Here is a 228171-nt window from a genome sequence, read left to right on the forward strand (position 1 = left end):
GCACATGCTGGAACTGGCTTGCAGCGTGCCGGGGGTTTTGGGCGCACATGACCTGCGCACACGGATTTCCGGCAACCAGTGGTTTGTGCAATTGCATCTGGAATTGCCGGGGGAGCTGACCCTGTCAGTCGCCCACGGCATCAGCGATCAAGCCGCCGATGCCATTCACAGCGCCTATCCGCGAGCCGAAGTGCTGGTGCACGCCGACCCGCAGGAAGTGGTGAAAGCCGCCAGGGCTCAGAAGCTGACCTGATAACCGCGACTGCTCAGGCAGTTGCCCTGGGCCTGGCGATAGTTCTGCACCACCGAAGGGTCCGGTTGATAGGTCGCGGTTCGCGGGTCGAAACCACTCTGCTGCACCGCGTATTGATAGCACTCGTAACCGTCCTGATTGACCTGTTCCTGAGACTGGCCGTTGGCCGGATACGCTTCTACGTCATAACCGCCGCTGGCGGATTGCGCCGGCTGTTGCGGTTGCAGGCTGCCCACCGGCGGCTCGACCACGACGTAATCCTGAGTGTTTTCCTGATAGGCGTAATACGAGCCCGCCGCCAGGAACAACACCGACCCGCCGATCAAGACTTGCTCGGCGTAATCCGGCAAGTAGCGAACCCGAATCCCGCGTGGTGGTTCGACCACCACATAACGTGGGCCCAGCGGGCGATACCAGTAACCGCCGGAATAGAAATAATCCATGCCTCGGTAAGGCACGCGGTACTCACGGCCCGGGAAGCGGTCGATCACATGCCCCGGCCGGTACTGCGGGCCAGGCCCCCAGCCATTGCCGTGGCCGCTCGGACGACCTTGCCACTGGTTGTTGCCATTGGACGACGGTGCGCCGATGTAGCCATTCCAGTGCTGATTGGGGTCATTGCGTCGCGGTTGGTCCTGATAGTAACCACGCCGCGGCTCCTGAGTTTGCTGCACAGCGTCCGGTCGAGGCTGAATCGGCAGGTCATTGGCCGGCAGCTGCGGTGGCGGAGGTGGTGAGCGCACCCGACTGTTGTAGTCTGGCGGTGGACGGTTCTGCGATTGGCCGTTGTTCTGGTTTTGGTTCTGGCCGTTGTGCTCGAACTGGCGGCTGTTGTCGCCACGAATGACGTCGTTGTTCTGCGGACGCGGCTGATTCTGTTGCTGGCCGTTCTGCGGGCGCGGCTGATTGTTACCGCCATGCCCCTGATTATTGTTGCCCTGATGACCACCGTCGCCGTGCGGCCCACCGTCGGGGCCACGGTTCTGCGGCTCGTCGGCCAGCGATTGCGCAGTGACACTGACACACAGCAAACCAACACCGGCCAAACGCCAGATGCGCGACTTCATGCTTTTCCTCACTGTGAGCTAGGACTGTTGGGGGCAAACTCTGTAGGAGCGAGCCTGCTCGCGATGGACTCAAGCTCAACGCATTTATCCAGAAAGCACGCGTCATCGTTAACGACCATCGCGAGCAGGCTCGCTCCTACATTTAAGCGAACTGCACATGTACGTAAGACTGGAAATGCACAGGCCGGTTCTGCCACAGGTTATCAGTCGCGAAACTTATTTATTGAGGGGCGGCAGTAAATTACAGGCAAGAAAAAGGGGAGACCCGTCGGCCTCCCCTTGAGAACTTCGTCCGTGCTCGATGCTTGTGGCATCGGCTCACCTCACGCCGTCTTCTGGACAGTGTGTAGCTCGGGGGCCTGCGCATCCCCGGTGGGGGGGCGGCCGCGACTGGCCTGATTGGGCGAGCCGCACTGGACTGTTTGTCCGAGCAGTGATTCTGGTGATAAGAATAGGCTCGACGTGCCGGCAGATGATTGCGAAGATTGCTGAAATAAACATCACTTGCGCAATTTTTAACCCTGGATAGATAATCTGCCGCAATAGATATGACAAGGGACCGTTTGATGAGCAAACTCGACCGATATGACCTGAGTATTTTGGCTGAATTGCAGCGCGATGCGCGCATCTCCAATCAGGAGCTGGCCGAACGCATCGGCCTGTCACCTTCGCCCTGCTCACGTCGGGTCAAGCAACTGGAGGACGACGGCTACATCTCCCGTCAGGTCGCCCTGCTCGACCGCAAGATGCTCGGCCTGAGCCTGACGGCTTACGTGCTGATCGGCATGGACCGGCATACGCCGGAGCGTTTCGAGAATTTCGAACAGGCCATCCGCACCTTGCCGCAAGTACTGGAATGCAGCCTGGTGACCGGGATGGATGCCGACTATCAGCTCAAGGTCGTGGTGCCGGACATGGACCATTACCAGAAACTGCTCCTGGGGCATTTGACCCGGATTGAAGGTGTGACCAGTGTGCGGTCGAGTTTTGTGCTGAACCAGGTGTTGAACAGCACTGAGTTGCCGTTGACTCATCTGCGCAGCTGAGGACGCCATCGCGAGCAAGCTTTGCTCCTACAGATCTGATGCGGATTCGTGACCAACGTAAACCTGTAGGAGCAAGGCTTGCCCGCGATGGGGCCGGCACAGGCGACGAATAGCTGCGACACACCGCCGCAGGTCAATACTGCACTCAGCCTGCCGGGCGTATACTTCCCGCGCCCTTTTAGCCTCGCCTGCGCTGGAGAAGTTCGATGGATCCTGCAGTATTCGAAGAGTGGATGATGACCGGACTGGTCAGCATCCTGATCATTTTCATGGGTTTCATCGTCTGGGATCTGGCGAAGAAGTCCAAGGCCGGGCGTTTTGGCTCGTTCATTCTGTTCTTCGTGCTAGGCCTTGGCGTGGCGGCGTTCGTGATTAAGAGCGTGGTGATCGGCCTGATTGAATCCGGCTCGTTATAAGCGCGCCGGCACTTCTTTCCACTGGCCCTGATCGAGCCCATCGATGGTCCAGTCACCGATCCTGACCCGCACCAGCCGCAACGTCGGCAAGCCGACCGCCGCGGTCATGCGCCGCACCTGACGGTTGCGTCCTTCGCGAATGATCAACTCCAGCCAACTGGTCGGCACGCTTTTACGAAAGCGGACTGGCGGGTTGCGTGGCCACAGTTCAGGCTCATCCAGTTGCCGCGCCTCGGCGGGCAGGGTCATGCCGTCGTTCAACTCCACGCCATCACGCAAACGCTGAAGCTGCTCGGCGCTCGGCTCGCCTTCCACCTGCACCCAATAAGTCTTGGCCAGTTTGTGCTTGGGGTCGGCGATGCGTGCCTGAAGCTGACCATCGTTGGTCAACAGCAGCAAACCTTCGCTGTCGCGATCCAGCCGTCCGGCCGGATAAATCCCCGGAATCTCGATGTAATCCTTGAGTGTCGCGCGCCCTTCGCCGTCGCTGAATTGCGTCAGCACATCGAACGGTTTGTTGAACAGGATCAGCTTCGGCTCCGCTGGCGGCGCCTTGGCGACACGACGCGTGGCTGAAGGAGAAGGGTTCGCGCCAGGACGGCGGGAAACGGGACGTTGAGGACGGGACATGGCGAAGAGAACATCTAGCGGTCAGGGCTGCTAATGCTAGTGCCCCAACCGCCAAATGACCATGACAACCGTTAGCGGAACGGCGGTTCGTCGAAGCTGCGCAGTTTGCGCGAGTGCAGCGAGTTGAGCTCGGTACGCAGCAGATCCACCGCTTCGATACCGATCTTCAAGTGCTGGCTGACCGCGCGCTCATAGAACGCGTTGGCCGAACCCGGCAACTTGATTTCGCTGTGCAGCGGCTTGTCCGAGACGCAGAGCAATGTGCCATACGGCACCCGCAAGCGATAACCCTGGGCGGCGATGGTGCCGCTTTCCATGTCCACCGCCACGGCGCGGGACAGGTTGATCAGCGGCCGTTCCTGGGCCCAGCGCAATTCCCAGTTACGGTCGTCGTAGGTCAGCACGGTGCCGGTACGCAGGCGTTTCTTCAGCTCGTCGCCCTTCTCGCCAGTGATGTTCGCCGCCGCTTGTTGCAAAGCCATCTGCACTTCGGCCAAGGCCGGGATCGGAATATTTGGCGGCACCACGCGGTCAAGAATCCCGTCGCGACGCATGTAAGCGTGGGCCAGCACGTAATCGCCAATTGTCTGCGACTGACGCAACCCGCCGCAGTGGCCGATCATCAGCCAGCAATGCGGACGCAGCACCGCCAGGTGATCGGTGATGTTCTTGGCATTGGACGGGCCAACGCCGATGTTCACCAGCGTCACGCCGTGGCCGTCGGTGGCGATCAGGTGATAGGCCGGCATCTGGTAACGGTGCCAGACCACACCAGCGGCGATGGCCGATGCCTCGCCGTGATCCATGCTCTTTTCGATGATCACGTTGCCCGGCAACACCATGCGCACGAAACGTGGATCGCTGCGCAACTGCTCCAGACCATGGACGATGAACTGGTCGACGTAGCGGTGATAGTTGGTCAGCAGGATCCACGGCTGCACATGACGCCAGTCGCTGCCGGTGTAATGCACCAATCGGCGCAGGGAGAAATCCACCCGCGCCGCGTCAAACAAGGCCAGCGGCAGCGGATCGGTGTTTTCCCAGTCGTACAAACCGTCGGCAATGCCGTCGGTCGCGGCCGACAGGTCGGTACTCGGGAATACCCGCGCCAGCACGGCAGCGGTAACGCCGGAGCCGGCCAGTTCATCGCCCTGCTCGACCACATACGGATAAGGAATGTTCTGCACGCTGACACCGACTTCGACGGTCACGGTGAAGTCGTGCATCAAAGGAACCAGCTGTTCCAGCAAGTATTTACGGAAAGCCGCTGGATGAGTGACGGTGACGCTGTAGGTGCCTGGCAACTGGACCTTGGCGTAGGCGCGGGTGGTCTGCGGGACTTCGCCCTGGCAATGATAGGTCAGGCGCAATTCGGGATAACGGAACAATGCCCGCTGCTCGGCATCCGGCTCGACGCGATCCTTGAGATAACGCTTGAGCGCCTGATTCAGCGCGGTGGTTGCACGATTGTGCAAGAGCGCAAGCCGATCCACGGCTTGCTCGGCGGTTTGAACGACAATAAAAGCTTCGGTCACGATCAGCATCCTGTGTTCTGACTTGCAGACCTTCATCTTGCCTGCATCGCTGCGTCACGGGAACAGTGGCATTTACTGTGTACTGAGAATAACTGTGGGAGCGAGCTTGCTCGCGATGACGATCTGACATTCAACATATGTGTTGACTGTCACGCCGCCATCGCGAGCAAGCTCGCTCCCACAGGGTTTTGTGGTGGTCAGTAGTTCTGTGGACTCGAACGGGCGACGATGGCTTCCACATCCAACCCACGCGGCAACGCACCGTAAACCCGGCCACCGCCATTCAGGCGACTGGCAATAAAGGCATCACTGACCAGCGAATTCCCCGCCTCCAGCAACAGCTTGGCCTGCAACCCAAGCGCAATGTCTTCAGTCAATTGCCGCGCGCGATACTGAATGTCGCTGGTGTCCTTGAACGCCGCCTGCAATTGATGGATATGCGCAGCCAGGCGCTTGTCACCATGGCCATCACCCAACTCGCTGAACAACGCATCCAGCACACCCGATTCTTTCGACAAGGCCCGCAGTACGTCGAGGCATTGCACGTTGCCGGAACCTTCCCACGTCGAATTGACCGGTGCCTCGCGATACAGACGCGGCAGGATGCTGTCTTCGACATACCCCGCCCCGCCCATGCACTCGGCAGCTTCGTTGATCATGGCCGGCGCGCGTTTGCAGATCCAGTATTTGCCCACCGCCGTCACCAGCCGGGCGAATTTCGCTTCCTGCGAATCGTCCAGATGATCCAGCGCCCGGCCCATGCGCAGGCTCAACGCCAGCGCGGCTTCGCTTTCCAGCGCCAGATCCGCCAGCACGTTCTGCATCAACGGCTGTTCACTGAGCAACTTGCCGCCGACCGAGCGGTGAGCGCAGTGATGGCTGGCCTGGGTCAGCGCCTGGCGCATCAGGGAACTGGAACCGACCATGCAATCGAAGCGAGTCATGGCGACCATTTCGATGATGGTCGGAACCCCACGCCCCTCTTCGCCGACCATCCACGCCAGCGCGCCCCGGAACTCCACTTCGCTGGACGCGTTGGAGCAGTTGCCGAGTTTGTTCTTCAAACGCTGGATGTAGAACTGATTGCGCGTGTCGTCCGGACGATGGCGCGGCAGCAGGAAACAGGTCAGGCCCTTGTCGGTCTGCGCCAGGGTCAGGAAGGCATCGCACATCGGCGCCGAACAGAACCACTTGTGGCCCACCAGTTCATACGCCTGGCCCGGACCGCTGGCGCCCACCGGATAAGCCTTGGTGGTGTTGGCCCGCACGTCGGTGCCGCCCTGTTTCTCGGTCATGGCCATGCCAATGGTGACCCCGGCCTTGTGGGCCATGCCGACATTGCGCGGGTCGTATTCGGTGGCGAGGATCTTCGGCAGCCATTTTTCCGCCAGATCCGGTTGCAAGCGCATCGCCGGGACGCTGGCGAAGGTCATGGTCAGCGGGCAGCCGCTGCCGGCTTCGGCCTGGCTGTGCAGGTAAGTCATGGAGGCGCGGGCGACGTGGGCGCCGTCCTGCGGATGAGCCCAGGGCAATGAAGTCAGGCCATGCTCGACCGCCGTACGCATCAGTTCGTGATAGGCCGGATGAAACTCCACCAGATCAATACGATGACCGTAGCGGTCATGGCTGCTGAACACCGGTTTATTCTGGTTGGCCAAAAAACCCGCTTCCATCAACGGCCCGCCGGCCAGTGCGCCGTAAGCGTCGATCCGCGATTCGGCCCAACCGGCCCCGAAGCGCCGCGACCACTCCTGCAATGGCAAGTCGATGCGATACAGGTTGGCGCCATCCAGTGACGGCGGCTGGTTGGTGACTTCGTGGGTTTCGGCGAACTGATGCAGGTTCATGACAGGGCTCCTTTGGTCAGCCAAGGGAGTTCAGTTAAGCACCGCCCCATGACCGATCAAAGTGTCATACACGCCTAAATGTCGGCGCTTTCGCCCTGCTTTGGACAGAGCACCCGGCGATAGAGTGCAGCCTGCAAGTCTTCGAATTTTACCGGTTTGCTCAGATGATCGATCAGCGCGCCGGTCGGGCAACGCTCCCGATCCACGCCCAGGGCGATCACGAATACCGGCAATTCGGCGCAGCCGGGCAAGGCGCGGATCTGGCAGCAAACCGACACGCCGTCCAGCGGCTGCAGATCGCAATCGAGCAATACCGCGTCAAAGCTTTCATGCTGCAGGAAATCCAGCGCAGCTCTGCCGGTATCAGCGGTACGCACCCGGAACCCGAGCTTGAGCAACATGCCGCGCATCACCAATTGATTGATGTTGTTGTCATCCACCAGCAGCACGGTGCAATCCTGCGGCAGTCGCAGGCGCGGAAAGTCCCGAGTCATGAAAGGCGCTGACGGAACCTCGACGGCCGGGACTTCGAACTCGACGTCGAGTTGGAAGCGACTGCCACGCCCGGGCTCGGAGCGGTGCGTCAGGCGGCCACCGAGCAATTCCACCAGTTGCCGGCAGATCGCCAGGCCGACACCCAGTCCGCCGTATTCGCGGGTCATCGAACTGTCGAGTTGGAAGAACCGCTGATACATCGTCGCCTCGCCCAGATCGGTAAAACCGATCCCGGTGTCGATCACCGCAAAGGACAACGCCAGGCGATCGGGATTGACCGTTTTGCCGGTCACCCGCAGCGCCAAGCCACCGACCCGGGTGAACTTGATGGCGTTATCCAACAGGCACTCCAGGCATTGCGCCAACTTGGCGCTGTCGCCGTGCAAGCGATCCGGCACGCCCGGTGCCACGTCGACCTTGAAGTCCAGCGACTTGCTCGACGCATTGCCGTCGAACTGCACGCGCAACGCCTCGACCACGCCGCGCAGACTGAAGGTCGACGGGGTGGCCTTGAGCTTGCCGGCCTGCAACTCGGTCAGCGTGAGGATGCCGTTGACCATGCGCATCATGTCCCGCGCCGAGCCGGCGGCCGTTTGCTGGTATTGCTCAAGCTCCGGGTCCATTTCAACGGTTTGCATCAGCTCCAGCGAACCGATCACACCGTTCATCGGCGTGCGCAATTCATGGGTCAGGGTCGCGAGGAATTCATCCTTGAGCTGGTTACTGCGCGCCAGTTGCTGGTTGAGGACTTCGAGTTTTTGCCCGGCGTCGAGCAGGGTTTGCGCCTGCTGCTCGCGCATGGCGTTGATGCGGTCGGCCAGCGCCAGGGACAGCAACGCCACTTCGATGGCCGAGCCGATCTGGCTGGAGTACATGGTCAGGAACACGTTCGGCAGATAACCCAGCACCATCAGGGTATTGACGATGCCGCCAAGCAGGAACGCCGACCAGGCAATGATGAAATAACGCGCAACCCGCAGCCCACGCAGCCAGGCGAATATCCCCGCGGCAAAAATCACCACGGTGAAGGTCAGCGCCAGGGCCGTTGCCAGACGCAAGGCCAAGGCATAACTGGTCATCAGCGACAGGCCGACCACCAACGCACTGAACGCCACCAACGCCAGCAACAATCGGTCAAGCCAGCGACTGTGGGTGGCCGTCTGCAAAAAGCTGCGAGCGAACTGGCTGCCGAACAGTCCGGCACAGCCGATGAAAAACGGCGTCGCCGCATTGGCCCACCAGGGATTGTTCGGCCAGAAGTACTGCACGGCCGCGCCGTTCACCGACAACTGATACAGACCGAACGAGGCGATGTAGAAGATGTAATAGAGGTAACTGGTGTCGCGCACGCTGAGGTAGATGAACAGGTTGTAGACCAGCATCCCCAGCAACACACCGTAGATCAGGCCCAGTACATACAGCCGAATGGGCTGTTCTTCGAGGTACGCGGTGCTCGACCATAACGTCACCGGCGCCTGGATCGAGCCTTGGCTTTGTAGGCGCAGGTACACGGTTTGCGCTTGGCCGGGGGTGAAATCGAGGCTGAACAGATAGTTGTTCTGGCGGATCTCGCGAGTGGCGAACGGCAAGGCATCGCCGGTCTGGCGAACCGATTGATAGTTGCCGGCCGAATCAGGCAAGTACAGGTCGAGGTGATCGAGGGGCGGATAGGCCAGTTCCAGCAGCCAGGTCCGTTGCGCCGCCGGGTTGGTCGGGCGGTATTGCAGGTCGATCTTCAGCCAGAACACTGAACGCGAGTATCCGGCATTGAGGGTGGCTTTATCGTGGGCTTTGAAGTTACCGGTTGCTGCTTGCGCACGCACATCCGCGATGGTCGCATGGCCACCGGCGTCTTCGAACACTTGCAGGGATCGGCCCAGGGGGAGGCTTTGAGTGAACTCATCGAATTCGACGGCGCTCGCCAACAAGGGCAAACACAATAGCAACATCAGCAAATAGCGCATTTATGCCCCAGCGTGGCCTGTCCGGTCCTGTCAGGAAGCCCCCCATTCCTTTTGAGTAGACGTAAAACCGGTGTTACCTGTTATTGGTTTGGATCCACTCTAGCATAGCCGTTGATGGCCATTGAGCACTATAGAAATTTTTCTTACAAAGGCTCTAGAACGGGCGTTCCAGCGAAGATATTTGAGATAGAGCTGTTGAGTCGGTCAGATCGCGAAAACACCGCGAAAACGCCGCTGTTTTCCTGTTCCGAGTTTATGGGTCGGCCCCCGAAAAAAGATGTTTGGTGGTAAGCTCGCGCACCATGAATATCTACAGCTCTCGCCCCGTTGTCCTCTGTCTCTCCGGCCACGACCCAAGTGGTGGCGCCGGCTTGCAGGCAGATATCGAAGCCCTGCTCGCTCAGGGTTGCCATGCGGCTCCGGCCGTCACCGCCCTGACCGTGCAAGACACCGTCAATGTCACTGACTTTCGCGTCCTCGACCGTGAGTGGGTGTTGGCCCAGGCCAATGCCGTGCTCAACGACTCCGAAGTCGCTGCCGTCAAACTGGGCATGCTCGGTTCCCTGGAAATGGTCGACACCGTAGTCGAACTGCTCTCGGCGCACCCGCACTTGCCAGTGGTCTGCGACCCGGTGCTGCGCGCCGGCGGTGGCGGACGATTGGGCAAGGACGAAGTCGGCTACGCCATGCGCGAACGCCTGCTGCCCCTGTCGATCATTGCGACCCCTAACCTTCCCGAAGCCCGGATCCTCGCCGAACTGCCTGAAGGCACGGCGGACGAGTGCGCTGAAAAACTCCTGCCGTTCGTCAAACACCTGCTGATCACCGGCGGGCATGGCGACGAAACCGAAATCCACAATCGCCTGTACAGCCGCGACGGCTTGCGCGAAACCTACACCTGCCAGCGTCTGCCGGGCAGCTATCACGGTTCCGGCTGCACCCTGGCCAGCGCGCTGGCCGGTCGTCTGGCCCAGGGCGAAAACCTCGCCAGCGCCGTACAGACTGCACTTAACTACACGTGGCGCACCCTGCGTGATGCCGAGCAGTTGGGCAAAGGTCAGTTCGTGCCGCGCCGCCTGCCACTGGACTTCTGTTCGTAACTTCAATGAGTGATGCGGTGAGGCTTGCCTGATGAAACTACGTGGCCTGTACGCCATTACCGACAGCCAGCTACTGGCCGGTAGATTTCTTTCGTACGTGGAGGCGGCGCTGGAAGGCGGCGTCACCCTGCTGCAATACCGCGACAAGAGCAGCGACGAGGCCCGTCGTCTGCGCGAGGCCGAAGCCCTGCGCGATTTGTGTGAACGCTACAAGACCCAGTTGATCATCAATGACGACGCCGAGCTGGCTGCTCGCCTGAACGTCGGCGTGCACCTGGGCCAGACCGACGGCCCACTGTCGCCGACTCGCGCCCTGCTCGGTTCCAAAGCGATCATCGGCTCGACCTGCCACGCGCAAATCGAACTGGCTGAGCAAGCCACAAAAGAAGGCGCCAGTTACGTCGCCTTCGGCCGCTTCTTCAATTCCAACACCAAGCCCGGCGCGCCGACCTGTAGTCTCGAACTGCTCGACCAGGCCCGCCAGCAATTGCATCTGCCGATCTGCGCGATTGGCGGCATCACCCTGGACAACGCCGCCCCGCTGGTGGCCCATGGGGTCGACCTGCTGGCCGTGGTGCACGGCCTGTTTGGCGCAGAGAACACGGCTGAAGTGACCCGTCGTGCCCGCGCCTTCAATGAATTATTCAAAGTCTGAGAACCCGATCATGTCTCGTTCCGAAACCCTGTTTGCCAATGCCCAGAAACACATCCCCGGTGGGGTGAACTCCCCAGTCCGCGCGTTCAAGAGCGTGGGCGGCACGCCGTTGTTCTTCAAACACGCCGAAGGCGCCTACGTCACTGACGAAGACGACAAACGTTATGTGGATTACGTCGGTTCCTGGGGCCCGATGATTCTCGGCCACAGCCATCCAGACGTTTTGAACGCAGTGCGCAAGCAACTGGAACACGGCCTGTCCTACGGCGCACCGACCGAGATGGAAACCCAGATGGCTGATCTGGTCTGCTCGCTCGTGCCGTCGATGGAGATGGTTCGCATGGTCAGCTCCGGCACCGAAGCGACCATGAGTGCGATCCGCCTGGCCCGTGGTTTCACCGGTCGCGACAGCATCATCAAGTTCGAAGGCTGCTACCACGGTCACTCCGACAGCCTGCTCGTCAAGGCCGGTTCCGGTGCCTTGACCCAAGGCGTGCCGAGCTCGGCCGGTGTGCCGGCGGCGTTTGCCAAACACACTTTGACCTTGCCGTTCAACGACATCGATGCCGTTGAAGCGATGCTCGCCGAAGTCGGCCGGGACGTGGCCTGCATTATCGTCGAGCCGGTCGCCGGCAACATGAACTGCGTACCGCCAGCCCCAGGCTTCCTCGAAGGCCTGCGTACCCTGTGCGACAAGCACGGCGTGGTGTTGATCTTCGACGAAGTGATGACCGGTTTCCGTGTCGCCCTCGGCGGCGCCCAAGCTCATTACGGCGTGACGCCGGACCTGACTACTTTCGGCAAGATCATCGGCGGCGGCATGCCGGTCGGCTGCTTCGGCGGCAAACGCGAAATCATGCAGCGCATCGCACCGCTGGGCCCGGTCTACCAGGCCGGTACGCTGTCGGGTAACCCGCTGGCGATGGCGGCTGGCCTGACCACCCTGCGCCTGATCAGCCGTCCGGGCTTCCACGCCGAGCTGACCGACTACACCACTCGCCTGCTCGATGGCGTGCAAGTGCGCGCCGATGCGGCGGGCATTCCGTTCGTGACGACTCAGGCTGGCGGTATGTTCGGCCTGTACTTCAGCGGTGCCGATGACATCGTGACGTTCGAAGACGTCATGGCCAGCGACGCCGCCCTGTTCGGCCGCTTCTTCCACCTGATGCTGGAAGGCGGTGTGTACCTGGCACCGAGCGCGTTCGAAGCCGGCTTCACCTCGATCGCCCATGGCGAAGCCGAGCTGAAACTGACCCTGGATGCAGCCGAGCGCGCATTCGCTGCATTGAAATAACGCTGTACCGCTGACGTTGGCCATTGCCAGCGTCAGCTTTTACCTACACTCCCGCGATTTTTCCGACTCATCTGCCAACAATTGCCCGCAAAGTGAGCGATATATTTCCCGCGCAGCAGAAAAACGAGTAAAGACTTTGTAAGGTTGGCCCTGCTTATTTCATAATGCGCGCTTATTGGATCCCCTCGATGGGTCCGCGCGCCCTTCAGAGGTAAGTCGATTCCCATGAACCGCACCGGCCGCGCCCTTTCACTGGGCTGCCTGTTGCTCCTTCAGCCCCTGCTCGCGCTCGCACAAGCAGGCGGTAACTCGTTGTTAATCCCAGCGATGGGTCGCTGCACCCTCAATACCCAGCCGCAAGACCTGGCACAGGCGCTCGCCGCCTGCCAGAAAGCGTCGGATGAAGGGGATGCCCAAGCGCAATACGAGTTGGGTGAGTTCTACTACGAAGGCAAAAATGCGCCGCGCGACCTCAATCAAGCCCTGAGCTACTTCGAAAAGGCCTCACTGCAAGGCCACGCCCAGGCGCAATTCAAACTCGGCACCATGTTCTTCCACGGCGAAGGCGTCCCGGCCAATAACGTTCAGGCTTACATTCTGCTGAAGATGGCTGCGGTCAATGGCGCTGAAGATGCACTGGACACCGCCGACGAAGTCACCGAGAAAATGCCTCGCCAGGAACTGGAAGTCGCCACTCAGGTGCTCGGGCAGATCTTTCGCAAGTATCTGATGGAATTGCAGAGCGCCGATGGGCGTACGCCTTTCTCACCGCTGCCTTAAATAGAACGGGGCCCCCTGTGGCGAGGGAGCTTGCTCCCGCTGGGGTGCGAAGCGGCCCTAAACCCTGCAATCACACTCTGCCTGACACACCGCCTGTTTCGGTATTGCGCCCGCTTCGCAGGCGAACGGAGCAAGCTCCCTCGCCACAACAAGCTTCTCTAGCCTAAGCTCATTACTTCTCAGGCATCGGCACCGGAAACGGCATCACATTGCCCACCGCACCGCGGGCTTCGCTGATTTTCGGCGTGCCCAGGCGCTCGACTTCATCGATGCGCACGATCGAATGCATCGGCACGAAACTGCGCACGACTCCTTCGAATTGCGCCTTGAGCTTCTCTTCGCTCGGGTCGACGACCACTTGCGTGCGCTCGCCAAAGACGAACTCTTCCACTTCCAGAAAGCCCCACAGATCACTTTGATAGATCTGCTTGGCGTACATTTCGAACACCTGGCCCTGGTTGAGGAAAATCACCTTGTAGATTGGAGCTTCACGTTTGGTCATGGTGGGCGAGCAACACATCGGGGGATAAAAATGAGGGCGCGAACTATAGCATAGCCATCGGACGCGCAGCGGTAGGAACCTGGGTACATGTTCCCTATAATGCGCGGTTCTTTGAATCACGTGATGACTCTATTCCATGGCCAAGAAGCTTTACATCGAAACCCACGGTTGCCAGATGAACGAGTACGACAGCTCGCGCATGGTCGATCTGCTGGGCGAACACCAGGCCCTGGAAGTCACCGCACGCGCTGAAGACGCGGACGTGATCCTGCTCAACACCTGCTCGATCCGCGAACGTGCCCAGGACCGTGTCTACTCGCAGCTCGGCCGTTGGCGCGAACTGAAACTGGCCAACCCGGACATGGTGATCGCCGTCGGCGGTTGCGTGGCCAGCCAGGAAGGCGCGGCCATCCGCGACCGCGCGCCGTACGTCGACGTGGTGTTCGGTCCGCAGACTTTGCACCGCCTCCCGGAAATGATCGACGCCGCACGCATCACCAAGTTGCCGCAAGTCGACGTCTCGTTCCCGGAAATCGAAAAATTCGATCACCTGCCCGAGCCACGCATCGACGGGCCGAGTGCCTATGTGTCGGTGATGGAAGGTTGCAGCAAGTACTGCACGTTCTGCGTGGTGCCCTACACCCGTGGCGAAGAAGTCAGTCGCCCGTTCGACGACGTGATCGCCGAAATCATTCACCTGGCCGAAAACGGCGTGCGCGAAGTGACGCTGCTGGGGCAGAACGTCAACGGTTATCGCGGCACGACCCATGATGGACGCCTGGCCGATCTGGCCGAGCTGATCCGCGTGGTCGCCGCGGTCGACGGCATCGACCGCATCCGCTACACCACTTCGCACCCGCTGGAATTCTCCGACAGCCTTATCCAGGCCCATGCCGACGTGCCGGAACTCGTGAAGCACTTGCACCTGCCGGTGCAATCGGGTTCGGACCGCATCCTCGCCGCGATGAAGCGCAACCACACGGCGCTGGAATACAAATCCAAACTGCGCAAGTTGCGGGCCGCCGTGCCGGGCATCTGCATCAGTTCGGATTTCATCGTCGGTTTCCCCGGCGAGACCGAGAAAGACTTCGAACAGACCATGAAGCTGATCGAGGATGTGGGCTTCGACTTCTCCTATTCGTTCGTCTACAGCCAGCGTCCGGGCACACCAGCCGCTGATCTGGCCGACGAAACGCCGGAAGGGCTGAAAAAAGAACGCCTGAATGCCCTGCAACATCGCCTGAACCAGCAAGGTTTCGAGATCAGCCGACAAATGGTCGGCTCGATCCAGCGGATTTTGGTAACTGATTATTCGAAAAAGGACCCCGGCGAGCTGCAAGGCCGGACCGAGAATAACCGTATCGTCAACTTCCGCTGCGACAATCCGACCTTGATCGGGCAGTTCGCCGACGTGCACATCGATGCGGCTCAACCGCACTCGCTGCGGGGCTCGCTGGTGTAGGAGCAAGGCTTGCCCGCGATGGCCGCGCCACGGTCCGCCTGTCGAACCGCGTTATCGTTCATCGCGAGCGAGCTTTGCTCCTACAGGCGCGGTGTTTGATGCTCGATTATTTAAGCTTTCGCACCCGCGCCACTGGCGCTATCCTTGATTCATCACTATTGCCCCAGGGCGGCTAAATACGACCTTGAACGCACCCATCGAACCACATCGTTTCATCCTCGAGCCTTTTGAGGCTCGCCGCTTCGCCAATCTGTGCGGGCAATTCGACGAGCATCTGCGCTTGATCGAACAGCGCCTGACCATCGAGATCCGCAACCGCGGAAACCAGTTCGAACTGATCGGCGAGCGCAAACACACCACCTCCGCGGAAAATCTCCTGCGCCGCCTGTACCGGGAAACCAAGGGTACCGAGCTGTCGCCGGACACGGTTCACCTGTTCCTGCAGGAATCCGCTGTCGAAGAGCTGGACAACCACTCGCCCGCCGAAGCCTCCGTCGCCCTGCGCACCAAGAAAGGCATGATTCGCCCTCGCGGCTTGAATCAGCTGCGCTATGTGAAGGAAATCCTCGGTAACGACATCAATTTCGGCATCGGCCCGGCCGGTACCGGCAAGACCTATCTGGCCGTCGCCTGCGCAGTAGACGCGCTGGAACGCGAGCAGATCCGCCGCATCCTGCTGGTGCGTCCGGCGGTCGAAGCGGGTGAAAAACTCGGTTTCCTGCCCGGCGACCTGTCGCAGAAAATCGACCCGTACCTGCGCCCGCTCTACGACGCCCTGTACGAGATGCTCGGTTTCGAATACGTCGCCAAGCTGATCGAACGCCAGGTCATTGAAGTTGCGCCACTGGCCTACATGCGCGGCCGTACGCTGAACAACAGCTTCATCATTCTCGACGAAAGCCAGAACACCACCGTCGAGCAAATGAAAATGTTCCTGACCCGGATCGGCTTCGGCTCCACAGCGGTCATCACCGGTGACATCACCCAGGTCGACCTGCCCAAAGGCACCAAGTCCGGGTTGCACCACGTGATCGAAGTACTGAAAGACGTGCCGGGCATCAGCTTTACCCATTTCGCGCCCAAAGACGTTGTGCGTCATCCGTTGGTGCAGCGCATTGTCGAGGCCTATGAGCGCTTCGAGAATCGTGTGGCTGATGAAGCACCAAAGGACACCCGCCGCGATGCTTGAGCTTGACCTGCAAATCGCGACCGAAGCGCCCGCCCCCAGCGAAGCCGAGTTCCGCCAATGGTGCGAACTGGCCCTGCGCCAGCGCACCGCCGACTCGGAAATGACCATTCGCCTGGTCGACGAAGCCGAAGGCCGCGAGCTCAATCACACCTGGCGGCAAAAGGATTACGCCACTAACGTCTTGTCGTTCCCCGCCGATGTGCCGGACGAATTTCTCGACATCCCGCTGCTGGGCGATCTGGTGATCTGCGTAGCCGTGGTCGAGCGCGAAGCCGCCGAGCAAGGCAAGGAACTCAAGGCCCATTGGGCGCATCTGGTGATTCACGGCTGCTTGCATCTGCTGGGTTACGACCATATAGATGACGACGAAGCCGAAGAGATGGAAGCGCTGGAACGAACGTTGCTTGCAGAACTGGGCTATCCCGATCCGTACGCGGACGACGAAACCGAAACATCCCCTACCGATACAACAAAGGATTCAGAGTAATCGCTATGAGCGAAGATCGATCGAGCAACGGGCAAAAGTCATGGCTGGGTAAGCTCACCCAGGCTTTTGCCCACGAGCCGAAAAACCGCCAGGAGCTGCTGGAGCTGCTGCGCGATGCACATCAGAACAAACTGCTGGACAGCGAAGCGCTGGCCATCGTCGAAGGCGCCATCCAGGTGGCTGACCTGCAAGTCCGGGACATCATGGTCCCGCGCTCGCAGATGATCAGCATCAAGGCGACCCAGACACCTCGCGAGTTCCTGCCCGCCGTGGTCGACTCGGCCCACTCCCGCTACCCGGTGATCGGCGAAAGCCACGATGACGTGATGGGCGTGTTGCTGGCCAAGGACTTGCTGCCGTTGATCCTCAAGGAGAACGGCGACAACTTCAACATCAAGGATCTGCTGCGTCCGGCCACCTTCGTGCCGGAATCCAAGCGCCTGAATGTGTTGCTGCGCGAGTTCCGCGCCAACCACAACCACATGGCCATCGTCATTGACGAGTACGGCGGCGTGGCGGGCCTGGTGACCATTGAAGACGTACTGGAACAGATCGTTGGCGACATCGAAGACGAACACGACGTCGAAGAAGACAGCTACATCAAGCCGTTGCCCAGCGGTGACTTCCTGATCAAGGCCCTGACGCCGATCGAGAACTTCAACGAGTTCTTCGACAGCGAATTCTCCGACGACGAGTTCGACACCGTCGGCGGTCTGGTGATGAGCGCGTTCGGGCACTTGCCAAAACGCAACGAAATCACTGAAATCGGCGCCTATCGCTTCCGCATCCTGAATGCCGACAGCCGTCGCATTCATTTGCTACGTTTGACGCCTATCGCCCGGTAAAAATTTAAGGATTGAAATGCGCTGGACAACCCGCCCCGGCTGGCCCGGTAACCTGCTGGCCGTGGCGGCCGGTGCAATCACCACACTGGCCCTGGCGCCGTTCGATATCTGGCCGCTGGCCTTGCTGGCGGTCGGGCTGTTCTATGCCGGGCTGCGTGAGCTGAATCCTCGCCAGGCGCTGGGTCGCGGCTGGTGCTTCGGTTTCGGCCTGTTTGGCGCCGGCACCAGCTGGATCTACTACAGCATTCACCACTTCGGTGGCGCATCGGTGCTGCTGGCCGGTTTCCTGATGCTGATCTTCACGGCGGCGATTGCCTGGTTCTTCGCCCTCCCTGCCTGGATCTGGGCGCGCTGGCTACGACGCAACGAAGCACCGCTGGCCGATGCCCTGGCATTCGCCGCGTTGTGGGTTGGCCAGGAAGCGTTCCGGGGCTGGTTTCTCACCGGTTTCCCGTGGCTTTATTCCGGTTACAGCCAACTCGACGGCCCCTTGACCGGGCTTGCCCCCGTCGGTGGCATGTGGCTGATTTCCTTCACCCTGGCCCTGACCGCAGCGCTTATCTACAACGGCATGCGCCTGGTTCGTACCGGCCGCAAAGGTTTCATCGCAGTCGGCGCCCTGCTGCTGGTCGGCCCGTGGGTGGCCGGCATGGCACTCAAGCATCACGCCTGGACCAGCCCGGCGGGTGCGCCACTGAGTGTCGCGGCGATTCAGGGCAATATCGAACAAAGCATGAAATGGGACCCGGCGCAGCTCAACGCGCAACTGGCGCTGTATCGCGACATGAGTCTCAGCTCCAAGCGCGTCGACCTGTTGATCTGGCCAGAAACTGCGGTCCCGGTGCTCAAGGAGTCCGCACAGGGCTACCTGGACATGATGGGCAAATTCGCTGCCGAACGCGGCTCGGCACTGATTACCGGCGTGCCGATTCGCGAAGTCGTCCGTCATGAGAAACGCTTCTTCAACGGCATTACCGTGGTGGGCGAAGGCGATGGCACCTACCTCAAGCAGAAATTGGTGCCGTTCGGCGAATACGTGCCGTTGCAGGATGTGCTGCGCGGGCTGATCGCGTTTTTCGACCTGCCAATGTCGGACTTCGCCCGCGGCCCGGCCGACCAGGCCATGTTGCAGGCCAAGGGTTACCAGATCGCACCGTTCATCTGCTACGAAGTGGTGTATCCGGAATTTGCCGCCGGCCTGGCCGCCCAAAGCGATCTGTTGCTGACCATCAGCAACGACACCTGGTTCGGTACTTCGATCGGTCCGCTGCAACATTTGCAGATGGCACAGATGCGCGCATTGGAAGCGGGTCGCTGGATGATCCGTGCCACCAACAATGGCGTGACCGGCCTGATCAACCCGTTCGGCCAGATCACCGAACAGATTCCGCAATTCGAGCGCGGCATCCTTTACGGCGAAGTCGTGCCGATGCACAACCTGACGCCGTATCTGCAATGGCGCTCGTGGCCGCTGATCTTTGTTTGTGTGTTGCTGTTTGGCTGGGCGCTGGTGGCGAGCCGGATGGCGAAAACCGTTTAAGTATCGCCGAATAAAAAGATCGCTGCCTGCGGCAGCTCCTACAGGATGTACGAAATCCCCTGTAGGAGTTGCCGCTGGCTGCGATCTTTTGACCTTCAACGGTAAAACAACGAATACCCGATCTGCCCCACCGCTTCATTCATCAATTGCCCGCTCTGCCAGATCGACTTGAACTCCGGCAACCAGCCTCCCAGTGGCCGGGCATTGTCTACACCAAGAAACCCCATCGGCGCCGGCACCACCTCAAACCCGACCTTCCGGAAACTCCAGACTGCTCGCGGCATGTGCCAGGCTTGCGTCACGAGCACCACGCGCTTGATTCCTTCGGGCAGTAGCACCTTGGCACTCAACTGTGCATTTTCCCAAGTGGTACGGCTTTCGCCTTCCTGCCAACGTACGGCCACGCCGAAATCATCGCGCAACGAGTCAGCCATCAGCTGTGCCTCGGTGGGCGGCGTGCCGTAATGCAGGCCGCCAGTCGTCAGAATCGGCAAACCCGAAGCCTTCGCCAGACGGGCCGCATAGCGCTGACGCTCCAGACCGACACCGGTCGGCTGATCGGCTCCCCACGCCGGATCGCCGCGCTCACGCCCAGAGCCCAGCAATACAATCGCATCCGCGTGTTGTGCCAACGTCGCCCACTCATCAGGCGCCAGCGGGGGTTCACGTTCCAGAAGTTCGGCGCTCCATTGCACGACAATTGGCAGGCTCATCAGCCAAAAGCCGCCAAAACCCAGCGCAAAGCACACGCCGGCAAGCCTCGGCCTTGAGCGGCGCAACCACCACGCAAGCAAAAGCAGCAGCAATAAAATGCCGGGCGGCAGTAGAAGTTGTTTCACGAAATAACGAAAAGGCATCGAGCATCTCCCTGAGATGCCCGAAGCCTAAGTGGATTGACGCAATGCGACAATAAATACGGAAGGACTATGCTTCAAAAAATCATGGAGCATGGCTCTGTGCCCTTACTTGAACTGCAAAGACCGGACCTTTACCGCGTCTCTGCCGGGGACCTTGTCCTTGAGCCAGATAATCTTGGCTGAACGTGGTGCGTCGAGTTGCTTCACTGCTTCGGACAAGCATCCGTGTGTCTCACGTTCACTGCGATCCAGATACGCCTTGACCAGGGCAAACTCAGCGGGGCTCAGGCCACGCAATTCCAGCTCCAGCGGACGTTCATCGCGCAGCCGGCCAGCGGTTTTTGCCGCTTCCAGGGCCATGCCCAGACGATCGATCAGTCTTTCGTACAGCTCCGGTTTTGTAGCTTTTTGCTGTGAATCAACCATCCCTCACCTCATTGGAAGATAAGACCTACTCCCCAGTTAGAGCTTAGCTTCCATGAACAAACCGGCTGGACGCCGCGACCAACGGCCCTCGCAGCGATTTTCGCGAGACGCGCGACAGCAATCAGGGTTTCCCTCGGTAGAGTGCGGTCATGTATGCTACGGCGCTTCCTGTAACTCCACTTCCAGCTCGACTGGACACCGAAACGCCGAATTGGCGCATTCATCGTCCAGCGTTGCATTGAAGAGGATTAGGCCACCCCTATTCAGTTCAAAAGTAGCCATGCACGAACAATATCAGCCCCGTGAAATCGAAGCCGCCGCCCAGTCGTTCTGGGACGAGCAAAAGTCCTTTGAAGTCAGTGAACAGCCAGGCAAGGAGACTTACTACTGCCTGTCGATGTTCCCTTACCCCAGCGGCAAGCTACACATGGGGCACGTGCGCAACTACACCATCGGCGACGTGATCTCCCGCTACCAGCGCATGCAAGGCAAGAACGTTCTGCAACCCATGGGTTGGGACGCCTTCGGCATGCCGGCGGAAAACGCTGCGATGAAGAACAACGTAGCGCCCGCCAAATGGACCTACGAAAACATCGCCTACATGAAAACCCAGCTGCGCAGCCTTGGCCTGGCGGTGGACTGGTCGCGCGAAGTGACCACCTGCAAGCCTGATTACTACCGCTGGGAACAATGGCTGTTCACTCGCCTGTTCGAAAAAGGCGTGATCTACAAGAAAAGCGGCACCGTGAACTGGGACCCGATCGACCAGACCGTTCTGGCCAACGAACAGGTGATCGACGGTCGCGGCTGGCGTTCCGGCGCGCTGATCGAAAAGCGCGAAATCCCGATGTACTACTTCAAGATCACCGCCTACGCGGATGAGCTGCTGGAGAGTCTCGACGAACTGCCGGGCTGGCCTGAACAGGTCAAGACCATGCAGCGCAACTGGATCGGCAAATCCCGCGGCATGGAAGTGCAGTTCCCGTACAACGTCGACTCCATCGGCGAAACCGGCACACTGAAAGTCTTCACCACCCGTCCGGACACCCTGATGGGCGCGACTTACGTCGCCGTAGCCGCCGAACACCACCTGGCTACCCTGGCCGCGCAGAACAATTCTGAGCTGCAAGCGTTCATCGCTGAATGCAAAGGTGGCAGCGTGGCTGAAGCCGACGTCGCCACTCAAGAGAAAAAAGGTGTGCCGACCGGCCTGTTCGTCGAGCACCCGCTGACGGGCGAAAAGCTGCCGGTCTGGGTCGCCAACTATGTGCTGATGCACTACGGCGATGGCGCGGTGATGGCGGTTCCGGCTCACGACGAGCGCGATTTCGAATTCGCCCACAAGTACAACCTGCCGATCAAATCCGTGGTGCGCACCAGCTCCGGTGACACTAACCCGTCGCCATGGCAAGACGCCTACGGCGAGCACGGCACGCTGATCAATTCCGGCGAGTTCGACGGTCTCGACTTTGCCGGCGCCTTCGACGCCATCGAAGTCGCACTGATCAAGAAAGAACTGGGCGCCTCGCGTACCCAGTTCCGTCTGCGTGACTGGGGCATCAGCCGCCAGCGTTACTGGGGCTGCCCGATCCCGATCATCCACTGCACCACCTGCGGTGACGTGCCGGTGCCGGAAGATCAACTGCCGGTCGTGCTGCCGGAAGACGTTGTGCCGGACGGCGCCGGTTCGCCACTGGCCCGCATGCCCGAGTTCTACGAGTGCAGCTGCCCGAAATGCGGCCAGCCTGCCAAGCGTGAAACCGACACCATGGACACCTTCGTCGAGTCCTCGTGGTACTACGCTCGCTACGCCTCGCCGCAGTATGAAGGCGGTCTGGTGGAAAAATCGGCGGCCGACCACTGGTTGCCGGTGGATCAGTACATCGGCGGTATCGAACACGCGATTCTTCACCTGCTCTACGCGCGCTTCTTCCACAAGCTGATGCGCGACGAAGGCCTGGTGAGCTCCAACGAGCCGTTCAAGAACCTGCTGACCCAGGGCATGGTGATCGCCGAGACTTACTATCGTCGCGAAGCCAATGGCGCCTACACCTGGTTCAACCCGGCGGACGTCGAACTTGAGCGTGACAGCAAAGCCAAGGTGATCAGCGCCAAGTTGAAGGCCGATGGCTTGCCGGTGGAAATCGGCGGCACCGAGAAGATGGCCAAGTCGAAGAACAACGGCGTCGACCCACAGTCGATGATCGATCAGTTCGGCGCAGACACCTGCCGCCTGTTCATGATGTTCGCTTCGCCACCTGACATGAGCGCGGAATGGTCCGACTCCGGCGTAGAAGGTTCGCACCGTTTCCTCAAGCGCGTCTGGCGTCTGGCTCAAGCCCACGTCACCCAGGGCCTGCCGGGCAAACTGGACGTCGCCAGCCTGAATGACGAGCAGAAAGCCGTTCGCCGTTCGATTCACCTGGCGATCAAGCAGGCCAGCCAGGACGTCGGCCAGAACCACAAATTCAACACCGCCATCGCCCAGGTGATGACGCTGATGAACGTGCTGGAAAAAGCCGCGCACGCCACCGAACAGGATCGCGCACTGATTCACGAAGGTCTGGAAACCGTGACCCTGCTGCTGGCTCCGATCACGCCGCACATCAGCCACGAACTGTGGAATCAACTGGGTCACGCTAACCCTGTGATCGACGCCGGTTGGCCGGTGCAGGACGACAGCGCACTGGTGCAGGACAGCCTGACGCTGGTCATCCAGGTCAATGGCAAATTGCGCGGCCAGATCGAAATGCCGGCCAGCGCGACACGCGAAGAAGTCGAAGCCGCCGCACGCGCCAACGAAAACGTGTTGCGCTTCGTCGATGGCCTGACTATTCGTAAAGTGATCGTAGTGCCCGGGAAACTGGTCAATATCGTCGCCAGCTAATTGGATCGGGCGTCAGGTTCGCCTGGCGCCAAGTAAAACCTTTCGGGCCGCATGATCGGCCCACATGGTTTCAAGGGGAGCAACACAATGATCAAACGCAATTTGCTGGTGATGGGCCTCGCGGTTCTGCTGAGCGCCTGCGGTTTCCAGCTGCGCGGCACCGGCACCACCGAACTGGCGATCAAGGAACTGGACCTCAGTGCCCGCAACGCCTATGGCGAAACCGTGACCCAACTGCGTCAGGTACTCGATAGCAGCGGCGTCAAGGTCTACACCGGCGCACCGTACAAACTGGTGCTGACCGACGAGCAGGAAACCCAGCGCATCCTCAGCTACGCCGGTGCCGGTCGTACGGGCGAGTATCAGTTGAACACCGTGCTCAGCTACAACATCCTCAGCCAGGGCAACCTCTCGCTGATCGACGATAAGCTCGAAGTACAGAAGGTCTTCATCCACGACGGCAACAACCTGGTGGGTTCCGATCAGGAAGCCGCCGATGCGCGCAAGGAAATGCGTCGCGAGCTGGTACAACGCATGATGCTGCGCCTGCAGCAGCTCACGCCGACCCAGTTGGCCCAATTGCAACAGACCGCCGAAGCCAGGGCCAAGGCCGAAGCTGCTGCTCTGGAAGCGGCGCAGAAAGCTGAAGCGGAAACCCCGCGTCAGTCGCCTATCGAACTGCCGCAGCAGTAAGACTTACGGGGCGCTCAGGCGCCCCGTTCGCCCTTTCTTATGAAGCTCGCTCCCGCCCAACTCGCCAAACACCTGCAAGGTGCCCTCGCGCCGGTCTATGTGATCAGCGGCGACGACCCGTTGCTGTGTCAGGAAGCCGCTGACGCAATCCGCACCGCCGCCCGCCAACAGGGTTTCGACGAACGCCAGGTCTTCGCCGCCGATGCCAGTTTCGACTGGGGTACGTTGCTTCAGGCCGGCGCCAGCATGTCGCTGTTTGCCGAAAAGCGTCTTCTGGAACTGCGCCTGCCTTCCGGCAAGCCGGGTGACAAAGGTGCTGCAGCCCTCATCGAGTACTGCTCGCGACCGGCCGAAGACACGCTGTTGCTGATCAGCCTGCCGAAGCTCGATGGCAGCGCGCAGAAAACCAAGTGGGGCAAGGCGCTGGTCGAAGGCCAACAGACTCAGTTCGTGCAGATCTGGCCGGTGGATGCCAACCAGCTGCCGAGCTGGATCCGCCAGCGTCTGTCCCAGGCCGGGCTTTCTGCCAGCCAGGACGCCGTCGAGCTGATCGCTGCGCGAGTCGAGGGCAACCTGCTGGCCGCCGCCCAGGAAATCGAAAAGCTCAAACTGATGGCCGAGGGCGGACAGATCACCGTCGAAACCGTGCAGGCTGCGGTGGCCGACAGTGCGCGTTTCGATGTCTTCGGGTTGACCGATGCGATTCTCAACGGCGAAGCCGCCCACGCGCTACGCATGCTCGAAGGGCTGCGCGGTGAAGGCGTCGAGCCACCGGTAATTCTCTGGGCGCTGGCCCGGGAGCTGCGACTGCTGGCCAATATTTCCCTGCAATACAGTCAGGGCACACCGCTGGACAAGGCCTTCAGCCAGGCCAAGCCACCGGTTTGGGACAAGCGCAAACCACTGATGAGCAAGGCCCTGCAACGCTACTCGGCGCAACGCTGGGCGCAGTTGCTGCTCGAAGCACAGCGCATCGACGCGCAGATCAAAGGCCAGGCTGCCGGTTCGCCGTGGATGAGCTTGAGTCGATTGACGTTGTTGATGGCTGGCCAGAGATTGTCGTTGCCTGCCGAATAAATCAAAGATCGCAGCCTGCGGCAGCTCCTACAAGAGATCGCTTTCTTATGTAGGAGCTGCCGCAGGCTGCGATCTTTTGATCTTCCTTCCTACAAAACCCGCATCCATCCGCCCTATAGACAGAACCCCGACTTCGGCAGATTATTGCCCCCGCAAAACCCACTCAATCGAGAGATATCACCATGAGCAAAAAGCCGTCCAAACACGGCCCCAACAAGGCCAAATCCATCATCGCCCAGCCACTGTTCCGCAGCCGTCAGGAACGAGCCGGCAAGGGCAAAGGCAGCTACCGCCGCGAAGCCTTCCAGTCTAATAGCTGGGAGGCTTCTTACTTTCTGGCGGCCTGAAAGGCAAGCATCCGCTCAACATGTTAAGGTCTGTACCTGATCCGTATTTCCTGGACCCGTGCATGCCCTTTTGTCTTTCCCGTCGTTGGCACCTACGCCAATTGATTGCTGCCTCCAGCCTCGTTTTGCTAGTCGCCTGCGCGGAAAAACCCACCGCCGCCGACGCCCAGCCGCTTCAATCCCTCCCCGTCGCCACCGCCCCAGCGGTCATTCCGCCTGTGGTTCCGAACGGTGAAAACCTCGACATCCAGCCAACCCAGACCTTCGCCGAATGGCAGGCGGGTTTCCGCAAGGATGCCCTGGCCGCGGGTATCCGCGCCGATCTGTTCGATCGCGCTTTCGCCAATGTCAGCTTCGACCCCAGTGTGATTCGTGCCGATCGCAGCCAGCCGGAATTCGCAAAACCGGTGTGGGAATACCTTGATGGCGCCCTGTCACCGCTGCGGGTTCGCAAAGGCCAGGCACTGGTCGAGCAATATGCCGGCGTCCTGCAAAGCATCGAACAGCGTTATGGCGTCGATCGTCAGGCGCTGGTGGCCGTGTGGGGCATGGAGAGTAACTTCGGCCAGTTCCAGGGCAGCAAGTCAGTGATCAATTCTCTGGCAACCCTGGCCTACGAAGGCCGGCGCCCTGGATTTGCCCACGCGCAATTGATCGCCGCACTGCAAATCCTGCAACAGGGTGATATCGAACCCGAGAAAATGCTCGGTTCCTGGGCCGGCGCCATGGGCCAGACCCAGTTCATCCCGACCACCTACAACACCCACGCCGTGGATTTCGATGGCGACGGCCGTCGCGATATCTGGGGCAGTTCGGCTGACGCACTGGCCTCGACCGCGCATTACCTGCAGAGCTCTGGCTGGCAGAGAGGCCAACCATGGGGCTTTGAAGTCCAGCTTCCGAGCGGCTTCAACTACGTGCTGGCCGATGGCACGATTCGCAAGAGTGTCGCCGAGTGGCGGCAACTGGGAGTTACGCTGCCAAACGGTGGCCAGGTCCCGGCAGGCTCAGAGCAATTGTCCGCGGCGCTGCTGTTGCCGGCAGGCTATCGAGGCCCGGCCTTCCTGGTCCTCGATAACTTCCGTGCGATCCTCAAGTACAACAACTCGTCGTCCTATGCCCTCGGGGTGAGCCTGTTGTCCGAGCGCTTCAATGGCGCGGGGCTGATCAGTGGCACGTGGCCCAAAGATGATCTGCCGCTGAGCCGTACCGAACGGATCGAGCTGCAAAACCTGCTGAGCGCCCAGAACTACGACGCGGGTACAGCGGACGGCATCATCGGCGCTAACACTCGTAAAGCGATCCGTAGCGCACAGCAGTCGTTTGGCTGGCCGGCGGATGGTTATCCGACGCACAAGTTGCTGGAAGGCCTTCGTAACCGATAATTTGCCGTATGGCTAACACCGCTTTCGCGAGCAAGCCCGCTCCCACATTTAACCGCGTTCTATCATAGGAATACGGTCGAATGTGGGAGCGGGCTTGCTCGCGAAGACAGACTACCAGGCGATGAGAACCTATCTCCTGACCACCACATCCTGCTCCAACACCAACTCCTTGTTCCCCGCATCCAGCCTGACCAACGCCCCCATCGGCAATGTCAGATTCGGATCACAATGCCCGCTGCGCCACCCGGACAACACCGGAATGCGCAAAGGCTCGAACGTCTGCTTGAGCAACCGCTCCAGCGCAAGCACCTCGACTCCCGCCACATCCCCCACCAGCACGCCGCGCAACTTGCCCAAAACGCCGGCCAGCCGCAGTTGCGTCAGCATACGGTCGATGCGGTATAGCGGCTCGTTGATATCTTCAATGAACAGAATGACGCCCTCGGCATCGATTTCATAAGGCGTACCCATGGTCGCAGCAATCATCGACAGATTGCCGCCCAGCAAACGACCATGGGCGATGCCCGGCTCGATCGTCGTCAACGGATAGGCCACGGGGTGCGCCATTACGCTGCCCGCCTTCACCTGCCCCCGCAGCATGTTGAAAAATGAAGGCTCGGTGGGCTTTTGCCTGTCGCCCAGCAGGTCGGCATTGAGCAATGGACCATGGAACGTCACGAAGCCGGCATAACGACTGATCGCCAGATGCAGCGCAGTAATGTCGCTGTAGCCGATGAACGGCTTGGCGTTGTTGCGCAGCAATTCGAAATCAATGCGATCAAGCAACCTCGGCGTGCCGTATCCCCCACGCAGGCAAATGATGGCGTCGACTTCGTCATCGGCGAACGCAGCGTGCAGGTCATTGAGCCGCACCTCATCGCTGCCGGCCAGGTAGCCGTCCTTCTCGTAGACGCCGGGGAAAATCTTTAGAGAATAGCCACGGGCGCGCATCCATTGCACGGCTTTATCGGTGTCCAGCGGTGCAGGCCCGGCAGGCGCAATGACAGCGATCAGCCCTTCCGACGGCAACGCTGGAACCGGAGCATGAGGACAGAGGGTGTGGGTCGGTCGAACGGTCACCTTGAATCTCCCACGATTGACCACGAGCCCTGTAGGAGCTGTCGAGTGCAACGAGGCTGCGATCTTTTGATGGTTTTAAAAACAAGATCAAAAAATCGCAGCCTGCGGCAGCTCCTACAGGGGAATGCGATCATTCGCTATCAGGACGACATCAGCTCGGCCTTGACCAACTTCGCCTGCTCGTCGGCGTGGTACGAGGAGCGAACCAGCGGACCGGAAGCGACGTTCTTGAAGCCCATCTTGTAACCTTCCTCGGCGAACCAGGCGAAGGTGTCCGGGTGCACGAAACGCTGTACCGGCAAGTGACTGCGCGAAGGCTGCAGGTACTGGCCCAGGGTCAGCATGTCGATGTCGTGTTCGCGCATGCGCTTCATGACTTCGATGACTTCTTCGTCGGTCTCGCCCAGACCCAGCATCAGGCCGGACTTGGTCGGAATGTGCGGCATCATCTGTTTGAAGCGTTGCAGCAGGGTCAGCGACCACTGGTAGTCCGAACCCGGACGTGCAGCCTTGTACAGGCGCGGCACGGTTTCCAGGTTGTGGTTGAACACATCCGGCGGCTCGGCGGCGGTGATTTGCAGCGCGATGTCCATGCGGCCACGGTAGTCCGGGACCAGGGTTTCGAGCTGCACGTTCGGCGACAGCTTGCGGATTTCGCGGATGCAGTCGGCAAAGTGCTGGGCACCGCCGTCACGCAGGTCGTCGCGGTCTACCGAGGTGATCACCACGTACTTGAGTTTCAAGTCGGCGATGGCGATGGCCAGGCTTTCCGGCTCGTTGACGTCCAGTGGCTTCGGACGACCGTGACCCACGTCGCAGAACGGGCAGCGACGGGTGCAGATGTCACCCATGATCATGAAGGTCGCGGTGCCACCAGAGAAGCACTCGCCCAGGTTCGGGCAGGAGGCTTCTTCGCACACGCTGTGCAGCTTGTGTTTGCGCAACAGGGCCTTGATGCGGTCGACTTCCGGAGACACCGGGATGCGTACGCGAATCCAGTCAGGCTTTTTCGGCAGCTCAGTGGTCGGAATGATCTTTACCGGGATGCGTGCAACCTTCTCGGCGCCGCGCAGCTTAACGCCGGCTTCAACCTTGGCACGCGGGGCCGGACGCTCGGTGACATCCAGCGTCGGGATCATGGTTTGCACTGCATCAGTAGTCATATCAGTCGATTCCGCCCGTTAGGGTCGTCTGCTCAGCATAGTCGAGGTGTTTGACGAGCTGCGCGCGCAGCCGGGCACTTACCTCGGCAAATTCAATCGATCCTGCATGGTCGCTCAGCTGGGTCATCGCCAGCCCGGCGTAGCCGCAGGGATTAATCCGTCGAAACGGTTCCAGGTTCATATCCACGTTCAGGGCCAGGCCATGAAAGGAACAACCGTGGCGGATCCGCAGACCCAGGGAAGCGATTTTCGCACCGTCGACATAAACACCCGGTGCATCCGGCTTGGCCGCAGCAGTCACGCCGTAACTGGCGAGCAGCTCGATCAGGCAAGACTCCATCCGGCTCACCAGGTCGCGTACGCCGAAACCCAGCTTGCGCACGTCCAGCAACAGATACGCCACCAGTTGCCCGGGGCCGTGATACGTCACCTGGCCACCGCGATCTACCTGCACCACCGGGATATCTCCCGGCAGCAACAAGTGCTCGGCCTTGCCGGCCTGCCCCTGAGTGAAGACCGGCGGGTGTTCGACCAGCCAGATCTCGTCGGGCGCATCGCTGCCGCGTTCGTTGGTGAAGCGTTGCATGGCATGCCAGACCGGCTCGTAAGCCATCTGGCCGAGCTCGCGAAAGCCCAGCGTGCCGGACATCAGAGCACCATGTGCACGAAACCGGTAGCCCGCAGTTCGCTGTTGATGTTGTACAGCTGATCCTGGTCGGTCGCGACGATGTGCAGTTGAATCGTGGTGTACTTGCCGTTGCTGCTTTGACGTTCGTCCACACGCTCATCGTTGATCGTGGCGTGCTTGCGGACGATGTCGATGATCTTGTCCTTGTTGCCCACACCCGTGTCGCTGATCACCTTAACCGGGTAATCGGTGGCAGGGAATTCGATCTTAGGCGCCTTTACTTCGGTATCGGTCATGGCGTAACGGCCTCGTAAGCGTAAGCCGTGGCGACGGCAAAGCCCCGCGCCGGATCAGCACGGGGCCTTGCAGGAGCACACTATCAGTTGAACAAGCCGTAGAAGAATAGACGGATGCTATCCCACATGCGACGGAAGATACCACCCTCTTCGACGCCGTCCAGAGCGATCAGGTCGGCGCTGTGCACCACCTTGTCGTCCAGTTTGACTTCGACCTTGCCGATCACGTCACCCTTGGCGATTGGCGCAACCAGTTGCGGGTTCATGGTCATGCTGGCGGCGAGCTTTTTCAGCTGGCCTTTTGGCAGGGTCATGGTCAGGTCTTCAGCCAGACCGGCCTTGACCTGATTGGTGGCGCCCTTCCAGACAGGAGCCTGAGCCAGCTCGGCGCCCTTCTGATAGAAGGTCTGGGTTTCAAAGAAGCGGAAACCGTAGGTCAGCAGCTTCTGGGTTTCAGCGGCGCGAGCCACTTCGCTGTTGGTACCGAATACCACGGCGATCAGGCGCATGCCATCACGTACGGCCGAGGACACCATGCAGTAACCCGCTTCGTCGGTGTGACCGGTTTTCAGACCGTCGACGGTCTTGTCGCGCCACAGCAGCAGGTTGCGGTTAGGTTGCTTGATGCCGTTCCAGAAGAACTCTTTCTGCGAATAGATCGCATAGTGAGCCGGGTCTTCGTGGATGATCGCGCGAGCCAGCACCGCCATGTCGTGGGCCGACGAATAGTGCTCTGGGTTCGGCAGACCGGTCGGGTTCATGAAGTGGCTGTTGGTCATGCCCAGGTCGCCGACGGTTTTGTTCATCATGTCGGCGAAGGCGTCTTCGCTGCCGGCGATGTGCTCGGAGAGCGCAACACTGGCGTCGTTGCCCGACTGGATGATGATGCCGTGCAGCAGGTCGCTGACAGTCACCTGCGAGCCGACCTTGATGAACATCCGCGAACCGCCGGTACGCCAGGCGTTTTCGCTGACGGTCACCGGATCGTTTTCGCCGATCTGGCCACGACGGATTTCCAGCGTCGCAATGTACGCGGTCATCAGCTTGGTCAGGCTGGCTGGCGGCAGACGCTGGTCACCATTGTTTTCGACCAGCACGTTGCCGCTGCTGGCGTCCATGAGCACGTAGGCCTTGGCGGCCAGTTGCGGTGGCGACGGCATCATCTCGACCGCGAACGCGGCAGGTGAGAGAAGCAGCGGGACTAGAAGGCACAGGCGTTTGGCAAAGGTGGTGATGTTCATCCGTCTCTCGAAATCGCTAATGGAAACTGCCCGAAGGCAAAACTAATCAAATAACCTTCTAACGGGTTATCGCGTGTTCAGTTGCTCACTCCAGCCACCCTTTGCCGGGCTTTTGTTCTTCGACGAGCCAACAACCTGGTTCACCCCCCAATACCGCAGATGAACCGTCAATCAAGTTCTACGTATTACTCAGTCACTACGCTTGGCGAACCGAGATTGGCCATGCGCACACTGTTCTGCACTTGCTGGATTTCACCCGGCGAACCGATCGGCCCCATGCGCACCCGGTGCAGGGTCTGCTGATTGCGCACGATCGAGCTGATGAACACCGGAGCGCTCACCATCCCGCTGAGCTTCGACCTCAGCAGTTCTGCAGCGTCCGGGTTGGCGAACGCGCCCACCTGCAGATACTGGCCAGAGGCTGGTGCAGAAGCGTTTTTTTTTGCGTCGGCAAGCTGAACAGGGACGACGGCGGCGGCGTGTTGCTGCGGCGGAGGTGTCCATTGCTCGACCGTGCCGGCCGACGCCGTTATGACCGGGGCGCTATTCTGCGCGACTTGCGGCTCGTTGAGCATTAAAGGCGCCGGACGGCCCTTCGCGGCCCACCATTGCTGTGGATCGATGCCTTCGACCTTGACCCGTGCGGTGCCGGTTTCGGCGTAGCCGAGCTTCTTGGCGGCGGCGTACGACAAGTCGATTATCCGGTCGGAGTAGAACGGTCCACGGTCGTTGACCCGCAAGATCACCGTCTTGTTGTTGTCCAGGTTGGTCACCCGAACGTAACTCGGCAGCGGCAAGGTCTTGTGAGCGGCACTCATGCCGTACAGGTCATAGACTTCGCCGTTGGCGGTGTTCTGACCATGGAACTTGGTGCCGTACCAGGACGCCGTACCCGACTGCACGTAGGTCTTGGACTCTTGCAGCGGAAAGTAGGTTTTGCCCAGTACCGAGTACGGGGCGGCCTTGTATGGGCCAGTGTGCAGGGTCGGTGTGGCGTCCGGGATGCGCGAAACATCGACGTCCCACCACGGCGCGCCATCCTTGTGAGCGCGGTTGATGTCCAGCCCCGGTGCGGAACGCACGGCGGTGGAGGACTTCTGCGCCGGAGAGCGGCTGGTCGAACAACTGGCGACCAGCACCGCCAGCGCGGCAAATGCCATCAGCTTCAGGGGTTTATTCATAGGCAATGCCCGCATTACTTGACGCCCCGTGCTTGGACCAGCTGTTCAGACAGTTGATGTACGGCCATGGCGTACATCACGCTGCGGTTATAACGCGTGATCGCGTAAAAATTCTTCAGGCCCATCCAGTATTCAGGGCCATTGTCGCCTTCCAGTCGGAATGCGGTAACCGGCATATCATCGCGCAGCGCATCATGACTTGACCAGCCCAGGGCCCGCAACTCTCCGACGGTTTTAGTCGGCTCGATGCCGGTGGTCAAACCTTCGTCGACCTGATCTCCCCGCACATCGGCGCGGCTGACCACCGGTTCGCCGGCGACCCAGCCATGATGCTTGAAGTAACTGGCAACGCTGCCGATGGCATCGTCCGGGTTGTTCCAGATATTGATGTGGCCATCCCCGTCGAAGTCCACCGCGTAGGCGCGAAAGCTGCTCGGCATGAACTGCGGCAGGCCCATGGCACCGGCGTAGGAACCTTTGAGGGTCAATGGATCGACCTGCTCTTCCCGCGCCAGCAACAGGAACTCACGCAATTCCTTGCGGAAAAATTCGGCACGGGGAGGATAGTCGAAACCCAGCGTCGACAAGGCATCAATTACCCGGAAATTACCGGTATTGCGACCGAAAAAGGTCTCAACGCCGATGATCGCGACGATAACCTGGGCTGGCACGCCGTATTCCTGCTCGGCACGGGCCAGCACGGCCTCATGCTGACGCCAGAAATCCACACCACGGGCGATTCGCGCATCGGTGATGAACATCGGGCGGTATTCGTTCCACTGCTTGACCCGCTCGGCGGGTTTCGAAATGGCGTCCAGAATCGACTGTTTGCGCTCGGCCTCACGGAACACGCCCATCAACTGCTCACCGGCGAAACCGTAGTCGCGGGTCATCTCACCGACGAATTCGGCCACCTGCGGTGAGCCTTCGTAATCGCCGGCCAACGCTTCCTGCGCGCTGCCAAGGATGCTTACCAGGCCGACCCACGGAGCGTATCGAGTCGCCCAGCCACGCATTACTTGCATTGAACTCTTCACCTTATTCAAACCTGTGCGATCCACTTGCGATGGGTATGGATCGACATCAAAACCCCAAACGCTGACAGCAGCGTCACCAGCGAAGTTCCTCCGTAGCTAATGAACGGCAACGGCACCCCCACCACCGGCAACAGGCCACTGACCATACCGATGTTGACGAAAACATATACAAAAAACGTCATGGTCAAGGCGCCCGCCAGCAACTTGCCGAACAGCGTCTGGGCCTGCGCGGTAATCACCAGGCCACGGCCAATCAACAGCAGGTAGATCAACAGCAGCGCGCAGATACCGACCAGACCGAACTCTTCGCCCATCACCGCAATAATGAAGTCGGTATGGCTTTCCGGGAGGAAGTCCAGGTGTGACTGGGTGCCCAGCAGCCAGCCCTTGCCGAACACGCCGCCGGAACCGATGGCGGCCTTCGATTGAATGATGTTCCAGCCGGTGCCCAGCGGATCGCTCTCCGGATCGAGGAACGTCAGGATCCGCTGCTTCTGGTAGTCGTGCATGATGAAGAACCACATGGCAATGGCCACGGGCACGGCAGCCGCGAGCACGCTGAGGATCCAGCGCCAGCGCAGGCCACCCATGAACAGCACGAACGCACCGCCGGCCAGGATCAGCAGCGAGGTGCCTAGGTCCGGTTGCCGCACAATCAGAATGAACGGCACGCCGATCAACATCAGGCTGATGCCGACGTGCTTGAGTTGCGGCGGCAAGGTGCGCTTGGACAAGTACCACGCAATGGTCGCCGGCATCAGGATCTTCATGAATTCCGATGGCTGGAAGCGGATCACGCCGGGAATGTTGATCCACCGCGTGGCACCCATGGCGTTGTGCCCCATGACATCCACCACCACCAGCAACAGCACACCGACCACATAGCCAACCGGCACCCAGCGCGCCATGAAGCGCGGCTCGAATTGGGCAATGACGATCATCGACACCAGGCCGATGCCGAACGAAGTGGCCTGTTTGGCCAGCAGGTCCCAGCTCTTGCCACTGGCTGAATACAAGACGAACAGGCTGCCGGCGGCGAGCGTCAGCAGCAGGATCAACAGCACGCCATCGATGTGCATGCGCTGCAACAGCGTGGCACGGCGGCGCATCACATCCTCACTGGAGAGCATGCGATCGAAATTATTCATCACGGGCGGTAGCCTCTGCGGTGTTAGGGCTGGCGTATTCCGCCTTGAGATGACCGCTCTCGTCGAGCAGCCAGGCGTCCATGACCTGACGCACCACAGGCGCTGCGACGCCGGAGCCGGACTCACCGTTCTCGACCATCACCGACACCACGATTTTCGGGTCATCGGCCGGCGCGAAGCCGACGAACAAGGCGTGGTCACGGTGGCGTTCCTGAACCTTGGAGCGGTCGTACTTCTCGCCCTGTTTGATCGCGACCACCTGGGCCGTACCCGACTTGCCGGCGATCCGGTACTGCGCGCCGATCGAGGCTTTGCGCGCGGTACCGCGGGCACCGTGCATAACCTGTTGCATCCCGTGGTTGACCTTGTTCCAGTCGGACGGGTCGCGCAGGATGATGTCCGGCATCGGATTCTCATCCACCGGCTTCTCGCCTTCGATGGTCTTGGCCAGGTGCGGCCGGTTCCAGATGCCTTTGTTGGCCACCAACGCGGTGGCCTGGGCCAGTTGCAACGGGGTCGATTGCATGTAGCCCTGACCGATCCCGAGAATCAGCGTTTCCCCCGGGAACCAGGCCTGACGGCGGGTCGCACGCTTCCATTCGCGGGTCGGCATCAACCCCGGGGACTCTTCGAACATGTCCAGGGAGACTTTCTGGCCGATGCCGAACTTGGTCATGTACGCCGACAACCGATCAATCCCCAGCTTGTGGGCCAGGTCATAAAAGTAGGTGTCGTTGGAGCGCATGATCGCCGTGTCGAGGTCGACGAAGCCGTCACCGGTGCGGTTCCAGTTGCGGTATTTGTGATCGTAGTTGGGCAGCATGTAGTAGCCGGGGTCGAACACCCGGGTCGAAGCCGTCACCACGCCCGCGTCCAGACCGGCAATCGCCACCGCCGGTTTGATCGTCGAGCCCGGCGGATACAGACCACGCAGCACGCGGTTGAACAACGGTCGGTCGATGGAATCGCGCAGCTCGGAATAAGCCTTGAAGCTGATGCCGGTGACGAACAGGTTCGGGTCGAAACTCGGCTGGCTGACCATCGCCAGGACTTCACCGGTTTTCGGGTCCAGCGCCACCACCGCACCGCGACGCCCGCCGAGCGCGGCTTCGGCGGCTTCCTGCAATTTGATGTCCAGGCTCAGGACGATGTCCTTGCCGGGAATCGGATCGGTACGCTTGAGCACGCGCAATACGCGACCCCGAGCGTTGGTTTCGACTTCTTCGTAGCCCACCTGACCGTGCAATTCCGGCTCGTAGAAACGCTCGATGCCGGTTTTGCCAATTTGATGGGTGCCGCTATAACTCACCGGATCCAGAGTCTTCAGTTCTTTCTCGTTGATCCGCCCCATGTAGCCCACCGAGTGCGCAAAATGCGCACCCTGCGGATAGTGACGAACCAATTGCGCGACCACTTCCACGCCTGGCAGGCGGAACTGGTTCACGGCGATTCGCGCGATCTGCTCTTCGGTCAACTCGAACAGGATCGGCACCGGCTCGAACGGCCGGCGCCCCTGGCGCATGCGCTTCTCGAAAATCACCCGATCTTCAGGCGTCAGCTCCAGCACCTGGACGATCACATCGAGCACTTGCTGCCAATCGCCAGAGCGCTCGCGGGTCATGCTCAGGCTGAAGCTGGGCCGGTTGTCGGCAATGACGACACCGTTGCGGTCGAAAATCAGCCCACGGGGCGGCGGAATCGGCTGCACATGGACACGGTTGTTTTCCGAGAGTGTCGAGTGGTACTCGTACTGGATCACCTGCAGGAAATACAAGCGCGCGATCAGTACGCCGATCAGCGCCACCACTGCAATTGCCCCGAACACGACGCGGCCACGCACCAGACGGGCGTCTTTTTCGTGGTCCTTGATGCGGATCGGCTGGGACATGAGGGCAGAACTACTTGTGGTAAGGGTGGCCGGACAGAACTGTCCAGGCACGATACAGCTGTTCGCCGATCAGAATCCGCACCAGCGGGTGCGGCAACGTCAACGGCGAGAGCGACCAGCGCTGATCGGCACGGGCACAGACTTCCGGCGCCAGCCCTTCCGGGCCGCCGACCATGAAGTTGACCGTGCGCGAGTCCAGCCGCCAGCGATCGAGTTCGACCGCCAGTTGCTCGGTACTCCAGGGCTTGCCGTGGACTTCGAGGGTGACAACGCGCTCGTTCGGCCCGACCTTGGCCAGCATGGCTTCGCCTTCCTGACGGATGAAGCGTGCCACGTCGGCGTTCTTGCCACGGGTATTGAGCGGTATTTCCACCAGTTCCAGCGCCAGCTCGGACGGAAGACGCTTGGCATATTCATGCCAGCCTTCTTCCACCCACTTGGGCATGCGAGAACCGACGGCGATCAGTCGCAGTCGCACAGCCGTTCCTTATTCCTGGTCTTTGTTGAGCTTGGTGAAATGCTCGTGACCAACTTCAGGGCTGTGGTGTTTGCCATCGGCGGCACGGCTCTGCTCGGCACCTTTCCACAGGCGCTCCAGGTCGTAGAACTGACGGGCGTTGGAAGTCATCATGTGGACGATCACGTCATCCATGTCCAGCAGGACCCAGTCGCTGTCGCCCTTGCCTTCTTCACCCAACGGCTTGATGCCCAGCGCTTTGACGGCTTCGCGAACCTTGTCCAGCATCGCGCCGATCTGGCGGTTGGAAGTACCGGTAGCGATGATCATGAAGTCGGTGATGCTCTGCTTGTCGCGAACGTCGATGACCAGAACGTCCTGGGCCTTGACGTCTTCCAGGGCGGCTACGGCGATCTTGACCAGCTCGTCGCCTTTAGGTGGCTCGGCAGCGAGGACTTTCTCAGGCAGCGGGGCACTCTTGAATGTGCCTTTGCGCTTAACTTTGTTTACGTCGTTGTTCGTCATATAAAACTCGTTTTGCTCGTATGTTCGGGCGCTTCAATACACGTTGTTGCTACGTGCCTTGAGGCACTCCTATTCAGTTCGACGCACGGTAGAGTCCGTGCGCATCGATGTAGGCCAGGACCGCGTCGGGCACCAGGAAACGTACCGACTTACCGCTGGCCAGCAGTTGACGGATCTGGGTGGCGGATACCGCGAGCGGCGTCTGCCAGACGAATGCAATCTGTCCGCTCGGCCCTTTGAGGGCCAGCGGGTCGCTCACCGAGCGCGCTGCCAGCAGGTTGCGCAAGGCATCCGGCGGTTCGCTGTCGGCATCCGGGCGTTGCAACACCAGGATATGGCAATGCTGGAGCAACTCTTCCCAGCGGTGCCAAGTGGGCAGGCCGCAAAATGCGTCCCAGCCCAAAAGCAGAAAAACCTGGGTCTCGGCGGCCATTTCGGCACGCATCAACTCCAGGGTATCGATGGTGTAGGACGGTTTGTCCCGCTGCAATTCGCGGGCATCCACCACCAACGGCGCCACACCGGCCACCGCGCACTCGACCATCGCCAGACGGTCTTGCGCCGACACCTGCGGCGTATTCCGATGGGGCGGCCTGGCACTGGGTGTCAGACGCAGCTCATCGAGCGCCAGGGTTTCGGCGACTTCCAGCGCACCGCGCAAATGGCCGATGTGCACCGGGTCGAACGTTCCGCCCAGTACGCCAATGCGCCGAGGTAGCGGCTCGCTGGCGGTCAACGGGACTGACGGGTCTAGGTCGCCCAAGTCAGACCGACTCCTGTCCGCGCAACTGGCCATCACCGACCACGATGTACTTCTCGCAGGTCAGGCCTTCGAGGCCGACCGGGCCGCGGGCGTGCAGCTTATCAGTAGAAATGCCGATCTCCGCACCCAATCCGTATTCGAAGCCATCGGCGAAGCAGGTCGGGGTGTTGATCATCACCGACGACGAATCGACTTCAGCCACGAAACGCCGGGTGTCGCCCTGGTGTTCGCTGACGATCGAATCGGTGTGGTGAGAGCCGTAATGGTTGATGTGCTCGATGGCCTGGTCCAGCCCGTCGACTACTCGGATCGACAGAATCGCGTCCAGGTACTCGGTGCTCCAGTCTTCTTCAGTGGCCGCCACCGCATCGATGATTGCCCGAGTGCGTTCGCAGCCGCGCAGCTCAACGCCTTTTTCGCGGAACTGGGCAGCCATCGCCGGCAGGAAATCTTTGGCAACGGTTTGATCGACCAGCAACGTTTCCATGGCGCCGCAGATGCCATAACGGTAAGTCTTGGCGTTGAACGCGATGCGCTGGGCTTTGGCCAGATCGGCATGTTCGCTGACATAAACGTGGCAGATACCGTCCAGATGCTTGATCACCGGAACGCGGGCGTCACGGCTGACACGCTCGATCAGGCCACGGCCGCCGCGCGGCACGATGACATCGACATACTCAGGCATGGTGATCAGCGCGCCGACGGCGGCACGGTCGGTGGTTTCGACCACTTGCACCACGGCAGCCGGCAGATCGGCCTCAGCCAGGCCGCGCTGGATGCAGGCGGCAATGGCACGGTTGGAATGAATGGCTTCGGAGCCGCCACGCAGGATGGTCGCGTTGCCGGACTTCAGGCACAGGCTGGCGGCATCGATGGTCACGTTCGGCCGGGATTCGTAGATGATCCCGATCACGCCCAACGGCACGCGCATCTTGCCGACCTGAATGCCCGACGGGCGGAAGCTCATGTCGCGGATCGCACCGACCGGGTCCGGCAGTGCAGCTACCTGGCGCAAACCGACGATCATGCCGTCGATGCGCGCCGGGGTCAGCGCCAGACGCTCAAGCAGGGCTGGTTCCAGACCATTGGCGCGACCGGCGGCCAAGTCCTGTTCATTGGCAGCCGTCAGCTCGGCGCGGGCAGCGTCCAGCGCATTGGCAGCAGCCTGCAAGGCGCGGTTCTTCTGCGCAGTGCTGGCACGGCCGATGACGCGGGAAGCCTCGCGGGCAGCGCGACCCAGGCGGGTCATGTAGTCAAGAACGGACTCAGTCATGGTCTGGCGTGGTCTTTGATTAGGGCTTGGTAAAGAGTAAAGCGGCAGATTATAGCTGTCGTGTCTCCTGACTAACAGCGGTGACGGGCGGATGGTCGAAATGGAGGGCAATTTGCTGACGTTCAGCCGGGATTAAGCTGCAAATTGTTATCATCACGACTCAATCAGCCCTGATAAACGCCGTTCATCATGTCCAACCTGACTGTTCGAGCGTCCGCCACGAGCCTGCCCACGGGCCTTGCAGACGCGTTTTTCGACCGCGATGCGCAAATTCTGGCCCGGGATCTACTGGGCAAAGTCATCCGCCATCGGGTCGGCGACCTGTGGCTCAGCGCCCGGATTATCGAGACCGAAGCCTATTACTGCGCCGAAAAAGGCAGCCACGCGTCCCTTGGCTACACAGAAAAGCGTAAGGCTTTGTTTCTGGATGGCGGCCACATCTATATGTATTACGCCCGGGGCGGTGATTCGCTGAACTTCAGCGCTCAGGGGCCGGGCAACGCGGTGCTGATCAAATCCGCCTACCCTTGGGTCGACGAACTCAGCGGGCCGGCGAGCCTGGCGCAGATGCTATTGAACAATCCCGACGCCCAAGGTCGCCCTCGCCCATCGCAAAAGCTCTGCGCCGGGCAGACGTTGCTGTGCAAGTCGCTGGGTTTGAAAGTGCCGGTGTGGGACGCCAAGCGTTTCGACCATGAGGTGCTGCTGGTGGAAGACGTCGGCCAGACGCCCGCCCACATCATCCAGACCACGCGCCTGGGCATCCCCCATGGGCGCGACGAACACCTGATGTACCGCTTTGTCGATGCTGCCTATGCGGCTTATTGCACACGGAACCCGCTACGACGGGGCCAGGTCGAAGGTCGCGATTATTTTTTGCTGACCTGACATCAACTCGGAACTTGAATATTCAATGGAGTGGTTTTTATGGGCCAATGGCTCGATAGCGTCACCGGTTGGTTGACGGTCAACCCGCAATGGCTGGCGGCGGCGGTATTCATCGTAGCGTTTGTGGAATGCCTGGCGATTGCCGGGTTGATCGTGCCCGGCACGGTGTTGCTGTTCGCCGTGGCGGTACTGGCCGGCAGCGGCGCGCTGTCGTTGAGTGAAACACTGCTGCTGGGCTTCGTCGCCGGAGTGTTGGGCGATGTGGTTTCGTATTTCCTCGGACGCCACTTCCATCAGAACATCCGGCGCCTGCCAGGCTTGCGCCATCACCCGGAATGGATCACCGGGGCGGAGTCGTACTTCCAGCGCTATGGCATCGCGAGCCTGTTGGTCGGGCGTTTCATCGGACCGCTGCGCCCCATGCTGCCGATGGTAGCCGGCATGTTCGACATGCCGTTTCCGCGCTTCTTCGCCGTCAGCCTGCTGGCCGGTGCAGGCTGGTCGGTGGCATATCTGTTACCGGGTTGGGCCACCGGCGCGGCGATTCGCTTGCCGTTGCCTGAGGGTTTCTGGCCTGAGGCCGGGATCGTCGCCGGCGCCATCGCCGTCATGGTCGGGTTGAGTGCGACCAGCAGCTTGCGTCGACACCGCAACGCCACGGTGTTCATCAGCGGGATGAGTCTGCTGATACTGGCCGGGCTGTTTATCGGCTATCCGCATCTGACCGCGCTGGATCAGGGCGTGATGACCCTGGTCCAGGAACATCGTAAGCCGGCGCTGGATGAAGTGGCCGTGGTCCTCACGCTGATCGGCGAATTCCGCAACATGCTGCTGTTCAGTGCCTTGCTGGTAGTGCTGTTGGTGATCACCCGGCAATGGCGCCAGATGATCTTCGCGTGCAGCACGTTGCTCTGCACGGCGCTGGCAAACACCGTCACCAAAAACTTCTTCGCCCGCGTGCGCCCGGAAGTGTTGAGCGACCCGCTGACCAGCTACAGCATGCCCAGCGGTCACGCCTCTGGTTCCTTTGCACTGTTCCTGACCCTGGCGGTGCTGGCTGGACGCGGACAACCACCGCGCATGCGCCTGACCTGGTTATTGGTGGGTTGCCTGCCGGCACTGGCGATTTCGCTGTCGCGGGTGTACCTCGGCGCGCACTGGCCGACGGATGTCCTGGCGGGGGCGATGCTGGCAGCGTGCGTGTGTGCCGCGAGCCTGTGGCTGAGTCAGCGCCGGACTTCGCTCAACGCGATGCCGCCCAAGGTCTGGTGGCTGGTGCTGCCGTCGCTGGTGGCGCTGTTCGGGTTCTTCGTGTTGCGGCATTTGCCGCACACGATGCTGCGGTATGCCTACTGACAAACCTCAGGCAAACAACTCGCCCTGCAACTCATCAAGCAACGCCTGGATCGCATCCAGTCGTTGCTGCGGGTCGTCGAGTTGCAGCAGGTCGATCTTGTCCAACTCGGCGAACGGCAACAGGTACGCCAACTGATTGGCCAGCGACTGTTGCCCGGTGGCCTCCGTGCCCATGTTCAGCGCTTCGACCATCGGGTGCTCGGCCAGAGCCTTGAGCAGGGCCACCAGATCGGCGTCTTCGTCCTGCAACGGCTGCTCCGGTTCGTCCTCTAGCCACTCAATATCAGCGACGGTCAATTGATCGCGCTGAACTTCAGTACGCAGTACGTTGAAACGTCGCCCACCCTGAACACGGATCCCCAACAGTCCGTTGTCTTGCTGTTTGAAATCGGTGATCAGCGCTTCACAGCCGACCAATGCGTAACCTTCTGGGGCGATACCGACTTCTTCGCCATCAAGAATGCACACCACGCCGAAGCCGCCACCCTGTTTCATGCAGCGGCCGATCATGTCCAGGTAGCGCGCCTCGAAAATCTGCAGGTCGAGGATGCAACCGGGAAACAGCACCGTGTTCAACGGGAAAAGCGGCAGGCTCATAGACATTTCCTTCACACCACCATCGACACCGCCAACGGCAGCAACACCGCCGTGGCCACGCCCATCAGACTCATCGCAAGCGCCGCGAAGGCGCCGCACTCTTCATTTTCCTGCATGGCCACCGCCGTGCCGACCGCGTGAGCCGTCATGCCCAGCGCCATGCCGCGCGCCTCGGGGCTGTGGACACCGAGGCGGGTCAACAGGCTCGGGCCGAAGATCGCGCCGATCACACCGGTGATCAACACAAACACCGCCGCCAGCGCCGCGACGCCGCCAATTTGCTCGGCCACCAACATGGCAATCGGCGAGGTCACCGACTTCGGCGCCATGGTCATCAGAATCATGTGTTCAGCCCCGAACCACCAGCCCAGCAACACGCCCATGCCCGTGGCAACCACCCCGCCTATCACCAGCGTAGTAAAAATCGGCCAGAACAACTGCCGAATCCGCCGCAGGTTGAGGTAAAGCGGCACAGCCAGGGCGACGGTGGCCGGGCCGAGCAGGATACTGAGGATCTCGGTGCTCTTGCGGTATTCGGCATAAGTCAGCCCGCAACCCACCAGCACACCGATCACCAGCAACATGGAGACCAGCACCGGTTGCAAAAAGATCCAGCGGGTTTTCTCGAACGCCGCCAGCACCAGTTGATAGGCGCCAAGGGTAATGCCGATGCCGAACAATGGATGATGAATTACCGACGTCCAGGCGCCGTGCCAATCGAGAATCATTGGTTGTCCTCAGGGTGTGTGTGGCGCTTGACCATGCGCTGCATCAGCACGCCGGCAAACGCCATCGACAGCAACAGCGACAGGACCAGCGCGCCGACAATGGCCCAGAAGTCCGCCGCGATATCGGCGGCGTACACCATCACGCCCACGGCTGGCGGCACCAGCAGCAATGGCAGGTAACGCAAAAGGCTGCTGGCCGCCAGGTTCAGCGGCTCACCGACCTGGCCACGGCTGATCAGAAACACCAGCAACAGCAGCAGGCCGACGATCGGCCCCGGCAGGACCGGTAAAAACAAATGATTGATCGCGGTGCCGAGCAATTGGAACAGCACCAGCCAGGTCAGGCCACGTAACAACATCAAAGATCTCCCGCAAAAATCCGTCACCCGCATTGGCCCGGGCATTATAAGCATGCCTGCGCTATGGATCGGCATTCGCCAAAAGCATGGTCAGTTGACCGGAGCAATTTGCCATGTTGATCTAAAGTGGTAATCCGGGAGGTCAAATCCCCCCCAACTCAAAACTATAAAACCGATGAACCCAAGGAGAGTCTCAATGCCCTATGTTCCAGTTGCAGAGCTCAATGATTATGTCGGCAAGGAACTTGGACGTTCCGAATGGCTCACCATCGATCAGGACCGAATCAACCTGTTCGCCGAAGCCACAGGGGACTATCAGTTCATCCATGTCGATCCGGTCAAGGCCGCGCAAACTCCCTTCGGCAGCACCATTGCCCACGGATTCCTGTCGCTGTCGCTGATCCCGAAACTGATGGAAGACATCCTCATCCTTCCCGAAGGCCTGAAGATGGTGGTCAATTATGGCCTGGACAGCGTGCGGTTCATTCAGCCGGTCAAGGTCAATTCGAAAGTGCGCCTGAAGGTCGACCTGACCGAAGTCACCGAGAAGAAACCCGGCCAATGGCTGCTCAAGGCCACCGCCACGCTGGAAATCGAAGGCTCGGACAAACCGGCGTATATCGCTGAACCGCTGTCGCTCTGCTTCGTGTAAACCTTTCCGGATGCGAAGCAGCTCACGCTGTTTCGCGCCCGCTGCATTTCTACCGGCTGTATATGGACACATAGCTGCGGCATACTCGGTCGCCTAATTGCCCGGAACCCGCTATGCGCTCACTTGCCCTCCTCGCCTTGACCCTGATGCTCACCGCTTGCGGCGACGGCGAATCCCCTTTGCCGCCAGACGCACGCCTGCCGGACGGCGGACGCTATCGCGGTGATCTGGTCGATGGCTTGCTGCAAGGCCAGGGCCGTATCGACTACCCGAACGGCAGCTGGTACGCCGGGGAGTTCGACAAGGGCCAATGGCATGGCCAGGGCGAATGGCACGGCAGCAATGGCGAGGTCTACCGCGGGCTGTTCAATCAAGGCCTGTTCGACGGCCAGGGCAGCCTGACCACCAGCGGCAGCAGCTACACCGGCGGCTTCAAGCTCGGTCGGCGCGACGGCGAAGGCACCCTCAAAGAAAACGGCATGACCTACCGCGGCGAGTTCAAGGCCGATCAGTATTCAGGGCTCGGCCATCTGGAACTTGAAGACGGCAGCGCCTATCAGGGCCAGTTTGCCCACGGCAAACCCAATGGCGAAGGCCAGCGCGGCGACGGCAACGGCAATCAGTTCACCGGGCGCTTCGTCGACGGTCAGCTGGAAGGCAACGGGACATTCAACAGTGCGGACGGCGACATCTACGTCGGCGGCTTCAAGAACAATCAACTGCACGGCAAGGGCCGCTACGAAAACGCTGACGGCGATGTCTGGCTGGGGCAATTCAAGGAAGGTTCGCTTAATGGCAAGGGCGAGCTGATCGGCGCCGACGGCAGCCATTACATCGGCCACTTCAACGACTGGCGCTTCAGTGGCCAGGGTCGCTTGAACCTTGCAGACGGCAGTTTCTACATTGGCCAGTTCGACAGCGACGCGTATTCGGGTCGCGGCACTCTGGTGCTGACCGACGGTTCCGTGCTCAGCGGCACCTGGATCAATGGCCAGCGTGTGCGTGACGCCGATGGCAAGTTGCTGCCCGACACCCTCGAACTCGGCCTGCTGGCCCAGGGCCGCCTGCTCGAAGAGGCACTGGGCAACGTGCCGGCCTCGACCCCGGCGGTTGAGCTGTACACCCTGACCCTCGGCGGCGACGGCAAGCAGAGCGTGTTCCTGCGCGAATCCGACTACGTCGCCAACATGCTCACCAGCCGCTTCGGCGCCTTCGGCCAGATCCGTCTGGTGAACCATCGCGATCACCTTGGCGACCGCCCAATGGCCACCCGGGAAAACCTGCGTCGCGCGGCCCTGACCCTGGCCGAACGCAGCGGCCCGGAAGATTTGATTTTCATCTACCTGACCAGCCACGGCACCGCCGAACACGAACTGGTACTCGACCAGCCACGCATGGAACTGGCCGACCTGCCAGCCGACGAACTCGCCGCCGTCCTCGCGCCACTGAAAAACCGCGACAAGATCATCGTGATTTCGTCTTGCTACTCCGGCGGTTTCATTCCTGCCCTCAAAGACGAACGCACGCTGATCATGACCGCTTCACGGGCCGACCGCGTGTCCTTCGGCTGTTCGGAAGAAGCCAACTTCACCTACTTCGGCGACGCCCTGTTTGCCCAGGCGCTGAACCAGACCGATGATCTTGAGCAAGCCTTCAAGCTGGCCAAGGCCACCGTCGCCGAGCGTGAACTGGCCGACAACTACGAAGCTTCCGAACCGCAGATCTGGGCACCGAAAACCGTGCTGTCGCACTGGCAGTTGCTACGCAAACAGCAAGCACGAAAAGCACTGCAAAGTGTCTCCATTGACAGCAAGGACGCAAAGAACAACTAAGCTGACAGTATCAAGGGAGAAACACTATGTACTTGACGCCTCAGCACGTATTGCTTGCCGGAGCCACCGGGTTGACCGGTGAACATTTGCTCGATCGCTTGCTCAATGAGCCAACGATTTCGCGGGTGCTGGCGCCTTCACGCCGACCTCTGGCCAAGCATCCCCACCTTGAAAACCCGGTCGGCGACCCGGCGGTGTTTCTGCCGCAGTTGAACGGCCGTGTCGACATCGCCTACTGCTGCCTGGGCACCACCATCAAGCAGGCCGGCTCGGAAGAGGCGTTCCGCGCGGTGGACCTGGACATGGTCGTGGCCTTTGCCAAACGCGCACGGGAAATGGGTGCACGACACCTGATCGTGATCAGTGCCTTGGGCGCCGATCGCAGATCCTCGATTTTCTACAACAAGGTAAAAGGCGAGATGGAGCACGCGTTGCGCGCACAGGACTGGCCGCAACTGACCATTTGCCGGCCATCGCTATTGTTGGGTGAACGCATCGAACCGCGCCTGGGCGAGAAAGTCGCCGGGCCGCTGTCCCGGCTGATCCCCGGCAAATACCACGGCATCGAAGCCTGCCAACTGGCCCGGGCGATGTGGCGCCTGGCGCTTGAGGAGCAGGATGGGGTGCGGATTGTCGAGTCGGATGAGCTGAGGAAGTTGGGCAAGTAATCCACGGGCCTGTGGCGAGGGAGCTTGCTCCCGTTGGACTGCGCAGCAGTCCCTGCTTTGGGGGCGCTTCGCGACCCAGCGGGAGCAAACTCCCTCGCCACAACAGCTCCAGCCCTACAATCCCCCGGTCGCCTGAAAACTCACGCCAATCACCGTCAACAACGACAGCGGCAACAGCAGCGTGTCGAGCAACGCACTGGCCGGCAGATCCACACCCGGATAGCTCGGTGCCTCCGCGCCGAAACGATCCTTCGCGCAGCAACCGCCATTCAACGCATACAAATCCAGCCGCGTCCCGGAGTACACCACCGGCGCGCCCGGTTTCGCGGCATCCAGCGTGCGCGCCGTGGCGCACCCGGCCAATTGCAGCGCCAGCACCATCACCAGCAGCTTATTCATCGCTGGTCAGATGGTGTTCACCCCAACGCGGCAACATGTCCTGGGGAATGTTCAGCAGGTTGAGAATCCGCGCCACGACGAAATCGATCAAGTCGTCGATGGTTTGCGGCTGGTGATAGAAGCCTGGCGAGGCTGGCAGGATCGTCACGCCCATGTTCGACAACTTGAGCATGTTCTCCAGATGAATGCTCGAATACGGCGCCTCACGCGGCACCACTATCAGTTGCCGACGCTCCTTCAGTGTCACATCCGCCGCGCGTTCGATCAGGTTGTTGCAGGCACCGGTGGCGATGGCCGACAACGTACCAGTCGAGCAAGGCACCACCACCATCGCCGCCGGTGAGCCGGAGCCCGAGGCCACCGGCGACATCCAGTCTTCCTTGCCGTACACGCGAATCTGCCCGGCGGCAGCGCCGGTGTATTCGGTGAGGAAGGCTTGCATCATTTGCGGCTTGGCCGGCAGCGTGACGTCGGTTTCGGTGGCCATCACCAATTGCGCGGCCTTGGAGATCAGGAAGTGCACTTCACGGTCTTCACGCACCAGGCAGTCGAGCAGGCGCAAGCCGTACTGGGCGCCGGAAGCGCCGGTCATCGCCAGCGTGATGCGGTCCGGGCCGTTGTTCATTTTAGCGCCTCGGCGAGTTTGCCGTGCAGGCCGCCGAAGCCGCCGTTGCTCATGATCACCACGTGCGTGCCCGGCTGAGCTTGGCTTTTCACGCGTTCGATTATGCCTTCGAGCGAATCGCTGACAATCGACGGCACCGTGCACAGCGACGCGGTGGCCGCCAGGTCCCAACCGAGATTGGCCGGTGCATACCAGATCACCTGGTCGGCATCGACCACGCTTTCCGGCAAGCCGTCGCGGTGCGCGCCAAGCTTCATCGAGTTGGAACGCGGCTCGATGATCGCGATCAACGGTGCATCGCCAATGCGTTTGCGCAGGCCGTCGAGCGTGGTGGCGATGGCGGTCGGATGGTGAGCGAAGTCGTCGTAGATGGTGATACCGCGCACTTCGCCGACTTTTTCCATGCGGCGCTTGACGCTTTTGAACGCACTTAGTGCAGCGATGCCCATGGACGGCACCACGCCAACGTGGCGCGCGGCTGCCAACGTGGCCAGTGCGTTGGCAACGTTGTGCTGGCCGGTCATGTCCCACTCGACCACGCCTTGGGACACACCTTCGAACATCACTTCGAAGGCCGAACCGTCCTCGCTGAGCAACTTGACCTGCCACTGACCACCGGCACCGGTGGTTTGCACCGGGGTCCAGCAGCCCATCTCGATGACGCGTTGCAACGCAGGCTCGGTCGTCGGGTGAATCACCAGGCCTTCGCTCGGGATGGTCCGCACCAAATGGTGGAACTGGCGCTCGATGGCCGGCAGATCGGGGAAGATATCGGCGTGGTCGAATTCCAGGTTGTTCAGGATCGCCGTGCGCGGACGGTAGTGAACGAACTTGGAGCGCTTGTCGAAAAAGGCGCTGTCGTATTCGTCGGCTTCGATCACGAAAAACGGTGTGCCGCCCAGACGCGCCGACACCGAGAAATTCTGTGGCACGCCGCCGATCAGGAAGCCCGGGCTCATGCCGGCATGCTCCAGCACCCAAGCGAGCATGCTGCTGGTGGTGGTCTTGCCATGAGTCCCGGCAACCGCCAGCACCCAGCGACCTTGCAACACATGGTCAGCCAGCCATTGCGGGCCGGAGACGTATGGCAGGCCTTTGTTCAACACGTATTCGACTGCCGGGTTGCCGCGGGACATGGCATTGCCGATCACCACCAGGTCAGGTGCCGGGTCGAGTTGCGCCGGGTCGTAGCCTTGGGTCAACTCGATGCCCTGTGCCTCAAGCTGAGTGCTCATCGGCGGGTAGACGTTGGCATCGGAGCCGGTTACGTGATGGCCCAGCTCTTTGGCCAGAACCGCCATCGAACCCATGAAAGTGCCGCAGATACCAAGAATATGAATGTGCATAGTCGACCTCGTAAAACATGGCCGCAGGTTAGCTTAGGGTGGGAAAATTCGCACTCTTTAGCTGAGATTCGTCATGGTCATTGTGGCGAGGGAGCTTGCTCCCGCTGGGCTGCGCAGCGGCCCCAAAAAACCGTATTCGCGTCAGCATTGATTCTTCGCGAGGCAGAATTGCGACGGCTTCGCCGCCGAGCGGGAGCAAGCTCCCTCGCCACAAAAGCGGTTATCGGGCGATACCGTGCTTACGCAGCTTTCGATAAAGCGTATTGCGGCTCACACCAAGCTGCTCGGCGGTATTGGTCATATGCCACCGCGTCTGCTCCAGAGCATTCAACAACGCCAACCGCTCGGCATCCTCCAGCGGATGCTCCGAGACTTCTGCGCTCGGCTGCGCAATAGGCCGCGCCTGACGAATCATCACCGGCAAGTCCTCCAGCCCGACTCGTCCTTCCTCGCACAATGCCGCCAACGTCCTCAGCACATTGCGCAACTGCCGCACGTTGCCCGGCCAGGCAAACCCCAACAATGCCTCGCGCGCCGGCGCGTCGATCAATACCGTTTCTCCGTTTGCTTCTTCGGCCAGCAAAAAGTCGAGCAACTGCGATTTGTCACTGCGATCGCGCAACGCCGGCAGCGCGACTTCCAGGCCATTGAGGCGGTAATACAAATCCTCGCGGAAGCTGCCGTCCTGCACCCGCTCCAGCAGATTTCGGTGCGTGGCGCTGATGATCCGCACATTGACTGATTCCGGCTCGCCACCAATCGGCACCACTTGCCGGTCTTCCAGCACCCGCAACAGCCGCGTCTGCAAGGCCAGCGGCATATCGCCAATTTCATCGAGGAACAACGTCCCGCCATCGGCCTGTTGTAACTTGCCGCGCATGCCTTCCTTGCGTGCCCCGGTGAAACTGCCGCCGCGATAGCCGAACAGCTCGCTCTCGATCAGGCTTTCGGGGATGGCTGCGCAGTTCAGCGCGACGAAGGCTTTCTCACCACGCTGACTGGCCTGGTGAACGGCTTTAGCGAAGGCCTCTTTGCCCGAGCCGGTTTCGCCGTTGATCAGCAGCGGCACATCCCGTTCGTACACACGCAAAGCCTTGCGGAAATCGGTCTGCAAACCGGCATCGCCCAGGCAGATGCCAGACAATGGCTCCCGGCTCTCAACGACAGGACTGGGCACCAACGGCACCGGCATGCGTCGCGGCTGGCCGCGCAACAAGGCGAACAGGCTGCGTCCGTCGCGGGTGCGCAGCGGCCAACTGGCGCTGGCATTGACGCTGGCTCGGCCGAGCAGCTCATCCAGCGAACAGTCGAAGAACGCCTCCACCGGCTTGCCGAGCAAGCCGCCGCGAACATGCCCCAGCAGGTTCAGTGCGCTCTGATTGACTGCGCAGATCCGCCCTTCTCCGTCGAACGCCAGCAGCCCTTCGCTGAACAAGCCGACAGACTCCGCTTGCAGGTGAAAACGCAGCAGCCATTGATTGTCGAAATAACGCAGGAAGTAGCAGCTCTCGATCATCTTCGCCGAAAGATTGACCAGGGCCATGGTGTGGAACTGACTCTGGCGCGAGACATCGTGCCGCGCCGAGGACACGTCGAGCACCGCCAGCAGTTCGCCATGAGGATCGAACACCGGGCTCGCCGAACACGTCAGGCCGGTGTGGCGGCCGCGAAAATGTTCGTCCTGGTGAATGGTCAGCGCCTGACGCTCCACCAGGCACGTGCCGATACCGTTGGTGCCTTCGCAGGCCTCGCTCCAGTCGGCACCGAGCCAAAGGCCGGCGCGCTCGAAAATCTTCCGTTCAGCGGGGGCGGTTACGCAGTTGAGGATTACCCCCCGCGCATCGGTCAGCAGCACGGCATGGCCGGCGCCGGAGAGTTGCTGATGCAGGCTGGTCATTTCATTGCCGGCGATGTGCAGCACTTGCTGCAAACGTTCGCGGCTTTCGAGGACGCGCCCATGTTCCAGCACCGTCGGCGCCATGGTCAGGGCCGGGTCGAGATGATAGTCCTCGAGGCAGCGCAGCCAGGAACGGGCGATGGACGGATCGCTGCCAGGGCCGTGCACATGGGCTTTGCCCTGGGTCACGGTCAGCACTTGCTGGGCATGGCGACTCAAATGGTTGTCGTGCATTTCTTGTTGTTCTCCCCGAAGGTCCTACGCAACTCTGTAGGAGCTGCCGAAGGCTGCGATCTTTTGACGTGCAGTGTTCAAGATCAAAAGATCGCAGCCTTCGGCAGCTCCTACAGGGTGTCTCAGCAGCGGTCGTCCGAGCATCCTCCAGCCTGGCCTGCATTGCAATGCTGGCAAGACCACCCCGTCACAGCCTGTGCCATAAGCGGTACAAAGTGTCACGACGGCTGTACCGATAGCGTCACAGCTGCCACCCGCCCGTCCGACAAAAATTGCGCAACGCCTTGATTTGCCTGACCTGCAGGGCGGTGGCCCGACCTTTGCTCTACGCTTAAAGCAAGCGCACATGCGCTCTTCCTTACAAATACAAAAAGCCAAGGAGAAAACATCATGCGTTACGCTCACCCCGGTACTGAAGGCGCTATCGTTTCGTTCAAGGCCAAATACGGTAACTACATCGGCGGCGAGTTCGTCGCGCCTGTCAAAGGTCAGTACTTCACCAATACCTCGCCAGTGAATGGCCAACCGATTGCCGAATTCCCTCGTTCCACGGCCGAAGACATCGACAAGGCCCTGGACGCTGCCCACGCGGCGGCCGATGCCTGGGGCGCCACGTCCGCCCAGGCGCGCTCGCTGGTGCTGCTGAAAATCGCCGACCGCATCGAACAGAATCTGGAACTGCTGGCGATCACTGAGTCTTGGGACAACGGTAAAGCCGTGCGTGAAACCCTCAACGCCGACATCCCGCTGGCCGCCGACCACTTCCGCTACTTCGCCGGTTGCATCCGCGCCCAGGAAGGCAGCGCTGCCGAAATCGACGGCAACACCGTGGCCTATCACATCCATGAACCCCTGGGCGTGGTCGGGCAGATCATCCCGTGGAACTTCCCGATCCTGATGGCTGCCTGGAAACTCGCCCCGGCACTGGCTGCCGGTAACTGCGTGGTGCTCAAGCCTGCCGAACAAACGCCGCTGGGCATCACCGTGCTGGTCGAGTTGATTGGCGACCTGCTGCCGCCCGGCGTGCTGAACATCGTGCAAGGCTTCGGTAAAGAAGCCGGTGAAGCGCTGGCCACCAGCAAGCGCATCGCCAAGATCGCGTTCACCGGCTCGACCCCGGTCGGCTCGCACATCATGAAATGCGCGGCCGAAAACATCATTCCGTCCACCGTGGAGCTGGGTGGCAAGTCGCCGAACATCTTCTTCGAAGACATCATGAAGGCTGAGCCTTCCTTCATTGAAAAAGCCGCTGAAGGGCTGGTGCTGGCGTTCTTCAACCAGGGCGAAGTCTGCACCTGCCCGTCCCGCGCGCTGGTGCAAGAGTCGATCTACGACGAGTTCATGAAAGAAGTGATGAAAAAAGTCCTGTCGATCAAACGTGGCGACCCGCTGGACACCGACACCATGGTCGGCGCGCAGGCGTCCGAACAGCAATTCGACAAGATCCTTTCGTACCTGGAAATCGCCAAGGGCGAAGGCGCCGAGCTGCTGACCGGTGGCAAGGTGGAAAAACTCGAGGGCAACCTGGCGAGCGGGTATTACATCCAGCCGACCCTGCTCAAGGGCACCAACAAAATGCGCGTATTCCAGGAAGAAATCTTTGGCCCGGTGGTGAGCATCACCACCTTCAAGGACGAAGCCGAAGCCCTGGCCATCGCCAACGACACCGAGTTCGGCCTGGGCGCCGGCCTCTGGACCCGCGACATCAACCGCGCCTACCGCATGGGCCGCGCCATCAAGGCCGGTCGTGTCTGGACCAACTGCTACCACCTGTACCCGGCGCACGCCGCGTTCGGCGGATACAAGAAGTCCGGCGTCGGCCGTGAAACCCACAAGATGATGCTCGATCATTATCAGCAGACCAAAAATCTGCTGGTGAGCTACGACATCAATCCGCTGGGCTTCTTCTAAAAAACCAGGGGCGACACCGATGTTTCGGTGTCGCCCTTTCTACCGTCTTCGCGAGCAAGCCCGCTCCCACAGGGGATTTGTATAAACCCGCATCAGATAACAGACACAAGTCCAATGTGGGAGCGGGCTTGCTCGCGAAGACGTCCTTAATGACACAATCCCCGAAGCCTGGCCGCTCTGGCACGGTCCTTGCATACCCATCATTCAGGATTTGCACTCCCCCGTCGTACCCGAAAGTCCAAAAGATCCAACAATAAAAAATAGAGAGGACTTATGACTACTTCTTCCACACAGCTCAAACCCACACTCGGCACCCTGCATTTATGGGGCATTGCCGTCGGCCTGGTGATTTCCGGCGAGTACTTTGGCTGGAGTTACGGCTGGGGCACCGCAGGGACATTGGGTTTTCTCGTCACCGCATTGATGGTGGCGACGATGTACACCTGCTTCATCTTCAGTTTCACCGAATTGACTACCGCCATTCCCCACGCCGGCGGGCCGTTTGCCTACAGTCGGCGGGCCTTTGGCGAGAAAGGCGGATTGATCGCCGGCATTGCCACGTTGATCGAGTTTGTCTTTGCGCCCCCGGCAATCGCCATGGCCATCGGCGCCTATCTCAACGTGCAGTATCCGGAACTCGACCCGAAACTCGCCGCCGTTGGCGCCTATTTCATATTCATGGGCCTGAACATCCTCGGCGTCAGCATCGCCGCCACCTTTGAACTGGTGGTTACCGTGCTGGCCGTCGCCGAACTGTTGGTGTTCATGGGCGTGGTCGCGCCGGGCTTCAGCTTCAGCAATTTCGTGCTCAATGGCTGGTCAGGCTCCAACGAATTCACGACGGCCTCGATTCCCGGCATTTTCGCCGCCATTCCCTTCGCGATCTGGTTTTTTCTCGCCATTGAAGGCGCAGCCATGGCAGCCGAAGAAGCCAAGGATCCGAAACGCACAATTCCCCGCGCCTACGTAAGCGGCATTCTGACCCTGGTATTCCTGGCCATCGGCGTGATGATCATGGCGGGTGGTGTCGGCGACTGGCGTCAACTGTCGAACATCAACGATCCGTTGCCTCAAGCGATGAAAGCGGTGGTCGGCAACAATTCGACCTGGATGCACATGTTGGTGTGGATCGGCCTGTTCGGCCTCGTAGCGAGTTTCCACGGTATCATCCTCGGTTATTCGCGGCAGTTCTTCGCCCTCGCCCGCGCCGGCTACCTGCCTCGCAGCCTGGCTAAACTTTCGCGCTTCCAGACGCCGCACCGGGCAATCCTGGCCGGCGGCGTGATCGGCATCGCGGCGATCTACAGCGATGGCCTGGTCAACCTGCAAGGCATGACCCTGACGGCGGCAATGATCACCATGTCGGTATTCGGTGCCATCGTGATGTACATCATCAGTATGCTGAGCCTGTTCAAGCTGCGTAAAACCGAGCCGAACCTGGAGCGCACCTTCCGCGCGCCGGGCTACCCGATCGTGCCGGGGATCGCGCTGTTCCTGGCGGTGGTGTGCCTGGTGGCGATGGCCTGGTTCAACACGCTGATCGGTCTGGTATTCCTCGGCTTCATGGTCGCCGGTTACCTGTATTTCCAGCTGACCGCCCGGCAACGTTCCGAAGCACCGGCGGACGCTATGCTCGAAGGTATATGAATTGCACCGACGCCTGAGTTATTGAAGTGCACTCCCTCTGTAGGAGCTGCAACGAGGCTGCGATCTTTTGATCTTGCCTTTAAAGATCGCAGCCTCGTTGCACTCGACAGCTCCTGCAGGGATTGGTGGTTAATTTGAGCTATTTATAATCAGGAGGACACCGCCCCATGGCCGTATATGCCCATTCCGTCGGCGCCCAGACCTATCGCTTCGACAGCCTCAAGGATGTGATGGCCAGGGCCAGCCCGGCGCGGTCCGGGGATTTTCTGGCCGGTGTCGCCGCGCTCAATGATGGCGAGCGCGTCGCGGCGCAGATGGCGTTGGCCGACATTCCGCTGAGCCACTTCCTGCAGGAAGTCCTGATTCCCTACGAAGACGATGAAGTCACCCGACTGATCATCGACACCCATGACAAACAAGCCTTCGCGGTCGTCAGCCACCTCACCGTGGGCGGTTTTCGCGACTGGCTGCTCAGCGATGCTGCTGACGAACAAGTGCTACGCGCCCTCGCCCCCGGCCTGACCCCGGAAATGGTGGCTGCCGTCTCCAAGATCATGCGCGTGCAGGATCTGGTGCTGGTCGCGCAAAAAATCCGTGTGGTCACGCAGTTTCGCGGCACCCTCGGCCTGCGCGGACGACTGTCCACTCGCCTGCAACCCAACCACCCCACCGACGAACCGGCCGGCATCGCCGCGAGCATCCTCGACGGTCTGTTGCATGGCAACGGTGATGCCATGATCGGCATCAACCCGGCCACCGACAGCATCGCCTCGATCTGCGCCATGCTGGAAATGCTCGACGCGATCATCCAGCGCTACGAAATTCCGACACAGGCCTGCGTGCTGACCCACGTCACCACATCGATCGAAGCGGTCAACCGCGGCGTGCCACTGGACCTTGTCTTTCAATCGATCGCCGGCACCGAGGCGGCCAATGCCAGTTTTGGCATCAACCTGAATGTGCTCAAGGAAGGTTACGACGCCGGGTTGAGCCTCAATCGCGGCACGCTCGGGAAAAACCTGATGTATTTCGAAACCGGCCAGGGCAGCGCCCTGTCAGCCAACGCCCACCATGGCGTCGACCAACAGACCTGCGAAACCCGAGCTTACGCAGTAGCGCGACATTTCAACCCGTTTCTGGTGAACACCGTCGTAGGCTTCATCGGCCCGGAATACCTCTACAACGGCAAGCAAATCATCCGCGCCGGCCTCGAAGACCACTTCTGCGGCAAGTTGCTCGGCGTGCCGATGGGCTGTGACATCTGCTACACCAACCACGCCGAGGCCGATCAGGATGACATGGACACCCTGCTGACCCTGCTGGGCGTGGCCGGGATCAACTTCATCATGGGCATCCCCGGCTCCGACGACATCATGCTCAATTACCAGACCACGTCGTTCCACGATGCGCTCTATGCCCGGCAGACGCTGGGACTCAAGCCTGCACCGGAGTTCGAACAATGGCTGGCGAAAATGGGCATTTTCACCCAGGCGGACGGCCGGGTTCTCTTCGGCAACAGCCTGCCGCCGGCCTTCCGCCAGGCCTTGGCGCAACTGGGATGAGTGCTGATATGGAAAAACCACCCTACGATCCGCACAACCCATGGCTGGAGCTGCGACGCCTGACACCGGCACGAATTGCCCTGGGTCGCACCGGCACCAGCATGCCAACACGCGCACAACTGGACTTCCAATACGCCCATGCGCAGGCGCGGGACGCGGTGCATCTGCCCTTCGACCATCCGGCCCTGCGCTCGCAACTGGCCGAACGCGGGCATGAAAGCGTTTTGCTGCATAGCGCGGCAATTGACCGATACAGCTATCTGCAACGCCCCGATCTGGGGCGTAAGTTGAGCGGCGATTCGGCTCAGGTGTTGCGCGATTACGCCTCGGCCAATCCTGGCGGGGTCGATTTGGTCATCGTGATCGCGGATGGCCTGTCAGCTTTGGCGGTTCATCGTCATACACTGCCATTTCTGGCGCGGCTGGAAGAGCAAGTGCGCGCTGAAAACTGGACCGTCGCCCCAGTGATTCTGGTGGAACAGGGCCGAGTCGCCGTCGCCGATGAAGTCGGCGAACTGCTGGGCGCAAAAATGACGGTGATCCTGATTGGCGAACGCCCCGGCCTCAGCTCGCCCGACAGCCTGGGGTTATATTTCACCTACAATCCCAAGGTCGGCCTGACGGACGCCTACCGCAACTGCATCTCCAATGTGCGTCTTGAAGGCTTGAGCTACGGCATGGCGGCACACCGTTTGCTGTATCTGATGCGCGAAGCCTGTCGGCGGCAGCTATCGGGGGTCAATTTAAAGGACGAAGCGCAAGTTCAGACGCTGGAGTCAGACGCCGGTGCGGACATGAAAGGTAATTTCCTACTGAGTCCGCCGGAAGCCTGAACCGCTTCCGCATTGCACATTCGTTCCAGTTTAAGGCAGGATCGACGCACGGCTGCCAGGGTTTCCCGTCGCCGTCCAAGCACGCAAGACAGCCACTTGAAGACGAGACCTACCATGCGGATTATTCAAGCGACCCTCGAACACCTGGATTTGCTGACCCCGTTGTTCGTCAAATATCGCGAGTTTTATGGTTCCCTGCCGTATCCGGACTCGTCCCGGGCGTTCCTCGAAAAACGCCTGCGCCGTAAGGAGTCGGTCATTTACCTGGCTTTGGCCGATGATGACGACAAACTGATGGGTTTCTGTCAGCTTTACCCGAGTTTTTCTTCGCTTTCACTCAAGCGTGTGTGGATTCTCAACGACATCTATGTCGCCGAGGACGCCCGTCGCCAGTTGGTGGCCGACCATCTGATCCGTACCGCGAAGAAAATGGCCAAGGAAACCAATGCCGTGCGCATGCGGGTTTCCACCAGCAGCAATAATGAAGTTGCGCAGAAAACCTACGAATCGATCGGGTTCAAGGAAGACACCGAGTTCAAGAACTACGTATTGCCGATCAGCGACGAGTTGTAAGCTATCCAAAGCGAGGCGGCTTCCGTGGCCAGGGAGCCTGTCCTCACTTGCGGCATAGTCAGCCTGCTCGCGACAGAGGGGTTATTAATTGTCACCAGACTTCCGGTCGCCTGCCGACATGCCCCGCTACAATCTCGACGCGCTTTTCACCCTCCAGCTCGTATAATGCCGACCTTTCCGGTTTGTAAGAAAAACTACACCCGTCTGTAGGCTTTCGCGAAGTCATCCGCACAGGCCCGCCGACCCGGTCCGTTATCACAGGTGCTTTCCATGGATTTCAACCCGCTCGATCTCGTCTTGCATCTCGATGTGTACCTCGACTTGCTGGTCACCAACTACGGGCCATGGATCTACGCGATTCTGTTTCTGGTGATCTTCTGTGAAACCGGCCTGGTGGTGATGCCCTTCCTGCCCGGCGATTCGCTGCTGTTCATCGCTGGCGCCGTGGCGGCCGGTGGCGGCATGGATCCGGTGTTGCTGGGCGGTTTGCTGATGCTCGCGGCGATTCTCGGTGACAGTACCAACTACGTCATCGGACGAACGGCCGGCGAACGCTTGTTCAGCAATCCGAATTCGAAGATCTTCCGTCGCGACTACCTGCAGCAAACCCACGATTTCTATGAAAAGCACGGCGGCAAAACCGTGACGCTGGCGCGTTTCCTGCCGATCATTCGCACCTTTGCCCCGTTCGTCGCCGGCGTAGCAAGAATGCCGTATCCGCGCTTCTTCGCCTTCAGCGTCCTCGGCACCATCCTGTGGGTCGGTGGCCTGGTCACTCTGGGCTACTTCTTCGGTAACGTACCGTTCATCAAGTCGAACCTGTCGCTGCTGGTGGTGGGCATCATCCTGCTGTCGCTGGTACCAATGATCATCGGCGTGGTCCGCAGCCGCTTCGGCGGCTCAAACTCCAAAACCGCACCGCACTGACACGATGTGGTCCCTTGGCGCATGGCGACGCCGGCGTACCTTGGCCAAGCACCCGATTGCCGACGAGATGTGGCAACGGGTGCGCCATCATCTGAGCTTTCTTGATGGCATCAGCACCGCCGAAGACCAATGGCTGCGCGAAGCCTGCGTGCTGTTCCTCGAAGACAAACACCTGACCGCCCTGCCCGGCGTCGAACTGCATCAGGAGCAACGCCTGCTGCTCGCTGCCCAGGCACAGTTGCCGTTGCTGCACCTGGGCGATCTGAACTGGTATCAGGGTTTTCACGAAATCATTCTCTATCCCGACGACTTCCTCAGCCCCCAGCGCCATCGCGACGCCAGTGGCGTCGAGCACGAGTGGGACGGCGAGCACAGCGGTGAAGCCTGGCAGCAAGGGCCGGTCATCCTCGCCTGGCCCGGCGTCATTGCCAGTGGCGGCTGGGAAGGCTACAACCTGGTGATCCACGAGCTCGCGCACAAACTCGACATGCTCAACGGCAACGCCAACGGCCTGCCGCCGCTGCACCCCGACATGCGGGTCAGCGACTGGGCCAAAGTCATGCAGGAAGCCTACGACGACCTCGATCGGCAGCTGGAGCGCAACCCCGACGCCGAAACCGCCATCGATCCCTATGCCGCGGAAAACCCGGCCGAGTTCTTCGCCGTCACCAGCGAATACTTCTTCAGCGCCCCGGATTTGCTGCATGAAGCTTATCCACAGGTATACGAGCAGTTGAAGCTGTTCTACCGCCAGGACCCGCTCGGAAGATTGAAGCAACTTCAGGCGCACGATCCGGTCTATCAGCCACACGACTAAGGTCTACACGACCTCTGGTCCATGGCGTCGGCGTAGGAATATGCCTATAATCGCCGTCACTTTTTGGTCAATCCGGCCAAGTGTTTTTGGTCAACTAACGGGGGCAACGCCCAATGAGCTACAGCAAGATTCCGGCTGGCAAAGACCTGCCGAACGACATCTACGTCGCGATCGAGATTCCGGCCAACCACGCGCCGATCAAATACGAAATCGACAAAGACAGCGATTGCCTGTTCGTTGACCGTTTCATGGCCACCCCAATGTTCTACCCGGCCAACTACGGTTACATCCCGAACACTCTGGCTGACGACGGTGATCCCCTCGACGTGCTGGTCGTGACCCCTTACCCGGTTGCTCCAGGTTCCGTGATCCGCGCTCGTCCGGTCGGCATCCTGAACATGACCGACGACGGCGGCGGCGATGCCAAAGTGATCGCAGTTCCACACGACAAGCTGTCCCAGCTGTACGTCGACGTGAAGGAATACACCGACCTGCCAGCGCTGCTGATCCAACAGATCGAGCACTTCTTCGCGAACTACAAAGATCTCGAAAAAGGCAAATGGGTGAAGATCGAAGGCTGGGCCGGCGCAGACGCCGCCCGCGAAGCGATCACCAAGTCGGTTGCCGCTTACAAAGGCTAAGCACTGCTGCGAGATTCAAGCTTCAATAAAAAACCCCGGTTGATCCGGGGTTTTTTGTGGGCGTTTGAAAAGCACCGCTTAAACACCTTGTTTAAAGCGTCTCTGATTTGGTTTTTTCTTGTTTAATTTTCGCCAGCGACGTCTTACATCAAGTCTTAAATTTCCCTCGAATTTGAACAGTTCGTTTATTCAAAGCCTTATTCCGCCTCCGTAGACTCGTGTTTATGAAAAAGAACACTAGCGGCCCACGCTTTCGAGCGCTCCTACGACTTGCCAGCATCACGACTTCCGGATTTGCCGAGTTTTTGAACACGGCACCGCAAAATGTCCATAACTGGTACACCCGCGGTGTACCCGCCCACTGCATGGAAGAAGTCGCCATGCGACTCTCCGTGAACAGTGAATGGCTGAAAACCGGTGAGGGTCAGAAAGATGCCAGACACCTGCGCCTGCTCGACGAAACTGGCAACACCTTCGACGCTCAGGCCATTCGCGGTGTCTACACGGTCATCGAGCCCACAGACGTCGAACTGCCCCTTTATAAAGAAACCGCCACGGCCCCAGGCTCCAAAAAAAACCACGTCGTCGAAGACCCCAGCCAGTCCATCCGCCTGCCCCGCGGCCACCTCGACTCACTGGAAATCAACCACGCCGACGCCATCTGCGCCCACATGATCGGGAACAGCATGGCCGAGAAAATTGAAGACGGCTCAACCCTGGCGATTGACCGAGGCTTGACCCAGATTGTCGATGGCGAAATCTACGCGATCGAACATGACGGCATGTTGCGTATCAAATACCTGCATCGTGTTCCGGGCAATGCCATACGCATGCGCAGCCACAACAGCGCGCAATACCCGGACGAAATCTTCAGGGCCGCACAAATCGAAGAACAAAATATTCGGGTATTGGGCTGGGTGTTCTGGTGGTCGACACTGAACAAGCGCAGGCCGGAGGTGCCGTTCCTGTAATACCCGGCTTTGTAGCAGCTGGCGAAGGCTGCGTCCGGCTGCGCAGCAGATGTAAAATCGGTTACTGCGGTGTTTCAAATAAACCGTAGGTGGCGGGTAGACGACTGCTACGCAGCCGGACGCAGCCTTCGGCAGCTGCTACACGTCAGTGCAATAGCTCTAAAACCGCACTCCACGCTGGGAATTTCCCAAAAAAATCAGTATGCTGCGCCCCACATTTGCGCATCAACCCGCCAAGCGGCTCTGATCGCACCGACAAGGCAGATGACTTTCTCGCCGAGTCCCACAGCCGGACGCAAGATCCGGGTGTACGTTTTGAAGGCTGGCGCGGTTTACCAAAAATGATCCAAGCCAGTCCCCGAGAAGCCGGCCACAAGCCGGCTTTTTAATGCCTGAAAGCCACGCAGGACATCCGTAGCGCTTCGCTCAGTCCGGAGTCTCGCGACGAATCTTGTCCTACTCTCGCAGCTCTTTTACCAGCTCTCGAAGCAGCGGTCTCATCCCGTCTGTCAAGGCATTGCGCGATGCAGCGACCTTACCCGCGGCGCTTCGCGGTCCGGTGCTTTGCTCCCAAGGTCGCCATTGCCGGATCCTCCACCTGCCTTGCCCGTCGCTCAGGTGTCCAGCCATTCGGCATATGAGAACTGAGACACAGCGGCTTACGCTTTCAAGGCACCAGCGCTAACACTCCAACGCATCCTCAGCGAGCGTTAATTTATACTCGCCCGCCGGTCAGCAGAAAAACACACCTATCAGCACAGGGATGCGCCCATGTCCGTTCCAACCTACGACCAGTTCATAGAACCGATCCTGCGGTTTCTCGCGACAAAACCCGAGGGTGCGATCGCTCGGGATGCCCACGAAGCGGCAGCCAAAATGTTGCAATTAACAGAAGCGCAGCGTGAGGAACTGATCGCGAGTGGTCAGGCGACCTATAAGAACCGTTCAGGTTGGGCACACGATCGCCTCAAACGCGCCGGCCTTTCGAGCAGTGCCAAGCGCGGCTATTGGAAGCTGACTGAGGCGGGTGCGCAGTATGCCAAAGAGCATGCATTTCCACTTTCAGCAAAAGACGTGGAGCGTTTAGCAATCGGATACATGAATGTGAAGCTGAAAGTAGCGCCTGACGCTGAACCGCTGGATGACCAGCCAAACGTTGAGCCAGATCTGGCTTCCGCCACCGAAAGCCCCGACGACCGACTGGAGCGAGCGCTAAAGGAATTGCGCGATGCCACGGCGGCTGACGTTTTGGACAACTTGTTGCAAGTCAGCCCCAGCCGCTTTGAAGTGATCGTGCTGGATGTGCTTCATCGTCTGGGTTACGGAGCCAGCCGCAATGACCTGCAACGTGTTGGCGGCTCTGGTGACGCGGGCATCGATGGCATTATTTCGCTCGACAAATTAGGCCTTGAAAAGGTTTACGTTCAGGCCAAACGCTGGCAGAACACCGTAGGTCGCCCTGAACTGCAGGCGTTCTATGGCGCGCTCGCCGGGCAAAAAGCCAAGCGCGGAGTGTTCATCACAACGTCTGGCTTTACGGCGCACGCTGTTGACTTCGCCAAATCGGTGGACGGTATTGTTTTGGTAGACGGTACGCGGCTGGTACATCTGATGATGGATCATGAGGTGGGCGTGACATCTCGACTGTTACGGTTGCCGGCGCTGGATCGCGATTATTTTGATGAGGAATGAATTCAGCGGCGTTCGAGTTGGCCTTGTTCGCCGATATCCATATTGCACTTGTGGTTAAAAGTGATAGCACAATAGAATCGCTACGACTGTTCTACCTACCCCCACGGATCGAGGGTTACATCAGCGCGGGGCAAGGCCGGACTGAATCCAGCTTAGATTGATGTACAGGTCAAGGAGACCGCAATGTCGGAAGCTAACATCAGGGATCAATTCTTCGTATACCACCTCACCGCTGTCGAGAATCTGGATGGTATTTTCAAAGACGGCTTAAAGCCCCGCGCTAACCTTGAAAATTTTACCGATGTAGCAGACAGCGAAATTCTCAAAAAGCGTAAAGCTCATAACCTTGATCGCTTTGTACCTTTCCATTGGTTCGCTGCGAACCCATTTGATGGACGGGTACAGCTCAGTCGACCGCAAGAGAAATTTGTCCTGATTTCGGTGTTTCGGAAATTCGCCAAACAGAACGACTGGAAAATTGTTCCACGGCATCCTCTCGCTGATGATGACATTCAGTTGCTCGACTACAACTCAGGCTTTGAAGCCATCGATTGGGCGCTGATGAATACTCGGGCTTATCAGAATTCCGAATGCAAGAGCGTCTGCATGGCGGAATGCCTTTCTCCTGATGTGGTAAACCCCAAAACCTTTTCGAGGATTTATGTTCCCAACGAGGAGGTCAAGTTGCTTTGTGAGGCTAAAATGCGCGAGCCCAGACTTACGACCCCCATCAGTGTGAATCCCGGAATGTTCTTATAAATGAACTACACCAGCCTGAATCCAGAGAAAGCTCTGATTTGGCGTATCGTCCATCGCGATAACCTGCCCTGGATTCTGGACAACGGTCTGCATTGCGCAAACTCGACGACGCAGGCATCGCAGTACGTGAACATTGGTAACGTCGACTTGATCGATAAACGCCGAACTCGTCGGGTGCCTATTGCACCAGAAGGTGTGCTGGCCGACTACGTGCCCTTCTATTTCACGCCCTTCTCGGTGATGATGCAGAATATTCACTCTGGCTGGAGTGTTCAGCAACGCACTAACGACGAGATCGTGATTCTGGTCTCCAGTCTCCACCGTGTTGAAAAGCTTGGCCTACCGTTTGTCTTCACAAACGCACATGCCTACCCGGATTGGACAGACTATTACAGCGATCTGGCGAATCTCGACCAGATCGATTGGTCTATCCTTCAACGGCGCGACTTCAAGCGCGATCCTGATGATCCTCGCAAAATGGAGCGCTATCAGGCTGAAGCGCTGATCCACCATCACTTACCGATTACGGGACTGCTGGGCATCATGTGCCACACAGATGCAATGAAAGTACGCATAGAAAAAGACGTCGCCGCTAGAGGCCTGACGCTACCTGTCCATGCGCGGCCCAAATGGTATTTCCAATGATCAGATTCACCCAAGGCAACCTGTTGGAAGCCCGAACCGAAGCCCTCGTCAACACCGTGAACACTGTGGGTGTGATGGGTAAGGGCATCGCATTGATGTTCAAAGAACGCTTTGCGCAGAATTACCGCTTGTACGCAACGGCGTGCAAAGCCGGTGAAGTGGAAACCGGCAAAATGCACGTGACGGCCAGCAACGAACTCGATGGCCCTCGCTGGATTGTGAATTTCCCTACCAAACGCCACTGGCGCTCTCCGTCGCAGATGCCGTGGATTACCGAAGGCTTACATGATCTGCGACGGTTTTTGCTTGAAAACGATGTGAAATCCGTCGCGATCCCTCCGTTAGGTGCTGGCAATGGCGGCTTGAAATGGCCTGAAGTCCGTGAACAGATTGTCGAAGTCTTGGGGGATCTGGATGCTGATGTCTTGGTGTTCGAGCCTTCCAACCAATATTTGAATGTCGCCAAACGTACGGGCGTAGAAAAACTCACGCCAGCCCGCGCTCTTATCGCCGAATTGGTTCGGCGCTACTGGGTTTTAGGCATGGAGTGCAGTCTGCTGGAGATCCAGAAGCTGGCCTGGTTTCTCGAGCGCGCTATTGAGAAGTTGCCGGATACCGAGAACCCTCTGAATTTGAAGTTTGTCGCACATAAGTATGGCCCGTACGCCAACCGGCTGGAACATCTACTCGATAACCTTGATGGCAGCTATCTGCACTGTGACAAGCGCATCAGTGACGCTGGCATTAGCGATGTGATCTGGTTTGATCAAGAGCGCAAAGCCTTTTTGCAGACATATCTCAAGACTGAGGCCAAGGAGTATTCTCAGGCGCTGGAGCGCACAGCTCAACTGATCGACGGTTTTGAATCCCCGTTCGGCATGGAGTTGTTGGCGACGGTTGATTGGCTGTTGAGCCAGGAAGGGGTATCTGCGACCGTTCCTGCGGTGCGCGAAGCATTGAAGCATTGGGACGGTGGCGCTGGTGCTGCTGCTCGCAAGAGCAAACTGTTCGATGATCAGGCACTTGATATTGCGCTCAAGCGCCTGATCTCCAGCAGTTTCCGGCCTGAATTAGCGGCCTGAGTGATGACAAGAAAATTGGGCAGCAAGCTGCTGCCCAATTTTCCTCACGGATAACTAAACCCCTTAACCAACGTCAACTCCCCCACCGCCCGCATCGGCACCAGAAAAGTCTCCATCTTCTCGCTCGGCGTCCCCTCTTCCGTGATCACCGTCACCTGCGCTGTGGTCAGCGGTTGTACGGCATCCTCCTGCCCTTCTTCATCGCTGCGATAGCCGCCGCCGAAGTAGTTCACATACACCAGGTACTGCCCTTTGATCGGCGCGGGCATGGCGAAGATTTCCGGGCCGTAGCCGGTGGTGACGTCGACATCGAGTGCCGCGCCGTTAGGCGCGATGCGGTCGCCGTACCAGATGTGGGCGCCGTCGGGGGTGATGAGGTGCAAGTCGAGGTCGGTGCCGTCGCTGTCCCAGGCCAGTAAAACGCGGAGTTTGGCCGGGGTGGCGCCGCCGCTGGTATTGAGGAACTGCGTGCGGTGGCGCTGTTGTCCGTCAGGGCTGCGCACTTCGACGCTGTTGCTGCCCTTGGGAAATGAGAACGGGCGGTCGAAACGGCCGGCGGGGTCGATCTTCAGCGGCATGCTGACGCCGTTGACGATCAGCCGACCGGGCTCGGCGGATTTCGGTGTGGCGTGAATCTGGCCGCTGATTCGCGCTGTGTTGGCTTGCCCGGCCGGGGTGTTTACCGACGAGGCGGGATAGTTGACGGTCTGACGAAAACTTTCGCCCTCGCCCTCCGGTGCGCCGGTTCGCCAGCCTCCAGAAGGCGTGTCGAGTTTGACGCCTTGCGCCATCGCCAGCGGCAACGCCGACAACGAACAGAGCAACAGCAAGACCTGCGGATAACGGAGTGTCATGTCTAATCCAGCAAAAGGTGGCGGGCGAGCCCTTCGATGTAGGTTTCATCCTGGCCGTTGGGGTGTGCTTCGAAGGCCAGGTGCAGGTATTCGTGGGTCAGGTCGAAGCGGTCTTGCAGCGAGAGCACGCCGCGCACGTAGATGCGCTGACGTTCGCGGTCGACATACGGGCGGCCAAAGCTCAGTCGGCAGACGGCAAAGGAGCTGACTTCGTTGTAGCCCACTTCGCTTTCCAGGCGAGGACGCCAGCCGCGCCGTTGTTTTTGCAGCCAGTCTTGCGCGGCGGGCAGTGCTTCGCAGGAAGCTACCGGGTTGTCCCAACGGCTGAGGCTGGCGCGTGGGTAGGCGTGTAGCAGGATGGCGTCGTAACGCTGGCCGGAGCGGGCCTGTTCGACTGCGTGTTGCCAAGACAGTTTGTCCGGCCCACGTTGATCAGAATGGTAAGTAACGGTGCTGCCGGCCAGCACCAGGTCACTGGTCCATGCCGCAATGTTGCGCGCTTCGGCGGCGGCCGGACGTGGCGCGACCCGTTGACGCTGGCTGCTGTCGTCGATGCTCAGGCATTCCCCGTTGCGCGTGGCGTTTTGCAGCAGGTAAGTACGGATCGCGACGGCCAGTGCTTTGGCGGCTTCGACCGGTTCGGGAGTGGCTTCGCGCTGAAGCACGCGGGCGACGTACTCTTCACGATCCAGTCGGGCGACGAGCTTATCCTTGAGCAAAAACAGTTCACCGTCGCTATGAACATCGAGTTGATTGCCATTGACGAACTCGACGCGGTAATCGCCCCGCAACGGTCCGGAAGTCGCCACTCGATCACCCGACAACACGCGCCGAAGCGGATAGCGGGAGAACAACCCAACCTCCACACACTTCCCCGCCTCCGCAGGCCAGGACGCAGGCACCACCGTAGAAATCGCCCCGGCATAATCGCGCAGAACCCGCTGACTGGTCCCGCGCCCACCTGCCCAGATCGGTGTGCCGTCTGCCGTCCAACCGGCGAATCCGCCCTGCCGCGTCGCAGCATCCTGATCCCCCAGCCAGCTCCAGGTTTTCACCCGTAACCGACTGCCGAGTTCACCGACGACATTGCCGTCCGCCGCGCTCAGCACCACATCGAGCAGCACGCGCCGGGCCTGATCCTGCGCCGGCATCACGGCCAACACGCGGAGCAACTCTGCCACCGAAACCCGGGTGGCTGGCTGCAATGACGGCAAATCCAGCAACCATTGCGGCGCCTGCCGGGCCTGCCAATACGCGCGCCATTGAGCAGCGTCGATGCCCAAGCGCGCAGGCTCAAAGTACAAACCACAGGATTTCACCAACGCCTGATCGCGCTCGATCTTGCCGCCTGCGGTGCAGCAATAGACTTCCTCTTTCGACTGCCCACGACATTCATACGCCGGCTCATGGCCGCCGGTGTCCACCAGCCAGCCATAGACAAACAGCTTCCACACGCTGCCCAACGGAGTCTGCAAAGTGTCCGGCAATGGCTCGCGCGACAGCAGTTGCGTCCGGCTCAAAGTCAGCAATTCATCCTTGAAGGCCACGCGCAAGGGTTCGTCCTGTGCCAAGGCCAGCGCAGGCATCAAACACAGCAGCCAACAGAGCAGAGACCGGAACATGTCAGTGAACCGTAACCTGACCGAGCGCCGGTTTCTGTTCCTGAGCCTGATGCTGTGGCGCGTAGACTTGCGTGAAGCGAACCGGTGGCAGGTTGAACTGGCCTTTCTGCGAGAAGCGCACCAAATGCCGCAAACGCAATTCGCCGCTCAGCGCATCCACCGGCACCGCATAGGCCAGTTGTCCCGGCTCGAATCGAGCCTTCTCCAGCGCCGTCGGTTCAGTCCCCGCCTTGCCCTGCAACTTGATGCCCCACGTGGTGCGCTCGACATCGGCGCCCGGTGGCAGCGGCACTTCGAGCAGGCCATAGCGCAGCGGTTTTGCAGCCTTGCTGGTGAGGATCACTTCGTCCAGATACAGGCTGTCGCTGGATAACGGTGAATTGCCGACCGCTTCCAGTTTGAAGGTGAATGCTTCGTCGCCCGGCACCAGTCGAGACAGGCGACGGGTGATGGTCACAGCCATCGGGTAGACTGCCGGTTGCCGGGTCTGGAAGCTCAATGCCGCACGCAGCGGACGCTCCTGAACACCTGACAACGACAGCACGTTCGGCACCGGCGCAGTGCCCTGCCACGTCCAATACATTTCCCCTGTTGCACCGTATTTTTTCTTCCAGCCTTCGCCGGGATTCAGAGCGATGGTGGGCGAAGCTTGCTCGATGCTGCGTTGCAGCCAGGTCAGCGCCAGCGCTCGTTCGAGGGTCGATTGCTGCGGCAACAAACGTTGCAGCAATGCCTGCGCGCGGGCCTGATCGAACGGTTGCAGCGACAGGTTCAACGCCTCGGCAAATGGCTGGGAGCTAACAGCCAGGCGCTGCTGTGCATCGGCCAATTGCCGGTTGAATGCTTCCGGCAAAGCGACCTTCGATTGCCTGGCCAGCGATGCGGTCAGTACGCGAGCCGCCGCCAGCCCCAGCGCCGAATCCGGATCACTCATGACGATGCTGTCTTCGCCATCGTCCATCAGGTTGGCGGCATTGCCCTCACCGGCTTGCGCCAGATCTTCCATCAAGCCGCTGAGCAACGTGTTGACCGGCAATTGCATCTGTTTGGCGAACGACAGGACCAGCGCCCGCTGCAACAACGGCGTGTTTTTCGCCTGCTTGGCGTAGACCTCCAGCACCCGCTGCCAATGCTCCGGCGGCAGGCTCAGCTCCAGCACTTGGCTGGCGTGCCAGTCGGCGTAATAGGCGTAGGCCGTGAGAAACGCATCCGGCTCACCGTCCATGCCCCACCAGGTGAAACTCGCCGACGGGCCGGCCATTTGCACCAGACGCAAGCGACTGTTCTGCATGATCAGGCGCAAGCGATCACGGACTTGCGGATTCGACGACAGCGTCGGATAGGCGATGCTCAGCGGCAGCAATCGACTGGCCGTTTGCTCGACGCCGCCGTACGGATAGCTCAACAGATCATCGAGCGCCGAGCGGAACAGCGCTTGCGGGCTGTCATCGAGACGCAGGCGAATGTCCGTGGCGTCCGCCGGCAAGGTCAGCGGCGTATCACCACTGGCGACGTCCAGGCTTTGGCTTTGCGTGACCTGCCAGCCTTCGCCGGTCGCCATCAGGCGTACGGCCAGGGCATCAGCGGTTTTGCCGTCCTGCACCAGTTCGGCGGTCCACTCGCCATTAGCCAAGGAGAACGCCGGCAACGGGATGTAGTTGATGCCGCTGTTAAGCGTGATCGGAATGCGCTGCTCGCTGCCCGCGTAGTGAGTCACCAGCTCAGCCTTGACCGGGTTTTCTGCCTGACTGAACGCGAACACCCCGAGATCCGGTTTATCGCCGGTGCGGAATTTGCTCGGCCCGCTCCACTTCAGGTACAGCGGTTTTTCCGAGCGCACGAACTGCTTCTTCTGGCCGACCTGACCGTCATCGGCGATCGCCCGCGCGGTGATGCGCCAGCGTGTCAGCGAGTCGGGCATCTTGAAGGTGAAACGGATTTTGCCAGCGGCATCAGTCACCAGCTCCGGTTGCCACGCGGCAGTATCGACATCCTCACGCCGCGGCCGCTCCAGCACTTTCACCCCGCGTTCGCTGCGGTTGGCTTTGCCCGGCGCACCGGGGCTGCCCGGCAGCGCGACGTCGTAGCTGATGAACGACAGGCTGGCACTGGTGCGCACGTTGTTGCGTCGTGGGTGATAGAAGAATTGGTCGATGGTCGGCGCCACTTCCGGTTGCAACGCGTAGACCATTTCGTCCACCACACTGACCGTCAAGTGCGCAGGGATTGGCTTGCCGGCGAACTGCGTGGTCAGGTTCACGGACACGGTGTCGCCCGGTTGATACGTCTCTTTGTCCGTGGCGATGACCACGTCAATCTGCGGCGTAATCACCTTGATACCGGCGTTCTGGAAACTGTACTGACCACCCTTGGTGTACAGCACCGAGAAGGTCAGGTTCGGGGCGAAACCGTCCTTCACCGGAATGCGCGCGCGGTATTGGGTGTCGCTGAGTTTTTCCATCTTCAGCCAGTCGCCGCCCTTGGACAACAGCGCCGTGGCCTCGACCTTGTCGCGCTCCAGTGACAGCAGCGCATCGTTGATCGGCTCGGGGAACGTGATCAGCGCCAGCGCTTCATCACCGGCCTTGTACTCCGGTTTATCGAGGACGATTTCGACGGTGCCCGGTACGGCTTTGACGCCTTCGCCGGTAACCGAATGCCCGGTTGCGCCGAGGGTTCGGCCATGGTCATCCCTGAGTGTCAGGTTGTAGGTGCCCGGACGGTCGAAGGCCAGGGTGAAGCCTTTGTCGGCGCCCGTGAGTTTGCCCTCGCCCGTGCTTTGATCTTCCAGGCGCACCCAACCGTAGCTGCTTGGCGTGACAGCTGCACTCTGCTCGCTTTCGTTGACGTAGCTGAACGCAACCTTGTCGCCCACCGCGCTGAAGCGCTGCGGTGCGCTCAAGCGGAAATTCGCCGCACCTCGGTCGATGAGGATTTCCTTGGTGGTCTTGACCCGATACGCCGCGCCATCGCTGGCAAATACGGTGAGCATGTAACGGCTCGGCTTCTCGGCAGCGGGCAGATCCAGGGTCGCGTTGCCCTTGGCGTCGGTGGTCAGTTCGGTGCTGGTCAACTCCACCGGGAATTGCCCGAGGTATTGCAGCTCGTTGTCGACCATCGACAGTTGCTGGGCACGCAGACTCAAGCTCAATTTGGCGTTGGCGACCGGTTTGCCATCCGGATACAGCAGCACCAGATTGCCCTTGACCGGTTCGCCGGTGCGGTAATCCTGCTTGGCCAGGTTCAGGGAAATTTCGAAGTGCGGCTTGATGTATTCGGCGACGCGGAAGGCGCTGCTGTAGGCCTGATCCTTGTAGCTGAAACGCAACTCGTAACCACCGGCCACGGCGTTGTCCGGTAACTGGAAACGGCCTTGGGTACCAGCCTTGGAATCAAGTTTCAAGTCCAGGCTTTGCAGCGCCGTGCCGGTTGCGTCCAGCACTGTCACGTTGACGTCGGCAGCGGTTGGCTGCACGGAGTCCCGGGCATTCTTGAATTCGCGGCCGACGATTTTCAGCGACACCCAATCCCCCGGCCGATACAGCGGCCGATCGGTGAACGCATAGAGTTTGGTGTCGTAGATTTCGCTGTCGTAGTAGAAGTTTTCCGAGACGAAAACCCCGCCCTCTTCATCCTCGCCAATCACGAACGAACGCTCGGGGCTGACGTGTTTCAGACGCAGCAAACCATCGGCATCGGTGGCGCCACTGCTCATCACGCCGAGGCCGTCAGTCCACAGCACATTGACCTTCGGTACCGAACTGCCTTCGTGTTTGCGCGCTGCCCAGACCAACAGTTCATCACCGGCAATCTTGCTCACTGCCACGGTGTTGGAGACGAACACCATAGTGGTCGCGCGATACTTGCCTATCAGCGCTTCCACCAGGTACAGACCCGGTTTCAGGTTGCCCAACGGGATATAGACATTGCCCGGCGCGACGCTGACGAACTCGCTGGAAGAGCCGGCGAGGTTCACGCCTTCGGGCGGCTGAATCGGCTTGGCCTGCCACAGCGGATAACGGAACTGGCTGACCACCGGCAGGCCCGGAATCAGCGCGAATTGCGGTTGCGCGTCGTACGGCGTTGGCGCGGCCATGGCGGCGCCCATCTTCAGTTCCGGCACTTCTTCGGTGACTTGTTTGCGCGACTCATAGGAGAACGCCCGCTGCATCACCCGACGGGATTTGCGGTACCAGTTGTCCCACAGATACGCGAGGGTATTGGACAACCCTTCGCCCTTGAACTGGCCGTCGCTGACCACGCGATGCAGGTTCTTCTGACGCTTGAGGAAATCCAGCGGCTTGTCGATGCGATAGACCCGAATGTCAGCGCCACCGTAAGGCTCCATGCGGAAGCGACGGTAGTCGCGGCCCGGCGCTTCGAGACGCACCATCGCCTGTTCATCGCTGGCAAAACTGCTGTCGGCCAACAGGAAAAAACTTTCACCGGGCACCGGCGTATAGCCGCTCGGTTCGACGGTGTCTTCGGCATTGACCGTCGGCAAAGGCAGCAGCAATACCAACAGCAGAGACAGAAAACGCAGCATGCGCGCACCGATCATTGGGAGAGAAAATTCAGTCGATAAACGCCGATGAAGTTGGGGTTGGCTGCATCGGGTATCCATCGGGTGTCCTTCCATGTCATGAGTTGCTGCAGGCTTGCCGAACGCATGCCGTTGTCGGTGGGTGTAGTGGTGCCGGTGTGATAGGCAATGTTGCGGCCCATCCAGATCATCAGGTGCTGGTCGTCGCCCTGATCGAAAAACATCAGGTCGCCGGGCCGCGCTTGCACGACATCGCGGCCGACCAGATGACTGTTGAACTGAATCAACTTGATCGCGTTGACGTACGGCCCGACCTTGCCGCCGCCCTGCTGCCATTGCTGGGCAAGACCGCGCTGGGCGTCACTCAGTTGCAGCTCCGGCGGCAAGTAACGGTTGGACAGGCCATTGCTGCGCAGCCATTTGTCGTCGTGGACTTTGAGCGCTTCGTTGGCGGCAAAACGCACCAGCCCGGCGCAATCCTGCTGATACCAACGCGGGCTCGGGCCTTGGCTCAGTTGCTCTTGGGCGATGCGCACGAACCAGGCGCGGAACACCTGGGATTGCTGCACATCCAGCGCCGGTGTTTCGATGGCTCGGGCACCTGCGCTCAACAGCAAAGCGAACAAGCCGAGGCTGCGGATCAGTGCGTTCACAGGGCTTTCCATTCCAGCGGTAGCCATTGCCAGTGACCGTCCGGCTCGCTGCCTTCCGGCAGGGTCAGGGCGTATTTGCCGTAGCCGCCGAGCTTGCGAAGTTTCGGAATCAGGTAGGTTTGCGCGGCGTTGTAGAACACCGGTTCCATGTCTTGCGGCAGGCTGTCGAGGGTTTCCTGCTGCATCAGTTGCGCCATGGAGTCCGGGCCGAAATAGACCGGCATCAGCAGGTCTTTGGGCACTACGTCAGCCATCGGCGGGAAGCGTTTGTCGAGGGTGCCGAGGGCCTTGTCCACCAGTTTGTCGTCGAGGGAAAACAGCAACGTCGAACCGTGCCGCGCCAGGCTCACGCGCATGAACGCCTTGCCGCTGATCGCGTCCGGATTTTCGGCATCCTTGGCGGCGTAGGGACCGAAGTTGGAGCTGACCTGGCGCTGCCACTGATGGCTCTGGCCTTCCTGTTTCTCGACCACCGGGAACGCGTGTTCATCGACCTTGCTTTCATAAGCGCCAACCATCGAGCCGAATAGCTTGCCCAGATCGCCATCGAGTTTGGCGCTGTCTTCGTCCTTGAGGCTCGCCACCAGCAGCGGCGTGTAGAGGCGCGAATCTGCGTACCAGCACAGCCCTGCCGTGCCGGCCATGTGTTCGGTCAATGCCTGGGCGACGCTGTCTTCGGCACCGAGCTTTACCAGCAATGGCTTCTGCTGTTCGGCGGCCAACGGCAGGGCCACGCAAGCGCTCGCGCCCATGGGCATGGCTTGCCAGACCGGTTTGAAGTCGAAGTCTGGCTGATTTTCCAGCTCATCCATGGCGAGGAAGCTGTGCCAGCCCTTGTCGTCCATGTCGAAACGCAGGCCGGCGAAGTTCGGGATGAAACGCTGGTAACCCATGGCCAGCACACTGGAATTGACCGACAGGCGCTGCTTCACCTCGGGCGCACGGGGTGGCAGGCCGAAGGCTTCGGGGAACAGTTTGTCGCCGTTGAGCAGTGCGGCGATGGCTTGGGTCGAAACGCTACCCGACTCTTGCGTCGCCCCGCTTTGCGGATCGTAAAGTTTGGTCGGATTGGACAGCACCACCAGTTTGTCGCCATGGGAGGCGAACACCAGCGCCTTGCTGGCATTGTAGGTGAGCTGATAAAGCGCAACGTCATCGGCGCCGACTTTCACGTCAGCGATTTTGCTCAGCTGCGAATCATCCAGCGCGACCTTCGCCAACGGCTCCAGCACCTTGGCCAACCCGCCACGATCCATCACCAGCAGGAAATCCTTGAGCCGGCCATCCGCGCCGCGCCATAACGCCACGTCCGCCGGTTGATCGAACAACTGCTCAATCAGCGTGTCCTGCAACTTCAGGTCATGTTCGTAGATGATCCGCCGCAGGCTGCCGATCAGGCCGAGGCGATCGGAGTGGGTTTCGTAATAGAAGACGAAATCTTCGGTCAGGGTTTCCTTGAGGAACGGCACCGCCAGCAAGTCCTTGGGCAATTGGCTCAAGGAATGGGTTTCGAGCAAACCATCGGGGCGGCTCATGCCGAGCTTTTCCGCCGCCAGTTGCGGTGCCGGGGCCGGGCTTTTTTTCATCAGCCAGCCCATGCCGGCGGCCACGCCCACGACCAGACACAGCCCAACCACAATGGCCGGCCAACGGCGGGACGGTTTCGGTGTTTCCCCGCCTGGGGCCGTCGGCGGTAAAGCAGTGTTATTGCTCATTTCACAAAACCCAATTCATCCGTGGTGCGGGATGCTCAATAGTTGAAAGTCTTGACCAGCAGCAGGTCGCCGATCGCGCGCAGGGGCACGATGAAGGTCTCGCGTTTTTCGTCGACGGTGTTTTCGTTGAGCACCAGGTTGATCTGCGAGGTGATCACCTCGTTCTGGTTGCCGGCCTCATCGAAGTTATAGCCGCCGCTGCCGAAGTTGCCCCAATAGTTCACGTAAACCAGATAGGTGCCATGCAGCGGCGCGGTCATGGTGAACATTTCCGGGCCGGGGCCGTCGACGCCATCCGGGTCGAGGCCGCCGCCGTTGGTCAATGCCGAGTGAGCCCAGAAGGCATGTTGGCCGTCAGGCGTGATGATGTGCAGATCGAGTTCAGCCTTTGGATCATCCCAGCCCAACACCACGCGAATCCGCGCGGGCGTGCGCAGGTTGTTGGCTTCATAGAATTGAACACGCTTGAGCGACTGCCCTTCGGCCCTGCGCACTTCAACGCTATTGGAACCGGCGCCGAACGCGTACGGCCGGGCGAAACGACCCTGATCGTCGGTGTAGAGATTCAAGGGATTGCCATTGACCGCCAGCGTGTGAGGACCGCGCTGCGTGCCGATGGCCTTGAGCTGGCCTTCGATCATCGTCCGATTGCGTTGCACGCCGCGGTCGATGGGTGGCGTGGGATAAGCGATCTGCGGGTTTTCCGTGCGGTCCAGCAAACCGTTAAAGCGCCAGCCACCCACCGGTTCCGACAACTCGGCACTCGGCGCGGCCAGAGCGGGTGCACAGACCAGCCCAATCAGCAGCAAAAGAAATGAACGCATGTGACGCCTCCTGCCATGCATGACGAAACCTTGCGCCTGATCCTCGGCGCATTACAGATGTGCAGCCTGCGTTTCGTCTGAAAGACCCGTGACGGTTGGGTCGTCGATGGCGCGAAGGGTAGCCATTGGGGCGTTTTTTAACAATCGGATGCGTTCTGATTTGCGGTGGGAGTCACGATGGCGGCTGGACGATGAGCCGAATAGCCGTCATATTCGGCTCATTAAGTGAGCCGAATAAATCGCCTAATCGGCTCACTCACCCTGGAGCAGCGAATTCATGGCACCTCACTGGATCTGGCAACAGCCAGATTGGCCCAACTTCCACTGGCAGGCAGAGCGCCTGACGCCGCTTCTGCGCGAGTGCGTTCAGGCGCAAGGTCGATTGATGGGAATGGCCAGCTCTGTAGGCAGTTCACTCAGTGCCCAGAGCGAGCTGGATGCATTGCTGCAAAACATCGTCACCTCGTCCGCGATAGAAGGCGAACAGCTGAATGTCGGTTCGGTTCGCTCTTCCTTGGCGCGACGATTGGGGTTGGAGCTCAATGAAGGTGACAAGGTCAGCAAACGCAGTGAGGGGCGGGCGCAACTCATGCTCGACGCCACTCAGCGTTTCGCCGAACCTCTGACCCTTGATCGATTGCTGGACTGGCATGAATGGCTATTCCCTGAGCAGGATTCCGATCTCGCTGCCCGCAGTATCCGTGTCAGCGCATTGCGCGGGGAAGAGTCGATGCAAGTGGTCTCGGGCCGTCTCGACAGACCGACCGTGCACTTCGAAGCGCCAACTCGTCAGGGCCTTGAGCGACAACTCGATACCTTTCTCACATGGTTCGAGAGCAGCCGGAATCAGGCAGGACTTGATCCCCTGCTACGCGCGGGTGTCGCGCATTTCTGGTTCGTTACGCTGCACCCCTTCGATGATGGCAACGGACGCCTGACGCGCACCATCACCGATCTTGCATTTGCTCAGGGCGAGGCTCAGGCGATTCGCTTTTACGCCATGTCCGCGAGCATCCTCGACGATCGGTCGGGCTATTACCGCGTGCTCGAAAGCAGCCAGAAAGCCACTCTGGACATCACGCAATGGCTGGATTGGTTTCTGCAAACCTTGCTGCGCAGCCTGCAGCAGGCGATGGCACGGATCGAATTCGTACTGGCTAAAGCAAGACTCTGGCAAGCGCACCGGGAAACCGGACTATCGACAGAGCAGACCAAGGTACTGAATCGTTTGCTGGATGGCGGGGAGCGTGGATTTGAGCTCGGTATCAGCGCGGCGCAGTATCAGGCTGTGGCGAAGGTGTCCAAAGCCACAGCGACTCGTCATCTCGCTGAACTGCTGGAAAAAGGCTGCGTGAAACGACTGCCAGGTGGTGGGCGCAGTACCCGGTATCAGATTAATTATCCCGATAACTCGCCACTGTAGGCGCTGCCGAAGGCTGCGATCCTTTGATCTGCTTCCTTGAAACAAAGATCAAAAGATCGCAGCCTTCGGCAGCTCCTACAGGAGTGTGCGTCGCCGGTGAGTTTGCCCATAAACCCCCTATCTGCTAGTGTCGCGCCGGTTTAACGTCAACCGGAAATCGCCGCCATGGCCCGCAAAAAAGCTGCACTGGATTTCGAACAGTCCCTCGCCGACCTGCAAACACTGGTCGAGCGTCTGGAGAACGGTGAATTGTCGCTGGAAGACTCGCTGACCGCTTTCGAGCAGGGCATCGGCCTGACCCGCGATTGCCAGGCGGCGCTGGCCCAGGCCGAGCAAAAGGTTCAGGTGCTGCTCGAGCGTGATGGCGAGTTGGCCGAGGAACCCTTCGACGCGGACCAGCCAGAATGATTGCAGCGTATTCGGCGACCAGCCAGGCCCGGGTCAACGCGGCCCTGGACACCTTGTTCACCGCACCGAGCCCCGAGCTGGCGCGCCTGTACGAAGCCATGCGCTACAGCGTGATGAACGGCGGCAAGCGCGTGCGTCCATTGCTGGCCTACGCCGCGTGCGAAGCGCTGGGTGGCAAGGCCGAACAAGCCAACGGCGCGGCCTGTGCGGTGGAGTTGATCCACGCTTACTCGCTGGTGCACGACGATTTGCCGGCCATGGACGATGACGACCTGCGTCGCGGCCAGCCGACCACCCACAAGAAATTCGATGAAGCCTGCGCGATCCTCGCCGGCGACGGTTTGCAGAGCCTGGCGTTCAGCGCCCTGCTCGACCCGCGCCTGAGCAATGCAGACGCGGAGATTCGCCTGCAAATGGTCAGCGCATTGGCGCAGGCCGCAGGCCCGGCGGGCATGGTCGGCGGTCAAGCCATCGACCTCGGCTCGGTCGGTCTGAAACTCGATCAGAAAGCCCTCGAATACATGCACCGGCACAAGACCGGTGCGTTGATCGAAGTCAGCGTCAAGCTCGGCGCCCTGGGCAGCGGCCGTGCCGAAAAAGATGAACTGAAATCCCTGCAGACTTATGCACAGGCCATCGGGCTGGCGTTTCAGGTCCAGGACGACATTCTCGACGTTGAAAGCGATACCGAAACCCTTGGCAAACGCCAGGGCGCCGACATTGCCCGCGACAAGCCAACCTACCCGGCGCTGCTCGGCCTCGACGCGGCCAAGGCCTATGCGCTGGAGCTGCGCGATCTGGCCCTGCACGCGCTGCGACCGTTTGACGCGGCCGCCGAGCCTTTGCGCGATCTGGCCCGGTATATCGTCGAGCGCCGCAGCTGAAGGCGTATCCGCCAAAAAAGACCAACGCGTGGGCACGGGCCGATGCATCAGGTAAACTGCCGCATCTTTTATACCTATAACGATTCGCCTGATGCCCACGACGTTTCATGAGATTCCCCGCAAGCGCCCAACCACGCCCCTGCTCGACCGCGCGAATACGCCGGACGGCCTGCGCCGGTTAGGCGAAGCCGAGCTGGAAACCCTGGCCGATGAGTTGCGCCTGGAATTGCTCTACACGGTCGGCCAGACCGGTGGGCATTTCGGTGCCGGCCTGGGCGTGATCGAGCTGACCATCGCGTTGCATTACGTTTTCGACACCCCGGACGACCGGCTGGTGTGGGACGTGGGTCATCAGGCTTATCCGCACAAGATCCTCACCGGTCGACGCGAGCGCATGGGCACCCTGCGCCAGAAGGACGGCATTGCCGCTTTCCCGCGTCGCTCCGAGAGCGAGTACGACACCTTTGGCGTCGGCCACTCCAGCACCTCGATCAGTGCAGCGCTGGGCATGGCGATTGCCGCCCGCCTGCAAAACAGTGATCGCAAGGCCATCGCCGTGATCGGCGACGGTGCCCTGACGGCGGGCATGGCGTTCGAAGCGTTGAACCACGCGCCGGAAGTGGACGCCAACATGCTGGTGATCCTCAACGACAACGACATGTCGATCTCGCGTAACGTCGGCGGATTGTCGAACTATCTGGCGAAGATTCTTTCCAGCCGCACCTACGCCAGCATGCGCGAAGGCAGCAAGAAAGTGCTGTCGCGCCTGCCCGGTGCCTGGGAAATCGCTCGTCGAACCGAAGAATACGCAAAAGGCATGCTAGTCCCCGGCACGCTGTTCGAAGAGCTGGGCTGGAACTACATCGGCCCGATCGATGGCCACGACCTGCCAACCCTGATCGCCACCCTGCGCAACATGCGCGATCTGAAAGGCCCGCAGTTCCTGCACATCGTCACCAAAAAAGGCAAAGGCTTCGCCCCGGCGGAGGTCGACCCGATCGGTTACCACGCCATCACCAAACTGGAACCACTGGACGCCCCGGCCGCTGCACCGAAAAAGGCCAGCGGGCCGAAGTATTCCGGTGTGTTCGGCGAATGGCTGTGCGACATGGCGGCTGCCGACCCGCGCTTGGTGGGGATTACCCCGGCGATGAAAGAAGGCTCGGACCTGGTGGCTTTCAGCGAGCGTTTCCCGCTGCGCTACTTCGACGTGGCGATTGCGGAGCAGCACGCAGTGACCCTCGCGGCCGGCATGGCTTGCGAAGGCGCCAAACCGGTGGTGGCGATCTATTCGACGTTCCTGCAACGCGGCTACGACCAGTTGGTGCATGACGTCGCGGTGCAGAACCTCGACGTGCTGTTTGCCATCGACCGCGCCGGTCTTGTTGGCGAAGATGGTCCGACCCACGCGGGCAGCTTTGATCTGTCGTTCCTGCGGTGCATCCCCGGCATGCTGGTGATGACCCCGAGCGACGAAAACGAGCTGCGCAAAATGCTCACCACCGGGCACCTGTACGAAGGCCCGGCGGCAGTGCGTTACCCACGCGGCAATGGCCCGAACGCGACCATCGAGAAAGACCTCGAACCGATCGAAATCGGTAAAGGCGTGGTCCGCCGTCAGGGCAGCAAAGTCGCCCTGCTGGTGTTCGGCGTGCAACTGGCCGAGGCGCTGAAAGTCGCCGAGAAGCTGGATGCGACCGTGGTCGACATGCGCTTCGTCAAACCACTGGATGAAGAACTCGTCCGCCAGATCGCCGCCAGCCATGAGCTGTTGGTGACGGTCGAAGAGAACGCGATCATGGGCGGTGCTGGTGGCGCAGTCAGCGAATTCCTCGCTCGCGAGAACATCCTCAAGTCGGTGCTGCACCTTGGCTTGCCGGACATCTACGTCGAACACGCCAAGCCTGCGCAGATGCTGGCTGAGTGCGGGCTGGATGAGGCCGGCATCGAGTCCTCGATCCGCGAACGTTTGCAACTGCTCACCCGCTAAACGCAATTCCCTGTGGGAGCGGGCTTGCTCGCGAATGCGGTGTATCAGTCAAAATTTTTATCGACTAATACACCGCATTCGCGAGCAAGCCCGCTCCCACATTTGATTGTGTGTACACCAAAAGCACCAACGGACTGCCGATGAAACTCTCCCCCTTCGCCCTGACGCTGACCCTGCTGCCAGCCGGGCAACTGCTGGCCGACACCTTCGAACGCGATCAAGCCCTGAAACTGCCCGACGTGCTGATCAGCGCCAACCGCCAGGTCGAAGCGCGCAACGACAGCAGCGCCGCCAATACCGTGTTCACCCGCGAAGACATCGACCGTCTGCAACCGAACAGCGTCACTGATTTGCTGCGTCGCGTACCGGGTGTGCAAGTGGCGCAAACCGGCGGGCGTGGCAGTCTGCCGGGGGTTTACATTCGCGGCACACAATCGGCGCAAAGCCTGGTGCTGGTGGACGGCCAGCGCATCGGCAACGCGACCTCCGGCGACAGCAACCTGCAACACATCAACATCGAACAGGTCGAGCGCGTGGAAGTGCTGCGTGGCTCCCGCTCGGTGATTTATGGCAGCGACGCGATTGGCGGGGTGATCCAGATTTTCACCCGACGCGGCAGCGAGCCGGGGTTGCGCCCGCAAATGCATGTCGGATTTGGCAGTAACCAGACCTGGGAACGCAGCCTCGGCTTGTCCGGTGGCGATGAGCAAACCCGCTTCAACCTCGGCGCCAGTCTCGATGAAACCGCCGGGATCAATCGTACCCACGAGTCGTATCCCAGCGACGGCGATCACGACGCGTACCGCAATAAATCGTTCAGCCTGAGCCTCAGCCATGCCCTGAGCGATGACATCGAAATCGGCGCCAACGTGCTGGATAACCGCGGCAAAAGTGAATACGACAACCCCTTCGGCCGCTTCGATCTGACTACCTTCGAGTCAGTCCAGGAGCAGCCCTACAACGAATTCGATGTAAGCAGCGTCAGCAGCTACGTCGACGCGCGGGTCAACGATCTGTGGAAAACCCGCATCGAGTTCGGCCACAGCGAAAACCGCGAGAAGACCTTCGACAAGCTCAGCGATGAGCGCAGCGTGTTCAACACCTATCGCGACTCGGTGAACTGGCAGAACGACCTGACACTCAACGAGCGCAACAGCCTGATCCTCGGCGGCGACTGGTATGAAGACCGGGTCAACAGCAGCACCGCGTTCGACGAAGACAGTCGCTGGAACCGTGCGGCGTTCATCCAGCATCGTTATCAGGCGGACAGCTTCTCCACAGAGCTGGGCTTGCGCCACGACGACAACCAGCAGTTCGGCAGTCAAAACACTTGGAGCGGCACCTTCACCCTGCCGTTGAATCCAGACAACGACGTGCTGCTGACCTACAGCGAAGGCTTTCGCGCACCGACGTTCAACGACCTGTACTACCCGGACTTCAGCAACCCTGACCTGAAGCCGGAAACCTCGAAAAGCTACGAGCTGCAATGGCGCAGCCAGTTGACCGAAAGCAGTCGACTCGAAGCCTCGCTGTACCGCACGGACCTGGAAGACGCGATCATCTTCGGCAGCAACTCACGCCCGGAGAACGTGGCCTCGGCTCGGATCAATGGCTTTGAAGCGGCGTTGAAACAGGAACTGTTCGGCTGGCAGAGCAACCTCGGCGTGGCGATCATCGACCCGCGGGATCGCGAGACCGGCCATACGCTGGCCCGTCGCGCACGCCGCACCTTGAGCCTGGACCTCGACCGCCAGTTCGACCGCCTGGGCCTCGGCGCCAGTTGGCAAGCGGTCAGCAGCAGCTATGACGACCTGAACAATCAACAGCCGTTGGGTGGTTATGCGCTGCTGGGATTGCGCAGCAGTTGGGCGCTCAATCGCGAGATCAGGCTGGAGCTGAAGGTGGATAACCTGCTGGACAAGGGTTATAGCCGGGCGCTGTACAGCCATGAAGGCAGTCAGTATGGGTATCGCGAGGAAGGTCGGGCGTGGATGTTTGGGGTGACGTGGACGCCAGAGATCTGATTTGATTTTTTCGGCGCTTGTAATGGCCTCATCGCGAGCAAGCTTTGCTCCTACAGATTTGCGTGAACAGAACTTCGAGCACGACACAAAACCTGTAGGAGCAAGGCTTGCCCGCGATGAAAGCACCTCGGTCTCAGCGATCGGGCGCAATCAATCGGCACAATTTAGCGGTCGCTTCGACCATCTGCCCACTAGGCCGCTCCAGGCCTTTATCCGTCACCAAAAGCAATCGCCCCTGCCTCACCGCAGCAACCTGCGGCCAGGCTTTCCACGCATCGAGCTGTGCCTGATCGCTGGCCAGAATCACCTCGGGATTACGCTGCAACACCGCTTCCACGCTCACTTGCGGAGCCGGCAGCGTCAGGTCGGCAAATACGTTGCGGGTACCGCAGACTTCCAGCGCATCACTGATGATCTGCCCTCCGCCAACGGTGTACAACGGACGATCCCAGACTTGGTAGAACACTCGCAACGGCTCGTCCCGTCGATAGCGCTGACTCAGTTCGGCCAGCCGTCGGCGCAACTCAGTGGCCAATGAAACTCCGCGTTCAGGCCGCCCAAGCTGCACGGCAATCCCCTCGATCTGTGCGGTGAGCTGTTCGAAATTGTGCGGTTCGGCGACGTAGGTCGGGATGTTCAAGCGTTTGAGTTGCTCTCGCTGGGCCGGGCCGACACTGCCGGGCCAGAGCAGTAGAAAATCGGGCTTGAGGCTGAGCAGGCGCTCCATGTCCAACTGACCGTAGCGGCCAACGGAAGGCAAGTTGTTGAGTTCGGCAGGACGCTCACCGGCATCCAGCACGCCCACCAAAAGATCGGCTGAATCCAGCTCAACGACGATTTCAGACAAAGATGGTGCGAGGCTGATCACTCGTGGGGCGGCCAACAACGGGCCACCGATGACCAGCAGCAGAACCGCCAGCCAGAGTTGGCGCATCAACCGAGTTGACGCGGAATACGGTAGAGGTAGAACAGCACCGTGGTCGACAGCGCCAACAGCATCAGTGGCACCGCTTCGAGGCCGACAAACACGGCCAGCGCACCGATCCACGCCGGCAGGCCGGCAGCTAGAAACGCCTTGCGGCGCTTGGCTGCCAGGCTGATCCAGGCGGCGGGTTCTTCAGGGGTATCGAGGGCTTTCTGGGTGGCGATCAACGCGTGTTTGTAGCTGCCAAAGAATTTCAGGCTGACAAACATCGAGGCCACGCCGGCGATGAACAACGGCATCGCCAGCACCGGCAGGACTGCGTCGCTCTCGCCGAACACGCCGTTGATCACGAACAACGGCAGCAGGGCCAGTGCAAAGTACTGCCACCAGTTGACGGACAGTCGCCGCCGCACCTGACCGCGGGTCACGCCCGGCCTACCTCGCCCTGATGTTCGTTGCCCATCATGTGGTCGAGTTTGCTGGCCTTGGTCGCCAGGTAGAGTTTGTTGTGCGGGTTGTGGCCAGTGTGCAACGGCACGCGCTCAGCGACCACGATGCCCATGTCGGTCAAGGCTTTGACCTTGCGTGGGTTATTGGTCATCAGGCGCAGGGATTTCACGCCCAGGTGCTCCAGCATCGGCAGGCACATGGCGTAGTCACGCTGGTCGGCGGCAAAGCCCAGACGCTCGTTGGCTTCAACGGTGTCGGCACCGCCATCCTGCAGTTCATAGGCGCGGATCTTGTTCAGCAAGCCAATGCCACGGCCTTCCTGACGCAAGTACAGCAACACGCCACGGCCTTCACGGGCGATGGCCTGCAACGCAGCCTCCAGTTGCGAGCCGCAGTCGCAACGCTGGCTGAACAAGGCATCGCCCGTCAGACATTCGGAGTGCAACCGGCCGAGTACCGGGGCACCGCCGGCGATCTCACCCAGGCTCAGCACAACGTGCTCGCGGCCGGTGGCTTCGTCGAGAAAGCCGTGCATGGTGAATTGCGCAAAAGGCGTTGGCAGCTTGGAAGCGGCGACAAAAACGACAGGCACCGGTGTGCTCCTGATCTAAAAGTCTGAAGATTCGCAGAGCCGGCATTGTAACAGCAGGTTCCAGACGACGCTTAGGCTGAATTATCGGCGATAACTATCAAAAAGTTTGATATCGCCCCCCACAATACCCTCCTTGTGGGACTCAGCCATGGGTATTGTGGTCAGTTCTCTTCAAACGGATACGGCTGTTTCCAGCGTTCGAAGATCGGCTTCAATTCGCCGCTTTTCACCAGCACCTCCATGCGCTGATCGAACAACGCCATCAGCGTGCGGGCCGAGTCGGTCTTGGCGAAACACAGATACAGCGGCAATTCGGCGATATGGGTACGGCGGAACTGCGACGGATCCTTCGCCCGGTTGAGGACGTAATCGACTTCAGTCAGTGCGTCGATGTAAAAATCGGCACGATTTTGAGTCAGCATCGAGACAATGCCCGTACGCCGCAACACTTCGTTATAGCGGCGTACGTTGGGCAAGTAATCCTGGTAGTCGTAGCCACGCACCCATGCCAGTCGGTAGTTACCCAGGGTTTCCAGGGTCGGCACCGGACTGCTGGCCAGCCCCAGGGCATAGATGTGATCGGTGTCGAAGTTCCAGCGTGGGTACAGCAGCGATTGCGATTCATCACGATAGGAGCCGACACAAGCGTCGACTTCACCGCGCTCGGCCAGGCCCATCGAGCGCACGTAAGGTTCGGTGCGAATATCGAGCTTGACGCCTGCGGGCTCAAAGACCTTGCGCAGCACGTCCCAGCCGAGCCCGTGTCCGTCGGCGGCGGTGTAGTCTTCCCAATCTTCGCTGGCCAAATGAATCACCGATGGCGCCGTCCCGACCTCACCCGCCTGGACGAATGAGCAAAACAAGGCGAACACCATCACCATCAACCCGCGTAGAGCCATCCCTAGTTCTCCCACTTAACCCCTCAGGCGAAAATCCACACCAGTCCCTGCATCGCCAGCCACGCAAACACCCCGGCCAAAACGTCATCGAGCATGATCCCGACGCCGCCGTGTACATGCCGATCAATCCAGCGAATCGGCCATGGCTTGAGAATATCGAAGAACCGGAACATCAAGAACCCCGCCAGCAACCACTGCCAACCTTCCGGCACCAGCCACAGGGTAATCCACATCCCGACCATTTCGTCCCAGACGATGCCTTCGTGGTCGTGCACGCGTAAATCATCGGCCACCTTGCCGCACAGCCAGAAGCCGAACAGCATGGTGATGCCCAGCATCAGCCAGTAGCCCCAATCGGGCAACATTTGCCACAACGGAATAAAGGGTAGCGCAACTAACGACCCCCAGGTGCCCGGTGCCTTTGGCAAGGTGCCCGAGCCGAAGCCGAACGCCAGGAAATGCCATGGATTGCGCCAGACCGATGGCGGTACGAATTCCGCCGGGACCTGTTTGGGATGATCTGTCACGGTGTCTCCCGAAAATGTTGATAACCCCGGGTTTGCGGGGTGATGTCTTGCCCATCGGCGTCGATCAGCGTCACGCCCTGCCCGTTCACGACACGGCCGATCACATGGATCGGCCAGCCCTCGGCCAGCAACAGCGGCAACTCGACGGACGGTAGAGTGAAGGCCAGCACGTAATCGTCGCCGCCGCTCAGGGCCGCCACTTGTGCGTCCGGTTGACCGACAAAAGCGATCAATGCCGGCGACAGCGGCAAGCGATCCCGCTCGATGTGAATACCGACCTTCGAAGCCAGCGCGATATGCCCGCAATCAGCGAGCAGCCCGTCAGAGATATCCATCGCCGACGTAGCCTTGCCACGCAACGCTTGACCCAAACCGAGCTGCGGTTGCGGCGACCAGTAATGCGCCAGCAACGGATCGGCGATCACAGCTTCAGCGGTGCGCTGGCCGAGTACCAGCGGCAATGCGCCAGCGGCATTGCCCAACTCGCCGCCGACACACAACAGATCGCCCGGTTTTGCACCGCTGCGGGTCAACGCCAAACCGCCCGGCACGCGACCGAACACGGTCATGGTCAGGCTCAACGGCCCACGGGTGGTGTCGCCGCCCACCAATGCGACGCCGCAGCTTTGCGCCATGAGGTTCAAACCACGGGCATAGGCTTGCAGCCAATCGGCGGTCACCGTCGGCAAAGTCAGGGCAAGGGTAAACGCAACCGGTGTGGCGCCCATGGCGGCCAGATCGCTGACGGCCACGGCCAGCGAACGCTGACCGAGCAGAAACGGATCGCAGGGGTCGGCGAAATGCACGCCGGCCACCAACGTATCGGTAGAAATCGCCAACTGTTCCCCCGGGGGAACAGCCAGCAAGGCGCAGTCATCGCCAATCCCGAGGGCAACGCCTTCGCCGCCCTGCGCACAAGGCGCGGCGGCGAAGAAATTGCGGATCAGCTCAAACTCGCCCATTGCTGATTCAAACGCCAATCAGCGTTTGAACGCCTTCACTTCAGCTTCACGCAGACGTGGCGCCAGTTTGTCGAGCACACCGTTGACGAACTTGTGGCCGTCGGTGGAACCGAAGACCTTGGCCAGTTCGATACCTTCGTTGATCACAACGCGGTACGGCACGTCGACGCGCTTGAGCAGTTCCCAGGTCGACAGGCGCAGAACCGCCAATTCAACCGGGTCCAGCTCTTCGATGGTCAGATCGAGGCAAGGCGTGAGTGCGGTGTCGATTTCGGTCTTGAACTGCGGAACCCCGTGCAGGATCTCGCGGAAGTAGGCGCCATCGACATCGGTGAAATCGTTATCGACCCGGAACTGCGCTTCGATCTCGTTCAGCGACTGCTTGGCCATGTGCCATTGGTACAGCGCCTGGGTCGCGAGCTGACGAGCCTCCCGACGCTTGACGCTTTTCGATGGCTTGCCGGCATCCGCAGGCTTTGGATCGCGCGGGTTGAAACGATCGCTTTCGTCGCTAATCACTTGGCCTCCAACTGCGCCAGCAGGCTGACCATTTCCAGAGCGGACAGGGCAGCTTCAGCACCTTTGTTACCGGCCTTGGTGCCGGAACGTTCGATGGCTTGCTCGATGGAATCAACGGTCAGGACGCCGAAAGCGACCGGTACGCCGAATTCCATGGACACCTGGGCCAAGCCCTTGGTGCACTCGCCAGCCACGTATTCGAAGTGCGGAGTGCCGCCACGAATGACCGCGCCCAGGGCGATGATTGCTGCGAACTCGCCTTTCTGAGCGACTTTCTGCGCAACCAGCGGAATTTCGAAGGCGCCAGGCGCACGGATGATGGTGATGTCGCTTTCGCTCACGCCATGGCGAACCAGGGCATCAACTGCACCGCTGACCAGGCTTTCAACGACGAAGCTGTTGAAACGGCCCACTACCAGAGCGTAGCGGCCTTTAGGGGCGATGAAGGTACCTTCGATGGTCTTCAGGGTCATTCGTTAGATCTCTTAAAGAGCCGGGACGTGTTTTCTACGCGTCCCTCAGTGATTTGTTAACCGCGAATACAGCGCCGGAACCCGCATCGGTGTTCACTTGCAACTCGTTGTGGCGAGGGAGCTTGCTCCCGCTGGGCTGCGTAGCGGCCCCTCTCGTGGGCGCTGCGCACCCAAGCGGGAGCAAGCTCCCTCGCCACAGTAAATCAAACAAGCCTTAAGTGAACTACGATGCCAAAACCCGGTGTCTTATTCGGAGGGCACGTATTCTACAACTTCCAGATCGAAACCGGATATCGCATTAAATTTCATCGGCGCCGACATCAGGCGCATTTTGCGCACGCCGAGGTCACGCAGGATCTGCGAACCGGCACCGACAATGCTGTAGGTGGTCGGTTTTTTCACGGCCGCGTGGTCGGCGGTTTCGCGAATATGCGCCAGCAACACGTCGCCATCCAGCGGATGACCCAGCAGCAACACCACGCCACTGCCAGCCTCGGCAACCGCAGCCATGGCGGCGCGCAGGCTCCAGCGACCCGGTTGCTTGACCATCAGCAGGTCGCGCAGCGGGTCCATGTTGTGCACGCGAACCAGGGTCGGTTCTTCGGCGCAGACATTGCCCAGGGTCAGTGCCATGTGCACGTCGCCTTCCACCGAATCACGATAGGTCACCAGGTTGAATTGGCCCAGTTCGCTGTCCAGTGGCTGCTCGGCAATCCGCTGAACGGTACGTTCGTGGATCATGCGGTAGTGAATCAGGTCGGCGATGGTGCCGATCTTGATGTCGTGTTCGGCAGCGAAAGCTTCCAGCTCGGCGCGACGGGACATGGTGCCGTCGTCGTTCATCACTTCGCAGATCACGCCGCTCGGTTCGAAACCGGCCATGCGCGCCAGGTCGCAGGCGGCTTCGGTGTGGCCGGCGCGAGCCAGGGTGCCGCCGGCCTGGGCCATCAGCGGGAAGATGTGGCCGGGGCTGACGATGTCTTCGGCCTTGGCATCACGGGCGGCGGCCGCTTGCACGGTGCGCGCTCGGTCGGCGGCGGAAATGCCGGTGGTTACACCAGTGGCCGCTTCGATCGATACGGTGAACTTGGTGCCGAAACCGGAACCGTTGCGCGGCGCCATCAATGGCAGCTTAAGCAGTTCGCAGCGCTCGCGGCTCATCGGCATGCAGATCAGGCCACGGGCGTGCTTGGCCATGAAGTTGATGTGCTCGGGTTTGCAGCATTCGGCGGCCATGATCAGGTCGCCTTCGTTCTCGCGGTCTTCGTCATCCATGAGGATGACCATCTTGCCTTGGCGGATGTCTTCAACCAGTTCTTCGATGCTATTGAGCGCCACAAGGCACCCCCTTGAGTCAGGATTTGAGATAGCCGTTGGCGGCCAGAAAGCTTTCAGTAATTGTGCCGCCCGATGCGGGCTCTGCGGCCTTGTCGCCCAACAGCAGGCGTTCCAGATAACGGGCCAGCAAGTCGACTTCCAGGTTCACCCGGCGACCCGGCTGATACGACGCCATGATGGTTTCGCTCAGGGTGTGCGGAATGATGGTCAGCAGGAACTCGGCGCCATCGACCGCGTTCACGGTCAGGCTCGTTCCGTCGACGGTGATCGAGCCTTTATGGGCGATGTACTTGGCCAGCTCTTTCGGCGCGCGGATACGGAACTCCACGGCACGTGCATTCTCGGTACGGGCAACCACTTCGCCCACGCCGTCGACGTGACCGCTGACCAGGTGCCCGCCCAGGCGAGTGGTCGGGGTCAGGGCTTTTTCCAGATTGACCGGGCTGCCGCTTTTCAGGTCGTTCATGGCGGTGCAGTCGAGGGTTTCACGGCTGACGTCCGCCGCAAAACCGTTGCCCGGCAATTCAACGGCAGTCAGGCACACGCCGTTGACCGCGATGCTGTCGCCCAGTTTGACGTCGCTCAGGTCGAGCTTGCCGGTTTCGACGTGAACCCGCACATCACCGCCCTTTGGGGTCAGTGCACGGATACTGCCGATGGATTCGATGATGCCGGTGAACATGGGGTTCTCCTTGAGAACAAAGCCAACGCTATAGCGATGGCCGGAAATTATACGCTCGCCGCTGGCGAAGGAATGGCGATGACTCGCCAGTCATCGCCAACCGCGCGAATTTCGGTGATTTTGAGCTCCGGCGCATCCTTCATTTGCGCGAGCGGCCAGTCAAGCAGCGGCCGCGCCGAGGAGCCCAAAAACTTGCCGGCGATGAAAATCTGGAATTCGTCGACCAAGCCGAGCTGGGCAAAAGCACCCGCCAGCCGTGGACCTGCCTCGACCAGCACCTCGTTGACGCCACGGTTGGCGAGCTCGACCAGCAACTGGCGCAAATCGACCTGACCCTCGTAGCCGGGCACGATCAGGCATTCCGGGCCGGTGGCGTACTGCTCTTCTACGGCCACGCACGTGGCGACCAGCGCCGGGCCAGCCTTGAAGAACGGCGCATCCAGCGGCACCCGCAGGCGGCCGTCGACCAACACACGCAGCGGCGGACGGCTCATGGCCAGTGCCGTTTGCTCGGCATCCAGACCCAATTCGTCGGCGCGCACAGTCAACCGGGCGTTGTCCGCCAGCACCGTATCGGCACCGGTCAGCACCACACTGGCTTGAGCGCGCAAACGCTGAACCGCCGAACGTGCTGCCGGGCCGGTGATCCACTGGCTTTCGCCACTTTCCATCGCCGTGCGGCCGTCCAGGCTCATGGCCAACTTGACTCGCACGAACGGCAAGCCGTGTTCCATGCGTTTGAGGAAGCCTTGATTGAGCTTGCGCGCCTCGCCTTCCAGCACGCCGCTTTCGGTGACGATGCCCGCCTGTTCCAGGCGTTGCAGTCCGCGACCGGCGACTTCCGGATTCGGGTCCTGCATCGCCGCTACCACCCGCGCCACACCGGCATTGACCAACGCATCGGCGCAGGGTGGCGTGCGGCCATGGTGGCTGCAAGGTTCAAGGGTCACATAGGCGGTAGCGCCACGCGCCTGCTCACCGGCCGCGCGCAAGGCGTGAACTTCGGCATGCGGTTCACCGGCGCGCTCATGCCAGCCTTCGCCGACAATCTGCCCATCCCGCACGATCACACAGCCGACCCGCGGGTTGGGGTGCGTCGTGTAGTGGCCTTTGCGCGCCAGTTCCAGCGCGCGGGCCATGTAATGAGCGTCGAAGATGGCTTGTTCGGCAGGCGTGGTCATTCTTTCACCGGTTCACGGGCCAGGCGGTCGATCTCTTCGCGGAACTCGTTGAGGTCCTGGAAGCGGCGATACACCGAAGCGAAACGGATATAGGCGACTTCGTCGAGCTTTTGCAACTCGGCCATCACCAGCTCACCGACCACTAGGGATTTGACCTCGCGTTCGCCGGTGGCGCGCAGTTTGTGTTTGATGTGCACCAGCGACGATTCGAGGCGCTCGACGCTCACCGGACGCTTTTCCAGCGCACGCTGCATGCCGGCGCGGAGTTTTTCTTCGTCGAACGGCTGGCGACTGCCGTCGGTTTTGATCAGGCGCGGCAACACCAGTTCAGCGGTCTCGAACGTCGTGAAACGCTCGCCGCAGGCCAGGCATTCACGCCGGCGGCGCACCTGTTCGCCCTCGGCGACCAGACGCGAGTCGATGACCTTGGTGTCGTTGGCACCGCAGAAGGGACAGTGCATGGTGGCAGGCAACAAAAAAAGGGAGGGCCATGGTAGCGCATCCCGGTGGCAAGACAAGACATAGGGTTTGCGGTATACAGACGAGCATGATCTGTCGATCCATGGATTTCACGTTTACGGAGCTGCCAATGTCGTTACGACCGCTCGTTTTGCTCAGTGTGTTCAGCCTGCTGGTGGCCTGCAGCAGCGATGCACCCCAGCCCCAGCCGCCAACACCCGGCCCCGCGCCAGAGCAGGCGCAGAAAAAAGCCAGGGAATCGACCAACCTCGGCCCGCTGCCGGCGTATCAACGCGAACTGAGTGGCACCCTGCAAGGTGTGCCGGCCGGCGCCGAAGTCGAACTGGCCTTGCTGGTGATCGATGAAAAGGACCGCCCGCAACAACTGCTCGCAAGTTCGAGCCTGATCGGCACCAATCAGGTGTTGCCGTTTCACCTGCGCTTCAACCCGGAGTCTTTCCCGGCCGGCGCCCGCGTTGAACTGCGTGGCCGCGCCAGCCAGTCCGGCCAGTTGATCCTGCATCTGCCGTCGCAACTGATTACCCAGCCAACGACCCAGACGCTGGGGCAACTGCAATTCGTCAAAGCCCCATGAGTGCACCGCTCGACCTGCAACAGGCCTTGGGTGAACTGCTCGGCGATGCGCAGCTGGTGGCTTGCCCATTGCCGGAGACCGACCTGAAGTTGTGGCTGATCGACGGCGACAACATGGACCGCGCCTTCAGCCCGGAAGAAACCCGGCGCATCCTGAATGAGCCGCCTTATTGGAGTTTCTGCTGGGCCAGCGGGTTGGCCGTGGCCCGTTATCTCGCCGAAAACCGGCATTGGGTCGAAGGCAAACGAGTGCTGGATTTCGGCGCCGGTTCCGGCGTGGCGGGAATTGCCGCCGTGAAGGCCGGCGCGCTGGAGGTTGTGGCTTGCGACCTCGACCCGCTAGCGATTGCCGCCTGTCGGGCGAATGCCGAACTCAATGACGTGCAGCTCAATTATTCGACGGACTTTTTCGCCGAGGCTGATCGCTTCGATCTGATCCTGGTGGCCGATGTGCTGTACGACCGTGCGAACCTGCCGCTGCTCGACCAGTTCCTCAGCCGCGGTCGGGAAGCGCTGGTGGCGGATTCACGGGTGCGTGATTTCCGTCATCCGCTGTACCGGCGCATCGAAATGCTCGAAGCCATGACCCTGCCGGATCTGGCCGAGCCCGAAGAGTTTCGGCATGTGAGCCTCTACCACGCTGCCCGCGCCTGACCGTATAGTTGCCCCATTCACGCTTTTACGAGATCCATCATGAGTCAAGAAACGCCGTACATCTTCGACGCCACGACTGCCGATTTCGAGCAGTCGGTGATCGAGAACTCTTTCCACAAACCGGTGCTGGTGGATTTCTGGGCCGAATGGTGCGCGCCGTGCAAAGTGCTGATGCCGATGCTGCAGACCATCGCCGAGAGCTATCAGGGCGAGTTGCTGCTGGCCAAGGTCAACTGCGACATCGAGCAAGACATCGTCGCCCGCTTCGGCATTCGCAGCCTGCCGACGGTGGTGCTGTTCAAGGATGGCCAGCCGGTCGATGGCTTTGCCGGGGCACAACCGGAATCCGCCGTGCGTGCCTTGCTTGAGCCGCATGTGCAAATGCCGCCACCGGCAGCGGCCGACCCGTTCGAGCAGGCTCAAGCGCTGTTCGACGACAGCCGTTTCGCCGATGCTGAAGCCATCCTCAAAGTGCTGCTGGGCGAAGACAACACCAACGCCAAGGCTCTGATCCTCTACGCACGTTGCCTCACCGAGCGCGGTGAACTGGGCGACGCACAAGCCGTACTCGATTCGGTCAAGACGGATGAGCACAAGGCCGCCCTGGCCGGCGCAAAAGCGCAGATCAAGTTTCTCGGTCAGGCCAAGGACCTGCCGGACGCCGCCGACCTGAAAGCACGACTGGCGAAAAACCCGCAGGATGACGAAGCGGTCTATCAACTGGCGGTTCAGCAACTGGCGCGCCAGCAATACGACGCGGCGCTGGATGGCTTGCTCAAGCTGTTCATCCGCAACCGCAGCTACAACGAAGGCCTGCCGCACAAGACCTTGCTGCAGGTGTTCGAACTGCTGGGTAATGACCACCCGTTGGTGAGCACTTATCGCCGCAAGTTGTTTGCTGCGCTGTATTAAAGCCTTTGTAGGAGCACGGCTTGCCGGCGATGGCGTACTTGAGATCGCCATCGCCGGCAAGCCGTGCTCCTACAGATCCTGCTAGATCCAGCGATAGATCGGCGTATCAGCGCCGCTTTCCACCTTCACGTCCGGGCTGTGGCGCAGACGCACCAACAGGCGCTTGCCCGCCGCCGCGCTGCCGGTCAGTCCTTCCAGTTGATCGAGCAGATCCGGTCCGCTGAGCTGCCCGGCCTGGCGCAGCAAATCCCTGGCGACCTGCCACTGTGAATCGTCCTGGCTCAGTGGTTTTGCCACCGGTGTGCTAACCGCAGTTTTTTCCACCTGCAACTGCGCACCCAGCCGCGCCCAGTCGGCGTCATCCATCTCCAGCGTCAAATCCACCGGCCAATCGCCGATGCTTCCGCGAATTCGCAACATAAGTTCGCTCCTGCACTTTTCTGACTTGCATGCTCCCATGGGACTTGTGCAACGCCAAGCAGACAGTCAAACTCTCCGCACTTACGTTATAAGATTACATAACAAATTTTTCATCTTACTTTCGGAGACTCGCCATGCGTCGTCTGCTGCTCGCTTTGCCGTTTGGCTTGTTGCCGCTGGCTGTCGCCCATGCGGCCGACGAACATGACCACGCCCATGAGCACGGCAGCCTCGGCGCCCATGAACACGGCGTCGGTCGCTTGAACGCAGCGCTGGACGGCCAGACCCTGGAGCTGGAGCTGGAAAGCCCGGCGATGAATCTGGTGGGCTTCGAACACGCCGCCACCAGCGATGCCGATAAAGCCAAAGTCGCCGCCGCCCGCGTTCAGTTGGAGAAACCGCTGGCCCTGTTCAACCTGCCAAAAGCCGCCGGTTGCGTGGTCGCGAGTCAGGAACTGGAAAGCCCGTTGTTCGGCGATAAACCAGAAGCCGACGATGATCACGATGAAGACGCCAAGGACGAGCATCACCACGACCACAGCGAAATCCACGCCCATTACCAATTCACCTGCGCCACGCCGGGCGCGCTGAAGACCCTGGATCTGGCGAACATTTTCAACACCTTCCCGGCCACCCAGAAAATTCAGGTACAACTGATCGGCCCGAGCGGGCAGCAAGGGGTTGAAGTCACGGCCAAGGCTGCGGCCCTGAAATTCTGAATCCACCCAGATCCCTTGTAGGAGCTGTCGAGTGAAACGAGGCTGCGATCTTTTGACTTTCAAGATCAAAAAGATCGCAGCCTGCGGCAGCTCCTACAGGTCATCAATATTCTTGAAATCGGCGCCATGACCCAAGCACTCATCGAACTGTCCGACCTGGGCTTCAGCTGGCCCGGTCACCCGCCGCTGCTGGACATCCCGGCGTTTCGCCTGGAACCGGGCGAAACCCTGTTCCTCAAAGGCCCCAGCGGCAGCGGCAAGACCACCCTGCTCGGCCTGCTCGGCGGCGTGCAGAAGCCTGATCGCGGCAGCATTCGCCTGCTCGGCCAGGAGCTGACCGAACTGTCGGCCGGCGCCCGCGATCATTTCCGCGTCGATCACACCGGCTACATCTTCCAGCAATTCAACCTGCTGCCGTTTCTGTCGGTGCGCGAGAACGTCGAACTGCCCTGCCACTTCTCGAAACTGCGCGCCGAGCGCGCCAAACAGCGCCACGGCAGCGTCGATAAAGCGGCTGCCACCCTGCTTGCCCATTTGGGTTTAAAGGATGAAAACATCCTCAGTCGCCGTGCCGATTCCCTGTCCATCGGCCAGCAACAACGGGTAGCCGCCGCACGCGCGCTGATTGGTCAACCCGAGCTGGTGATCGCCGACGAGCCAACATCGGCCCTCGATTACGACGCCCGGGAAAACTTCATCCGACTGCTGTTCGCCGAATGCCGCGAAGCCGGGTCGAGCCTGTTGTTCGTCAGCCATGACCAGAGCCTGGCGCCGCTGTTCGATCGCAACCTGTCGCTGGCCGAACTCAATCGCGCCGCCACCCCGTCCGAGGTCTGAGATGTATTTGTTTCGTCTAGCCATGGCCAGCCTGGCTAACCGCCGCTTCACCGCGATCCTCACCGCGTTCGCCATCGCCCTGTCGGTGTGCCTGTTGCTGGCTGTAGAGCGGGTGCGCACAGAGGCCAAAGCCAGTTTCGCCAGCACCATCAGCGGCACCGACCTGATTGTCGGCGCGCGCTCCGGCTCGGTGAACCTGTTGCTGTACTCAGTATTCCGCATCGGCAACGCCACCAACAACATTCGCTGGGACAGCTTCGAACACTTCGCCAGCAACCCGAAAGTGAAATGGGCGATCCCGATGTCCCTCGGCGACTCCCATCGCGGCTATCGGGTGATGGGCACCACCGAGGCCTACTTCGAGCATTACCAGTACGGTCGCCAGCAACACCTGGAACTGGCCGATGGCCGCGCCTTCGCCACCGACCCGTTCGAAGTGGTGCTCGGCGCCGAAGTCGCGGATGCGTTGAAGTACAAACTCGGCGACAAACTGGTACTCGCCCACGGCGTGGCGGCGATCAGCCTGGTCAAGCACGACGACAAACCGTTCACCGTGGTCGGCATTTTCAAGCGCACCGGTACACCGGTGGACCGCACGCTGCACATCAGCCTCGGCGGGATGGAAGCGATTCACATCGATTGGCACAACGGTGTGCCGGCTCTTGGCAACGGGCGGATCAGCGCCGATCAGGCGCGCAACATGGACCTGACGCCACAAGCGATCACCGCGTTCATGCTCGGTCTCAATAGCAAGATTTCAACCTTTGCCCTGCAACGCGAGATCAACGAGTTCCGTGGCGAACCGATGCTGGCGATCCTGCCAGGCGTAGCGCTGCAAGAGTTGTGGAGTTTGATGAGCACCGCAGAAAAAGCCTTGTTCGTGGTCTCGTTGTTCGTGGTGCTGACCGGTTTGATCGGCATGCTCACGGCGATTCTCACCAGCCTCAACGAACGTCGCCGCGAGATGGCAATTTTGCGGTCAGTGGGCGCGCGTCCGTGGCATGTCGCGACGTTGCTGGTGCTGGAGGCGTTTGCCCTGGCACTGGCCGGCGTGGTCGCCGGCGTAGCGCTGCTTTACGTGGGCATCGCCGTGGCCCAGGGTTACGTGCAAGCCAATTACGGCCTGTTTCTGCCGCTGGCCTGGCCCAGCGAATATGAATGGACGCTGCTCGGTGGCATTCTGATCGCCGCGCTGCTGATGGGCAGCGTGCCGGCCTGGCGCGCTTATCGCCAATCCTTGGCCGATGGCCTGTCGATCCGTTTATGAGGACCTTGAAAATGCCCCGCGCTGTTTTTGCGCTGTTGATGCTGGTCGCCCTCCCGCTGTGGGCAGCCGAGCCGAAAGAGCTGACCTGGTCGGAAATGATTCCACCGGACGCCGCACCCGAAGTGCCGAACATGACGCCGCTGCACGACATGTCGAAGATGAGCGATGCTCTGTCCGCCGAGTCGGCGCCGGCAGCCAAGCAGGACATGCCAAATGCCCCCGTGGTCAAAGCGCTCGATGGGCAAAACATTCGCCTGCCGGGCTACATCGTGCCGCTGGAAGTGAGTGAAGACGGTCGTACCACGGACTTCCTGCTGGTGCCGTATTTCGGCGCATGCATCCATGTGCCGCCACCGCCGTCGAACCAGATAGTGCACGTCAAAAGCGAAGTGGGCGTGAAGCTTGACGAGTTGTATCAGCCGTACTGGATCGAAGGTGCGATGCAAGTCAAAGCGTCGACTAGCGAGTTGGCGGATGCCGGGTATCAGATGGAGGCGGAGAAGATTTATCTGTATGAATTGCCCGAGTGAATCTGGCAGTCATGTGTTGTTTGATCGATAGTCATCGCTAGCAGGCTAGCTCCCACAATGGATCTGCATACACCGGACCAATGTGGGAGCTAGCCTGCTAGCGATGAGGCATTCAGAAACACCACAAAAACCACCCCATCCCACTTTCATTGAGCTGCGTCAAAAGACCAAATAGTTAGCCGGCTTACCATTGGACATCGAAAATTTTTAACGTCCTTTGGAGCCCCCATGAACAAGTCCCTGCTCGGTGCCTCGCTGGTAGCACTAGCGCTCGCAGCCCCGCTCGCCCACGCCCACGAGGCCGGTGACATCATCCTTCGTGCCGGCGCGATCACCGTCAACCCGAAAGCCAATAGCTCCACCGTCAAGGTCGATCAAGGCCCGCTGAGCGGCGCCGATCTGGGTGGCAAGGCGACCATGAGCAGCGACACGCAGCTGGGCCTCAACTTCGCCTACATGCTCACCAACAATTGGGGTATCGAACTGCTCGCGGCCACGCCGTTCGAGCATGACGTGAAACTCAAGGGCACGGCGCTGCCTGCGGCCAACGGCAAACTCGGTTCGCTGAAACACCTGCCGCCGACCCTGAGCGTGGTCTATTACCCGCTGGACGCGAAGTCTGCCTTCCAGCCGTACGTGGGCGCTGGTATCAACTACACCTGGATCTACGACGAACACGTCGGCAGCGAAGCCAGCGCCAACGGTTTCAGCAACTTCAAGGCGAAGAATTCCTGGGGCATGGCCTGGCAGGTCGGCGCCGACTACATGCTGACCGACCGCGTGATGATCAACGCCCAAGTGCGTTATATCGACATCGATACCCGTGCCACTGTTGAAAACGACGCCGTGGCACCAGGCACTCGGGCACGGGTGAACGTGGACGTCGATCCGTTCATCTACATGGTCGGTCTGGGTTACAAGTTCTAAGGATTCACGTGGTGGTGAATGGATCGCTCCCAAGCTCTGCAAGGGAACGATCAGCAACAAAAAAAGGCGCCTCAACAGGCGCCTTTTTCTATCGTCCCAGCAACCGCGCCAGGCCAACGCTCATCGGCGTCTGCGCAGGCGCTTTGAAGCGCTCCAGCAATCGCCGGTTGTTGGCCCGGGAATGACGAATGTCACCGGAACGCGCCGGGCCGTAACTCACTGGCGGCAACTCACCGACCACCACTTCAAGCGCAGCCAGCAATTGCTTGAGACTGGTCGCCTGGTTCCATCCGACGTTGACCGCGCCGACATCAACCTGCGGTTTGTCGAACGCTTGCACCAGCAACGCGACCAGATCCTCGACGTAGAGAAAATCCCGCGTCTGCTCACCGTCGCCAAACACGGTGATCGGCAGGCCCTTCTGCGCACGCTCGCTGAAAATGCTGATCACCCCGGAATACGGCGAGGATGGATCCTGGCGCGGGCCGAAGATGTTGAAGAAGCGGAAAATCACCGGTTCCAACGCATGCTCGCGCCGGTAAAAATCGAAGTAATGCTCGCTCGCCAACTTGTCAGACGCGTAAGGCGTCAACGGTGCCTTGGTCGTGTCTTCATCTATCGACTCGCCTTCGCCGTTGTTGCCATACACCGCCGCGCTGGAAGCAAACAGCACTCGCTTCACACCGGATTGACGCATGGCTTCGCAGACATTCAGCGTGCCGATGAAATTGCTCTGATGCGTCTTCACCGGATCGTCCACCGAAGCCTGCACCGAGGCGACAGCCGCCAGGTGCGCCACGGCGCTGCAACCGGCCATCGCCCGTGCCACCAGCGCGGCATCGGCGACGTCGCCAACGATCAGCTCGACCTTGGGATTGTCCAGCGGCAGGTTGCTGCGTTTTCCGGTGGACAGGTCATCGAGAATCCGCACCGAATGGCCCTTGGCGAGCAAGGCGTCGGTCAAGTGCGAGCCGATGAAACCGGCGCCGCCGGTGATGAGAACGGGGCCGTCAGCCATGGCGATAGAACCTGTCCAGTAAGCCCGGAAGCGCCGCACGCCAGGCGCGTGGCTTGATCCCGAAGGTGTGAAGGATTTTTTTGCAGGCCAGCACCGCGTGTTGCGGTTCTTCGGCGGCGTCCGGTCGCGCGGCGTGAGCCTGGGCGGTCGGCGCTTCAATGGCCAGCGGATGCAGGGCCCGCGCTTCGGTGAGAATCGCCTGCCCCAGCGCCAGCGGCGTGGTCGCCTCGTGCCCGGCGTAGTGGTAGGTGCCCCACAGCGGCGCTGCGCAATCGAGTTGCTTGAGCACCGAAATGATCACCCGGGCAGCGTCGTCCACCGGCGTCGGATTACCCCGGCGGTCGTCGGCCATCAGCAGCTCTTCAGGTTGTTCGGCCCGACCGAGGAAACGCCCGAGGGTGCCGTCGGGGCTGTCGTCGAGCAGCCAGCCGAAACGCAGCAGCACGTGCTGCGGGCAAGTGGCGCGCACGCTCTGCTCGATCCGCCACAGCGCCTGACCGCGCTGGCCCAGAGGCACCGGCTCGTCTTTTTCGCTGTAGGCGGTGGCGCGGGAGCCGTCGAACACGCGGTAACTCGAAGGCTGCACCAGCACGATATTGTGGTGCTGGCACAGTTCGGCCAGGCGCTCGACCGCGCGTTCCTGCCCGGCCAGACGCTGTTCGCTGACCGCTTCGGCCTGGAACCAGTCGAAGTAGTAGGCGAGGTTGATCAACGCGTCCGGACGGGTGTCGTCGAGCAGTTGCGTCAGGCTCGCGGCATCCCAGCCGTCTTGCGGCGGGCGGGGGGCGAGGAAACCGATGTCTTCCTCCGCACCGAGGCGAATCAGCGCCTGCCCAAGGGCATTTCCGCCGCCCAGTAACATAAGGCGCATTCGCATAGAGTCAGCAGGCCCAGTCTGATTGGAACGATGGCTTTATCGGCATCACCCGCAGGCGATACCGTTGATAGTTGCCGGAATCGTTGCATTTTGCGGGTTTAGTGCGCAACCGTCATCCGTAAAGTGTAGATGTCCGGGATTTCAGCGCGCCCCTGTGGCGAGGGAGCTTGCTCCCGCTGGGCTGCGAAGCGGCCCCAAATTGCTGGCGACTGCTTCGCAGTCGAACGGGAGCAAGCTCCCTCGCCACAGGGGGGATTAATAAACCGAGCGGTACTTGCATCTTCCCGTCCTCACCCGCATAAATCACTCCATGAACCTGCCCATCCCCGCAGACAGTGCCCTGAACGGCTTCCACCCCGCCGTCAGCGCCTGGTTCAGCCACACCTTCCCCGCGGTCACCGCCGCCCAGGCCCGGGCGTGGCCGTTGATCCGCCAGCGGCGGTCGACGCTGATCGCCGCGCCCACTGGCTCGGGCAAGACCCTCACCGCGTTCCTCGCCGTTATCGATGATCTGGTGCATCGTGGCCTGGAGAACCCTGAGGGTCTGCCAGACCAAACCCTCGTCGTATACGTCTCGCCGCTCAAGGCGCTGTCCAACGACATTCGCATCAACCTGCAAAACCCGCTCGCCGGCATTACCGAACAGTTGCGCGTGATGGGCCTGCCCGAATTGCAGATCACCACAGCCGTACGCACTGGCGATACGCCACAAAAAGAGCGCTCGGCGATGCGCAAGATTGCGCCGCACATTCTGGTCACGACTCCTGAATCGCTGTACGTGCTGCTCGGTTCCGACTCCGGTCGGCAAATGCTCGGCACCACGCGCACGGTGATCGTCGACGAAATCCACGCCATCGCCGCCAGCAAGCGCGGCAGTCACCTGGCCCTGAGCCTCGAACGCTTGCAGGCGCTGTGCGCCGAGCCGCTAGTGCGCATCGGCCTGTCCGCTACGCAGAAACCCATCGAAGCGGTCTCGCGCTTTCTCGTGGGTCGCGACCGTTCCTGCGAAATCGTCGATATCGGCCATGCGCGCCCCCGCGACCTGGACATCGAAGTGCCGCCCGTGCCGTTATCGGCGGTGATGGCCAATGATATCTGGGAGCTGGTCTACGACCGCCTCGCCGCCCTCGCCCGCGAACACCGCACCACACTGATTTTCGTCAACACCCGACGCTTGGCCGAACGCTTGAGCCGGCACTTGAGCGAACGCCTCGGCAAAGACGCAGTAGCCGCCCACCATGGCAGCCTGGCCAAGGAGTTTCGCCTCGACGCCGAGCAGCGGCTCAAGCGCGGCGAGCTGCAAGTGCTGATCGCCACCGCATCGCTGGAACTGGGCATCGATATTGGCGATGTCGACCTCGTGTGCCAGATCGCCTCGCCACGTTCGATTTCAGGATTCCTGCAACGGGTCGGCCGCTCCGGGCACCAGGTCGGCGGCACGCCCAAGGGTCGCTTGTTCGCCACCACCCGCGACGACCTGATCGAATGCGCCGCGCTGCTCGACTGTGTACGTCGGGGCGAACTCGATACGCTGCTGATCCCCGTGGCACCGCTGGACGTTCTGGCGCAGCAGATCATCGCCGAAGTCAGCTGCCAGGAATGGCAAGAGCAAGCCTTGCTGGACATGCTGCGCCGTGCCTCGCCCTACGCCGAAATCGACGAAAAACACTATCAGGCGCTGCTGCAAATGCTCGCCGAGGGCTACAACGGCCGTCAGGGCATCCGCAGCGCCTACCTGCACCGCGACGCCGTGACCCGCAGCCTGCGCGGGCGCCGTGGCGCGAAACTGACGGCGGTGACCAGCGGCGGGACCATTCCGGACAACGCCGACTACAGCGTTTTGCTGGAGCCTCAGGCGCTGAACATCGGCAGCGTCAACGAAGACTTTGCGGTAGAAAGCATCGCCGGGGATGTCTTTCAATTGGGCAACACGTCCTATCGAATCCTGCGGGTGGAAACCGGCAAGGTGCGGGTCGAAGATGCCCAGGGCCAACCGCCGACGATTCCCTTCTGGCTCGGCGAAGCGCCGGGGCGCAGTGCCGAATTGTCCTTGGCCGTGGCCCGTCTGCAAGCGCACCTCGATGAGTTGTTGGGCGCTACGCCGGGCAACTTGCAACCGAGCCTCGACTGGCTGACCGAAACCCTCGGCCTGAACCTCGCCAGCGCCGAGCAACTGGTGGAATACCTGGCTCCCGCGCGCCAGACCCTCGGCGCCTTGCCGTCGCAAGATACGCTGCTGATGGAGCGGTTTTTCGACGAGTCCGGCGGCACGCAACTGATCATCCACAGCCCGTTCGGCAGCCGCATCAACCGCGCCTGGGGCCTGGCCCTGCGCAAGCGTTTCTGCCGCACCTTCAACTTCGAATTGCAGGCCGCCGCCAGCGAAGACGCCATCGTGCTTTCGCTGTCCACCAGCCACAGCTTTGAACTCGATGACGTCTGGCGTTACCTGCATAGCAACAGCGCCGAGCACACGCTGATCCAGGCTGTGCTCGACGCGCCGCTGTTCGGCGTGCGCTGGCGCTGGAATGCCGGGGTTGCACTGGCGCTGCCGCGCTACAGCGGCGGGCGCAAAGTGCCGCCGCAGATCCAGCGGATGAAAAGCGAAGACCTGATCGCCAGCGTGTTTCCCGACCAGATCGCCTGCGTGGAAAATCTCGCCGGCGAACGGGAAATTCCTGACCACCCACTGGTGGAACAAACCCTCGACGATTGCCTGCACGAAGCCATGGACACCGAAGGCTGGCTGGCGCTGTTGCGGCGCATGGAACGCGGAGAAATCCGCCTGATCAGCCGCGACTTGCCGGCGCCTTCGCCGTTGGCCGCCGAAATTCTCAGCGCCCGCCCCTACACCTTTCTCGACGATGCGCCGCTGGAGGAACGCCGCACGCAAGCGGTGCTCAATCGACGCTGGAGCGATCCGCAATCCACCGACGACCTCGGCGCGCTGGACGCCGAAGCCATTGCCGCCGTTCGCGAAGAAGCCTGGCCCACACCCGGTAATGCCGATGAAATGCACGAGGCGCTGATGAGCCTGGCGTGCATCACCGATACCGAAGCTCGAAGCAATCCGGACTGGCACGATTGGTTGAATACCCTGGCAGACAGCGGTCGCGCCTGCGTGATCAATCATTCCCTGTGGCTGGCACGGGAACGGCTGACCTGCCTGTTGGCGATTTTTCCACAGGCCGCTTTGTGGCCGGAACTGGAAGCACTGCCGGGCTTTGATGAGCCTTGGGCGGCAGACGAAGCCGTGCTGGAAGTGATTCGTGCGCGGCTCAGCGCTTTTGGTCCATTGCCGCTGAAGGCGATTGCCGAACCGCTCGGATTACCGCCGACTCAAGTCACCCAAGCCTTGGCGCAATTGGAGCGTGAAGGTTACGTGCTGCGCGGCCGGTTCACCCCAGGCTGCGCGGAAGAAGAGTGGTGCGAGCGGCATCTGCTGGCGCGAATTCACCGCTACACGGTCAAGCGATTGCGGCGGGAAATCGAGCCGGTGGCGTTGCAGGATTTCATGCGGTTTTTGTTCGACTGGCAGCATTTGTCCAGCGCCACCCAAGGTCAGGGCAACGCAGTGTTGCCGGCAATCATCGCTCAATTCGAAGGCTACCCTGCCGCCGCATCAGCGTGGGACAGCGACATCCTCCCGGCGCGCATCAAGGATTATTCGGCAACCTGGCTCGATGAGTTGTGCCGCAGCGGCAAACTGGTCTGGACCCGGCTCACCGCGCACAAAAGCGCCAGCACGGCCCTGCGCAGCACGCCGATCGTGTTGTTGCCGCGCAATCGGGTCGCCCTCTGGAGCGAATTGACCGAGCAGACGCCGGTCAGCGAACTGTCGCCGAAAACGCAGAAGGTCCACGCCGCCCTGAGCCAGCACGGCGCGTTGTTTTTTGATGAGCTGATTCATGAAGCCCATCTGCTGCGCTCGGAACTGGAAATCGCCTTGCAGGAACTGGTGGGCGCCGGGCTGGTGAACGCTGACAGCTTCGCCGGTCTGCGGGCGTTGATTACCCCGGCCAGCAAGCGCCAGAACCGCAGCAGTCGTCGCGGGCGCGGGGCGTTTGTCGGCGGCATGGACGATGCCGGGCGTTGGGCGCTACTCAGGCGTGGTCCCGTCGCGCAGGTTGTGGATAACTCGCGTCCGGCACCGACACCCGCCGACACCCTGGAACACATCGCCATGACCTTGTTGCGCCGCTACGGCGTCGTGTTCTGGCGAATGCTGGAGCGTGAGGCGGACTGGCTGCCGAGTTGGCGGGAATTGCTGCGCACTTTCCATCGACTGGAAGCGCGGGGTGAGATTCGTGGCGGGCGGTTTGTCAGTGGGTTGGCGGGTGAGCAATTTGCGTTGCCTGAGGCGATTCCACTGCTGCGGGAAGTTCGGCGTCGGCCACATGACGGCAGTTTGATCGCGGTGTGCGGGGTTGATCCGTTGAACCTGGCTGGCACCCTTTTGCCCGGCGCGAAAGTGCCGGCGCTGGCGAGTAATCGGCTGGTGTATCGGGATGGGTTACCGGTGGCTGCCGAGATTGCGGGCAAGCAGGTTTTTTGGTTGGAGCTGGATCAACAGGCTGGTGTTGAGGTGCGCAATAAATTGATCCGGCATTGATGTTGACTGGGGCGGCCTCTTCGCGGGCAAGCCCGCTCCCACAGGAATTTCCTTGTGAATGCAAATTTCCAAAACAACAAAGATCACTGTGGGAGCGGGCTTGCCCGCGATGAGGCCAGCACTGCCACTAGAGCTATTGAGGCCTCGGCCGCTCCGGCATCAACACCGACGAATGTTCCGGCTCCACAACGCCATCCTGCGGCGGCTCAGGATGCCGCGGCATCAAAACCTGCTGTGGATAAGTCTGCGCGAAATGCACCCACGGGCTGTTATCCACAAGCTTTTTCAAACGCTGGTTGAACGCCCGGCTCACCGTATACTGCCCACCCGACACGGTCCGAAACTGCGCCGTCAGCACCACACCGTTGAGGTCCATCTTGTCGACGCCGAACACATCCAGCGGCCCTTGCAGGTTGTACCGCAGGAACGGGTCATCGCTGATGGAATGCCCGGCCTCGCGGATCAGTTCGATGGCCTTGTCGACATCGGTGTCGTAAGTGAACTGCACCGAAAAGAACGCATAGGCAAATTGCCGCGATTGGTTGGTTACCGCCTTGATCTGGCCGAACGGCACCGAGTGCACAAAGCCCTTGCCGTCACGCAGGCGCAAAGTGCGAATGGTCAGGCCCTCGACGGTGCCGGCGTGCCCGGAATCGAGCACCACCCAGTCGCCGATGGACAGTGTGTCTTCGATGATGATGAACAACCCGGTAATCACGTCCTGCACCAGTTGCTGGGAACCGAAACCAATGGCCAGACCGATAACGCCGGCACCGGCCAGGAACGGTGCAACGTTGATCCCAAGATTGGCCATGGTGGTAATCGCGCAGATCACCACCAGGATGATTTTGATCGCGTTGCGCAACAGCGGCAGGATGGTTTTCACCCGCGTGCTCGGCTGACGCGCCGAGCGTTTGTTGGCCGGTGGTTTCAGGGCTTCCTGAATCGCCGTGTCGAGCACGACCCAGACCATCCAGGTGATCAGGAAGATCAAACCGATATGACTCAGCGAATCACTGATCGCCCGACCAACCGCATTGCTCACCGCGAAATCGAACAGCGATACCCCCCAGATGCGCCCCAGGATGTCGATGAACACAATGGCCATGGCAATGCGCAGCAAAGCGTGGGACAGGTTCAGAAACCGCTCTTTGTAGGCGCTGCTGCGGCGCACGTCCGCTTCACTGCGCGACTTGAACAAGTGATGCAGCGTGGTGCTCAGGAACACCGTGGCAATCAGCAAGACCGTGGTGAACAGCGCACTGCGCAGCACTTGCTGATTGTCATCGCTGACGCTGATCAGATTGATGATCGACACCAGCACCATCAACAGAATCGGCCAATACCAGAGCCCGGAAAAAATCCGCAGGGTTTCTCGCAGCGCCGGCTGTTTGCGACGCTGGGCGAGCGGCAGGATCCGGATCAGCTGAGCCACCGGACGGCGCAGGCGAATCACCAGCAACCCAAAGGAAATCGAGGCCGCCAGACCGGTAAAGACCGCGATGCTGCTGGTGAGGTTGTTGCCCAGCTGATGAGCGATCTGCGGACTGGTCAGGGCATCGCTGAGGGCGACGAGGAAGCCGATCGCGAACAGCGGTCGCGGACTTTCCTGACGGATGATTTGCACTGCCCGACGTTTGTGGCCGGAATTGAACAGCACCACCAACGACATCACCAACGACGCCGCGAACACTCCACTGCTGGTGGCGTAGGCAAAACACAGCGCCAGCGCCCGACCGGCCGATACTGGTAAAAACTGGCTGGCATAGATTGTCAGCGGCAGGCTGACCACGGCCGGAATGCTGTAGGGCAACACGTAACCGAGCAAGGCCTGGCCACGCTCGCGGCTGAGCAGCAAACGATGTTCACACAGGCGCTGCGCCGACCATTTCCCGAGCAACCAGAGCGAGGCGAAAACCGCTGCCCAGACCAAGGTCAGTAACAGGAAATCCCCTGTCACGCTCCAGCTCGAACGGGCGGAGGGCTGATTGACCAGTTGATCCACTTCATCCGCCGCCCGATCGGCGCGCAGACGCCAGGCGTCAACGAGGTTTTCGTTGAGATCGAGTTTGTTCTGCACCTCGTCAATGCTTGAACTGATGGCACCTAGCAAGCCGCCCTGCACCAACGGTTCCGGGTGTGCCGGAGGTGTTGCGGCCGTAGCACTTGCAGGCAGGCCCGGGATGGCGGCCGCTTCCAGTTCCTCGCTGCCCAGAAACAGCAACGCGCCGAGTAACACCGCGGTCTTGAGCTTGATCAACGCCTCCGCTCCTTTGGATAAGACTGTAAGGAACTGATCGACAAATACCGGACTAGTTCGCAGGTGACCCGCATCCGCCCGGCAATCTTTGCGTTCAAGACAAATATCAAATGCTCATCCCTGTATTTTTCCGCACAACTCAAACCCCGACACTGCGCTCCATCAAATCAATCCACCGGAGTTGCAGCCATGCCCATTGCCTTGCTCGCGCTGACCCTCAGCGCCTTTGCCATCGGGACGACCGAGTTCGTCATCGTTGGCCTGCTACCGACCATCGGCGCCGACCTCGGCGTCAGCCTGCCGTCCGCCGGCCTGCTGGTCAGCCTCTATGCATTGGGAGTCGCCGTCGGCGCCCCGGTGCTGACCGCCCTGACCGGCAAAGTGCCGCGCAAATTGTTGCTGTTGTCGTTGATGGTGCTGTTCACCCTCGGCAATCTGCTGGCGTGGAAAGCACCGAGCTACGAGTCGCTGATCCTGGCGCGGATCGTCACCGGCCTGGCCCACGGGGTGTTTTTCTCGATCGGTTCGACCATCGCCACCAGTCTAGTGCCCAAGGAAAAAGCCGCCAGCGCGATCGCCATCATGTTCACTGGCCTGACCGTGGCCTTGGTTACCGGCGTGCCGTTGGGTACCTTCATCGGTCAGCATTTCGGCTGGCGTGAAACCTTCCTCGCGGTGTCGGCATTGGGCGTAATCGCCTTTATCGGCAGCCTGCTCTATGTGCCGAAAAACATCGCCCACAGCAAACCTGCGTCGCTGCTACAGCAATTGCAGGTACTCAAACAGCCTCGGTTGCTGCTGGTGTACGCCATGACCGCTGTGGGTTACGGCGGATCGTTCATCGCGTTCACCTTTCTGGCGCCGATTCTTCAGGACATCTCGGGTTTCAGCGCCAGCACCGTTAGCCTGGTGTTGCTGGTCTACGGCATCTCGGTGGCCGTCGGCAACATCTGGGGCGGCAAACTGGCGGACAAACGCGGCCCGATCAGCGCCCTGAAAATCATCTTCGCCCTGCTCGCCGCCGTGCTGTTCGTGCTGACCTTCACCGCCGGCAATCCATGGCTGGCGCTGGCTACCGTGCTGGTGTGGGGGGCCGTGGCGTTCGGCAACGTGCCGGGGTTGCAGGTTTATGTGGTGCGTCAGGCCGAACATCACACGCCGCACGCGGTGGATGTAGCGTCCGGCCTGAACATTGCGGCATTCAACCTCGGTATCGCCGGTGGCGCGTGGGGCGGTGGCTTGATCGTTGCCCACATGGGCTTGATCCATACCGCGTGGATTGGCGGGCTGGTGGTGCTGGTGGCACTGGCACTGACGGCGTGGAGCGGTCGACTGGATTGCCTCGGTCCGGTGTATGCCGAGAGCTCGACCCGCGTCGTCGCCGGTCACTGATAAACCCTTGTGGGAGCTAGCCTGCTAGCGATGGCGGTAGATCAGCCAACATTGATGTGTCTGACAGACCGCTATCGCTAGCAGGCTAGCTCCCACATTTGAATTCGTGGTGCCTACCGTCCGTAGCCCCACCGAAACTTTCGTCACCGCCCCGCAGTCAGCAAAGGAATGGGGCATTCGGACGGGAGGCGACATGGCGGCGATTCACATCGGAATTTCAGGTTGGCGCTACACGCCCTGGCGGGGGGATTTCTACCCAAAGGGCTTACCGCAGAGACGCGAGTTGCAATTCGCGTCGCGGGCGGTCAACAGCATCGAAATCAATGGATCGTTTTACGCCTTGCAACGGCCGGAACGCTATGCCCAGTGGTACGCCGAAACCCCACCGAACTTCGTGTTCAGCGTCAAGGCTCCGCGTTTCATCACCCACATAAAACGTCTGCGGGACATCCATAAACCCTTGGCGAATTTCTTTGCTTCCGGGGTTCTGGAGCTCAAGGAAAAGCTTGGGCCGATCCTCTGGCAGTTTCCACCCAACTTCAAATTCGATGCCGAGCTGTTCGAAAACTTCCTCGAACAATTACCCCACGACACCGAACAGGCGGCCGCCCTCGCCCGCCAGCACGACTCGCATCTGCATGGTCACGCCAGCCTCAAGGCGTACAAGAAAAAACCTGTGCGCCACGCCGTGGAGATCCGCAACGACAGCTTCGTCGACGCGGCCTTCGTCCGCCTGCTCAAGCGCTACAACACGGCTCTGGTGATCGCCGACACCGCCGGTAAATGGCCGTATCGCGAAGACATCACCAGCGATTTCGTTTACCTGCGTCTGCACGGTGCCGAAGAACTCTACGCCAGCGGTTACACATCGCAGGCACTGAAACGCTGGGGCGACCGGATCGAGGCCTGGCATCACGGCAAGCAACCACACGACCCGCAGTTGATCGCGCCCAGACTGAAGGCCAGAGCCCGCAAGTCCCGCGAGGTGTTCTGCTATTTCGATAACGACATCAAGGTCCGCGCGCCTTTCGATGCCAGGCGGCTGCTGGAGCGTTTCGATCTCGCCAAAGACTTGCTCACTGCCCCCGGCGAACCCGTTACCGAAGGAGCGCTGCCATGAGCATTTCCGAGCCGGTCGGCGTCACGGACGAGCAGGCGACCGTCGTGACCACGGTGCATCGCTTCACGGTGCTGACGGTCAACACTCACAAGGGTTTCACTGCGCTGAACCGGCGTTTCATCCTGCCGGAGTTGCGCGAAGCGGTGCGCAGTGTTTCCGCCGATGTAGTGTTTTTGCAGGAAGTGCACGGCACCCACGAACAGCATCCCAAGCACTACACCAATTGGCCGGCGATGCCGCAATACGAATTCCTCGCCGACACCCTGTGGCCGCAGTTCGCCTATGGACGCAACGCGGTATATCCGGCGGGCGATCACGGCAATGCGTTGCTGTCGAAATTCCAGATCGTGCGCCACGACAACCTCGATGTGTCGATCAGCGGCCATGAGAATCGCGGCATCCTGCATTGCGTCTTGCGCCTGCCCGGCGAAGGCCCGGAGGTGCATGCGATTTGCGTCCATCTCGGCCTGCGCGAAACCCACCGCAATGCACAACTCAAGCTGCTCGCCCGTCGCCTGGAAGAGTTGCCGGGCGATGCACCGGTGATCGTCGCCGGGGACTTCAATGACTGGCGCCAGCGCGCCGATGCCCTGCTCAAACCCTGCGGTTTGCGTGAGGTATTCGCCGAGCATCACGGCAAACCGGCGCGCAGTTTCCCCGCCCGCTTGCCGGCTCTGCGCCTGGACCGCATCTACGTGCGCAACCTCAAGGCCAGCCAGCCGCAAGTGCTGACGACCCGGCCCTGGTCACACCTTTCCGACCACGCACCGCTGTCGGTGGAGATCGAGCTATGAGCACTTCACCGATGGAAAAAACCACTGCGCAGCCGATTGCCGCGCCGCCAATGAGCGAGCCCGCAGCGGTCGACGTCGAGTACCGCTGGCAAGGCAACAACCGCGTCGAGTTGCTGGAAAACGGCGAAGCCTATTTCCCAAGGGTGTTCGAGGCCATGCGCCAGGCCAAGACCGAGATCCTCCTGGAAACCTTCATCGTGTTCGAAGACAAAGTCGGCGAGGAGCTGAAGACTGTGCTCATCGACGCCGCTCAACGGGGCGTGCGCGTCACCGCCAGCCTCGACGGATTTGGCTGCGGCGAACTGAGCACCGGGTATCTCACCGCCCTCAGCAGCGCTGGCGTGCACCTGCAAATGTTCGACCCGGCACCCAAGCGGTTGGGCATCCGCACCAACTGGTTCCGACGCCTGCACCGCAAGATTGTGGTGGTGGACGGGACTGTCGCCTTCATCGGCGGGATCAATTTTTCCGCCGACCATCTCGCCGACTTCGGCCCCGAGGCCAAGCAGGATTATTCGGTGGAGGTGCAAGGCCCGACGGTGGCGGACATTCATCATTTTGCCTTGCTGCAATGCGGTCGCCCGGTGCGCGCCAAGTACTGGTGGCAACAGCGCCGGCAGCGTCGCTCGGAACTGGCGGTCAGCGATCACGATGGTCAGGTGCGTCTGGTACACCGCGACAACGGTGATCACCAGACCGACATCGAACAGGTTTACCGGCAAGTACTGCGCACGGCAAAGCAGCGCGTGGTGATCGCCAACGCCTACTTTTTCCCCGGCTACCGATTGCTGCGCGAGATCCGCAACGCGGCGCGCCGTGGCGTCGACGTGCGGCTGATTCTGCAAGGTCAGCCGGACGTGCTGGTGGCCAAGCTCGCCGCGCGCATGACCTACGACTACCTGCTCAAGTCCGGGGTGAAAATTTACGAATATTGCGACCGTCCGCTGCACGGCAAAGTGGCGTTGGTGGACGACGACTGGAGCACCGTGGGCTCGAGCAATCTCGACCCGTTGAGCCTGTCGATGAACCTGGAAGCCAACGTGTTGATCCGCGACCGCGAGTTCAACCGCATGCTGTTCGAACGTCTCGAAGACCTCAGCGACAACCATTGCAAAGTCATGTCCGTGGACAAGGCGCCGCGCGGGCGCATCTGGCACATGACCGTGGGGTTTCTGGTGTTCCACTTCCTGCGGCACTTCCCGGCCTGGGCCGGTTGGCTACCGGCGCATAAACCGCGCTTGAAAGCGTTCACCTCACCGACCGGGAGCGACGAGCATGAGCCGCACTGAAGCACACGCGGCGCCCCACGAGCACCCGGCCAAGTCACGTTGGAGCCGCTGGAAACGACCGCTGACGATGCTGTTTTTCCTGGCGCTGATCGTGCTGTTGACGATGTTCGCCCAACGCATCGAATGGGCCGAAGTGCTGGAAACCCTGGCCGATTTCAAGGTTCGGACGCTGATCATTGCGTCCTCCCTGACCCTGCTGAGTTTTCTGGTGTACGCCTGTTTTGACCTGATCGGCCGCACCTACATCCGCCAGGACCTGACGTGGAAACAGATCCTGCCGGTGGGCATCATCAGCTACGCCTTCAACCTCAACCTGAGCGCCTGGGTCGGCGGCATCGCCATGCGTTATCGGTTGTATTCGCGGCTCGGGGTGAGCAAAGGCAACATCGCAAAAATCCTCGGCCTGAGCCTGGCCACCAACTGGTTCGGCTACATGTTGATAGCCGGCGTGGTGTTCAGTAGCGGCCTGGTCCGGATGCCGCCAGGCTGGAAGTTGAGCAGCGGCGCGTTGCAAGCGGTGGGTGTGTTATTGCTGTTGATCAGTGCGGGCTATCTGGCGGCGTGCCAGTTTTCCAAACGCCGTGAGTGGGCGATTCGCGGGGTGGAAATCAATCTACCGTCGCTGCGCATGGCGATCCTGCAACTGTTGCTCGGCGCGCTGAACTGGTCGCTGATGGCGGCCGTGATCTTCACTTTGCTGCCGAGCAAACTCGATTATCCGCTGGTGCTCGGTGTGCTGCTGATCAGCGCCATCGCCGGGGTCATCACCCACATTCCGGCCGGGCTCGGTGTGTTGGAGGCGGTGTTCGTCGCGCTGCTGCAACACGAGGCGTCGCGGGGCAGTCTGGTGGCGGGTTTGCTAGCGTATCGGGCGATCTATTTTCTGTTGCCGTTGTTGATCACTCTGGTGATGTATCTGGTGGTGGAGGCCAAGGCGAAGTCGCTGCGGATTTCGAAGAAGCCCAAGTGAATGTGTGGTGTTTGATATGACGCCATCGCGGGCAAGCCTTGCTCCTACAGGGATTGGAGCGTTCACTCATTTTGTGAACGACTCAAAAGCTGTAGGAGCAAGGCTTGCCCGCGATGGCGTCCGCAAGAACACCACAAAATCACTTGGACTGAATAATGCTCAACCGCTCACCCACCACCATTTCCGTGATCCAGTCCACGAGGATCGAGGTGTAGGCCTGTTGTGAAACCGGGTCACTCAACGCATGGTCGGCACCGTCGATAATCCGGTGCGTCAACGAATGAGTCTGCTGGCACGCCGCGCGGTAACTCATGATGGTCGCGTGGGGCACATAGGCATCGGTTTCCGATTCCACCAACAGCACATCCCCGGTAAAGGCCGAACAGGCGTGCAACGCACGGTTGCTGTCGGCGCGCACCAGCGTGCTGCGGTAATCGCGCAGGTCGAGCTTGTCCAGATCACGCTTGGGCGTGTGCCACTGATCGTCGCGATACAGCGCCGGCACCCGCAGCGCCAGCCAGCGTACGGGCCGCAAAGACGTCAGGATCGCGGCCAGGTAGCCGCCATAGCTGGTGCCGACCACTGCAATCGCCGAGGTGTCGAGCGCCGGGTGCGCGAGCAAGCGGTCGTAGGCCGCCAGCAGGTCACGCAGGTTGTCTTCGCGGGTTACCCGAGTCAGCGGAATACCGGTGCCACCGGTGTGCCCGCGCAGGTCGAAGGTCAGGCACACACAACCCAGACCGGCGATGCCTTTGGCCCGCTCCAGGTCCCGTTCCTGACTGCCGCCCCAACCGTGCACGAACAGCACGCCGGGGACTTTCGATTTGGGACTGAGGAACGTCCCGCTCATCTGTTCATCATCGATGTCGATTTGAATGCTTTCGCTTCTAGCCGTCATAGGAATTGACCGTTACGTACTTGAGAAGAAAGTCACTGTTTTCCGCTGGTCCACGGTACACCTCTATGGCGTCCGCAGGCAGCGGCTGGTCGATGTAGGTTTCCACCGAGGACACCCGGATCGCGCGCATGTGCGGATCATTGACGAAGCTCTGCAATGCCGCCACTTCGGCGCTGCTGGCGCCGCCCATGCGCCAGGATTGTTCGAGCACACCGCTGCGTTGTTTGCCGTCGTAATCGAGGCCCTGGGCGATGTCGTAGTTACGCCGCGAGGCATAGAAACCGGGATAGGCTTCATCCGCGGCACTGTCGAACACCTGCGCCTGCCTGATCGCCAACTGCACGTCATCCGCCAGGTCCAGCTTCAATAAATCATCGTAGCCGCCCTGCACCACCAACAGGTTCGAGCCGCCGTACACGTCTTCGCCCTCGGCGTCCTGGGTCAAGTATTGATCACCGCAGTAACTCAGCACTTTGTCGCCGATGACACTCTGGCCGACGCTGTGGGTGATGACCTTGTCCAGGTCCTGTTCCAGCACCACGCCTTCGCTGAACAGGGTTTTCGCCTCGGGCCGGGCGAGGATCTCGTCGAACTGGTCGAGGCTTTTGATCACTTCCTGACCGCGTCCGGCGCAGGCATGAATCGGCTTGAGGCGGATCGGGCCGGCGTAGAGCAAATGTTCGGCCGCCGGCCGTGCATCCTCGAACGCGAACACGCTGAGGCCATCGAGCACGACACTGCGCACCCGTTCGGAAAACAGCGGCGCCCAGCCTCTCGGCGCATGGGCATTGTGGTTGAGCAAACCGTGGCTGATGGCTTTGGTGCAAATGAAGTCATGCTCGACATAACCGCCCCACAAGTCCTCCGGCCCCTTGACCCCCAGTTGTCGCGCGGCGTCGGCGCCGACCAGTGTCTGGGTCGGCAACAAATAAAGCTCTCGACCACGATGCTGCTGCGGGTCGTAGCTGCCGCCAAATTTCAATCCGAGGATTTGCGCCAGCCAACGGGCCAGCGCGCGATTGGTTTCGACTTCATGCAACGGCGCATCGGGGTGCACCGAATGGGCGACCACCAGTTTCTTGCGGTTTGTTGGGGTCATGCGTCCCCCTTCAATCAGCGCTAGATGAATGTAGCTGGAGGGGTGCAGAGATCAGGCCAACCGGGGCTGCTCGAAAACGCTTTGCCAATCAGGCGGTTGCAGAATCGGTGATGGCAGGACGCCTGCTTTATTCTGCACGACCGTTAATGCCTTTCCTGCAAATTGCACGATTTCAAACCTTTTGGAGATCCATTGTGGGAGCGGGCTTGCTCGCGAATACGGACTAACAGTAGATGTCTGTGGCGACTGACATATCGCATTCGCGAGCAAGCCCGCTCCCACATTTTGAACCTCAGTGTTTTCGCTACCGCGAAACAGTTACCACCGGCGTCACCCCAAACCGCGTCCGGTAATCACTCGGCGCCAGCCCGGTGATTTTCTTGAACGTCGAGCGAAACGCACCCGGGTCTTGATAGCCTACGGTCCAGGCGATGTGATCGATGGTGCCGTTGGTGAACTCAAGCATTTCCCGCGCCTTGCCAACCCGCAGATGCTGGCAGTATTCCGTGGGCTTGAGCCCGGTAGCCGTGCGAAAACGGCGCAGGAACGTGCGCTCTTCCAGCCCTGCCCGCTCGGCCATTGTCGTCAGCGATACATCGGTAGCGCCGGTGCTTTGCAGCCAGTGCTGCACCTTGAGAATCGACGCATCGCCGTGGCTGAGGATCGGCGCGAAATTGCTGCCGCACTCGCTGGCACTGTCGCTGTGTTCCACCACCAGAAAACGCGCGGTGCCGGTGGCAATGCTCGGCCCCATCAGGCGATCAACCAAGCGCAATCCCAACTCGGACCAGGCCATCAACCCGGCGGTGGTGATCAGGTCACCGTCGTCGACGATGGGCGTATCGGCCTTGAGCTTGATTGCCGGGTAATGCTCGGCAAAGGTCTTCGCCGAGGTCCAGTGGGTGGTAGCGCTACGGCCGTCGAGCAGTCCGCTTTCGGCCAGCAGGATCGAGCCCACGCAGACACCGCCCAGCGTCGCGCCACTGGCATGTTGCTCGCGAAGCCAGCGAATCAGTGCTTGCGGCGCCTGGCCTTCGGTAAACCCGCCGATCGATGGCGGAATCAATACCGCCACCAATGCGCCGTCCGCACCGGGATGGCTGTCGTAGACCCGAGCGGGAGGCTGATCGCCCTCGACCTGCCAATGGCTCACGCGCAATAACGGCAAGTGCGCGGCCTGATGTTCGGCGGCGATCCGGTTGGCTACCCCGAACAGGTCCGTCAACCCATGCACCGCCGCCATCTGCGCGCCGGGATAGATCAACACGCCCAGTTCGGCGATTGCCTTTTGTGCGTCCATTGTCAGTTTTCCCCCTTCTATTGTCGGTGCGGCCAATCCTCGAACGGACTCGCGGGGCCGATACTTCATTCCACACCCAACCCGCACTTCGAGGAAACAGTCATGGCCAAGCAAGCACTCATCGTAGTCGATATCCAAAACGACTACTTCCCTCAAGGCAAGTGGCCGCTGGTCGGTGCCGATGCCGCCGCAGACAACGCCGTCCGCTTGCTCAAGGCCTTCCGCGAGGCCGGTGATTCGGTGGTGCACATCCGCCACGAGTTCACCTCACCGGACGCACCGTTTTTCACCCCGAACTCCGAAGGCGCCAAGCTGCACCCCAAAGTCCTCAACCAGGGCAACGAGCCGGTGGTACTCAAGCACTTCGTCAACTCGTTCCGCGAAACCGAACTGCAATCAATCCTCGATGAGCAAGGCGTCAAGGAACTGGTGGTCGTCGGCAGCATGAGCCACATGTGCGTCGACGGTATCACCCGCGCCGCCAATGATCTGGGCTACAGCGTGATTGTGATCCACGATGCCTGTGCCTCCCGTGACCTGGAGTTCAACGGCACGACCGTTCCGGCCGCCCATGTACATGCCGCGTTCATGTCGGCTCTGGGTTTCGCCTACGCCAATGTGATTTCCACCGACGAATACCTGAACGCCAGCCGCTGATCAATCCGTCGAAAGACCCAAGGCCCGCCTCGTCGCGGGCCTTTTTGTGGGCGGTCATAAAATCTCACGCGTGAGCCATTGATGGCACTCTGATTCCGCTGTAGGGTTGCTCACGCGTGAGATGTTCACAACGGAGTCACTGCCATGAAAAGCCGCTCCCCGTCAGGCCCGCCTGTCGAGCCTGCCGTATCAAAGAGCCCAAAGGGAGAGCGCGCAAAACCGTCCGCGAAAAAACCGTCGAGCTTCTACATGAAGCAGATGCGCGCGGGTCTGGCAGCCGCCGGTTATGTGAAACACGAAACTTGGGTGCTTCCCGAAAACCGAAGCTTGCTCAAGCAGATGGAGCAACAGCTACGCCAACCGATTCTGGCTGGCTCATTCATGTCGGAGAATTACATGAGCGCAGGCAACAACTGGAACATCGACAGCCTCTTCAACGCCCTCAAGGCCCTGGACGAGGTGGCTTCGCAAGAAATCACGCTGTCCCTGATCCAGAGCTCCGAGCCCAGCATCAAACTGGAAATGAACGAGTTTGGCGGTCTGCCGATTCACATCGCCGTAGCCGGTGATCAGATCATCGTCGATACCGTTCTGGTCGATGTCGAATCCATCAATGACGTGCCGAAATTCAATGATGCCGTGCTGCGCAGCCGGGAAATGTTCCCGCTGTCGTCGATCGGTATCGAGTCCATGCCGAACGGGCAGATCGTCTACAACATGTTCGGCGCGTTGAGTTCCGATTCCAGCCTGACCAACGTGGTGACCGAGGTGAAAACCCTGGTCGACAACGTCCAGCGTGCCAGCGAAGCCTTCGAACGCTTCTTCAAGTAATCATCAGGAAAGGAATGCCCACATGACACAGTCCATCTGGAGCAAGTTGTTCACCGCATTGCGCGGCGGCGCCACCGAAGTCGGCGAAGCCATCGTCGATCAACAGGCCCTGCGCATTCTCGACCAGGAAATCCGCGAAGCCGATAGCGCCCTGGCCAACGCTCGCCGCGAGCTGGTCACCATCATGGCCAAGCACAAACTGTCGGCTGATCGCGTCAGCGAGTACAACGCCAAGATCAAGGACCTGGAGTCCAAGGCCATGGCCGCGATCCAGGCCAACCGCGAAGACCTGGCGATGGAAGTGGCCGAAGCCATTTCGACCCTGACCAATGAGCTGGATGTCGAGCAGAAACAAGCCACCGAGTTCGGCACCTACGCGGAAAACATGCGCAAGGACATCAACAAAGCCGAAGCACGAATCAAAAGCCTGCGCCAGCAAGTGGACATGGCCAAGGCGCGCGAAAGCGTTCAAAAAGCCCAGGTCAGCGCTTCGATCGCCAGTGGCGGCGCCAACGGCAAGCTGGAAACCGCGGTTGGCACCCTCAACCGCCTTCAGGCCAAGCAACAGCAACGCGCCGCCGAACTGAACGCTCAGGATGAACTGGCAGAAGCTTCGACCGGTAACGATCTGGAGCGCAAACTTCGCGAGGCCGGCATTACGCCAAACGAAGGCAGCGCCAATGCGATCCTGGAACGCCTGAAGAAACAATCGGCCGAGTAATCGAAGCCGCACCTGTAGGAGCGAGCATGCTCGCGAAAAACCTGAGAACGCCACGGGGTATCAGGCTTTGCGCGTCATCGTTAACGACCATCGCGAGCTTGCTCGCTCCTACGTCAAGTCGAGGTCAAGGATGGATGCCCTGAAGGGTTTCAAGACAGTCGCCGCTCTGGCGATCTTCATGGTTGTGCTGCAATTGCTCAATGCAGCGACCGGCTACAGTCTTGTTGCCTTCGGCCTGGTGCCGAGAACGATGCACGGACTGATCGGCATCCTCACCTCGCCTTTCCTGCACGGCTCCTTCGCTCACTTGAGCGCCAACCTGATCGCCTTTCTGATACTGGGCACTCTGGTCATGGTCGAAGGCCGCAACCGCTTCTTCACCGTCAGCGCCATCATCATTTTGCTGGGCGGCTCGCTGGTCTGGCTGTTCGGTTTTTCCGGCTATCACATCGGTGCCAGCGGCTGGGTGTTCGGGTTGTGGGCGTACCTGCTGGCGCGCGCATGGTTCCAGAGGAGTTGGGGCAATCTGCTGACGGCCAGTGTTGTGACGTTGCTGTATGGCGGCCTGATCTTTGGCTTCCTGCCCCGCCAGGGCGTTTCTTTCGAAGGGCATATCTTTGGTGCGTTCGCCGGTTTTATTGCGGCCAAGGTACTTTCCCCCGCGTCGCGCACTCGGTTAAATGCCGCCCCATAAACGCATTTGAATGTGTCTGCATCGCCTCTTCTCCCCTCAAGGAAGTCTTCAATGGGATGGTTTAAACAGATGATGGGGCTCGAGGCTCCAAACTCGAACTCGAAGTGGATCGCCAATGACAACGCGCCACTCAATGAGTCGCCCGTCGGCCCGCTGGGCCTGGCATCAGGCAAAAGCGTGATGTTCGACTCGACCCTGACCTTGCTGCTCGACGGCAAAACCTCCGTGGCCGTGCCCGCCGCCCAGCAGATCTGGAGCGCCGGCACCATCGAGCTCGGGCAATCGGCCTGGCTGTCACGCTACTACATGAACAACGAAGATCACTGGCTGCAAGTGCACACCACCGGCGATATCGCCGGGCAGGTCGAGTCGGTGATCCTGTTCAACTACCTCGACTACGTGACCATCAGCAGTGAAGCGGAGCTGCGCCGACTGGCCGGCCCCGACAGCCTGATCGGCTTGCCGACCTACAGCCATAACGGTGTCGAATACACCCGTGAATGGGGAACCGAGTCTGGCCAGACCGAACTCGTGGCGCTGAGCGAGCAGTTGAGCAACCCGGATCAGACCTACCGCATCGAGCACCACTCGATGCTGTACGCCCGCGACACCGGCCTGACCAACCGCCGGGAATTCCTGCTGTTCTCCGTCGAAGAAGACGCCGAAGGCAGCATCAGCTTGAGCACTTCGCTAGGCATCTCGCTGTACACCACCGACCTGACCATTTACTAAACAGGAACAATCATGCTCGAAGCACTCTCCATTTCCCTGAACCAAACCGCGGTCCTCGGGTTTGTTTCGTACATTGTCGGTGCGGCCGTGTTGTTCGCCCTGTTCCAGTTCATCTACACCCGAATCACGCCGCACAAGGAATTTGAACTGATCCGTTCGGGGAACGTTGCCGCCGCGATCGCCCTGGGCGGTGCCATCGTCGGTTTCGCCATTCCGGCGAGCAATGTCATTGCCTACTCGATCAGCATCCTCGACTTCGTCGTCTGGGCAGTGATTGCTGCGTTCGTCCAGTTGCTGGCATTCCTGATGACCAGCCTGGTGCTCAAAGGCGCGTCCGAACGCATCCAGAAAGGTGAAATCGCTGCAGGCATCTACGTCGCGGCAGTGGCCATCAGCGTCGGCATGTTGAACGCCGCGTGCATGACCCCTTCCCAGAACTGATCGCGCGGAGACCCGGATGAAACGAAGCAAATACGTTCAGCTCTCGCTGGCCGCGTCGGTCGCCATGGCGATATCAGGCTGCGGGCCAACGGAAAAAACCTATTCGGTACAGAAGAAATACAACTTCCAGTCCGTTCAGCAATGCGCCGACGAAAAACTGCCGGTAGACGTCTGCTCCGACGCCTACATGACCGCCCTCGCCGAGCATCGTCGCCTTGCGCCGGTGTACGACAACCAGGCCGATTGCGACGCCGACTTCGTCGCCGACTGGTGCCAACAGGACTCCGCCGGCAAGTTCATCCCAAGGCTGGGCGGTTTCGAACTGACGGCCGATGGCCAGGTGACGCAATCCCAGGTGGACGCTGCCAAAGCGCAATTGCCTGCCGAACAAGCGAACAGTGGCGGCTCAGGCTTCTCCACCGGCAGCCTGCTGACCGGCCTGTTGATCGGCAACATGTTGAGCAACAACCGCAACAGCTACTACTCCGAACCGGTGTACCGCTATCGCGATGATCGCGGCAACTATGCCTCTTCGACGCTCGGCCAGCGGATTTCCAAGGGCACGACGTTTACCCGGTCCGACCAGGCGAAGTACGGACGCGGCTACAGCACCGCAAGCACCCGCTCGGCCAGCAAGCCGATCTCAGTGGCCTCCTCCACCTCCCGCGGCGGTTTCGGCAGCAAGGCCAGTGCGCGCAGTGGCTGGGGCGGCGGATCGAGCAGTTAAGGAGCCGGGCCATGAAGAAGATCCACTGCGCAGAACGGCATGACTGGAAACAGACTGCCGAAAGCCTCGGCTTTCTGTTTCACACCATTGACGATGAACCCTATTGGGACGAGAGCGCGTATTACCAGTTCACGCTCAAGCAGATCGAAAACGATCTGGAAGACCCGACCACCGAGATCCATGAGATGTGCATGGACCTGGTGGCCCGCGTGGTTCAGAGCGAAGAATTGCTGGAACGCCTGAGCATTCCTGCGCCGTTCTACGACCTGATTCGTACGTCTTGGCTCGAAGGCCACCCACATCTGTACGGGCGCTTGGATTTTTCCTACAACGGTAACGGACCCGCCAAGTTGCTGGAGCTGAACTACGACACGCCCACCAGCCTGTACGAGGCGGCGGCGTTTCAGTGGGGCTGGCTGGAGCAATGCATCGAGCGCGGTTTGCTGCCCAAGCATGCCGATCAGTTCAACAGCATCGACACCAAACTGCATCAGGCTTTCGCCCAACTGCAGCTCAAACAGCCCTTTTACTTCGCCTCGATGAAAGACTCGATGGAGGACAAAGGCACCACCGATTACCTGCGCCTGGTCGCAGAAAAAGTCGGTATCGAATCACGGCATATCGACATCGAAGACATCGGACTCACCAGCGACGGACGCTTCGTCGACCTCGAAGATCGATGGATTCCTCACCTGTTCAAGCTGCATGCCTGGGAGTTCATCTTTCATGAACCCTTTGGCGCGGCGATCGCCCAGAGTGACACGCAGTTTTTCGAGCCGGCATGGAAATCGATCATCTCCAACAAAGGCATCCTGCCGTTGCTGTGGGAGTTCAACAAAGGCCATCCGAACCTGCTCGCCGCCCATCTCGATACCGACCCGGGCAAAGCGGTGCCCAAGGGTTGGGTGCGCAAGCCGTTCTTCTCGCGGGAAGGCGCCAACATCGAACTGCAAACCGCTGACGGCCTGATCGTCAAACAGGATGGGCCCTACACGGATGCACCCTTCATCCTGCAGGAGTTCGCCCCGCTTCCGAAGTTCGGCGACAGCTATACACTGATCGGCTCCTGGGTGATCGCCGATCAGGCGGCGGGTATTGGTGTGCGGGAAGACAACAGCCTGATCACCAAGGATTCGAGCCGGTTCTTGCCGCACCTGATTCTCGACTGAATCCATCGCCATGAAAAAGCCCAGCGCCTCTAAAGCCCTGGGCTTTTTTTGTTCCCACGTTTGGACGATCTGCACCGAACGCAATACCGCCAGAACCCAAATGAATCAGGCCAGCGCCAACAATAGCGTCACTCCCAAGATGAACCGCGGGGGCTTAACTCTTTAGCCAAACTCACTGGAAGCCTGAACAATGAACACTTCGAATATCAGCACTGTCAGCGCGTCGAACACCTCATCGCTCGGCGTTAAAACCACAGCGATTGGGACCTACGGCATCTATTTCGCCCTCGCCGTCATCTACTTCTGGTTCGGTGGAATGAAATTCACCCACTACGAAGCAGAAGGTCTGGTTCCACTGGTGAGCAACAGCCCATTGCTGGGTTGGGTGTATCAGATCTTCAGCGTCGATCTGTTCTCCAGCCTGCTGGGGGTGCTTGAGGCCTCGATTGGCGTGTTGATCGCCGGCCGCCTGCTGTCGCCGAAACTTTCACTGATTGGGGGCGCTTTGTCCGCCGGGCTGTTCGTCACGACATTGAGCTTCATGTTCTCGACGCCTGGCGTGATCGAACCCGGCCTCGGCTTCCCGGCCATCTCGGTTGCACCGGGCCAGTTCCTCCTCAAGGACCTTGGATTGCTTGCCGCCTCCCTCTTCGTGGCGGGTCATTCCCTGACCAAGCTGGAAACGCCTTGAGCTGAAAACGTCACAATGAAAAAGGCCTGAAACAGTTCGATGTTTCAGGCCTTTTTTCATTTCTGCCTACAACGATTGACCGCGCTCCGCGCCCTCACCGCTCAGGGATTTCATCCAGTCCCGAGGGCTACAACCGGTCTTGCGCCGGAACGCCCGGGCAAGCGCCGAAGGACTTTCATAACCGACCTCATCGGCGATCAGCGTAATCGGGCGCCCTTCACGCAAGCGCTTCTGCGCCAGGCTGATCCGCCAACTCAGCAGGTAGTCAGCAGGCGTCTGCCCTAGCACCGAGCGAAAATGCACCGCATACGCGGCGCGGGACATGTTCGACTCATTCGCCAACTCCGCAACCGACCACGCCCGTTGTGGCGCCTCGTGCATCTGAATCAACGAACGGGACAGCCGCAAATCCGCCAACCCGGCCATCATTCCAGTGCTCAACTGATGGTGATCAAGCAGGTGCCGGAACAGCAGGATGATCAACAGCTCGAACAAACGATCAAGCACCGCCTCCCTGCCGCAATGCACGTCTGCCGCTTCCTTGAACAACCATCTCAGCGTATCCGCCAGCAGCGGCAACTCATCCAGGGACAACACCAGAAGATCAGGCAATGAAGCAGAAATGGGGTTGCTGGCGCCGCCGTCGAACGCCAGCGACGCACACAACAGCTGGGCGCCCTCGGGTTCACCGCCGATCAATTGATGTCGACTGGGACGCGGCAGGAAAATCAGGCTGGGGCGGTCAATCAGCGTGTCGCTGCCGCCAGGCACTTTCAGCGTAACGGTGCCCGCCTGCAACAGATGGATATGACCGCGCAGGTCAGCGCCATCATAAGCCGCCATTCCGCAGAGCTTGCCACTGTAGAACAGGCTCGCGCGAACGCCGAACTGGGACAGCAACGTAGACAGGCGATCCATGGCGCAACCCGGTGTCAGTTTTAGACGAATTGCATCATATCACTGAGAATTCCGGCCCTTATTGCATTGGCCTTGAGAACACGCAGGCAACAAAAAACCCGGCATCCTCTAGGGAGTGCCGGGCTTTGCTTGGCTCGAAGCTAATTCCTAAAAGGGAATATCGTCATCAAAGCTGTCGAAGTCCGGAGCCGGCTGTGGTGCGGCCTGCTGTGGAGCCGGGGCCGAACGCTGTTGCGGTGCCGACTGCTGAGGACGAGGAGCCTGTTGGCGCGGAGCGGATTGCTGGTAGTTGTTACCACCACCGCCCTGGCCTTGCTGGTCGCCCTGTGGACGGCCGCCCAGCAATTGCATGGTGCCTTGCATGTCGACCACGATTTCGGTGGTGTAACGCTTGATGCCGTCTTTTTCCCACTCGCGGGTCTGCAGTTTGCCTTCGATGTAGACCTGCGAACCTTTACGCAGGTACTCGCCAGCGATTTCTGCAACTTTGCCGAACATCGACACACGGTGCCATTCGGTCTTTTCGACTTTCTGACCGGTTTGCTTGTCGGTCCACTGCTCGCTGGTCGCCAGACTCAGGTTGGTCACGGCGTTGCCGTTCGGCAGGTAGCGAACTTCAGGATCCTGGCCGCAAGTGCCGACCAATATGACTTTGTTAACCCCACGGGCCATTACGTTCTCCTAGGCTACGCACGCTGCCCCGGCCGGGTTGTTCACCAGGCTTTCAAGGGTGGTGCGATCCAATAGTTCGGTGTCCAATTTGATGTAAATGGCCGCCTCATCAGCGACTATCACTGCATCTGTTACCCCTACGACGGCCTTCAGGCGCTCGACCAGACCCGCTTCGCGGATCGCCTCGGGCGACAACGGCAAGCGCAGACTTGTCACGTAGGGAGGTTCACGCATGGTAACAGCAAAGACCAGCCAAAGTGCAGCCAGCCCGGCGCAACCGAGGAACACAACCGACAAACCGCCATGCTGGAACAACCAGCCGCCGAGGATACCGCCCAGTGCAGATCCGAGGAACTGACTGGTGGAATAAACCCCCATTGCCGTGCCTTTGCCGCCCGCCGGTGAAACCTTGCTGATCAGCGACGGCAGCGAAGCTTCCAGCAGATTGAACGCAGTAAAAAACACCACGGTACCGATCACCAGAGCCCGCAAGCTATCGCCGAACTGCCAGAAGAATAGCTCAGTGAGCATCAGCGTCACGACGGCGCCGAGCAAAACTCGTTTCATTTTGCGTCGCTTCTCGCCATAGATAATGAACGGGATCATGGCGAAGAAAGAAATCAGCAGCGCGGTCAGGTAGACCCACCAGTGCTGCTCCTTGGGCAGCCCGGCTTTCTCGACCAGGGCCAGCGGCAAGGCAACGAAGCTCGACATCAGCATCGCGTGCAAGACAAAAATGCCCAGGTCCAGGCGCAGCAGGTCCGGATGCTTGAGCGTCGGGATCAACGCCTGGCGCGCGACGCCGGACTCGCGGTGCTGCAACGGACCGGTGGAGCGCGGCACCATGAACATCACGATCAAGATGCCGAACAGCGCCATGCCGCCAGTGGCGAGGAACAATCCGGACAGGCCGAAAGCGCGGGTCAGCAACGGCCCGACAACCATCGCGACGGCGAACGACAGCCCGATGGTCATGCCGATCATGGCCATGGCTTTGGTTCGATGCTGCTCGCGGGTCAGGTCTGACAGCAACGCCATGACCGCTGCGGAAATCGCCCCGGCGCCCTGCAGGATGCGACCGGCGATCACGCCCCAGATCGAATCGGCGTTGGCCGCCAGTACGCTGCCGAGGGCGAAGACGATCAGCCCAAGATAAATCACCGGGCGGCGGCCGATGCGGTCGGAAATGAAACCGAAAGGAATCTGGAAAATCGCCTGGGTCAGGCCGTAAGCGCCAATGGCCAGCCCGATCAGGGCCGGGGTCGCTCCTGCCAGGTCCATGCCGTAGGTCGCCAGTACCGGCAACACCATGAACATGCCAAGCATACGGAAGGCGAACACCAGGGCCAGACCGCTCGCCGCGCGGGTCTCGCTGCCACTCATGCGTTCGCTGTGGGGATCGTGCATGGAAAAACCTCATGTGAACCGGCGGCGATTCTACCAGTCCCATCGATTGGCGGGGTATATCGCGACGCTTTGCCGCGTGTAGATGACAGACCTTTCATGTAAGGCTGCAAAGACATCATTCGATAGTGTGCATCCATCCAGTATTTGGCCGTATACTCCTACGTTTTCGACGCCCGCCAAGCGAGGCCACTTTGGACAAGATCCTGATTCGTGGGGCTCGAACCCACAACCTGAAGAACATCGACCTGACCCTGCCACGGGACAAGCTGATCGTCATCACCGGCCTGTCCGGCTCCGGCAAGTCGTCCCTGGCCTTTGACACGCTATACGCCGAAGGCCAGCGCCGCTACGTCGAATCGCTGTCGGCCTACGCCCGGCAGTTCCTGTCGATGATGGAAAAGCCTGACGTCGACACCATCGAAGGCTTGTCGCCGGCGATCTCGATCGAACAGAAGTCGACCTCGCACAACCCGCGCTCGACCGTCGGTACCATTACCGAAATCTACGACTACCTGCGCTTGCTGTATGCACGCGTGGGTATTCCGCGCTGCCCGGATCACGATATTCCGCTGGAAGCGCAGACCGTCAGCCAGATGGTCGACCTGGTCCTCGCCCAACCGGAGGGCAGCAAACTGATGTTGCTGGCCCCGGTGATCCGCGAGCGCAAAGGCGAACACCTGTCGGTCTTCGAAGAGCTGCGCGCCCAAGGCTTTGTGCGTGCCCGCATCAACGGCAAGCTCTATGAACTGGACGAAGCACCCAAGCTCGACAAGCAGAAAAAACATACCATTGATGTGGTGGTCGACCGTTTCAAGGTCCGTGCGGACCTGCAACAGCGTCTGGCCGAGTCCTTCGAGACCGCGCTGAAGCTGGCGGACGGCATCGCCCTGGTCGCACCGATGGACGACGAGCCGGGCGAAGAAATGATCTTCTCCGCGCGTTTCGCCTGCCCGATTTGCGGCCACGCCATCAGCGAACTCGAACCAAAGCTGTTTTCCTTCAACAACCCGGCCGGCGCCTGCCCGACCTGCGATGGCCTGGGTGTTAAGCAATTCTTCGACATCAAGCGTCTGGTCAATGGCGAGCTGACGCTTGCCGAAGGCGCGATCCGTGGCTGGGACCGGCGCAACGTCTATTACTTCCAGATGCTCGGTTCGCTGGCGTCCCACTTCAAATTCAGCCTGGAAGTGCCGTTCAACGAGCTGCCGGCCGATCAGCAGAAGCAGATCCTGCACGGCAGCGGCTCGCAGAACGTCGACTTCAAATACCTGAACGACCGTGGCGATATAGTCAAACGCTCGCACCCGTTCGAAGGCATCGTGCCGAACCTGGAACGCCGTTATCGCGAAACCGAGTCGGCCTCGGTACGCGAAGAGCTGGCCAAGTTCCTCAGCACCCAGGCCTGCCCGGACTGCCGCGGCACCCGCCTGCGCCGTGAAGCGCGGCACGTGTGGGTTGGCGAGAAAACCTTGCCGGCGGTGACCAATCTGCCCATCGGCGATGCGTGCGACTACTTCGGCGGGCTGAAACTCACCGGCCGTCGTGGTGAGATTGCCGACAAAATCCTCAAGGAAATCCGCGAACGCCTGCAGTTCCTGGTCAACGTCGGCCTCGACTATCTGTCGCTGGATCGCAGTGCAGACACCCTGTCCGGTGGCGAAGCTCAGCGTATTCGCCTGGCGAGCCAGATCGGCGCCGGGCTGGTCGGCGTTCTCTACATTCTCGATGAACCGTCGATCGGCCTGCACCAGCGCGATAACGACCGGTTGCTCGGCACCCTGAAACACCTGCGCGACATCGGCAACACCGTGATCGTGGTCGAGCACGACGAAGACGCAATCCGTTTGGCCGACTACGTGGTTGATATCGGCCCGGGCGCGGGGGTTCATGGCGGGCACATCGTTGCAGAAGGCACGCCGGCCGAGGTCATGGCTCATCCGGACTCGTTGACCGGCAAGTATCTGTCGGGCCGGGTCAAAATCGAAGTGCCGGCCAAGCGCACACCGCGCAACAAGAAGCTGTCGCTGTCGCTCAAGGGCGCTCGCGGCAACAACTTGCGCAACGTCGATCTGGACATTCCAATCGGCCTGCTGACCTGCGTGACCGGCGTCTCCGGTTCGGGCAAGTCGACGCTGATCAACAACACGCTCTTCCCGCTGAGCGCCACGGCGTTGAACGGCGCAACAACACTTGAGGCTGCCGCTCATGACAGCATCAAGGGTCTGGAGCATCTGGATAAGGTCGTCGATATCGATCAAAGCCCGATCGGCCGTACACCTCGCTCCAACCCGGCGACCTACACCGGTTTGTTCACACCGATTCGCGAGCTGTTCGCTGGCGTACCCGAATCCCGCTCCCGGGGTTACGGGCCTGGGCGCTTCTCCTTCAACGTGAAGGGCGGACGCTGCGAAGCTTGCCAGGGTGATGGCCTGATCAAGGTGGAAATGCACTTCCTGCCGGACATCTACGTGCCCTGCGACGTGTGCAAGAGCAAGCGCTACAACCGCGAAACGCTGGAGATCAAGTACAAGGGCAAGAACATCCACGAAACGCTCGAGATGACTATCGAGGAGGCCCGTGAGTTCTTCGACGCGGTACCGGCCCTGGCGCGCAAGCTGCAGACACTGATGGACGTCGGCCTGTCCTACATCAAGCTCGGGCAATCGGCGACCACCCTGTCCGGTGGTGAGGCGCAGCGGGTCAAACTGTCCCGCGAGCTGTCCAAGCGTGACACCGGCAAGACCCTGTACATCCTCGACGAGCCGACTACCGGCCTGCACTTCGCGGATATTCAGCAGTTGCTCGACGTGCTGCATCGACTGCGCGACCACGGCAACACGGTGGTGGTAATCGAGCACAACCTGGACGTGATCAAGACCGCTGACTGGCTGGTGGATCTGGGGCCTGAGGGAGGCTCCAAGGGTGGGCAGATCATTGCCGTCGGTACACCGGAAGAAGTGGCCGAAATGAAGCAGTCGCACACTGGCTACTACCTGAAACCGCTGCTGGAGCGTGATCGGGCTTAACAAGGCTCCATGAAAAAGCCCCTGTCACTTCATCAGTGACAGGGGCTTTTTTGTATCAGTTGCAATCAGGCGTGGGATTGCAGGTAGTTCTCGAGACCGATCAGCTTGATCAGACCCAACTGCTTCTCGAGCCAGTAGGTGTGATCTTCTTCAGTGTCATGCAATTGAACCCGCAGCATTTCACGGCTGACATAGTCCTTGTGCTGCTCGCAGAGCTTGATGCCCTTGCACAGCGCAGCCCGCACCTTGTACTCCAGCCGCAAATCCGCTTCGAGCATCTCGGTGACCGTGGTGCCAACATCGAGATCGTCCGGACGCATGCGCGGCGTGCCTTCGAGCATCAGAATCCGGCGCATCAGGGCATCAGCGTGCCCTGCTTCTTCTTCCATCTCGTGGTTGATTCGTTCGTAGAGCTTGGTGAAACCCCAGTCCTCATACATCCGCGAATGGACGAAATATTGATCACGCGCGGCCAGTTCGCCGGTCAGCAACGTGTTGAGGTAATCGATAACGTCTGGGTGGCCTTGCATCGCCCTACATCTCCCTGCCTGAAAGTCTGTAGTTTGAACCAACACGGCCATAACGTCACTCGCCAGACGCAATAAAAGCGAAGATATTCTGAGAAAAGCAGCCGAAATAACGCAAAAACCGCCCAAATAAGGGCGGTTCTGCTTCTCATTTAGACTTCGTTAAGCTGTACGTTGAGCAGCTTTGCGATTGCTTCTCCATACGCCTGATCGGCCTTGAAAAAATGCTGCAACTGACGATCAACCACATCACTCGATACACCCGCCATTGCACCCGCGATGTTGCTGACCAGCAATGCTTTCTGCTCGTCGCTCATCAAACGGAACAACGCACCCGCGTGGCTGTAGTAGTCAGTATCCTCACGGTGATCGTAGCGATCAGCCGCACCACTTAAGGCGAGCGCTGGCTCGGCGAAGCGAGGTGCCTGCTTCGGCGAATCGACATAACTGTTCGGCTCGTAATTCGGCGCTGCGCCGCCATTGCTGCCAAACGCCATCGAACCATCACGCTGGTAGCTGTTGACCGGGCTACGCGGAGCGTTCACTGGCAGTTGCTGGTGATTGGTGCCTACACGGTAGCGATGGGCATCAGCATAGGCAAACACACGCCCCTGCAGCATGCGATCCGGCGACAGACCAACACCCGGCACCATATTGCTTGGGCCGAACGCCGCTTGCTCGACTTCAGCAAAGTAGTTGAGCGGGTTGCGATTCAACTCCAGCTCGCCAACTTTGATCAACGGAAACTCTTTCTGCGTCCAGGTTTTGGTGACGTCGAACGGGTTTTCATAATGCGTGGCGGCCTGAGCCTCGGTCATGATCTGGATGCATACGCTCCATTTCGGGAAATCACCGCGTTCAATGGCTTCGAACAGGTCGCGCTGAGCGTAATCCGGATCAGTCCCGGCCAGACGCGCTGCCTCTGCCGGCGCCAGGTTCTTGATCCCCTGCTTGGTCTTGTAGTGCCACTTCACCCAATGACGCTCGCCATTGGCGCTGATCAGGCTATAGGTGTGGCTACCGAAGCCGTGCATGTGGCGGTAACCATCGGGGATGCCTCGATCCGAAAACAGGATCGTGACCTGGTGCAGCGCCTCCGGAGAGTGCGACCAGAAGTCCCACATCGCCTGCGCACTTTTAAGGTTGCTTTGCGGCAGACGCTTTTGGGTGTGGATAAAGTCCGGGAATTTGAGCGGATCACGGATGAAGAACACCGGCGTGTTGTTGCCGACGATGTCCCAGTTGCCTTCTTCGGTGTAGAACTTCAACGCAAAACCACGTGGATCACGCTCGGTATCAGCCGAACCGCGCTCGCCACCGACCGTGGAGAACCGGAGAAAGGTTGGTGTTTGCTTGCCGACGGCGTCGAACAGCTTCGCGCTAGTGTATTGAGTGATATCACGAGTTACGGTGAACGTGCCGTAAGCACCTGAACCCTTGGCGTGCACACGACGCTCAGGGATGTTTTCACGGTTGAAGTGAGCAAGCTTCTCGATCAGGTGAAAGTCGTCGAGCAGCAGCGGGCCTCTCGGGCCTGCGGAACGGGAATTCTGGTTATCGGCGACAGGAGCGCCACTGGCGGTGGTAAGCGTTTTATTCTGGCTCATGCGATCTCTTCCTTTGTCAGTCTCAAACTGCCGGCTAATCGGCTGAAAGGAAGTATTGATGATCCAGATGACACCTTCTAATTCATTGACTGATGCCAATCGATAGAAAATATCTAATCGAATAGGAAGGCAATCAATCGCCGTCGCACTTTTCGAGCGCGCACAAAAAACCGGGCACTAGGCCCGGTTTTTTGTATTTGACGTCTTACTCGGCAGAAACAGCTTCGCCAGCAGTAGCACGATCAACCAACTCGACGTACGCCATTGGCGCGTTGTCGCCAGCGCGGAAACCGCACTTGAGGATGCGCAGGTAGCCACCCTCACGGGTAGCGTAGCGCTTGCCCAGGTCGTTGAAGAGCTTACCAACGATAGCTTTCGAACGAGTACGGTCGAAAGCCAGACGACGGTTAGCAACGCTATCTGTCTTGGCCAAAGTGATCAGCGGCTCAGCAACGCGGCGCAGTTCTTTAGCTTTTGGCAGAGTAGTTTTGATCAGCTCGTGCTCGAACAGCGACACCGCCATGTTTTGGAACATGGCCTTGCGGTGCGAGCTGGTGCGGCTGAGGTGACGACCACTTTTACGATGACGCATGGTTCATTCCTTACCAAACACTACGTTCGGTGATTACGACGATCAGGCAGTCGCCTTGTCGTCCTTCTTAAGACTTGCAGGCGGCCAGTTGTCGAGGCGCATGCCGAGGGACAGACCGCGGGAGGCCAGAACGTCCTTGATTTCGGTCAAGGATTTCTTGCCCAGGTTCGGAGTCTTCAACAGCTCTACTTCGGTACGCTGAATCAGGTCGCCGATGTAGTAGATGTTTTCCGCCTTAAGGCAGTTAGCCGAACGTACAGTCAGTTCCAGATCGTCAACCGGGCGAAGCAGGATCGGATCGATCTCGTCTTCCTGCTCGATTACCACAGGTTCGCTGTCACCTTTGAGGTCGACGAACGCAGCCAACTGCTGTTGCAGAATGGTTGCAGCGCGGCGGATAGCCTCTTCAGGATCCAGAGTACCGTTGGTTTCCAGATCAATAACCAGCTTGTCCAGGTTAGTACGCTGCTCAACACGGGCGTTTTCCACCACGTATGCGATACGGCGAACCGGGCTGAACGAAGAGTCAAGCTGCAAGCGACCGATGCTGCGGCTTTCGTCTTCATCGCTCTGACGCGAGTCGGCTGGTTCATAACCACGACCACGAGCTACTACGAGCTTCATGTTCAGGGCGCCGTTAGACGCCAGGTTAGCGATTACGTGATCGGGATTAACGATCTCGACATCATGATCCAGCTGAATATCGGCAGCGGTAACCACCCCCGAACCCTTCTTCGACAAGGTCAGCGTAACTTCGTCACGGCCGTGCAGCTTGATAGCCAGACCTTTAAGGTTCAACAGGATTTCAATTACGTCTTCCTGTACACCTTCGATGGCGCTGTACTCGTGGAGCACACCGTCAATCTCGGCCTCGACTACTGCACAGCCAGGCATTGAGGACAACAGGATGCGGCGCAGCGCGTTGCCCAGGGTGTGGCCAAAGCCACGCTCGAGAGGCTCGAGAGTGATCTTGGCGCGGGTTGGACTGACAACCTGCACATCAATGTGGCGGGGTGTCAGGAACTCATTTACCGAAATCTGCATGGATGCACCTATTTTCTAGCCCTTACTTGGAGTAGAGCTCGACAATCAGGCTTTCGTTGATGTCGGCGGACAGATCACTGCGAGCTGGAACGTTCTTGAAAACGCCCGACTTCTTCTCAGTGTCTACTTCTACCCATTCTACGCGGCCACGTTGGGCACACAGATCGAGAGCTTGGACAATGCGAAGTTGGTTTTTTGCTTTCTCGCGAACAGCAACCACGTCACCAGCACGAACCTGGTAGGACGGAACGTTAACGGTCTGACCGTTTACGCTGATCGACTTGTGCGATACCAGCTGACGGGATTCGGCACGAGTCGAACCAAAGCCCATACGGTATACAACGTTGTCCAGACGGCATTCGAGCAGTTGCAGCAGGTTTTCACCGGTTGCACCTTTCTTGCCAGCTGCTTCTTTGTAGTAGCCGCTGAATTGACGCTCGAGAACGCCGTAGATACGACGGACCTTCTGCTTTTCACGCAGTTGGGTGCCGTAGTCGGACTGGCGACCGCGGCGTTGGCCGTGGATACCAGGTGCTGCTTCAATGTTGCACTTCGATTCGATCGCGCGCACGCCGCTCTTCAGGAAGAGATCGGTGCCTTCACGACGAGCGAGTTTGCATTTTGGACCAATGTAACGAGCCATTCTTTACAATCTCCTGGATTACACGCGGCGCTTCTTCGGCGGACGGCACCCGTTGTGCGGGATTGGCGTCACGTCGGTGATGCTGGCGATCTTGTAGCCACAGCCGTTCAAAGCGCGGACTGCGGATTCACGACCTGGACCTGGACCTTTGACGTTTACGTCGAGGTTTTTCAGGCCGTATTCCAGCGCAGCTTGACCAGCACGTTCAGCAGCTACTTGAGCAGCAAACGGGGTGGACTTGCGGGAACCGCGGAAACCCGAACCACCGGAGGTAGCCCAGGAAAGAGCGTTACCTTGACGGTCGGTGATGGTCACGATGGTGTTGTTAAAAGATGCATGGATGTGGGCGATGCCATCAACCACTGTCTTTTTAACTTTTTTACGAGGACGAGCAGCAGGTTTTGCCATGATTAAATTCCTGTCGATTCGCTGGGGCGATTACTTGCGGATCGGCTTACGCGGACCTTTACGGGTACGCGCGTTGGTCTTGGTACGCTGACCGCGCACTGGAAGACCGCGACGATGACGCAGACCGCGATAGCAACCGAGGTCCATCAAGCGCTTGATTTTCATGTTGATTTCGCGACGCAGGTCACCTTCAGTGGTGAACTTCGCCACTTCGCCACGCAGCTGTTCAATTTGCTCGTCGCTCAGATCTTTGATCTTTGCTGCTGGGTTTACCCCAGTCTCTGCACAAATTTTCTGTGCAGTAGTGCGACCAACACCATAGATGTAGGTCAGCGAGATAACAGTATGCTTGTTATCTGGAATGTTAACGCCTGCAATACGGGCCATTCAGTGGGACTCCAATTGACAGCTACCTACGCCCCGGAAGCCAAGAAATAGGGCGCGAGATAATATCGCTGTAATAACAAATAATCAACCCGGTAGCGCACTAGCTACCGGGCTTGAAGCACAATCACACTCAGCCTTGGCGCTGTTTGTGACGCGGTTCCGCGCTGCAAATTACTCGAACAACACCTTCGCGGCGAATAATCTTGCAGTTACGGCACAGCTTTTTCACCGATGCACGAACTTTCATCACCAACTCCTCGAACCTTATGGGTCAGCGCAGCATGCCGCTGCCGTAACCCTTCAGGTTGGCTTTCTTCATCAGGGATTCGTACTGGTGCGAAACGAGGTGCGATTGTACTTGGGACATGAAGTCCATCACAACCACGACGACGATCAGCAACGAGGTCCCGCCAAGGTAGAACGGAACGTTGGCTGCAACCACCAGGAACTGGGGCAACAGGCACACGGCCGTCATGTAAAGAGCACCGAACATGGTCAAGCGAGTCAGAACGCCATCAATGTAGCGCGCAGACTGCTCACCTGGACGGATGCCCGGAATAAAGGCACCGGACTTCTTCAGGTTTTCCGCTACGTCTTTCGGATTGAACATCAACGCCGTATAGAAGAAGCAGAAGAAAATAATCCCTGCACTAAACAGCAGAATATTCAACGGCTGACCAGGAGCGATCGACTGCGAGATGTCCTGCAACCAGCCCATACCTTCAGACTGACCGAACCAGGCACCCAACGAAGCCGGGAACAGCAAAATGCTGCTCGCGAAAATGGCCGGAATAACACCGGCCATGTTCACCTTCAGCGGCAAGTGGCTGGTCTGCGCAGCAAAAACCTTGCGGCCTTGCTGACGCTTGGCGTAGTGAACAGCAATACGACGCTGACCACGCTCAATGAACACCACGAAACCGATAATCGCTACTGCCAGCAAACCGATGGCAACCAGGGCGAAGATGTTGATATCACCCTGACGTGCAGACTCGAAAGACTGCCCGATCGCTCTCGGAAGACCGGCGACGATACCCGAAAAAATCAACATCGAGATACCGTTGCCAACACCACGCTCAGTAATCTGCTCACCCAGCCACATCATGAACATCGCACCAGCCACAAAAGTGGATACCGCGACGAAATGGAAGCCAAAGTCACCAGTGAACGCAACGCCCTGCCCTGCCAGACCAATGGACATGCCAATGGCTTGAACGAGAGCGAGGACGACAGTGCCGTAGCGGGTGTACTGGCTGATCTTGCGACGGCCAGCTTCACCTTCCTTCTTCAACTGCTCCAGCTGCGGGCTGACGGCTGTCATCAGTTGCATGATGATCGATGCCGAAATGTACGGCATGATCCCCAGTGCAAAGATGCTCATCCGCTCCAGCGCGCCGCCGGAAAACATGTTGAACAAGCTAAGAATGGTCCCCTCATTCTGTCGAAACAGGTCCGCGAGTCGGTCCGGGTTGATACCTGGAACCGGGATGTGTGCGCCTATTCGGTAGACGATAATCGCCAGGAACAGAAAACGCAGACGAGCCCAAAGTTCAGACATACCGCCTTTGCCGAGCGCAGAGAGAGCACCTTGCTTAGCCATTTATTCCTCGAACTTGCCGCCAGCTGCTTCGATAGCCGCACGCGCACCTTTGGTGGCGCCGATTCCCTTGCCGATAGTGACAGCGCGAGTCACTTCACCGGACAGCATGATTTTCACACGCTGTACGTTGACGTTGATCACGTTGGCATCTTTCAGGGACTGCACGGTGACGATGTCGCCTTCCACTTTAGCCAGCTCGGACAGACGCACTTCTGCGCGATCCATGGCCTTCAGGGAAACGAAACCGAACTTCGGCAGGCGACGATGCAGCGGCTGTTGACCGCCTTCAAAGCCTGGAGCAATGGTGCCACCGGAGCGGGAGGTTTGACCTTTGTGACCACGGCCACCAGTCTTACCCAAACCACTACCGATACCACGGCCCGGACGATGCTTTTCGCGACGGGAACCCGGCGCTGGACTCAGATCATTGAGTTTCATCGATTAACCCTCGACACGCAGCATGTAGTAAGCCTTGTTGATCATCCCGCGATTCTCGGGAGTATCCAGGACTTCTACAGTGTGACCGATGCGACGCAGACCCAGACCCTTAACGCACAGTTTGTGGTTAGGGATACGGCCGGTCATGCTTTTGATCAGCGTTACTTTAACGGTAGCCATGATCAGAAGATCTCCTTGACGCTTTTGCCACGCTTGGCGGCAATGGATTCAGGAGACTGCATTGCTTTCAAACCCTTGAAAGTGGCGTGAACCACGTTTACCGGGTTAGTCGAGCCGTAGCACTTGGCCAGAACGTTCTGAACGCCAGCAACTTCGAGAACGGCACGCATAGCGCCGCCAGCGATGATACCGGTACCTTCAGAAGCAGGCTGCATGTACACCTTCGAAGCGCCGTGAGCGGACTTCATTGCGTACTGCAGAGTGGTGCCGTTCAGATCAACCTGGATCATGTTGCGGCGAGCAGCTTCCATTGCCTTCTGGATCGCAGCAGGCACTTCACGCGACTTGCCACGGCCGAAGCCAACACGGCCTTTACCATCACCAACCACGGTCAACGCGGTGAAGGTGAAGATACGGCCGCCTTTAACGGTTTTGGCTACGCGGTTAACTTGAACCAGCTTCTCGATGTAGCCTTCGTCGCGCTTTTGGTCGTTATTTGACATAACTTAGAACTCCAGCCCAGCTTCACGAGCAGCATCAGCCAGCGCTTTAACGCGGCCGTGGTACTTGAAGCCAGAGCGGTCGAAAGCCACCTGCGAGACGCCAGCGGCCTTAGCACGCGTAGCGACCAGCTGGCCAACCTTAGTGGCCGCGTCGATGTTGCCAGTGGCGCCATCACGCAGTTCTTTATCCAAAGTCGAGGCAGATGCCAGGACTTTGTTGCCGTCGGCCGAAATGACCTGGGCGTAGATGTGCTGCGAAGAGCGGAACACGCAGAGACGCACGACTTCGAGTTCGTGCATTTTCAGGCGTGCTTTGCGAGCGCGACGCAGTCGAGTAACTTTTTTGTCGGTCATTTGCTATGCCCTACTTCTTCTTGGCTTCTTTACGACGGACGACTTCGTCCGCGTAGCGCACACCTTTGCCTTTGTACGGCTCTGGTGGACGGAAGTCGCGGATCTCGGCGGCCACTTGACCTACCAGCTGCTTGTCGATGCCCTTGATCAGGATATCGGTCTGGCTAGGAGTCTCAGCGGTGATGCCTTCCGGCAGTTCGTAATCCACTGGGTGCGAGAAGCCAAGAGCCAGGTTCAGCACTGTGCCTTTTGCTTGCGCTTTGTAACCAACACCGACCAGCTGGAGCTTGCGCTCGAAGCCTTGGCTTACGCCTTGGACCATGTTGTTTACCAACGCACGAGTGGTACCAGCCATTGCGCGAGTCTGTTGATCGCCATTGCGAGCAGCGAAACGCAGCTCACCAGCTTCTTCAACGATCTCAACGGACGAATGGATGTTCAGTTCGAGAGTGCCCTTGGCACCCTTCACCGAAAGCTGTTGGCCTGCGAATTTTACTTCGACACCGGCTGGCAGCTTAACGGGGTTCTTAGCGACGCGAGACATGCTTATCCCCCCTTAGAACACAGTGCAAAGAACTTCGCCGCCGACACCGGCAGCGCGCGCAGCACGATCCGTCATCACACCCTTGTTGGTGGAGACGATAGACACACCGAGACCGCCACGAACTTTCGGCAGATCTTCGACGGACTTGTACTGACGCAGGCCTGGACGGCTAACGCGCTTCACTTCTTCGATAACCGGACGGCCTTCGAAATATTTCAGCTCGATAGACAGCAGTGGTTTGATTTCGCTGCTGATCTGATAACCCGCAATGTAACCTTCGTCCTTCAGGACTTTGGCAACAGCTACCTTCAAAGTAGAAGATGGCATGCTTACGACGGACTTTTCAGCCATCTGGGCATTACGGATTCGAGTTAGCATGTCCGCTAACGGGTCCTGCATACTCATGGGCTAGACGCTCCTAATACAGAAAAATTAGCCTTGCGGCTACTACGTGTCGCCGAGAATCTCCGAGCATAGAAAACACGGGCTCAGGCGAGCCGGGTATTCTAGACACACCCCGGAAATGAATCAAGCCCCAAAAGGGGCTTGATTCAGATTCAAGGCCACCGGTGGTCAGGATCTTGCGAACCTTCCCACCGAGACTTTGACAGTACTTACCAGCTGGCTTTAACCAGACCCGGTACGTCACCACGCATTGCCGCTTCACGCAGTTTGTTACGGCCGAGGCCGAACTTGCGGTAAACGCCGTGTGGACGACCGGTCAGGCGGCAGCGGTTACGCATGCGCGAAGCGCTTGCGTCACGTGGCTGCTTCTGCAGGGCTACTGTAGCTTCCCAACGCGCTTCTGGACTTGCGTTCAGATCGACGATGATTGCTTTCAGTGCTGCACGCTTCTTGGCGTACTTGGCAACCGTGAGCTGACGCTTCAGCTCGCGGTTTTTCATGCTCATCTTGGCCATGGTCCTACTCCAATCAGTTGCGGAACGGGAATTTGAACGCACGCAGCAGAGCGCGGCCTTCATCATCGTTCTTGGCAGTGGTGGTCAGGGTAATGTCCAGACCGCGGAGAGCATCGATCTTGTCGTAGTCGATTTCCGGGAAGATGATCTGCTCTTTTACGCCCATGCTGTAGTTACCACGACCATCGAAGGACTTGGCATTCAGGCCGCGGAAGTCGCGAACCCGAGGCAGGGAGATCGACAGCAGACGATCCAGGAACTCGTACATACGCTCACGGCGCAGGGTCACTTTGACGCCGATCGGCCAACCTTCACGGACTTTAAAGCCAGCGATGGATTTGCGAGCGTAGGTCACAACGACTTTCTGGCCGGTGATCTTTTCCAGGTCAGCAACAGCGTGCTCGATGACTTTTTTGTCGCCGATCGCTTCGCCCAGACCCATGTTCAGGGTGATTTTGGTAACGCGCGGAACTTCCATCACGTTCGAAAGCTTAAGTTCTTCCTTAAGTTTCGGAGCAATTTCCTTCCGGTAAATCTCTTTTAGTCGTGCCATGGTCTCATCTACCTAGCAGTGTTCAAGCATCAACCGCTTTTTGGGTCGACTTGAAGACACGAATTTTCTTGCCGTCTTCTACTTTGAAACCAACGCGGTCAGCCTTGTTGGTTTCGCCGTTGAAAATGGCGACGTTAGAAGCATCCAGTGGAGCTTCTTTTTCGACGATACCGCCCTGCACGCCCGACATCGGGTTAGGCTTGGTATGACGCTTGACCAGGTTCAGACCACCAATAACCAGACGGTTGTTAGCGAGAACCTTAAGCACCTTACCGCGCTTACCTTTGTCTTTGCCGGCGATCACGATGATCTCGTCGTCACGACGAATCTTTTGCATGTCGGATCTCCTTACAGCACTTCTGGGGCGAGCGAGACGATCTTCATGAACTTCTCAGTACGAAGTTCACGGGTCACTGGCCCAAAGATACGGGTGCCGATCGGCTCTTGCTTGTTGTTCAGAAGAACAGCAGCGTTGCCATCAAAGCGGATAATGGAGCCATCAGCACGGCGTACGCCGTGACGAGTGCGGACTACAACAGCAGTCATCACTTGGCCTTTTTTCACTTTACCGCGAGGAATTGCTTCCTTGACGGTAACTTTGATGATGTCACCGATACCAGCGTAACGACGATGGGAGCCACCCAGCACCTTGATGCACATAACACGGCGAGCGCCGCTGTTATCGGCCACATCGAGCATGGATTGAGTCTGAATCATATAATTTCTCCGACCCCTAGTCCTTAGACTTCCACAGCGCGTTCGAGAACATCAACCAGCGCCCAAGACTTGGTCTTGGCCAAAGGACGAGTTTCACGAATAGTGACTTTGTCGCCGATGTGGCACTGATTGGTTTCGTCGTGCGCGTGCAGCTTAGTCGAACGCTTAACGTATTTACCGTAGATCGGGTGCTTAACGCGACGCTCGATCAGAACGGTGATGGTTTTGTCCATCTTGTCGCTGACAACACGGCCAGTCAGCGTACGGACAGTTTTTTCGGCTTCAGCCATGATTACTTACCTGCCTGCTGGTTGAGCACAGTCTTCACGCGAGCGATGTCACGCTTAACTTGCGAGAGCAGATGAGACTGCCCCAACTGGCCAGTTGCTTTCTGCATACGCAGATTGAACTGGTCGCGCAGCAGGCCGAGCAGTTGCTCGTTCAGCTGCTGTGCGGATTTTTCACGAAGTTCATTCGCTTTCATCACATCACCGTCCGTTTAACAAAGGAGGTGGCGAGCGGCAGCTTTGCAGCAGCCAGGGCGAAAGCCTCACGCGCCAGCTCTTCAGAAACACCCTCGATTTCATACAGGACTTTGCCTGGCTGAATCTGGGCAACCCAGTATTCCACGTTACCCTTACCTTTACCCATCCGCACTTCGAGAGGCTTCTTGGAGATCGGCTTGTCCGGGAATACACGGATCCAGATCTTGCCGCCACGTTTTACGTGACGGGTCAGAGCACGACGCGCTGACTCGATCTGACGAGCGGTGAGACGACCACGAGCAACAGACTTCAGCGCGAACTCGCCGAAGCTGACTTTGCTACCGCGCAATGCCAGGCCACGGTTGTGACCAGTCATTTGCTTGCGGAACTTCGTACGCTTTGGTTGCAACATTTGGCGTACCCCTTACTTAGCAGCTTTTTTACGAGGCGCTGGTGCTTGTGGTTTCAGTTCTTCTTGGCGACCACCAATTACTTCGCCTTTGAAGATCCAAACCTTTACACCGATCACACCGTAGGTGGTGTGAGCTTCGTAGTTGGCATAGTCGATGTCGGCACGCAGGGTGTGCAGTGGCACACGACCTTCGCGATACCATTCAGTACGTGCGATTTCAGCACCGCCGAGACGACCGCTCACTTGGATTTTGATGCCTTTGGCACCAATGCGCATTGCGTTCTGTACAGCGCGCTTCATAGCGCGACGGAACATAACGCGACGCTCCAGCTGCTGAGCTACGCTCTGCGCAACCAGCATACCGTCGAGTTCCGGCTTGCGGATCTCTTCGATATTGATGTGCACAGGCACACCCATTTGCTTGGTCAGGTCCTGACGCAGTTTCTCAACATCTTCACCTTTCTTCCCGATAACGATACCTGGACGAGCGGTGTGGATGGTGATACGTGCAGTTTGGGCCGGACGATGGATATCGATACGGCTTACGGACGCGCTTTTTAGTTTGTCTTGGAGATACTCACGCACCTTCAGATCAGCGAACAAGTAGTCCGCATAAGTCCGACCGTCTGCGTACCAGACGGAGGTGTGCTCCTTGACGATTCCCAGGCGAATGCCAATGGGATGTACTTTCTGACCCATCTCTTCGACTCCGTTACTTGTCAGCAACCTTGACAGTGATATGGCAAGACCGCTTGACGATGCGATCAGCACGGCCTTTGGCACGTGGCATGATGCGCTTCAGCGAACGCCCTTCGTTGACGAAAACGGTGCTGACCTTCAGGTCATCAACGTCTGCGCCTTCGTTATGCTCGGCGTTGGCTACGGCCGACTCCAGCACTTTCTTCATGATCTCGGCGGCTTTCTTACTGCTGAAAGCCAACAGGTTGAGCGCTTCGCCCACCTTCTTCCCGCGGATCTGGTCGGCGACCAAGCGGGCTTTCTGGGCGGAGATTCGAGCGCCCGACAACTTAGCGGCTACTTCCATTTCCTAACCCCTTAACGCTTGGCTTTCTTGTCTGCCACGTGCCCACGATAAGTGCGGGTACCGGCGAACTCGCCCAGTTTGTGGCCGACCATGTCTTCGTTAACGAGAACTGGGACGTGTTGACGACCGTTGTGTACTGCGATGGTCAGACCGACCATTTGTGGCAGGATCATCGAACGACGCGACCAGGTTTTAACTGGTTTGCGATCGTTCTTTTCCGCCGCCACTTCGATCTTCTTCAGTAGGTGAAGATCGATAAAAGGACCTTTTTTCAGAGAACGTGGCACTGTCGTATCCCTCTATTTACTTGCGACGACGGACGATCATTTTGTCGGTACGCTTATTACCACGAGTCTTCGCGCCCTTAGTCGGGAAGCCCCATGGCGATACCGGATGACGACCACCAGAGGTACGACCTTCACCACCACCATGTGGGTGGTCAACCGGGTTCATGGCAACACCACGAACGGTTGGGCGAACGCCACGCCAGCGTTTGGCACCAGCTTTACCCAGCGAACGCAGGCTGTGCTCGGAGTTCGAGACTTCGCCCAGGGTCGCACGGCATTCAGCCAGGACTTTACGCATTTCACCGGAACGCAGACGCAGGGTAACGTACACGCCTTCACGAGCGATCAGCTGAGCCGAAGCACCAGCGGAACGAGCGATCTGTGCGCCTTTACCTGGCTTCAGTTCGATGCCGTGTACGGTAGAACCGACTGGAATGTTGCGCAGTTGCAGAGCGTTGCCTGGCTTGATTGGAGCCAGGGCACCTGCGATCAGCGTGTCGCCAGCACTCACGCCTTTAGGGGCGATGATGTAGCGGCGCTCGCCGTCTGCGTAGCAGAGCAGTGCGATGTGAGCAGTACGGTTTGGATCGTATTCGATACGCTCGACAGTGGCGACGATGCCATCTTTGTCGTTGCGACGGAAATCGACCATACGGTAATGCTGCTTATGACCACCACCGATGTGACGAGTGGTAATACGGCCATTGTTGTTACGACCACCAGTCTTCGACTTCTTCTCGAGCAGCGGTGCGTGAGGAGCGCCTTTATGCAGCTCCTGGTTGACCACCTTGACCACAAAACGGCGGCCAGGGGAAGTCGGTTTGCATTTAACGATTGCCATGATGCACCCCTTCCTTACTCAGCACTGCTGCTGAAATCGAGATCTTGGCCTGGCTGAAGGGAGATAACTGCCTTCTTCCAGTCATTACGCTTGCCCAGACCGCGAGCAGTGCGCTTGCTCTTACCCAGAACATTCAGGGTAGTAACACGCTCTACTTTCACGCTGAACAGGCTTTCGACGGCCTTCTTGATTTCCAGCTTGGTTGCGTCAGTAGCAACCTTGAAAACGAACTGGCCTTTCTTGTCTGCCAGAACCGTAGCCTTCTCGGAAACGTGCGGGCCAAGCAGAACTTTAAATACGCGTTCCTGGTTCATCCCAGCAGCTCCTCGAATTTCTTCACGGCCGACACGGTGATCAACACCTTGTCGTATGCGATCAGACTAACTGGATCGGAACCTTGCACGTCACGTACATCTACGTGTGGCAGGTTACGAGCAGCCAGGTACAGGTTCTGATCAACAGCGTCCGACACGATCAGAACGTCGGTCAGGCTCATGTTGTTCAGTTTGCCCAGCAGGTCTTTGGTTTTCGGCGTCTCAACCGCGAAATCCTGAACCACGACCAGACGATCAGTACGCACCAGCTCAGCAAGGATGGAACGCATTGCTGCGCGGTACATCTTCTTGTTCAGCTTCTGGGAGTGATCCTGAGGACGAGCTGCGAAAGTGGTACCGCCGCCACGCCAGATTGGGCTACGGATAGTACCGGCACGAGCACGGCCAGTACCTTTCTGACGCCATGGGCGCTTACCGCCACCACGAACGTCGGAACGGGTCTTTTGCTGCTTGGAACCCTGACGACCGCCAGCCATGTAGGCTACGACTGCTTGGTGAACCAGCGTCTCGTTGAATTCGCCGCCAAATGTCAGTTCGGAAACTTCGATCGCTTGAGCGTCATTTACATTTAATTGCATGTCAGCTTCCCCTTAACCGCGAGCCTTGGCTGCTGGACGTACAACCAAGTTGCCGCCAGTAGCGCCAGGAACAGCGCCCTTGACCAACAACAGATTGCGTTCAGCGTCCACGCGCACTACTTCGAGGGACTGCACGGTCACGCGCTCAGCGCCCATATGACCGGACATTTTTTTGCCCTTGAATACACGACCAGGAGTCTGGCACTGGCCGATAGAGCCTGGAACGCGGTGGGATACGGAGTTACCGTGGGTGTTATCTTGCCCGCGGAAATTCCAACGCTTGATCGTACCCTGGAAGCCTTTACCTTTGGACTGACCAGTTACATCAACCAGTTGACCAGCGGCGAAGATTTCAGCGTTGATCAGATCGCCGGCCTGGTACTCGCCTTCTTCAAGGCGGAATTCCATTACGGTACGACCAGCGGCAACGTTCGCTTTAGCGAAGTGGCCAGCCTGAGCTGCTGTTACACGCGAAGCACGACGCTCGCCGACAGTGACTTGCACTGCACGATAGCCATCGGTCTCTTCAGTTTTGAACTGGGTGACGCGATTCGGCTCGATCTCAATGACCGTGACCGGAATGGAGACACCTTCTTCGGTGAAAATACGGGTCATACCGCATTTACGACCGACTACACCAATAGTCATGTTGTAAACCTCATGAGTGTACGGGGCTTTCACCCGCTATGGCCGCCCATTTCAGAGCGTTACACGACTAAGACCGAGTCTTAGCCGAGGCTGATCTGCACTTCCACACCGGCCGCAAGATCAAGCTTCATAAGAGCATCAACGGTTTTATCCGTTGGCTGGACGATGTCCAGAACGCGCTTATGAGTACGGATCTCGTACTGGTCGCGCGCGTCTTTGTTGACGTGCGGGGAGACCAGAACGGTGAACCGCTCTTTACGGGTAGGCAGTGGAATTGGACCACGCACTTGAGCACCAGTACGTTTCGCGGTTTCCACGATTTCCTGGGTTGATTGGTCGATCAGGCGATGGTCGAAAGCCTTCAACCTGATACGGATTTGCTGATTTTGCATTGGATTTCAGACTCCGGCTGCTATTCCCACCGGGCGCAATACGCCCGTTAAAAGGAGGCGCAATTCTATAGACGCCCCAGATAGGTGTCAACCCAATAAAAAAGCCCCCGCTGAGCGGGGGCTTTTTCAAAGCATCAAAGCCATCTCAAAAAAGAGATTACTCGATGATTTTGGCTACGACGCCAGCGCCGACGGTACGACCGCCTTCACGGATAGCGAAACGCAGACCGTCTTCCATTGCGATGGTTTTGATCAGGGTAACAGTCATCTGAATGTTGTCACCTGGCATTACCATTTCAACGCCTTCTGGCAGCTCGCAGTTACCAGTCACGTCAGTAGTACGGAAGTAGAACTGTGGACGGTAGCCTTTGAAGAACGGAGTGTGACGGCCGCCTTCTTCCTTGCTCAGAACGTAAACTTCTGCGGTGAACTTGGTGTGCGGCTTAACCGAACCCGGCTTAACCAGAACCTGACCACGCTCAACGTCGTCACGCTTGGTGCCACGCAGCAGAACGCCGCAGTTCTCGCCAGCACGACCTTCGTCGAGCAGCTTGCGGAACATTTCAACACCGGTGCAGGTGGTGACGGTAGTGTCACGCAGACCAACGATTTCCAGCGGATCTTGAACGCGAACGATACCGCGCTCGATACGACCGGTCACAACAGTACCACGACCCGAAATCGAGAATACGTCTTCGATTGGCATCAGGAATGGCTTGTCGATAGCGCGCTCTGGTTCTGGGATGTAGCTGTCCAGAGTTTCAACCAGCTTACGAACGGCAGTGGTGCCCATTTCGTTGTCGTCTTTGCCTTCCAGCGCCATACGAGCCGAACCGATGATGATTGGAGTGTCATCGCCCGGGAAGTCGTAGGTGGACAGCAGGTCGCGAACTTCCATCTCAACCAGTTCCAGCAGCTCAGCGTCGTCTACCAGGTCAGCCTTGTTCAGGAAAACCACGATGTACGGAACGCCTACCTGACGGGACAGCAGGATGTGCTCACGGGTTTGCGGCATCGGACCATCAGCGGCCGAGCAAACCAGGATCGCGCCGTCCATCTGGGCAGCACCAGTGATCATGTTCTTCACATAGTCAGCGTGACCTGGGCAGTCAACGTGAGCGTAGTGACGAATCTTCGAGTTGTACTCGACGTGCGCGGTGTTGATGGTGATACCACGAGCTTTTTCTTCTGGAGCGCTGTCGATTTTATCGAAATCAACGATTGCCGAACCGAAAACTTCGGAGCAAACGCGAGTCAGAGCTGCGGTCAGAGTGGTTTTACCGTGGTCAACGTGACCGATGGTGCCAACGTTGACGTGCGGTAGGGAACGATCAAATTTTTCTTTAGCCACGACAATTAACTCCTTGCCTAAAGGACTGAATCAGCCTTGTTTTTTGGTAACGGTTTCGACGATGTGCGACGGAGCCGTATTGTATTTTTTGAATTCCATAGAGTAGCTTGCGCGACCCTGGGACATCGAACGAACATCGGTCGCATAACCGAACATCTCGCCCAACGGAACTTCAGCACGGATAACCTTACCGGAAACCGTGTCTTCCATACCCAGAATCATGCCGCGACGACGGTTCAGGTCGCCCATCACGTCACCCATATAGTCTTCAGGCGTAACAACCTCTACCGCCATGATCGGCTCGAGCAACTCACCACCGCCCTTCTGGGCCAGTTGCTTGGTCGCCATGGAAGCAGCCACCTTAAACGCCATCTCGTTCGAGTCGACGTCGTGGTAAGAACCATCAAACACGGTAGCCTTCAGGCCGATCAGCGGATAGCCGGCAACAACACCGTTCTTCATCTGCTCTTCGATACCCTTCTGGATAGCCGGGATGTATTCCTTAGGAACCACACCACCCACTACTTCGTTCAGGAATTGCAGACCTTCCTGACCTTCGTCAGCAGGTGCAAAGCGAATCCAGCAGTGACCGAACTGGCCACGACCGCCGGACTGGCGAACGAACTTGCCTTCGATTTCGCAGCTCTTCGTGATGCGCTCACGATAGGAAACCTGAGGCTTACCGATGTTGGCTTCGACGTTGAACTCACGGCGCATCCGGTCAACCAGGATGTCCAAGTGCAGCTCGCCCATGCCAGAGATGATCGTTTGACCAGTCTCTTCATCAGTTTTGACGCGGAAAGACGGGTCTTCCTGAGCAAGTTTGCCCAGAGCGATACCCATTTTTTCCTGGTCATCCTTGGTCTTAGGCTCAACGGCAACCGAAATAACCGGCTCCGGGAAGTCCATGCGAACCAGGATGATTGGCTTGTCAGCGTTGCACAAAGTTTCACCAGTGGTGACGTCCTTCATGCCGATCAAGGCCGCGATGTCACCAGCGCGCACTTCCTTGATTTCTTCACGGGCGTTTGCGTGCATTTGCACCATACGACCCACGCGCTCTTTCTTGCCTTTAACCGAGTTGATCACGCCGTCGCCGGATGCCAACACGCCCGAGTAAACGCGGACAAAGGTCAAAGTACCCACGAATGGGTCGGTAGCGATCTTGAACGCCAGAGCCGAGAACGGCTCGTTGTCGTCTGCATGACGCTCCATTTCTTCTTCCTCGTTATCAGGGTTGGAACCCTTGATAGCAGGAATGTCGACAGGAGCAGGCAGGTAGTCGATAACGGCGTCGAGAACCAGGGGAACACCCTTGTTCTTGAAGGAAGAACCGCAAACAGCCAGAACGATCTCACCAGCGATAGTACGCTGACGCAGAGCGCCCTTGATTTCCTCGATGGTGAGCTCTTCGCCCTCGAGGTACTTGTTCATCAGCTCTTCACTGGCTTCAGCCGCAGCTTCAACCATGTTGCTGCGCCACTCTTCAGCCAGCTCCTGCAATTCAGCAGGGATAGCTTCGCGACGTGGAGTCATGCCTTTGTCAGCATCGTTCCAGTAAACCGCTTCCATGGACATCAGATCGATCTGACCCTGGAAGTTGTCTTCGGAACCGATAGCCAACTGGATAGGCACCGGGGTGTGACCCAGACGCTGCTTGATCTGAGCGATCACGCGCAGGAAGTTCGCGCCAGCACGGTCCATTTTGTTCACGTAAACGATACGTGGAACACCGTACTTGTTGGCTTGACGCCATACGGTTTCGGACTGAGGCTCAACGCCGGAAGTGCCGCAGAACACAACGACCGCGCCGTCGAGTACACGCAGGGAACGTTCAACTTCAATGGTGAAGTCTACGTGACCCGGAGTGTCAATGACGTTGAAGCGGTATTGGTCTTTGTGCTGCTTCGCAGAACCCTGCCAGAAGGCGGTAATAGCAGCAGAAGTAATGGTGATACCACGCTCCTGCTCCTGAACCATCCAGTCTGTGGTCGCGGCGCCGTCATGCACCTCGCCCATCTTGTGACTTTTGCCAGTGTAAAAAAGGACGCGCTCGGTGGTGGTGGTTTTACCAGCATCCACGTGAGCAACGATACCAATGTTACGGTAGCGATTAATCGGTGTAGTACGAGCCATAAAGCCCTCGCAAAATTAGTGACGCTAAAATTAGAAGCGGTAGTGCGAGAAAGCCTTGTTGGCTTCAGCCATACGGTGCACGTCTTCACGCTTCTTAACTGCAGCACCTTTACCTTCGGCGGCGTCCAACAGTTCGCCAGCCAAACGCAGAGCCATAGACTTCTCGCCGCGCTTGCGGGCGAAGTCTACCAACCAGCGCATTGCCAGAGCGTTACGACGGGACGGACGAACTTCAACCGGAACCTGGTAAGTAGCACCGCCTACACGGCGCGACTTTACTTCGACCAGCGGAGCGATGGCGTCGAGAGCTTTCTCGAAGATTTCCAGGGGGTCGCTGTTCTTGCGTTCTTTAACCTTTTCCAGCGCGCCATAAACGATACGCTCGGCAACGGCTTTCTTGCCGCTTTCCATCACGTGGTTCATGAACTTGGCCAGGATTTGGCTTCCGTATTTTGGATCGTCAAGCACTTCGCGCTTGGCTGCTACGCGTCTTCTTGGCATGGATAAGCCCTCAAACGGTCTTCAGGTTCGCTCGGAATCGGTGCCCTGTACGGGACGCCTCCGACCTTACTCTTATCGACTCAGAAAAATAGATAATTCAGTTTTTACAAAAAGCCGCTACTACTTAGGCTTCTTGGTACCGTACTTCGAACGACCCTGGTTACGACCTTTAACGCCGGAAGTATCCAAAGAACCGCGAACGGTGTGGTAACGAACACCTGGCAAGTCTTTTACACGACCGCCGCGGATCAGTACCACGCTGTGCTCTTGCAGGTTGTGGCCTTCACCACCGATGTACGAGGAAACCTCGAAACCGTTGGTCAGACGCACACGGCATACTTTACGCAGTGCCGAGTTAGGTTTTTTCGGCGTAGTGGTATACACACGGGTGCACACGCCACGACGTTGCGGGCAGTTCTGCAGCGCAGGTACGTCGGATTTCTCGACGATACGCTTACGCGGCTGACGTACCAGCTGGTTGATAGTTGCCATCTACTAGCTCCACTGTTGTCTTGCGACGCTATTGTCTTGCAAGAAAAGCAAAATGGCAGGAACGAATCCCCGCCAAATTTAGGGGTACAAGAGTCTAAAGAGGATCTTGTCCCCAGTCAAGGCAAGGCCCCGACCTCTCCACTCATCGAACCTCGACAAATTGTCTCGATTCGATGAACGGAGCTGCCAGGGCCTTACGCTCATTTATCGCAGAACTCAGTTACCGCTAGAGTTCAGCGCTTCGGTCAGTGCAGCTTCCACTTCACTGGCGCTTACACGCAACGGCTTGTCGGCATCACGGCGACGCTTACGCTCGCTGTGGTACGCCAGGCCGGTACCAGCCGGGATCAGACGACCCACGACCACGTTTTCTTTCAGGCCGCGCAGGTAATCGCGCTTGCCGGTTACCGCCGCTTCGGTCAGTACGCGAGTGGTTTCCTGGAAGGAAGCCGCCGAGATGAACGATTCGGTGGACAACGACGCCTTGGTGATACCCAGCAGAACGCGAGTGAACTTGGAGACAAATTTGTCTTCGCCGCTCAAACGCTCGTTCTCTACCAGAACGTGAGTCAATTCCATCTGGTCGCCCTTGATGAAACTGGAATCGCCGGATTCAGCGATTTCAACTTTACGCAGCATCTGACGCAGGATGGTCTCGATGTGCTTATCGTTGATCTTCACGCCTTGCAGACGGTAAACGTCCTGGATCTCGTTGACGATGTACTTGGCCAGCGCACTCACACCCAGCAGACGCAGGATGTCGTGTGGATCGCTTGGACCGTCGGAGATAACTTCGCCGCGGTTCACTTGTTCGCCTTCGAAGACGTTCAGGTGACGCCACTTCGGAATCAGCTCTTCATACGGATCGCTACCGTCGTTCGGAGTGATAACCAGACGGCGCTTGCCTTTGGTCTCTTTACCGAACGCGATGGTGCCGCTGACTTCAGCCAGAATCGACGCTTCTTTCGGACGACGAGCTTCGAACAAGTCGGCAACACGCGGCAGACCACCGGTGATGTCACGGGTCTTCGAAGTTTCTTGCGGGATACGAGCGATAACATCACCGATCGCAATCTTCGCACCGTCCGCTACACCGACGAGGGCGTTGGCTGGCAGGAAGTACTGAGCGATAACGTCAGTGCCTGGCAGCAACAGATCCTTGCCGTTGTCGTCGACCATCTTCACGGCAGGACGGATGTCTTTACCGGCAGCTGGACGATCTTTGGCGTCGAGTACTTCAATGTTGGTCATACCGGTCAATTCGTCAGTCTGACGCTTGATCGTGATGCCTTCTTCCATGCCCACGTAGGTCACGGTACCTTTCATTTCGGTAACGATCGGGTGAGTGTGCGGATCCCACTTGGCCACGATTGCGCCAGCGTCGACCTTGTCACCTTCTTTAACCGAAATCACGGCACCGTACGGCAGCTTGTAACGCTCACGCTCACGACCGAAGTCATCAGCGATGGCCAGCTCACCGGAACGGGACACAGCAACCAGGTGACCATCCACGCGCTCTACGTGCTTCAGGTTATGCAGACGGACGGTACCGCCATTCTTCACCTGAACGCTGTCGGCTGCGGAGGTCCGGCTTGCCGCACCACCGATGTGGAACGTACGCATCGTCAGCTGGGTACCCGGCTCACCGATGGACTGGGCAGCGATAACGCCGACCGCTTCACCGATGTTCACCTGGTGACCACGAGCCAGATCGCGGCCGTAGCACTTGGCGCAAATACCGAAGCGGGTTTCGCAGCTGATCGGCGAACGCACGATCACTTCGTCGATGCTGTTGAGCTCGATGAACTCGACCCACTTTTCGTCTACCAGGGTGCCGGCAGGAACGATAACGTCCTCGGTACCTGGCTTGAATACGTCACGGGCGATAACTCGACCCAATACGCGCTCACCCAGCGGCTCTACAACGTCACCGCCTTCAATGTGCGGAGTCATCAGCAGACCGTGTTCGGTGCCGCAATCGATCTCGGTTACAACCAGATCTTGTGCAACGTCTACCAGACGACGAGTCAGGTAACCGGAGTTAGCCGTTTTCAACGCGGTATCCGCAAGACCCTTACGAGCACCGTGAGTGGAGATGAAGTACTGGAGTACGCTCAAACCTTCACGGAAGTTCGCAGTAATCGGCGTTTCAATGATGGAACCGTCCGGCTTGGCCATCAGGCCACGCATACCGGCCAGCTGACGGATCTGCGCAGCAGAACCCCGTGCGCCCGAGTCGGCCATCATGTACATCGAGTTGAAGGATTCCTGGTCGACTTCGACACCATGACGGTCGATGACTTTCTCTTTCGAGAGGTTGGCCATCATCGCCTTGGAAACTTCGTCGTTCGCCTTGGACCAAAGGTCGATCACTTTGTTGTACTTCTCGCCCTGGGTTACCAGGCCGGAGGCGTACTGGCTTTCGATCTCTTTCACTTCATCAGTAGCAGCATTGATGATGCGGGCTTTTTCATCCGGGATAACGAAGTCGTTAACACCGATGGAAACGCCGGAAATGGTCGAATAAGCAAAACCGGTGTACATCAACTGGTCAGCGAAGATCACGGTCTCTTTCAAACCAACCACGCGGTAGCACTGGTTGATCAGCTTGGAGATCGCCTTTTTCTTCATCGGCAGGTTGACGACGTCGTACGACAGACCTTTTGGCACAACCTGGAACAACAGGGCACGGCCGACAGTAGTGTCGACGATACGGGTGTTGCTCACGCTGCCGCCATCACGGTCGTTGACGGTTTCGTTGATCCGCACCTTGACCTTGGCGTGCAGTGCGGCTTCGCCGGCACGGAACACACGGTCAACTTCCTGCAGATCCGCGAACACACGACCTTCGCCTTTGGCGTTGATCGCTTCACGAGTCATGTAGTACAGACCCAATACAACGTCCTGCGACGGAACGATGATTGGCTCACCGTTGGCTGGCGACAGAATGTTGTTGGTCGACATCATCAACGCACGCGCTTCGAGCTGGGCTTCCAGCGTCAGCGGTACGTGCACGGCCATTTGGTCGCCGTCGAAGTCGGCGTTGTACGCGGCGCACACCAGAGGGTGCAGCTGGATAGCCTTACCTTCGATCAGTACCGGTTCAAACGCCTGGATACCCAGACGGTGAAGGGTCGGTGCACGGTTGAGAAGAACCGGGTGTTCGCGAATCACTTCAGCGAGAACGTCCCAAACTTCCGGCAGCTCGCGCTCGACCATCTTCTTGGCAGCTTTGATGGTGGTAGCGAGACCACGCATTTCCAGCTTGCCGAAGATGAACGGCTTGAACAGCTCGAGAGCCATTTTCTTCGGCAGACCGCACTGGTGCAGACGCAGGGTCGGACCTACGGTAATTACCGAACGACCCGAGTAGTCAACACGCTTACCGAGCAAGTTCTGACGGAAACGACCCTGCTTACCCTTGATCATGTCAGCCAGGGATTTCAGTGGGCGCTTGTTCGAACCGGTGATCGCACGGCCGCGACGGCCGTTGTCGAGCAGTGCGTCGACAGCTTCCTGCAACATACGCTTTTCATTGCGCACGATGATGTCCGGAGCGGACAGATCCAGCAGGCGCTTCAAACGGTTGTTACGGTTGATCACTCGACGATACAGATCGTTGAGGTCGGAAGTCGCGAAGCGACCGCCATCCAGCGGGACCAGTGGACGCAGATCTGGCGGCAGAACCGGCAGAACGGTCAGCACCATCCACTCTGGCAGGTTGCCGGAACCCTGGAAGGCTTCCATCAACTTCAGACGTTTGGACAGCTTCTTGATCTTGGTTTCGGAGTTGGTTTGCGGAATTTCTTCACGCAGACGGCCAATCTCGTGTTCCAGGTCGATAGCGTGCAGCAGTTCGCGGACAGCTTCGGCACCCATGCGGGCATCGAAATCGTCGCCGAATTCTTCCAGCGCTTCGAAGTACTGCTCGTCGTTCAGCAGCTGACCCTTTTCAAGGGTGGTCATGCCTGGATCGATAACGACATAGCTCTCGAAGTAGAGAACGCGTTCGATATCACGCAGGGTCATGTCCATCAGCAAGCCGATACGGGACGGCAGCGATTTCAGGAACCAGATGTGGGCAACTGGCGAGGCCAGTTCGATGTGCGCCATGCGCTCACGACGAACTTTTGCCAGCGCGACTTCAACGCCGCACTTCTCGCAGATCACACCACGGTGCTTCAAGCGCTTGTACTTACCGCACAGGCACTCGTAATCCTTAACCGGGCCAAAGATCTTGGCGCAGAACAGGCCGTCACGCTCAGGTTTGAACGTACGGTAGTTGATGGTTTCCGGTTTTTTAACTTCACCGAACGACCACGAACGGATCATCTCAGGCGATGCCAATCCGATACGGATGGCGTCGAACTCTTCGACTTGACCCTGGTTTTTCAGCAAATTCAGTAGGTCTTTCAAGGCCTTTCCTCCTGGCGGAGCAGAGAGCGGGCAATCCTGCCCCGCTCTCGATTCGCGTCACGTGTTATTCGGTTTCCAGATCGATATCGATGCCGAGGGAACGAATTTCCTTGATCAACACGTTGAAGGACTCGGGCATGCCCGGCTCCATACGGTGATCGCCATCCACGATGTTTTTGTACATCTTGGTACGGCCGTTCACATCGTCCGACTTCACTGTGAGCATTTCTTGCAGAGTGTAAGCGGCACCGTATGCTTCCAGTGCCCAGACCTCCATCTCCCCGAAACGCTGACCACCGAACTGCGCCTTACCACCCAGCGGCTGCTGGGTAACCAGGCTGTACGAACCGGTAGAACGAGCGTGCATCTTGTCGTCTACCAAGTGGTTCAGCTTCAGCATGTACATGTAGCCAACGGTAACCGGGCGCTCGAACTTGTTGCCGGTACGGCCATCGGTCAGCTGCATCTGGCCGCTTTCTGGCAGGTCTGCCAGTTTCAGCATGGCCTTGATTTCGCTTTCCTTGGCGCCATCGAACACTGGAGTGGCCATTGGAACGCCGCCACGCAGGTTTTGAGCCAGGTCCAGGATTTCCTGGTCCGAGAAGTCATCGAGGCTTTCCTGACGACCGCCGATCTCGTTGTAGATCTCGTGCAGGAATTTACGCAGCTCGGCAACTTTACGCTGCTCTTCAATCATGCGGTTGATCTTCTCGCCCAGGCCCTTGGCCGCGAGGCCCAGGTGGGTTTCGAGGATCTGCCCAACGTTCATACGCGAAGGTACGCCCAACGGGTTGAGGACGACGTCGACCGGGGTGCCATTGGCATCGTGCGGCATGTCTTCAACCGGCATGATCACGGAGACCACACCCTTGTTACCGTGACGACCGGCCATCTTGTCGCCCGGCTGGATGCGACGACGGATTGCCAGGTAAACCTTGACGATTTTCAGCACGCCTGGAGCCAGGTCATCGCCTTGCTGCAGTTTGCGCTTCTTGTCTTCGAACTTGTCGTCCAGCAGACGGCGACGATCAACGATGTAGGCCTGAGCCTTCTCGAGCTGCTCGTTCAGAGCATCTTCAGCCATGCGCAGTTTGAACCACTGGCCGTGCTCAAGACCGTCGAGAACTTCGTCGGTGATGTCCTGGCCTTTCTTCAGACCGGCGCCGCCTTCGGCTTTGTGGCCGACCAGAGCGGAACGCAGACGTTCGAAAGTAGCGCCTTCAACGATGCGGAACTCTTCGTTCAGATCCTTGCGGATCTCGTCCAGCTGGGACTTCTCGATCGACAGTGCACGAGCATCACGCTCAACGCCGTCGCGGGTGAAGACCTGTACGTCGATGACAGTACCTTTGGTACCGGTAGGTACGCGCAGGGAGGTGTCTTTAACGTCGCTGGCTTTTTCACCGAAGATCGCACGCAGCAGTTTTTCTTCCGGGGTCAGCTGGGTCTCGCCTTTCGGAGTGACCTTACCGACCAGGATGTCGCCTGCGCCAACTTCAGCACCAACATAAACGATACCGGCTTCGTCCAGCTTGTTCAGTGCAGCCTCACCCACGTTCGGGATGTCCGCAGTGATTTCCTCTGGGCCAAGCTTGGTGTCACGGGCCACACAGGTCAGTTCCTGAATGTGGATCGTGGTGAAGCGATCTTCTTGAACAACTCGTTCCGACAGGCAGATGGAGTCTTCGAAGTTGTAACCGTTCCAGGCCATGAACGCGATGCGCATGTTCTGGCCCAGCGCCAGTTCACCCATGTCGGTGGACGGACCGTCAGCCATGATGTCGCTGCGCTGAACCCGATCACCCTTACGCACCAGCGGACGCTGGTTGATGCAGGTGTTCTGGTTGGAGCGGGTGTACTTGGTCAGGTTGTAGATGTCGACACCAGCTTCACCGGTTTCAACTTCATCATCGGCAACACGAACCACGATACGGCTGGCATCAACGGAGTCGATCACGCCGCCACGACGAGCCACGACGCAAACGCCGGAGTCACGGGCTACGTTACGCTCCATGCCGGTACCTACCAGCGGCTTGTCAGCACGCAGGGTTGGTACAGCTTGACGCTGCATGTTCGAACCCATCAACGCACGGTTGGCGTCATCGTGCTCGAGGAACGGGATCAGCGACGCTGCAACCGAAACTACCTGCTTCGGCGATACGTCCATCAAGGTGACGTCTTCCGGCGCCTTGACGGTGAACTCGTTCAAGTGACGAACAGCTACCAGTTCGTCGATCAGCATCTTCTTGTCGTTCATCGTGGCCGAAGCCTGAGCGATCACGTGATCAGCTTCTTCGATGGCGGACAGGAACACGATCTCGTCGGTGACCAGAGCGTCTTTCACCACACGGTATGGGCTCTCGAGGAAGCCGTACTGGTTGGTGCGCGCATAGGCAGCCAGGGAGTTGATCAGACCGATGTTCGGACCTTCCGGCGTTTCGATCGGGCAAACACGACCGTAGTGCGTCGGGTGTACGTCACGAACTTCAAAGCCGGCACGCTCACGAGTCAAACCGCCAGGGCCGAGTGCAGAGACACGACGCTTGTGGGTGATCTCGGACAGCGGGTTGTTCTGGTCCATGAACTGGGACAGCTGGCTGGAACCGAAGAACTCTTTCACCGCCGCAGCCACTGGCTTGGCGTTGATCAGGTCTTGCGGCATCAGGCCTTCGCTTTCAGCCATCGACAGACGCTCTTTGACCGCACGCTCAACACGCACCAGGCCAACGCGGAACTGGTTCTCGGCCATTTCGCCTACGCAGCGAACACGACGGTTACCCAGGTGGTCGATGTCATCGACGATGCCTTTACCGTTACGGATGTCGACCAGAGTCTTCAGTACCGCGACGATGTCTTCCTTGCACAGCACGCCCGAACCTTCGATCTCGGTACGACCGATACGACGGTTGAACTTCATCCGGCCGACCGCAGAAAGGTCATAGCGCTCAGGGCTGAAGAACAGGTTATTGAACAGGGTTTCGGCAGCGTCTTTGGTTGGCGGCTCGCCAGGACGCATCATGCGATAGATCTCGACCAGCGCTTCCAGTTGGTTGCTGGTGGAGTCGATCTTCAGCGTGTCGGAGACAAACGGGCCGCAGTCGATATCGTTGGTGTACAGAGTTTCGATGCGAACAACGCCGGCCTTGGCGATTTTCGCCAGGATCTCGGTGCTCAGCTCGGTGTTGCACTCTGCCAGGATTTCGCCGGTTGCCGGATGCACGATGACCTTGGCGGTAGTGCGACCCAGGACGTAGTCCAGAGGCACTTCCAGCTCTTTGATCCCGGCTTTTTCCAGCTGATTGATGTGACGAGCAGTGATACGACGACCTTGCTCGACAATAACCTTGCCTTTGTCGTCCAGGATATCCAGGACTGCAATTTCACCGCGCAGGCGCTGAGGCACCAGTTCCAGGCTCAGGTTTTCGCCTTTCACGTGGAATACGTTGGTGGTGTAGAACGCGTCCAGCACTTCTTCAGTGGTATAGCCCAGCGCGCGCAGCAATACCGATGCAGGCAGCTTGCGACGACGGTCGATACGCACGAATACGCAGTCTTTCGGGTCGAACTCGAAGTCCAGCCACGAACCGCGGTAAGGAATGATGCGCGCGGAGTACAGCAGTTTACCGGAGCTGTGCGTCTTGCCACGGTCGTGGTCGAAGAACACGCCCGGGGAACGGTGCAGCTGGGAAACGATTACACGCTCGGTACCGTTGATTACGAAGGTACCGTTCTCAGTCATCAGGGGGATTTCACCCATGTAGACTTCTTGCTCTTTGATGTCCTTGATCGCTTTGTTCGACGACTCTTTGTCGAAAATGATCAGGCGCACTTTTACCCGCAAAGGTACGGCGTAAGTTACACCGCGCAATACGCATTCTTTGACATCAAATGCCGGTTCGCCCAGACGATATCCGACGTACTCCAGCGCAGCATTGCCGGAGTAGCTGATGATCGGGAAAACGGATTTGAAGGCCGCATGCAGGCCCACGTCGCGGAACTGATCTTTAGTCGCTCCCGCTTGCAAGAATTCACGATACGAATCCAGCTGGATGGCCAGGAGGTACGGCACATCCATGACGTCCGGCAACTTGCTAAAGTCCTTGCGGATACGTTTTTTCTCAGTATATGAGTAAGCCATCAGCGTTCCCCAGCTTGGTCACCTGCTTGTTTGGCCCCTCCCGACGGGAGCAGCCAGAAAATCGTGCAAACCCCATGGTTTGCGCCACCGCATCGGGTGGTTACAGCACGTTATCAGCACCGACCCAGTCGGTTGCCAATAACGGAAAAAGGCCGGTGGCAAGAGCCACCAGCCATCAGCCTGTCGCTTAACGCTCGGGCTGGAGGAGCAAAGTCGATGCTTACTTCAGCTCGACTTTAGCGCCTGCTTCTTCCAGAGTTGCTTTGGCTTTGTCAGCTGCGTCTTTGGCAACAGCTTCCAGAACCATGGCAGGAGCGCCGTCAACTACAGCCTTGGCTTCTTTCAGGCCCAGACCGGTCAGTTCACGTACTGCCTTGATCACGTTAACTTTCTTCTCGCCAGCTTCCAGCAGCATGACGTTGAATTCAGTTTGCTCTTCAACAACGGCGGCAGCAGCAGCTGGACCAGCCGATGCAGCAGCAGCGGTAACGCCGAATTTTTCTTCGAAAGCTTTGATCAGCTCAACAACTTCCATTACGGACATGTTGCCAACTGCTTCAAGGATATCGTTCTGAGAGATAGACATGAATCTAATTCCTGATATTGGGGACGGCCTACGCGACCATCGAAAAAAACAAAAAACGCGAGAAGTTGACGAGCCTTAGGCTGCAGCAGCTTCTTTCTGGTCGCGAATTGCCGCCAGAGTACGAGCCAATTTGCTGGTTGCGCCTTGAATCACGCTCATCAGCTGAGAAATTGCTTCGTCACGGGTCGGCAGAGTTGCCAGTACGTCGATTTGGTTAGCTGCGAGGAACTTGCCCTCGAACGCAGCTGCCTTGATCTCGAACTTGTCCTGACCCTTTGCGAACTCTTTGAAGATCCGGGCAGCAGCGCCTGGATGTTCTTTGGAGAATGCAATCAGGGTAGGGCCAGTGAACACGTCGTTGAGGACACTGAATTCAGTGTCAGCAACAGCGCGCTTGAGCAGGGTGTTACGTACAACACGTACGTAAACGCCAGCTTCACGAGCCTCTTTACGGAGTCCGGTCATCGCGCCTACTGTTACGCCACGGGCATCAGCCACGACAGCGGACAGAGCGACTTTGGCAGCCTCGTTGACTTCAGCGACGATGGCCTTCTTGTCTTCGAGTTTAATTGCCACGGGTTTAACTCCTGCTTGTTACCGTTTCATCTGGTCGAAACCGGATGTCGTTTTGGTGTCTGATTCGGTAAGGAACCGGGAGCACCATCTGCGTAGGCTTGAGGTTTAAGACTTGCGTCGCCTACGGTCTTGGATAGCCCCCGCCAGGCAGGGACCCCAATTTTTCAATTGGCGCAATCGCTTGCGCCAATCTGTGTCTTACGCGTCGAGCGAGCTTTGGTCGATGACCAGACCTGGGCCCATAGTGGTGCTCAGGGTAACGCGCTTAACGTAGATACCTTTCGAGGAAGCTGGCTTGATACGCTTCAGATCAGCGATCAGGGCTTCAACGTTTTCCTTCAGCTTGACGGCATCGAAGCCGATCTTGCCAACGGAAGTGTGGATGATGCCGTTTTTGTCGGTGCGATAACGAACCTGACCAGCCTTGGCGTTTTTAACCGCAGTAGCTACGTCTGGAGTTACGGTGCCGACTTTAGGGTTAGGCATCAGACCACGTGGACCGAGGATCTGACCCAACTGACCCACAACGCGCATTGCATCCGGGGATGCGATCACTACGTCATAGTTCAGGTCGCCGCCTTTCATTTCGGCAGCCAGGTCGTCCATACCTACACGGTCAGCGCCGGCAGCCAGAGCGGCCTCAGCAGCTGGACCCTGGGTGAACACAGCAACGCGAACGGTCTTGCCAGTGCCGTGTGGCAGCACAGTAGCGCTACGTACGACCTGGTCGGATTTACGCGGGTCAACACCCAGGTTCACAGCAACGTCGAACGACTCGCTGAACTTGACAGTCGACAGCTCCGCCAGCAGGGCAGCAGCGTCTACAAAGTTGTAGGCCTTGCCTGCTTCGATTTTGCCGGCGATAGCCTTTTGACGCTTGGTCAGCTTAGCCATTACACACCCTCCACGTTAAGGCCCATGCTACGAGCAGAACCGGCGATAGTACGCACGGCTGCGTCCATATCAGCTGCAGTCAGATCCGCGTTTTTGGTTTTCGCGATTTCTTCCAGCTGAGCACGGGTTACGGTGCCAACCTTAACGGTATTCGGACGAGCGGAACCGCTGGTCAGACCGGCCGCCTTCTTCAGCAGAACCGAAGCAGGGGTGGATTTGGTTTCGAAAGTGAAGCTACGGTCGCTGTAGACAGTGATGATCACTGGAGTCGGCAGACCTGGCTCAAGACCCTGAGTACGGGCGTTGAAAGCCTTGCAGAATTCCATGATGTTCACGCCGTGCTGACCCAGAGCAGGACCAACAGGTGGGCTTGGGTTAGCCTGAGCGGCCTTCACTTGCAGCTTGATGTAAGCGGTAATCTTCTTGGCCATGAGGCACTCCAATTACGGGTTCAAACGCCTCGAAAGGCTCCCCGGTTACTTGCGCGTTTATCCCAGTGACGACAAAACCCCACAGCCTAAGGCTGCGGGGTTGGGATGCTTGCTCAACTAGACCTTTTCGACCTGGCTGAACTCCAGCTCTACCGGAGTAGAGCGTCCGAAAATGAGCACCGCGACCTGAATCCGGCTCTTTTCGTAGTTAACTTCTTCGACCGTGCCAGTGAAATCGGCAAACGGACCATCGTTGACACGTACCGACTCGCCCGGCTCGAACAACGTCTTCGGCTTAGGCTTGTCACTACCATCAGCGACGCGACGCAGAATCGCTTCTGCTTCTTTGTCAGTAATTGGCGCTGGCTTATCAGCAGTACCGCCGATAAAACCCATCACCCGAGGAGTATCCTTGACCAAGTGCCAAGTACCCTCGTTCATATCCATCTGGACCAGCACGTAGCCAGGGAAGAACTTGCGTTCGCTTTTGCGCTTCTGGCCGTTCCGCATCTCAACCACTTCTTCAGTGGGAACCAGAATCTCGCCGAAGCCATCTTCCATGCCAGCCAGCTTTACGCGCTCGATCAACGAACGCATGACATGCTTCTCGTAACCCGAGTAAGCATGCACAACATACCAACGCTTAGCCACGGGACACCCTTAGCCGACAATCAAGGAGACAAGCCAGCCGAGCAGGGAATCAAGACCCCACAACAGCAACGCCATAACCAGGACAACAGCCACAACGATCAACGTGGTCTGCGTGGTTTCTTGGCGAGTTGGCCATACGACTTTACGAATCTCGGTGCGCGCTTCCTTAGCCAGTACAAAGAAAGACTTGCCCTTAACTGTCTGCAGGCCTACAAAGGCAGCTACAGCAGCAATGACAAGCAATGCCAGTACACGGTACAGGATCGGCGAAGCAGAATAGTACTGATTGCCAACAACGCCAACAACCACCAAAGCGACTACTACTAGCCACTTGAGCAGATCGAAGCGAGAGCCTTGAGCTTCAGCTTTAGGAGTCATCTATGAAGATCCTGTGAAAAGAAAGCCAGACACACCGAGTGAATCTGGCAGGTCAGGAGGGAATCGAACCCCCAACCTACGGTTTTGGAGACCGTCGCTCTGCCAATTGAGCTACTGACCTAAAACAAAATCAGGCCGACCATTATGCCGGCCCGAAGAAGACTTTACAACATTTTACTCTGCGAGCCTGACCACACCTTCGGCATCGACGACCTGATCGCCCTCACCGAACACGAAATGCAATCCAGCCCCTTAAAACAAAGGCAGATATTTTCATATCTGCCTTGTTATATGGAGCTCTTGAGCGGATTTGAACCGCTGACCTCACCCTTACCAAGGGTGTGCTCTACCAACTGAGCTACAAGAGCGTAACACTGTGCAAAACCTGTAAACTTGGAGCGGGTAGCGGGAATCGAACCCGCATCATCAGCTTGGAAGGCTGAGGTTCTACCACTAAACTATACCCGCGAGCGCTTACAGCTCTCGCTAAAATGGTGGAGGGGGAAGGATTCGAACCTTCGAAGTCGTAGACGTCAGATTTACAGTCTGATCCCTTTGGCCGCTCGGGAACCCCTCCTAAGCGAGCCGGCATTCTACATCATGCCAGCCTTCTGTCAAGCATTTTTCTCATTAAAAACCTGAGCTTAGCTGCGTTGACCTCGCCTCACACCGTTAACCGTTTCCGGCGTTCGCTGTGGAGCGGGCGCCATTCTATGCAAACTATTCGATGGGTGCAACCCCTTCGCAAGGCATTATTTTATGTTTTAACTCATTGAATTCTTTAGAAAGGTTTATCAGCTGAAGATCGTCCAGCCAACGCCGGCTTTCCGGGGCTACACGCAGCCAATAACCGGCGGATTCAGCACTCCCCTTGGGCAACGCCTGAAACTTGACATCCATGCCAGTCAATCTGCGCTCAAGCCCCTGAGCGACGTCTTGACGGGCAAAACCGCCTACAAAAAGACATCCAGACTCCGCCGGCGCTGCCTTGCCCTTATCCTTCGCCACGTCCGGAGCCTCGCTCAACAGACGAATATCCTGCTGAGACCCCCGATACAAACTCAAGGGTGTTACGTCCTTCGCGCGCAGAGGAGCCTCTTGTTGATGCCAGATGTAATAAAACACATTGAGAACAAGCAGCAGCAAAAACAACCAACGCATAAATACCTCAGGACAAAGGGCAAGCCATCGCCAAGCCTACAAATACGAGGTCCGGCACCACCCTGGCCTCAGGCACTACCCCGGAGACCAGCTCCGCATCCCCACCCGTAAGGAATACCGCGAAACCCTCACCCCAGTAGCTACGCGCTAACTCCAACTGAGTCAGCACAAATCCCCGAAGCATCAACAAGCAACCGCGCTCGACAGCCTCAACTGTAGCGCGACCAGGAACGAGATCCTCCAAAGCGCGCTCTGCGGCAAGATCACCGTAACGAATTTTGCGGGTATGAGTACGAAGCTGATTACGCATCAACGGCATCCCCGGGCAAATAAACCCACCGAGATGCTCGCCATCCGCGGCGACGAAGTCAGCGGTAACAGCCGTACCGAAATCAAGCACAAGGCACGCGCCACCCGCCAAATGGAACCCGCCGAGCAGCGCGAGCCAGCGATCAAGGCCCAGCTTCTCGAACTCCTCATAGCCGTTACGCACACCGGACATTTCACGTGCCGGAGCCGCACATACCACCGACACATCGAAGGACGCCCTCAACAGGGAGATCAACGCATCGGTTTCTTCAGCAGTCCTTACACTGACCAGTCGACAAAACCTGAGAGCGAGCCCATTGAGCGCGCTCAAGCTTTCCAGCAATGCGCGATCCGAATCGACAACCCCCTCGCCCACAACCAGTTGGGCGCCAGTCTCGATCACGCGCCACTTGATAAAGCTGTTTCCACAGTCGAGCTCAAGAATCATTGCGCAACCTCAGACTCAGCTCTCCGCCGCTGAAAACTTTTTCCACACCACCCACCTTCAAGCGCAAGGCGCCCTGACTATCAATACCCAGCACTTCACCATCTATCTGGTTAACACCGGCGATTAACGACACCGCCTGCCCCTGCCACAGGTGATTTTGCTCCCACTCCGCTTGAACCGCTGAGAACCCGCCGGACTGATGAAGCGCAAGGTACTTCTGCAACATCAAACCAAGGGCAGCCACCAGGTGATTGCGATCAAACATTCTTCCCGATTCGAGCCGCATGGAAGTCCACTGCTGATCAACCTCGTCGGTCATCTGCATGTTTACATTAATACCTACACCCAACACCACGTGACATACGTCGGCAGGATCACCCACCAACTCCAGCAAGATTCCGGCAATTTTCTTCTGACCGACCAGAACGTCATTGGGCCATTTCAAACCCACACCCGGAACACCGAGCTCACGCAAGGCCTGCATTACGGCGAGCCCGACAACAAGGCTCAAGCCTTCCAGCTGGCGCATTCCGCCTTCAATACGCAGCACCAGGCTGTAATAGATGTTTTCTGCGAATGGACTCACCCACTTTCGCCCGCGCCGCCCGCGACCAGCAGTTTGCCGTTCAGAAAGCACCAGAAAAGGCGTCGCCTGGTGCCGCTCAATGGCACGGAGCGCTTCAGCATTCGTGGAATCGATTGAATCGAATACCAGGACAGGCCAGTCACAGACAGGCGCCAAGCGCCTGATCTCCAGAGGATCGAGCAGCGTCAGCGGCGCAGCCAATTGATAACCGCGCCCCCTGACTTTATGAATGGACAATCCCAGCTCAGCCTCCAGATGCTGAAGCTGCTTCCAGACTGCACTGCGACTAATGCCCAAGGCAGCGCCCAAGGCTTCACCCGAATGGAATCGGCCATCTTTAAGAAGCTTTAACAACGTCAGCATGCAAGTCTCGCCTCACAATGAGGCCCGCATGATAGCCACGCTCCGGGCAGTTGCATAGAAAGCCGGTGTGACAGATTTTCCTGCGGACAAAACAAAACCCCAACTGCTTTCGCAATTGGGGTTTCGGAATTTAATCTTGACGATGACCTACTCTCACATGGGGAAACCCCACACTACCATCGGCGATGCATCGTTTCACTGCTGAGTTCGGGATGGGATCAGGTGGTTCCAACGCTCTATGGTCGTCAAGAAATTCGGGTACCGAATCGTGGCCAGTCGGCCGCGCTTCAGCAAATTGGGTATGCGATAGTTTTCGGTGTTTTGTAAGCGTCGAACTTTCGGTTCTTTCGTCTTCACACACCGCAATCTGGCTTTTACGCGCAAATTGCTTGGGTGTTATATGGTCAAGCCTCACGGGCAATTAGTATTGGTTAGCTCAACGCCTCACAGCGCTTACACACCCAACCTATCAACGTCGTAGTCTTCGACGGCCCTTCAGGGGACTCAAGGTCCCAGTGAGATCTCATCTTGAGGCTAGTTTCCCGCTTAGATGCTTTCAGCGGTTATCTATTCCGAACATAGCTACCCGGCAATGCCACTGGCGTGACAACCGGAACACCAGAGGTTCGTCCACTCCGGTCCTCTCGTACTAGGAGCAGCCCCTCTCAAATCTCAAACGTCCACGGCAGATAGGGACCGAACTGTCTCACGACGTTCTAAACCCAGCTCGCGTACCACTTTAAATGGCGAACAGCCATACCCTTGGGACCGGCTTCAGCCCCAGGATGTGATGAGCCGACATCGAGGTGCCAAACACCGCCGTCGATATGAACTCTTGGGCGGTATCAGCCTGTTATCCCCGGAGTACCTTTTATCCGTTGAGCGATGGCCCTTCCATACAGAACCACCGGATCACTAAGACCTACTTTCGTACCTGCTCGACGTGTCTGTCTCGCAGTCAAGCGCGCTTTTGCCTTTATACTCTACGACCGATTTCCGACCGGTCTGAGCGCACCTTCGTACTCCTCCGTTACTCTTTAGGAGGAGACCGCCCCAGTCAAACTACCCACCATACACTGTCCTCGATCCGGATAACGGACCTGAGTTAGAACCTCAAAGTTGCCAGGGTGGTATTTCAAGGTTGGCTCCACGCGAACTGGCGTCCACGCTTCAAAGCCTCCCACCTATCCTACACAAGCAAATTCAAAGTCCAGTGCAAAGCTATAGTAAAGGTTCACGGGGTCTTTCCGTCTAGCCGCGGATACACTGCATCTTCACAGCGATTTCAATTTCACTGAGTCTCGGGTGGAGACAGCGCCGCCATCGTTACGCCATTCGTGCAGGTCGGAACTTACCCGACAAGGAATTTCGCTACCTTAGGACCGTTATAGTTACGGCCGCCGTTTACCGGGGCTTCGATCAAGAGCTTCGCGTTAGCTAACCCCATCAATTAACCTTCCGGCACCGGGCAGGCGTCACACCCTATACGTCCACTTTCGTGTTTGCAGAGTGCTGTGTTTTTAATAAACAGTCGCAGCGGCCTGGTATCTTCGACCGGCGTGGGCTTACGGAGCAAGTCCTTCACCCTCACCGGCGCACCTTCTCCCGAAGTTACGGTGCCATTTTGCCTAGTTCCTTCACCCGAGTTCTCTCAAGCGCCTTGGTATTCTCTACCCAACCACCTGTGTCGGTTTGGGGTACGGTTCCTGGTTACCTGAAGCTTAGAAGCTTTTCTTGGAAGCATGGCATCAACCACTTCGTCACCCAAAGGGTAACTCGTCATCAGCTCTCGGCCTTAGAATCCCGGATTTACCTAAGATTCCAGCCTACCACCTTAAACTTGGACAACCAACGCCAAGCTGGCCTAGCCTTCTCCGTCCCTCCATCGCAATAACCAGAAGTACAGGAATATTAACCTGTTTTCCATCGACTACGCTTTTCAGCCTCGCCTTAGGGACCGACTAACCCTGCGTCGATTAACGTTGCGCAGGAAACCTTGGTCTTTCGGCGTGGGTGTTTTTCACACCCATTGTCGTTACTCATGTCAGCATTCGCACTTCTGATACCTCCAGCAAGCTTCTCAACTCACCTTCACAGGCTTACAGAACGCTCCTCTACCGCATCACCTAAGTGATACCCGTAGCTTCGGTGTATGGTTTGAGCCCCGTTACATCTTCCGCGCAGGCCGACTCGACTAGTGAGCTATTACGCTTTCTTTAAAGGGTGGCTGCTTCTAAGCCAACCTCCTAGCTGTCTAAGCCTTCCCACATCGTTTCCCACTTAACCATAACTTTGGGACCTTAGCTGACGGTCTGGGTTGTTTCCCTTTTCACGACGGACGTTAGCACCCGCCGTGTGTCTCCCATGCTCGGCACTTGTAGGTATTCGGAGTTTGCATCGGTTTGGTAAGTCGGGATGACCCCCTAGCCGAAACAGTGCTCTACCCCCTACAGTGATACATGAGGCGCTACCTAAATAGCTTTCGAGGAGAACCAGCTATCTCCGAGCTTGATTAGCCTTTCACTCCGATCCACAGGTCATCCGCTAACTTTTCAACGGTAGTCGGTTCGGTCCTCCAGTTAGTGTTACCCAACCTTCAACCTGCCCATGGATAGATCGCCCGGTTTCGGGTCTATTCCCAGCGACTAGACGCCCTATTAAGACTCGCTTTCGCTACGCCTCCCCTATTCGGTTAAGCTCGCCACTGAAAATAAGTCGCTGACCCATTATACAAAAGGTACGCAGTCACCTAACAAAGTAGGCTCCCACTGCTTGTACGCATACGGTTTCAGGATCTATTTCACTCCCCTCTCCGGGGTTCTTTTCGCCTTTCCCTCACGGTACTAGTTCACTATCGGTCAGTCAGTAGTATTTAGCCTTGGAGGATGGTCCCCCCATATTCAGACAAAGTTTCTCGTGCTCCGTCCTACTCGATTTCATGACCAAGAGATTTTCGCGTACAGGGCTATCACCCACTATGGCCGCACTTTCCAGAGCGTTCCGCTAATCTCAAAGCCACTTAAGGGCTAGTCCCCGTTCGCTCGCCACTACTAAGGGAATCTCGGTTGATTTCTTTTCCTCAGGGTACTTAGATGTTTCAGTTCCCCTGGTTCGCCTCTTGCACCTATGTATTCAGTACAAGATAACCATCTTATGATGGCTGGGTTCCCCCATTCAGACATCTCCGGATCAAAGTCTGTTTGCCGACTCCCCGAAGCTTTTCGCAGGCTACCACGTCTTTCATCGCCTCTGACTGCCAAGGCATCCACCGTATGCGCTTCTTCACTTGACCATATAACCCCAAGCAATCTGGTTATACTGTGAAGACGACATTCGCCGAAAATTCGAATTTCTCAACTAAGAGAACTCACAAATTTTACCTTAGCCTGATCCGTTACCGGTGAAAGTAACGTCCAGTCTATCTTTCTATCACATACCCAAATTTTTAAAGAACGAACTAGTCAAAGACTAGAAATCAACATTCATCATCGACACCGATGGAATGCTCATTTCTAAGCTTTACTTCAGAAGCAGTAGTGGTGGAGCCAAACGGGATCGAACCGTTGACCTCCTGCGTGCAAGGCAGGCGCTCTCCCAGCTGAGCTATGGCCCCGTATTTCTACAGGCGTTTCCCACACAAAATTGGTGGGTCTGGGCAGATTCGAACTGCCGACCTCACCCTTATCAGGGGTGCGCTCTAACCAACTGAGCTACAGACCCAATTTCGAGCTGCTAAGGCCGACCTCACCCTGCTCTTAACCACAGAGCATGGGGTGCGCTCTAACCAACCAAGCTACAACCCTAATGGCTGCTTCTTTCGTCTTCTTCAATGAATCAAGCAATTCGTGTGGGAGCTCATGAAGCAGCTGAGTCGTCGATTAAGGAGGTGATCCAGCCGCAGGTTCCCCTACGGCTACCTTGTTACGACTTCACCCCAGTCATGAATCACACCGTGGTAACCGTCCTCCCGAAGGTTAGACTAGCTACTTCTGGTGCAACCCACTCCCATGGTGTGACGGGCGGTGTGTACAAGGCCCGGGAACGTATTCACCGCGACATTCTGATTCGCGATTACTAGCGATTCCGACTTCACGCAGTCGAGTTGCAGACTGCGATCCGGACTACGATCGGTTTTGTGGGATTAGCTCCACCTCGCGGCTTGGCAACCCTCTGTACCGACCATTGTAGCACGTGTGTAGCCCAGGCCGTAAGGGCCATGATGACTTGACGTCATCCCCACCTTCCTCCGGTTTGTCACCGGCAGTCTCCTTAGAGTGCCCACCATAACGTGCTGGTAACTAAGGACAAGGGTTGCGCTCGTTACGGGACTTAACCCAACATCTCACGACACGAGCTGACGACAGCCATGCAGCACCTGTCTCAATGTTCCCGAAGGCACCAATCCATCTCTGGAAAGTTCATTGGATGTCAAGGCCTGGTAAGGTTCTTCGCGTTGCTTCGAATTAAACCACATGCTCCACCGCTTGTGCGGGCCCCCGTCAATTCATTTGAGTTTTAACCTTGCGGCCGTACTCCCCAGGCGGTCAACTTAATGCGTTAGCTGCGCCACTAAGAGCTCAAGGCTCCCAACGGCTAGTTGACATCGTTTACGGCGTGGACTACCAGGGTATCTAATCCTGTTTGCTCCCCACGCTTTCGCACCTCAGTGTCAGTATCAGTCCAGGTGGTCGCCTTCGCCACTGGTGTTCCTTCCTATATCTACGCATTTCACCGCTACACAGGAAATTCCACCACCCTCTACCATACTCTAGCTCGTCAGTTTTGAATGCAGTTCCCAGGTTGAGCCCGGGGCTTTCACATCCAACTTAACGAACCACCTACGCGCGCTTTACGCCCAGTAATTCCGATTAACGCTTGCACCCTCTGTATTACCGCGGCTGCTGGCACAGAGTTAGCCGGTGCTTATTCTGTCGGTAACGTCAAAACACTAACGTATTAGGTTAATGCCCTTCCTCCCAACTTAAAGTGCTTTACAATCCGAAGACCTTCTTCACACACGCGGCATGGCTGGATCAGGCTTTCGCCCATTGTCCAATATTCCCCACTGCTGCCTCCCGTAGGAGTCTGGACCGTGTCTCAGTTCCAGTGTGACTGATCATCCTCTCAGACCAGTTACGGATCGTCGCCTTGGTGAGCCATTACCTCACCAACTAGCTAATCCGACCTAGGCTCATCTGATAGCGCAAGGCCCGAAGGTCCCCTGCTTTCTCCCGTAGGACGTATGCGGTATTAGCGTCCCTTTCGAGACGTTGTCCCCCACTACCAGGCAGATTCCTAGGCATTACTCACCCGTCCGCCGCTGAATCAGAGAGCAAGCTCTCTTCATCCGCTCGACTTGCATGTGTTAGGCCTGCCGCCAGCGTTCAATCTGAGCCATGATCAAACTCTTCAGTTCAAACATCTTTGGGTTTTGAGAAAACCCTAAACTTGGCTCAGCAATCGTTGGTTACATCTTTGATTTCTCGCGGAGTAACTTGTGATGCTGATAATCTTTTGACTAGCAGTCTGACTCCACAAGCACCCACACGAATTGCTTGATTCAGTTGTTAAAGAGCGGTTGGCTAAGATCTTTCGTCTCAACCGAGGCGCGCATTCTACAGCAGCCTCATTTGCTGTCAAGTGATTATTTTCAGAAGCTTTCGAGGAATTCCTCAACAACTTCAACCACTTGCGCTTCAGATCTCTCATCAGCGGGAGGCGAATTCTACAGCGTTACACGCTGCTGTCAACACCTCTTTTTCAACTTCCTTTTGGCTTCGATGACCTGAAGCAACCCGCTGCCGAAACCTGCGTAACTCATTGTTTACCAAGGAGTTTTCCGTTACGACTGCGCCGGAAGTGGGGCGAATTATAGGCTTCTAAAATTCGCCGTCAACCCTTAATTTCAGGTTTATTCGGATTTGAGCGTAATACGCGCAAATGCCTTCTTGCCGGCCTGGCAAACATGGGTCGCGCCCAGTGCATATATAAAGGTGCGATCGACAACCTCACCATCTATACGTACACCTCCGGAACCGAGGAGATCCCGCGCCACAGCAGAGTTCTTCACCAAGCCCGCCTTATTAAGGACAGCAGCAATCGGCATGTCCTCGGCAGCAGTCAACTCGATCTCCGGTAGGTCATCCGGCAGCTCGCCATCCTTCATACGGTTACCCGCCGCACGATGAGCATTGGCCGCAGCCTCCTCACCATGAAAACGCGCAACAATCTCTTCGGCCAGCTTGATCTTGATGTCACGCGGATTAGCGCCCGCCTCTACATCAGCACGGAAAGCATTGATCTCATCCATGGAACGGAAGCTGAGCAACTCGAAATAACGCCACATCAGCGCATCAGGAATGGAGACCAGCTTGCCGTACATCACGCCCGGCGCTTCCTGGATACCCACGTAGTTGCCCAAGGACTTGGACATCTTCTTCACGCCATCCAGACCTTCGAGCAATGGCATGGTCAGAATGCACTGAGCTTCCTGGCCGTAACCACGCTGCAGCTCACGCCCCATCAGCAAGTTGAACTTCTGATCGGTGCCACCCAGCTCGACATCAGCGCGCAAGGCAACAGAGTCGTAACCCTGGACCAGCGGATAAAGGAACTCGTGAATGGCGATCGGCTGATTGGTGGTGTAACGCTTGTCGAAGTCATCACGCTCGAGCATGCGCGCCACGGTGTACTGCGAAGTCAGGCGAATGAAGTCGGCCGGCCCCATCTGGTCCATCCAGGTGGAGTTGAAGGCCACTTCGGTTTTCGCCGGATCAAGAATCTTGAAGACCTGAGTCTTGTAGGTCTCGGCGTTCTCAAGAACCTGCTCACGGGTCAGCGGAGGGCGAGTTGCGCTCTTGCCGCTCGGATCGCCAATCATCCCGGTGAAGTCGCCAATCAGGAAGATCACCTGATGGCCCAACTCCTGGAACTGGCGCAGCTTATTAATAAGCACGGTATGGCCCAGGTGCAAATCCGGCGCGGTCGGATCGAAGCCTGCCTTAATACGCAGCGGCTGGCCGCGCTTGAGCTTTTCAACCAGCTCGGACTCGACCAACAGTTCTTCTGCACCACGTTTGATCAGCGCTAGCTGCTCTTCAACCGACTTCATAACAGACCCGCAAGGCTCAGATTCAAAGGGGACCAACCATACAAGATCGCACGTCAAATACAAGGTTTGCCCGGCGCACGGACGCCAAACCACGGACATAACATCCGTAGACTTGCTTCAGAGATGATTTGGTTATATTTTATACAGTTATTTCATCTTCATCATGTCATTCATCTTTTCCAATTCATCTTTTTCAAAGTCAAAAAACTACTTATGACCAAAGAATCGTCTAAAGCGCCACCGCTTTACCCGAAGACCCACCTGCTCGCAGCAAGCGGTATCGCCGCCCTTCTGAGCCTGGCGCTTCTGGTATTCCCTTCCAGTGATGTTGAAGCCAAAAAGACAACCCTGAGTCTTGAACTGGAAAGCCCTGCTGAACAACTGACACAAGAACAAGACGCTGCTGAAGCCGTCCAAGCCACAAATGAGCCAGCAGCTTCTCCTTTCGCGCAGATCGATAACAGCGCTGAAGACACCCAGGAAACCGCTCAAACCGAACCAGCACCTGTCGCCGAAGAAAAGCAGGCGCCAAACCACAGGGAAGTGACAGTCGCCAAGGGTGATACTCTCTCCACACTGTTCGAGAAGGTGGGTCTACCGGCAACGGCAGTGCATGAAGTGCTGGCCAGCGATAAGCAAGCCAAGCAGTTCAGCCAGCTCAAGCACGGGCAGAAACTTGAATTCGAATTGAACCGCGAAGGCCAGTTGACCAGCCTGCACAGCAAGGTCAGCGACCTCGAAACCATCACCCTGAGCAAGAACGACAAGGGTTATACGTTCAATCGCATTACCGCCAAGCCAACCGTGCGCTCCGCCTATGTCCACGGCGTGATCAACAGTTCGCTGTCGCAGTCCGCCGCACGTGCGGGCCTGTCCCACAGCCTGACCATGGACATGGCCAGTGTGTTTGGTTATGACGTCGATTTCGCCCAGGACATTCGCCAGGGTGACGAATTCGACGTGATCTACGAGCAGAAAGTGGTCAACGGCAAACCTGTCGGCAATGGCCCGATCCTGTCTGCGCGCTTCACCAACCGCGGCAAGACTTACACCGCCGTGCGTTACACCAACAAACAAGGCAACAGCAGCTATTACACCGCTGACGGCAACAGCATGCGCAAGGCGTTCATCCGCACCCCGGTAGACTTCGCCCGCATCAGCTCGAAATTCTCCATGGGTCGCAAGCACCCGATCCTGAACAAGATCCGCGCCCACAAAGGCGTCGACTACGCAGCCCCACGCGGTACGCCGATCAAGGCAGCTGGCGATGGCAAAGTATTGCTGGCCGGGCGTCGTGGTGGTTACGGCAACACCGTGATCATCCAGCACGGCAACACTTACCGCACGCTATACGGCCACATGCAGGGCTTTGCCAAGGGCGTTCAGACCGGCAGCAACGTCAAGCAGGGTCAGGTGATCGGCTACATCGGCACCACTGGCCTGTCGACCGGCCCGCACTTGCACTATGAGTTCCAGGTCAACGGCGTGCACGTTGATCCGTTGGGGCAGAAAGTGGCAATGGCCGATCCGATCTCCAAAGCCGAACGTGCGCGCTTCCTCGCGCAGAGCCAGCCGCTGATGGCGCGCATGGATCAAGAGAAATCCACGCAACTGGCTTCGAGTAAACGTTAAGCCATGGCGCTCTATATAGGTGTGATGTCCGGGACCAGCCTTGATGGCCTGGACATTGCGCTGATCGAGCAGTCACCGGCGATCGGGCTGATCGCCACGCATTACATCCCTATGCCTGAATCCCTGCGCGCCGAGCTGCTTGGCTTGTGCGCCAGCGGTCCGGACGAGATTGCCCGCTCCGCCATCGCCCAGCAGAACTGGGTAAAGCTCGCCGCACAAGGCGTTAACGCCCTCCTTGCCCAACAGCAGCTCAAACCTGAAGACATTCGCGCGATTGGCAGTCACGGGCAGACCATCCGCCATGAGCCCGCGCGCGGATTCACGGTGCAGATCGGCAACCCGGCCTTGCTGACCGAGCTCACTGGCATCACCGTGGTCAGCGACTTCCGCAGCCGCGACGTCGCTGCCGGTGGCCAAGGCGCGCCGCTGGTTCCAGCCTTCCATGAAGCCCTGTTTGAAGAACGCGCCGGCAACCGCGCCGTACTGAACATCGGCGGCTTCAGCAATCTCAGCTTGATCGAACCTGGCAAGCCAGTTGCCGGTTTCGATTGCGGCCCGGGCAATGTGTTGCTGGATGCCTGGATTCACCAGCAACGCGGCGACAACTACGACCGTGACGGCCAATGGGCCGCCAGTGGCAAGATCGAGCCGATTCTATTGAAGGCGCTGCTCAGCGATCCATTCTTCGTGACCCAAGGTCCGAAGAGCACCGGCCGGGAAGTGTTCAACTTGCCATGGTTGATGCAGCACCTCGCGCAATTGCCTGCCTTCCCCGCCGAGAATATACAGGCAACGCTGCTTGAGCTGACTACACTGACCATCACCGAATCGCTGCAAAGTGCCCAGACAGACACTCAAGAAGTGCTGGTCTGCGGCGGTGGCGCGCACAACTCGACACTGATGAATCGACTGGCCAGCCTGTTACCGAAGGCGAAAGTCAGCAGTACTTCCGCATATGGAGTAGACCCGGATTGGGTCGAAGCCATGGCGTTTGCGTGGCTGGCCCACTGCTGCCTCGAAGGCATCGCCGCCAATCGCCCAAGTGTCACCGGCGCTCGCGGCTTGCGCGTATTGGGCGCCATCTACCCCGCATAAAACCCCGGACAGCAAAACGCCGCAGTGCCGTGAGGCCATGCGGCGTTTTGATGAAACTGGCGCGCTGATCAGATCGAGAACGAAGAGCCACAGCCACACGTGGTGGTCGCGTTCGGGTTCTTGATGACGAAACGCGAACCTTCAAGACCTTCCTGGTAATCCACCTCGGCACCTGCCAGGTATTGGAAGCTCATCGGATCGACCACCAGACTGACACCTTCGCGCTCGACGATGGTGTCGTCATCGGCCACTTCCTCATCGAAAGTGAAGCCGTACTGAAAACCTGAACAACCGCCGCCCGTAACGAATACGCGCAGCTTCAAGCGATCATTCCCCTCTTCATCGACCAGGCTCTTCACCTTGTGCGCGGCACCGTGGGTGAATTGCAAAGCCGTGGGGGTGAAGGATTCGACGCTCATGCTGACTATCTCCCGGCGTTACGCCGTCATATTGCGTGATGACGCGCATTATCCGCTTCTCCTAGAAAAGCGGTCAACTATTGTTATGGTATATCAACCAATCCATTCGCCAGCCCAAAATGCAAAAAGGCCCGTTCAACGGGCCTTTTTACTGTGCGCAATAAACCTTACGGCAGCATGCCCGCGTGGGACAGACCCAGACGTTCATCCAGACCGAACAGGATGTTCATGTTCTGTACCGCCTGCCCCGACGCGCCTTTGACCAGGTTGTCGATTACCGACAACACGACCACCAGATCACCATCCTGCGGACGATGCACCGCGATACGGCAAACGTTGGCACCGCGCACGCTGCGGGTTTCCGGGTGGCTTCCGGCGGGCATGACGTCGACGAACGGTTCGTTGGCATAACGCTTTTCGAACAGCGCCTGCAAATCCACCGAGCGATCCACGACAGTTGCGTAGAGCGTCGAGTGAATCCCGCGGATCATCGGCGTCAGGTGCGGAACGAAGGTCAGACCAACGTCCTTGCCTGCTGCACGACGCAGACCCTGGCGAATTTCCGGCAAATGACGGTGACCTTTGACGGCATAGGCCTTCATGCTTTCCGAGGTTTCGGAGTACAGCGAGCCTACGGAAGCGCCACGGCCAGCACCGCTGACGCCGGATTTGCAGTCGGCGATCAGGTGCGCAACATCGGCCAGACCCGCTTCGAGCAATGGCAGGAAACCCAATTGCGTAGCAGTCGGATAGCAACCCGGCACAGCAATCAGGCGCGCTTTCTTGATTTGTTCACGATTGACTTCCGGCAGGCCGTAGACCGCTTCGTCCAGCAACTCCGGCGCACCGTGCGGCTGGCCGTACCACTTGGCCCACTCATGAGCATCCTGCAGACGGAAGTCGGCTGACAGGTCGATGACCTTGGTCCCGGCCGCCAGCAACTCACCCGCCAAGGCATGCGCAACACCGTGTGGCGTAGCGAAGAACACCACGTCGCAAGCGCCCAGGGTCTTGATGTCCGGAACGCTGAACGCCAGGCCGTCGTAGTGGCCTCGCAGGTTCGGGTACATGTCGGCGACGGCCAGGCCGGCCTCGGATCGGGAAGTGATGACAACCACTTCAGCTTGCGGATGTTGCGCCAACAGACGCAGCAGTTCGACACCGGTGTAACCCGTGCCGCCGACGATACCGACCTTGACCATAAACCTGCCCTCAACGAACCCACTGGAAAGCCGTCGATAATAGGGCCCGTATCGTCCTGCGACAACCGGCAAGGTGACGTGCGGACGCTCAAGCCTCTACTATCCCGGCTACCGTGAACCTGGGAATAACTAAAAATGCTTTATCTATGGCTCAAAGCTTTTCACATCATCAGCGTTGTGTGCTGGTTTGCCGGCCTGTTCTACCTGCCGCGCCTGTTCGTTTACCACGCACAAAGTGAAGACACGATCAGTAAGGAACGCTTCAGCGTCATGGAGCGCAAGCTGTACCGGGGCATCATGGGCCCGGCGATGATTGCCACGCTGATCTTCGGCGGTTGGCTCATCTACCTCAATCCCGGCATCTTCAGCCAGGGTGGCTGGATACACGCCAAACTGACCCTGGTCGTGTTGCTGATCGGCTACCACCACATGTGCGGCGCACAGGTGAAACGTTTTGCCCGTGGCGAGAACACCCGCAGCCATGTCTTTTTTCGCTGGTTCAATGAAGTGCCGGTTCTGATATTGCTGGCAATCGTAATTCTGGTCGTCGTTCGACCGTTCTAACTCCAACAGACACAACTCATCGGGGTACTTCCAATGTCGCTGCCCGCTCTGCTCGAACAACGTTTGCGTCTGCCCGTGGTGGCGGCGCCGATGTTCCTGATTTCCAATCCGCAACTGGTGCTCGCCTGCTGCCGCAATGGCGTGGTGGGCAGTTTTCCGGCCCTGAACCAACGCGAGAGCAGCGGGTTCAAGGCCTGGCTGGAAGAGATCGAGGCCGGGTTGGCGACGCTGGAAAACCCCGCGCCGTACGCGGTAAACCTGATCGTCCACAACAGCAATCCACGGCTGCAAGCTGACCTGGAGATTTGCATCGAGCACAAAGTGCCGATCGTGATCACCAGCCTCGGCGCAGTGAAGGAACTGGTCGACGCAGTGCACAGCTACGGAGGCTTGGTGTTCCATGACGTGACGACTCGCCGCCATGCCGAGAAGGCCGCCGAAGCTGGCGTGGATGGTTTGATCGCCGTCGCCGCGGGAGCTGGTGGGCATGCCGGGACCTGGAGCCCATTCTCGCTGATTGCCGAAATCCGCCAGTTCTTCGACAAGACCCTGCTGCTGGCCGGGTGTCTGAACCACGGCCATGAAATTCTCGCCGCGCAATTGCTCGGTGCAGATTTGGCCTACTTCGGTACGCGATTTATCGGCACCACCGAAAGTCATGCGCCTGACGCCTACAAAGAGATGCTGCTGACTGCCAGAGCCGCAGACATCGTCCATACTCCAGCGGTATCGGGTGTGCCGGCGAGCTTCATGCGCCAGAGCCTGGAGGCCGCCGGTTTCGACATGGCCGCGCTGCAAAACAAGGGCGAGGTCAATTTCGGCTCCAAGCTCAAGCCGATCAGCGATGAAGCCAAGGCCTGGAAAACCGTGTGGTCTGCGGGTCAGGGTGTTGGCGAAATCGATGATTTGCCGAGTGTCGATCAACTGGTGGCGCGCCTCGACGCTGAATACCGCAAGGCACTCGAGCAGGCCGAACAACTGCATAAGCGCTGGCCACGCTGAAAATCCGGGCCAGCCACGCCAGGCTGGCCTTACACTCCGAATTCATACACTCGCGACAAGGATGCCTCGGCAATGAGCGAAAACCGTTTCAAGATCGTATTCGACGGCACGCTACTGCCGGGGGTTGAGCTCTCCACCGCCAAGCTCAATCTCGCCGCGCTGTACAAGAGCGAAGTCGCCGCCGTCGAACGACTGTTCAGCGGTCAACCGGTCACACTCAAACGCGAACTGTCACAAACCGATGCACAAACGTATCTGCAAGCCCTGAAGAACACTGGCATCGACGCCCGAATCGAATCCGAACCCTCGGTTGAACTGAATCTGGCCGACATTCAGCATCACGTCCCTGCGGCCACCTCGTCAGAACCCGAATCCCCTTACGCGCCGCCGCAAGCCCGTGTCGGTGAAAGCTTGCCCGAGTTCGCCACGCTCAAGCCCTTCGGTGTCGAAGGACGTATCGGACGCCTGCGTTTTCTCGCGTGGTCGATGGTGTTGAGCCTGATTACGATTGCAGTCGTCGCCGTATTTGCCCTCGTCGGCTTGGCCCTGGTCAGCAGCGATTCGACTGCGGGCCTTATCGTCGGTGGCATCCTCGCCTTCTTCCTGTGCCTCGGGTTTCTGATCGTCAGCATCATGATCAGCGTTCAGCGCTTGCATGACATTGGCTGGTCAGGCTGGCTGTGGCTGCTGAACCTGGTGCCGTTCGTAGGCAGCTTCTTTCCGCTGGTGATGCTGGCGATGCCGGGCACCAACGTCGCCAACCGCTACGGCGCGCCACCGCCGCCCAATAGCACGGCGGTCAAGGTGTTGTCGTCGTTGTGGGTGGTGTTGATCGCGCTGATGATCGTCGGCGCACTGGCGGGCGGGATCTCGGCCATTCAGGACGAATACGAAAACACTCTCGAAAGCAGCTACCGGAGCGGTTCGGTGACCACCGAAGAAATCGACGTCGAGACCGAATCACCGGCAAATTCCGCCGACGATGCAGCCGAAGAAGCCCAGCCCCCTGTAGACTCTGCGCAAGAATGAACAGCGCTCCCCGCCCGCGACACCTGCGTCGCGGTGTGGAGCTGTTGCGATGGAGAACTGCATGACCCGTTACGCTCTGATCACCGGCGCTTCCAGCGGCATTGGCCTGGCCATGGCCGAAGCGCTGGCCCGCCGTGGCCGCAGCCTGATACTGGTGGCCCGACAGCGTGATCAGCTGGAAAGTATTGCGATTGAACTGACTCAACGATTTGGCGTGGACGTGTTATTTCGCGCCTGCGACCTCGGCGAACCGCTGCGGCTGTCCGGATTCCTGCTGGAACTGGAAGAAGGTGACCGGCAGATCGATCTGCTGGTGAACTGCGCCGGCATTGGCACCTGTGGCCCGTTCCTGGCTCAGGACTGGATGACCGAACAAGACCTGATCGAAGTGAACATTCTGGCCCTTACACGCCTGTGCCATGCAATCGGTAACAGCATGGCGCTGCAAGGTGGCGGGCAGATTCTCAACGTTGCCTCGGTCGCGGCTTTCCACCCTGGCCCATGGATGAGCACGTATTACGCGAGCAAGGCGTATGTGCTGCACTTTTCCGAAGGCCTGCGAGTCGAGCTGAAAAAGTGCGCGGTCAAGGTTTCAGTGCTCTGTCCTGGCCCGACCCGCACTGCGTTTTTCCGCACCGCGCAGTTGAACAACGACAAACTGGCAAACAGCAATTTGCTGATGAGCCCGGAAGAAGTTGCGCTCTACACCGTGCGCGCGCTGGAGAAAAATCGCGCGATCATTATTCCGGGACGGCGCAACCGCTGGTTCGCCGCCCTGCCCCGGTTCGGCTCACGCTGGCTGATCCGGACGATCACTGGCATGGTCATCAAGGCTCACTGCCCGCGCTGACTGTTTACAGGTAAAAGGCTGGGCTCGGGAATAACCCATGAGTACACTCAGGCCAGCCCAAACAACGGAGAAAACAGCTGTGGATACTCTGTTCACCAAGATCATCAACCGGGAAATCCCGGCCAAGATCATCTACGAGGACGACCAGGTACTGGCCTTCCACGACATCGCCCCACAGGCACCGGTGCATTTCCTGGTGATTCCAAAGAAACCGGTGCGCACCCTCAACGACCTCACTGAGGACGACAAGGCATTGGCCGGGCACATTCTGTTCACTGCCCAGCGCCTGGCCCTGGAGCTGGGTTGCGAAAAAGGCTTCCGCGTTGTCATGAACTGCAATGAAGAAGGTGGGCAGACGGTCTATCACATTCATATGCACGTGCTGGGTCAGCGTCAGATGCACTGGCCACCGGGCTGATTGCAGCAAGCCCGATGGGAACGGCGCAGCGTCGCTCCCATTGGGGTATCACAGCATTGTCATGACAATTGCAACACAATGACCCAGCGCAAACCTTCCCCGGCCGATTGGGTTAAACTGGCCGCCGAGATTCCTCCGGAGGTCAGCATGACTACCCAACGTCACTACTCGCCGATTGACCGCCTTCTGCTGCAAGCCGATGCCGCGATGCGTACCTTGCTGCCTTTCAGTGGCCAACCGTACCGTCCGTCGCCCGCCATCGTGCAGCCGGATGTGAAAATGAGCGACGAAGACACCCGTCACGTTGCCGGCCTGATGCGCATCAACCATACCGGTGAAGTCTGCGCCCAGGCGCTATATCAGGGTCAAGCCCTGACCGCCAAGCTGCCGCAAGTGCGCGCCGCCATGGAACATGCCGCCGAAGAAGAAATCGACCATCTGGTCTGGTGCGAGCAGCGCATCCATCAGTTGGGCAGCCACACCAGCATTCTCAACCCGCTGTTCTACGGCATGTCGTTCGGGATTGGCGCGGTTGCGGGGCTGATCAGCGACAAAGTGAGCCTGGGGTTTGTCGCGGCGACGGAAGATCAGGTCTGCAAGCACCTGAACGAACACCTGGAACAACTGCCGGCCGAGGATGAAAAGTCCCGGGCGATTCTTGAGCAGATGCGCATCGATGAAGAACAGCATGCCGAAAGCGCACTGGATGCCGGTGGTTTCCGTTTTCCGGCGCCGGTGAAGTTCGGGATGAGCTTGATGGCCAAGGTGATGACCAAGAGTACTTATCGGATCTGATCCCTGCGGGCTTTTTGTAGGAGCATGGCTTGCCCGCGATGGCGGTCTCAAGGACGCTATCGCGGGCAAGCCATGCTCCTACAAAGATTTGCGGCGGACATGGAAAAGGCGACCGAGGTCGCCTTTTTTTGTGCTCGAGATTCTTAGTTCGGCATGTTGCGTGCGTAGAAGATTTCGAGCATTTCGTGTTTCACACGATCGGTCACCTGGGCACGTTGCTCAGACGACAGGGTGCTGGTGGCGTCACCGAACAGGTAGTTATCCAGTTCGAAGTTCTTCAGCAGCATTTTGGTGTGGAACAGGTTTTCCTGGTACACGTTCACGTCGGTCATCTGGTACGCGTCGCGGGTGTCTTCGGAGAGATAGTTCTGGATCGAATTGATCTCGTGGTCGATGAAGTGCTTCTTGCCTTCAACGTCACGGGTGAAGCCGCGCACACGGTAATCCACGGTCACGATGTCCGAATCGAACTGGTGAATCAGGAAGTTGAGCGCTTTAAGCGGTGAAATGACCCCGCACGTCGACACATCGATATCCACACGGAAGGTCGCAATACCGTCGTCCGGATGGATTTCCGGGTAGGTGTGCACCGTGATGTGGCTCTTGTCGAGGTGGGCCAGGATGATTTCGGGCAATGGGCCCGGGGATTCTTCGATCTGGCTTTCAGTCGGGGTCACCGGCTCTTCCGAGATCAGAATCGTGACGCTGGCGCCCTGTGGCTCATAGTCCTGACTGGCAATGTTCAGGATGTTGGCACCAATGATATCGACAACTTCTGTGAGGATCTGCGTCAGGCGCTTGGCGTTGTACTCTTTATTGATGTACTCGACGTAAGCCTGTTGGTCTTGCGGGGTTTCCGCGTAGCAGATGTCATAGATGTTGAAGCTCAAGGTCTTTGTCAGGTTATTGAACCCGTGGAGCTTGAGTTTGCTTTTCACCGTTAAAAACTCTCTATGTATTGCGGCCCGGCCGCGTGATCAAGCATGCCCGTCAGATGCGAACGACGCACCTGCGTAGGACGGTTAACACCTCTTCGCGATGGCGATTTTGGTTGTCTGTTCGGGTTTGCGGCCTGTCGGCTGACGGGCCACGACCCTGAAAAAAGTGGCGCATTATGCAGACGTCAGCTGGGGATCGCCAGAGTCTGCACTGCTTTTATGATAGTTGAATGTCGATTCAACCGAGTTCGATGATTTCGTAGTCGTGGGTAATCTCGACACCGGCCGCGCCCAGCATGATCGAGGCCGAGCAATACTTCTCGGCGGACAGCTCGATAGCGCGCTTGACCTGGGCTTCTTTCAAGCCACGGCCCTTGACCACGAAGTGCATGTGGATCTTGGTGAACACCTTTGGATCTTCGGTCGCGCGCTCGGCTTCGAGGAAGGCTTCGCAGCTCTCGACCGCCTGACGGGACTTCTTGAGGATGCTGACCACGTCGAAGTTGCTGCAACCGCCAACACCCAGCAGGAGCATTTCCATCGGACGGACACCCAGGTTACGACCGCCGGCATCGGGCGGACCGTCCATGACCACGACATGACCGCTGCCGGATTCGCCGAGGAACATGGCTTCGCCAGCCCATTGGATGCGTGCCTTCATCGCCAAGACTCCACTGTATAAAAAAGGGTCGCCAGCTTAGCACAGGCCCCTTGATTGACAGTGTTTGCCTTCCTAGGACATAACCATCCGCCTTGTAGGTAATTTCTCGAATATTGCAGGAAGTGTCTGGTAAGCTGACGCCAATTCGCTGGCGCATAGCCAGCGTTGCCGCATTTTCCGAAACTCATAAAAAAATCCAAACACACCGTGCAGTCTTTTCGGGATACAACCATGGTTGCTATTACCCCCACACCCAAGATCAAGAACCTCGACAAGTTGCTGATGCATTGCCAGCGCCGTCGCTATCAGGCCAAGAGCAATATCATTTGTGCCGGCGATCGCTCGGAAACGTTGTTCTTCATCATCAAAGGCTCGGTTACGATCCTGATCGAGGATGACGACGGTCGGGAAATGATCATCGCCTACCTGAATGCCGGGGACTTCTTTGGCGAGTTGGGGCTTTTCGAGCAGGCAGGCCAGGAACAGGAACGCAGCGCCTGGGTGCGGGCCAAGATCGAATGCGAAGTCGCTGAGATCAGCTACGCGAAATTCCGTGAATTGTCGCAGCAAGATCCAGACATTCTTTACGTGCTGAGCGGACAAATCGCACAACGCTTGCGCAACACCACCCGCAAGGTCGGTGACCTGGCGTTCTTTGACGTGACCGGTCGCGTCGCGCGCTGCCTGCTGGAACTGTGCAAGCAACCCGACGCAATGACCCACCCCGATGGCATGCAGATCAAGGTGACCCGCCAGGAAATCGGGCGGATTGTCGGGTGTTCGCGGGAGATGGTCGGTCGCGTGCTCAAGGATCTGGAAGAACGCAACCTGGTGAACGTCAAAGGCAAGACCATGGTGGTTTTCGGTACGCGATAAGCTCGAAAACCTAGCCGCTGAACATTTGCGCCAACATCAAACGGTAGAGTTCATCCAGACGCGCCAACGCATGTGGCGCCGAGAACTTCTCATGCAGGGCGATGTGGCTTTCAGCACGCACTCGCTGCTCCAGCCCGCAAGCCTCGTTGAAGCGATTGACCGCCGCGACCATCGACTCACGTTCGTCCTCAATCAACATTGCACCGTGCACCAGCCCAACCGGGCGCGAGCCGCCCTGGCTCTGGCGCCAGCGCTGGGCAGTGCCGACCATCTTGCGCCCATCGAGATTGACGTTGAAGCGACCGTCACAGAACGCTCCGTCGACTTCGCCCAATGACGAAGTACCACCCAGCTCATCCAGCAACTGGCAGATCGGATCGCACAGACGCCGATAACCGGATTCGATGCGATTCAGGTCGCCTTCGCTGCGCGGCGGCGCGTAAACCAGTGCGATGTTGATGGTTGTGGCTGATTGGGGCACCGGTTCGCCGCCGGTATCGCGTAACAACACCGGCCAACCCGCCGCAGCCGAGACTTCACAGGCGGACTCAAAGCCCGGCAGGCGATTCAAGCGACGCGGCATCACTAATGCCTGGTCATTCGGCTGCCAGAACAACAGGCCGAACTCGGCGTCGCCGGCACAGACCGATGCCAGCAGATCCTGTTCGGCTTGCAGGCCGGCTTCGATGGTCAGGGAGGTTGGCAGCGACATGGAAGGCTCCGACAGACTTGAAGTCTTTAGGGAATTTACCGGCCTCTTCGCGGGCAAGCCCGCTCCCACAGTGAAAGCGGACTGCCTGTGAAGCTTTATTCAGTCGAGTGTAGAACCACTGACCGGAACGCCGCGCTCAGGGAAGAACAGACGCTGCAACTCGGTGCCCGGGCTTTCGGCGCGCATGAACGCCTCGCCGACCAGGAACGCGTAGACGTCGCTGATTTCCATCAGTTCGACATCGGCGCGATTGAGGATGCCGCTCTCGGTGATTACCAGTCGATCGCGCGGGATACGCGGCAACAAGTCGAGGGTGGTTTCCAGGCTGACATCGAAGGTGTGCAGATTGCGGTTGTTCACGCCAACCAGCGGAGTGTCGAGGGTTTTCAAGGCCCGCTCCAACTCGTCGCCATCGTGGACTTCCACCAGCACATCGAGGTTGACGCTTTTGGCCACTGCCGCCAACTCGGCCATCTTCACATCATCCAGTGCGGAGACGATCAACAGCACGCAGTCAGCACCGAGGGCCCGGGCTTCGACGATCTGATACGGATCGATCATGAAGTCCTTGCGGATCACCGGCAGCTGGCACGCCGAGCGGGCCTGTTGCAGGTACGCATCGGCGCCCTGGAAGTAGTCGATGTCGGTGAGTACCGACAGGCAAGTCGCGCCGCCCTTCTCGTAGCTCTTGGCGATGTCGGCGGGAACGAAGTTCTCGCGGATCACGCCTTTGCTCGGCGAGGCTTTCTTGATTTCAGCGATGACTGCCGGCTGTTTCAGCTTGGCCTGGGCCAGCAACGCCTTGGCGAAACCACGGGGTGCATCGGCCGCCTTGGCCAGGTTTTCCAGCTCGGCGAGGCTGACGCGAGCGCTACGCTCAGCGACTTCTTCAACCTTGCGCGCCAGAATCTTTTCCAGAACCGTCGGTACACTCATCCCTCATTCTCCACTTTGAATACCGCGGTAAACGCACCCAGTTCCTCGAGCTTCTCCCGAGCGAGACCGGTGTGCAGCGCATCGTGCGCCAGGGCCACGCCCTCTTTCAAACTGCTGGCATGGTCAGCGGCGTACAGCGCCGCGCCGGCATTGAGCATGATCATCTCGGCCGCTTTCTGACCGTTCTCGGTCTTGCGCTTGCCCAAGGCATCGCGAATCAATTCCAGAGAGGCTGCCGGGCTTTCCACCGCCAGGCCGTGCAGGCTCTGGCTCTTCATCCCCAGGTCTTCCGGCTCGACCCAATATTCGGTGATCTGATCGTTTTTCAGTTCAGCGACAAAAGTCGGCGCAGCCAGGCTGAACTCGTCCAGGCCATCTTTCGAATGCACCACCAGCACATGCTTGCTGCCAAGACGCTGCAACACTTCCGCCAGTGGACGGCATAGGGCCTGAGTGAATACGCCCACCACCTGATGTTTCACACCGGCCGGATTCGTAAGCGGGCCGAGCATATTGAACAGTGTGCGCAAGCCCAGATCCTTGCGCGGGCCTGCGGCGTATTTCATCGCAGAGTGGTGAGTTTGGGCAAACATGAAACCAATACCAACGTTGTCAATGCAACGCGCCACTTGAACCGGGGTCAGGTTCAAGTAGATGCCGGCCGCTTCCAGCAAGTCGGCACTGCCACTCTTGCCCGAGACCGCACGGTTACCATGTTTGGCCACGGTGCAGCCGGCCGCCGCTACGACGAATGCGGAAGCGGTCGATACGTTGAAGATGTTGGCTCCGTCACCGCCGGTGCCCACCACATCGACCACGCCGTCGAGGGTCTTGAGTTCGACCTTGTCCGCCAGCTCGCGCATGACCGACACGGCGCCGACGATCTCGTCGATGCTTTCGCTCTTCATGCGCATGGCCATCATGAACGCGCCAATCTGCGCGTCCGAGCATTGTCCGGTCATGATTTCGCGCATTACATCGCGCATTTCATCGGTGCTGAGGTCGAGGTGATCGACGATACGGCCCAGGGCTGTCTTGATATTCATGAGTAGTCCTTAGCGCGTGCCGCCGGTTTGTTTGAGGAAGTTGGCAAACAGTTCGTGGCCCTGCTCAGTCAGGATCGACTCAGGGTGAAACTGCACGCCTTCGATGTTCAGGGTCTTGTGACGCAGGCCCATGATTTCGTCGACCGAGCCGTCTTCGAGTTGGGTCCATGCGGTCAGCTCGAGGCAATCCGGCAAGGTTTCGCGCTTGACGATCAATGAATGATAGCGCGTGACCGTCAGCGGGTTGTTCAGGCCTTCGAAGACACCTTTGTCTTCGTGGAACACCGGGCTGGTCTTGCCGTGCATGACCTGACGGGCGCGGACCACATCCCCGCCAAAGGCCTGGCCGATGGACTGATGGCCCAGGCACACGCCGAGAATCGGCAGTTTGCCGGCGAAGTGTTTGATCACGTCAATCGAGACGCCGGCTTCGGTCGGGGTGCAAGGGCCGGGCGAGACGACGATGCGCTCAGGGTTGAGGGCTTCGATTTCGGCAACGGTAAGTTCATCGTTGCGCACGACCTTGACCTGGGAGCCCAGCTCACCGAGGTACTGCACAACGTTGTAGGTAAAGGAGTCGTAGTTATCGATCATCAGCAACATGGCGTTAAGAACCTCTTGAATTCACTGACTACTAATACGGCGTTCGAATGAGTGGCCCGCAGCGTCCAGCGCTTGATCGCTCAAGGCGGCCGGCAGACGGGCATCGTTCATCGATCAGCCTTGCGGAGTTTGTTCAGCCAGCGCCACGGCGCGGAACATCGCGCGGCGCTTGTTCAGGGTTTCTTCCCACTCCAGCGCCGGCACCGAGTCGGCGACGATGCCACCACCGGCCTGCACGTGCAGTTCGCCGTTCTTGATCACTGCCGTGCGGATCGCGATGGCAGTGTCCATATTGCCGTTCCAGGCGAAGTAGCCGACGGCGCCGCCGTAGACGCCACGCTTCACCGGTTCCAATTCGTCGATGATTTCCATCGCGCGAATCTTCGGTGCGCCGGACAAGGTGCCCGCCGGCAGGATCGCCCGCAGTGCATCCATCGCCGTCAGCCCGGCCTTCAGTTGGCCAGTGACGTTGGACACGATGTGCATCACGTTGGAATAACGCTCGATGACCATTTTCTCGGTGAGTTTCACCGAACCGATTTCCGAAACACGACCGGTGTCGTTACGGCCAAGGTCGATCAGCATCAAGTGCTCGGCGATTTCCTTGTCATCCGACAGCAGGTCTTTTTCCAGCGCCAGATCGGCTTCTTCGTTGGCCCCACGCGGGCGAGTGCCGGCAATCGGGCGCACGGTGATCAGGTTGTCTTCGACCCGCACCAGCACTTCCGGCGAACTGCCGACGACGTGGAAGTCGCCGAAGTTGAAGAAGTACATGTAAGGCGTCGGATTGAAGCAGCGCAGCGCGCGGTACAGATCGATCGGCGCGGCCTTGAAGTCGATCGACATGCGTTGCGACGGCACGACCTGCATGCAGTCACCGGCCAGGATGTATTCCTTGATGGTGTCGACCGCTTTTTCGTAATCGTCCTGGGTGAAGCTGGAGCGGAACACCGGATCGGCCGCTTGCTGCTGGCTGAAGTCCAGGCCACGGCGCGGGGTGATCGGCTGGCGGAGTTTTTCCAGCAACTCTTCCAGGCGCGCGCGACCTTGTTCGAAGGCGTCTTCCTGAGCCGGGTCGGCCAGGACGATCGCGTGCATCTTGCCGGCGAGGTTGTCGAACACGACGACCGCGTCGGAAACCATCAGCAGGATGTCCGGCACGCCCAGCGGATCCGGGTTCGGGCACTTGCCCAAACGCTTCTCCACATACCGCACGCAGTCGTAACCGAAGTAACCCACCAGACCGCCATTGAAGCGTGGCAGGCCGGCGATGGTCGGCACGTTGTAGCGCGCCTTGAAGGCTTCGACGAAGGCCAACGGGTCTTCCACGTCATGGCTTTCGGTCTCGACGCCATCGACGGTCACGCTGACGTGATGGTCATGAACCCGCATCACGGTACGGCACGGCAGGCCGATGATCGAGTAACGACCCCACTTCTCGCCGCCCTGTACGGACTCCAGCAAGTAGGAATTGGGCTCGTCAGCCAGTTTCAGGTAGATCGACAGCGGCGTGTCGAAGTCGGCCAGGGTTTCGCAGGCAAGCGGGATGCGGTTGTAGCCGGCAGCGGCCAAACGCAGGAATTCTTCGCGGATCATGATGTGCCTCGTGGCTTGAGGGTCTAACAGTCAGGTATGCAAACGCGCCGGGAACCGGCCAGGTAAAAGTCAGGCGCGCCAACGCCAGCGGGCCAGGGCCTTGATGACTTTCATCCAGAGTTTGCGAGTGACCACCACGATGGGATTTCCAGGAGGGGATTGAACAGCGTCGGGCAACGTTATCTCAGCGGCCGGATCCAGGCAACCGGGAATTAACTTGCGCAGATCGTCGATCACCAGTGTCGGCGATTCTTCGGCGATCGGTCGGCCATGGTTATAGCCATAACTCAATGCCACGCACTTGACCCCCGCCGCTTTCGCCGCCAGCACATCGCTGCGCGAATCGCCGACGAACAAGGACTGCGAGGCCGGAATGTTGGTCATTTTCATGACGAAAAACAGCGCCGCCGGGTCAGGCTTTTTCTGTGGCAGGGTGTCGCCGCCGATGATCAGGCGGAAGTAACGACCGATTTTCATCTGATCCAGCAGCGGCGCGACGAAGCGCTCCGGCTTGTTGGTGATCAGCGCCATCTCGACACCCTGCTTGTGCAGCCACTTCAGGGTATCGCGCACACCGGGATAGACCACGGTCAGCTCATGGCTTTCACCGTAAGCCTGCATGAAAATCTCCAGCGCCCGTTCGGCCTCGCTGTTATCGACCTGCGAATGGTCAAGACCACCGGCCAGCGCACGTCGTACCAGCACCGGGGCGCCGTTGCCGACCCACTCGCGTACCGACTCGATGCCGGCCGGTGCGCGACCGAGTTTGAGCAGCATGTTATCCACCGCCGCCGCAAGGTCCGGGACCGAATCGATCAGCGTGCCATCCAGATCGAACATCACCAGCCTTGGCAGACTTCCCGGGAACAGCTGCTCAAAGCCGCTCATGGGCGAGCCAGCGCCAGTTCGGAACGCATCTTGTCGATGACTTCCTGATAGTTCGGCGCATTGAAGATGGCCGAGCCGGCGACAAAGGTGTCGGCGCCCGCCGCGGCGATTTCGCGAATGTTGTTCACGTTCACACCGCCGTCGATTTCCAGACGAATGTCGCGACCGGAAGCATCGATCAATGCCCGCGCTTCACGCAGCTTGTCGAGGGTGCCGGGGATGAACTTCTGCCCGCCGAAGCCTGGGTTGACGCTCATCAGCAGGATCATGTCGACCTTGTCCATCACGTACTTGAGTACGTCCAGCGGGGTCGCCGGGTTGAACACCAGGCCCGACTTGCAGCCGCCTTCACGGATCAGTTGCAGGGAACGATCGACGTGCTGGGTGGCTTCCGGGTGGAAGGTGATGTACGTGGCGCCGGCTTCGATGAAGTCGCCGACGATGCGGTCCACCGGGCTGACCATCAGGTGCGCGTCGATTGGCGCAGTCACGCCGTACTTGCGCAGGGCCGCGCAGACCATCGGGCCGATGGTCAGGTTTGGCACGTAATGGTTGTCCATGACATCGAAATGCACGAAATCGGCGCCAGCGGCCAGGACGTTGTCCACTTCTTCACCCAGGCGGGCGAAGTCGGCGGAGAGAATCGACGGAGCAATTACGAAGGGCTGCATGACGCACCTTTTCTGAGCTAAATCACGATGGCGCGCATTGTATACCTCATGCTTTGGCGCGCGCACCGTGAGCGCGATGATCAGTAGGCTGCGCGGTAGATCTTCTCGATATCAATCGCGCTCAATTTGCGTGGATTGTTGCGCATCAAGCGCTCAATGCCCGCCGCTTCCACTGCCATGGCGGGGATGGCGTCTTCGGGAACCCCGAAACTGCGCAGGCCCTTGGGGATTTCCACGGCCGCACACAACTCGGTCATGGCCTCCACGGCTTTGTCGGCCGCTTCGTTGGCACTCAGATGAGCGGTCTTCACCCCCATGGCCTCGGCGATATCCTGCATGCGTTCGACGCAGGCCATCTTGTTCCAGATCATGACATAGGGCAGCAGCAAGGCGTTGCTCACGCCATGGGCGATGTTGAAACGCCCGCCCAGCGGATACGCCAGGGCATGTACCGCGCCGACCCCTGCATTACCGAACGCCATGCCGGCCATCAGGCTGGCGGTGGCCATGTCTTCCCGTGCCTGCAGGTTCGATGGATTGGCGTAGGCCTTGGGCAATGCCTTGGCGATCAGCTTGATCGCGCCGATGGCCAGGGCATCGGTAATCGGCGAAGCATTGACCGACAGATAGGATTCGATGGCATGCACCAATGCATCGACGCCGCTGGCGGCCGTGACACCGCGCGGGCAGGTCAGGGTCATCTGCGGACTGACCAGCGCCACGTCCGGCAACAGATAGTCGCTGACGATGCCCTTTTTCAGTTGCGCGACCTTGTCGGAGAGGATTGCCACGTTGGTCACTTCCGAACCGGTGCCGGCGGTGGTCGGGATCGCGATCAGCGGCGGACCTTTGCGCGGCACTTGATCGACACCGAACAAATCCTCCAGCGCGCCGTGGTAGCCGGCATATGCCGCGACACTCTTGGCGATGTCGATGGCGCTGCCACCGCCCAGACCGATCAAGCCGTCATGCCCGCCTTCGCGGTAAACGCGCATGCAGTCTTCGACGATGGCGATTTCCGGATCAGGCAGCACGCGGTCGAAGATTTCGTAGCTTCGATCACCCAGCTGCGCCAGCGCCAGCTCTACCGTGCCGGATTTGACCAGCGCGGCGTCGGTGACGATCAGCGGGTTGTCGATGTCCAGACGTGACAGCTCGGCGGACAGTTGCTCGATGGCCCCTGCGCCGGTGATCAGTTTGTGAGCGATTTTGAAAGAGGAAAGACTCATGTGCGCAGCCTCTTATAGATGTGGGAGCTGGGCACAATAGTAGCTGGGGATTGTGGGTTGTCTTCTATTCAGGTCGTGAATGACCGGATCTCCCGAAAACCACCCAAAACACCTGTAGGAGCGAGCCTGCTCGCGATGAACCTGAGAGCGACGCGGGGTGTCAGATTTCCCGCGTTATCGTTGACGTTCATCGCGAGCAGGCTCGCTCCTACAGGGGATCAGTGTGAAGACTTAAACCTGTGCAGTACGCAGTTTCTCGCTGCGACCACGCAACCATTCCAGCGTCAGCAGCAGGATCACCGAGAAGGCAATCAGCAGCGTCGCGGCGGCGGCGATGGTCGGGCTGAGGTTTTCGCGGATGCCGCTGAACATCTGCCGAGGCAGCGTCGCTTGCTCGGGGCCGGCGAGGAACAGCGTCACCACCACTTCATCGAAGGAGGTAGCGAAGGCGAACAACGCACCGGAAATTACACCCGGCGCAATCAGCGGCAAGGTCACCCGACGGAACGCGGTCAGCGGCGAAGCGCCGAGGCTGGCAGCAGCGCGAACCAGATTGTGGTTAAAGCCTTGCAACGTCGCCGACACCGTGATGATTACAAACGGCACACCCAGCACCGCATGCACCACGATCAACGAGAAGAAGCTGTTGCCCAGCCCCAATGGCGCGAAGAACAGATAGCTGGCCACACCGATGATCACCACTGGCACCACCATTGGCGAAATGACCAGCGCCATCACCAGCGCCTTGCCGGGAAAGTCGCCACGGGTCAGGCCGATGGCCGCCAGCGTGCCGAAAATCATCGCCAGCACCGTGGCCGCCGGGGCGACGATGATGCTGTTCTTCAGGGCGCGCATCCACTCCGCCGAGGCGAAGAAATCGTGGTACCACTGCAGCGAGAAGCCTTGCAGCGGGTACACCAGGAAACTGCCGGAGTTGAACGACAGCGGAATGATCACCAGCACCGGCAGGATCAGGAACAACAGAATCAAGCCGCAGAGAATCCGCAAGCTGTAGAACCACACCCGTTCGATGGGCGACATGTAAGGACTCAGCATTTCGTTCTCCCCTTAGCTCAGGCGCAGGCGGCTCGCGCCCACCAGCCAGCTGTAAATCAGATAAAGCACGACCGTCGCCAGCAACAGCAGCCCGCCGAGCGCAGTCGCCATGCCCCAGTTGATGCTGGTGTTGGTGTAGAAGGCGACGAAGTAGCTGACCATCTGATCGTTCGGGCTGCCCAGCAATGCCGGGGTGATGTAGTAGCCGATGGCGAGGATGAACACCAACAGGCAACCGGCGCCGACACCGGCATAGGTCTGCGGGAAGTACACCCGCCAGAAACTGGCGAACGGGTGGCAGCCGAGGGAAATCGCGGCACGCATGTAAGTCGGCGAGATGCCTTTCATCACGCTGTAGATTGGCAGAATCATGAACGGCAGCAGGATGTGCACCATCGAGATGTAGACACCGACACGGTTGAACACCAGCTCGATCGGCTTATCGATGATGCCCATGGCCATCAGGCCGCTGTTGATCAGGCCACCCGATTGCAGCAACACGATCCACGCGGCGACCCGTACAAGAATCGAGGTCCAGAACGGCAGCAGCACCAGGATCATCAGCAGGTTGCTTTGGCGCGACGGCAGGTTCGCCAGCAGGTAAGCCAGTGGATAGGCCAGCATCAGGCAGATCACGGTGATGATCAGGCCCATCCAGAAGGTACGGGCAAAGATGTCGAGGTAGATCGCCTGGTCAGGAGTGGCCGGGGCGATTTCGCCGAGGTCGTCGATGCGATGATCGACGGCCGCCAGCAGGTAATACGGGGTGATGCTGCTGGTGTTGCGGCGTACCGCTTGCCAGTAGGCCGGGTCGCCCCAGCGCTCATCGAGACCTTCCAGCGCTTCTTTATAGGAGGCCGGTTCAGTGGCGAGCGGCAAGGCGCGGGCAGTTTTGGTCAGCAGGCTGCGGTAGCCGGCCAGTTCCATGTTCAGGCGCTTGGACAAATCACCCAGGGTTTGATTCTTGCGGGCTTCGGCGAGGTCTTCGGCGGCCGCTTTGTAAACCGGTTCAGCGGGCAGGCCTCGGCCGTCCCAACTGGCGATGGCGGACACGGTGCGCGGCATGCCGCCAACCACTTCCGGGTTGCCCACGCTTTTGTAGAGCAGCGCCACGATCGGCACCAGGAACACCAGCAACAGAAACAGCACCAGCGGCGCGATCAGGACCTGGGCCTTCCAGCGGTTGACCCGCTCGGCATGCTTGAGCCGCTGCTTCAAGGTGGGGTCAGTGCCCGCGTTCACGGGAACGGCGATAGCCATGGCGTACTCCGGAAATCTTTGATCAATCGATAATGTGTGAGCGATCTTTTGTGGCGAGCGAGCTTGCTCCCGCTTGAGTGCGCAGCACTCACAACATTGTTAGCTGTTAACAAAATTGGGGCCGCTTCGCAGCCCAACGCGAGCAAGCTCGCTCGCCACAAAAGCCCGCCCTCACAGGAGGGCGAGCCCTCTACTTACTTCGCAGCCCAGGAATTGAAGCGCTGTTCCAGTTGCTCGCCGTTGTCAGCCCAGAAGCTGACGTCGATCTGCACCTGGTTGGCGATGTTTTCCGGGGTGGTCGGCATGTCTTTCAGGACATCCTTGGCCAGCAGCGGTACGGCTTGGGTGTTGGCCGGGCCGTAGGCGATGTTTTCCGAGTAGGTCTTCTGCTGCTGTGGCTGTACCGAGAAGGCGATGAACTTCTTCGCCGCTTCAGCGCGCTTGGCGTCCAGACCTTTTGGAATGGCCCATGCGTCGAAGTCGTAGATGCCGCCGTTCCAGACCACTTTCAGGTTGCTTTCTTTCTGTACGGCAGCGATGCGACCGTTGTAGGCCGAGCTCATGACCACGTCACCGGAGGCGAGGTATTGCGGCGGCTGTGCGCCGGCTTCCCACCACTGGATGTTCGGCTTGAGTTCATCGAGTTTCTTGAACGCGCGGTCCTGACCGTCTTTGCCGGCCAGCACTTTGTAGACGTCCTTCGGCGCAACGCCGTCGGCCATCAGTGCGAATTCCAGGGTGTACTTGGCGCCTTTACGCAGGCCGCGCTTGCCCGGGAATTTCTTGGTGTCCCAGAAATCGACCCAACTGGTCGGCGCGGAAGCCAGTTTGTCGGCGTTGTAAGCCAACACGGTCGACCACACGAAGAAGCCCACGCCGCATGGCTGGATAGCGCCTTTGACGTAATCTTCGGTTTTGCCGAACAGTGCCGGGTCCAGTTGCTCGAACATGTCTTCGTCGCAACCACGGGACAGTTCTGGCGACTCAACTTCTACTAGGTCCCAGGACACGCTCTTGGTGTCGACCATGGCCTTGACCTTGGCCATTTCACCGTTGTATTCGCCCGCCACGATCTTGCCGTTGCCTGCCGCTTCCCACGGTGCGTAGAAGGCTTTGACCTGCGCCGCCTTGTTCGCCCCGCCAAAGGACACGACGGTCAGGTCCGGACCCGCGGCCATCGCGTGCGAGGCGCCGATCATGCCCATGACCAGAGCTGTGAATTTCAGGGATTTCAACATTGATATTGTTCTCCACGTGCAGGGTTGGTGAAGCAGAAGGGCGATCAGTTCGCCTCTAGAAGTGGGTCGAGCGCACGAACGTGTTCGACCTGCCAGCCAAGCGGAACCACGTCACCAACGGCGAGCGCGGGATCGAGCTCGGCAATCGGTTGTTTCACGAAGAAGTCGGTCTTGCCACAGACTTCCAGGCGAACCCGGACGTGGTCGCCCAGATAGATGAATTCCGCCACCCTTCCCGAGAAGCGGTTGACGCACGACTCGCTGGAACCATTGAGGCTCACGCGCTCCGGGCGAATGGACAAGGTCACCGGCTCGCCGGTCTTGCCGACATTCACCGCCAGCGCTTCAACTTTTTCACCACGCCCCAGTTCGACCACGCAGCGGTCGCCGGTCTGGCTGTGCAGACGGCCATTGAGACGGTTGTTTTCGCCGATGAAGTTAGCGACGAAGGTGTTTTTCGGCTCTTCGTAGAGCGTGCGCGGCGGCGCGATCTGCTGGATTTCGCCTTGATGGAACACCGCAACACGGTCGGACATTGTCAGGGCTTCGCCCTGGTCGTGGGTCACGTAGACCACGGTCACGCCCAAGCGCTGGTGCAGGTGTTTGATTTCCATCTGCATGTGTTCACGCAGTTGTTTGTCGAGTGCGCCGAGAGGTTCGTCCATCAGCACCAGTTGCGGCTCGAACACCAGCGCGCGGGCCAATGCCACCCGTTGCTGCTGACCGCCGGACAGTTGCGCCGGGTAACGCTGGGCGAAGGTGTCGAGCTGCACCATGCTCAGGACTTTTTTGACCCTGTCGCTGACGTCGCTTTTGTTCAAGCCGCGCACGGTCAGCGGGAACGCCAGGTTCTCGGCAACCGTCATGTGCGGGAACAACGCGTAGTTCTGGAACACCATGCCGATGTCACGCTTGTGCGGCGGCACGTTGTTGATGGAGCGCCCGGCCAGCAGGATTTCACCCGCGGTCGGCGTTTCGAAACCGGCGAGCATCATCAGGCTGGTGGTCTTGCCGGAGCCGGACGGCCCGAGCAAGGTGAGGAATTCGCCTTTGCGAATGTCCAGGTTGAGGTCTTTGACGATCAGGTTCTCGCCGTCGTAGCTCTTCTGCACTCCACGAAAGCTGACCAGAACATCATTGGCCCCTGCACTTGAATCGACCTGGCTCATACCCACACCTTTGTTGTTGATGACTGCTGTGGACTAAGCCTAGTGGACGCTGGGACCTGCGCAAATCGGGGCGCAGGAGAGAATCGCCTCAGCCGGATGGAAGGTTGGGGGTAGGGATTGCCCTACAAGGATGGCGGGATTGGATAAAGGCAGTGGCAAGCGATCAGCTGCAAGCCGCAAGTAAAGGCAAACGCGCGGTTATTGCGTGTCGCAAATGGATATGCGAACACGAAACCCTGTAGGAGCACAGCTTGCTGGCGATGGCGATTTCAAGGACGCCATCGCCGGCAAGCCGTGCTCCTACAGGAATTGGTTGAATTCAGAGGAGTTTGTGTTCCATCGCGTACTTCACCAACTCGGCCAGCGAGGTGATGTTGAGCTTTTGCATCAGGCGCGCCTTGTGGGTGCTGATGGTCTTGCTGCTCAAGGCCAGTTGCTGGGCGATGTCATTGACGTTGGCACCCTGGGCCAGGCGTTCGAACACGGAGAATTCACGCTCTGACAGCAGCGAGTGCAAAGGCCGCGAATCGGTCAGGCCGACTTCGAAGACCATGCGATCGGCAAGATCCGGGTCGATATAGCGCCCGCCGGCCGCGACCCGGCGAATGGCCGTCAGCAACAATGCCGGATCGCTATCCTTGGTCGCATACCCCGCAGCGCCGACCTTCAACGCCCGGGCTGCCATTTGCGCTTCGTCGTGCATCGACAGCACCAGGATCACCGGAGGATTGTTCAGCGCACGAATCCGTGGAATCGCCTCCAGGCCGTTAACACCCGGCATGGAGATATCCAGCAACACCACTTCGCAGGGCACATGCCGCAAGGTTTCGAGCAACTGTTCGCCATTGCTCGCCTCCCCCACCACCAGCAGATCCTTGGCCAGGCCGATCAATTGCTTGATGCCTTCGCGGACGATGGTGTGGTCTTCGGCTACCAGTACACGGATCACTTACTTCTCCTCATCCAACGGCACTCGCACGATCAGGGTCGTGCCCTCTCCGGGCTCACTTTCAAGCGACAACTGCCCGCCCATGATCAACACCCGCTCGCGCATGCCGACCACGCCAAAGGAAGTCGGCCTGCCCACCGCAGCGACAAATCCTACGCCATCATCGCTGACCGTCAGACACAACTCGTCGCCCTCAAGGGCCAGCGTCAGTTCAACAGTATGCGCCTGGGCGTGGCGCATGACATTGGTCAGTGCTTCCTGAAGGATGCGAAACAGACCGATCGCCTTGGCATCGCTGAGCACCGGCAAATTGTCCGGCACCTGCACCAGACACGGAATCTGCGTACGCGCCTCAAAGCGGCGGGCCTGCCATTCGATGGCCGAGGCGATGCCGGCATCGAGAATCGGTGGTCGCAATGCCGTCGCCACATCCCGCACCAACTGGAACAACTGAGCGATCAAGCGCTTCATGCTGTTCAAGCGGTCGTTCAGGCCAGGGTCCAGTTGTGCGTAGGCCAGTTCGCACATGGAGGTTTCCAGCTTCAACACGGTGAGCATCTGGCCCAACTCGTCGTGAACTTCCCGGGCAATGCGTGCCTTTTCCTCTTCCCGTACGCTTTCAAGGTGCGCGGACAATTCGCGCAACTGCTCGCGGGAGCTGGCCAGTTCCAGTTCGATGCGCTTGCTCTCGCTGATGTCCCAGACAATGCCGTCCCAGACGTAGGCACCGTCTTCAAGTTGACGGGTGATCGCCTTGATTTCGGCCCAGCGCTGTTCGCCCTGACGCGTAAGAATTCGTCCTTGCCACGACCAGTCGCTGTCGGTGTCCAGTGCATGATCCTGTGTCTGGTGATAACTGGCTTTATCGTCCGGATGCACAAGGCTGCGCAGGCCTTTGTCACGATGAGCCAACGTTGCCGGCGAGTAACCCACCAGACTTTCGCTGCCCTCACTGATGTAGGCAAAGTCGATCTGCCCCGTCACCGGCGCGCGCTCCAGGCGAAAGACCAATCCGGGAACGTTCGCCGCGATCCCTTGCAACCGCGCTTCACTTTCCTGCAATGCCGCGAGGGCACGACGGCGCTCGGTGACGTCCGTGAGGTAGACCACCAGGTATTCACCGTCGCGAAAACGCAGGAAGCTCAGCGAGACATCCGTCGGCAGGATGCTGCCATCGGCCCGCAGGCAATGGGTTTCGAAACTTTGCGGCGACTCGTCGCTGGCCCTGGCGCGCTTCCACAGGTTCAACCAGCGATCCATGTGCAGGCCGGGTTCGAAGTCGATCAATGGCCGGTCGATGATCCCGCCCGGTGGATAGCCCAGCATGGTTTCCGCCGCACGGTTGGCATAGCGCACGTGACTGTCCCAGTTGACCCAAAGGATGCCGACAGTGCTCTGATCGATGGAAAATTGCGTCAGCCGTAGCGCCTCTTCACTGGCAGCGCGCAGGGCGATGTCCGCCTGCGCCGCCGCAAGTCGTTGCTCCAGACTGTGCTGCTGACGTCGCTGCCAGAACACGATCGCCATGCTGCTCAGCGCCAGCACCAGCAACAGCAGGCAGAGGTTTTGCCAGAAGCCCGGCGACTCGGTGAGCCGCGGGTACTTGGGTTGCAGCCATTGGTTGTGCAGTGTTTCCAGATCCTTCGCCGGGATCGCTCGCAGCGCGCTTTCGATGATGCCGGCGAGCTCCGGCTTGTCGCGCCGCGTGGCCACCCGCAGCAGTTGCGGAAAACCGATGTCACCCACTACCACCAGCCCGGCGAATTCCGGCTCGACGGACAGCCGCCCCAACTGCGCCTCATCGACCACAGCGTAACCAGCCTGCTGGCTCAACAACAATTGCAGCGCCTGGCGTTCCATCGGCACGCCCTGAAGGTTCAGGTGCGGATAGTTGCCGCGCAGGTATTCGGCGGTTGCGCTGGGCATGCGCACGGCGACGCGGGTCTGGCTGTCGAGTTTCTCCAGCTCCACCGCGCCGGTGCTTTTCTGGTCGCTGACCACCAGTTGCGGCACCCGCATGTACGGATCGGAAAACTGCCAGAGGCGCAGACCGCCAGGGGTTTGGGTCAGCCCCGGGGCGATGTCGATTTCACCCGCGCGTGCGGCGGCTTCCAGTTGTTCAAGATCGGGAAAGTTACGCCAGCTCAACTCGACCTTGAGCGACTTGGCCAGCCATTTCATCAGCTCGACGTTGACCCCGGACAAGCGCTGCAAGCGGCGATCGTATTGCGCATAGGGCGCCTGCAACACCAGACCGACGCGCAACTCACCCTGTTGCGCCAGCCATTGTTGCTGGCCTGCGGACAGCGGTGCGACGTGCGCCGGTGGCGCGGCCGCCGCCCAGCCCATCAAGGGAAACCACAACCAGCCGATAACCCACAGGCAGCGAAAACGCATCATCGAACTCTCACACACTGACAAATACTGACCAACCCATTAGGCTGCCGGAATCACTTCTGGCCTGGAATATCCGATGCCCCCTGTCTACCGCCTGGCACTGCCAGCATTGTGCCTGTCGCTGATCCTGCCATGCGCTTTTTCCGTCGAGGCTGCCGACCCGGCGCCTGCCGCCGCGGAACAACCCGCGCAAGAAAAACCGGTTGAACGCCAGCCGTTGCCTGAGCGTAGTCAGGAAGAAGCGGCAGCACTCGAACGAAAAATCCCGGCCCAGGAGCAGCAGCAACTGCAAGCGGGCGGCGACACTTTCCTGGCCTTGTGGAAACCGGCCAATACCGCCGAACCCAAAGGCGCGGTGATTATCGTCCCGGGCGCTGGCGAAACCGTTGACTGGCCGCAAGCAATCGGTCCGTTGCGCCGCCAACTGCCGGACGCGCAATGGAGCAGCCTGAGTATCACCTTGCCGGACGTGCAAAGCGATGCCATTGCGCCACGCGTTGCCGAAGTGCCGCCAACGCCCAAGACGCCGGACGCTGGCAGCAAGGACTCGACCACCGCCGCCCCCATCGAACAGGCAGCCGGCGGTGAAGCCGAAGTGGCGGACAAACCCGTCGCCGAAACCAGTGAAGAACAGTCCAAAGCCGATGCCGAGCGAATCTTCGCTCGCATCGACGCGGCGATTGCGTTCGCCGAACAGCAAAGCGCTCGCAGCATTGTCGTACTGGGTCATGGCACTGGCGCTTATTGGGCCGCGCGGTATCTGAGCGAAAAACAGCCATCGCAAGTCGAGCGTTTCGTCATGGTTGCTGCGCAGACACCTGCCAAGGCGAAACCGGAACTGGATGAGCTCGCCCCAACCTTGAAACTGCCTACCGCCGACATCTTCTACATGGACAAACCGCTGGACCGTAACGCGGCGCTGGCCCGGTTGCAGGCGAGCAAGCGTTTGAAGACGTCGGCGTTCAGCCAGGTTTCGCTCAAGGCGTTGCCGGGAGACAGCAAGGCGCAGCAGGAACAGCTGGTTCGGCGGGTGCGGGGTTGGTTGAATCCGCAGAATGCGGCGAATTGATAGAGCGCGTCGCACCCATCGCTGGCAAGCCAGCTCCCACAGTATTTATGTCGATCACAAAATTTGTGTACGACTCAAATACTGTGGGAGCTGGCTTGCCAGCGATGGCGCCATTGAAAACAACACCTAACTGTCCTGCTAGCGAAAATCCCGCCGCTGCCGAATCAGCGTATAGGCAGTGTGCAGCTCCCGGGTTTTCTCGGTCGCCTCACGAACCTGCGACACCGTCGCCCCACTGCCGGCAATCTTGTCCGGGTGATGGCGACTGAGCAGACGCCGATAGGCGCGTTTGATCTGCGCCGGCTCACTGGTAGCCGACACCCCCAACAGTCGCAACGCGTCCTGATACGTCACCGCACCGCTGACCTGTGGCCGCTTATGCGGTTCATAGTCGTGGGCCAGTGCCTGTACCTGATGCGACGTCCAGCCCAGCCACTTGCCCCACTGGGCAATCAGCTCGCGCTCACTGCTCCCAGCCCGACCATCGGCCCAGACCATCCGCCAACAGGCGCGTAACACGCCTTCGGCCGCATGGGGCTGAGCACTCAGGCGACGCAGATAACCGCGCAATCGGTCGTTGCCCGTCTTGCCGCGATTGAATGCGGCAATCGCCCGCCGCTGGGCCGGTTCGTTCATTTCCAGAGAGCGCATTTCCTGGCGCGCCTGCTGGATATGACCCTCCACCACTCGCCCGTCGCACTTGGCCAGCCGGCCGAGCAACACGAACAGCAGTTCATCGTTGCGCAGTACCGGACGACCGCCGAGTTTTTCCCGCAGATGCGCCCAACTTTGCAGGTGCAGGCGTCGATCCAGCGCCTGTCCCAGCAAGGCACCGAGCATGGCCCCCGGAATGCTGGCAATGGCAAAGCCCGCTCCGGCTCCGATCAGAGTCCCTGGCCATAGCATGTCAGCGGCTCGCTTCGATCAGGTTTTCCGCTTCAGCCAAGCGCTCGTGAGTGCCGACATCCACCCACTGCCCGTTCAGGTGTTCGCCCGACACCTGCCCGTTTGCCATCGCGGCACGCAGCAACGGCGCCAGTTTGAACGCCCCGTCGGAGCAACCTTCGAACAACTGCGGATGCAATACGGCGATGCCGCTGTAGGTCAGGGTGGCCGCATCCGGTTGCCCGTCGCGGACCTGGCCGTCGATCAACTGGAAATCCCCGCTCGGATGATGAGCCGGGTTGTTCGCCAGCACCAGGTGAGCCAGGCCGAAAATCGGCTGATGCAGCACACTGAAGTCGTAATCGGTCCAGATGTCGCCATTGACCACGACAAAGGCGTCATCACCCAGCAACGGCAATGCACGGAAAATCCCGCCGCCGGTTTCCAGCGGCTCGCCTTCCGGCGAGTACTGGATGCTGACGCCATAGCGCGAACCGTCGCCCAGATAATCCTCGATCTGCTGACCGAGCCAGGCATGATTGATCACGATCTCGGTAAACCCGGCAGCGGCCAGCGCACGCAGGTGATACTCGATCAGCGGCACCCCGCCGGCGCGAACCAGCGGCTTTGGCGTGGTCAGGGTCAGCGGGCGCATGCGCTCGCCTTTGCCGGCCGCCAGAATCATCGCCTTCATGCCTTTACTCCAGCGCGCAGACTGGCCAGCAGCACATCCAGTTCAGCCAGTTCAGGACGGCGGGCGATCACAGCATCTATATAGGCGAAGAAACGCGGCACATCGCCCAGATAACGCGGTTTGCCATCGCGATGGCAGATGCGCGCGAAGATACCGATCACTTTCAGGTGACGCTGCACGCCCATCAGGTCGCTGGCGCGCAGGAAGTCTTCGAAGTCCGGCTGCACCGGAATGTTCAGCGCAGTGGCCTGCTGCCAATAACTTTCCAGCCAACCGCGCACGCGTTCCTCGGGCCAGCTGAGGAAGGCGTCCTTGAACAGACAAGTCACGTCGTAGGTCACCGGGCCATAGACCGCATCCTGGAAATCCAGCACACCGGGGTTCGGTTCGCTGAGCATCAGGTTGCGTGGCATGTAGTCGCGATGAACCAGGACTTTTGGCTGGGCCAGGGCGCTGTCGATCAACAAATCGCTGACTTGCTGCCAGAGCACTTGTTGCGCGGCGTCGAACTCGATACCCAGTTCACGCTTCACGTACCATTCAGGGAACAGTTCGAGCTCGCGACGCAACAACGCCACGTCATAACTCGGCAACGGCGCAACCATCGGCAGCTGTTGAAAAGCCAACAGTGCTTGCAGGGCATCGTTGAACAAATCGTCGGCATTTTCGCTGTCGATGACGTCCAGATAAGTCTTGTTGCCCAGGTCGTTCAGCAAAAGAAATCCGCGTTCGAGGTCTTCTGCATAAATTTTCGGCACATTTATTCCGGATTTCGCCAGCAAAAAAGCGATATCCACGAAGGGTTTGCAGTTTTCCTGGGGCGGCGGCGCATCCATCACGATGAAACTTCTACCCGCGCCTTCCCAACGGAAATAACGCCGGAAACTCGCGTCGCTGCTGGCCGCGGTCAACGTGGCCGGGGGTACGGAGCCCCAGCCCCGGTCCGCAAAAAGGGTCGCCAATTGTTCATCGAGCCAAACTTTCAGGTGTTGCAAACGTACATCTTGGTCAGGCATTGCAAGGGTCTCCGACGGCGCTAGCCGTCAAGCGGGTCATGCTTTATTATCCAGCATCTTTTTCAGACCATCGAGAGGCGTGCGGCCCACACCGCGGGCAGATGGCACGCAGGAAGCCCGGACTAATAAGATGGCATTGAAATCCCCCGCGTTTCGTAAAAAATTTCCGTTGTTGGTAACCGGCAGTCTGCTGGCCTTGCAACCTCTAGCCACTTCCTTCGTGGTCGCCGCGGAACAGTATGACTGCTCAGTCTCTGCTTCGGGTGCCTGGGACTGTGCGCCAAAGGCACCGGCGGCTGCATTGCCTCCGCGTCCCGTCCATGACGGCAGCGCAGTTTCCGCAACCGGCGAAACACCGGCCGAGGAAGGCTCCAGCGAAGACACCGGTGCCAAGACTGCGCTGGTTACCGAGTCCAAGGGCCGCGGCTTGAAGTCGCGTAGCGAAGACTACAGTCACCTCGACTGGGTTCCCCGTGAGCAGCTCACTGCAGCGCAACTGGCCGAAACCGGACCTTATTGCTCTGGTTCCTATATCGAACCGATTCGTCCTGGCATGAATGACAAGACGAACAAAAGTGACGCGCCTACCTTTATCGGCGCCAAGGCCTCCCGCTATAAGCAGGATGAGCAAGTCGCCACCCTGGCCGGTGACGTGGTCATGCGCCAGGGCAGCATGCAGGTCGAAGCCGACGAAGCCAACCTTTACCAGGCCGAGAGCCGTGGTGAGCTGAGTGGCAACGTGCGCATTCGCGACAACGGCGCTCTGATCGTGGGCGACCACGCCGACGTGCAGCTCGATACCGGTGAAGCCAAGGTCGACAACGCCGAATACGTGATGCACAAATCCCGTATCCGCGGTAACGCGCTGTACGCCAAGCGTGCCGAGAACGCCATCATCCGCCTGAAGGATGGTACGTACACCACGTGCGAACCGAACAGCAACGCCTGGCAGCTCAAGGGCAACAATATCACCTTGAACCCGGCCACCGGTTTCGGTACCGCGACCAACGTGACATTGCGAGTCAAGGACATTCCGGTCCTGTACACGCCGTACATCTATTTCCCGATCGATGACCGTCGCCAGTCCGGTTTCCTGCCGCCGACCATCGGCACCGGCAGCGATACCGGCTTCATGCTGGTCACGCCGTACTATTTCAACCTGGCACCGAACTACGATGCCACGTTGTACCCGCGCTACATGAGCAAGCGTGGCATGTTGGTGGAAGGCGAATTCCGCTACCTGACCAAATCCAGCGAAGGTCAGTTCGGCGCCGCCTACCTCAACGACGAGGACGACGAGCGCAAGCTGCAGACTGACTACGAAAAAACCCGCTACATGTACAACTGGCAGCACAAGGGTGGTCTTGATTCGCGTGTGTTCACGCAAGTCGACTACACCAAGATCAGCGATCCTTATTACTTCCAGGATCTGCAGACTGACCAGATTGGCGTGAAAAGTGCCGACTACGTGAACCAGCAGGGCGCCGTCACTTATCGCGGCGACAGCTACACCGCTCGCGTGAATGCCCAGGCTTATCAGCTCGCGACCGTGTCGAACATCACGCCGTACGACCGTTTGCCGCAGATCACCTTTGATGGTGCGCTGCCGTATCGTCCAGAAGGCCTGGAATTCACGTACAACACTGAAATCGTGCGATTCGACCGGGACCTGGAAAACGGTAACTTCACCGATGAAAACGGTAATGTGGAACCGCGTCTCGACACCAACGTTCAAGGCTTGGCCCGTGCTACCGGTGATCGCCTGAACCTTGCTCCTGCCGTCGCCCTGCCGTTGAACTGGACGTATGGTTTCCTGAAGCCGAAACTCAAGTACCAATACACGCAGTACGAACTGGACCTGGACAGCATCGGCAAGAACCAGATTGCAGCGCAATCCGCCGAGCAGGACCGCCTCCTTGGCACCTTTGGCAGCAGCCAGAACCGTGGCGTGCCGATTGCCAGCGTCGACAGCGGCCTGTATTTCGATCGCGACACCCAATGGTTCGGCAAGAACTATCGCCAGACGCTTGAACCACGCCTGTTCTATCTCTACGTGCCAGAGAAGGACCAGGAAGACATTCCGGTATTCGACACCAGCGAATACACCTTCAACTACGCGTCGTTGTTCCGCGACAACCGTTTCTCCGGTTCCGACCGTGTCGGCGACGAAAACAAGCTGTCGCTGGGCGTAACCAGTCGCTGGATCGAAGACAACGGTTTCGAACGTCAACGCATCAGCGTCGGCCAAGCGTTTTATTTCAAGGATCGCGAAGTCCAGCTGCCGGGTATCGATGCAAAAACCCGTGAAGATGCGCATTCCGATGTTTCTCCATACGCTCTGGAATACGAATATCGCTGGAACCGCGATTGGCGCACCACCGCCGATTACAACTGGGACCCGGACACCCGCAGCCCTCGCTCGGGTAGCGCGATGTTCCACTATCAGCCTGAAGACAACCCGAACAAGGTCGTCAACGCCGGCTATCGCTATCGCAATGACCAGGTTCGTTACGACCAGAACACCGGTCAATGGCAAGTGGGTGGCGGTGACTACGGCGTCCCGGGCCAGCCTGGCTACGTGAAGGATTACTACAAGATCGTGCAGCACGACTTCTCGGTGATCTGGCCGGTCGTGCCGCAATGGAACGTCATCAGCCGCTGGCAGTACGACTACAACCGCAACCGTACCCTGGAAGCCTTCGGTGGTTTCGAGTACGACAACTGCTGCTGGAAACTTCGTTTGATCAACCGTTACTGGGTCGACTATGAAGAATTCAGTCAGGCCGCTCCGGAAAACGAAAAAGGCGACCATGGCGTCTTCCTCCAAATTGTTCTGAAGGGACTCGGGGGCCTCACCGGCTCCAAGGTAGAGAGTTTCCTCGACAAAGGCATTCAAGGTTATCGTGAACGTGAAGACCAAGCTTTCTGATTGTCTGCGCCCGCTGCTGCTGGGCGCGCTGTTCCTGGGTACCGCGGCCAACGCCGCGGTGCAGTCCATCGATAAAGTGGTGGCCATCGTCGACAACGATGTGGTCATGCAGAGCCAACTGGACCAGCGCGTTCATGAAGTTCAGCAAACCATCGCCAAGCGCAGCTCTGCCGTGCCTCCGGCCAGCGTGTTGGAGCAACAGGTGCTTGAGCGCCTGATCGTCGAAAACCTGCAACTGCAGATCGGCGAACGTTCCGGCATCCGCATCACCGATGAAGAACTGAACCAGGCTGTCGGCACCATCGCCCAGCGCAACAACATGACGGTCGACCAGTTCCGTGCGGCCCTGACTCACGACGGTCTGTCCTACGACGACGCCCGTGACCAGATCCGTCGCGAAATGGTCATCAGCCGTGTACGTCAGCGCCGTGTGGCCGAACGCATCCAGGTGTCCGAGCAGGAAGTGAAGAACTTCCTCGCTTCCGACCTTGGCAAGATGCAGCTGTCCGAAGAGTTCCGCCTGTCCAACATCCTGATTCCTACGCCGGAAAGCGCCAACTCCGACGCGATTCAGAACGCAGCCAAACAGGCTGACGCGGTTTACCAGCAGCTCAAGCAAGGCGCTGACTTCGGTCAGTTGGCCATCGCCAAGTCCGCCAGCGAAACCGCACTGGAAGGCGGCGACATGGGCTGGCGTAAAGCCGCTCAACTGCCACCTCCGTTCGATCGCCTGTTGAGCACCATGACTGTTGGCGACATCACCCAGCCAATGCGCACGCCGGGGGGCTTCATCATCCTGAAGATCACCGACAAGCGTGGCGGTCAAGCGCAGGTGCGTGACGAAGTACACGTGCGTCACATCCTGGTCAAACCGAGCCCGATCCGCGACGAAGCAAAGACCAAAGCGTTGGCTGAATCGCTCTACGCTCGCATCGAAGCTGGCGAAGATTTCGGCGAGCTGGCGAAAAGCTTCTCGGAAGACCCGGGCTCCGCTCTCAACGGCGGCGACCTAAACTGGATCGACCCGAACGCACTGGTTCCGGAGTTCCGCGAAGTGATGGCCAAGACCCCACAAGGTCAGCTGTCCAAGCCATTCCAGACTCAATATGGCTGGCACGTCCTGGAAGTCCTTGGCCGCCGCGCCACCGACAGCACCACCCAGGCTCGCGAGCAACAAGCCATGACCGTACTGCGTAACCGCAAATACGACGAAGAGCTGCAAACCTGGCTGCGTCAGATCCGTGACGAAGCGTACGTAGAAATCAAACTCCCTGGCGCCGACCAGGCAGCGCAGTGAAACCCAGACGTTTCGCGCTGACACCCGGCGAACCGGCCGGCATAGGTCCCGACCTGTGCCTGCTGCTCGCCTCGCAAGCCCAGCCACACCCCCTGATTGCCATTACCAGCCGCGACCTGCTCCTTGAGCGGGCCGCGCAGCTGGGCGTGGTTGTCGACTTGCTGCCGGTCACACCGGACAGCTGGCCGGATGTACCCGCGCCTGCCAACAGCCTGTATGTCTGGGATACACCACTTAACGCCAAGGTCGTCGCCGGGCAACTGGACAAGGCCAACGCGGCTTTTGTCCTGGAAACCCTGACCCGTGCCGGCCAAGGGTGTCTGGATGGACATTTCGCCGGGATGATCACCGCGCCCGTGCACAAGGGCGTGATCAACGAATCCGGGATCGCCTTTTCCGGGCACACGGAGTTCCTCGCCGACCTGACCCACACCGCACAAGTGGTGATGATGCTGGCCACCCGTGGCCTGCGCGTGGCGCTGGTCACCACCCACCTGCCGCTTCGCGAGATCGCCGACGCGATCACGCCGGAGCGTCTGGAACGGGTTACGCGAATCCTGCATGCCGACCTGCAAGAAAAGTTCGGCATCGCCCAGCCACGCATTCTGGTGTGCGGGCTCAACCCCCATGCCGGTGAAGGCGGACACCTGGGCCATGAAGAAATCGATATCATCGAACCCACATTAGAGCGCCTGCGCGGCGAAGGCATGGACCTGCGCGGTCCCCTGCCCGCCGACACTCTGTTTACCCCCAAATATCTGGAGCACTGCGACGCAGTGCTGGCGATGTACCACGACCAGGGCCTGCCTGTGCTGAAATACAAAGGCTTCGGCGCTGCAGTCAACGTAACGCTGGGCCTGCCGATCATCCGCACTTCGGTCGACCACGGCACTGCCCTGGACCTGGCCGGCAGCGGCAAGATCGACACCGGCAGCCTGCAAGTCGCTCTGGAAACCGCCTACCAGATGGCCGAGACCCGTTTATGAACGAGCAATACCAACACAAGGCGCGCAAACGCTTTGGCCAGAATTTCCTGCACGATGCCGGTGTTATTGACCGCATCCTGCGCTCCATCCATGCAAAAGCCGAAGACCGCCTGCTGGAAATCGGCCCGGGCCAGGGTGCACTTACCCAAGGCCTGCTGAGCAGTGGCGCGCAACTCGATGTGGTGGAGCTGGACAAGGACCTGATCCCGATCCTCAACCAGCAGTTTGCCGGCAAGAGCAATTTCAACCTGCATCAGGGTGATGCGCTGAAATTCGACTTCAATAGCCTGAATGCCGCCCCCGGCAGTCTGCGCGTAGTCGGCAACCTGCCGTACAACATCTCCACACCGCTGATTTTCCACCTGCTGCACAACTCCCACCTGATCCGCGACATGCACTTCATGCTGCAAAAGGAAGTGGTCGAGCGTCTGGCGGCAGGGCCTGGCGGTGGTGACTGGGGCCGGTTGTCGATCATGGTTCAGTATCACTGCCGGGTTGAGCATCTGTTCAACGTCGGTCCGGGCGCGTTCAATCCGCCACCGAAAGTCGATTCGGCTATCGTGCGCCTGGTGCCTCACGCCGTGCTGCCGCATCCTGCCAAAGATCACAAACTGCTGGAACGCGTTGTACGCGAAGCTTTCAACCAGCGTCGCAAAACCTTGCGCAACACCCTCAAGTTGCTGCTGAGCAACGCTGAAATCGAAGCCGCCGGCGTCGATGGCAGCCTGCGTCCCGAGCAACTCGACCTGGCTGCCTTCGTGCGCCTGGCTGACAAACTCAGCGAACAATCCCTACAGAAGCCAGCAGACGTCTGACAGAACTGAAGCGTGATCGGGTAGGACACCAGCGCCCATGTCTGGTTTACTACCCGGTACTTGGCCTAGACTGATCCCAATCAGCTGCGCCCCGCGTCCCGCTTCGTTTTTAAGGCCTCTTGCATGTCCGATCCTCGTTATCAGGTCGACGTCAGCGTCGTCACCCGCTATCTGGCAGAACAATCGCAACCCGAACACGACCGCTTTGCCTTCGCCTACACCATCACCGTGCAAAACAATGGCCTGATACCGGCCAAACTGTTGTCACGGCACTGGGTGATCACCGATGGCGACGGACATGTCGAAGAGGTTCGCGGTGCGGGCGTCGTTGGCCAGCAGCCGTTGATCGACGTGGGCAAGAGCCACACCTACAGCAGCGGCACGGTCATGACCACCAAGGTCGGCACCATGCAAGGCACTTATCAGATGATTGCCGACGACGGTAAGCATTTCGACGCCATCATCGCGCCATTTCGTCTGGCGGTGCCCGGAGCCTTGCACTGATGGCGACGTATGCCGTCGGCGACTTGCAGGGCTGCCTGGAAGCGCTGCAATGCCTGCTCAAGCAAGTCGCGTTCGATCCGGCAAAGGATCGTCTGTGGCTGGTCGGCGACCTGGTCAACCGTGGTCCGCAATCGCTCGACACCCTGCGCTACCTCTATAGCATCCGCGAATCGCTGGTTTGCGTACTCGGCAACCACGACCTGCACTTGCTGGCCGCCGGGAAAAACATCGAACGCCTGAAGAAAGCCGATACCCTGCGCGAGATTATCGAAGCCCCCGATTGCGCCGAACTGCTGGAGTGGCTGCGCCAGCAAAAACTCCTGCATTACGACGCACAACGGAACATTGCGTTGGTGCATGCCGGCATTCCACCGCAATGGTCGCTGCGCAAAGCCCTGAAGTACGCCGACGAAGTCGAAACCGCCCTGCGCGACGACAACCTGCTTCCGCCCTACCTCGACGGCATGTACGGCAACGACCCGGCGAAATGGGACAGTGAGCTCAAAGGCGTGACGCGCCTGCGCGTCATCACCAACTATTTCACCCGCATGCGTTTCTGTACGGCCGAAGGCAAGCTCGATCTCAAGAGCAAGGAAGGTCTGGGTACCGCACCGGCAGGCTACAAGCCCTGGTTCCAGCACAAGGAACGCAAGACCAAGGACGTGAAGATCATCTTCGGTCATTGGGCCGCGCTGGAAGGCAACGTTCAAGAGCCGGGCATTTTCGCCCTCGACACCGGTTGCGTCTGGGGCGGCGCCTTGACCCTGATGAATGTCGACACTGGCGAACGCCTGTCCTGCAAATGCGACGAACATGGCAATGCCGCCACGTCACCGCTCACCCCACAAATTTCCGAACCATCGTCAGCCAGCGCCCCGCGCTAGACTGCGCTTTCAGCCGAGCCACAGGAGCCCGCCATGAGCGAATTCAAACGTATTCCCCCGGAACAGGCCCATACCCTGCGCGAACAAGGCGCAGTGGTGGTTGATGTTCGTGATCCCGCCACTTTCGCCGCCCTGCACATCGCCGGCTCGAAGCATCTGGACAATCATTCGCTGCACGCTTTCATCCAGGGTGCCGACCTTGATGCACCGACTGTCGTGGTCTGCTACCACGGCAATTCCAGCCAGGGCGCTGCCGCCTACCTGATCAGCCAGGGCTTCTCCGACGTCTACAGCATGGATGGCGGTTTTGAGCTGTGGCGTGCGACGTATCCTTCAGATACGGCGCAAGGCACCTCTGAATAATTTTTTTGTAACACGCAAGCCCCCGGCTCCCGCGGGCTAGCGCGGTGGCAGACGAACGGTCTGCCACAACTAATTACGTATCTCGCCTTTACCTCCCGAATTCCCAACTATCCTTAAGCGCAGGCCATCCAAAACAGGGGAGAGCCGGTACACCGGCGCGCGGATCATCGGGAGTAGCTTTCGCAGTAGTCAGCTGCGAAAGGTTTCTGGGGGGTAAACAGCGACTGCCTGTTCGGTTGCTGCCAGCATCGACTGAATGATCCGGCGTCGGCTCCACGTATCGAGCGAGGTGACGTCATGAGTATCTTTAGCCACTTCCAACAACGTTTCGAGTCCACACGCCAGGAAGAACTCTCGCTGCAAGAGTATCTGGAACTGTGCAAACAGGACCGTAGCGCCTACGTTTCCGCCGCCGAGCGTCTGCTCCTGGCCATCGGTGAACCGGAGCTGCTCGACACCTCGACCAACTCGAGACTGTCGCGAATCTTCTCCAACAAGGTGATCCGCCGCTATCCGGCCTTTGAAGACTTCCACGGGATGGAAGAATGCATCGACCAGATCGTTTCGTATTTCCGCCATGCCGCTCAGGGCCTGGAAGAGAAGAAACAAATCCTCTATCTGCTCGGTCCCGTCGGTGGCGGTAAATCGTCCCTGGCCGAGAAGCTCAAACAGCTGATCGAGAAAGTCCCCTTCTACGCGATCAAGGGCTCGCCGGTATTCGAATCGCCTCTGGGTCTGTTCAACGCCACTGAAGATGGCGCGATCCTCGAGGAAGACTTCGGCATTCCACGGCGCTACCTCAACACCATCATGTCGCCATGGGCCACCAAGCGCCTGGCCGAATTCGGCGGCGACATCAGCCAGTTCCGCGTGGTGAAACTGTACCCGTCGATCCTCAACCAGATCGCCGTGGCCAAAACCGAGCCGGGAGATGAAAACAACCAGGACATCTCGGCATTGGTGGGCAAGGTCGATATCCGCAAACTGGAAGAATTCCCGCAAAACGACGCCGACGCCTACAGCTACTCGGGCGCACTGTGCCGGGCCAACCAGGGCCTGATGGAATTCGTCGAAATGTTCAAGGCGCCGATCAAGGTGCTGCACCCATTGCTGACCGCCACCCAGGAAGGTAACTACAACAGTACCGAAGGCCTGGGCGCGATTCCATTCACCGGGATCCTGCTGGCCCACTCCAACGAATCGGAATGGCATACCTTCCGCAACAACAAGAACAACGAAGCGTTCATCGACCGGATCTACATCGTCAAAGTGCCGTACTGCCTGCGGGTCAGCGACGAAGTGAAGATCTACGACAAACTGCTGTTCAACAGCTCGCTGGCCAAGGCCCATTGCGCGCCCGACACCTTGAAAATGCTGGCGCAGTTCACTGTGCTGTCGCGCCTGAAGGAGCCGGAAAACTCCAACATCTATTCCAAGATGCGCGTGTATGACGGCGAGAACCTCAAGGACACCGATCCGAAGGCCAAGTCGATCCAGGAATACCGCGACAACGCCGGTGTCGACGAAGGCATGAACGGTCTGTCGACCCGCTTCGCGTTCAAGATCCTGTCGAAGGTGTTCAACTTCGATCCGCACGAAATCGCCGCCAACCCGGTGCATTTGCTCTACGTATTGGAACAACAGATCGAACAGGAACAGTTCCAGGCCGAGACCCGCGAACGCTACCTGCGTTTCCTGAAGGAGTACCTGGCACCGCGTTATATCGAATTCATCGGCAAGGAAATCCAGACTGCCTACCTCGAGTCTTACAGCGAGTACGGCCAGAACATCTTCGATCGCTACGTGCTGTACGCCGACTTCTGGATCCAGGACCAGGAATACCGCGATCCGGAAACCGGCGAGATCCTCAACCGCGTAGCCCTGAACGAGGAACTGGAAAAAATCGAAAAACCGGCCGGCATCAGCAATCCGAAAGATTTCCGCAACGAAATCGTCAACTTCGTACTGCGCGCCCGGGCCAACAACAACGGCAAGAACCCGACCTGGCTCAGCTACGAAAAACTGCGGGTGGTCATCGAGAAGAAAATGTTCTCCAACACCGAGGACCTGCTGCCGGTCATCAGCTTCAATGCCAAGGCCAGCAAAGAAGACCAGCAGAAACACAACGACTTCGTCACACGGATGGTCGAGCGGGGCTACACCGACAAACAGGTACGACTGCTGTCCGAGTGGTATCTGCGGGTCAGAAAATCACAGTGAGGCAGCGGCAAGCGGCAAGCTACAAGCCTCAAGCACACCGAGTGGGTGCTTGAGGCCCGTTTTTCCAGCCACCGCTTGCTTTAAAAGCTTTGAGCTTGCGGCTTGAAGCTTGTAACTGGAAGCTGCCCGGAGGGCTCCCTATGAGCTATGTGATCGACCGACGTCTCAATGGCAAGAACAAGAGCACGGTGAACCGTCAGCGGTTTCTGCGGCGTTACCGTGATCACATCAAGAAGGCTGTCGAAGAGGCGGTCAGTCGGCGCTCCATTACCGATATGGAGCACGGCGAGCAAATCAGCATTCCCGGCCGCGACATCGACGAGCCGGTGCTTCACCATGGTCGCGGCGGCAAACAGACGGTCGTGCACCCCGGCAACAAGGAATTCACCAGCGGCGAGCACATTGCCCGTCCACCGGGAGGTGGCGGTGGCAGAGGGCCTGGCAAGGCCGGTAACTCGGGCGAAGGGATGGACGAGTTCGTCTTCCAGATCACCCAGGAAGAATTCCTCGAGTTCATGTTCGAGGACCTTGAACTGCCGAACCTGGTCAAGCGCAACCTGACCGGCACCGACACCTTCAAGACCGTGCGTGCCGGGATCAGCAACGAGGGCAATCCGTCGCGGATCAACATCATCCGCACCCTGCGCTCAGCCCATGCACGACGAATCGCCCTGTCCGGCAGCAGCCGGGCAAAATTGCGCGAAGCCAAGGAAGAACTTCTGCGATTGAAGCAGGAAGAACCGGATAACTTCGGCGATATTCAGGACCTCGAAGCAGAAATCGAAAAACTCAGCGCGCGCATTCATCGCGTGCCGTTTCTCGACACCTTCGACCTCAAGTACAACCTGCTGATCAAGCAACCCAACCCCAGTTCGAAAGCGGTGATGTTCTGCCTGATGGACGTGTCCGGCTCAATGACCCAGGCGACAAAGGATATCGCCAAGCGCTTCTTTATCCTGCTGTACCTGTTTCTCAAGCGTAACTACGACAAGATCGACGTTGTGTTCATCCGTCACCACACCAGCGCCCGCGAAGTGGATGAGGAGGAGTTTTTCTACTCCCGTGAAACCGGCGGCACCATCGTCTCCAGCGCCCTGAAGCTGATGCAAGAGATCATGGCCGAGCGCTACCCGGCCAACGAATGGAACATCTACGCCGCCCAGGCTTCCGACGGCGACAACTGGAACGACGACTCGCCCATCTGCCGCGACATCCTGATCAACCAGATCATGCCGTTCGTGCAGTACTACACTTACGTTGAGATAACCCCACGCGAACATCAGGCCCTGTGGTTCGAGTACGAACGCATCGCCGAAGCCTTTTCTGACACTTTTGCCCAGCAACAACTGGTCTCGGCCGGGGATATCTATCCGGTCTTCCGTGAACTCTTCCAGCGCAGGTTAGTGACATGACCGCCAAAGAGCAGAAGCGCCAACCCATATCCACCGGCTCCGAATGGACGTTCGAGCTGATCCAGGCCTACGACCGCGAAATCAGCCGTATTGCGGCCGGTTACGCGCTCGATACCTACCCTAACCAGATCGAAGTGATCACCGCCGAACAGATGATGGACGCCTACGCTTCCGTCGGCATGCCACTGGGCTATCACCACTGGTCCTACGGCAAACACTTCCTCAGCACTGAAAAGTCCTACAGCCGTGGCCAAATGGGGCTGGCCTACGAGATCGTGATCAACTCCGACCCGTGCATCGCCTACCTGATGGAAGAAAACACCATCTGCATGCAGGCGTTGGTCGTGGCGCATGCCTGCTATGGCCATAACAGCTTTTTCAAAGGCAATTACCTGTTCCGCACCTGGACTGACGCCAGTTCTATCATCGATTACCTGGTGTTCGCCAAGCAGTACATCATGCAGTGCGAAGAACGCCACGGCATCGATGCGGTCGAGGACCTGCTCGATTCCTGCCATGCCCTGATGAACTACGGCGTCGACCGCTACAAACGCCCTTATCCGATTTCTGCCGAAGAGGAACGTCGCCGGCAAAAGGACCGAGAGGAACACCTGCAGAAACAGATCAACGACCTGTGGCGCACCATTCCAAAAGGCGCGGACAAGTACAGCGACAAGGACAACGCACGCTTCCCTGCCGAGCCGCAGGAAAACATCCTGTATTTCATCGAAAAACATGCGCCACTGCTTGAGCCTTGGCAGCGTGAAATCGTGCGGATCGTGCGCAAGATCGCCCAGTACTTCTACCCGCAACGTCAGACCCAGGTGATGAACGAAGGCTGGGCCACGTTCTGGCACTACACCCTGATGAACGACTTGTACGACGAGGGCCTGGTCACCGACGGCTTCATGATGGAGTTCCTGACATCCCACACCAGCGTGGTCTTCCAACCGGGCTTTGACAGCCCCTACTACAGCGGCATCAACCCGTATGCGCTGGGGTTTGCCATGTACCGCGATATCCGCCGCATGTGTGAAGAGCCTACGGAAGAAGATCGCCGCTGGTTCCCTGACATCGCCGGCACCGACTGGCTCGCAGCCATCAAGTTCGCCATGAGCAGCTTCAAGGATGAGAGCTTCATCCTGCAGTACCTGTCACCGAAGGTGATCCGCGATCTCAAGCTGTTCAGCATTCTCGACGACGATCAAAAGGACGACCTGCTGGTCCCGGCGATTCACGACGAGGGCGGCTACCGGATCATCCGTGAAACCCTGGCCGCCCAGTACAACCTGGGCAACCGCGAACCCAACGTGCAGATCTACAGCATCGACCGTCGTGGCGACCGCTCGCTGACCCTGCGCCACCAGCAACACGACCGCAAACCGCTGGGAGAGTCCACCGAGGAAGTGCTCAAACATCTGCATCGTCTCTGGGGCTTCGACATTCATCTGGAAACCCTGCAAGGGGATCAGGTGATGAAAACCCACCATGTGCCACCCAGAAGCGAACACAGCGAAGGCGATTACGGCCGACTGGACCTGGCCGTCATCCATCTTTGATTCTGTTTGTGCCTCCGAAAGCCCGACGCAACGGTTATCCTGTCGAGCTAACGGAGGTTTTTTATGCGGATTTATAAAGTTGGCGGTGCGGTGCGTGATCGCCTGCTGGGCATCCCGGTCACCGACGTCGATCGCGTCGTGGTCGGCGCCACTACCGAAGAGATGCTCGCCAAGGGATATCGCCCGGTAGGCGCGGATTTCCCGGTTTTCCTTCATCCAAAAACCGGTGAGGAATACGCCCTAGCCCGAACCGAACGCAAAAGCGGACGCGGATATGGCGGTTTTACGTTCCACGCCAGCCCTGAAGTAACCCTCGAAGAAGACCTGATCCGCCGCGACCTGACGATCAATGCCATGGCCGAGGATGATCAACAGAAGCTGACCGATCCCTACCATGGCCAGCGCGATCTTGAAGCACGCATTCTTCGCCATGTATCCCCCGCGTTTGCCGAAGATCCGCTCAGGGTTCTGCGAGTTGCGCGCTTTGCCGCACGCTATGCCGGCCTAGGTTTCACCGTTGCCCCCGAAACGCTGGAGCTGATGCGTCAACTCAGCGAGTCCGGTGAACTGGAAGCGTTGACGGCGGAGCGGAGCTTGAAAGAGATCTCCCGCGCGCTGATGGAAAACCAGCCTCAAGTATTCATTGAAGTGCTGCGTGCTTGCGGCGCACTCAAGGTGCTGATGCCAGAGGTCGACGCATTGTTCGGCGTACCGCAACCGGAGGCCCACCATCCGGAAATCGACACAGGCGTACATACCCTGAGCGTGCTGGAACAGGCCGCGTTGCACAAACAACCGCTGACCGTGCGCTGGGCCTGCCTGCTGCACGACCTCGGCAAAGGCCTGACACCGGAAGAGGAATGGCCCCGGCACATTGCCCACGAGTTCAAGGGACTGAAGCTGATCAAAGCGGTCAACGAACGCTTCAAGGCACCGAGGGATTGCCAGGAACTGGCGTTGTTGGTGGGCGAATATCACACCCACGGCCATCGTGCGCTGGAACTGAAGCCCTCGACCTTGCTGGAGTTGCTGCAAAGCTTCGACGTTTACCGTCGGCCGCAACGATTCGAAGAATTCATCGCGGCGTGCGAGATGGACGCACGCGGGCGCAAAGGATTGGAGGAGAGAAGTTACCCACAGGCGGATTATTTGCGCGGAGCGGCAACTGCGGCTCGTAGCGTCGCGGTTCAGCCGTTGCTGGAAAAGGGATTCAAGGGGCCCGAGTTGGGTGAGGCGATCAAGCGCGAACGGCTTAAAGCGTTGAAGGCCTACAAAGAGGCGGCGTCTGACTGAAAAGCATCGCGGGCAAGCCTTGCTCCTACGGACTTGTGTCGTTTACCAAATTTGATGAACGACACAAACCCGTAGGAGCAAGGCTTGCCCGCGATGGCGTCATAACAGTCACAACATACTCGAAAGCGTCAGCTGCTCACCGCGCCATTCGAATGCCACCGGCGCCAACACCTGATCAATCTGCGCCTCGCTCCACAGTGTGGCGAAACTTTTACCTACACCGGGATGCACCCGATCCGGCGCAATCAGCGACAACGGCCACAGCACAAAGGCATTTTTCAGAATTTCCGCCCGCGGCAGGATCAAGCCATCGAAGTTGCCCACCAGATCACCAAACAACAACACGTCGATGTCCAGCGGCAAACCCTTGCGGTCCGGTGCGTAGCGGCCATTGTCGGCTTCGATGAATTTCAGCCGGCGATCCAGCTCCATCAGCGGCAAATCGGTGTAGGCCGATACCACGAAATTGAAGAACGGCCCGCTCTTGATCCCCACTGGCTGGCTTTCGAAGACCGGCGAACAATGGATATCCACCAGGAAACCCGCCAAGGCATCCAGGCCGGCCTGCAAATGGGTTTCGCGCTCGATATTGCTACCGAGCCCGAGATACACCTGAGTCAGCGACATCCGCGCTCGATCTCCACACCAACGCCACCAGTAGCCGCAGGAACTGCGCCTGGCTTGGTCAGCTTGAGGCGCATCCAGGTGATCTTGAATTCGCTCATCAGCACTTCAACCAGACGCTCGGCGAAGGTTTCGACCAGTTGGAATTGCGCCTGCTCGGCAAAGCCCTGGATGCGCGACGAAACACTCGCGTAGTCAAGCGCCAGGGTCAGATCATCACCGGCGGCTGCCGGACGATTGTCCCAGGCGAAACTCAGATCAAGACGCAAGCACTGTCGGATGCCTCGCTCCCAGTCGTAGGCACCGATCACGGTGTCAACTTCCAGGCCCTCGATAAACACTCTGTCCAAGCACTTTTCTCCGCTACACGACAAGGGCGCATTGCGCCGTTAGAATCAGGGCGTCCTCGCCCGGAATAGTTAGCATGTTTTGGTTATTGGCGATCCTCGCCTACCTGCTCGGCTCTCTGTCCTTCGCCATTTTGCTCAGCCGACTGACCGGTAATCCCGATCCGCGAATGAGTGGCTCGGGCAATGCCGGTGCCACCAACATGTTGCGTCTGGCCGGCAAAAAACTCGCCATCCTGACCTTGCTCGGCGATCTCTGCAAAGGCTTGCTGCCCGTGCTGATCGCCGCTGTTGCGGGCCTTTCGCTACAAGATCAGGCCTGGATCGGCGTCTGTGCCGTCATCGGTCACCTGTTCCCGCTGTACTTCCGCTTTCGCGGTGGCAAGGGTGTCGCCACCGCTGCCGGAATGTTGTTGGGCCTGTACCCGCCGGCAGCACTGTTGGCGGTTTGCGCCTGGCTGCTGACGTTCTACCTGACCCGTACAAGTTCACTGGCGGCCCTGATCGCCACGCCGCTGACCCTACCGCTGCTGGCCTGGCAAGAACCGGCAGCGCTGCTGCCCATGACCGCGCTCACCGGGCTGATCGTCTGGCGCCACCGCGGCAATCTACGCGACCTGTTTGCCGGGCGCGAACGGCATTTTTAGTTGCCGGACATGAGTCCAGCTCATCACAACGCCGACAATTGCTCCATCGGCCAGCGCGCCTGCACAGTGATCGCCAGGCTTTCCTGCTGACCCGCCTGCAAACGCTGGCAGCCGGCAAACGCAATCATCGCGCCGTTATCGGTGCAAAACTGCGGACGGGCATAAAAAACATCGCCCTTCATGTCGCCGAGCATTTTTTCCAGCGAAGTGCGCAAAGCCTTGTTGGCACTCACGCCGCCAGCAATCACCAGACGCTTCATGCCAGCCGCCTTGAGGGCTCGCTTGCACTTGATGGTCAAAGTCTCCACCACGGCCTGCTGGAACGCCAGCGCGATGTCGCAACGGGCTTGCTCACTGTCGTCCCCGGCGCTGACGCACTGCTGCCAGGTATTCAGCGCGAAGGTTTTCAGGCCGCTGAAGCTGAAATCCAGGCCAGGGCGGTCGCACATCGGACGCGGGAAGGTGAAACGTCCCGCAGCGCCCTGCTCTGCCATGCGCGCGATTTCCGGGCCACCCGGATATTGCAGGCCCATCATCTTCGCGGTCTTGTCAAAGGCTTCGCCTGCAGCGTCGTCGAGTGTCTCGCCCAGCAGCGTGTACTGACCGATTCCATCGACCTGAACCAGCTGCGTATGCCCACCCGACACCAACAAAGCGACGAACGGAAATTCCGGTGGTTGCGACTCCAGCATCGGCGCCAGCAAGTGACCTTCCATGTGGTGCACGCCCAGCGCCGGAATGCCCCAGGCAAAGGCCAGGGCCTGAGCGCAGGAAGCACCCACCAGCAACGCCCCGACCAGGCCGGGACCCGCGGTGTAGGCGATCGCATCGATCTCGGTCGGCACGCAGTCGGCTTCGGCCAACACCTGACGAATCAAGGGCAGCATGCGTTTGACGTGATCACGCGAGGCCAGCTCCGGCACAACGCCACCATAGGCACGGTGCAGGTCGATCTGGCTGAACAGCGCGTCGGCCAGCAGGCCGCGTTCACTGTCATATAATGCGACACCAGTTTCGTCGCAGGAGGTTTCTAATCCCAGTACTAGCATGGGTTTGCGCCTTGTTTAGGCTGAATTCGAAGGCGCGCATAATAGTCGTCGCGTGATGCCCCGACCAGCGGTTTTCGATCAGAGGCTTTGCATTCCGTGCGATGAGGGGTTAACATCCGCAACCCTTAAAAACCGACGTCTTCAAGTGCTCTTTTGCCGCGAGGATGTTGACCCCGGTAATGAATGAAGGTAGCTCTGGATGCCAGCCGTCAAAGTAAAAGAGAACGAACCCTTCGACGTAGCTCTGCGTCGTTTCAAGCGCTCCTGCGAAAAAGCCGGTGTACTGGCTGAAGTTCGTAGCCGCGAATTTTACGAGAAGCCAACTTCTGAGCGTAAGCGCAAAGCAGCAGCCGCTGTTAAGCGTCACGCCAAGAAAGTTCAGCGCGAACAGCGCCGCGCCGTTCGTCTGTACTAATACACAGACGATCGTAGCAAGCTTCTGCCAAGCCCGGCTCTCAGCCGGGCTAATGGCATTTGCGTAAAACGCTTGATGCTTCACTGTCGAAGCCGCAGACGCGACCAAGACAAATCTGCTTCACCGCGTCAGACCTGGCTCTTTTGCCAGCGGTGCACGTCTTTTCTGACGAGCCTTTCAAGGCTACTGACGAGCACACCCACTGATTCCTCTCACGACGATCAGCCCAAGGCATCTCTTGCATGCCAAATGATGAGCTATCCGAGACCCTTGACGGGCCGCAGCCGGATTCAGCGCAACACTTTCAAATAGTCGAATACTGATTGGAATTAACGTCAGTGGATTTTCGGCAGATACACTTCCCGATAGCGATTACGCAGACGACACTGGTCGAGCCGCACAGCTTGCGCGCCTCAAATCATGACCCGCGTCCGGCCGCCCTTCGTTTCGGACCCTTTCAGCGCAGATGACGAGAACGCCATGGCCGGGCTAATTCCCCAGAGCTTCATTGACGACCTTCTGAACCGCACCGACATCGTCGATGTGGTCAGCTCGCGCCTGCAAATGAAAAAAGCCGGCAAGAACTACACCGCCTGCTGCCCGTTTCACAAAGAGAAAACCCCGTCCTTCAGCGTCAGCCCCGACAAACAGTTCTACTATTGTTTCGGCTGCGGCGCTGGCGGCAATGCGCTGGGCTTCATCATGGACCACGACAACCTGGATTTCGTCCAGGCTGTCGAAGACCTGGCCAAAGCGGCCGGCATGGAAGTCCCAAGGGAAGAAGGCGGTCGCTCGCACAAACCGCGACAGCCGACCGATTCACCGCTGTACCCGCTGCTCACGGCCGCCGCCGACTTTTATCGTCAGGCTCTCAAAAGCCATCCATCGCGCAAAGCCGCCGTGGATTACCTGAAGGGTCGCGGCCTGACCGGGGAGATCGCCCGGGACTTCGGCCTCGGCTTTGCACCACCCGGCTGGGATAACCTGTTCAAACACTTGAGCAGCGACACCCTGCAACAAAAAGCCATGATCGATGCCGGCCTGCTGATCGAAAACGCCGAAACCGGCAAACGTTATGATCGCTTCCGCGACCGGGTGATGTTCCCGATCCGCGACAGCCGTGGGCGCATCATTGCCTTCGGCGGCCGAGTACTGGGTGATGACAAGCCGAAATACCTGAACTCCCCGGAAACCCCGGTTTTCCATAAAGGCCAGGAACTCTACGGCCTGTATGAAGCACGCAAGAACAATCGCAACCTCGACGAAATCATCGTCGTCGAAGGCTACATGGACGTCATCGCCCTCGCCCAGCAAGGCTTGCGCAATGCCGTAGCGACCCTGGGCACCGCCACCAGCGAAGAACACTTGAAACGACTGTTTCGTGTCGTGCCCAGCGTTCTGTTTTGCTTCGACGGCGACCAGGCTGGTCGCAATGCCGCCTGGCGAGCCTTGGAAGCAACGTTATCGAGCCTGCAAGACGGTCGCCGTGCACGCTTCCTGTTCCTGCCCGAAGGCGAGGACCCGGACACCTTGGTCCGCTCCGAAGGCACTGACGCCTTCCGCGCGCGCATCAATCAGCACGCCCAGCCGCTGGCGGATTATTTCTTCCAGCAACTGACCGAAGAAGCCGACCCACGCTCGCTCGAGGGCAAGGCCCACATGGCCACCCTCGCCGCACCGTTGATCGACAAAATCCCCGGCGCCAACCTGCGCATTCTGATGCGCCAGCGCCTGACGGAAATCACGGGGTTGAGTGGTGAAGCGGTCAGCCAACTGGCGCACAGCGCGCCGCAAGACGCACCGCCGGTTTATGACCCAGGCATGGATTACGACGCCATGCCGGACTACTCCGACTTCCATCAACCTCAAGAGGCCTACGCGCCCCAGCAGGAATGGACGCCGAAGAAACCCGGCGCCGGCGGCAAGAAATGGGACAAGAAGCCATGGAGCAAAAACGGCAAGCGCGGTGACCGCGACGAAGCCTATGCCCCACGTACGCCAGTAGCGGTAGAAGCGCCAACGCTTATCGCATTGCGCACGCTTATCCACCACCCGCAATTGGCTGGCAAGGTTGAGAGTGCCGAACATTTTGCCAACGAGAGCAATACGTACGCTCAGGTACTAATCGCCTTGATCGAGGCGGTGCAGAAAAATCCTAAGCTAAACTCTATTCAGTTGATGGCCCGTTGGCACGGCACAGAGCAAGGGCGTCTTTTGAAAGCACTTGCAGAAAAGGAATGGCTAATTGACGGCGACAACCTTGAACAGCAGTTTTTAGACACCATTACTAGGTTATCTGCGGGTCAACATACGCAGACCCTCGACGAACTCATCAAAAAAGCAAGGCAGCCGGGATTGTCGGCTGATGAGCAAATACAGATAGCGAAACAGATGCGCGACCTTCTAAAACAGAATGTTTCCGCATCAAACCCGACCTCAACTGGCGCGTGAGGTCATAGCTCAGGTATAATCCTCGGCTTGTTTTTTGCCCGCCAAGACCTTCAGTGGATAGGGTGTTATGTCCGGAAAAGCGCAACAGCAGTCTCGTATTATTGAGTTGATCAAACTGGGTCGTGAGCAGAAGTATCTGACTTACGCCGAGGTCAACGACCACCTGCCTGAGGATATTTCAGATCCAGAGCAGGTGGAAGACATCATCCGCATGATTAATGACATGGGGATTCCCGTACACGAGAGTGCTCCGGATGCGGACGCCCTTATGCTGGCCGACGCCGATACCGACGAGGCCGCTGCGGAAGAAGCAGCCGCCGCGTTGGCAGCGGTCGAGACCGACATTGGCCGTACCACCGACCCAGTGCGCATGTACATGCGCGAAATGGGTACGGTAGAGCTCCTCACACGTGAAGGCGAAATCGAAATCGCCAAGCGTATTGAAGAGGGCATCCGTGAAGTGATGAGCGCAATCGCGCACTTCCCTGGCACGGTTGACCATATTCTCTCCGAGTACACTCGCGTCACCACCGAAGGTGGTCGCCTGTCCGACGTCCTGAGCGGTTATATCGACCCGGACGACGGCATTGCGCCGCCTGCGGCAGAAGTGCCACCGCCGATCGACCCGAAGGCCGCAAAAGCGGATGACGATACCGACGACGATGAAGCTGAAGCCTCGGATGACGAAGAAGAAGCCGAAAGCGGTCCAGACCCGGTCATCGCTGCGCAGCGTTTTGGCGCCGTGTCCGATCAGATGGAAATCACCCGCAAGGCCCTGAAAAAGCACGGTCGCAGCAACAAGGCAGCTATCGCTGAATTGTTGGCCTTGGCCGAGCTGTTCATGCCGATCAAGCTGGTGCCGAAGCAATTCGAAGGCCTGGTCGAGCGTGTTCGCAGTGCCCTGGACCGTCTGCGTCAGCAAGAGCGTGCAATCATGCAGCTCTGTGTCCGTGATGCGCGCATGCCGCGTGCCGACTTCCTGCGCCAGTTCCCGGGCAATGAAGTCGACGAAAGCTGGTCCGACGCACTGGCCAAAGGCAAAAGCAAATACGCTGAAGCCATTGGTCGCGTTCAGCCGGACATCATTCGTTGCCAGCAGAAGCTGACCGCGCTGGAGACCGAAACCGGTCTGACCATCGCCGAGATCAAGGACATCAACCGTCGCATGTCGATCGGTGAGGCCAAGGCCCGCCGCGCGAAGAAAGAGATGGTTGAAGCGAACTTGCGTCTGGTGATCTCCATCGCCAAGAAGTACACCAATCGTGGCCTGCAATTCCTCGATCTGATCCAGGAAGGCAACATCGGTTTGATGAAAGCGGTAGACAAGTTTGAATACCGCCGCGGCTACAAATTCTCGACTTATGCCACCTGGTGGATCCGTCAGGCGATCACTCGCTCGATCGCCGACCAGGCCCGCACCATCCGTATTCCGGTGCACATGATCGAGACGATCAACAAGCTCAACCGTATTTCCCGGCAGATGTTGCAGGAAATGGGTCGCGAACCGACCCCGGAAGAGCTGGGCGAACGCATGGAAATGCCTGAGGACAAGATCCGCAAGGTATTGAAGATCGCTAAAGAGCCGATCTCCATGGAAACCCCGATCGGTGATGACGAAGACTCCCATCTGGGTGACTTCATCGAAGACTCGACCATGCAGTCGCCAATCGATGTCGCCACTGTTGAGAGCCTTAAAGAAGCGACTCGCGAAGTGCTGTCCGGCCTCACTGCCCGTGAAGCCAAGGTACTGCGCATGCGCTTCGGTATCGACATGAATACCGACCACACCCTCGAAGAGGTTGGTAAGCAGTTCGACGTGACCCGTGAACGGATTCGTCAGATCGAAGCCAAGGCGCTGCGCAAGCTGCGCCACCCGACGAGAAGCGAGCATCTGCGCTCCTTCCTCGACGAGTGATACCAGAACCCCCGGCCCAGGCCGGGGGTTTTGTTTTATGGCAGATTAATATCTCCGCACGCCCCCCTCCGCTCCATAGCCCGTCTACACTCGAAACATTCCCCAGAGCCATAACGAGACCGTTATGCCCAGACTGCCGACCGTGCTTTTTTTGCTGTCGCTCATGACCTGGACCGCAACGGCTGGCGCGCTGACTCTAACCGACGAAGAACGTAGCTGGCTTGCGGCCCACCCGGACTTGCGCCTGGGTGTCGATGCGTCCTGGCCGCCCTTTGAGTTTCGCGACGATCAGGGGCGCTACCAGGGCCTTGCGGCGGACTATATCGACCTGATTCGCCAGCGATTGGCCGTCAAACTGACGCCCATCGAACCGGTCAGTTGGACGGTTGTGCTTGAACAGGCCAAACAAGGCAAGCTAGACCTGCTGCCGGGCATCATGTCGACCCCGGAACGCCAGGCGTTCCTGTCGTTCACCCGACCCTATCTGGACTTCCCGATTGTCATCCTGGCGCACGTCGGCGGTCCCCAGCCGCGCAAAATCCAGGACCTGTACAGTCTTAAAATCGCCGTGGTGGAAAACTATGCACCCCACGAGCTGTTACGCACCCACCACCCCGACTTGAATCTGGTGGCAATGCCCAACGTCAGCTCGGCTTTGCAGGCGCTGGCGACCGATGAAGTGGACGCCGTGGTCGGTGATCTCGCCTCCAGCGTCTGGAGCCTGCGCCAGCTCAAGCTCGACGGGCTGTACGTCAGCGGCGAAACCCCTTACCGCTATCAACTGGCCATGGGTGTGCCGCGAGACAACAAGGTGCTGATTGGCATCCTGGATAAAGTCCTGGCAGACATGTCCCCAGCCGAAATCAGCGCCATTCAGGAACATTGGGTCGGCAACGTCCTCGATCATCGAACATTCTGGTCCGACCTGCTGGTCTACGGCCTGCCGGGGCTACTGCTGCTGATTGCGGTGCTGGTGGCGGTGATCCGTATCAACCGCCGCTTGAGTTCGGAAATTGCCCGCCGCGTTGATCTCGAGCAGGAACTGCGCAGCAGCGAATATCACTACCGCGGGCTGGTAGAGAGCCTGTCGGCCATCGCCTGGGAAGCGCGGATGAGCGACTTCACCTACAGCTATGTGTCGCCCCACGCTGAAGACCTGCTCGGTTATCCCCTGTCGCATTGGCTGATTCCAGGCTTCTGGCGCAACATCATTCACCCCGCCGATCTCATTCGCGCGCAAAGCTTTTGCGATCACGAAGTGTTGGCCGGGCGCGATCACAGCCTCGATTACCGGGTGATCACCGCTGACGGGCGCTGCTTGTGGGTGCGCGACATCGTCAGCCTGATCGAACACGGCCATGAACCGGTGATGCGCGGGCTGATGATCGACATCAGTGAGGCCAAGCGCACCGAAGAAGCGCTGCGTCTGTCGGAGCAAAAGTTTGCCTCGGTGTTTCAACAATGCCCGGACATTCTGGTCATCGCGCGCCTCTCCGACGGTTGCCTGCTGGAAGTGAACGAAGCGTTCGAAGAACAGATCGGCCTGCGTGCCGAAGATGTCATCGGCCAGACCGCCACCGACCTCAACATCTGGGGCATTCCCGGTGTGGGACCGGGCTTGTTGCAGCGCTTGCAGGCCGGCAGCATCCGCAACCTGGAGATGCCCTTTCGCCGCAGCAATGGCCAGGTGTTTACCGGCCTGATCTCGGCGGAACCGTTCGACCTCGATACCACTCCGGCACTGGTGGTGGTCGTGCGCGACATCACCCAGCTCAAGGAAACCCAACAGCAACTGCAAACCTCCGAAGAGAAATTCGCCAAGGCCTTCCATGCCTCCCCGGACGGCTTGCTGCTGTCCCGGCAGAGCGATGGCTTGCTGCTGGAGGTCAACGAGGGTTTCAGCCGCATCACCGGGTTCAACAGTGCGATGTCGGTGGATCGCTCGGCGCTGGATCTGGGGATCTGGGTCAATCTCAACGAACGCAAACAGATGCTCGATCTGCTGCACCGCGACGGCTTTGTCCGCGACTTCAGTTGCCATATCCGCCGCAGCGACGGGCAGATCCGCCTCTGCGAAGTGTCCAGTCGTCCGCTGCCGATTGGCGACGAGGACTGCATGCTGACCATCGCCCGGGACATCACCGAGCGCCACCTGATGCAGGAAAAACTGCAACAGGCCGCTACCGTATTCGAGAGCACCGCCGAAGGCGTGCTGATCACCGATACCCAGCAACACATCAGCGCAGTCAACCGCGCATTCACGGAAATCACCGGTTACAGCGAAAGCGAAGCGCTGGGCCACACCCCGCGCCTGCTCGCCTCAGGCCTGCATGACAGCGCGTTTTACGCCGCTATGTGGCACCAATTGACCGCCGAAGGTCACTGGCAAGGCGAGATTTCCAACCGGCGCAAGAACGGCGAGCTCTACCCGAGCTGGCTGACCATCAGCGCCGTGCGCAACCGCGACAAATTCATCACTCACTTTGTGGCGGTGTTCGCCGACATTTCGAGCCTCAAGCACGCCCAAGCCAAACTCGACTACCAGGCGCACCACGATCCGCTGACCGGCCTGCCCAACCGCACACTTTTCGAAAGCCGCTTGCTGACCGCGCTCAACACCCAGAAAGAAAACGGTGGCCAGGGCGCGGTGCTGTTCCTCGACCTCGACCGTTTCAAACACATCAACGACAGCCTCGGTCACCCGGTCGGCGACCTGCTGCTCAAGGGCATTGCCGTGCGTCTCAAGGAACAGCTGCGCGACATCGACACCGTCGCGCGTCTGGGCGGCGACGAGTTCATCATTCTGCTGCCCGGCCTTCAGCAGCCTAGCGATGCCGATAACATCGCGACCAAGCTGCTCAACTGCTTCACCGCGCCGTTCCAGGCCGGTGAGCACGAGTTCTTCATCAGCTCCAGCATCGGCACCAGCCTTTATCCACAGGACGGCTGCGACGTCGCCACGCTGATCAAGAACGCCGACGCGGCGATGTACCGCTCCAAGGCCAAGGGCCGTAACCGGGTCGAAAGCTACACCCGTGACCTCACCGCCCAAGCCAGCGAACGCGTGGCGCTGGAGCATGAACTGCGCCGCGCCATCGAGCGCAATGAACTGCACCTCTACTACCAGCCGAAAATCAGCCTCGACGACTATCGCCTGGTGGGCGCCGAAGCGCTGATTCGCTGGCGTCACCCGACCTTTGGCGACGTGCCACCGGAACACTTCATTTCCCTGGCCGAAGAAAACGGCATGATCCTGCAGATCGGCGACTGGGTACTGGAAACCGCCTGCCGGCAAATGCACGAATGGAGCAAAACCTACGAGGGCCTTGGCCCGCTGTCGGTCAACCTCGCCGGCGCGCAATTGCGCCAACCGAACCTGCTCGGGCGCATCGAACAGCTGCTCAAGGACTACCGCCTCAAACCCGATTTCCTGCAACTGGAAATCACCGAAAACTTCATCATGAGCCAAGCCGAAGAAGCCTTGAGCGTGCTGCATCAGCTCAAGCACCTGGGCGTGCAACTGGCGATCGACGACTTCGGCACCGGCTACTCGTCATTGAGCTACCTCAAGCGCCTGCCGCTGGACATTCTCAAGATCGACCAATCCTTCGTCCGCGGCCTGCCCGATGACCCGCACGACGTCGCCATCGTGCGCGCCATCATCGCCCTCGGCCGCAGCATGCAATTCACCGTGATTGCCGAAGGCGTCGAAACCCAGGCGCAGCAACAATTCCTGGCCTATGAGGGCTGCGAGCAGATCCAGGGCTACATCGTCAGTCTGCCCCTACCCCCGGACGAATTCGCCGCGACGTTTCTTCGTACAACCGTAATGGATTTTTCGGATAGCACAGCCGCGAAACCGTCGCTATAATCCGCGACCTACTGAGGGCCTATAGCTCAGTTGGTTAGAGCAGAGGACTCATAATCCTTTGGTCCACGGTTCAAGTCCGTGTGGGCCCACCAAACAAGAAAGCCGCGCAGTGCGCGGTTCTCACCAGATCTCATGATTGACGCAGGTTTCGTCTTTCATTAGATTGGCTCCATCGAAGCGACTGACCGGATGAGATCGAGCGCTTCCCAGCGGCGAAAGCCGTAACCGCGCAAGGCGGTTCGCAAGTGGTGTCCGGATCTGCTTTACCGAATCGAAGAAGACGCCTATGGCGTCTTTTTTCGTTTCTGCCTTTAGCGTTTTGTCGAGCTTGGCTGCCGCAAGTAAACCTTACCGCATAGCAACATAAAGCCAATCTTCCCCAGCAATCTCGGCGATTGCCGAGTTTGGTGATAAGCACTTTCAACCACCAGATTTAGATCCTGCGGTTTTCCCCTGGCGGCCCGACGAATTTCAAAGAACACATGATAAGGCCCGGCGGGGTCCTCAATCGTCATGGAGTAAGCCCAATTGCGCCGCGTCGCAGTCTCACGGACCTTGGACTGGGGATGGTTCAACCCATGTATCACTGCCGGTAGCGCCAATGACAGCCGATAACAGATTGAACAGAAGATACGCGGTCGCCCGGCACCATCGAGGATGATTGGCTCCCCCGTGGGAGGCGCCGCCGCGTCGTAACCCTGGCTGAAACAATGACTCGAAAAAGTGACATGCACCCGCAAGTCGCGCTTGGCCAACTGGCTCGCGATCATGAGATTGAATGGTTCAAGGTGAGCAAAATCGTAAGTCTGGTCGCCAATGGTCAGCGCTGGAAAATAGGCGGTCACTTCGGTCTCCATTCCGCCAACTTCGAACCAAGGCTCGACGTCACGAAAAGGAACCTATGA

General features: G+C 59.1%; 217 protein-coding genes, 7 tRNA genes, 3 rRNA genes and 1 pseudogene (1 of these 228 only partly in view). 91 read left to right on the top strand and 137 right to left on the bottom strand.

Annotation, left to right across the window (positions count from 1 at the left end):
- A protein-coding gene (locus V6Z53_RS29365; protein WP_338583263.1) for a cation diffusion facilitator family transporter crosses the window boundary here: on the top strand, positions 1-253 show its 3' end. It extends 653 nt beyond the left edge of the window; the window shows 253 of its 906 coding nt (coding positions 654-906); the start codon falls outside the window, past its left edge; its stop codon occupies positions 251-253.
- Here V6Z53_RS29365 and V6Z53_RS29370 read toward each other — a convergent pair.
- The gene (locus V6Z53_RS29370; RefSeq protein WP_338583264.1) at positions 238-1320 is read right to left on the bottom strand and encodes a DUF6515 family protein; all 1083 of its coding nucleotides are present in this window, start codon (positions 1318-1320) and stop codon (positions 238-240) included. The two genes, V6Z53_RS29365 and V6Z53_RS29370, sit on opposite strands and share 16 nt — an antisense overlap.
- Before the next feature lie 566 nt (positions 1321-1886).
- Here V6Z53_RS29370 and V6Z53_RS29375 point away from each other — a divergent pair.
- Complete coding sequence (locus V6Z53_RS29375; RefSeq protein WP_056855781.1) at positions 1887-2366, top strand: Lrp/AsnC family transcriptional regulator; 480 nt, start codon at positions 1887-1889, stop codon at positions 2364-2366.
- A 206-nt stretch (positions 2367-2572) separates the two neighbouring features.
- On the top strand, positions 2573-2782 hold the full coding sequence (locus V6Z53_RS29380; protein WP_093229943.1) for a DUF2788 domain-containing protein: 210 nt from the start codon (positions 2573-2575) through the stop codon (positions 2780-2782).
- Here the strand turns inward: V6Z53_RS29380 and V6Z53_RS29385 are convergent.
- The 4 genes from V6Z53_RS29385 to V6Z53_RS29400 form a co-directional block, all read right to left on the bottom strand.
- Complete coding sequence (locus tag V6Z53_RS29385; protein ID WP_338583267.1) at positions 2777-3412, bottom strand: pseudouridine synthase; 636 nt, start codon at positions 3410-3412, stop codon at positions 2777-2779. The two genes, V6Z53_RS29380 and V6Z53_RS29385, sit on opposite strands and share 6 nt — an antisense overlap.
- Positions 3413-3483: 71 nt before the next feature.
- Positions 3484-4983 carry an AMP nucleosidase gene (amn, locus tag V6Z53_RS29390; RefSeq protein WP_338583268.1) on the bottom strand — a complete coding sequence of 500 codons (1500 nt, stop codon included), beginning with the start codon at positions 4981-4983 and terminating at the stop codon, positions 3484-3486.
- A 161-nt stretch (positions 4984-5144) separates the two neighbouring features.
- Positions 5145-6794 (bottom strand): acyl-CoA dehydrogenase family protein, encoded by a 1650-nt coding sequence (locus tag V6Z53_RS29395; RefSeq protein ID WP_338583269.1) that lies wholly within the window; start codon positions 6792-6794, stop codon positions 5145-5147.
- Between the two features lie 74 nt (positions 6795-6868).
- Positions 6869-9253, bottom strand: coding sequence for a 7TM diverse intracellular signaling domain-containing protein (locus V6Z53_RS29400; RefSeq protein WP_338583271.1), 2385 nt, complete (start codon positions 9251-9253; stop codon positions 6869-6871).
- Between the two features lie 302 nt (positions 9254-9555).
- Here V6Z53_RS29400 and V6Z53_RS29405 point away from each other — a divergent pair, with 302 nt between their 5' ends.
- From V6Z53_RS29405 to V6Z53_RS29420, 4 genes are all read left to right on the top strand, one after another.
- Complete coding sequence (locus V6Z53_RS29405) at positions 9556-10353, top strand: hydroxymethylpyrimidine/phosphomethylpyrimidine kinase (protein ID WP_008052407.1); 798 nt, start codon at positions 9556-9558, stop codon at positions 10351-10353.
- 31 nt (positions 10354-10384) lie between these two features.
- Positions 10385-11008 carry a thiamine phosphate synthase gene (gene thiE, locus V6Z53_RS29410; protein ID WP_338583273.1) on the top strand — a complete coding sequence of 208 codons (624 nt, stop codon included), beginning with the start codon at positions 10385-10387 and terminating at the stop codon, positions 11006-11008.
- A 10-nt stretch (positions 11009-11018) separates the two neighbouring features.
- A complete protein-coding gene (gene hemL, locus V6Z53_RS29415) occupies positions 11019-12302 on the top strand; it encodes a glutamate-1-semialdehyde 2,1-aminomutase (RefSeq protein ID WP_338583275.1) in 1284 nt (427 codons plus the stop codon).
- Positions 12303-12527: 225 nt separating this feature from the next.
- On the top strand, positions 12528-13082 hold the full coding sequence (locus tag V6Z53_RS29420) for a tetratricopeptide repeat protein (RefSeq protein WP_338583276.1): 555 nt from the start codon (positions 12528-12530) through the stop codon (positions 13080-13082).
- Positions 13083-13254: 172 nt separating this feature from the next.
- Here V6Z53_RS29420 and V6Z53_RS29425 read toward each other — a convergent pair whose 3' ends face one another.
- The gene (locus V6Z53_RS29425; protein WP_077045543.1) at positions 13255-13584 is read right to left on the bottom strand and encodes a DUF1820 family protein; all 330 of its coding nucleotides are present in this window, start codon (positions 13582-13584) and stop codon (positions 13255-13257) included.
- A gap of 136 nt (positions 13585-13720) precedes the next feature.
- Between V6Z53_RS29425 and miaB the strand changes: the two genes are divergently transcribed.
- The 5 genes from miaB (at position 13721) to lnt (ending at position 19107) form a co-directional block, all read left to right on the top strand.
- On the top strand, positions 13721-15046 hold the full coding sequence (gene miaB / locus V6Z53_RS29430; RefSeq protein ID WP_338583277.1) for a tRNA (N6-isopentenyl adenosine(37)-C2)-methylthiotransferase MiaB: 1326 nt from the start codon (positions 13721-13723) through the stop codon (positions 15044-15046).
- A gap of 184 nt (positions 15047-15230) precedes the next feature.
- Positions 15231-16235 (top strand): PhoH family protein, encoded by a 1005-nt coding sequence (locus V6Z53_RS29435; protein WP_338583279.1) that lies wholly within the window; start codon positions 15231-15233, stop codon positions 16233-16235.
- Positions 16228-16722 carry an rRNA maturation RNase YbeY gene (gene ybeY / locus V6Z53_RS29440; protein WP_338583280.1) on the top strand — a complete coding sequence of 165 codons (495 nt, stop codon included), beginning with the start codon at positions 16228-16230 and terminating at the stop codon, positions 16720-16722. The genes V6Z53_RS29435 and ybeY overlap by 8 nt, the downstream gene beginning before the upstream one ends.
- A gap of 5 nt (positions 16723-16727) precedes the next feature.
- Positions 16728-17567 (top strand): HlyC/CorC family transporter, encoded by an 840-nt coding sequence (locus V6Z53_RS29445; protein ID WP_338583281.1) that lies wholly within the window; start codon positions 16728-16730, stop codon positions 17565-17567.
- Positions 17568-17583: 16 nt separating this feature from the next.
- Positions 17584-19107: an apolipoprotein N-acyltransferase gene (gene lnt, locus V6Z53_RS29450; RefSeq protein ID WP_338583282.1), complete on the top strand. Its 1524-nt coding sequence runs from the start codon at positions 17584-17586 to the stop codon at positions 19105-19107.
- 95 nt (positions 19108-19202) lie between these two features.
- Here lnt and V6Z53_RS29455 read toward each other — a convergent pair whose 3' ends face one another.
- Positions 19203-19964, bottom strand: coding sequence for a YdcF family protein (locus V6Z53_RS29455; protein WP_338583283.1), 762 nt, complete (start codon positions 19962-19964; stop codon positions 19203-19205).
- A 105-nt stretch (positions 19965-20069) separates the two neighbouring features.
- The gene (locus V6Z53_RS29460) at positions 20070-20390 is read right to left on the bottom strand and encodes a hypothetical protein (protein ID WP_175387925.1); all 321 of its coding nucleotides are present in this window, start codon (positions 20388-20390) and stop codon (positions 20070-20072) included.
- Between the two features lie 280 nt (positions 20391-20670).
- On the opposite strand from V6Z53_RS29460, the gene leuS reads away from it, so the two are divergent.
- From leuS to V6Z53_RS29485, 5 genes are all read left to right on the top strand, one after another.
- Positions 20671-23277, top strand: a complete 2607-nt coding sequence (leuS, locus tag V6Z53_RS29465) for a leucine--tRNA ligase (protein WP_338583287.1) — start codon at positions 20671-20673, stop codon at positions 23275-23277.
- An 87-nt stretch (positions 23278-23364) separates the two neighbouring features.
- Positions 23365-23970: an LPS assembly lipoprotein LptE gene (gene lptE / locus V6Z53_RS29470; protein ID WP_338583289.1), complete on the top strand. Its 606-nt coding sequence runs from the start codon at positions 23365-23367 to the stop codon at positions 23968-23970.
- 39 nt (positions 23971-24009) lie between these two features.
- Complete coding sequence (holA, locus tag V6Z53_RS29475) at positions 24010-25047, top strand: DNA polymerase III subunit delta (RefSeq protein WP_338583291.1); 1038 nt, start codon at positions 24010-24012, stop codon at positions 25045-25047.
- 182 nt (positions 25048-25229) lie between these two features.
- Entirely contained in the window at positions 25230-25394 is a 165-nt protein-coding gene (gene arfA / locus V6Z53_RS29480; RefSeq protein ID WP_003176285.1) for an alternative ribosome rescue factor ArfA, read from the top strand.
- 62 nt (positions 25395-25456) lie between these two features.
- Positions 25457-26779: a lytic murein transglycosylase gene (locus V6Z53_RS29485; RefSeq protein WP_338583293.1), complete on the top strand. Its 1323-nt coding sequence runs from the start codon at positions 25457-25459 to the stop codon at positions 26777-26779.
- Between the two features lie 129 nt (positions 26780-26908).
- Here V6Z53_RS29485 and V6Z53_RS29490 read toward each other — a convergent pair whose 3' ends face one another.
- From V6Z53_RS29490 to V6Z53_RS29550, 13 genes are all read right to left on the bottom strand, one after another.
- Positions 26909-27859 (bottom strand): LD-carboxypeptidase, encoded by a 951-nt coding sequence (locus tag V6Z53_RS29490; RefSeq protein ID WP_338583295.1) that lies wholly within the window; start codon positions 27857-27859, stop codon positions 26909-26911.
- A 140-nt stretch (positions 27860-27999) separates the two neighbouring features.
- Positions 28000-28998, bottom strand: coding sequence for a lipoyl synthase (lipA, locus tag V6Z53_RS29495; protein ID WP_338586591.1), 999 nt, complete (start codon positions 28996-28998; stop codon positions 28000-28002).
- Positions 28999-29023: 25 nt separating this feature from the next.
- Positions 29024-29671 carry a lipoyl(octanoyl) transferase LipB gene (lipB, locus tag V6Z53_RS29500; RefSeq protein WP_150701599.1) on the bottom strand — a complete coding sequence of 216 codons (648 nt, stop codon included), beginning with the start codon at positions 29669-29671 and terminating at the stop codon, positions 29024-29026.
- Positions 29671-29946 (bottom strand): DUF493 domain-containing protein, encoded by a 276-nt coding sequence (locus tag V6Z53_RS29505; protein WP_338583298.1) that lies wholly within the window; start codon positions 29944-29946, stop codon positions 29671-29673. The genes lipB and V6Z53_RS29505 overlap by 1 nt, the downstream gene beginning before the upstream one ends.
- Before the next feature lie 83 nt (positions 29947-30029).
- Positions 30030-31187, bottom strand: coding sequence for a D-alanyl-D-alanine carboxypeptidase family protein (locus tag V6Z53_RS29510; protein WP_034148128.1), 1158 nt, complete (start codon positions 31185-31187; stop codon positions 30030-30032).
- Positions 31188-31372: 185 nt separating this feature from the next.
- Positions 31373-32383 (bottom strand): septal ring lytic transglycosylase RlpA family protein, encoded by a 1011-nt coding sequence (locus V6Z53_RS29515; protein ID WP_338583299.1) that lies wholly within the window; start codon positions 32381-32383, stop codon positions 31373-31375.
- Positions 32383-33393 carry a lytic murein transglycosylase B gene (mltB, locus tag V6Z53_RS29520; RefSeq protein ID WP_338583301.1) on the bottom strand — a complete coding sequence of 337 codons (1011 nt, stop codon included), beginning with the start codon at positions 33391-33393 and terminating at the stop codon, positions 32383-32385. Before mltB ends, V6Z53_RS29515 begins: the two co-directional genes overlap by 1 nt.
- A 17-nt stretch (positions 33394-33410) precedes the next feature.
- Positions 33411-34514, bottom strand: a complete 1104-nt coding sequence (gene rodA, locus V6Z53_RS29525) for a rod shape-determining protein RodA (RefSeq protein ID WP_338586592.1) — start codon at positions 34512-34514, stop codon at positions 33411-33413.
- A 31-nt stretch (positions 34515-34545) separates the two neighbouring features.
- Positions 34546-36441, bottom strand: coding sequence for a penicillin-binding protein 2 (gene mrdA, locus V6Z53_RS29530; RefSeq protein WP_338583303.1), 1896 nt, complete (start codon positions 36439-36441; stop codon positions 34546-34548).
- 10 nt (positions 36442-36451) lie between these two features.
- The gene (gene rlmH / locus V6Z53_RS29535) at positions 36452-36919 is read right to left on the bottom strand and encodes a 23S rRNA (pseudouridine(1915)-N(3))-methyltransferase RlmH (RefSeq protein WP_007937439.1); all 468 of its coding nucleotides are present in this window, start codon (positions 36917-36919) and stop codon (positions 36452-36454) included.
- A 9-nt stretch (positions 36920-36928) separates the two neighbouring features.
- Positions 36929-37423: a ribosome silencing factor gene (gene rsfS, locus V6Z53_RS29540; RefSeq protein ID WP_095057258.1), complete on the bottom strand. Its 495-nt coding sequence runs from the start codon at positions 37421-37423 to the stop codon at positions 36929-36931.
- Between the two features lie 73 nt (positions 37424-37496).
- On the bottom strand, positions 37497-38186 hold the full coding sequence (nadD, locus tag V6Z53_RS29545; RefSeq protein ID WP_338583308.1) for a nicotinate-nucleotide adenylyltransferase: 690 nt from the start codon (positions 38184-38186) through the stop codon (positions 37497-37499).
- 1 nt (position 38187) lies between these two features.
- Entirely contained in the window at positions 38188-39459 is a 1272-nt protein-coding gene (locus V6Z53_RS29550; protein ID WP_338583309.1) for a glutamate-5-semialdehyde dehydrogenase, read from the bottom strand.
- Positions 39460-39648: 189 nt separating this feature from the next.
- Between V6Z53_RS29550 and V6Z53_RS29555 the strand changes: the two genes are divergently transcribed.
- Both V6Z53_RS29555 and V6Z53_RS29560 read left to right on the top strand, forming a co-directional pair.
- A complete protein-coding gene (locus tag V6Z53_RS29555; protein WP_338583310.1) occupies positions 39649-40347 on the top strand; it encodes a DNA-3-methyladenine glycosylase in 699 nt (232 codons plus the stop codon).
- A 39-nt stretch (positions 40348-40386) separates the two neighbouring features.
- Positions 40387-41703 carry a bifunctional DedA family/phosphatase PAP2 family protein gene (locus V6Z53_RS29560; protein WP_338583311.1) on the top strand — a complete coding sequence of 439 codons (1317 nt, stop codon included), beginning with the start codon at positions 40387-40389 and terminating at the stop codon, positions 41701-41703.
- Positions 41704-41709: 6 nt separating this feature from the next.
- Here V6Z53_RS29560 and V6Z53_RS29565 read toward each other — a convergent pair whose 3' ends face one another.
- The 3 genes from V6Z53_RS29565 to V6Z53_RS29575 are packed head-to-tail and all read right to left on the bottom strand — an operon-like array spanning position 41710 to position 43387.
- Positions 41710-42300 (bottom strand): LON peptidase substrate-binding domain-containing protein, encoded by a 591-nt coding sequence (locus tag V6Z53_RS29565; RefSeq protein ID WP_338583312.1) that lies wholly within the window; start codon positions 42298-42300, stop codon positions 41710-41712.
- 11 nt (positions 42301-42311) lie between these two features.
- A complete protein-coding gene (locus V6Z53_RS29570; protein ID WP_338583313.1) occupies positions 42312-43028 on the bottom strand; it encodes an LrgB family protein in 717 nt (238 codons plus the stop codon).
- Positions 43025-43387, bottom strand: a complete 363-nt coding sequence (locus V6Z53_RS29575) for a CidA/LrgA family protein (RefSeq protein ID WP_338583314.1) — start codon at positions 43385-43387, stop codon at positions 43025-43027. Before V6Z53_RS29575 ends, V6Z53_RS29570 begins: the two co-directional genes overlap by 4 nt.
- A gap of 196 nt (positions 43388-43583) precedes the next feature.
- Here V6Z53_RS29575 and V6Z53_RS29580 point away from each other — a divergent pair, with 196 nt between their 5' ends.
- The 3 genes from V6Z53_RS29580 (at position 43584) to V6Z53_RS29590 (ending at position 46539) form a co-directional block, all read left to right on the top strand.
- A complete protein-coding gene (locus V6Z53_RS29580) occupies positions 43584-44039 on the top strand; it encodes a MaoC family dehydratase (RefSeq protein ID WP_338583315.1) in 456 nt (151 codons plus the stop codon).
- A 113-nt stretch (positions 44040-44152) separates the two neighbouring features.
- A complete protein-coding gene (locus V6Z53_RS29585; protein WP_338583316.1) occupies positions 44153-45871 on the top strand; it encodes a C13 family peptidase in 1719 nt (572 codons plus the stop codon).
- Positions 45872-45897: 26 nt separating this feature from the next.
- Complete coding sequence (locus V6Z53_RS29590; protein WP_338583317.1) at positions 45898-46539, top strand: oxidoreductase; 642 nt, start codon at positions 45898-45900, stop codon at positions 46537-46539.
- Positions 46540-46653: 114 nt separating this feature from the next.
- Here V6Z53_RS29590 and V6Z53_RS29595 read toward each other — a convergent pair whose 3' ends face one another.
- From V6Z53_RS29595 to V6Z53_RS29610, 4 genes are all read right to left on the bottom strand, one after another.
- The gene (locus tag V6Z53_RS29595; RefSeq protein WP_338583318.1) at positions 46654-46938 is read right to left on the bottom strand and encodes a YceK/YidQ family lipoprotein; all 285 of its coding nucleotides are present in this window, start codon (positions 46936-46938) and stop codon (positions 46654-46656) included.
- Positions 46931-47563, bottom strand: a complete 633-nt coding sequence (gene ubiX / locus V6Z53_RS29600) for a flavin prenyltransferase UbiX (protein WP_338583320.1) — start codon at positions 47561-47563, stop codon at positions 46931-46933. Before ubiX ends, V6Z53_RS29595 begins: the two co-directional genes overlap by 8 nt.
- Positions 47560-48909: a UDP-N-acetylmuramate:L-alanyl-gamma-D-glutamyl-meso-diaminopimelate ligase gene (mpl, locus tag V6Z53_RS29605; RefSeq protein WP_338583321.1), complete on the bottom strand. Its 1350-nt coding sequence runs from the start codon at positions 48907-48909 to the stop codon at positions 47560-47562. Before mpl ends, ubiX begins: the two co-directional genes overlap by 4 nt.
- Positions 48910-49129: 220 nt before the next feature.
- Positions 49130-51040, bottom strand: coding sequence for a sigma-54-dependent Fis family transcriptional regulator (locus tag V6Z53_RS29610; protein ID WP_338583322.1), 1911 nt, complete (start codon positions 51038-51040; stop codon positions 49130-49132).
- A gap of 390 nt (positions 51041-51430) precedes the next feature.
- Here V6Z53_RS29610 and V6Z53_RS29615 point away from each other — a divergent pair, with 390 nt between their 5' ends.
- The 13 genes from V6Z53_RS29615 to V6Z53_RS29675 all read left to right on the top strand — a co-directional run bounded on the left by V6Z53_RS29615 (position 51431) and on the right by V6Z53_RS29675 (position 65100).
- Positions 51431-52951: an aldehyde dehydrogenase family protein gene (locus tag V6Z53_RS29615; protein ID WP_338583323.1), complete on the top strand. Its 1521-nt coding sequence runs from the start codon at positions 51431-51433 to the stop codon at positions 52949-52951.
- A 273-nt stretch (positions 52952-53224) separates the two neighbouring features.
- Positions 53225-54598 carry an ethanolamine permease gene (gene eat / locus V6Z53_RS29620; protein WP_338583324.1) on the top strand — a complete coding sequence of 458 codons (1374 nt, stop codon included), beginning with the start codon at positions 53225-53227 and terminating at the stop codon, positions 54596-54598.
- Positions 54599-54765: 167 nt separating this feature from the next.
- Positions 54766-56160, top strand: coding sequence for an ethanolamine ammonia-lyase subunit EutB (locus V6Z53_RS29625; RefSeq protein ID WP_338583325.1), 1395 nt, complete (start codon positions 54766-54768; stop codon positions 56158-56160).
- Positions 56161-56168: 8 nt separating this feature from the next.
- Positions 56169-56993 (top strand): ethanolamine ammonia-lyase subunit EutC, encoded by an 825-nt coding sequence (eutC, locus tag V6Z53_RS29630; RefSeq protein ID WP_338583326.1) that lies wholly within the window; start codon positions 56169-56171, stop codon positions 56991-56993.
- Between the two features lie 114 nt (positions 56994-57107).
- A complete protein-coding gene (locus V6Z53_RS29635) occupies positions 57108-57566 on the top strand; it encodes a GNAT family N-acetyltransferase (RefSeq protein ID WP_338583327.1) in 459 nt (152 codons plus the stop codon).
- A gap of 270 nt (positions 57567-57836) precedes the next feature.
- Positions 57837-58493: a DedA family protein gene (locus V6Z53_RS29640; protein WP_338583329.1), complete on the top strand. Its 657-nt coding sequence runs from the start codon at positions 57837-57839 to the stop codon at positions 58491-58493.
- A 4-nt stretch (positions 58494-58497) separates the two neighbouring features.
- Positions 58498-59310, top strand: coding sequence for a M90 family metallopeptidase (locus tag V6Z53_RS29645; protein WP_338583331.1), 813 nt, complete (start codon positions 58498-58500; stop codon positions 59308-59310).
- Positions 59311-59423: 113 nt separating this feature from the next.
- Positions 59424-59951, top strand: a complete 528-nt coding sequence (gene ppa, locus V6Z53_RS29650; RefSeq protein WP_007990564.1) for an inorganic diphosphatase — start codon at positions 59424-59426, stop codon at positions 59949-59951.
- 224 nt (positions 59952-60175) lie between these two features.
- Positions 60176-60922, top strand: a complete 747-nt coding sequence (locus V6Z53_RS29655) for a S24 family peptidase (RefSeq protein WP_338583334.1) — start codon at positions 60176-60178, stop codon at positions 60920-60922.
- Between the two features lie 771 nt (positions 60923-61693).
- Positions 61694-62614 carry a restriction endonuclease gene (locus V6Z53_RS29660; protein WP_338583335.1) on the top strand — a complete coding sequence of 307 codons (921 nt, stop codon included), beginning with the start codon at positions 61694-61696 and terminating at the stop codon, positions 62612-62614.
- Positions 62615-62797: 183 nt separating this feature from the next.
- Positions 62798-63373 (top strand): DarT ssDNA thymidine ADP-ribosyltransferase family protein, encoded by a 576-nt coding sequence (locus V6Z53_RS29665; RefSeq protein WP_338583336.1) that lies wholly within the window; start codon positions 62798-62800, stop codon positions 63371-63373.
- Positions 63374-64018, top strand: coding sequence for a DUF4433 domain-containing protein (locus V6Z53_RS29670; RefSeq protein ID WP_338583337.1), 645 nt, complete (start codon positions 63374-63376; stop codon positions 64016-64018).
- Positions 64015-65100 (top strand): macro domain-containing protein, encoded by a 1086-nt coding sequence (locus V6Z53_RS29675; protein WP_338583339.1) that lies wholly within the window; start codon positions 64015-64017, stop codon positions 65098-65100. The genes V6Z53_RS29670 and V6Z53_RS29675 overlap by 4 nt, the downstream gene beginning before the upstream one ends.
- Positions 65101-65144: 44 nt before the next feature.
- On the opposite strand, the gene V6Z53_RS29680 is transcribed toward V6Z53_RS29675, so the two are convergent.
- Genes V6Z53_RS29680 through V6Z53_RS29705 form a run of 6 tightly spaced genes read right to left on the bottom strand, consistent with a single transcriptional unit; the run spans position 65145 to position 75311 of the window.
- On the bottom strand, positions 65145-65954 hold the full coding sequence (locus V6Z53_RS29680) for a DUF2135 domain-containing protein (RefSeq protein ID WP_338583340.1): 810 nt from the start codon (positions 65952-65954) through the stop codon (positions 65145-65147).
- Between the two features lie 2 nt (positions 65955-65956).
- Entirely contained in the window at positions 65957-67576 is a 1620-nt protein-coding gene (locus tag V6Z53_RS29685; protein WP_338583341.1) for a DUF2300 domain-containing protein, read from the bottom strand.
- 1 nt (position 67577) lies between these two features.
- Positions 67578-72137 (bottom strand): alpha-2-macroglobulin, encoded by a 4560-nt coding sequence (locus V6Z53_RS29690; protein ID WP_338583342.1) that lies wholly within the window; start codon positions 72135-72137, stop codon positions 67578-67580.
- On the bottom strand, positions 72134-72784 hold the full coding sequence (locus V6Z53_RS29695; RefSeq protein WP_338583343.1) for a DUF1175 family protein: 651 nt from the start codon (positions 72782-72784) through the stop codon (positions 72134-72136). Before V6Z53_RS29695 ends, V6Z53_RS29690 begins: the two co-directional genes overlap by 4 nt.
- Positions 72769-74487: a DUF2138 domain-containing protein gene (locus V6Z53_RS29700; RefSeq protein ID WP_338583344.1), complete on the bottom strand. Its 1719-nt coding sequence runs from the start codon at positions 74485-74487 to the stop codon at positions 72769-72771. Before V6Z53_RS29700 ends, V6Z53_RS29695 begins: the two co-directional genes overlap by 16 nt.
- Before the next feature lie 35 nt (positions 74488-74522).
- Complete coding sequence (locus V6Z53_RS29705; RefSeq protein ID WP_338583345.1) at positions 74523-75311, bottom strand: DUF2135 domain-containing protein; 789 nt, start codon at positions 75309-75311, stop codon at positions 74523-74525.
- 277 nt (positions 75312-75588) lie between these two features.
- Between V6Z53_RS29705 and V6Z53_RS29710 the strand changes: the two genes are divergently transcribed.
- The 5 genes from V6Z53_RS29710 to V6Z53_RS29730 all read left to right on the top strand — a co-directional run bounded on the left by V6Z53_RS29710 (position 75589) and on the right by V6Z53_RS29730 (position 82040).
- Positions 75589-76734, top strand: a complete 1146-nt coding sequence (locus V6Z53_RS29710; RefSeq protein ID WP_338583347.1) for a Fic family protein — start codon at positions 75589-75591, stop codon at positions 76732-76734.
- Positions 76735-76899: 165 nt separating this feature from the next.
- Positions 76900-77142 carry an exodeoxyribonuclease VII small subunit gene (locus V6Z53_RS29715; protein ID WP_007894317.1) on the top strand — a complete coding sequence of 81 codons (243 nt, stop codon included), beginning with the start codon at positions 76900-76902 and terminating at the stop codon, positions 77140-77142.
- Positions 77139-78026, top strand: coding sequence for a (2E,6E)-farnesyl diphosphate synthase (gene ispA, locus V6Z53_RS29720; RefSeq protein WP_338583349.1), 888 nt, complete (start codon positions 77139-77141; stop codon positions 78024-78026). Before V6Z53_RS29715 ends, ispA begins: the two co-directional genes overlap by 4 nt.
- Before the next feature lie 91 nt (positions 78027-78117).
- On the top strand, positions 78118-80016 hold the full coding sequence (gene dxs / locus V6Z53_RS29725) for a 1-deoxy-D-xylulose-5-phosphate synthase (protein WP_338583350.1): 1899 nt from the start codon (positions 78118-78120) through the stop codon (positions 80014-80016).
- 140 nt (positions 80017-80156) lie between these two features.
- On the top strand, positions 80157-82040 hold the full coding sequence (locus V6Z53_RS29730) for a TonB-dependent receptor (protein ID WP_338583352.1): 1884 nt from the start codon (positions 80157-80159) through the stop codon (positions 82038-82040).
- Positions 82041-82173: 133 nt separating this feature from the next.
- On the opposite strand, the gene V6Z53_RS29735 is transcribed toward V6Z53_RS29730, so the two are convergent.
- The 12 genes from V6Z53_RS29735 to nrdR all read right to left on the bottom strand — a co-directional run bounded on the left by V6Z53_RS29735 (position 82174) and on the right by nrdR (position 91049).
- Positions 82174-82974 (bottom strand): cobalamin-binding protein, encoded by an 801-nt coding sequence (locus V6Z53_RS29735; protein ID WP_338583353.1) that lies wholly within the window; start codon positions 82972-82974, stop codon positions 82174-82176.
- Positions 82974-83393 carry an MFS transporter gene (locus tag V6Z53_RS29740; protein WP_338583354.1) on the bottom strand — a complete coding sequence of 140 codons (420 nt, stop codon included), beginning with the start codon at positions 83391-83393 and terminating at the stop codon, positions 82974-82976. The genes V6Z53_RS29735 and V6Z53_RS29740 overlap by 1 nt, the downstream gene beginning before the upstream one ends.
- Entirely contained in the window at positions 83390-84007 is a 618-nt protein-coding gene (ribA, locus tag V6Z53_RS29745) for a GTP cyclohydrolase II (RefSeq protein WP_338583356.1), read from the bottom strand. Before ribA ends, V6Z53_RS29740 begins: the two co-directional genes overlap by 4 nt.
- A 161-nt stretch (positions 84008-84168) precedes the next feature.
- Positions 84169-84906, bottom strand: a complete 738-nt coding sequence (locus V6Z53_RS29750) for a transporter substrate-binding domain-containing protein (RefSeq protein WP_338583358.1) — start codon at positions 84904-84906, stop codon at positions 84169-84171.
- 23 nt (positions 84907-84929) lie between these two features.
- A complete protein-coding gene (locus V6Z53_RS29755; protein WP_137804417.1) occupies positions 84930-85433 on the bottom strand; it encodes a phosphatidylglycerophosphatase A in 504 nt (167 codons plus the stop codon).
- Complete coding sequence (thiL, locus tag V6Z53_RS29760) at positions 85430-86395, bottom strand: thiamine-phosphate kinase (protein WP_338583362.1); 966 nt, start codon at positions 86393-86395, stop codon at positions 85430-85432. Before thiL ends, V6Z53_RS29755 begins: the two co-directional genes overlap by 4 nt.
- 18 nt (positions 86396-86413) lie before the next feature.
- Positions 86414-86914 (bottom strand): transcription antitermination factor NusB, encoded by a 501-nt coding sequence (gene nusB / locus V6Z53_RS29765; RefSeq protein ID WP_008053839.1) that lies wholly within the window; start codon positions 86912-86914, stop codon positions 86414-86416.
- Positions 86911-87387: a 6,7-dimethyl-8-ribityllumazine synthase gene (ribE, locus tag V6Z53_RS29770; protein ID WP_003228649.1), complete on the bottom strand. Its 477-nt coding sequence runs from the start codon at positions 87385-87387 to the stop codon at positions 86911-86913. Before ribE ends, nusB begins: the two co-directional genes overlap by 4 nt.
- Positions 87388-87633: 246 nt before the next feature.
- Positions 87634-88725 (bottom strand): bifunctional 3,4-dihydroxy-2-butanone-4-phosphate synthase/GTP cyclohydrolase II, encoded by a 1092-nt coding sequence (ribBA, locus tag V6Z53_RS29775; protein ID WP_090325554.1) that lies wholly within the window; start codon positions 88723-88725, stop codon positions 87634-87636.
- Positions 88726-88741: 16 nt separating this feature from the next.
- The gene (locus tag V6Z53_RS29780) at positions 88742-89407 is read right to left on the bottom strand and encodes a riboflavin synthase (RefSeq protein ID WP_150716026.1); all 666 of its coding nucleotides are present in this window, start codon (positions 89405-89407) and stop codon (positions 88742-88744) included.
- Between the two features lie 47 nt (positions 89408-89454).
- Positions 89455-90588, bottom strand: coding sequence for a bifunctional diaminohydroxyphosphoribosylaminopyrimidine deaminase/5-amino-6-(5-phosphoribosylamino)uracil reductase RibD (ribD, locus tag V6Z53_RS29785; protein WP_338583366.1), 1134 nt, complete (start codon positions 90586-90588; stop codon positions 89455-89457).
- Positions 90585-91049: a transcriptional regulator NrdR gene (gene nrdR / locus V6Z53_RS29790; protein WP_003228656.1), complete on the bottom strand. Its 465-nt coding sequence runs from the start codon at positions 91047-91049 to the stop codon at positions 90585-90587. Before nrdR ends, ribD begins: the two co-directional genes overlap by 4 nt.
- A 128-nt stretch (positions 91050-91177) precedes the next feature.
- Between nrdR and V6Z53_RS29795 the strand changes: the two genes are divergently transcribed.
- The 3 genes from V6Z53_RS29795 to trxA are packed head-to-tail and all read left to right on the top strand — an operon-like array spanning position 91178 to position 93207.
- The gene (locus V6Z53_RS29795; RefSeq protein ID WP_338583369.1) at positions 91178-91642 is read left to right on the top strand and encodes a YbaY family lipoprotein; all 465 of its coding nucleotides are present in this window, start codon (positions 91178-91180) and stop codon (positions 91640-91642) included.
- Entirely contained in the window at positions 91639-92295 is a 657-nt protein-coding gene (locus V6Z53_RS29800) for a 50S ribosomal protein L11 methyltransferase (protein WP_338583371.1), read from the top strand. Before V6Z53_RS29795 ends, V6Z53_RS29800 begins: the two co-directional genes overlap by 4 nt.
- Before the next feature lie 39 nt (positions 92296-92334).
- Entirely contained in the window at positions 92335-93207 is an 873-nt protein-coding gene (gene trxA / locus V6Z53_RS29805) for a thioredoxin (protein WP_338583373.1), read from the top strand.
- Between the two features lie 81 nt (positions 93208-93288).
- Here the strand turns inward: trxA and V6Z53_RS29810 are convergent, their stop codons facing one another.
- Positions 93289-93627: a hypothetical protein gene (locus V6Z53_RS29810; RefSeq protein ID WP_338583375.1), complete on the bottom strand. Its 339-nt coding sequence runs from the start codon at positions 93625-93627 to the stop codon at positions 93289-93291.
- 134 nt (positions 93628-93761) lie between these two features.
- Between V6Z53_RS29810 and V6Z53_RS29815 the strand changes: the two genes are divergently transcribed.
- From V6Z53_RS29815 to V6Z53_RS29835, 5 genes are all read left to right on the top strand, one after another.
- Positions 93762-94346 (top strand): DUF2796 domain-containing protein, encoded by a 585-nt coding sequence (locus tag V6Z53_RS29815; protein ID WP_338583376.1) that lies wholly within the window; start codon positions 93762-93764, stop codon positions 94344-94346.
- A gap of 126 nt (positions 94347-94472) precedes the next feature.
- Positions 94473-95183, top strand: coding sequence for an ABC transporter ATP-binding protein (locus tag V6Z53_RS29820; RefSeq protein WP_338583377.1), 711 nt, complete (start codon positions 94473-94475; stop codon positions 95181-95183).
- Position 95184: 1 nt separating this feature from the next.
- On the top strand, positions 95185-96450 hold the full coding sequence (locus V6Z53_RS29825) for an ABC transporter permease (RefSeq protein ID WP_338583378.1): 1266 nt from the start codon (positions 95185-95187) through the stop codon (positions 96448-96450).
- 11 nt (positions 96451-96461) lie between these two features.
- Positions 96462-96980, top strand: coding sequence for a DUF3299 domain-containing protein (locus V6Z53_RS29830; RefSeq protein ID WP_338583380.1), 519 nt, complete (start codon positions 96462-96464; stop codon positions 96978-96980).
- A gap of 228 nt (positions 96981-97208) precedes the next feature.
- Positions 97209-97907, top strand: coding sequence for an OmpW family outer membrane protein (locus V6Z53_RS29835; protein ID WP_338583382.1), 699 nt, complete (start codon positions 97209-97211; stop codon positions 97905-97907).
- 88 nt (positions 97908-97995) lie between these two features.
- On the opposite strand, the gene V6Z53_RS29840 is transcribed toward V6Z53_RS29835, so the two are convergent.
- Both V6Z53_RS29840 and V6Z53_RS29845 read right to left on the bottom strand, forming a co-directional pair.
- The gene (locus tag V6Z53_RS29840) at positions 97996-98925 is read right to left on the bottom strand and encodes an NAD-dependent epimerase/dehydratase family protein (protein ID WP_338583384.1); all 930 of its coding nucleotides are present in this window, start codon (positions 98923-98925) and stop codon (positions 97996-97998) included.
- A complete protein-coding gene (locus tag V6Z53_RS29845; RefSeq protein WP_338583385.1) occupies positions 98918-99802 on the bottom strand; it encodes a sugar nucleotide-binding protein in 885 nt (294 codons plus the stop codon). Before V6Z53_RS29845 ends, V6Z53_RS29840 begins: the two co-directional genes overlap by 8 nt.
- Before the next feature lie 310 nt (positions 99803-100112).
- On the opposite strand from V6Z53_RS29845, the gene V6Z53_RS29850 reads away from it, so the two are divergent.
- The gene (locus V6Z53_RS29850) at positions 100113-104414 is read left to right on the top strand and encodes a crosslink repair DNA glycosylase YcaQ family protein (RefSeq protein WP_338583386.1); all 4302 of its coding nucleotides are present in this window, start codon (positions 100113-100115) and stop codon (positions 104412-104414) included.
- Between the two features lie 133 nt (positions 104415-104547).
- Here V6Z53_RS29850 and V6Z53_RS29855 read toward each other — a convergent pair whose 3' ends face one another.
- Complete coding sequence (locus V6Z53_RS29855; protein WP_338583388.1) at positions 104548-106674, bottom strand: mechanosensitive ion channel family protein; 2127 nt, start codon at positions 106672-106674, stop codon at positions 104548-104550.
- 189 nt (positions 106675-106863) lie between these two features.
- On the opposite strand from V6Z53_RS29855, the gene V6Z53_RS29860 reads away from it, so the two are divergent.
- The 5 genes from V6Z53_RS29860 to V6Z53_RS29880 all read left to right on the top strand — a co-directional run bounded on the left by V6Z53_RS29860 (position 106864) and on the right by V6Z53_RS29880 (position 112239).
- The gene (locus tag V6Z53_RS29860; RefSeq protein WP_338583389.1) at positions 106864-108066 is read left to right on the top strand and encodes an MFS transporter; all 1203 of its coding nucleotides are present in this window, start codon (positions 106864-106866) and stop codon (positions 108064-108066) included.
- Positions 108067-108259: 193 nt separating this feature from the next.
- On the top strand, positions 108260-109186 hold the full coding sequence (locus tag V6Z53_RS29865) for a DUF72 domain-containing protein (RefSeq protein ID WP_338583390.1): 927 nt from the start codon (positions 108260-108262) through the stop codon (positions 109184-109186).
- Positions 109183-109980 (top strand): endonuclease/exonuclease/phosphatase family protein, encoded by a 798-nt coding sequence (locus tag V6Z53_RS29870; RefSeq protein ID WP_338583391.1) that lies wholly within the window; start codon positions 109183-109185, stop codon positions 109978-109980. The genes V6Z53_RS29865 and V6Z53_RS29870 overlap by 4 nt, the downstream gene beginning before the upstream one ends.
- On the top strand, positions 109977-111269 hold the full coding sequence (clsB, locus tag V6Z53_RS29875; RefSeq protein WP_338583392.1) for a cardiolipin synthase ClsB: 1293 nt from the start codon (positions 109977-109979) through the stop codon (positions 111267-111269). Before V6Z53_RS29870 ends, clsB begins: the two co-directional genes overlap by 4 nt.
- Positions 111256-112239, top strand: a complete 984-nt coding sequence (locus V6Z53_RS29880) for a lysylphosphatidylglycerol synthase domain-containing protein (RefSeq protein WP_338583394.1) — start codon at positions 111256-111258, stop codon at positions 112237-112239. The genes clsB and V6Z53_RS29880 overlap by 14 nt, the downstream gene beginning before the upstream one ends.
- Before the next feature lie 139 nt (positions 112240-112378).
- On the opposite strand, the gene V6Z53_RS29885 is transcribed toward V6Z53_RS29880, so the two are convergent.
- The 3 genes from V6Z53_RS29885 to V6Z53_RS29895 form a co-directional block, all read right to left on the bottom strand.
- Positions 112379-113137: an alpha/beta fold hydrolase gene (locus V6Z53_RS29885; RefSeq protein WP_338583395.1), complete on the bottom strand. Its 759-nt coding sequence runs from the start codon at positions 113135-113137 to the stop codon at positions 112379-112381.
- Positions 113127-114236 (bottom strand): DUF3182 family protein, encoded by a 1110-nt coding sequence (locus V6Z53_RS29890; protein ID WP_338583397.1) that lies wholly within the window; start codon positions 114234-114236, stop codon positions 113127-113129. Before V6Z53_RS29890 ends, V6Z53_RS29885 begins: the two co-directional genes overlap by 11 nt.
- A 304-nt stretch (positions 114237-114540) precedes the next feature.
- A complete protein-coding gene (locus tag V6Z53_RS29895) occupies positions 114541-115536 on the bottom strand; it encodes a GlxA family transcriptional regulator (RefSeq protein WP_338583398.1) in 996 nt (331 codons plus the stop codon).
- 102 nt (positions 115537-115638) lie between these two features.
- On the opposite strand from V6Z53_RS29895, the gene V6Z53_RS29900 reads away from it, so the two are divergent.
- From V6Z53_RS29900 to V6Z53_RS29910, 3 genes are all read left to right on the top strand, one after another.
- A complete protein-coding gene (locus V6Z53_RS29900) occupies positions 115639-116193 on the top strand; it encodes a cysteine hydrolase family protein (protein ID WP_338583399.1) in 555 nt (184 codons plus the stop codon).
- Between the two features lie 249 nt (positions 116194-116442).
- The gene (locus tag V6Z53_RS29905; RefSeq protein ID WP_338583400.1) at positions 116443-117024 is read left to right on the top strand and encodes a YjfI family protein; all 582 of its coding nucleotides are present in this window, start codon (positions 116443-116445) and stop codon (positions 117022-117024) included.
- A 22-nt stretch (positions 117025-117046) separates the two neighbouring features.
- Positions 117047-117745, top strand: coding sequence for a PspA/IM30 family protein (locus V6Z53_RS29910; protein ID WP_338583402.1), 699 nt, complete (start codon positions 117047-117049; stop codon positions 117743-117745).
- A gap of 13 nt (positions 117746-117758) precedes the next feature.
- Here the strand turns inward: V6Z53_RS29910 and V6Z53_RS29915 are convergent.
- Positions 117759-117836: pseudogene (locus tag V6Z53_RS29915) on the bottom strand (outer membrane lipoprotein carrier protein LolA); the annotation flags it as partial.
- Positions 117837-117875: 39 nt separating this feature from the next.
- Between V6Z53_RS29915 and V6Z53_RS29920 the strand changes: the two are divergent.
- The 6 genes from V6Z53_RS29920 (at position 117876) to V6Z53_RS29945 (ending at position 122199) form a co-directional block, all read left to right on the top strand.
- A complete protein-coding gene (locus V6Z53_RS29920; RefSeq protein WP_338583403.1) occupies positions 117876-118439 on the top strand; it encodes a rhomboid family intramembrane serine protease in 564 nt (187 codons plus the stop codon).
- A 51-nt stretch (positions 118440-118490) separates the two neighbouring features.
- Positions 118491-119171 carry a DUF2491 family protein gene (locus V6Z53_RS29925; protein ID WP_338583404.1) on the top strand — a complete coding sequence of 227 codons (681 nt, stop codon included), beginning with the start codon at positions 118491-118493 and terminating at the stop codon, positions 119169-119171.
- Between the two features lie 12 nt (positions 119172-119183).
- A complete protein-coding gene (locus tag V6Z53_RS29930) occupies positions 119184-119612 on the top strand; it encodes a DUF350 domain-containing protein (protein WP_338583405.1) in 429 nt (142 codons plus the stop codon).
- A 16-nt stretch (positions 119613-119628) separates the two neighbouring features.
- Complete coding sequence (locus tag V6Z53_RS29935; protein ID WP_338583407.1) at positions 119629-120339, top strand: DUF1190 domain-containing protein; 711 nt, start codon at positions 119629-119631, stop codon at positions 120337-120339.
- An 11-nt stretch (positions 120340-120350) separates the two neighbouring features.
- Positions 120351-121508 (top strand): glutathionylspermidine synthase family protein, encoded by a 1158-nt coding sequence (locus V6Z53_RS29940; RefSeq protein WP_338583409.1) that lies wholly within the window; start codon positions 120351-120353, stop codon positions 121506-121508.
- 190 nt (positions 121509-121698) lie between these two features.
- Positions 121699-122199 (top strand): DUF417 family protein, encoded by a 501-nt coding sequence (locus V6Z53_RS29945; protein ID WP_338583411.1) that lies wholly within the window; start codon positions 121699-121701, stop codon positions 122197-122199.
- A gap of 66 nt (positions 122200-122265) precedes the next feature.
- Here V6Z53_RS29945 and V6Z53_RS29950 read toward each other — a convergent pair whose 3' ends face one another.
- The 3 genes from V6Z53_RS29950 to V6Z53_RS29960 form a co-directional block, all read right to left on the bottom strand.
- On the bottom strand, positions 122266-123117 hold the full coding sequence (locus V6Z53_RS29950; protein ID WP_338583413.1) for an AraC family transcriptional regulator: 852 nt from the start codon (positions 123115-123117) through the stop codon (positions 122266-122268).
- Between the two features lie 147 nt (positions 123118-123264).
- A complete protein-coding gene (locus V6Z53_RS29955; RefSeq protein ID WP_019693874.1) occupies positions 123265-123789 on the bottom strand; it encodes a single-stranded DNA-binding protein in 525 nt (174 codons plus the stop codon).
- 9 nt (positions 123790-123798) lie between these two features.
- Positions 123799-125196 carry an MFS transporter gene (locus tag V6Z53_RS29960; protein WP_338583415.1) on the bottom strand — a complete coding sequence of 466 codons (1398 nt, stop codon included), beginning with the start codon at positions 125194-125196 and terminating at the stop codon, positions 123799-123801.
- Positions 125197-125387: 191 nt separating this feature from the next.
- On the opposite strand from V6Z53_RS29960, the gene uvrA reads away from it, so the two are divergent.
- Positions 125388-128222: an excinuclease ABC subunit UvrA gene (gene uvrA, locus V6Z53_RS29965; RefSeq protein ID WP_338583416.1), complete on the top strand. Its 2835-nt coding sequence runs from the start codon at positions 125388-125390 to the stop codon at positions 128220-128222.
- Between the two features lie 65 nt (positions 128223-128287).
- Here the strand turns inward: uvrA and bfr are convergent, their stop codons facing one another.
- The 55 genes from bfr to tyrS all read right to left on the bottom strand — a co-directional run bounded on the left by bfr (position 128288) and on the right by tyrS (position 170790).
- Positions 128288-128752 carry a bacterioferritin gene (gene bfr / locus V6Z53_RS29970; RefSeq protein WP_007970123.1) on the bottom strand — a complete coding sequence of 155 codons (465 nt, stop codon included), beginning with the start codon at positions 128750-128752 and terminating at the stop codon, positions 128288-128290.
- A 149-nt stretch (positions 128753-128901) separates the two neighbouring features.
- Complete coding sequence (locus tag V6Z53_RS29975; RefSeq protein WP_338583417.1) at positions 128902-130356, bottom strand: catalase; 1455 nt, start codon at positions 130354-130356, stop codon at positions 128902-128904.
- A 205-nt stretch (positions 130357-130561) separates the two neighbouring features.
- On the bottom strand, positions 130562-130948 hold the full coding sequence (gene rplQ / locus V6Z53_RS29980; RefSeq protein WP_007970429.1) for a 50S ribosomal protein L17: 387 nt from the start codon (positions 130946-130948) through the stop codon (positions 130562-130564).
- A gap of 42 nt (positions 130949-130990) precedes the next feature.
- Entirely contained in the window at positions 130991-131992 is a 1002-nt protein-coding gene (rpoA, locus tag V6Z53_RS29985; protein WP_007924176.1) for a DNA-directed RNA polymerase subunit alpha, read from the bottom strand.
- A gap of 22 nt (positions 131993-132014) precedes the next feature.
- Complete coding sequence (gene rpsD / locus V6Z53_RS29990; RefSeq protein ID WP_003176404.1) at positions 132015-132635, bottom strand: 30S ribosomal protein S4; 621 nt, start codon at positions 132633-132635, stop codon at positions 132015-132017.
- An 18-nt stretch (positions 132636-132653) separates the two neighbouring features.
- Positions 132654-133043, bottom strand: a complete 390-nt coding sequence (gene rpsK, locus V6Z53_RS29995) for a 30S ribosomal protein S11 (RefSeq protein WP_002555466.1) — start codon at positions 133041-133043, stop codon at positions 132654-132656.
- Positions 133044-133073: 30 nt separating this feature from the next.
- Positions 133074-133430 carry a 30S ribosomal protein S13 gene (rpsM, locus tag V6Z53_RS30000; RefSeq protein ID WP_009045849.1) on the bottom strand — a complete coding sequence of 119 codons (357 nt, stop codon included), beginning with the start codon at positions 133428-133430 and terminating at the stop codon, positions 133074-133076.
- Positions 133431-133560: 130 nt separating this feature from the next.
- Entirely contained in the window at positions 133561-133677 is a 117-nt protein-coding gene (gene rpmJ, locus V6Z53_RS30005; RefSeq protein ID WP_002555468.1) for a 50S ribosomal protein L36, read from the bottom strand.
- 24 nt (positions 133678-133701) lie between these two features.
- Positions 133702-135030 (bottom strand): preprotein translocase subunit SecY, encoded by a 1329-nt coding sequence (gene secY, locus V6Z53_RS30010; protein WP_003228718.1) that lies wholly within the window; start codon positions 135028-135030, stop codon positions 133702-133704.
- A complete protein-coding gene (gene rplO / locus V6Z53_RS30015; protein WP_003228720.1) occupies positions 135031-135468 on the bottom strand; it encodes a 50S ribosomal protein L15 in 438 nt (145 codons plus the stop codon).
- A gap of 3 nt (positions 135469-135471) precedes the next feature.
- Positions 135472-135648: a 50S ribosomal protein L30 gene (gene rpmD, locus V6Z53_RS30020; protein ID WP_003186033.1), complete on the bottom strand. Its 177-nt coding sequence runs from the start codon at positions 135646-135648 to the stop codon at positions 135472-135474.
- 2 nt (positions 135649-135650) lie between these two features.
- A complete protein-coding gene (gene rpsE, locus V6Z53_RS30025; RefSeq protein ID WP_003186035.1) occupies positions 135651-136151 on the bottom strand; it encodes a 30S ribosomal protein S5 in 501 nt (166 codons plus the stop codon).
- Between the two features lie 3 nt (positions 136152-136154).
- Positions 136155-136505 (bottom strand): 50S ribosomal protein L18, encoded by a 351-nt coding sequence (gene rplR, locus V6Z53_RS30030; RefSeq protein ID WP_003186037.1) that lies wholly within the window; start codon positions 136503-136505, stop codon positions 136155-136157.
- 10 nt (positions 136506-136515) lie between these two features.
- On the bottom strand, positions 136516-137049 hold the full coding sequence (gene rplF / locus V6Z53_RS30035; protein WP_003176412.1) for a 50S ribosomal protein L6: 534 nt from the start codon (positions 137047-137049) through the stop codon (positions 136516-136518).
- Positions 137050-137061: 12 nt separating this feature from the next.
- Positions 137062-137454 (bottom strand): 30S ribosomal protein S8, encoded by a 393-nt coding sequence (rpsH, locus tag V6Z53_RS30040; protein ID WP_017848802.1) that lies wholly within the window; start codon positions 137452-137454, stop codon positions 137062-137064.
- Positions 137455-137663: 209 nt separating this feature from the next.
- Positions 137664-137969, bottom strand: coding sequence for a 30S ribosomal protein S14 (gene rpsN / locus V6Z53_RS30045; protein WP_003176414.1), 306 nt, complete (start codon positions 137967-137969; stop codon positions 137664-137666).
- A 13-nt stretch (positions 137970-137982) separates the two neighbouring features.
- Positions 137983-138522: a 50S ribosomal protein L5 gene (rplE, locus tag V6Z53_RS30050; RefSeq protein WP_003210069.1), complete on the bottom strand. Its 540-nt coding sequence runs from the start codon at positions 138520-138522 to the stop codon at positions 137983-137985.
- Positions 138523-138544: 22 nt separating this feature from the next.
- Positions 138545-138859, bottom strand: a complete 315-nt coding sequence (rplX, locus tag V6Z53_RS30055) for a 50S ribosomal protein L24 (RefSeq protein ID WP_003176416.1) — start codon at positions 138857-138859, stop codon at positions 138545-138547.
- A gap of 11 nt (positions 138860-138870) precedes the next feature.
- Positions 138871-139239 carry a 50S ribosomal protein L14 gene (gene rplN, locus V6Z53_RS30060; protein WP_002555479.1) on the bottom strand — a complete coding sequence of 123 codons (369 nt, stop codon included), beginning with the start codon at positions 139237-139239 and terminating at the stop codon, positions 138871-138873.
- A gap of 23 nt (positions 139240-139262) precedes the next feature.
- Complete coding sequence (rpsQ, locus tag V6Z53_RS30065) at positions 139263-139529, bottom strand: 30S ribosomal protein S17 (protein ID WP_003176419.1); 267 nt, start codon at positions 139527-139529, stop codon at positions 139263-139265.
- 2 nt (positions 139530-139531) lie between these two features.
- Positions 139532-139723 carry a 50S ribosomal protein L29 gene (gene rpmC / locus V6Z53_RS30070; protein ID WP_002555481.1) on the bottom strand — a complete coding sequence of 64 codons (192 nt, stop codon included), beginning with the start codon at positions 139721-139723 and terminating at the stop codon, positions 139532-139534.
- Positions 139723-140136 carry a 50S ribosomal protein L16 gene (gene rplP / locus V6Z53_RS30075; RefSeq protein ID WP_003228729.1) on the bottom strand — a complete coding sequence of 138 codons (414 nt, stop codon included), beginning with the start codon at positions 140134-140136 and terminating at the stop codon, positions 139723-139725. Before rplP ends, rpmC begins: the two co-directional genes overlap by 1 nt.
- A 12-nt stretch (positions 140137-140148) precedes the next feature.
- On the bottom strand, positions 140149-140835 hold the full coding sequence (gene rpsC, locus V6Z53_RS30080) for a 30S ribosomal protein S3 (protein ID WP_003176422.1): 687 nt from the start codon (positions 140833-140835) through the stop codon (positions 140149-140151).
- 13 nt (positions 140836-140848) lie between these two features.
- Complete coding sequence (gene rplV / locus V6Z53_RS30085) at positions 140849-141181, bottom strand: 50S ribosomal protein L22 (protein WP_003103908.1); 333 nt, start codon at positions 141179-141181, stop codon at positions 140849-140851.
- Between the two features lie 11 nt (positions 141182-141192).
- Positions 141193-141468, bottom strand: a complete 276-nt coding sequence (gene rpsS / locus V6Z53_RS30090) for a 30S ribosomal protein S19 (RefSeq protein ID WP_002555486.1) — start codon at positions 141466-141468, stop codon at positions 141193-141195.
- A 16-nt stretch (positions 141469-141484) separates the two neighbouring features.
- A complete protein-coding gene (gene rplB / locus V6Z53_RS30095) occupies positions 141485-142309 on the bottom strand; it encodes a 50S ribosomal protein L2 (RefSeq protein ID WP_008018194.1) in 825 nt (274 codons plus the stop codon).
- Positions 142310-142323: 14 nt separating this feature from the next.
- A complete protein-coding gene (rplW, locus tag V6Z53_RS30100; protein ID WP_002555488.1) occupies positions 142324-142623 on the bottom strand; it encodes a 50S ribosomal protein L23 in 300 nt (99 codons plus the stop codon).
- Positions 142620-143222, bottom strand: coding sequence for a 50S ribosomal protein L4 (gene rplD, locus V6Z53_RS30105; protein WP_003228735.1), 603 nt, complete (start codon positions 143220-143222; stop codon positions 142620-142622). Before rplD ends, rplW begins: the two co-directional genes overlap by 4 nt.
- A 12-nt stretch (positions 143223-143234) precedes the next feature.
- Entirely contained in the window at positions 143235-143870 is a 636-nt protein-coding gene (gene rplC, locus V6Z53_RS30110) for a 50S ribosomal protein L3 (RefSeq protein WP_003186059.1), read from the bottom strand.
- 80 nt (positions 143871-143950) lie between these two features.
- Positions 143951-144262, bottom strand: coding sequence for a 30S ribosomal protein S10 (rpsJ, locus tag V6Z53_RS30115; protein ID WP_003186070.1), 312 nt, complete (start codon positions 144260-144262; stop codon positions 143951-143953).
- A 157-nt stretch (positions 144263-144419) separates the two neighbouring features.
- Positions 144420-145613, bottom strand: a complete 1194-nt coding sequence (gene tuf, locus V6Z53_RS30120; protein WP_338583422.1) for an elongation factor Tu — start codon at positions 145611-145613, stop codon at positions 144420-144422.
- A 30-nt stretch (positions 145614-145643) separates the two neighbouring features.
- Positions 145644-147749 (bottom strand): elongation factor G, encoded by a 2106-nt coding sequence (gene fusA, locus V6Z53_RS30125; protein ID WP_338583424.1) that lies wholly within the window; start codon positions 147747-147749, stop codon positions 145644-145646.
- Positions 147750-147779: 30 nt separating this feature from the next.
- On the bottom strand, positions 147780-148250 hold the full coding sequence (gene rpsG, locus V6Z53_RS30130; RefSeq protein WP_002555493.1) for a 30S ribosomal protein S7: 471 nt from the start codon (positions 148248-148250) through the stop codon (positions 147780-147782).
- A 120-nt stretch (positions 148251-148370) separates the two neighbouring features.
- The gene (gene rpsL, locus V6Z53_RS30135) at positions 148371-148742 is read right to left on the bottom strand and encodes a 30S ribosomal protein S12 (RefSeq protein ID WP_002555494.1); all 372 of its coding nucleotides are present in this window, start codon (positions 148740-148742) and stop codon (positions 148371-148373) included.
- Positions 148743-148958: 216 nt separating this feature from the next.
- Complete coding sequence (gene rpoC / locus V6Z53_RS30140) at positions 148959-153158, bottom strand: DNA-directed RNA polymerase subunit beta' (RefSeq protein WP_338583426.1); 4200 nt, start codon at positions 153156-153158, stop codon at positions 148959-148961.
- 64 nt (positions 153159-153222) lie between these two features.
- Positions 153223-157296, bottom strand: a complete 4074-nt coding sequence (gene rpoB / locus V6Z53_RS30145; protein WP_338583428.1) for a DNA-directed RNA polymerase subunit beta — start codon at positions 157294-157296, stop codon at positions 153223-153225.
- A 220-nt stretch (positions 157297-157516) separates the two neighbouring features.
- Entirely contained in the window at positions 157517-157882 is a 366-nt protein-coding gene (gene rplL, locus V6Z53_RS30150; RefSeq protein WP_122846051.1) for a 50S ribosomal protein L7/L12, read from the bottom strand.
- A gap of 75 nt (positions 157883-157957) precedes the next feature.
- Positions 157958-158458 (bottom strand): 50S ribosomal protein L10, encoded by a 501-nt coding sequence (gene rplJ / locus V6Z53_RS30155; protein ID WP_007970413.1) that lies wholly within the window; start codon positions 158456-158458, stop codon positions 157958-157960.
- Positions 158459-158656: 198 nt separating this feature from the next.
- Complete coding sequence (gene rplA / locus V6Z53_RS30160) at positions 158657-159352, bottom strand: 50S ribosomal protein L1 (protein WP_003186095.1); 696 nt, start codon at positions 159350-159352, stop codon at positions 158657-158659.
- Entirely contained in the window at positions 159352-159783 is a 432-nt protein-coding gene (rplK, locus tag V6Z53_RS30165; protein ID WP_003176435.1) for a 50S ribosomal protein L11, read from the bottom strand. The genes rplA and rplK overlap by 1 nt, the downstream gene beginning before the upstream one ends.
- A 117-nt stretch (positions 159784-159900) precedes the next feature.
- Entirely contained in the window at positions 159901-160434 is a 534-nt protein-coding gene (gene nusG / locus V6Z53_RS30170) for a transcription termination/antitermination protein NusG (RefSeq protein ID WP_007933727.1), read from the bottom strand.
- 9 nt (positions 160435-160443) lie between these two features.
- Positions 160444-160812, bottom strand: a complete 369-nt coding sequence (secE, locus tag V6Z53_RS30175; protein ID WP_338583431.1) for a preprotein translocase subunit SecE — start codon at positions 160810-160812, stop codon at positions 160444-160446.
- A 45-nt stretch (positions 160813-160857) separates the two neighbouring features.
- Positions 160858-160933 (bottom strand) — tRNA-Trp (locus tag V6Z53_RS30180).
- 171 nt (positions 160934-161104) lie between these two features.
- Positions 161105-161180, bottom strand: a tRNA-Thr gene (locus V6Z53_RS30185).
- Positions 161181-161206: 26 nt separating this feature from the next.
- A tRNA-Gly gene (locus V6Z53_RS30190) sits at positions 161207-161280 on the bottom strand.
- Positions 161281-161304: 24 nt separating this feature from the next.
- Positions 161305-161389 (bottom strand) — tRNA-Tyr (locus V6Z53_RS30195).
- 143 nt (positions 161390-161532) lie between these two features.
- Positions 161533-161973: a hypothetical protein gene (locus V6Z53_RS30200; RefSeq protein WP_338583432.1), complete on the bottom strand. Its 441-nt coding sequence runs from the start codon at positions 161971-161973 to the stop codon at positions 161533-161535.
- A 7-nt stretch (positions 161974-161980) separates the two neighbouring features.
- A complete protein-coding gene (locus tag V6Z53_RS30205) occupies positions 161981-162730 on the bottom strand; it encodes a pantothenate kinase (protein WP_338583433.1) in 750 nt (249 codons plus the stop codon).
- Positions 162720-163679 carry a bifunctional biotin--[acetyl-CoA-carboxylase] ligase/biotin operon repressor BirA gene (gene birA, locus V6Z53_RS30210; RefSeq protein WP_338583434.1) on the bottom strand — a complete coding sequence of 320 codons (960 nt, stop codon included), beginning with the start codon at positions 163677-163679 and terminating at the stop codon, positions 162720-162722. Before birA ends, V6Z53_RS30205 begins: the two co-directional genes overlap by 11 nt.
- Positions 163680-163813: 134 nt before the next feature.
- Positions 163814-163929 (bottom strand): 5S ribosomal RNA (rrf, locus tag V6Z53_RS30215).
- A 150-nt stretch (positions 163930-164079) separates the two neighbouring features.
- A 23S ribosomal RNA gene (locus V6Z53_RS30220) occupies positions 164080-166971 on the bottom strand.
- Positions 166972-167216: 245 nt separating this feature from the next.
- Positions 167217-167292 (bottom strand) — tRNA-Ala (locus V6Z53_RS30225).
- A 30-nt stretch (positions 167293-167322) separates the two neighbouring features.
- A tRNA-Ile gene (locus V6Z53_RS30230) sits at positions 167323-167399 on the bottom strand.
- A gap of 159 nt (positions 167400-167558) precedes the next feature.
- Positions 167559-169095 (bottom strand): 16S ribosomal RNA (locus V6Z53_RS30235).
- The 16S, 23S and 5S rRNA genes sit together here with 2 tRNA genes alongside, the layout of an rRNA operon.
- A 495-nt stretch (positions 169096-169590) precedes the next feature.
- Positions 169591-170790 (bottom strand): tyrosine--tRNA ligase, encoded by a 1200-nt coding sequence (gene tyrS / locus V6Z53_RS30240; protein ID WP_248692835.1) that lies wholly within the window; start codon positions 170788-170790, stop codon positions 169591-169593.
- 213 nt (positions 170791-171003) lie between these two features.
- Between tyrS and V6Z53_RS30245 the strand changes: the two genes are divergently transcribed.
- The gene (locus V6Z53_RS30245) at positions 171004-172422 is read left to right on the top strand and encodes a peptidoglycan DD-metalloendopeptidase family protein (RefSeq protein ID WP_338583437.1); all 1419 of its coding nucleotides are present in this window, start codon (positions 171004-171006) and stop codon (positions 172420-172422) included.
- Positions 172423-172425: 3 nt separating this feature from the next.
- Positions 172426-173517 (top strand): anhydro-N-acetylmuramic acid kinase, encoded by a 1092-nt coding sequence (locus V6Z53_RS30250; protein WP_338583439.1) that lies wholly within the window; start codon positions 172426-172428, stop codon positions 173515-173517.
- Positions 173518-173585: 68 nt separating this feature from the next.
- Here V6Z53_RS30250 and erpA read toward each other — a convergent pair whose 3' ends face one another.
- Together erpA and argC are read right to left on the bottom strand one after the other, a co-directional pair.
- A complete protein-coding gene (gene erpA / locus V6Z53_RS30255) occupies positions 173586-173936 on the bottom strand; it encodes an iron-sulfur cluster insertion protein ErpA (RefSeq protein ID WP_007906865.1) in 351 nt (116 codons plus the stop codon).
- Between the two features lie 167 nt (positions 173937-174103).
- Entirely contained in the window at positions 174104-175138 is a 1035-nt protein-coding gene (gene argC, locus V6Z53_RS30260) for an N-acetyl-gamma-glutamyl-phosphate reductase (protein WP_338583441.1), read from the bottom strand.
- A gap of 135 nt (positions 175139-175273) precedes the next feature.
- Here argC and hemJ point away from each other — a divergent pair, with 135 nt between their 5' ends.
- The 6 genes from hemJ to coq7 all read left to right on the top strand — a co-directional run bounded on the left by hemJ (position 175274) and on the right by coq7 (position 179796).
- The gene (hemJ, locus tag V6Z53_RS30265; RefSeq protein ID WP_338583443.1) at positions 175274-175702 is read left to right on the top strand and encodes a protoporphyrinogen oxidase HemJ; all 429 of its coding nucleotides are present in this window, start codon (positions 175274-175276) and stop codon (positions 175700-175702) included.
- 33 nt (positions 175703-175735) lie between these two features.
- On the top strand, positions 175736-176704 hold the full coding sequence (locus V6Z53_RS30270) for a nitronate monooxygenase family protein (RefSeq protein WP_338583445.1): 969 nt from the start codon (positions 175736-175738) through the stop codon (positions 176702-176704).
- Positions 176705-176776: 72 nt separating this feature from the next.
- A complete protein-coding gene (locus V6Z53_RS30275; RefSeq protein WP_338583447.1) occupies positions 176777-177733 on the top strand; it encodes a DUF805 domain-containing protein in 957 nt (318 codons plus the stop codon).
- Positions 177734-177794: 61 nt separating this feature from the next.
- The gene (locus V6Z53_RS30280) at positions 177795-178583 is read left to right on the top strand and encodes an SDR family oxidoreductase (RefSeq protein ID WP_338583449.1); all 789 of its coding nucleotides are present in this window, start codon (positions 177795-177797) and stop codon (positions 178581-178583) included.
- 79 nt (positions 178584-178662) lie between these two features.
- Positions 178663-179001, top strand: coding sequence for a histidine triad nucleotide-binding protein (locus V6Z53_RS30285; RefSeq protein ID WP_008027110.1), 339 nt, complete (start codon positions 178663-178665; stop codon positions 178999-179001).
- Between the two features lie 147 nt (positions 179002-179148).
- Positions 179149-179796, top strand: coding sequence for a 2-polyprenyl-3-methyl-6-methoxy-1,4-benzoquinone monooxygenase (coq7, locus tag V6Z53_RS30290; RefSeq protein WP_338583451.1), 648 nt, complete (start codon positions 179149-179151; stop codon positions 179794-179796).
- 143 nt (positions 179797-179939) lie between these two features.
- On the opposite strand, the gene speD is transcribed toward coq7, so the two are convergent.
- Complete coding sequence (speD, locus tag V6Z53_RS30295; protein WP_338583453.1) at positions 179940-180734, bottom strand: adenosylmethionine decarboxylase; 795 nt, start codon at positions 180732-180734, stop codon at positions 179940-179942.
- A gap of 238 nt (positions 180735-180972) precedes the next feature.
- Positions 180973-181395, bottom strand: coding sequence for an OsmC family protein (locus tag V6Z53_RS30300; RefSeq protein ID WP_008061600.1), 423 nt, complete (start codon positions 181393-181395; stop codon positions 180973-180975).
- A 231-nt stretch (positions 181396-181626) separates the two neighbouring features.
- Between V6Z53_RS30300 and crp the strand changes: the two genes are divergently transcribed.
- Complete coding sequence (gene crp / locus V6Z53_RS30305) at positions 181627-182271, top strand: cAMP-activated global transcriptional regulator CRP (protein ID WP_338583454.1); 645 nt, start codon at positions 181627-181629, stop codon at positions 182269-182271.
- Positions 182272-182281: 10 nt separating this feature from the next.
- Here the strand turns inward: crp and V6Z53_RS30310 are convergent, their stop codons facing one another.
- The 14 genes from V6Z53_RS30310 to V6Z53_RS30375 form a co-directional block, all read right to left on the bottom strand.
- Positions 182282-182983 (bottom strand): lipoate--protein ligase family protein, encoded by a 702-nt coding sequence (locus V6Z53_RS30310; protein WP_338583456.1) that lies wholly within the window; start codon positions 182981-182983, stop codon positions 182282-182284.
- 99 nt (positions 182984-183082) lie between these two features.
- Positions 183083-183919 (bottom strand): indole-3-glycerol phosphate synthase TrpC, encoded by an 837-nt coding sequence (trpC, locus tag V6Z53_RS30315; RefSeq protein ID WP_338583458.1) that lies wholly within the window; start codon positions 183917-183919, stop codon positions 183083-183085.
- Entirely contained in the window at positions 183916-184965 is a 1050-nt protein-coding gene (trpD, locus tag V6Z53_RS30320; protein ID WP_338583459.1) for an anthranilate phosphoribosyltransferase, read from the bottom strand. The genes trpC and trpD overlap by 4 nt, the downstream gene beginning before the upstream one ends.
- A gap of 9 nt (positions 184966-184974) precedes the next feature.
- Positions 184975-185568, bottom strand: coding sequence for an aminodeoxychorismate/anthranilate synthase component II (locus V6Z53_RS30325; protein WP_096514722.1), 594 nt, complete (start codon positions 185566-185568; stop codon positions 184975-184977).
- A 114-nt stretch (positions 185569-185682) separates the two neighbouring features.
- A complete protein-coding gene (gene trpE / locus V6Z53_RS30330) occupies positions 185683-187164 on the bottom strand; it encodes an anthranilate synthase component I (RefSeq protein WP_338583460.1) in 1482 nt (493 codons plus the stop codon).
- A 69-nt stretch (positions 187165-187233) separates the two neighbouring features.
- On the bottom strand, positions 187234-188052 hold the full coding sequence (locus V6Z53_RS30335) for a phosphoglycolate phosphatase (protein WP_338583461.1): 819 nt from the start codon (positions 188050-188052) through the stop codon (positions 187234-187236).
- Positions 188049-188723 carry a ribulose-phosphate 3-epimerase gene (gene rpe, locus V6Z53_RS30340; protein ID WP_053162900.1) on the bottom strand — a complete coding sequence of 225 codons (675 nt, stop codon included), beginning with the start codon at positions 188721-188723 and terminating at the stop codon, positions 188049-188051. The genes V6Z53_RS30335 and rpe overlap by 4 nt, the downstream gene beginning before the upstream one ends.
- A gap of 80 nt (positions 188724-188803) precedes the next feature.
- Positions 188804-189952: an iron-containing alcohol dehydrogenase gene (locus V6Z53_RS30345; RefSeq protein ID WP_338583462.1), complete on the bottom strand. Its 1149-nt coding sequence runs from the start codon at positions 189950-189952 to the stop codon at positions 188804-188806.
- A 231-nt stretch (positions 189953-190183) separates the two neighbouring features.
- Positions 190184-191008, bottom strand: coding sequence for an ABC transporter permease (locus tag V6Z53_RS30350; RefSeq protein ID WP_008084123.1), 825 nt, complete (start codon positions 191006-191008; stop codon positions 190184-190186).
- A gap of 12 nt (positions 191009-191020) precedes the next feature.
- Positions 191021-192268, bottom strand: a complete 1248-nt coding sequence (locus V6Z53_RS30355) for an ABC transporter permease (protein WP_338583463.1) — start codon at positions 192266-192268, stop codon at positions 191021-191023.
- A gap of 194 nt (positions 192269-192462) precedes the next feature.
- Positions 192463-193506, bottom strand: a complete 1044-nt coding sequence (locus V6Z53_RS30360; RefSeq protein WP_338583464.1) for an ABC transporter substrate-binding protein — start codon at positions 193504-193506, stop codon at positions 192463-192465.
- A 44-nt stretch (positions 193507-193550) separates the two neighbouring features.
- Positions 193551-194675, bottom strand: coding sequence for an ABC transporter ATP-binding protein (locus V6Z53_RS30365; RefSeq protein ID WP_338583465.1), 1125 nt, complete (start codon positions 194673-194675; stop codon positions 193551-193553).
- A gap of 319 nt (positions 194676-194994) precedes the next feature.
- Entirely contained in the window at positions 194995-195624 is a 630-nt protein-coding gene (locus V6Z53_RS30370) for a response regulator transcription factor (RefSeq protein ID WP_020798801.1), read from the bottom strand.
- A complete protein-coding gene (locus tag V6Z53_RS30375; protein ID WP_338583466.1) occupies positions 195625-198024 on the bottom strand; it encodes a transporter substrate-binding domain-containing protein in 2400 nt (799 codons plus the stop codon). It lies immediately after the preceding gene.
- A 73-nt stretch (positions 198025-198097) separates the two neighbouring features.
- Between V6Z53_RS30375 and V6Z53_RS30380 the strand changes: the two genes are divergently transcribed.
- Entirely contained in the window at positions 198098-199090 is a 993-nt protein-coding gene (locus V6Z53_RS30380; RefSeq protein ID WP_338583468.1) for an alpha/beta hydrolase family protein, read from the top strand.
- A 138-nt stretch (positions 199091-199228) separates the two neighbouring features.
- On the opposite strand, the gene V6Z53_RS30385 is transcribed toward V6Z53_RS30380, so the two are convergent.
- The 3 genes from V6Z53_RS30385 to V6Z53_RS30395 are packed head-to-tail and all read right to left on the bottom strand — an operon-like array spanning position 199229 to position 201685.
- Entirely contained in the window at positions 199229-199996 is a 768-nt protein-coding gene (locus V6Z53_RS30385; RefSeq protein WP_338583469.1) for a TerB family tellurite resistance protein, read from the bottom strand.
- A 1-nt stretch (position 199997) separates the two neighbouring features.
- Positions 199998-200669, bottom strand: coding sequence for an N-acetylmuramate alpha-1-phosphate uridylyltransferase MurU (murU, locus tag V6Z53_RS30390; RefSeq protein ID WP_338583470.1), 672 nt, complete (start codon positions 200667-200669; stop codon positions 199998-200000).
- Complete coding sequence (locus V6Z53_RS30395) at positions 200666-201685, bottom strand: phosphotransferase (RefSeq protein ID WP_338583471.1); 1020 nt, start codon at positions 201683-201685, stop codon at positions 200666-200668. The genes murU and V6Z53_RS30395 overlap by 4 nt, the downstream gene beginning before the upstream one ends.
- A gap of 130 nt (positions 201686-201815) precedes the next feature.
- Between V6Z53_RS30395 and V6Z53_RS30400 the strand changes: the two genes are divergently transcribed.
- The 11 genes from V6Z53_RS30400 to V6Z53_RS30450 all read left to right on the top strand — a co-directional run bounded on the left by V6Z53_RS30400 (position 201816) and on the right by V6Z53_RS30450 (position 215947).
- Positions 201816-204614, top strand: a complete 2799-nt coding sequence (locus V6Z53_RS30400; protein WP_338583473.1) for an LPS-assembly protein LptD — start codon at positions 201816-201818, stop codon at positions 204612-204614.
- Positions 204589-205911, top strand: a complete 1323-nt coding sequence (surA, locus tag V6Z53_RS30405; protein WP_338583475.1) for a peptidylprolyl isomerase SurA — start codon at positions 204589-204591, stop codon at positions 205909-205911. The genes V6Z53_RS30400 and surA overlap by 26 nt, the downstream gene beginning before the upstream one ends.
- Positions 205908-206897, top strand: a complete 990-nt coding sequence (gene pdxA / locus V6Z53_RS30410) for a 4-hydroxythreonine-4-phosphate dehydrogenase PdxA (protein ID WP_338583477.1) — start codon at positions 205908-205910, stop codon at positions 206895-206897. Before surA ends, pdxA begins: the two co-directional genes overlap by 4 nt.
- Positions 206894-207712 (top strand): 16S rRNA (adenine(1518)-N(6)/adenine(1519)-N(6))-dimethyltransferase RsmA, encoded by an 819-nt coding sequence (rsmA, locus tag V6Z53_RS30415; RefSeq protein WP_338583479.1) that lies wholly within the window; start codon positions 206894-206896, stop codon positions 207710-207712. Before pdxA ends, rsmA begins: the two co-directional genes overlap by 4 nt.
- 123 nt (positions 207713-207835) lie before the next feature.
- The gene (gene apaG, locus V6Z53_RS30420; protein ID WP_338583481.1) at positions 207836-208216 is read left to right on the top strand and encodes a Co2+/Mg2+ efflux protein ApaG; all 381 of its coding nucleotides are present in this window, start codon (positions 207836-207838) and stop codon (positions 208214-208216) included.
- Positions 208216-209100 (top strand): symmetrical bis(5'-nucleosyl)-tetraphosphatase, encoded by an 885-nt coding sequence (locus V6Z53_RS30425; RefSeq protein ID WP_338583483.1) that lies wholly within the window; start codon positions 208216-208218, stop codon positions 209098-209100. The genes apaG and V6Z53_RS30425 overlap by 1 nt, the downstream gene beginning before the upstream one ends.
- A gap of 33 nt (positions 209101-209133) precedes the next feature.
- On the top strand, positions 209134-209463 hold the full coding sequence (gene glpE, locus V6Z53_RS30430) for a thiosulfate sulfurtransferase GlpE (protein ID WP_338583484.1): 330 nt from the start codon (positions 209134-209136) through the stop codon (positions 209461-209463).
- A 297-nt stretch (positions 209464-209760) separates the two neighbouring features.
- Positions 209761-211683, top strand: a complete 1923-nt coding sequence (locus tag V6Z53_RS30435; RefSeq protein ID WP_045059965.1) for a PrkA family serine protein kinase — start codon at positions 209761-209763, stop codon at positions 211681-211683.
- A 140-nt stretch (positions 211684-211823) separates the two neighbouring features.
- Positions 211824-213095 carry a YeaH/YhbH family protein gene (locus V6Z53_RS30440; RefSeq protein WP_110754831.1) on the top strand — a complete coding sequence of 424 codons (1272 nt, stop codon included), beginning with the start codon at positions 211824-211826 and terminating at the stop codon, positions 213093-213095.
- Entirely contained in the window at positions 213092-214654 is a 1563-nt protein-coding gene (locus V6Z53_RS30445; protein ID WP_338583489.1) for a SpoVR family protein, read from the top strand. Before V6Z53_RS30440 ends, V6Z53_RS30445 begins: the two co-directional genes overlap by 4 nt.
- A gap of 63 nt (positions 214655-214717) precedes the next feature.
- Positions 214718-215947 carry a multifunctional CCA addition/repair protein gene (locus V6Z53_RS30450; protein ID WP_338583491.1) on the top strand — a complete coding sequence of 410 codons (1230 nt, stop codon included), beginning with the start codon at positions 214718-214720 and terminating at the stop codon, positions 215945-215947.
- Positions 215948-216055: 108 nt separating this feature from the next.
- On the opposite strand, the gene folK is transcribed toward V6Z53_RS30450, so the two are convergent.
- Both folK and folB read right to left on the bottom strand, forming a co-directional pair.
- Positions 216056-216574, bottom strand: coding sequence for a 2-amino-4-hydroxy-6-hydroxymethyldihydropteridine diphosphokinase (folK, locus tag V6Z53_RS30455; RefSeq protein ID WP_338583492.1), 519 nt, complete (start codon positions 216572-216574; stop codon positions 216056-216058).
- Positions 216565-216921, bottom strand: coding sequence for a dihydroneopterin aldolase (gene folB, locus V6Z53_RS30460; RefSeq protein WP_338583494.1), 357 nt, complete (start codon positions 216919-216921; stop codon positions 216565-216567). Before folB ends, folK begins: the two co-directional genes overlap by 10 nt.
- 74 nt (positions 216922-216995) lie before the next feature.
- On the opposite strand from folB, the gene plsY reads away from it, so the two are divergent.
- Positions 216996-217565 (top strand): glycerol-3-phosphate 1-O-acyltransferase PlsY, encoded by a 570-nt coding sequence (gene plsY / locus V6Z53_RS30465; protein WP_338583496.1) that lies wholly within the window; start codon positions 216996-216998, stop codon positions 217563-217565.
- Positions 217566-217588: 23 nt separating this feature from the next.
- Here the strand turns inward: plsY and tsaD are convergent, their stop codons facing one another.
- Positions 217589-218614, bottom strand: coding sequence for a tRNA (adenosine(37)-N6)-threonylcarbamoyltransferase complex transferase subunit TsaD (tsaD, locus tag V6Z53_RS30470; RefSeq protein WP_338583498.1), 1026 nt, complete (start codon positions 218612-218614; stop codon positions 217589-217591).
- 199 nt (positions 218615-218813) lie between these two features.
- Between tsaD and rpsU the strand changes: the two genes are divergently transcribed.
- The 5 genes from rpsU to V6Z53_RS30495 all read left to right on the top strand — a co-directional run bounded on the left by rpsU (position 218814) and on the right by V6Z53_RS30495 (position 227358).
- Entirely contained in the window at positions 218814-219029 is a 216-nt protein-coding gene (gene rpsU, locus V6Z53_RS30475) for a 30S ribosomal protein S21 (protein ID WP_002551877.1), read from the top strand.
- Between the two features lie 480 nt (positions 219030-219509).
- On the top strand, positions 219510-221480 hold the full coding sequence (gene dnaG / locus V6Z53_RS30480; RefSeq protein ID WP_338583500.1) for a DNA primase: 1971 nt from the start codon (positions 219510-219512) through the stop codon (positions 221478-221480).
- 67 nt (positions 221481-221547) lie between these two features.
- Positions 221548-223395 carry an RNA polymerase sigma factor RpoD gene (gene rpoD / locus V6Z53_RS30485; protein WP_338583502.1) on the top strand — a complete coding sequence of 616 codons (1848 nt, stop codon included), beginning with the start codon at positions 221548-221550 and terminating at the stop codon, positions 223393-223395.
- A 124-nt stretch (positions 223396-223519) separates the two neighbouring features.
- The gene (locus tag V6Z53_RS30490) at positions 223520-227266 is read left to right on the top strand and encodes an EAL domain-containing protein (protein WP_338583504.1); all 3747 of its coding nucleotides are present in this window, start codon (positions 223520-223522) and stop codon (positions 227264-227266) included.
- A gap of 15 nt (positions 227267-227281) precedes the next feature.
- Positions 227282-227358 (top strand) — tRNA-Ile (locus V6Z53_RS30495).
- 219 nt (positions 227359-227577) lie between these two features.
- Here V6Z53_RS30495 and V6Z53_RS30500 read toward each other — a convergent pair.
- Positions 227578-228123: a hypothetical protein gene (locus tag V6Z53_RS30500; RefSeq protein WP_338583507.1), complete on the bottom strand. Its 546-nt coding sequence runs from the start codon at positions 228121-228123 to the stop codon at positions 227578-227580.
- Positions 228124-228171 lie beyond the last annotated feature (48 nt).

The sequence above is a fragment of the Pseudomonas sp. MAG733B genome (assembly GCF_036884845.1).
GTDB lineage: Bacteria > Pseudomonadota > Gammaproteobacteria > Pseudomonadales > Pseudomonadaceae > Aquipseudomonas.

What these genes read in the sequence shown, in the direction of transcription:
- rplD (WP_003228735.1), bottom strand. Translation starts at nt 143,222, where the DNA reads ATGCAATTAAATGTAAATGACGCTCAAGCGATCGAAGTTTCCGAACTG.
- apaG (WP_338583481.1), top strand. Translation starts at nt 207,836, where the DNA reads ATGTCCGATCCTCGTTATCAGGTCGACGTCAGCGTCGTCACCCGCTAT.
- V6Z53_RS29640 (WP_338583329.1), top strand. Translation starts at nt 57,837, where the DNA reads ATGGATTTCAACCCGCTCGATCTCGTCTTGCATCTCGATGTGTACCTC.
- V6Z53_RS29655 (WP_338583334.1), top strand. Translation starts at nt 60,176, where the DNA reads ATGAAAAAGAACACTAGCGGCCCACGCTTTCGAGCGCTCCTACGACTT.
- V6Z53_RS29730 (WP_338583352.1), top strand. Translation starts at nt 80,157, where the DNA reads ATGAAACTCTCCCCCTTCGCCCTGACGCTGACCCTGCTGCCAGCCGGG.
- rpoD (WP_338583502.1), top strand. Translation starts at nt 221,548, where the DNA reads ATGTCCGGAAAAGCGCAACAGCAGTCTCGTATTATTGAGTTGATCAAA.
- rplB (WP_008018194.1), bottom strand. Translation starts at nt 142,309, where the DNA reads ATGGCAATCGTTAAATGCAAACCGACTTCCCCTGGCCGCCGTTTTGTG.
- rpmJ (WP_002555468.1), bottom strand. Translation starts at nt 133,677, where the DNA reads ATGAAAGTTCGTGCATCGGTGAAAAAGCTGTGCCGTAACTGCAAGATT.
- lipB (WP_150701599.1), bottom strand. Translation starts at nt 29,671, where the DNA reads ATGTCCGGCACGCTGGGCTTTCGCGAGCTCGGCCAGATGGCTTACGAG.
- V6Z53_RS29870 (WP_338583391.1), top strand. Translation starts at nt 109,183, where the DNA reads ATGAGCATTTCCGAGCCGGTCGGCGTCACGGACGAGCAGGCGACCGTC.
- rsmA (WP_338583479.1), top strand. Translation starts at nt 206,894, where the DNA reads ATGAACGAGCAATACCAACACAAGGCGCGCAAACGCTTTGGCCAGAAT.
- lipA (WP_338586591.1), bottom strand. Translation starts at nt 28,998, where the DNA reads ATGATCCCGACGCTGGATGTCACCGAGCGTCCGGCCCCGCGTGCCAAG.
- V6Z53_RS29690 (WP_338583342.1), bottom strand. Translation starts at nt 72,137, where the DNA reads ATGATCGGTGCGCGCATGCTGCGTTTTCTGTCTCTGCTGTTGGTATTG.
- rplK (WP_003176435.1), bottom strand. Translation starts at nt 159,783, where the DNA reads ATGGCCAAGAAGATTACCGCTTACATCAAGCTGCAAGTGAAGGCCGCT.
- V6Z53_RS29635 (WP_338583327.1), top strand. Translation starts at nt 57,108, where the DNA reads ATGCGGATTATTCAAGCGACCCTCGAACACCTGGATTTGCTGACCCCG.
- rplO (WP_003228720.1), bottom strand. Translation starts at nt 135,468, where the DNA reads ATGAAACTCAATGATCTGAGTCCAGCGCCGGGTTCCCGTCGCGAAAAG.
- V6Z53_RS30205 (WP_338583433.1), bottom strand. Translation starts at nt 162,730, where the DNA reads ATGATTCTTGAGCTCGACTGTGGAAACAGCTTTATCAAGTGGCGCGTG.
- V6Z53_RS29680 (WP_338583340.1), bottom strand. Translation starts at nt 65,954, where the DNA reads ATGACACTCCGTTATCCGCAGGTCTTGCTGTTGCTCTGTTCGTTGTCG.
- V6Z53_RS29700 (WP_338583344.1), bottom strand. Translation starts at nt 74,487, where the DNA reads ATGAGCAATAACACTGCTTTACCGCCGACGGCCCCAGGCGGGGAAACA.
- lnt (WP_338583282.1), top strand. Translation starts at nt 17,584, where the DNA reads ATGCGCTGGACAACCCGCCCCGGCTGGCCCGGTAACCTGCTGGCCGTG.
- thiL (WP_338583362.1), bottom strand. Translation starts at nt 86,395, where the DNA reads ATGGGCGAGTTTGAGCTGATCCGCAATTTCTTCGCCGCCGCGCCTTGT.
- V6Z53_RS29645 (WP_338583331.1), top strand. Translation starts at nt 58,498, where the DNA reads ATGTGGTCCCTTGGCGCATGGCGACGCCGGCGTACCTTGGCCAAGCAC.
- V6Z53_RS29565 (WP_338583312.1), bottom strand. Translation starts at nt 42,300, where the DNA reads ATGAGCCTGCCGCTTTTCCCGTTGAACACGGTGCTGTTTCCCGGTTGC.
- V6Z53_RS29955 (WP_019693874.1), bottom strand. Translation starts at nt 123,789, where the DNA reads ATGGCCCGTGGGGTTAACAAAGTCATATTGGTCGGCACTTGCGGCCAG.
- V6Z53_RS30300 (WP_008061600.1), bottom strand. Translation starts at nt 181,395, where the DNA reads ATGAAGGCACGCATCCAATGGGCTGGCGAAGCCATGTTCCTCGGCGAA.
- dnaG (WP_338583500.1), top strand. Translation starts at nt 219,510, where the DNA reads ATGGCCGGGCTAATTCCCCAGAGCTTCATTGACGACCTTCTGAACCGC.
- secE (WP_338583431.1), bottom strand. Translation starts at nt 160,812, where the DNA reads ATGACTCCTAAAGCTGAAGCTCAAGGCTCTCGCTTCGATCTGCTCAAG.
- V6Z53_RS29845 (WP_338583385.1), bottom strand. Translation starts at nt 99,802, where the DNA reads ATGCGAATGCGCCTTATGTTACTGGGCGGCGGAAATGCCCTTGGGCAG.
- V6Z53_RS29550 (WP_338583309.1), bottom strand. Translation starts at nt 39,459, where the DNA reads ATGACTGAGTCCGTTCTTGACTACATGACCCGCCTGGGTCGCGCTGCC.
- V6Z53_RS29515 (WP_338583299.1), bottom strand. Translation starts at nt 32,383, where the DNA reads ATGCGGGCATTGCCTATGAATAAACCCCTGAAGCTGATGGCATTTGCC.
- plsY (WP_338583496.1), top strand. Translation starts at nt 216,996, where the DNA reads ATGTTTTGGTTATTGGCGATCCTCGCCTACCTGCTCGGCTCTCTGTCC.
- crp (WP_338583454.1), top strand. Translation starts at nt 181,627, where the DNA reads ATGGTTGCTATTACCCCCACACCCAAGATCAAGAACCTCGACAAGTTG.
- V6Z53_RS29880 (WP_338583394.1), top strand. Translation starts at nt 111,256, where the DNA reads ATGAGCCGCACTGAAGCACACGCGGCGCCCCACGAGCACCCGGCCAAG.
- holA (WP_338583291.1), top strand. Translation starts at nt 24,010, where the DNA reads ATGAAGCTCGCTCCCGCCCAACTCGCCAAACACCTGCAAGGTGCCCTC.
- V6Z53_RS30380 (WP_338583468.1), top strand. Translation starts at nt 198,098, where the DNA reads ATGCCCCCTGTCTACCGCCTGGCACTGCCAGCATTGTGCCTGTCGCTG.
- rpsL (WP_002555494.1), bottom strand. Translation starts at nt 148,742, where the DNA reads ATGGCAACTATCAACCAGCTGGTACGTCAGCCGCGTAAGCGTATCGTC.
- V6Z53_RS29885 (WP_338583395.1), bottom strand. Translation starts at nt 113,137, where the DNA reads ATGACGGCTAGAAGCGAAAGCATTCAAATCGACATCGATGATGAACAG.
- V6Z53_RS29400 (WP_338583271.1), bottom strand. Translation starts at nt 9,253, where the DNA reads ATGCGCTATTTGCTGATGTTGCTATTGTGTTTGCCCTTGTTGGCGAGC.
- V6Z53_RS30500 (WP_338583507.1), bottom strand. Translation starts at nt 228,123, where the DNA reads ATGGAGACCGAAGTGACCGCCTATTTTCCAGCGCTGACCATTGGCGAC.
- thiE (WP_338583273.1), top strand. Translation starts at nt 10,385, where the DNA reads ATGAAACTACGTGGCCTGTACGCCATTACCGACAGCCAGCTACTGGCC.
- rsfS (WP_095057258.1), bottom strand. Translation starts at nt 37,423, where the DNA reads ATGACGAACAACGACGTAAACAAAGTTAAGCGCAAAGGCACATTCAAG.
- rpmC (WP_002555481.1), bottom strand. Translation starts at nt 139,723, where the DNA reads ATGAAAGCGAATGAACTTCGTGAAAAATCCGCACAGCAGCTGAACGAG.
- V6Z53_RS29820 (WP_338583377.1), top strand. Translation starts at nt 94,473, where the DNA reads ATGACCCAAGCACTCATCGAACTGTCCGACCTGGGCTTCAGCTGGCCC.
- folK (WP_338583492.1), bottom strand. Translation starts at nt 216,574, where the DNA reads ATGTCGCTGACTCAGGTGTATCTCGGGCTCGGTAGCAATATCGAGCGC.
- V6Z53_RS29780 (WP_150716026.1), bottom strand. Translation starts at nt 89,407, where the DNA reads ATGTTCACCGGCATCATCGAATCCATCGGCAGTATCCGTGCACTGACC.
- V6Z53_RS29370 (WP_338583264.1), bottom strand. Translation starts at nt 1,320, where the DNA reads ATGAAGTCGCGCATCTGGCGTTTGGCCGGTGTTGGTTTGCTGTGTGTC.
- V6Z53_RS30310 (WP_338583456.1), bottom strand. Translation starts at nt 182,983, where the DNA reads ATGTCGCTGCCAACCTCCCTGACCATCGAAGCCGGCCTGCAAGCCGAA.
- murU (WP_338583470.1), bottom strand. Translation starts at nt 200,669, where the DNA reads ATGAAGGCGATGATTCTGGCGGCCGGCAAAGGCGAGCGCATGCGCCCG.
- V6Z53_RS29905 (WP_338583400.1), top strand. Translation starts at nt 116,443, where the DNA reads ATGAAGCAGATGCGCGCGGGTCTGGCAGCCGCCGGTTATGTGAAACAC.
- rplL (WP_122846051.1), bottom strand. Translation starts at nt 157,882, where the DNA reads ATGTCTATCTCTCAGAACGATATCCTTGAAGCAGTTGGCAACATGTCC.
- rpsE (WP_003186035.1), bottom strand. Translation starts at nt 136,151, where the DNA reads ATGTCAAATAACGACCAAAAGCGCGACGAAGGCTACATCGAGAAGCTG.
- rpoB (WP_338583428.1), bottom strand. Translation starts at nt 157,296, where the DNA reads ATGGCTTACTCATATACTGAGAAAAAACGTATCCGCAAGGACTTTAGC.
- V6Z53_RS29670 (WP_338583337.1), top strand. Translation starts at nt 63,374, where the DNA reads ATGAACTACACCAGCCTGAATCCAGAGAAAGCTCTGATTTGGCGTATC.
- V6Z53_RS29705 (WP_338583345.1), bottom strand. Translation starts at nt 75,311, where the DNA reads ATGCGTTCATTTCTTTTGCTGCTGATTGGGCTGGTCTGTGCACCCGCT.
- rpe (WP_053162900.1), bottom strand. Translation starts at nt 188,723, where the DNA reads ATGCAGCCCTTCGTAATTGCTCCGTCGATTCTCTCCGCCGACTTCGCC.
- V6Z53_RS30375 (WP_338583466.1), bottom strand. Translation starts at nt 198,024, where the DNA reads ATGATGCGTTTTCGCTGCCTGTGGGTTATCGGCTGGTTGTGGTTTCCC.
- rplP (WP_003228729.1), bottom strand. Translation starts at nt 140,136, where the DNA reads ATGTTGCAACCAAAGCGTACGAAGTTCCGCAAGCAAATGACTGGTCAC.
- V6Z53_RS29660 (WP_338583335.1), top strand. Translation starts at nt 61,694, where the DNA reads ATGTCCGTTCCAACCTACGACCAGTTCATAGAACCGATCCTGCGGTTT.
- V6Z53_RS29420 (WP_338583276.1), top strand. Translation starts at nt 12,528, where the DNA reads ATGAACCGCACCGGCCGCGCCCTTTCACTGGGCTGCCTGTTGCTCCTT.
- V6Z53_RS29580 (WP_338583315.1), top strand. Translation starts at nt 43,584, where the DNA reads ATGCCCTATGTTCCAGTTGCAGAGCTCAATGATTATGTCGGCAAGGAA.
- V6Z53_RS30325 (WP_096514722.1), bottom strand. Translation starts at nt 185,568, where the DNA reads ATGTTGCTGATGATCGATAACTACGACTCCTTTACCTACAACGTTGTG.
- V6Z53_RS29395 (WP_338583269.1), bottom strand. Translation starts at nt 6,794, where the DNA reads ATGAACCTGCATCAGTTCGCCGAAACCCACGAAGTCACCAACCAGCCG.
- V6Z53_RS29485 (WP_338583293.1), top strand. Translation starts at nt 25,457, where the DNA reads ATGCCCTTTTGTCTTTCCCGTCGTTGGCACCTACGCCAATTGATTGCT.
- rplV (WP_003103908.1), bottom strand. Translation starts at nt 141,181, where the DNA reads ATGGAAGTAGCCGCTAAGTTGTCGGGCGCTCGAATCTCCGCCCAGAAA.
- rpmD (WP_003186033.1), bottom strand. Translation starts at nt 135,648, where the DNA reads ATGGCTACCGTTAAAGTAACGCTGATCAAAAGCATGACCGGCCGTATC.
- rpsM (WP_009045849.1), bottom strand. Translation starts at nt 133,430, where the DNA reads ATGGCCCGTATTGCAGGCGTTAACATTCCAGATAACAAGCATACTGTT.
- V6Z53_RS29695 (WP_338583343.1), bottom strand. Translation starts at nt 72,784, where the DNA reads ATGGAAAGCCCTGTGAACGCACTGATCCGCAGCCTCGGCTTGTTCGCT.
- trpD (WP_338583459.1), bottom strand. Translation starts at nt 184,965, where the DNA reads ATGAATATCAAGACAGCCCTGGGCCGTATCGTCGATCACCTCGACCTC.
- rpsU (WP_002551877.1), top strand. Translation starts at nt 218,814, where the DNA reads ATGCCAGCCGTCAAAGTAAAAGAGAACGAACCCTTCGACGTAGCTCTG.
- V6Z53_RS29460 (WP_175387925.1), bottom strand. Translation starts at nt 20,390, where the DNA reads ATGGTTGATTCACAGCAAAAAGCTACAAAACCGGAGCTGTACGAAAGA.
- mpl (WP_338583321.1), bottom strand. Translation starts at nt 48,909, where the DNA reads ATGCACATTCATATTCTTGGTATCTGCGGCACTTTCATGGGTTCGATG.
- V6Z53_RS29375 (WP_056855781.1), top strand. Translation starts at nt 1,887, where the DNA reads ATGAGCAAACTCGACCGATATGACCTGAGTATTTTGGCTGAATTGCAG.
- V6Z53_RS29945 (WP_338583411.1), top strand. Translation starts at nt 121,699, where the DNA reads ATGAACACTTCGAATATCAGCACTGTCAGCGCGTCGAACACCTCATCG.
- V6Z53_RS29380 (WP_093229943.1), top strand. Translation starts at nt 2,573, where the DNA reads ATGGATCCTGCAGTATTCGAAGAGTGGATGATGACCGGACTGGTCAGC.
- coq7 (WP_338583451.1), top strand. Translation starts at nt 179,149, where the DNA reads ATGACTACCCAACGTCACTACTCGCCGATTGACCGCCTTCTGCTGCAA.
- V6Z53_RS29445 (WP_338583281.1), top strand. Translation starts at nt 16,728, where the DNA reads ATGAGCGAAGATCGATCGAGCAACGGGCAAAAGTCATGGCTGGGTAAG.
- V6Z53_RS29940 (WP_338583409.1), top strand. Translation starts at nt 120,351, where the DNA reads ATGAAGAAGATCCACTGCGCAGAACGGCATGACTGGAAACAGACTGCC.
- V6Z53_RS30385 (WP_338583469.1), bottom strand. Translation starts at nt 199,996, where the DNA reads ATGCTATGGCCAGGGACTCTGATCGGAGCCGGAGCGGGCTTTGCCATT.
- dxs (WP_338583350.1), top strand. Translation starts at nt 78,118, where the DNA reads ATGCCCACGACGTTTCATGAGATTCCCCGCAAGCGCCCAACCACGCCC.
- ppa (WP_007990564.1), top strand. Translation starts at nt 59,424, where the DNA reads ATGAGCTACAGCAAGATTCCGGCTGGCAAAGACCTGCCGAACGACATC.
- V6Z53_RS29930 (WP_338583405.1), top strand. Translation starts at nt 119,184, where the DNA reads ATGCTCGAAGCACTCTCCATTTCCCTGAACCAAACCGCGGTCCTCGGG.
- secY (WP_003228718.1), bottom strand. Translation starts at nt 135,030, where the DNA reads ATGGCTAAGCAAGGTGCTCTCTCTGCGCTCGGCAAAGGCGGTATGTCT.
- V6Z53_RS30335 (WP_338583461.1), bottom strand. Translation starts at nt 188,052, where the DNA reads ATGAGCGGCTTTGAGCAGCTGTTCCCGGGAAGTCTGCCAAGGCTGGTG.
- rpsN (WP_003176414.1), bottom strand. Translation starts at nt 137,969, where the DNA reads ATGGCCAAGATGAGCATGAAAAACCGCGAGCTGAAGCGTCAGCTCACG.
- rplN (WP_002555479.1), bottom strand. Translation starts at nt 139,239, where the DNA reads ATGATTCAGACTCAATCCATGCTCGATGTGGCCGATAACAGCGGCGCT.
- V6Z53_RS29510 (WP_034148128.1), bottom strand. Translation starts at nt 31,187, where the DNA reads ATGAACATCACCACCTTTGCCAAACGCCTGTGCCTTCTAGTCCCGCTG.
- V6Z53_RS29625 (WP_338583325.1), top strand. Translation starts at nt 54,766, where the DNA reads ATGGCCGTATATGCCCATTCCGTCGGCGCCCAGACCTATCGCTTCGAC.
- V6Z53_RS30425 (WP_338583483.1), top strand. Translation starts at nt 208,216, where the DNA reads ATGGCGACGTATGCCGTCGGCGACTTGCAGGGCTGCCTGGAAGCGCTG.
- V6Z53_RS29595 (WP_338583318.1), bottom strand. Translation starts at nt 46,938, where the DNA reads ATGAATAAGCTGCTGGTGATGGTGCTGGCGCTGCAATTGGCCGGGTGC.
- V6Z53_RS29590 (WP_338583317.1), top strand. Translation starts at nt 45,898, where the DNA reads ATGTACTTGACGCCTCAGCACGTATTGCTTGCCGGAGCCACCGGGTTG.
- trxA (WP_338583373.1), top strand. Translation starts at nt 92,335, where the DNA reads ATGAGTCAAGAAACGCCGTACATCTTCGACGCCACGACTGCCGATTTC.
- V6Z53_RS29825 (WP_338583378.1), top strand. Translation starts at nt 95,185, where the DNA reads ATGTATTTGTTTCGTCTAGCCATGGCCAGCCTGGCTAACCGCCGCTTC.
- lptE (WP_338583289.1), top strand. Translation starts at nt 23,365, where the DNA reads ATGATCAAACGCAATTTGCTGGTGATGGGCCTCGCGGTTCTGCTGAGC.
- V6Z53_RS29455 (WP_338583283.1), bottom strand. Translation starts at nt 19,964, where the DNA reads ATGCCTTTTCGTTATTTCGTGAAACAACTTCTACTGCCGCCCGGCATT.
- tsaD (WP_338583498.1), bottom strand. Translation starts at nt 218,614, where the DNA reads ATGCTAGTACTGGGATTAGAAACCTCCTGCGACGAAACTGGTGTCGCA.
- leuS (WP_338583287.1), top strand. Translation starts at nt 20,671, where the DNA reads ATGCACGAACAATATCAGCCCCGTGAAATCGAAGCCGCCGCCCAGTCG.
- ribD (WP_338583366.1), bottom strand. Translation starts at nt 90,588, where the DNA reads ATGACCACGCCTGCCGAACAAGCCATCTTCGACGCTCATTACATGGCC.
- V6Z53_RS29405 (WP_008052407.1), top strand. Translation starts at nt 9,556, where the DNA reads ATGAATATCTACAGCTCTCGCCCCGTTGTCCTCTGTCTCTCCGGCCAC.
- V6Z53_RS29960 (WP_338583415.1), bottom strand. Translation starts at nt 125,196, where the DNA reads ATGCACGATCCCCACAGCGAACGCATGAGTGGCAGCGAGACCCGCGCG.
- erpA (WP_007906865.1), bottom strand. Translation starts at nt 173,936, where the DNA reads ATGAGCGTCGAATCCTTCACCCCCACGGCTTTGCAATTCACCCACGGT.
- V6Z53_RS29795 (WP_338583369.1), top strand. Translation starts at nt 91,178, where the DNA reads ATGTCGTTACGACCGCTCGTTTTGCTCAGTGTGTTCAGCCTGCTGGTG.
- mltB (WP_338583301.1), bottom strand. Translation starts at nt 33,393, where the DNA reads ATGCAAGTAATGCGTGGCTGGGCGACTCGATACGCTCCGTGGGTCGGC.
- V6Z53_RS29665 (WP_338583336.1), top strand. Translation starts at nt 62,798, where the DNA reads ATGTCGGAAGCTAACATCAGGGATCAATTCTTCGTATACCACCTCACC.
- V6Z53_RS30280 (WP_338583449.1), top strand. Translation starts at nt 177,795, where the DNA reads ATGACCCGTTACGCTCTGATCACCGGCGCTTCCAGCGGCATTGGCCTG.
- hemL (WP_338583275.1), top strand. Translation starts at nt 11,019, where the DNA reads ATGTCTCGTTCCGAAACCCTGTTTGCCAATGCCCAGAAACACATCCCC.
- ubiX (WP_338583320.1), bottom strand. Translation starts at nt 47,563, where the DNA reads ATGAACAACGGCCCGGACCGCATCACGCTGGCGATGACCGGCGCTTCC.
- ybeY (WP_338583280.1), top strand. Translation starts at nt 16,228, where the DNA reads ATGCTTGAGCTTGACCTGCAAATCGCGACCGAAGCGCCCGCCCCCAGC.
- V6Z53_RS29610 (WP_338583322.1), bottom strand. Translation starts at nt 51,040, where the DNA reads ATGCACGACAACCATTTGAGTCGCCATGCCCAGCAAGTGCTGACCGTG.
- V6Z53_RS29715 (WP_007894317.1), top strand. Translation starts at nt 76,900, where the DNA reads ATGGCCCGCAAAAAAGCTGCACTGGATTTCGAACAGTCCCTCGCCGAC.
- V6Z53_RS29750 (WP_338583358.1), bottom strand. Translation starts at nt 84,906, where the DNA reads ATGGCTCTACGCGGGTTGATGGTGATGGTGTTCGCCTTGTTTTGCTCA.
- V6Z53_RS30350 (WP_008084123.1), bottom strand. Translation starts at nt 191,008, where the DNA reads ATGCTGAGTCCTTACATGTCGCCCATCGAACGGGTGTGGTTCTACAGC.
- rplF (WP_003176412.1), bottom strand. Translation starts at nt 137,049, where the DNA reads ATGTCTCGCGTCGCTAAGAACCCCGTTAAGCTGCCAGCCGGTGTCGAA.
- V6Z53_RS29505 (WP_338583298.1), bottom strand. Translation starts at nt 29,946, where the DNA reads ATGACCGATACCGAAGTAAAGGCGCCTAAGATCGAATTCCCTGCCACC.
- V6Z53_RS29925 (WP_338583404.1), top strand. Translation starts at nt 118,491, where the DNA reads ATGGGATGGTTTAAACAGATGATGGGGCTCGAGGCTCCAAACTCGAAC.
- V6Z53_RS29895 (WP_338583398.1), bottom strand. Translation starts at nt 115,536, where the DNA reads ATGGACGCACAAAAGGCAATCGCCGAACTGGGCGTGTTGATCTATCCC.
- mrdA (WP_338583303.1), bottom strand. Translation starts at nt 36,441, where the DNA reads ATGTCCCAGCCGATCCGCATCAAGGACCACGAAAAAGACGCCCGTCTG.
- V6Z53_RS29585 (WP_338583316.1), top strand. Translation starts at nt 44,153, where the DNA reads ATGCGCTCACTTGCCCTCCTCGCCTTGACCCTGATGCTCACCGCTTGC.
- V6Z53_RS29425 (WP_077045543.1), bottom strand. Translation starts at nt 13,584, where the DNA reads ATGACCAAACGTGAAGCTCCAATCTACAAGGTGATTTTCCTCAACCAG.
- V6Z53_RS30435 (WP_045059965.1), top strand. Translation starts at nt 209,761, where the DNA reads ATGAGTATCTTTAGCCACTTCCAACAACGTTTCGAGTCCACACGCCAG.
- V6Z53_RS29735 (WP_338583353.1), bottom strand. Translation starts at nt 82,974, where the DNA reads ATGCGCCAACTCTGGCTGGCGGTTCTGCTGCTGGTCATCGGTGGCCCG.
- eat (WP_338583324.1), top strand. Translation starts at nt 53,225, where the DNA reads ATGACTACTTCTTCCACACAGCTCAAACCCACACTCGGCACCCTGCAT.
- V6Z53_RS29810 (WP_338583375.1), bottom strand. Translation starts at nt 93,627, where the DNA reads ATGTTGCGAATTCGCGGAAGCATCGGCGATTGGCCGGTGGATTTGACG.
- eutC (WP_338583326.1), top strand. Translation starts at nt 56,169, where the DNA reads ATGGAAAAACCACCCTACGATCCGCACAACCCATGGCTGGAGCTGCGA.
- V6Z53_RS29830 (WP_338583380.1), top strand. Translation starts at nt 96,462, where the DNA reads ATGCCCCGCGCTGTTTTTGCGCTGTTGATGCTGGTCGCCCTCCCGCTG.
- V6Z53_RS29675 (WP_338583339.1), top strand. Translation starts at nt 64,015, where the DNA reads ATGATCAGATTCACCCAAGGCAACCTGTTGGAAGCCCGAACCGAAGCC.
- V6Z53_RS29835 (WP_338583382.1), top strand. Translation starts at nt 97,209, where the DNA reads ATGAACAAGTCCCTGCTCGGTGCCTCGCTGGTAGCACTAGCGCTCGCA.
- rplR (WP_003186037.1), bottom strand. Translation starts at nt 136,505, where the DNA reads ATGACCGACAAAAAAGTTACTCGACTGCGTCGCGCTCGCAAAGCACGC.
- ribE (WP_003228649.1), bottom strand. Translation starts at nt 87,387, where the DNA reads ATGACCCTGAAGACCATCGAAGGTACCTTCATCGCCCCTAAAGGCCGC.
- V6Z53_RS29570 (WP_338583313.1), bottom strand. Translation starts at nt 43,028, where the DNA reads ATGATTCTCGATTGGCACGGCGCCTGGACGTCGGTAATTCATCATCCA.
- tyrS (WP_248692835.1), bottom strand. Translation starts at nt 170,790, where the DNA reads ATGAAGTCGGTTGAAGAGCAGCTAGCGCTGATCAAACGTGGTGCAGAA.
- rpsD (WP_003176404.1), bottom strand. Translation starts at nt 132,635, where the DNA reads ATGGCTCGTTACATTGGTCCAAAATGCAAACTCGCTCGTCGTGAAGGC.
- V6Z53_RS30345 (WP_338583462.1), bottom strand. Translation starts at nt 189,952, where the DNA reads ATGAGTCTTTCCTCTTTCAAAATCGCTCACAAACTGATCACCGGCGCA.
- trpE (WP_338583460.1), bottom strand. Translation starts at nt 187,164, where the DNA reads ATGATCCGCGAAGAATTCCTGCGTTTGGCCGCTGCCGGCTACAACCGC.
- V6Z53_RS29385 (WP_338583267.1), bottom strand. Translation starts at nt 3,412, where the DNA reads ATGTCCCGTCCTCAACGTCCCGTTTCCCGCCGTCCTGGCGCGAACCCT.
- V6Z53_RS30490 (WP_338583504.1), top strand. Translation starts at nt 223,520, where the DNA reads ATGCCCAGACTGCCGACCGTGCTTTTTTTGCTGTCGCTCATGACCTGG.
- V6Z53_RS29865 (WP_338583390.1), top strand. Translation starts at nt 108,260, where the DNA reads ATGGCGGCGATTCACATCGGAATTTCAGGTTGGCGCTACACGCCCTGG.
- V6Z53_RS29850 (WP_338583386.1), top strand. Translation starts at nt 100,113, where the DNA reads ATGAACCTGCCCATCCCCGCAGACAGTGCCCTGAACGGCTTCCACCCC.
- rpsQ (WP_003176419.1), bottom strand. Translation starts at nt 139,529, where the DNA reads ATGGCTGAAGCCGAAAAAACTGTCCGTACGCTGACTGGCCGTGTTGTC.
- rpoA (WP_007924176.1), bottom strand. Translation starts at nt 131,992, where the DNA reads ATGCAGATTTCGGTAAATGAGTTCCTGACACCCCGCCACATTGATGTG.
- V6Z53_RS30360 (WP_338583464.1), bottom strand. Translation starts at nt 193,506, where the DNA reads ATGTTGAAATCCCTGAAATTCACAGCTCTGGTCATGGGCATGATCGGC.
- rpsC (WP_003176422.1), bottom strand. Translation starts at nt 140,835, where the DNA reads ATGGGTCAGAAAGTACATCCCATTGGCATTCGCCTGGGAATCGTCAAG.
- V6Z53_RS30270 (WP_338583445.1), top strand. Translation starts at nt 175,736, where the DNA reads ATGTCGCTGCCCGCTCTGCTCGAACAACGTTTGCGTCTGCCCGTGGTG.
- rplA (WP_003186095.1), bottom strand. Translation starts at nt 159,352, where the DNA reads ATGGCTAAGCTGACCAAGCGTCAAAAGGCTATCGCCGGCAAAATCGAA.
- rpsH (WP_017848802.1), bottom strand. Translation starts at nt 137,454, where the DNA reads ATGAGTATGCAGGACCCGTTAGCGGACATGCTAACTCGAATCCGTAAT.
- hemJ (WP_338583443.1), top strand. Translation starts at nt 175,274, where the DNA reads ATGCTTTATCTATGGCTCAAAGCTTTTCACATCATCAGCGTTGTGTGC.
- V6Z53_RS29890 (WP_338583397.1), bottom strand. Translation starts at nt 114,236, where the DNA reads ATGACCCCAACAAACCGCAAGAAACTGGTGGTCGCCCATTCGGTGCAC.
- V6Z53_RS30445 (WP_338583489.1), top strand. Translation starts at nt 213,092, where the DNA reads ATGACCGCCAAAGAGCAGAAGCGCCAACCCATATCCACCGGCTCCGAA.
- rpsJ (WP_003186070.1), bottom strand. Translation starts at nt 144,262, where the DNA reads ATGCAAAATCAGCAAATCCGTATCAGGTTGAAGGCTTTCGACCATCGC.
- V6Z53_RS30250 (WP_338583439.1), top strand. Translation starts at nt 172,426, where the DNA reads ATGGCGCTCTATATAGGTGTGATGTCCGGGACCAGCCTTGATGGCCTG.
- rpsK (WP_002555466.1), bottom strand. Translation starts at nt 133,043, where the DNA reads ATGGCAAAACCTGCTGCTCGTCCTCGTAAAAAAGTTAAAAAGACAGTG.
- V6Z53_RS30450 (WP_338583491.1), top strand. Translation starts at nt 214,718, where the DNA reads ATGCGGATTTATAAAGTTGGCGGTGCGGTGCGTGATCGCCTGCTGGGC.
- arfA (WP_003176285.1), top strand. Translation starts at nt 25,230, where the DNA reads ATGAGCAAAAAGCCGTCCAAACACGGCCCCAACAAGGCCAAATCCATC.
- argC (WP_338583441.1), bottom strand. Translation starts at nt 175,138, where the DNA reads ATGGTCAAGGTCGGTATCGTCGGCGGCACGGGTTACACCGGTGTCGAA.
- V6Z53_RS30200 (WP_338583432.1), bottom strand. Translation starts at nt 161,973, where the DNA reads ATGCGTTGGTTGTTTTTGCTGCTGCTTGTTCTCAATGTGTTTTATTAC.
- amn (WP_338583268.1), bottom strand. Translation starts at nt 4,983, where the DNA reads ATGAAGGTCTGCAAGTCAGAACACAGGATGCTGATCGTGACCGAAGCT.
- trpC (WP_338583458.1), bottom strand. Translation starts at nt 183,919, where the DNA reads ATGAGTGTACCGACGGTTCTGGAAAAGATTCTGGCGCGCAAGGTTGAA.
- birA (WP_338583434.1), bottom strand. Translation starts at nt 163,679, where the DNA reads ATGCTGACGTTGTTAAAGCTTCTTAAAGATGGCCGATTCCATTCGGGT.
- bfr (WP_007970123.1), bottom strand. Translation starts at nt 128,752, where the DNA reads ATGCAAGGCCACCCAGACGTTATCGATTACCTCAACACGTTGCTGACC.
- V6Z53_RS29950 (WP_338583413.1), bottom strand. Translation starts at nt 123,117, where the DNA reads ATGGATCGCCTGTCTACGTTGCTGTCCCAGTTCGGCGTTCGCGCGAGC.
- V6Z53_RS29815 (WP_338583376.1), top strand. Translation starts at nt 93,762, where the DNA reads ATGCGTCGTCTGCTGCTCGCTTTGCCGTTTGGCTTGTTGCCGCTGGCT.
- rplE (WP_003210069.1), bottom strand. Translation starts at nt 138,522, where the DNA reads ATGGCACGACTAAAAGAGATTTACCGGAAGGAAATTGCTCCGAAACTT.
- rodA (WP_338586592.1), bottom strand. Translation starts at nt 34,514, where the DNA reads ATGCGCCGCCGTGCCACGCTGTTGCAGCGCATGCACATCGATGGCGTG.
- miaB (WP_338583277.1), top strand. Translation starts at nt 13,721, where the DNA reads ATGGCCAAGAAGCTTTACATCGAAACCCACGGTTGCCAGATGAACGAG.
- V6Z53_RS30400 (WP_338583473.1), top strand. Translation starts at nt 201,816, where the DNA reads ATGGCATTGAAATCCCCCGCGTTTCGTAAAAAATTTCCGTTGTTGGTA.
- V6Z53_RS29555 (WP_338583310.1), top strand. Translation starts at nt 39,649, where the DNA reads ATGTCCAACCTGACTGTTCGAGCGTCCGCCACGAGCCTGCCCACGGGC.
- V6Z53_RS30245 (WP_338583437.1), top strand. Translation starts at nt 171,004, where the DNA reads ATGACCAAAGAATCGTCTAAAGCGCCACCGCTTTACCCGAAGACCCAC.
- V6Z53_RS30395 (WP_338583471.1), bottom strand. Translation starts at nt 201,685, where the DNA reads ATGCCTGACCAAGATGTACGTTTGCAACACCTGAAAGTTTGGCTCGAT.
- rplC (WP_003186059.1), bottom strand. Translation starts at nt 143,870, where the DNA reads ATGACTATTGGTGTAGTCGGTCGTAAATGCGGTATGACCCGTATTTTC.
- V6Z53_RS29575 (WP_338583314.1), bottom strand. Translation starts at nt 43,387, where the DNA reads ATGTTGTTACGTGGCCTGACCTGGCTGGTGCTGTTCCAATTGCTCGGC.
- rpsG (WP_002555493.1), bottom strand. Translation starts at nt 148,250, where the DNA reads ATGCCAAGAAGACGCGTAGCAGCCAAGCGCGAAGTGCTTGACGATCCA.
- glpE (WP_338583484.1), top strand. Translation starts at nt 209,134, where the DNA reads ATGAGCGAATTCAAACGTATTCCCCCGGAACAGGCCCATACCCTGCGC.
- nrdR (WP_003228656.1), bottom strand. Translation starts at nt 91,049, where the DNA reads ATGCACTGTCCCTTCTGCGGTGCCAACGACACCAAGGTCATCGACTCG.
- rplQ (WP_007970429.1), bottom strand. Translation starts at nt 130,948, where the DNA reads ATGCGTCATCGTAAAAGTGGTCGTCACCTCAGCCGCACCAGCTCGCAC.
- V6Z53_RS30355 (WP_338583463.1), bottom strand. Translation starts at nt 192,268, where the DNA reads ATGGCTATCGCCGTTCCCGTGAACGCGGGCACTGACCCCACCTTGAAG.
- V6Z53_RS29710 (WP_338583347.1), top strand. Translation starts at nt 75,589, where the DNA reads ATGGCACCTCACTGGATCTGGCAACAGCCAGATTGGCCCAACTTCCAC.
- rplX (WP_003176416.1), bottom strand. Translation starts at nt 138,859, where the DNA reads ATGCAAAAGATTCGTCGTGACGACGAGATCATCGTGATCGCCGGCAAA.
- clsB (WP_338583392.1), top strand. Translation starts at nt 109,977, where the DNA reads ATGAGCACTTCACCGATGGAAAAAACCACTGCGCAGCCGATTGCCGCG.
- V6Z53_RS29935 (WP_338583407.1), top strand. Translation starts at nt 119,629, where the DNA reads ATGAAACGAAGCAAATACGTTCAGCTCTCGCTGGCCGCGTCGGTCGCC.
- V6Z53_RS29560 (WP_338583311.1), top strand. Translation starts at nt 40,387, where the DNA reads ATGGGCCAATGGCTCGATAGCGTCACCGGTTGGTTGACGGTCAACCCG.
- V6Z53_RS29900 (WP_338583399.1), top strand. Translation starts at nt 115,639, where the DNA reads ATGGCCAAGCAAGCACTCATCGTAGTCGATATCCAAAACGACTACTTC.
- V6Z53_RS29800 (WP_338583371.1), top strand. Translation starts at nt 91,639, where the DNA reads ATGAGTGCACCGCTCGACCTGCAACAGGCCTTGGGTGAACTGCTCGGC.
- V6Z53_RS29975 (WP_338583417.1), bottom strand. Translation starts at nt 130,356, where the DNA reads ATGAGCCAGAATAAAACGCTTACCACCGCCAGTGGCGCTCCTGTCGCC.
- V6Z53_RS29615 (WP_338583323.1), top strand. Translation starts at nt 51,431, where the DNA reads ATGCGTTACGCTCACCCCGGTACTGAAGGCGCTATCGTTTCGTTCAAG.
- rplW (WP_002555488.1), bottom strand. Translation starts at nt 142,623, where the DNA reads ATGAACCAGGAACGCGTATTTAAAGTTCTGCTTGGCCCGCACGTTTCC.
- V6Z53_RS29685 (WP_338583341.1), bottom strand. Translation starts at nt 67,576, where the DNA reads ATGTTCCGGTCTCTGCTCTGTTGGCTGCTGTGTTTGATGCCTGCGCTG.
- V6Z53_RS30440 (WP_110754831.1), top strand. Translation starts at nt 211,824, where the DNA reads ATGAGCTATGTGATCGACCGACGTCTCAATGGCAAGAACAAGAGCACG.
- V6Z53_RS29860 (WP_338583389.1), top strand. Translation starts at nt 106,864, where the DNA reads ATGCCCATTGCCTTGCTCGCGCTGACCCTCAGCGCCTTTGCCATCGGG.
- fusA (WP_338583424.1), bottom strand. Translation starts at nt 147,749, where the DNA reads ATGGCTCGTACTACACCGATTAATCGCTACCGTAACATTGGTATCGTT.
- V6Z53_RS29910 (WP_338583402.1), top strand. Translation starts at nt 117,047, where the DNA reads ATGACACAGTCCATCTGGAGCAAGTTGTTCACCGCATTGCGCGGCGGC.
- V6Z53_RS30275 (WP_338583447.1), top strand. Translation starts at nt 176,777, where the DNA reads ATGAGCGAAAACCGTTTCAAGATCGTATTCGACGGCACGCTACTGCCG.
- ispA (WP_338583349.1), top strand. Translation starts at nt 77,139, where the DNA reads ATGATTGCAGCGTATTCGGCGACCAGCCAGGCCCGGGTCAACGCGGCC.
- V6Z53_RS29920 (WP_338583403.1), top strand. Translation starts at nt 117,876, where the DNA reads ATGGATGCCCTGAAGGGTTTCAAGACAGTCGCCGCTCTGGCGATCTTC.
- V6Z53_RS29840 (WP_338583384.1), bottom strand. Translation starts at nt 98,925, where the DNA reads ATGGCTGACGGCCCCGTTCTCATCACCGGCGGCGCCGGTTTCATCGGC.
- V6Z53_RS30365 (WP_338583465.1), bottom strand. Translation starts at nt 194,675, where the DNA reads ATGAGCCAGGTCGATTCAAGTGCAGGGGCCAATGATGTTCTGGTCAGC.